This is a genomic window from Curvibacter sp. GW821-FHT09D12, assembly GCF_059416245.1.
This window is the reverse complement of record NZ_JBWKOU010000006.1, coordinates 114,352-340,099: the sequence shown is the minus strand read 5'-3', so window position 1 is coordinate 340,099 and position 225,748 is coordinate 114,352. Positions and strand designations below refer to the sequence as shown.

Sequence of the window (225,748 nt, the reverse complement as noted above, 5' to 3'; positions counted from 1 at the left end):
ATCGAGACCGCGACCCCGGTGCCCACCTTGCGCAGTTTTCTGTGCGCCGGTGCGCCCATCCCGGGGCCCCTGGTCGAACAGGCCCGCCAGTCACTCGGCGCCAAGATCGTTTCGGCCTGGGGCATGACCGAGAACGGCGCCGTCACCCTGACCCGGCTGGACGACGACGACGAGCGCTCGGTGAACACGGATGGTCTGCCGCTGCCCGGCGTCGAGATCCAGGTGATCGACATCGACGGCCAGCCCCTGCCCACCGGCCAGACCGGCAAGCTGATGCTGCGCGCCTGCTCCAACTTCGGGGGCTACCTCAAGCGCCCGCACCTGAACGCCACCGATGCCGAGGGCTGGTTCGACACCGGCGACCTGGCCCGCATCGACGAGCGCGGTTATGTGCGCATCACTGGCCGCAGCAAGGACGTGATCATCCGCGGCGGCGAGAACATCCCGGTGGTCGAAATCGAAGCACTGCTCTACAAACACCCCGCCATCGCCATGGCCAGCATCGTGGCCTACCCTGACGAGCGCCTGGGCGAGAGAGCCTGCGCCGTGGTGGTGCCCCGGCCCGGTCAGCACGTGGACCTGCCCTCCATCGTCGAGTTCCTCAAGAGCCAGCACGTGGCCCTGCAGTACATCCCTGAAAAACTGGTGCTGCGCCAGGAGATCCCGTCCACGCCGTCCGGAAAGATCCAGAAGTTCCGCCTGCGCGAGCTGCTGCGCGAAGGCCAGCTCTGACCTCGGCCCCCGGTCCTGCATCCACCACGGAGACAACCATGATTTCAAACACCTTCAGCGGCCTGCGCCGCAACACCCTGGCCTTGATCGGCACCATGCTCTGCGCAGCGGGTCTGGCCCAGGCCCAGACACCGGCCTGGCCCAGCAAACCCCTGCGCGTCGTGGTGGGCTTTGCCCCCGGCGGCACCACCGACGTCATGGCCCGGCTGATCTCGCAACAACTGGCCGAATCCCTGGGCCAGCCCGTGCTGGTCGACAACAAGCCCGGTGCCAGCAGCAACATCGCCGCCGCCGAGGTGGCCCGTGCCGCACCGGATGGCCACACCCTGCTGATCGCCCCCACCTCGGTCGAGACCGCCAACCCCTGGCTGTTCAAGTCCAACCTGCTGCCAGCGCGTGACCTCACGCCCGTGGTGGCCGTGGGCCGCACCCAGATGTACCTGGTGGCCAAGCCACAAAGCACGGCGCACGACGTGAAAGAGCTGGTGGCCCAGGCCAAGGCCGCACCGGGCAAGATGTCGTACGCCTCGTCGGGCGCGGGCACCGCCCCCCACCTGGCCTGCGAGCTGTTCAAGGTGGCCACCGGCACCTACGTCACCCACATCCCCTACCGGGGCGCCGCCCCCGCGCTGCAGGACGTGCTGTCGGGCCAGGCCGATTTCGTCTGCGACCCAGGCATCGCCTTTCCCCACATCCGCAGCAACAAGGTCAAGCTGCTGGGCATCGTCAGCGCCCGCCGATCGCCCTTCTTCCCCGACGTGCCCACCGTGGCCGAACAAGGCTTCCCGGGCGCAGACCTTGACATCTGGTTTGGCCTGTGGGCCCCCAACGGCACGCCGCCCGAGGTGCTGGCGCGCCTGGGGCGCGAGGTGGCCACCATCCTGAACCAGCCCAACGTCAAGGCCCGCTATGCCGACCTGGGCGGCGAGACCACCTACCTCGACAACGCCGAGTTCCGAAAACTGCTGATCGACGAGAACAAGCGCCTGGCCGCCCTCATCAAGCAGCAGAAGATCAACGTCGACTGAACAGGAGCCCCGGTGCAAGAAGATGCCCCCATCCTCAGTGAGACCCAGGGCCGGGTGGCCCTGATCCGGCTGAACCGACCGCGCCAGATGAACGCCCTCAACGACGCCTTGATGGACGCCCTGGGCGCCGCCCTGCTCGGCTTTGACGCACGTGAGGACATCGGCGTGATCCTCATCACCGGCAACGACAAAGCCTTTGCCGCTGGCGCCGACATCGCCCAGATGCAGGGTGCGGGCCTGATGGACATGCTCAACAGCCAGTTCATCACCCGCAACTGGGAAACCATCCGCCAGGTGCGCAAACCCGTGATCGCTGCCGTGGCCGGCCTGGCCCTGGGCGGCGGCTGTGAACTGGCCCTGGCCTGCGACCTGGTGCTGGCCGCCCAGGGCGCTCGCTTCGGCCTGCCCGAGATCAAACTCGCCCTGTTGCCCGGCGCCGGCGGCACGCAGCGCCTGCCACGCGCCATCGGCAAGGCCAAGACCATGGACCTGTGCCTGAGCGCCCGCACCCTGTCGGCCGACGAGGCCGACCGCTACGGCTTGGTCTCGCGCGTTCTGCCCGACGATCAACTGCTGCCCGAAGCCCTGGCCCTGGCGCAGCAGATGGCCGCGTACTCGGCCCCCGCGCTGATGGCCATCAAAGAGTCGGTCAACCGGGCCTTCGAGGGCCCGCTGTCCGAGGGCATCCTGTTCGAGCGCCGGGCCCTGTACGCCCGCTTTGCCAGCGCCGACGCCCAGGAGGGCATGAACGCCTTTCTGGCGCGACGCGCCCCGGTCTTTCAGCACCGCTGAGTGCGGGGCACAATCGCCGCCATCATCGCAATCACGCCCCTCACAGCAGGAGAACCCATGCAGGCAGCCTTCATCACTGGCCATGGTGGCAACGAAGTGGTCCAGGTCGGCGAGCGCCCCATGCCGACTCGCGGCCCCGGCCAGGTCTTGGTGCGCCTGCGCGCCGCCACCCTCAACCAGGTCGATCTGTACATGCGCAACAGCGGCGCCGGCATCCGCCACCAACTGCCCCAGATCATGGGCCTGGACGGCTGCGGCGTGGTCGAGGAAGTGGGGCCCGAGGAAACCCGGCTGCAGCCCGGCCAGCGCGTGCTGGTCTACCCCGGCATCACTTGCGGTCGCTGCGAGTTCTGCCTGGCCGGCCAGCCCGTGCTGTGCGCCGGCATGAGCCTGCTGGGCGAACACCGCGACGGCACCTTTGCCCAGTACCTCAGCGTGCCGGCGGCCAACCTGTTCCCGGTGCCCGACGGGCTGGGCGACGCCGAGGCCGCGGCCCTGGGCGTGAACCACCTCACCGCCTGGCGCATGGTCAACACGCAGGCCCGCCTGCAGGCCCATGAAACGGTGCTGATCTTCGGCATCGGCGGCGGCGTATCGCTGGCCGCGCTGCAGCTGGCCCGCCTCACGGGTGCGCGCACCGTGGTCACCTCGCGCGACGACCTCAAGCTGCAGCGCGCCCTGGCCCTGGGCGCGCACCATGCCATCAACAGCCAGCGCGACGACGTGGCCCGGCAGGTCATGGCCCTGACCGGCGGGCGCGGGGTGGACGTGGTGATCGAAAACGTGGGCGCCGCGGTGTGGGACAGCGCGCTGCGCTCCCTGGTGCGCGGCGGCCGCATCGTCACCTGCGGCGCCACCACCGGCGACCAGCCCCCGGCCGATCTGCGCCGGGTGTTCATCCGCCAGTTGCAGGTGCTCGGCTCCACCCTGGGCAACCCCGGCGAACTGGCCCAGGTGCTGGCCCTGTGCCAGCGCGGCCTGCTGCGCCCGGTGATCGACAGCGTCTACCCGCTGGGCGAGGTGCACGCCGCGCTGGCACGGCTCGAATCCGGCGCCCAGTTCGGCAAGCTTGCGCTGCACATCGATTAGCACCAAGGTCTTCAGGGCTTGGGACGTTTTGCCCTGAAATGCTCGATCACCTCGTTCGACAGGTCGCAGGCATCGGGTTGCTGGGCAGGGGCGAGCGGCATGGGCCTCAGCATCTCCTGGGCCAGAGCCTCGCCAAACAACGGCGGCAACACCTCATGCGCCGGCCGGGCCTGGGCAATAACCTCATCAGTCCATTCAGGGTTGGGTCGCTTTTTCATGGGGCTTCTCCTGCCCCGCCGGGCGCCATGGCCGCGAGGGTGCGGGTGCGGAACTCGCGCGGGGTCTGCCCCGTGTGCTTGCGGAAGAAGCGGGTGAAGTAGGCCTCGTCCACAAAGCCCAGGTGGTCGGCCACCTGCTTGATGCTGCTGCGCGTGTACACCAGCTCGCGCTGGGCCTCGTGCACGATGCGGGCATTGATCACCTCCAGGCTGGAGTGCCCCATCACCTCCCGGCACAGCCGGGTCAGTTGCCCGGGCGTGATGCCCAGGTGCTCGGCATAGGCCTGCAAGGGCCAGCGCTGGCGGAAGTGCGCATCCACCAGGCTGCGAAAGCGTTCAATCTGCTGCGCCTTGCGCGAATGGGCGGGCGCGCCGGTGCTTTGCTGCACCTGCTGCACGCGAGCGATCTGCACCAGCACCGCCGTCAGCAACGACAGCCCCGCCGCCACCTGCCCCAGCGCACAGGCTCGGGCCTCGCGCTCCACCGCCAGAAACAGCGGCACCAGGTTGTCCAGTGCCCGGTCCTGCCCCTGCAAGGACAGCACCGCGGGCCGGCGCAGGGTTTGCAGCAACTCAGGCATCACCACGGCGGCCAGCGATTCCAGCGGGCGCTGTGCCGCCGTCACCACCGGTCCGTCGACATCGGGCGTGAAGTGAAAGCCATGCACGGTCTGTGCAGGCACCAGCAGCAGACAAGGGGCCTGCACTGCCGTGCGGCTGTGGTCGATGAAGACCTCGCCGCCGCCGCTTTGCAGCAGCAGGATCTGCAAAAACGCGCCATGCGTGTGCGGCTTGATGTCGAAGTTGTAGGGCACCGAACGCTGCGGGATCCATTCGAAGTCAAAGCCGGCCTCCCAGCCTGGGGGGTCCTGGTCGCCGTACAGCGCGTAATTGGGAATGGCTTTGGACATGGCAGCTCGTGAAGGTCTGGATTTGCACGAATTGTCCAATTCTTGGCCTGAATCGTCAAAGCCGGCAACGCCCCCAAATCCAACAATCCGCCGAGTCAAACCAAGGAGACAAGATGAAGCAAGAAGCCGAGGCCGGCCGCGACTGGCTGGGCCTGCAGGAGCGGGTGTGCGTGGTCACCGGGGCGGGCAGCGGCATTGGCGCCGCCATCGCCGAAAGCCTGGTGGCCGCAGGCGCCCGGGTAGCCCTGCTGGACCGCCAGGGTGAGGCCGCGCTGGGCGTAGCCGCCCGCATCGACCCCACAGGTCAACGCACCCTGGTGCTGCCCTGCGATGTGAGCGATGTGGCCAGCGTGGCCCAGGCCGCCGCCGCCGTGCGCCAGCGCTTCGGCGCCTGCCACAGCCTGGTCAACAACGCCGGCCTGCTGCGAGCCGGTCCGCTGCAAAGCGTGAGTCTGGACGACTGGAACACGGTGTTGGCCGTCAACCTGACCGGCTACCTGCTGTGCGCGCGTGAATTCGCCCCGGCCATGTGCGAGCAAGGCACGGGCAGCATCGTCAACGTGGCCTCGATTGCGGGGCAGTTCCCACAGACCGGCAGTGGCGCCTACAGCGCCAGCAAGGGCGGCGTGCTGCTGCTGTCGCGCCAGATGGCGGTGGAATGGGGCCCGCGCGGCGTGCGCAGCAATGCGGTGTGCCCCGGCATGATCCGCACCGCGCTGTCGGCCAAGTTCTACGAAGAACCAGGCTTCGAGGCCAAGCGTGCCGCCGTCACGGCCAGCCGCCGCATTGGCGAGCCGCAGGACATCGCCGACGTGGTGCTGTTCCTGGTCAGCCCGCGCAGCGCTTACGTCAACGGCGCCGAGCTCAACGTCGACGGCGGCATGAGCTCGATGCTCATGGACATGGTGCCCCGCCCCGGCTTCAACCAGACCGCCTGAACCGCCCCGGAGACCCCCATGACCCCTCAATACGAATGCGACCTGATCGTCGTCGGCTCCGGCGCTGCCGGCCTGGCCACCGCCATCACCGCCCAATCCCGCGGCCTGAAGGTCGTGGTGCTGGAGAAGGAACCCGTCTTCGGCGGCACCACCGCCTTGTCGGGTGGCGTGCTGTGGATTCCCCTGGGCCCGCACGGCCGCCAGCAAAACGCAGGCGACCACCGCGACGCGGTGCGCCAGTACCTGATGAACGAGACGGGCCAGTTCTATGACGAAGCCACCGTTGAGTCTTTTCTGGACAACGGCCCTCGCATGGTCGAGTTCTTCCAGCGCGAAACAGACATGCAATTCGTGCCCACGCTCTACCCCGACTACCACCCCGACGTGCGCGGCGGCGTGGACATCGGCCGCTCCATCCTGGCTGCGCCTTTCGACATCCGCACGCTGGGGCCCGACATGGCCCGGCTCAAGCCACCGCTCAAGACCATCACCTTCATCGGCATGATGTTCAACTCCTCGAACGCCGACCTGAAGCACTTCTTCCGCGCCACCAAGTCGCTGACCTCCTTCGTCTACGTGGCCAAGCGCCTGGTCACCCACCTCAAGGAGCTGGCCCTCTACCGTCGCGGCATCCAGGTCACCAGCGGCAATGCACTGGCGGCCCGGCTGGCGCATTCGGCCCTGCAGCGCGGCATCCCCATCCGCACCGGCACCCCGGTGCGCGAACTGCTGATCGAGGACGGGCGCGTGCAAGGCGTGGTGGCCGAGGGTGCGCAAGGGAGGCAGACGCTGCGCGCCCGCCACGGCGTGGTGCTGGCCTGCGGCGGCTTTCCACACGATGCCCGGCGCATCGCCCAGGCCTACCCCCATGTGCAGCGCGGCGGCGAGCACCTGTCGCCCACGCCCACCAGCAACACCGGTGACGGTGTGCGCCTGGCCGAAGGCGCGGGCGGCGTGGCCGACATCCGCTTTGGCGACAGCGCGGCCTGGATGCCCGTGTCCCGCGTGCCCTTCGGCCATGGCGAGTTCGGCGTGTTCCCACACCTGTTGGACCGCTACAAGCCCGGCGTGATCGGCGTGCTGCGCAATGGCCGGCGCTTCACCAACGAATCCAACTCGTACCACGATGTGGGTGCCGCCCTGATCCGCGCCTGTGAGGGCCAGACCGAAACCGCCATGTGGCTGGTCTGCGACAAAAGGACACTGGCCAAGTATGGCCTGGGCTATGTCAAACCGGCGCCGATGCCGATCGGCCGCTTCATTCGCAATGGCTACCTGTTCGAGGGCCGCACCCTGGCCGACCTGGCCCGCGTCACCGGCATCGATGCCGAGGGCCTGGAGACCACGGTGCGGGCCTACAACGTGGACGCCGTGCGCGGCGACGACCCGGCCTTCGGCCGTGGCCGAACCAGTTTCAACCGCTACCTGGCCGACCCCGAGCACCACCCCAACCCCTGCGTGGCGCCGGTGCAGACCGGCCCCTTCTATGCGGTCAAGGTACTGATGGGCGACCTGGGCACTTTCGACGGCCTGCAGACCCGCGTCACCGGCGAGGTGCTGCGGCGCGACGGCAGCGTGATCGAAGGCTTGTATGCCGTGGGCAACGACCGCGCCAGCATGATGGGCGGCAACTACCCCGGCGCCGGCATCACCCACGGGCCCAACATGACCTTCGGCTTTGTCACCGCCCACCACATTGCCGACCAGGCCGGAGCGCGCGTATGAGCCCCCAGTCCACACAGCCCAAGCCCCTGGTGGACCATCGCGTCTACACCATTGCCCTGCGCAAGATGCCCGAGTTCCTGGAGGTCTTCCACCGCCTGGCCATGCCGGTGCTGCTGCAGACCCTGGGCCACCCGCTGGGCTTCTACACCAGCCTGGTCGGGCCCCAGAACCAGTTCGTGCACCTGTGGGGCTACGACAGCTTGGCCGACTACGAGCAGCGCTGCGCCGCGCGTGACAGCCACCCCGACTTCGCGGCCTACCTGGCGGCCTCGGGCCACCTGATCACGGCCCAGGAGACACGGCTGATCCGGGCCACTGCCTGGCCCATCGCTTCTGCATCACCTGCCGCCCCCGCAGCGCCCACCCCGCACGCTGTGCGCGCAACCTAGGGAAATCCCGAGCCATCGATGCACGATTTGTCCTGCTTTTTGCGCCAATCGTGAAGGGGGCCACCGGCCCCGAAAAACACAATCTGCCCCAGCCCCAGGCCCGTGAAGGGCTTGCAGTGGCCTGCCAGGTGCCGCGATCAGACGGCCCGGCCCCCACCCCGCTCAGAGGAGACAAACATGAGTTCACACCTGCCCCCCTGCGGGGCGCCGGACACCGCACGCCCGGTGGCACTGATCACCGGTGCCGCCCAGGGCATTGGCTGGGCCTGCGCCCAGGCCCTGGCCGCCCAGGGCTGGTCCGTGGCCTTGCTCGACCTGGACGGCACCAGCGCCGCCCAGCGTGCCGCCGAGCTGGGCACCTGCCACCTGGGCCTGCCCTGCGACGTGACCCAGGCCGAGGCGGTGGACGCCGCCGTGCAGGCGGCGCTGGCCCACTTCGGCCGGCTCGACGGCCTGGTCAACAACGCCGGCATTGGCGACCAGACCGGCCCCACCGTGGCGCAGAGCGCCGATGCCTTCGACCGCGTGCTGGCCGTGCACCTGCGTGGCAGCTTTCTCATGAGCCAGGCCCTGGGCCGGCACTGGCTGCAACAACCCGTGGTTGCCGGCCGAGCCCGGGGCGCCATCGTCAACCTGGCTTCGATCGCCAGCCTGGGGGGCCTGCCCACGCGCAACGCCTACAGCGCCGCCAAGGCGGGCGTACTGGGCCTGACCCGGGCCCTGGCCTGCGAATGGGCGCGGGCCGGCATCCGCGTCAATGCCGTGGCCCCGGGCTATGTGCAGACCGCCCTGGTGGCCGAGCTGGCGCGCCAGGGCGCGCTCGACGCCACCGCCATCGCCCAGCGCACCCCGCTCGGCCGCCTGGCCGAGCCCGCCGAGGTGGCCGCCGTGATCGCCTTCCTGCTCTCGCCGCAGGCCAGTTACGTCACGGGCGCGGTGTGGCCGGTGGACGGCGGCTGGAGTGCCTTCGGCGCGCCCGACAACACCCTGCCCCCTCTCTCTTTGATCTCCTGAAAGCCGACATGCTGACCATCAACTTGTTCAACGGCCTGGTCTACGGCGCATTGCTGATCGTGATGTGCTCGGGCCTGGCCCTCATCTACGGCCTGCGCCGGGTGGTGAATTTCGCCCATGGTTCGCTCTACATGCTGGGCGCCTACCTGGGCTACTCGATTGCCGCGCACAGCAATTTCTGGATCGCCCTGGTGGCGGCCCCGGCCTTGATGGCCGTGCTGGGCGTGCTGCTCGACCGCTATGGCTTTCGCTTGTTGCAGGACCGCGATCCGCTCAGCGTGGTGCTGGTCACCTTCGGGCTGCTGCTGGTGATCGAGGACGTGGTGCAGACCGTCTGGGGCAAGAGCAACCTCTCGATGGCCGTGCCCGAGCTGCTCAACACCTCGCTGAACCTGCTGGGCACCCCGGTGCCGGCCTACCGTCTGGCGGTGATCGGCGCCGGCATCACCGTGGCCCTGGGCCTGAGCCTGTGGCTGCGTTTCAGCCGGGTAGGCCTGTTCGTGCGGGCCGCCAGCACCGACCCCGTGACCACCGCCATGCAAGGCGTGAACACCGATGTGCTGAGCGCCGGTGTGGTGGGCCTGGGCACCGCCCTGGCGGGCCTGGCCGGCGTGGTCGCGGCGCCCTTTCTGTCGCTGTCGCCGTCCATGAGCAGCGACGTGATCATCGACTCCTTCGTGGTCGTGGTGGTGGGCGGGCTGGGTTCGCTGGCCGGCGCCTTCATCGCCGCCATGGTGCTGGGGATGATCCAGGCCCTGGGCGCGGTCTACCTGCCCGATGTCGCCGTGCTGCTGCCCTTTGCCGTGATGGTGGGGGTGCTGATCTGGAAGCCCGCAGGCTTTGCCGGCAGCCGCACCTGAGCCCCGTTGACGTTTTCACGCGCTCCGCCCTCCTCGCCCCTGCCTCGCCTTCCTGCCCCGACCTCCGGACCTGTCCCATGACCCTCTTCAACTCCCTTCCGATGCGCCTGCTGGCAGGCGCCGTGGTCGGCGCCGCACTGGCGCTTTCGATCAGTTCGGGCACCGTGCTGTCCCTGCTCACCCAGGCCACCATCTATGCCGTGTTCGCCCTGGGCGTGGGCCTGCTGCTGCGCCAGAACGGCATGGTCAGCTTCGGCCATGCGCTGTACTTCGGCAGCGCCGGCTATGGCGTGGGCCTGCTGCTGCAACAACAGGTGATGCCAGCGGAGCTGGCCCTGCTGCTGACCCTGCTCGGCCTGGGTCTGGTGGCCTTCTTGATCGGCCTGGTGATCGTGCGGGTGCCGGGCGTGGCCTTCGGCATGCTCACCCTGGCCATCGGCCAGGTGTTCTACCTCAGCGCCTCCCGATCGCGTGGCCTGACCGGTGGCGCCGACGGCATGAACATCGATTGGCCGGCACGCCTGTTCGGCGTCGAGCTGTCGGTCCTGCTGCAACCCAAAGGCTTGTTCATGCTGAGCTGGGCCGTGCTGCTGGGGGTGATGGCCGGCCTGACGCTGCTGCTGCGCACCCGCTTCGGCGCCATCACCGAGGCGGTGCGCGACAACGAGGAGCGCGCCCGCTTCATCGGCATCCGCACCCTGGTGCCACGGGCCGCCATCTATGCGCTGTCGGCCATGGTGACCGGGCTCGCCGGCCTGTTGGCCGCCCTGAACACCGGCTTCGTGTCGCCCGAGAACCTGCACTGGAGCCTGTCGGGCGTGGCCCTGATGATGGTGGTGGTGGGGGGCTACAAGGCCTTGTGGGGCCCCGCGCTGGGCGCGGTGGTGTATTTCCTGGCCAAGGATGTGCTGGGCGATTACGCCAACCACTGGATGGCCATCTTCGGCATCGCCCTGATCACCGTCATCGTCTTCGCCCCGACCGGCCTGGCCGGTGCCCTGGGCCAGTGCCTGCGGCCCCGAGCCGCCAAGCCGGCTCGTCGCTCTGCTCCCGCAGCCCACTGAGGAAACCCCCATGAACCCTTCATACGCATTGCAGGCCGAGGACGTGGCCATCCACTACGGCGGCGTGAAAGCCCTGGACGGCGTCTCGCTGACGCTGGAGCCCGGCCAGATCCGCGGACTGATCGGCCCCAACGGGGCGGGCAAGAGCACCGTGATCGACGCCATCACCGGGCGCCGCCCCTTGACCCGCGGCACCGTGCACCTCAAGGGCCAGGACGTGAGTGCCCTGGGGGCCACCGAAAGACGCCAACGCGGCCTGTCGCGCAGCTTCCAGCGCACCAGCGTGTTCAGCCAGATGCCGGTGCGCAAGCAGGTGGAACTGGCCTCGCACAAGATGGGCGTGGCCGATTCGCAGGCCGACGCCGACGCCGTGCTGCGTGAACTGGAGCTGCACGACCTGGCCGACATCACGGCCGACGAACTCGGCTACGGCGAACAACGCCGCCTGGACCTGGCGCTGGCCCTGGTGGGTCGCCCCAGCGTGCTGCTGCTCGACGAGCCCATGGCCGGCCTGTCGGTGAAAGAGTCGCACGACCTGGCCCGCCACCTCAAGGCGCTGACCTCGCGCTGGGAGGTCTCGGTGCTGCTGGTGGAGCACGACATGGATGTGGTGTTCGGCATCTCGGATGTCGTCACTGTGTTTGAACTGGGGCGTGTGATCGCCAGCGGAGAACCCGCTGCCGTGCGCGCCAACCCTCGCGTGCGCGAGGCCTACCTCGGGAGTGCCGCATGAGCGCCTTGTTGAACCTTGAACAGGTCGATGCCTTCTATGGCTCGGCCCACATCCTGCACCGCCTGGACCTGACAGTGCAGCCGGGCGAACGCGTGGCCCTGATCGGTCGCAATGGCGTGGGCAAGACCACAGTGGTGAACACCATCCTGGGCCTGGCCAGCCTGCGTGGCGGGCGCATCCGGCTGGGCGCGCGCGAGCTGCCCCGCCCCCGCCCCTACCTTGCAGCCCAGAACGGCGTGGTGGTGGTGCCCCAGGGTCGGCGCATCGTCGCCAACCTGACCGTGGAAGAGAACCTGCTGCTGGGCGCTGCCAGCAGCGACAAAAAACGCAAGGGCCCCTGGACCGTGCCCGAAATCTACCGCCTGTTCCCCATCCTGCAGGAACGCGCCCACACCCCGGGCACGGCGTTGTCGGGTGGCCAGCAGCAGATGCTGGCCGTGGGCCGGGCCCTGATGGCCAACCCCTCGCTGATCCTGCTCGACGAACCCACCGAGGGCCTGGCCCCGGTGATCGTGGATCAGCTGGGCCAGATCTTCAATGCGGTGGCCGACCAGGGCACGGCCCTGCTGCTGATCGAACAGAACATGAGCCTGGTGGTGCGTGTGGCCGAGCGCTACTGCGCCATGGCCAAGGGCTCGGTGGTGGCGCAGGGGCCGGTCGAGAACTCACCCGCCGGCCTGCGCGACCTCGAAGCCCACGTGATGGTCTGACCCACCCCCCCTTTTTTCGAAGCACCAACCCAAGGAGACAAACCATGTTCACCACCCGCCCCCTGACCCTGGCCATGGCAACACTGCTGGCCACCGCCCCCCTCGCCACCCTTGCGCAAGGCAAAGACCCGGTGCGCGTCGGCCTCGTCACCTCCAAATCGGGCGTGTTCGCCCAGCAGGGCGAAGAGGTGCTGCGTGCCGTGCAGTTCGCCATCGATGAGGCCAATGCCGCAGGCGGCGTGGACGGCCGCAAGGTGGAGGTGCAGATCGCCGACGACGAGGGCACGCCCGATGCCGGCCGCCGCGTAGCCGAGAAGCTGGCCCGCGATGGCTACAACCTGTTGATCGGCGCCATCCCGTCGTCCATCTCGCTGGCCATTGCGCAGAACCTGGAGCGCTGGGACGCCGCCTACTTCGTGGTGGCCAGCAAGTCGGACAAGCTCACGGGCGACACCTGCAAGCCGCGCAGCTTCCGCACCAACCACGCCGACGCGATGGACATCGCGATGATCAACGCCTGGGCCAAGGACCTGAAAGAAAAATCGTTCGCCGTGCTGGCGGCCGACTATGTGTGGGGCCGTGACTCGGGCGAATCGTTCAAGAAGGCCGCCGAGGCCGCCGGCAAGAGCGTGCCGCTGTCGCTGTACGTGCCCATGGGCACCAAGGACTTCTCGCCTTACATCGCCCAGTTGAAGGCCTCCAATGTCGAGGCCATCTGGGTGGCCGAGATCGGGCGCGATGCGATCGCCTTCGTCAAGCAGGCGCAGGAGTTCGGCCTCATCCCGGCCAAGAAGCTGATCGGCCACGCACTGATCCTGAACTTCATGGTCAACGCCACAGGCGACGCGCTCAAGGACACGGTGGGCACCACTGGCTACACCCCGGACATCGCCACGCCGCGCAACAAGGCCTTCGTGGCGGCCTGGAAGGCCAAGTTCAACCGATTGCCGACAGACAACGAAGGCCAGGCCTACAACGGCGTCCAGGTGATGTTTGAGGGCGTGCGCAAAGCCGCCAGCGCCAAACCCGGCGAGGTCAGCAAGGCCTTGCGCGGCGCCAGCTTTGACAGCCTCTACGGTCCGGTCACGATGCGCAGCCAGGACAACCAGTTGCTGCTGCCCAACTTCGTGGGCCGGGCCAAGGTGGTGGACGGTGTTCTGCGCCCCAGCATCGAACGTCAGTTCGAGCCCTCGATCACACCCGCACCTTCGCCGCTGTGCAAGATGTGAAGCCTGGGGCCCGGCGAAGGCGCGGGGCCCCAGTTCAGCCGAATTTCGGCCAGATCCAAGCCAAATGAGAGGAAAAGCCGGGGTTTCCACCAACTTCTTCACACTCCGACGATTCCGAGGGGGCGCCAGAATACGATCATCAAGGCGATGACCCGGCCCCCTCTCCATGGATCGCAACACACTGATTGATCGCCTGTTCCGCCGGCTGGAAGGCATCCCCCGGCAACGCATCTGGCTGCTCGGTGTCGGACTGAGCGTGCTGATGGTGGAATTGCTGGTCGCCCCCATCGGTTACCTGATCAAGGGCTACGTCCCCACCGACTACCTGTTCACCGGTCTGGTGACCGCCGTGGTGGTGGCGGCCGTGGTGTTGTGGCTGGCCAACCGCTATCTGCAGGAGGTGGCGCGGCAGAACCTGCGCCGGCAGTTGCGCATGCAGCATGTGATCTTCGAGACCACCCCGCTGGGCGTGCTGACCCTGAACGCCGACCTGCAGGTGACCCGCATCAACCCCGCCGCCCTTCAGCGCATGCAGACGCTGGGGCTGAGCATGCAGTCCACCCTGGCCGATTGGTGGCACCCCGACGATCTGCCCACGGTGCACGCCCACCTGCAGCAGTTGAGCGCCGCCAGCGGGCGCCTGATTCTGCAAAACCAGCGCGTCACAGGCCCCAGCGGGCGCGTGATCTGGGTCGACCTGGCGCTGAGCAGCCTGGTGCACAGCCATGGCCTTGTCGAGGGGGTGCTGCTGATCCTGACCGACGTGAGCCAACGCCATGAGGCGGAGCAGGCCATCCAGAAGCTGGCCTATTTCGACGCCCTCACCGGCCTGCCCAATCGCCGCCTGATGCAGGACCGGCTGCAACAGGCCCTGGCCAGCCGCCAGCAGGGTGAGGGGCACGCCCACGGGGCGGTCATCTTCATCGATCTGGACAACTTCAAGACCATCAACGACCGGCTGGGCCACCAGGTGGGTGACCGCTTTCTGCGCACCGTCGCCGAGGCACTGGGCCGCTGCCTGCGCCAGGGCGATACCCTGGCCCGCCTCGGGGGCGATGAGTTCGTGGTGATCCTGCCTGAACTGGACGCGAACCCCACCGTGGCTGCCCTGGACACGGCCCGGGTGGCCAAAAAGATCCTGGCGCAGTTGGAGCTGGTGCTGGGCCAGGCCTACCCGGGCTTCTCGACCAGCGCCAGCCTGGGCGTGGTGCTGTTCCGACCGGGCGGCCCGGACAGCGACGAACTGCTGCGCCGTGCCGACATCGCCATGTACCAGGCCAAGGCCGCCGGGCGCAACACTTTCCGCTTTTTTGAAGAGGCCATGCAAAACGAGGTGAACCAGCGCGCGGCACTGGAGACGGATCTGCGCCAGGCCTTGCCCGCACAACAGCTGTTTTGCCTGTACCAGCTCCAGACCCGCCAGGTCGGCCGCGTCTGCGGTGCCGAGCTGCTGCTGCGCTGGCGACACCCGCAAGCGGGCGTGCTGCTGCCCGAGCAGTTCATCGGTCTGGCCGAACAAAGTCAGCAGATCCAGGCCATTGGCCAATGGGTGCTGGAGCAGGCCTGCGCCCAACTGGCCTTATGGCAATGCCAGCCCCTGCTGCAGGACCTCAGCCTGAGCGTGAACGTGAGCCCGGTGCAGTTTGCCCAGGCTGATTTCGTGGGGCAGCTGCTGCAGACCCTGGCGCGCCACCGGGTGCCGCCCGGCCGCCTGCGCCTGGAGATCACCGAAGCCTTGATCCTGCAAGACCTGGAGAGCTGTGCGCTCAAGATGGCGCAGCTGCGTGCGCACGAGGTCCGGTTTTCGGTGGACCACTTTGGGGCAGGCCATTTCTCGGCCACAGACCTGTCGCGGCTGCCACTGGATCAGGTCAAGATCACGCGCGGCATCGTTCAGACCCTGCCCGACAACCGCCAGGGCATCGTGGTGGTGAAGACGCTGATCGACACGGCCCACAACCTGGGGCTGGAGGCCCTGGCGGTGGGGGTCGAGACCGATGCCCAGCGAGAGCAGTTGCTGGCCCTGGGCTGCAGCGCCTTCCAGGGCCACGCCCTGGGCGAACCGGTGCCGGTGGACGAGCTGGCTCAGCAGCTCATGGTCCGGCAGCTCGCCGCGGGTTGAGGTGGGGTGCCCTCAGTGTCCGACCGGGTCATCGACCTGGGCCACCATGCGTGCCGAGGCGTTGAGCCCGCCCTGCCCGTCATAGCCCCCGATGCGCTGCACAAACTCGAAGAAAAAGCGGCCCTCGAAGCGCTCGGTGTAGATGTGCAGGTAGGCGCCGTCGGCACTGGCGTCGTAAAGGATGCCGGCCTCGCGCAGGCTTTGCAACAGCGCCGGCTCGATGTCGAGCCGGGTCGGCAGGTCGTCGTAGTAGTTGGGTGACACCGGCACAAAGGCCACGCCCCGCTCGCGCAGGCGCCGCACCGTGCCGATCAGGTCGGCGCAGGCGAACGCGATGTGCTGCACGGCGGCGCCGCCCTGCTGGCGCGCGTCGCGGGCGGTGCGCGTGCGCTGGCTGTCGGACACGTTGAGCACCAGGCGCACGCTGCGCGCCGGGTTGAACACCGCCTGGTTGCGCACCAGACCGAAAGGGTCGGCGATGTTGACACTGTCGCCGGTCTCCAGGCCCAGCACGGCGCGCGAGAACAGCACCCAGGTGTCACGCTGGTCCAGCGCCAGCCCCAGGCCCAGGTGGTCGATGTGCTGCAGATCGGCCACGGCGGCCTGCTCCGACAGCGGAGCCAGTTCAAAGTCGGCCTCGAACAACCCCATCTCTCCCAGGGCCGCCGGCACAAAATAAGTCAGGTTGCCACCGGGCACCACGATGGCGGGCACGTGCATTTCGCTCGGGCCGATGGGGCCGTCATAGCGCTGCGAGCACATCGCGGTGGCGCGGTTCACCGCCGCCAGCGGGCTGCCCGTGCGCAAGCCCCAGGCGCACACCGAGGCACCATGCGCCTCAAAGCGCTGGCTGGCCACCGAGCCGGGCTGGGCGTTCACGATCAGGTTGACGCCCCCCTGGCGGTACAGGTCCACCGACTTGGAACGGTGTCGCCCCACGCGCTCGAAGCCCATCTTGCCCAGCCAAGCGCCCAGCTCAGCGGCCGAGTCCCCTTGCGCGGCAAACTCGAGGAACGAGAAGCCCTCCAGCGCCGGAGCCGCCGGGGGGCTGAACAGCTCGACCTGCAAGGAAGCGGACGCCGGGTTGGCGGGTGTCGCGGCCGCACGCTGCTTGCGCACCTCGCTCTCAAGGTACAGCAGCGAGCGCATCGCATCGACAGCGATGCGGCGGTTGGGCGTACCGCGGAAGACGTCGTTGAAGATTTCGAGCGACAGCGGGCCGCTGTAACCGGCCTCGAGCACGCGCTGCAGAAAGGACACCACCGGCAATTGCCCCTGGCCCGGGAAGTTGCGGTGATGGCGCGCCCAGTGCAGCACATCCAACTGCATCCAGGGCGCATCGGCCATCTGCAGGAAAAAAATCTTGTCGCCTGGAATGTCGGCAATGCCTGCCGGATCATCGCGCAGCGACAGGGTGTGAAAGCTGTCCAGAATCAAACCCAGGTGCGGGTGATTGGCGCGACGCACGATGTCCCAGGCCTGGCCATACAGATTCGTGACGCGGCCCCAGGCCAGGGCCTCGAAGCCCACGCGCAGGTTGCGCCGGGCCGCCCGCTCGGCCAGCTCGTACAACTGGGCGGCGGCCAGGTCCGCATCGTCGATCACGGCGGGCGAGGTGTTGGAGCAGCACAGCATCAACTGGGCGCCCATCTCCTGCATCAGGTCGAACTTGCGCTCGGCGCGGTCCAGGCTCTTGCGGAACAAGGGCTCGGGCATGGCCTCGAAATCACGGAAAGGCTGGAACAGGTCGATGCCCAGCCCCAGGTCCTGCGCCATGCGCCCCAGATCGCGGGCCGAGCCATTGAAGTGGATGAAATCGTTCTCGAACAGCTCGATGCCGTCGAAGCGGGCCGCGGCGATGGCCTCCAGCTTTTCACGCAGGGTACCGCTGAGGGAGACGGTGGCAATGGAACGGCGCATCGAAGTCAAGCCCGGAAAAATCAATTCTTGAAACAACAAGGCCTGGGGCAGCGCCCCAGGCCCTCCATCAGGCCCAGGAGCCCAAGATCAGAAGCGATGGACCACGCCCACCTGGAAGCCGCTGATGGTGCGGCCATTGACGTCCGTGCCCGCGAAGTTGGGCGACAGGCCGGCCGAGCCCGAGGGGCGGAAACCGGCATTGGTGTCGTTGCGCATGGTTTCCCACAGCGCCGACAAGGTGGTGCGCTTGGACAGGGCGTAGTACGCACCGATCGAGCCACCGTTGGCGTTCTGGCCGGCACCCGACTTGTCGCTGATGCGGCCATACAGGGCGCCCACACGCAGTTGCGGGCTGACGTTGTAGTCGGCCGAGACCTGGAACACATCAAAGGTGCGGTTCACGCTGGCGCTGGTCCAGTTGACCGCACCACCCACATTGCCCAGCACCTGGGCCGCGTTGTTGCCGTTGGCGCTGGACGCGATGTTGTTCGACTTGATGTAGACGGCGTAGACCTTGCCCTTGCCGTAGTCGTAGTTGGCGTAAAGGTTGTGATAGAACACATTGGCATTGATCGCAGCGTTCTGCGGGGCCTTGGCCTGCAGGCCGGCGTAGCCCACGCGGAACGGGCCGTTCAGGTAGTCGGCGGCCAACTGGGTGATCGGGGTGCTGACCTGCGCCGTGGTGGTGCTGGCCTGTTGCTGCGCAAAATGGCCTTCGAGTTGCAGGCCGGCCCAACGCGGCGAAATGTACGACACGTCGTTGTCGAAACGTGAGGGCACGCCGAAGTTGTTGACGATCGAGCCCAAGGTGCGCGAGGTGTAGTCGATGTAGTCGCCACGGTAGAAGATGGCGGTGTTCTGGCGGCCGATGCGCACCTCACCCAGGCTGCTGTCGGCCAGACCGACCCAGCTCTGACGGTCGAAGGCGCGGCTGGCGTCTGCAGTGGCGCCCGTCACGGCGGCAATGCCCATTTCAAGCTGGAACTTGGCCGACAGACCGCCGCCCAGGTCTTCGACCCCGCGGACGCCCAGACGGCTGCGCAGGTCCTTGCCATCTTGCAAGGTGTTCAGCTTGGCACCGCTGCTGCTGGTCATGTGGTTGAAGTATTGATCGATGCTGCCGTAGAGGGTCAGGCTGGATTGGGCCTGGGCGGCACCGGCCAGGCCGAGGGCCATGACGGCGGCGATGATGGGGTTTGTCTTCTTCACGGAGTGCTCCTGGTGACTTTGTTTTGACTTGCTTGTGCGTTTCAATCGGCGCGTTGCTCAGACTCATCACCCGTTTGCGTGCCGGGTGAACAAAACAGCGTCGGCACACAGGCCGGCGCTCTTTTGCAGGGGACCCGGGCCGCTGCCGTCAGCAGCCTGGGGGAACAGGTATCCAGGCGTCGGACTTGATCGCCCGCGGTGGCAGCCGCGAGCGAAAGACCCGTGGAACGCCGCCCCCTCGCGAAGGCACGGCGCCCCTCCCGGCACCTTGGATGGCTGAATGCTAGGCATCGCACCAGGCCAATTCAATGCAAGCCCTCGCGCCCCGTGCGCATAGCGCGCAAGTCGAGCGCCGGGCACCCGATTCAGGGGATATCCCTAGCGCCCTGCACGTCCAACAAACAACAAGCCGTGTCCGCCAAGTCCTTGCCACTCAAAGGAAAAACCCTGTGATGGCAGCCTGGCCGGACGGCCTGCGCGCTGTGCGCCCACCCGCCGTGGCGCCCGCTTGAAGCCCGGCGATCCAGCCACTATCGTGCGGGCCTCGTTCATTGAAGTGCCGGCAACGGCGCCCTTTTCGCATGCTCATCGACGGACACACCCAGGTCTTCTTCGTGCTCGGTCACCCGGTCAACCAGGTGCGCGCGCCTGAGGTCTTCAATCCCTTGTTCCAGGCCCATGGCGTGAACGCCGTGCTGCTGCCTGCCGAGGTGGCACCCGAGCGTTTCGAAGGCTTTGTGCGCGGTGCCCTGGCGGCCGCCAACGTGCCCGGCCTGTGGCTCACCATCCCGCACAAGACACCCGCACTGGCCCTGTCCCAGCACGTGGACCGGCTGGGCCGGCGCGCCGGGGCGGTGAACGCGCTGCGCCGCGAACCAGATGGCAGCCTGCGGGGGGCCCTGTTCGACGGGCTGGGCCTGTCCAAGTCGCTGGACCATTTCGGGCTGGCCCCGGAAGGCCGCCGGGTGCTGGTGCTGGGGCTGGGCGGCGCGGGCACCGCCGTGGCCACCTCGCTGGCCGAACGCCGCCTGGGCGAGCTGGCCCTGTGGGACCGCGACCCAGCCCACACACAGCGGATCGCTGCGCGCCTGGCCGAAGGCGCGGCCAGCCCGGTGCACGCCATGGCCACACCCGATGCCAGTGGCTTCGATCTGGTGGTGCACTGCACCTCGCTCGGCTTGAACCGCGACGATCCGCTGCCCTTTGACGTGGCGGCCCTGGCGCCGGATGCAGCGGTGGTCGACATCCTGATGAAGCCCCATGCCACGCCCTTGCAGCAGGCCTGTGAAAAGCGCGGCATCACCGTGCATCCCGGCTTCGAGATGCTGACCCAGCAGGTACCCGAGTACCTGCGCTTCTTTGGCTTCGAAGCCATGGCCGATGCGCTGACGGCCGACCTGGGCCCGGTGCGCCAGGCCTTGCAACGCGTGGCCTGACTCAGGCCAGCAGGTCGTCAAGGCGCTCGATGAAGTGCACCTGCTGCACCAGGGTGTCGGGCAGGCCGGCGCGGGGGTGCAGCGAGCAGGCCCGCATGCCGGCGGCCAGGGCGGCTTGCAGGCCGGGCAGACTGTCTTCAACCACGGCGCAGCGTTGCGGCGTGACGCCCAGGGCCTGCGCCGCATGCAGGAACAGGCCCGGCTCGGGTTTGAAGCTGCCCACCTCGTAGGCGCAGTAGACATGGGGGCCAAAGGGCTCGCGCAGACCGGTCAGGCCCAGGGACAGTTCGACTTTCTCACGCGGCCCGTTGGTGGCCACGGCGATCGGCAGGCCCTGTGCGCACAGGGTGCTCAGCAACGCCTGCGCACCCGGCATGGCCTGCAGGCCCTGGTGAAAGCGGATGTCGGTCTGGCGCCGCACCCGGGCGATGAAATCGGCCTCGAATCCGGCAGGTCGGCCTGGGCGCTGGGCCGCGATCCAGGCCACGCACTCGGTCATGCGCACACCACGAAAACGCAGCCGCGCCTGCGTCAGGGTCAGGTTGAGGCCCGCTTCAAGCGCCAGTGCATGCAGCACTTCGAGGCCCGGCTCCTCGCTGTCGACCAGGGTGCCGTCGCAGTCAAAGATCAACGCGTCGATGCCCTGCAGCACGAGGGCGCTCACACCAGATCCCGCAGCACGTTGGCCACCTCGGTCAGGCGCGGCAGAAAGCGCTGCACCATCTCGTCGTGGGTATAGGGCTGGGCCGGCATGGTCGAACCGATGGCACCCCGGCATTCGCCCTTGCGGTCTTTCACCGGCAGGGCAATGCCGCGCAAGCCCAGGGTGAGCAGCCCTTCGCTGGTCCAGTAGCCCTGGTGGCGGGCGGCGGCCACGGTCTGCAGAAACTGCGGCGCATTGGCCGCGCTGTTCTGGGTGAAGGCGTTGAACTCGTGCACCTCGGCCCAGGCCTCCAGGGCCGGCACCGGGAAGGTGGAGAGCATCGCAATGCCCGGCGTCACCAGGTGGGCCGGCACCCGTGCACTGACCGCAAAGCCGATGGATTCCATGCGGTTGCTGGCGCTGCGCGCCACGTACACCACCTCGTGGCCGTCGAGCACGCTGAAGTTGAAGGTCTCGCCGCAGTCGGCCGACAGGCGCTGCAAGAAGGGTTGCACCAGGCGCGGCAGGCGCGCCGAATCGAGGTAGCTCTGGCCCAGGCGCAGGATGCGCGGCATCAGCCAGAAGCGCTTGCCGTCGGTGTCGGCATAACCGAAGTGCACCAGGCTGAGCAGGTAGCGGCGCGCGGCGGTGCGGGTGATGCCCGAGCGCGCGGCCACCTCGGACGAACTCAGGCGCGGATGCGCGTCGTCGAAGGCTTCGATGACGCGCAAGCCCCGGCCCAGGCTGTCGATGATGTCGCTGGAATCAGCGTTGTCTTTGGAAGCGGCGGGCGCAGTGGACATGGCGGTACGGCATTCAGGTTTGACGGGGCGGCACCCACTGGAGTGCCGCCATGGGCTGCATCATGCCTCAAGCGCAACCCCATTAGGCTCATGGAAATGGGCCTGCGCCATCGTGCGCAGGTCGCTGGCGATCAAGGGGCGGAAGGCCATCTGATCGATCACGTCGCGCTGCAGGTCGATGCCCGGCGCCAACTCGAACAGCTCCAGCCCTTGGGGCGTGAGCCTGAAGCTGGCGCGCTCGGTGAGGTAAAGCACCTGCTGGCCCCGCACCAGGCTTTGCGGCCCGCTGAAGGTGATCTGATCGACCTGGCGCACCAGCTTGCGCACCTGGCCCTGCTGCAGCACACGCATCTGGCCGTCGCCGGTCTGCAGCTTCACGCCCTTGGCGGCAAAGGTGCCGCAAAACACCACCTTGCGGGCGTTCTGGGCGATGTCGATGAAGCCACCAGGCCCCACGGTCAGGCCCCCCAGGCGCGACACATTGACATTGCCCTGGGCATCGAGCTCGCCCAGACCCAGGAAGGCGATGTCCAGCCCGCCCCCGGCATAGAAGTCGAACTGCGTGGCAGCATCGAGCATGGCGCTGGCATTGCGGGCGTAGCCGAACAGCACGCCATCGAGCAGCGTGCCGCCATAGGTGCCGTGCTCGATGGTCTGGTACAGGCGGTGCTGCTCGCCCCGCGCTGCGATCAGCTTGGCCACGGCATCGGGCACGCCCACCCCGAAATTGACCACCGGGCACGGCTTGCCGGTGTTGAACAGCTCTTCGGCCGCCCGCCGGGCCACGGCCTGACGCTCGCCAAAGGCCTGGGTGGCGGCCAGTCGCTCGGCCTCCCGGTCGGCCTGTTCGCTGGCATGGCGGGCTTCGCCCGTCAATTCGCCGCTCAGGGCCGGATCGAAGGGGATGTCGTAGCTGGCGCGCTGCCCGGGGTCGACCACGATGGCGTCCACCCAGGCGGCCGGGATGCGCACCTCGCGCGCCTTGAGGGCGCCGCGGGGCAGCCGCTCCCTGACCTGTACGATCACCCGGCCGCCGCTGTTGCGCGCAGCCAGCGCCAGCGACTGGGCATCGAGGTTGGCGGCCTCATGCTCGAAGCTGATGTTGCCGTCCTCGTCGGCCGCACTGGCCCGCACCAGCGCGATGTGGATGGGAAAGGGCTTGTAGCGCAGGAACTCGCGGCCATCGAGTTGCAGCACCTCGGCCAGGTCGTCGCATGCGCGCTCGTTCATGCGGCCGCCGCCCTGGCGCGGGTCGCACACCGTGCCCAGCCCCACATGGGTCAGCAGGCCCGGGCGGCCGGCACCGATCTCGCGCATCAACTGGCTGGACACCCCACCGGGCAGGATGTAGGCCTCGATCTTGTTGTCCAGCGCCAGTTGCTGCATGGCCGGCGACCAGACCCAATGGCCGCCGATGACGCGGCGCACCAGGCCCTCGTGGGCAAAGCAGTTCATGCCCTTGCTCTTCTTGTCGCCAATGCCCAGGGCATGCACCACGCTGAGGTCGCGCGGTGCGCCACTGGCCAGGAAGCGGGCCTGCACCGCCTCGAACAGGCAGGTGGCCTCCATCAGGCCACCACCGCCGCCCATGAGGCCCACGGTGTCACCGTCACGGATCAGCGCCGCGGCCTGGGCCGGGCTCATGAACTTGGATGGCTTGTGTTCGCTCATGTCGGGCCTCAACGGTGCAGGTCGAACAGGGTGGCGCCCTTCTTGAGCACGCTGCGCGCAATCACCGTGCGGTGGATCTCGCTGGTGCCGTCGAAGATGCGGTAGATGCGGGCGTCGCGGTAGTAGCGCTCGATCGGCAGCTCCTTGCAGAAGCCCATGCCGCCAAACACCTGCACGGCGCGGTCGACCACGCGGCCCAGGGTTTCGGCGGCATGCACCTTGACCTGGGCGATACTTTCGCGGGCATCCTGGCCCTGGTCGAGTTGCCACGCCGCGTGCAACACCATCCAGCGCGCGGCGTTGATCTCGATCACGCTGTCGGCCAGCATCTGCTGGACCATCTGAAAGTCGCCGATGGGCTGGCCGAACTGCTGGCGCTGCGTGGCGTAGTCGACCACTTTTTCGAGCACATGGCTGGCCTTGCCCACGGCACGGGCGCCGACCTGGGCCAGGCGAACCACGTTGAGCGCCCCCATGGCCAGTTTGAAGCCCTGGCCCTGCTCACCGAGCAAGGCCACGGGTTCGAGCGGCACATTGTCGAAGAACAGCTCGACGTGGGGCGTGCCGCGCAGGCCCATCATCTTCTGGTCCTTGCCCACGGTGAAGCCGGGCAGGCCCTTGTCCACCATGAACATCGAGATTTCGCGCTCGCCCGTCTTGGCCGAGACGAGAAAGAAGTCGCTCCACTCGCCATCGCTGATGAAGTGCTTGCTGCCATTGAGCACCCAGCCGCTGTCGGTGCGGCGGGCATGGGTGCGGATGCCCTGGGCGTCCGAGCCGGCGCCGGGCTCGGTGATGGCAATCGCGCAGGTGCGTTCACCCCGCACCGTGGGGCGCAGCCAACGCTCCACCTGCTCGCCCTGGCACTTGAGCAAGGGCTCGTAGATGTTGCCGAAGGCACGGCGGATCAGGATGTCGCTGGTGTGGCCGAACTGCTCCTCGCACAGGATGCGGTCCACCACGCCCAGGCCACCGCCGCCATGTTCAGCCGGGATGTTGAGGCCGTACAGGCCCAGGGCCTTGGCTTTCTCGTGCACGGCACGGGCCTTGTCGGGGGCCAGAAAGCCCTGCTGCTCGATCTCGTCTTCGAGGGGCTGCAGTTCTTCGGCGATGAATCGACGCACGGTGTCGATCATCATTTTCTGTTCGTCATTGAGGGCGAAGTCCATGGGGTTCTTTCAGATTCGGGAAACGGCAGGCCCCCACGCGACGACACAGCGACGACGTGGCAGGGCCTGGATGGCGAGCACAAGACAGCGCCAACTCAGGCGCTGCTGTACCAACGGGCTCCGAAAAAGAAAGGCAGGCGCGACAGCGCCTCGCCGCACGACACCCAGGTGGCGCAGGCCGACGCCAGCCCGGCCATCAGCCGGCAGGGCATGGGGAACATCGTGGGCGCAGACATGGGTGATCGTGGCATGAATTCAATTTCTGGAATCTTATTCCATTTTTGAAGATCATTCCAATATCAACCCCTTCAGGTCATCGGATCAGTGGGTGAAGGTGTGCAGGGCGTTCGGACCGGAGCGCAATTCATCGACCAGAAACGAGAGGCCATGGCGCAGCTTGGGCGACTGCTGGGCCCGGGCGGCCGTGACAGCCCACACGTCGGCGTTCTGGCGATACTCCGGCAACACACGCACCAGGCTGCCGTTGCGCAAAGGCTCGTCCACATCCCAGCTCGACAGCAGCACGATGCCCTTGCCGGCCAGGGCCAGGTGGTTGACCACATCGCTGTGGTTGGAGCCCAGGGTGCCGGTGACCTTGACGGTTTCGGGCCCGCGCGGCCCCTCCAGCCGCCACACGCCAAAGCTCTGGTGCCGCTCGCGGAACAGCAGGCAATCGTGCTGCACCAGATCGGCCAGTTGACGCGGGGCCCCGCGCCGGGCCAGGTAGGTGGGCGCCGCGCACAGCACGCGCACGCTGGGCAGGATGAGGTGGGCGATCAGGTGCGGTTCGGTCACCTCACCCATGCGGATGTCGATGTCAAAGCCCTCCTCCAGCAGGTCGATGCGGCGGTCCACCAGCTCCAGCCACACCTCCAGCGCGGGGTGCTGGTCGGACAGCCTGGCCAGGATGGGCGACAGGTGATTGCGCCCCAGCCGCAGGCTGGTGGCAATGCGCAGCGTGCCGGTCAGCGCATCCCCGCTCGCAGGCCCCTGGGCATGCCACTCGTTGGCGGCCTCCAGCACCCGCCTGGCCCAGGCATAGGCGGCTTCGCCCGCTTCGCTGATCAAGACCCGCCTCGTGGTGCGGTGAAAAAGCGTCACCCCCAAGGCCCGCTCCAGGCCCGCGATGCGCTTGGTCACATAGGCCGGCGAAATGCCCAGCTCGGTCGCGGCCCCCACAAAGCTGCCGCGCCGGGCCACGAGGCAGAACACCTGCAGGTCCACCAGGTCCCAGGCTTGATTCATTTATTCACCATCAGGAAATTGTGAATGGAATTTCAAGCACATTGTGAATGGATCAAGCGGTTTTATCGTGGCAGGGCCGGCGCAACAAGACCCTTCCAGAATTTGAGACACGCATGACCCACTCCCTTCGCATCGCCGTGGCCGGCGCTGGCACCATCGGCCAGGCCCACATGGCCGCCCTGCAACAGACCCCGGGCGCGCGCCTGAGCGCCGTGGTCGACCCCTCCCCTGCCGCGCAGGCCCTGGCCGCGGCGGCGGGCTTGCCCTGCTACCCCAGCCTGGACGAACTGCTGCGCCACGACCGCCCCGACGGCATCGTGCTGGCCACCCCCAACACCTTGCACGTGCCGCAGGCCCTGCAATGCCTGGCGGCCGGCCTGCCGGTGCTGCTGGAAAAGCCGATCGCCCCCACCGTGGCCGAAGCCCTGACCCTGGTCGAGCGTGTGGACGCCACGGCGGGGCGGGTGTTGATCGGCCACCACCGGGCCCACAGCCCCATCATGGCCAAGGCCCGCGAGGTGGTGCAGGCCGGCACCCTGGGCCGCCTGGTGGCGGTGATGGGCAGCGCCACTTTTTTCAAGCCGGCGCGCTACTTTGACGAAGGGCCCTGGCGACGCGAGCCCGGCGGCGGCCCGATCCTGCTCAACCTGATCCACGAGGTGCACAACCTGCGCCTGCTGTGTGGCGAGGTGATGGCGGTGCAGGCCCTGGCATCGAACGCGGTGCGCCGCCACGCCGTCGAAGACACCGTGAGCATCAACCTGCGCTTTGCCAATGGCGTGCTGGGCAGCTTCATGCTGTCCGACACCGCGGCCTGTGCGCGCAGCTGGGAGCAGACCTCGCAGGAAAACAAGGCCTATCCAAGTTACGATGACGAGGACTGTTACGTCATCACCGGCACCCAGGGCAGCCTGTCGGTTCCGACGATGCGGCTCAAAACCTACCCCCGCAGCGGCGAGTCCTCCTGGTGGAAGCCTTTCGAGGTGGGCGTGGTGGGTCTGGTGCGCGACGATCCGATCATGCAGCAGATGGCGCATTTCGGGGCCGTGGTGCGTGGCGAAGCGCCCCCGCTGGTGAGCGCACGCGACGGCCTGGCCAACCTGCGCGTGACCGAAGCCATCGCCCGCGCGGCGGCCAATGGCGAGACGGTCGAACTCCTTTGAAGCCCCCTGATCACCACCCGATTCAAGCAACACAGAAAGACAAGCGATGAAGATCCTCATGCTGCACGGCATCAACCACAACATGTTCGGCAAGCGCGACCCCAAGCAGTACGGCACCATCACGCTCGAACAGATCGATGGCCAACTGCAAGACCTGGGCCGCGAGCTTGGTGCCGAAGTGGTGAGCTTCCAGACCAACCACGAAGGCGCGATGTGCGAGCGCATCCACCAGGCCTACGAGGAAGGCATGGACGCCGTGCTGATCAACGCCGGTGCCTGGACCCACTACAGCTACGGCATCCGCGACGCACTGGCCATCCTGACCGTGCCGGTGGTCGAGTTGCACATGTCCAATATCCATGCGCGCGAGGCCTTCCGCCACGTCTCGGTGTTTGCCGAGATCGTGAAGGGCCAGATCTGCGGCTTTGGCGTGGACAGCTACTTGCTGGCCTTGCGCGCCGCCGTGTCAGCCGTACAACAAGCCCAAACCTGATCCCATTGATTTTTTCTCAGCGCCCGCCGGCCGAAGCCCGCGGGCGCTGAGCCGTTTTCAGCCTCCCACATGCTCGACATCCTGGCCATCACCGGCCCCATCTACATCGCCATCGCCCTGGGCTTTCTGACCACGCGCGCCGGCCTGTTCAGCAAGCCCGACATGCGCCTGTTCGGCAAGTTCGTGGTCAACCTGGCCTTGCCGGCCATGCTGTTCAATGCGCTGGCCAAGCGCCCGATCGGCGAGATCCTGAACACCGGCTACCTGGTGGCCTACCTGGTGGGCTCATTGGCGACGATGGGGCTGGGCTATGCCGCCTGGCGCCGGCTGGGTCGACACCCCGCCTTGCAAAGCACCTGCTACGCCATGGGCATGTCGTGCTCGAACAGTGGCTTTGTGGGCTTTCCGATCCTGGTGCTGACGCTGGCGCCCGTGGCCGGTGTGGCCCTGGCCCTGAACATGGTGGTGGAGAACGCCTTGATGATCCCGCTGCTGCTGGCCATGGCCGAGCGCGCGCGCGGCCACGCCACGGGCTGGCGGCACATGCTGATGGACACCAGCCGGCGCCTGATCACCAACCCGATGGTGATCGGCCTGCTGCTGGGCTTTGCGGTCTCGCTGTCGGGCCTGCACCTGCCGACTGCCCTGGAACGCAGCGTGGGCCTGTTTGCCCAGGCCAGCAGCGCCTTGTCGCTGTTCGTGATCGGCGGCACCCTGACCGGGCTGTCGTTTGGCCGCCTGCTGCGCCGGGTGGCCCCCATCGTGGCGGGCAAGCTGCTGCTGCATCCGCTGGCCGTGCTGGCAGCCGTGTCCGCCCTGCCCCTGATCGGCCTGGCCCCATTGGCGCCCCAGCTCAAACTGGCCGCCGTGCTCAGCGCCGCCATGCCCATGATGGGCATCTACACCATCCTGGCCCAAGCCTACGGCGAAGAAGACACCGCCGCCGCATCCCTGCTGGCCGGTACCGTGGTCTCGTTCTTCACTGTCAGCGGCTTGTTGATGGCGTTGCACACGGTGTGAGGCCGACGAACTGCCTGATCCAAAGATCAGGCTGCCCGCCCTCAATCATTCAGGCATCCCCGAATGGGCACTGCCATGAACACACGCAACATCAACGTCAAAGGGACCGCCGTCACGATCACCTCAAGGCATCAGCAAGACTACATTTCGCTGACCGACATGGTGAAGGGCTTCGAGGGGGGCAGCGCCCTGATTGAACAACGGCTCAAAAACAAGGACACCGTCTTGTTTCTGGGTGTTTGGGAACAGCTCAACAACCCAGGTTTTAATTCCCCCGAATTCGAGGGAATTAAAAATGAGTCCGGTCGAAACAGCTTTTTCCTATCTGCCAAGAAATGGATCACCAGCGCGGGCGCCATCGGGCTACACGCACGCGCCGGACGCTATGGTGGCACCTGCGCTCACAAAGACATTGCTTTCGAATTCGGCTCCTGGCTCAGCCCTGAATTCAAGCTCTACCTCATCAAGGAATTCCAACGCCTCAAAGACGAGGAAGCCCGCAGCCAATCACAGGCCTGGAACGTGCAGCGGACGCTGGCCAAGGTCAACGACAAGATCCACACCGATGCCATCCAGGCCCACCTGATGCCACCGCGCATCACGCCGGAGCAGGCACGCACCCTCTACGCCAGCGAAGCCGACCTGCTCAACATGGCCCTGTTTGGCCTCACGGCAGCCCAGTGGCGTCAGGGCCATGCCAAGAGCGGCGACAACCTGCGGGACACTGCCACCCTGGAGCAGTTGGTGGTGCTCTCCAACCTGGAGAGCATCAACGCGGTGTTCATACATCAGGGCCTGGGTTCGGAGCAGCGCCTGGCCCAGCTGAACGCCATCGCCATCACCCAGATGCGTTCGCTGCTGGGACTGGCCGATTTGCGGGCCCTGCAGGGGCCGCCCCCGGCCTGATCAGTACTGGATCTGCGCCACGGCGCGCAGTTGCTCCGGGGTGGCACTGCCGAAGCCGAAGAACTCCAGGTAGGCCGGGATCATCTCGAACAGCATGTCGGTGCCCAATTGCACCGGGCAGCCCTTGGCCAGCGCGGCTTGCAGCAGCGGGGTGTAGGCCTGCTTCATGACCACTTCGCCCACAAAGGTGCCGGGGGCGATGCGGTCCACATCAAAGGGCAGCGGGTCGCCTTCCTTCATGCCCAGGGGCGTGGCATTGACGATCAGCTCGAAACCGGCCGGGTCGTTCGAGCCCGTGCTCACCTTGAGCGCGGGGTAGTGGGCTCGCAGGCGGCCGGCCAGGGCCTCGCAAGCGGCGGTGTTGAAATCGAACAAAGCCATCTCCGCCACGCCAGCCGCTGCCAGCGAGGCGGCAATGGCCGAGCCGACGCCGCCGCAGCCGGACACCAGCACGCGCCGGCCGGTCAGGGCAAAGCCCTTGCGTTCCACGCCGCGCACAAAGCCGGCGCCGTCGAACTGGTCGCCCAGCAGGCTGCCGTCGGGCCGCAACAGGATGGCGTTGCAGGCGCCCGCGATGCGGGCCGTGGGGGTGGCCTCATCCACCAGGTCCAACGTGACGACCTTGTGCGGCATGGTGATCAGGGCCCCGTGCAGATTGGTGAAGCGCCGCAGCACCTGCAGCGTGGCACGGTAGTCGTCAGCCCTCACGCCCATGGGCACCACCACCGCGTCGATGCCTTGCTGCTCGAACCAGGGGTTGTAGATCATGGGGGCCTTGAAGCTCTCGGTGGGGTAGCCGATGTGGGCAATGAGTCGGGTTTTTCCGCTGATGGGCATGTCAGTTCCAGGGGGCAAAAGGGTTCGAAGGGGATCGAGATCAGGGCTAGGCTCAGAGGCCTTCAAGTGCCACGGTGCGTTCTTCGCGCGCACTCAGGGCCAGCGCTTCGAGCGTGGCCATGTTGTCCAGGCTGCTTTGCCGCGCACGCTCGAACAGCGCCCGGTCGCCATGGGCCAGCGCCTGGGCAAAGGTTTCGGCGGCAAAGCGAAAGCCGCTGCCTGTGGGACAAGAAATCTCTTCAAACGGCAGGCTGTTGGCCACGCCGCGGCGCAGGCGCAACTGGCTGGGCAGGTAGCCCCAGGGGTTGTCGCCCGGGGCCTCAGCGGTGTGGTTGAGGTATTCGGTCTCAAGCGTGCCCAAACTGCCCATCACGGTGGCGCGGCGGTGGTTGGCCGTGTCCATGGCACAGGAGAGCTGAGCGCGGCGGCCATCGGCGTAGTACAGGGTGGCGCTGGTGCTGATGTCGACGCCGCTGTCGCTCCAACTGGCATCGGCCCGCACGCGCTGGGGCGCACAGCCCATCACCGAGCGGATCAGGCTGAGGGCGTAGCTGCCGGCGTCCAGCAGTGCGCCGCCGCCCAGCTCGGGCTGCAGGCGGATGTTGCCCGTGCCCTGGGCCACAGTGAAGCCAAAGCAGGCCTGCACGCTGCGCACCTCGCCCAGCCCCCCCTGGCTCAACAAGCCCAACAGGGCCTGGTTCTGCGGCTGAAAGGCATAGGGGTAGGCCTCCAGCAGTTGCACGCCGTGCCGTTCGGCTGCATCGAACATGCGGCGCGCCTGGGCCACGCCCAATGACAGGGGCTTCTCGCACAGCACGTGCTTGCCAGCCTCAGCGGCGCGAACAGCCCATTCGGCATGCAGGCTGTTGGGCAGGGGCAGGTAGATGGCATCCACCGTGCCGTCGGCCAGCAGGGCCTCGTAGCTGCCATGGGCCCGAGCGATGCCGAGTGCCCCGGCAAAGGCCACCGCCGTCTCCAGCCGGCGGCTGGCCACCGCCACCACCTGCACGGCCGCGCAGGAGGCGGTGTCGCGCACAAACTGGCGGGCAATGTGGGCGCAGCCCAGGATGCCCAGGCGCAGGGTTGACGGTTCAGAGGAGAGGGGGTGGGTCATGGCGGGGCTCCGGTGAAAGGGCCGCCGGGCCAGAAGCCGGCAGCCGGGATCCATGAAAAAAGGCCCGCCCTGGGCGGGCCCTGGGGCCAGCGCCCCCTGCCGTGGCAGGGGGTGTGGCGGACATCAGCGCTTGGCCGTGGCCAGGGCCTGTGCGCGGGCCTTGTCGTAGTCCGCGGTGGACACCGGGCTTGCGTCGGGCTTGCCCAGGTCCTTGGTCTGCAAGCGGTAGGTTTCGCGGGCCGACCAGGCCGCCAGCGAGGCGATCACGGTGATGCCCAGGGCGATGGCGCCCACGGTGGTCGGGATGTCGGCGGCGCCGGGCGGGGCAACGGCAGCAAACAGGGCCGGCAGCAGGGCCGTGATCATGGTGCCCACGTTCTGCGAAATGGCCATGGCCGTGACCCGGGTGCGGGCTGGGAACAGCTCGGGGTAGAAGCTGGGGAACACGGCGTTGTAGCCTTGGTACACCACGCCCCACATCAGCAGCGACATCACCACGGCCAGGGGCACGTTCTTGGTGCTGATGGCATACAGGTACACAAAGGACAGCAGACCGGCACCGATGGCGCCCACGATGATCGGCGGGCGACGGCCGATGCGGTCGGACAGGTTGCCGACAAAGGGGATCACCAGCACCGCCACGATGTTGCCCAGCACCGGAATCCACAGGTACACGCTCTTGTCAAAGCCGACGCCATAGCCCGGCTGCACCGCGTAGGCGGCACCGAACACGGTGGTGACCACGGGGATCACATTCATCAGGGCCATGCAGACCACGCGCAGCATGTTGGGGCCACTTTCGGCAAAGGCCTGCACCACCGGGGCACGGGGCACGACACCTTGCTTGGACTCTTCGGCAAACACCGGGGTTTCCTCGACTTCGCGACGGATGTAGTAGCCCACGATGATCACCACAAAGCTCAGCAGGAAAGGCACTCGCCAGCCCCAGCTGTTGAATTGCTCGCTGGGCAGGTAATAGGCCAGGGGCAGGAAGATGGCCGCCGCCAGGATCTGGCCGGCCTGCACGCCTTGCAGGGTGAAGCTGGCGTAGTAGCCACGACGCCCCATGGGGGCGTGCTCCAGGATCATCGAGCTGGCGCCCGAGATCTCACCGGCCACGGCAAAACCTTGCACCAGGCGCATCAGCACCAGCAGTGCCGGGGCCCACAGGCCGACCTGGTCGTAAGTGGGCAGCAGACCCACGGCCATGGTCGACAGGCCCATCAGGAACATGCACAGCACCAGCACCTGCTTGCGGCCATGGGTGTCGCCCCAATGGCCCAGAAAGAAGGCACCGATCGGACGCGCCACGTAGCCCACGCCATAGGTGGCCAGCGACGCCACGATGGCCACGGTCGGGTTGCCCGAGGGGAAAAAGATCTGCGGGAAGATCAGCGAAGCGGCGGTGGCGTAGATGAAGAAGTCGTAATACTCCAGCACCGAGCCGATCCAGCCGCTGGCGGTCGCTTTCTTGGTTTGTTGCAAGCCGTGCGCAGCGGCTTTTTGATCAGACATGGATGTCTCCAATCGTCGGTTGTGTTGTCGAATGCCGTCCAGAGGCACAGCGTGCTCACACGGCTGCGCCCCGGACACATCGAGGCGGCCGGCAAGCCGCTTCGGGGTGGAGGCGAATGTAGGTGGCGAGGCTTTGAAATGCCAGTGCCTACCCCCATAACGCGTGCGATGATCGAACGCTGCTGTGCGCCAATGAATCACAATAGGGGTTTCACCCGAGGTCACCCTGATGAGTCAGCCCCCCGCCATCGACCGCCAGCACCTGATCGAAGGCCTGGGAAAAGGCCTGCGCGTGCTGGAATCGTTCTCGGACGAACACCCACGCCTGACCGCCACCGAGGCGGGTGAACTGGCCGGCCTGACCCGAACCGCCGCACGCCGCTACCTGCTGAGCCTGGTCCACTTTGGCTACGCCGACACCGACGGCAAGCACTACTGGCTGCGCCCGCGGGTGCTGCGCATCGGGCAGACCTACCTCGAGTCCGCCCGCCTGCCCCGGCTGGTGATGCCTTTTCTGCAGCGCCTGTCGATGCAGACCGGCGAGACCGGCAACCTCAGCGTGCTGGACGGCCACGACGTGGTGTACCTGGCCCGCAGCAACTCGCCGCGCGTGCTGTCGATCGGCTTTCACACCGGGGCCCGCATCCCCGCGCACTGTGTGTCGCCCGGACCGGTGCTGCTCAGCAGCCTGGAGCCCCCGGCGCTGGCGCATTGGCTGCAAGAACACGATTTCAGCCGCTTCACGGCCAACACCATCACCTCGCAGCAGACCTTCGAAGCCTCGGTGACGCTGGCCCGCCAGCAGGGTTATGCCGCCACCGACCAGTTCATCAATCTGGGCATCTGCGGCCTGTCGGTGCCCCTGGTCAACCGCAAAGGCAGCAGTGTGGGGGCCCTGAGCCTGACCTTCCAGCGCGAGGCCTACCCCGCGGACACGTCGTTGCACAAGCTGCTGCCTGGACTCAAGGAGATTGCCGAAATCTTGCGCGGCCTGGTCTGAGTCGGCGCTCGACAAGCCTCTCGCCCGGAAAATTCTGGGCGACTATCGCGCAGTTCGCGCGCCAGCCGATGGATCTGGGCGCCAGGCCCGACTTTCGTCGCAGTCCTTGGCAGCATTGGCGGCATACTCGCCTCATCGCCCTGCCAACGGCCGTATCAGGCCCCTGGACGGGCTGTTGCGAACCGAAGAGGACCGAATGACCCCACTTGGCACCGACCGCGAAGCCGTGCCCGACATGCCCAATCGCCTCGGGCTGAACGGCATCGAATTCATCGAATACGCCACCACACGCCCCCAGGCCCTGGGCCATGTGCTGGAGACCATGGGCTTCAAGCCGATCGCGCGCCACCGCTCGCGTGAGGTCATGCTGTACCGCCAGGGCAGCATGAACCTGATCGTCAATGCCCACAGCGAGGACGCCCGCGTCAGCGCCCTGCTGGACGAAAAGCCCGTCATTTCGGCGGTGGCCTTCCGCGTCAAGGATGCCTTGCGGGCCCACACCCGCTGCGTGGAACTGGGGGCCTGGCCGGTGCCCAGCCATGCCCAGGCGATGGAGCTGCACATCCCCGCCATCCACGGGCCCGGCGGCAGTCGCATCTACCTGGTGGACCGATGGACCGAGTTCTCGATCTATGACATCGACTTCAAGCCCATCCCGGGTGTGGACCAGCACCCGCCGGCCCTGGCCGGCCTGGACTACTTTGGCCTGGTGCAATACGTGGACCCGGGTCGCAGCGAGGACTGGATCCGCTATTACGAGACCATGTTCGACTTCAGCACCGTGCCCGAAGACGAGCGCTACGGCATCCTGCCCAAGGGCAAGGTTCTGAAGAGCCCCTGCGGCCAGTTCATGTGGCAGTTGATCGAACCCGACCCCTGGATGGAAAGCGACCGCGCCCCCGAGAACCTTGAACGCATCGGCCTGGGCACCCCCGATGTGGGCCAGGCCGTGACCCTGCTGAAAAGCCGAGGGGTCGAATTCATCGAAACCAGCAGCCTGCACCCCGAAGACCGCGGCGCGCTGACCCGGCGCGAACTGGGCTCGGTGTCTTTCGAGCTGGTGCACCGTACAAGCGAGTGACAGAGGCCGCCATGACGATGTTTGAAAGCTACAGCCTGGACAGCCGCACCCTGGCCGGCCCGCTGGAGGCCCGGCTGACGGCCATCCGCCAGGCCGGCTTTGCCAAGGTGATGCTGGACGCCCGCGACGTGGTCAGCCACCCCGGTGGCGTGGCCGGGGCCGTGGCCGCCCTGCGGGCCAGCGGCCTGCGCCCGGCCGGCCTGCAGACCCTGCACGACTTTGAAGGCCTGAGCGGGCCGCTGCACCAGTACAAGGTCGAAGTGGCCAAGGGCATGCTGCAGACCTGCGCCCAGGTGGGGGCCCCGCGGCTGCTGGTCAGCGCCAGTACCCTGCCCCAGGCCAGCACCGACCTGGCCCGACTCGCCGCCGACCTGCACAAGCTGGCCATGCTGGCCGTGCCACTGGGGCTGCAGGTGGCCTACAAAGCCCTGTCCTGGGGCCAGAGCGTGCGTGGCTTCCTGGATGCCTGGGATGTGGTGAGCGATGCCAACTGCAGCAACCTGGGCCTGTGCCTGGACGCCTTCCACATGTTTGCCAACAGCGACTCGCTGGACGACCTGATCGAACTGGAGCCCGAGCGCATCTTCCAGGTACAGCTGTCCGATGTCATCGGTGCGCTGCCCGAGCCCGCCGCCCCCGACCCCTCGGCCCGCAGCCTGCGCGTGTTCCCCGGCCAGGGCGCCCACAGCGAGCAACTGGCCAACCTGGTGCTGCGCCTGGCCCGCCTGGGCTACACCGGCGACTACAGCCTGGACGTGAGCAACGACGACTACGCCCAACTCCCCGCCCAACACGTGGCCGCCCAGGCCCGCCAAAGCGCCAGTTGGCTCAACGACGACGTGCTGCACCGCGCCGCCCCCCTACCCCACTGGACCCGAACCACCACGGGTGCGCGCTGAAGCGCTGCGCGCCCGCCGTCGGATCAGACCCAGGAATCCGAAGCGCTCGTACGGGCCCACGACGCCCGATAGCACCGCGGTCTTAACGTTCAGAAGGCTGCGGAGCAAGCCATGCCAGCAGACACCGCGGAGCTGGCTTTGCCAGGCCGCGGGTGTCGCCCCTTGGGGGCTGAACCCTGCGGCTCCAGGCCTGCCTGCGCAGGGCTGGACAGGGTGAAGAGCGTCCGCGTCTCGCGGCCGCACGTAGGCGCCGAAGGCGACTCAGGGGGGGTCACAACACTTGTTGCAACTGCATCGCCACGTCGGTGACCCGCGGCAGCAGACGCGCCACCATGGCCTCGCGGCTCTGGTGCATGGTCATGGTGGCGCCCACCGCGCCCACGCATTCACCGCGCCGCGTCTTGATCGGCACGGCAAAGCCGCGCAAGCCCGAGCTGAGCTGCTGCTCGGCCACCCAGTAGCCCAGCTCGCGCGCGGCGTCCACATCGCGGCGGAACACCTCGGCATGGGTGGGCGTGTTGGCGGTGAAGGTGCTGAACTCGTGCTCGGCCACCCAGGCCTCCATGGCGGCCGGCTCCCAGGCCGACAGGATGGCCGGCCCCGGCGTGACCACGTGGGCCGGCACGCGGGCCCCGACCGGAAACCCGATCGTCACCATGCGGTTGCTCTGGCTGCGCGCCAGGTAAACCACCTCGTGCCCGTCGAGCACACTGAAATTGAAGTTCTCGCCGCACTCGGCCGCCAGCCGCTGGATGAAGGGCAGCACCAGCCGGGGCAGGCGCGCCGCGCTGAGGTAGCTCTGCCCCAGCATCAGCACCCGGGGTGACAGCCAGAAGCGCTTGCCATCGGTCGCGGCATAGCCGAAATGCACCAGGCTCAGCAGGTAGCGCCGCGCCGCCGTGCGCGAAATGTCGGCCCGGATGGCGGTTTCAGAAGCCGTGAGCCGGGCATGCTCGTCGTCAAAGGCCTCAATGACCCGCAGCCCCTTGCCCAGGCCGTCGATGATGTTCTTGCGCGCAACTTCCATCACCGATTCTGTGCCGGGCGTCTCGGGCCTGGCCCTTGGTGATATCCCTCAAAACACCCGGCTGGCGCCCAAATTGCGCGCATGTCGCGCACCCCCCCCACCAGGAACCGTCACTCCAATGCAGAACGGCTGGCCGCCAAAGCCGCACGCGCCCAGGCGGTCTGGCCCAGGCGCGCCACCCGCACCTGGTGCGGCACCTCGACACTGATGGGCAGCTCGGCCGGCAGGGCGGCAAACATGCCGGCCAGGTCGATCACGCCTTCGCCGGGTAGCTGGCGCTCGCAACGGGCCGTGTGGATCATCTGGGGCACCGTGAGATCGGGCCCGCCAGGGGCGTCGCAGATCTGGGCGTAATGCAGCAGCTCGCGTGGCAGGGCGCGCAGGTCGTCCAGCGTGGTGCCGGAGCGCCCCACATGGATCGCGTCGACCAGAATGCCCGCCGCCTGGGGGGTGCCGGCGGCCTGCACCACGCGCAGCGCGGCGCGGGCATCGGGCACCGCGGTCCAGGGCATGAACTCCAGATCGCAACTCAAACCATAGGGCGCCGCCAGCTCGCACAGGCGGGCATAGCCCTCGACCAGCCGCGCCTCGTTCGTGTCGTCGCCAGCCACCAGCAAGGCCTTGGCCTTCAGCGCCGCCCCCGCTTCAAGCAAGGGGCGGTAAGTCAGGGCATCAAAGCCCTCACCGATGCGGATGATCTCCAGATCGAACACGCCCACGCCGGTGTCGCGTTGGGCCGCCAGCGTCTCGCGCTGCTGCTGAGGATCGTCCAGCCAGGTCTGGAAGGGCCCGCCGGGGCCGTTGGGCAACAGGCGCAGGCCCACGTGGGCATAGCCCAGCTCCGCGGCCAGCCGCAGCATGGCGGCCGGGGTGAGTGAGCCCGCCGTCAGGTAGGCCAGAGAGTAGGTCCGCATGGTGTTGACCTCATTTCAAGGGCGACACCGCCGTGGGCAGGGCGATGGTCGAGAGCATCTGCGTGCTCAGGTGCGCCGGGCCCCCCTTGGGCGGCCAGATGCCCTGGGCCACCGCATCGGCGCGGGCCTGGCTGCGGGCATCCAGCGTGGGGTAGGCCCAGATGTTGGTGAAGCGCAGTGGACCGTCGAGCGCCACCATGGCCACCACGCAGGGCGACAGGGCCTCGCGCGCGGGCACATGCTGCGCCCACAGGTCGATGGTGGGCTGCACGCCACCGGGCTTGATGCCATAGGTGCGAATCTCATACACCGGCCCCACGATGCCCGACTCGGCGCTGGGGCGCACTGGCTTCATCCAGGGGAAGCCGCGAAAGCTCTCCAGGCTCAGGCTCTGGTACAGATCACCGCAGCCGAAGGGGCTGGCGCTGTTTTGCGTGCGCTGGCGCTCGGCTTCGAGCGTGGTCAGATCGGCAAAGCCGCGCAGCACGATCATGCGGTTGAGTTCACCGATGTCGGTGGTCCAGCAGGCCAGCAGTTCGCCCTGCGCTTCAGGCGCGTTGGCAAACGCCTGCACCTGGGTGGCCGCCTGGCCGGCGGTGCCGAAGGGAAGAGTCAGGGTAGCGAGTTCGTAGTACATGGACAGACCAGTGGAGTGTGAATCAAGGAAAAACGCCCGCGGGCTGCGCGCCCTCAGGTCGGCAGGGCCACGCCCGCCGCATGGTGGGCCGCGATGAAACCGAAGGTCATGGCCGGCCCCAGGGTGATGCCGCCACTGGGGTAGCAACCGCCCATGAGGCTGTTCATGTCATTGCCAGCGGCGTACAGGCCGGGAATGGGCAGACCCTGGGCATCGAGCGCCTGGGCATGGGCGTTGGCACGCAGGCCGGCGAACGTGCCCAGGCTGCCGGGCAGCACCCGCACCGCGTAGAACGGGCCGTGCTGCAGCGGCGCCATGCAGGGGTTGGCGGTGCCGGCAGCCGCATCACCCTGGATGCGGTTATAGGGGCTCTCGCCCTTGGCAAAGTCGGTGTCGCGCCCTTGTAGTGCGGCGGCGTTGTAGTGCTGCACCGTGGCCTGCAAGCCCGCCGGATCGATGCCGCAGGCCCGGGCCAGTTCGGCCAGGGTGTGACCGCGCAGCAGGTAGCTGCGACGCAGCCAGGGGCCCAACGGCATGGGCGCGGGCTTGACCGCCCCCAGACCGTAGCGACGGATGAAGCGGTGGTCACACACGAGCCAGGCTTGCACCGTTTGGCCTGCTGGCGTGGCGGCCAGCAGCGCACTCATGAAGTCGTGGTACGAGTCGGCCTCGTTGACAAAGCGCCGGCCCGCCGCCGTGACCGCGATCAGGCCGGGCTTGGCCCGTTCGATGAGGTGCGGAAAATGCGCCACCGAGCCATCGGCGCGTGGCACCAGGGACACCGGGGCCAGTGCCGCGGCACTGCGCAGGTCACGCGCCACCACGGCGCCGGCCGATTCACCCAGGCGCAAACCATCGCCCGTGTTGCCACGCGAGGCGGCCGACCAGTGCTCGCGTCCGCTGGGGGCATGCGGCAGCAATTCGCGCTTGCGCGCCTCGTCGTGTGGAAAGCCACCACAGGCCAGCACCACGCCACAGCGGGCGCGCAGGGTTTGGTTGCCGTCGGGGCCAGCGGTCTGCACCCCAGCCACGCGCCCGCCCTCGATCAGCAGGCGCCTGACCGGGGTGTCGACCCGGATCGTCACGCCGGCCTCGATGGCCGAGGCCGCCAGCGCGCCCACCAGGGCATTGCCATTGACCAGTCGCATGCTGCGCCCATGCAGCAGGCCATCGCGCCAGTAGCGCAACACCAACCCGGTCACATGCCAGAACGAGCGCGGGCTGCGCAGTGCATTCAGAAAATGCCGCAGCTCAGCCCCCGAGGCAATGCCCATGCCCCAGAGCGTGGTCTCGGCCAGCGGAGGCTTGAGGCGGTCGATGTGGCGGCCCAGGCGGCGGGCATCAAAAGGGGCTGCACAAACCGAGCGCCCGCCCAGCGCGGCCGCCGGACTGAGGCCATGGAAGTCGGGTATGCCGTTGCCATCGATGAACTGCAGCGCGGTCTGGCGCCGGAAGAACTCGACCATGCGCGGCCCCTGGTTCAGGAAGGCGCTCACGCGCGGGGCATCAAACTGTTCGCCCAACTCGTGGCGCAGGTAGGCCTCGGGCAGGGCCGGGTCTTCGTCGATGCCGGCGGCGCGCGCCAGCGGGTTGCGCGGGATCCACATCCAGCCGCCCGACCAGGCGGTGGTGCCACCGTACTGGGGGTCTTTCTCCAGCACCAGCACTTTCAGGCCCAGGTGCGCCGCAGCCACGGCGGTGGCCAGCCCTCCGGCCCCTGAACCCACCACCAGCAAATCGACATCGGCGTTGGAAGAGGAGCTGGCGGGGTTCATGCAGGCGTGGTGGGGCCCTCAGGCCGCGTAAATGGGTTTGGCACCTGCCGCGGCGCGCACGCCCTGGGCAGGTTTGCTGAAGAAAGGCGAGCTGCCGCTGGCAGCCGCCAGTTGAGCAGCGCAGGCCTGCAGCTCATCGCCCAGGGCCTGCATGCGCTCGGGGGTGAAGCGCACGGTCGGGCCTGCGATGCTGAGCGTGCCCAGCGGTGGCTGGCCATGCAGGCGGATCGGGGCGGCCATCGCATTGAGGCCGGCGGTGTAGGTTTCACAGGTCAGGCTGTAGCCGCGCTGGCGCGTGGCCTGCACCTCGGCCATCACGGCCTGCAGGCTGGTGGGGGCATTGGGGCCGTATTTGCCGGGTTCACCCAGCCCTTGCTGGGCCAGCAGGGCCAGGGCTTCGTCGTCGCTCAGGCCCGACAGCCAGGCCAGGCCCGAAGACGAACAGGCCAGCAAGGCATCGCTGCCCATGTCGGGGTCATAGCGCAGGCCTTGGCGTGCCCCCTGGGCACGGGCCACCCAGGTGAGGCGGTGACCGTCGACCACGGCCAGGCGCACCAGTTCCCCCGAAATCTCGGCCAGTCGGTCCAGCAGGGGCTGGGCGATGTCGACGATGCCCGTGCTGCTGAGAAAGGACAGGCCCATGGCCACCAGCTTGGTGGTGAGCATGTAGTCACCATGGTCGCGCAACTGGCGCACATAGCCACAGCGCACCAGATCGGTCAGCAGGCGGTGCACCGCGCTGCGCGGGATGTCCAGGCGGTCGGCGATGACGGCCAGTTCCAGCCCGTCGCCATGCTGGGCCAGCAGTTCAAGAATGCCCAGGGTTCTTTCCAATACGCCACTCATTGCTCAACACTCCATGCGGGAAGGAGCCCGAGCGTACCCGAGCCACAGCCAGCGGTGGGGATGAGTGACGGGGCGTTGCGTGACAGCATGGCCCAATCATATCCATAAATTGGAATTAAATTCAATAGTTGAATTGAATTCCACTTTCAAATACGATCTGGCTTCTTTTCACCAGTCATCACCCTCACACCATGACAGACAAGCTGAGCCTTTCGCTCGACGGCGCCACCCGAGTCCACTACATCGTGGGCGACCCGATTGCCCAGGTCAAATCCCCCGCCGGGGTCAGCCTGGCCTTGCAGGCGCGTGGCCAGCACGCCCTGGTGGTGCCGGCCCATGTGCCGCCGGCCGAGCTGGCGGCGTGGACGCGTGGCGTGTCGCTGGCCCGCAATGTGGACGGCATCATCGTCACCGTGCCGCACAAGTTCGCCTGCTTCGATCTGTGCAGCGCCCATTCCGAGCGCTCGGCCTTTTTGCACACGGTCAACGTGATGCGCCGCCTGCCCGATGGCAGCTGGTATGGCGACATGTTCGACGGCCTGGGTTTTGTCAGCGCCATGCAGGACCGCGGCTGCCACCCGGCGGGAAAAAAAGCCTTGCTGGTGGGCGCCGGCGGCGCCGGCTCGGCGATCGCCCACGCGCTGGTGCTGGCGGGTGTCAGCGAACTGGCCATCCATGACGAGGACAACACCCGCCGCCAGACCCTGGTGAGCCGCCTGGCCGGCCTGGGCCGCTGCCCGGTGCAAGACGGCAGCGCCGACCCGAGCGGCTTTGACATCGTGCTCAACGCCACGCCCGTGGGCATGAAGAACGGTGACCCTTACCCCTTGGACGCCAACCGCCTGCAGGGCCAGATGTTTGTCGGCTGCGTGATCACCCAGCCGGCCGTGACCCCACTGATCGCCCATGCGCGCAGCCTGGGCTGCACGACCATGACTGGCGCGGACATGTTCGCGCGGGTGAAGGACCTCATGGTGGATTTTCTGTCCCCCGCTTAAGGCCGCTCCCTGAGCCGCCTTCGGCCCCACCGTTTTCTCTTGGATCACTGAAATGCAGTTGTTGGACAAAGACCTGAGCGGCCTCACAGCGGGCCAGACTTTTGATGTGGTGGTGGTGGGTGCAGGGGGGGCCGGGCTGTCGGCGGCGCTGTTTGCGGTCATCGAGGGGGCGCGGGTGTTGGTGGTGGAGAAGACCGGGTACGTGGGGGGTACAACGGCCCTGTCGGCGGCCACCACCTGGGTGCCGGGCACGCGCCAGGGCGCCGCGGTGAACCCGCAAGACAGCCTCAACGAGGCGGCGCGCTACCTCGACAACGCCATCGGCGACAACGCGCCGCGCGCCCTGCGTGAGGCTTTTCTGGCCCATGGACGGGCCGCGGTCGAGCAGATCGAGGCGCACTCCGAAGTGCGCTACCGCGCCTACGCCAAGCACCCCGACTACATCTCGGACCTGGGCGGCTCGACGCTGTGCGGCCGGGCGCTGGAACCCCTGCCTTTTGATGGCCGCCGCCTGGGCCCGCTGCTGAAGTTGCTGCGCCCACCCATCCCCGAGTTCACGGTGCTGGGCGGCATGATGGTGGACCGCAACGACATCAACCACCTGCTGGGCATGACCCGCTCGTGGGCTTCGCTCAAGCACTCGATCAAGATCCTGGCGCGGCACGGCCTGGACCGCCTCAGCCACCCGCGTGGCACCCGACTGGTGATGGGCAATGCCCTGATCGCGCGCCTGCTGTATTCGCTGGCGCAGCATGACTCGGTCAGCCTGGCACTGAACACCAGCGTGGCTGCCATCGGCCCCGACCAGCAGGGCCTGCGCGAACTGACACTGGAGCACCAGGGCCAGCGCCTGAACGTGCGGGTGCGCGGTGGTGTGGTGCTGGCCAGCGGGGGCTTCAACCGCCACCCCGAGTGGCGCCAGAAACTGCTGCCCGGGGCGGACGACGCCTGGTGCCCGGCCGCGCCCGGCCACACCGGCCAGGCCCAGAGCCTGGCCCAGAGCCTGGGTGCCCGGCACGGCCAAAACGGCCTGAGCCCGGCCTTCTGGGCCCCGGTGTCGCTGCGCCGCCGGCCCGACGGCAGCCAGGCCGTGTTTCCGCACTTCGTGATGGACCGGGCCAAGCCCGGCATGGTGACCGTCAACCAGGCCGGTGAGCGCTTTGTCAATGAAAGCACCTCGTACCACCTGTTTGGCTTGGCCATGCAAAAGGCCGCCCCACACGCCCCCGCCATCCCGGCCTATCTGGTGTGCGACGCCAAGGCCCTGCGCCAATACGGTCTGGGCATGGTGCGCCCGGGCGGCAAGGGGCTGGCGCCTTTCCTGGCCGAGGGCTACCTGCTGCGCGGCCAGACGCTGGCCGAACTGGCCGCCCAATTGAAGGTGCCGGCGCAGGCGCTGCAACACACGGTGGCACAAATCAACCGCTACGCCGAGACCGGCGTGGACCCCGACTTTCACCGCGGAGAAACCGCCTACCAGCAGAACATCGGCGATGCGGCGGCGGGCCATCGCAACCCCAACCTGGGGCCGCTGAGCGAGGCGCCGTTCTACGCCATCCGCCTGTACCCCGGGGACATCGGCGCCAGCACCGGCCTGGTGACCGACGCGCAGGCCCGATTGCTCGATGAGCACGACCAGGCACTGCCCGGCCTGTACGCGGTGGGCAACGACATGAACTCGATCATGGGGGGGGTGTACACCGCCCCGGGCATCACCATCGGACCTGGCCTGGTGTTTGCCTACCTGGCAGCGCAGCACGCCTGGGCGCGCGCCAGATCTGCGCTCTGAGGGTTGAAACCTTACATGGGCACCGCGAGCAAGGCCTGCTCGCTGTCGCCCAACTGGCCCAGCAACTGATCAGCGTCGAGCAGGATCAGCATCTGTTGACGGCCCTCCACGCTCAACTCACCCAGGCCCTGGATGAACGTACCGCGCCCCCCATCGGCCAGCTCAGGGGCGGGCTGGATTTGAGCCAGGGCCAGGCCCACCACATCGGTCACGCCATCCACCACAAAGCCCACGGTGCGCTGCTTGAGGTTCATCACGATGGTCACGGTAGCCACCCCGATGTCGGCCGGCAGGCCCATGCTGTGACGCAAATCCAGGATGGGGACGATCACGCCACGCAGGTTCAACACGCCGCGCACCACCTCGGTGGCACCCGCGATGCGGGTCGGCATCTCAAAGCCGCGAATCTCCTGCACACGCAGGATGTCAACGCCGTACAGCTCTTTGCCAACCTGGAAGGCCAGGTACTCACGCACCTGGGTTGCGGCCTCAGTGGGTCGGCCGGCACGGCTGGTAGAAGGCATTGAAATCGAGCGCTCCATGATTGACTCCAGAAGGCAAGCTTGTTGCCAAGTCGCCATATTTGCTTAAATTGATTTAAATGATAAGCAAAACAAATGAAAAAATCAATAGAAAACACACCCGCAGCGCGCCTCCCCTGCCCCGCAGAAAGCGAGGGGTCGCGCCGGGACAACGGCCATCCAGCCGCTCACAGGCCACAATCGGGGCCGTGGCGAGCGGCGACTGAAGCACCATCGCCCTGCCAAACAAATCAATGAAATCAATGGAGACCCCATGACCAAGACCGTGGTCTATGAAGTGAAGGTGATGTTCGGCGACTGCGATCCTGCGGGCATCGTGTTCTTTCCGAACTTTTCGAAATGGATGGATGCCTCGTCGCTGAACTTTTTCGTGAGCTGCGGCGTCCCGCCTTGGCGTGAACTGGTCAAGACCACCGGCATCATCGGCACGCCGCTGCTGGAGATCAACACCAAGTTCATGCGCCCCGCCACCTATGGCGAAACGCTGCAGATCCACACCAGTGTCGAGGAATGGCGCGACAAGACCTTTGTGCACCGCCATGTCGTGATGCGGGGCGACGACGTGCTGTGCGAGGGCCGTGAGGTGCGCGCCTTCTGCGTGCGCCTGCCCGAAAGCCCCGAAGGCCCTGAACGCATCAAGGCAGTGCCGGTGCCAGCCGACATCCTGGCGTTGTGCCGCTGAGCTGAAGGCCGGTCCGCATTCGATGCGGTAGCGTCTTCAGGCCTGTGACAGCGCCCTGCCCGAGGGGGCGACCATCACCATCGGCTGCGGCAACAAGGCCTCGGCCACCACATCCCCGATCATGTCCGCGGTGACGGCGCTCAGCGTCCAGCCCAGGTGACCGTGACCGGTGTTGTAGAACACCCCGGGAGCCCGGCCCCGGCCCACGCGCGGCAGCATGTTCGGCATCATCGGTCGCAGCCCGGCCCAAGGCACCACGCTCTGGGTGCTGACACCCGGGAAGCACTGCTGCACCCAGTCGATCAGGGGTTGGATGCGGTCGGCCCGGATGTCTTTGTTGAAGCCGTTGAATTCGGCTGTGCCCGCCACGCGGAATCGGTCCACCCCAAGGCGGCTGGTGACCAGCTTGGTGGCGTCGTCGAGCAGACTGACCTGGGGAGCGGCACGCTGGCTGGTTTCATCGCGCAGGTTGACGGTGATGGAGTAGCCCTTGACCGGATAGATGTTGATGCGGTCTCCCAGGCTGGCGGCGATCTGGCGGCTGGCGGTGCCCGCGCAGACCACGACCCCGTCAAAGCGGTGCTGCATCACGCCCGAATCATCGGCTGCCGTGATCTGGATGCCGCCACCATGTGCCTTCACGCCCTGAACATCCTGCCCGAACAGGGTGCGCACCCCGCGGCGTTCAGCCGCACGGGCCAGGCCATTGGTGAACTTGTGGATGTCACCGGTGGAATCGCTCTCGGTGTAGTAACCGCCAAAGTACTGGCCGGCCAGCGTGGGCTCGATGGCTTTCATCTCGGCGGGGGTCACGGCACGGCGCGGCAGGCCGCCGCGCGCCAGCAATTCGGACACCCGGCCCGCATGGTCAAAGCCGGCCTTGTCGCGGTAGATGTGCAGGATGCCCTGCTTCTTGAGGTCGAAGTCGATGGCCTCTTCCTGGGCCCAGCCAAACAGATGCTCGCGCGCCGCCACCGCCAGGCGGGCCGTCTCGATGGTATTGCGCTCGTAATGCGGCAGGTGGGCCATGAACTCAGCGAACCACGAGATTTTGTGCCAGCTGGGTTTGGGGTTGACGAGCAGCGGGGCATCGTTGCGCAGCATCCACTTCAGGCCCTTGAGCAGGGTGGAGGGATGGTTCCAGACCTCGGCGTTGGAGGCCGACAGCTGGCCGCCGTTGGCAAACGAAGTCTCCATGGCGGCGTAGCGGTTCTTCTCGAACAGGGTGACCGACAGGCCGCGGCGGGCCAATGCGTAGGCGGTGGTGACACCGGTGATGCCGCCGCCAATGACTGCGATGGTTTTCATGGGAAAAGCTCCAGAACTCGTCATGAGGTTGGGGCCTGCACGCGACATTGCGTGGCAGGCGCCCCCTCTGTTCTGGACCTGAGAGATTCACCCGGCCGCCGCCCTGACAGGGGGGCGGTGCGGGCTTGCTCCTTCGGTGCGCCGGACGACGAAAACGATTTCCGGCAGCTCTTCAGAGTATCTGTCGCGTGTGAACCCGGTCCTTTTGCCTGAGAGTTTCCGGGGCGGTTGCTCCTTCGGCGCTGCGCACCAGCCATCGAAGGCGGGGCAGTCTCTCCCGGGTTCACTTGGTGTCGGAGGTTTTCAACCGACAACCGGGCGCAGTGTAGAAGAACCCGGGCCACTTGGAAACAAAAAGTTTTTACCCCCATGCCAAAACCCACCAGTCGCCGACACGACAAGGGTGAGCGAATGCGTTTGCGAACATCCGGACACATTTTCAAGGGCCGACAGCCCCGAACCCTCAAAACAGCCCCAAGGAGACACAGACAATGCAACAGCCCGGCCGCATGATGGACCGCCCCCTGCTGGTTTCGGCCATCCTGGAACACGGCACCGCCCAGTTCGGCACTCAGCAGATCGTCTCGCGCGAGACCGATGGCAGCCTGCACCGCTGCACCTTCACCGACCTGGCCCGGCGCGCCCGACAACTGGCCAAGGCCTTGCAGGCACTGGGCCTGAAGACGGGCAGCACCGTGGGCTCGATCGCCTGGAACAACCACCGCCACCTGGAGGCCTACTACGCCGTCTCAGGCAGCGGCATGGTGATGCACACCTGCAACCCGCGCCTGCACCCCGAGCAACTGGCCTACATCATCAACCACGCCGACGATGAGGTGGTGCTCTTCGACACCAGCTTCGCCCCCCTGGTGCAGGCCGTGGCAACGCATTGCCCCCGCGTGCGCCACTGGGTGGCCCTGTGCGACGAGGCGGCCCTGCCCTCACTGGAGGCCGGCCCGGCCGTGCTGGCGGTGGACAGCCTGATCCAGGCCCAGGACGACCGCTTTGAGTGGCCGGAGCTGGATGAAAAGACCGGCGCCGCCCTGTGCTACACCTCGGGCACCACCGGCCACCCCAAGGGGGTGCTGTACTCTCACCGCGCCCTGTGCCTGAGCGCGTTGTCGGCCTGCCTGCCCGGCGTGCTGAGCCTGTGGGCGCAGGAGACCCTGCTGCCCGTGGTGCCGATGTTTCACATCAATGCCTGGTGCCTGCCCTATGCGGCCCTGATCTCGGGCGCCAAGCTGGTCTTGCCCGGCCCTCGTCTGGACCCGGCCAGCCTGTACGAGCTGATGGAGTCCGAACGTGTCACCGTCAGTGCCGGCGTGCCCACCATCTGGATGGGTCTGATCCATCACGTGGAGCAGCACCAGCTGCGCTTCAGCACCATGCGCCGCACTGGCGTCGGTGGCTCGGCCATGCCCAAGGCCCTGATCGCCAAGTTCAATGACGTGTATGGCGTGGACGTGCGCCACGGCTGGGGCATGACGGAGACCACGGCCATCGCCACCATGAGCCACCTGGGCCCCGACGAGATGGCCCGCCCGGCCGAAGAACGCCACGCGCTGGTGGGCAAGCAGGGCAAATCGGTGTTCGGCATCGAGATCAAGGTGGTCGACGAAAACGGCCACAACCTGCCGCGTGACGGGGTGTCGCAAGGCGAGCTGATGGTGCGCGGCCAGTGGATCGTGGAGCGTTATCACAAGGCCGAGCGCGAGGCCCTCGTTGACGGCTGGTTCCCCACCGGTGACATCGCCACCATCGACGCCCAGGGCGTGATGCAGATCCGCGACCGCACCAAGGACGTGATCAAGTCCGGCGGTGAATGGATCAGCTCGATCGATCTCGAAAACGCTGCGGTGGCCCACCCCGCCGTGGCCATGGCTGCGGTGATCGGCGTGAAGCACCCGCGCTGGGATGAGCGCCCACTGATGTTCATCGTGCGCAAGCCCGGGCAGGATCTGAGCAAGCAGCAGGTGCTCGATTTTCTGACGGAGCGGGTGGCCAAGTGGTGGCTGCCCGACGAGGTGCTGTTCGTCGACAGCCTGCCCCTGGGCGGCACGGGCAAGGTGCAGAAAAACGAGTTGCGCCACCAGCACGGCGGCGTGTTCGAAGGCCAGTGACCCACCGGCCACGGCTTCCCACAACAAAAAGCGCCTAGGCGCGCCTGGAGACTTCATGACCCTGTTCAAACCCTCAAGCCTGCGCCGCCGCACCTGGCTGGCCACCGCCCTGCTGGCCGCTGCGGCCCACGCCGGCGCCGCCGAGACCGTGCGCATCGGCTTCATCGACCTGCTCTCGGGGCCCTTTGCGCTGACCGGGCAAAGCTCGCTCAAGCAGTTGCGTGAGGTGGTACAGCAACTCAATGCCAAGGCCGGCCCGAACGACCCCAAGTTCGAGGTGGTCGACTTCGACAACAAGGGCTCGCCCCAGGAAAGCCTGAACGTGCTCAAGGCGGCCACCGACCGGGGCATCCGCTACATCACCCAGGGCGGTGGCTCAGGGGTGGCACTGGCCCTGGTCGATGCGCTCAACAAGCTGGCCGAGCGCGAGCCTGAGCGCGCCACGGTGTACCTGAACTACGCCGCCATGGACCCGCTGCTGACCAACGACAAATGCAGCTTCTGGCATTTCCGCTTCTACCCCTCGAGTGAGATGAAGATCGAGGCGCTGACCACCTACCTGCAGGGCCGCAAGGATATCAAGAAGGTGTACCTGCTGAACCAGGACTACACCCATGGCCGCCAGGTGTCCAAGGCAGCCCGGGAGTACCTGGCGCGCAAGCGGCCGGACATCCAGATCGTGGGCGACGACTTCATTCCGATCGCCCAGACGCGCGACTTTGCCTCGTACGTGGCCAAGATCGCCTCCAGCGGGGCCGACACGGTGATCACCTCGAACTGGGGCAGCGACCTGACCCTGCTGTTCAAGTCGTCACGCGACTACGGGCTCAACATCAACTACTTCACCCTGAACGCCAACAACCCGGGCACCCCGGCCCAGTTGGGCAACTGGGGTGAAGGCAAGGTAGGCGTGGTGTGGAACTGGGTGCACAACGCGCCCACGCCCGAGCTGGAGAAGATCTACGTCGACTACAAGAAGAAGTACAACGACGAATTCATCTTTGCCGCGCACTGGAACAGCATGAACATGCTGCGCGAGGCCATGCGCAAGGCCAGCTCCACCGACGCCAAGAAGGTGGCCCTGGCGCTCGAAGGCATGAGCTACAAGAGCCCCATGGGCGAGGTGAAGATGCGCAAGACCGATCACCAGCTGGAGGCCCCGCTGTACCTGGGCATCTGGGCCAAGCAAGGCAGCAAGGGCGTGAAGTACGACGCCGAGAACACCGGCTACGGCTTCCGCTCCGAGGTGGCCTGGGATTCGTACATCAGTGCCCAGCCGACCTCCTGCCAGATGAAGCGGCCCAGTTGAGCGCCGGCGCGGCGACACACATCAGGGCCGGGCGGGCGGCGCCACTGCCGCCCCTTCGATGCCGTGGCGGCGCAGGCTGTCGGCCACCCGGCCCGAGGCCTTCATCTCTTCAATGAACGCACTGAGCCAGGCCTGCGCGGCCTGCCGCCCCTTGGGCACGGCCATGGCCTGCTCGATCACCATGAAGCGGCCGGGCAGCAGCCGCAGCGCAGGGCCGCCGGTGGCGGCCAAGCGATCCCTGTCGGCCTGCAACTGCTGACGCACGCCGGCCGCCACCTCCAGCCCCTCGGCCAGGAACTGATCGACCACGGCCGGCGAGGTGGCGGACCGCACCAGTTGGGCGTGCTGCAGCGTCCGCGTCAGGTACAGGTCGTAAGCGCTGCCACGGCCCACCACCACCCGGTTGCCCGGGCGGTCCACCTCGTCCAGGCGGCTCAGCGCCGAGTCGGCCCGCACCAGGTAAGCGCCCTCGATCACCACGTACGGCGGCGTGTAATCCAGGTCAGCGCCCCGCACCGGGTCGATGGCCACGAAGGCCAGGTTGACCTGCCGGGCCCGCACCGCCTCGACCGCCCGGCCCGCCGCAGGCAACTCGACCCATTCGATGGGCAGGCCCAGGCGTCGACCCACCTCACGCGCCAGATCGACCGACACGCCCTGGGGCGCACCGGGCTCGTGGCCCCGCGACGCCAGGATCGGGTTGCCCAGGTTGATGGCCACCCGCAGACGCCCCTCGGTCGCGAGTTCAGACCGAACCGCAGCGGCGGAGACATCACCCGATCGGCTGGCGCAAGCCGCCAGCGGCCAGCTGAGTGCACAGGCCCCCAGCAGTTCACGGCGGCGAACCGAGACAGCCCCGGGCGGGGTTGGGCAGGTGATCGGGCGCATGCAGTCTCCTTGGGGGCGGGTCGCCATCGTCGTCAGCGACCAAGCCCCTGTCAACCCAGACCCGGCGCCACCCCGCCCAGCAAAAACGGAGGGCCTATGCAATACTTTGAAACACAAAACAGGAGACAGACCATGTTCAAGACATCCCGGCTTTCCACCGTGGGCGCCGCGCTGGCACTGACTTTCAGCTGCGGACTCGGCACCGCGGCGGCCCAGAACGTGAAGGAAAGCGTCAAGGTCACGCCGCTGGGCGGCATGGCGGGCGAGTTCTGCCCCCAGGACCGAGCCCTGGTATTTGAAGATCCGAATGGCACCCGCATCCTGTACGACCCGGGTCGCACAGTGGCCGGTGCCAACGACCCACGCCTGGGCAAGATCGACATCGTGCTGGTCACCCACTTGCATGGTGACCATGTGGGCAATGCCCACAACAAGGCCCCCAACGCAGGCAGCTGCGCCCAACCCGATGTGTCGGTCTCGGCCCTGCCGGCCACCAGCGCGGTGGCGATTGCCGTGGCCAAGAAGTCCAAGATCATCAGCGGCAGCGAAATGCCCGCCTTCTTTGCCGCCAAACTCAAGTCCAACGGCGGCGACCCTGGGCAATCGGTGCTGGCCCGCTTTGGCGGCAGTGTGATGGTGGGTGGGGTTCGCATCGCCACCGTGACGGCCCTGCACAGCAATGGTGTGGACCCCGACTACATCGGGGGCGATCTGGGCCGGGCCATGAAAGAAGCCGGCATTGCGGGCGATGCCGGTGCGGCCACCGGCTATGTGCTGACCTTCAGCAACGGCCTGGTCGCCTACCTGTCGGGCGACACCGGCATCCTGGCCGATCAGGAGCGCGTGGTGCGCGACCACTACCACGCCAAGCTCGCCGTGATGAACATGGGCGATGGCTTCACCACCGGGCCTGCCGAGGCCGCCTATGTGATCAACGACCTGGTCAAACCCGCCTCGGTGATCCTCTCGCACGCCAACGAGGTCGGCACCGTGGGCGGCAAGGTGCGCCCCGGCAGCAAGACCGAAGCCTTTCTGAAGGCCAGCAAGGTGCCGGCCTATGTGCCGCTGTCGGACAAGACGCTGGAGTTCGATGCCGGCGGCCTGTGCACGGCCGGCTGCTCCTGAAGCACAGGCCTGCAGGCCGACAGCCCCGGTGCATGCCGCTAACATGCCGGCATGCCATCCCCCACCCTGACACAACGCCTGCGCCCGGGGCTGCTGGCGGCCCTGCTGGCCAGCAATGCCCTCTGGGCCCACGCCTCGGATGAAGCCTTGCCGGCCACGCCCCCCGCGGGCACGCGCCCCTCTGCCATCGCACCCGCCGCCGACCTGAGCGGCAATGAACACCGGGCGGCCATCCGAGCCAACCGGATGCAACACCTGAGCGAGCGCATCAACGGTGACCCCCAGCTCACGCGCGAGCGTTGCCGCTACGAGTCCGAGATCTCAACGCCCCCCCCGCCCCAGCACGTGGCACTGACCTTTGACGACGGCCCCGAGCCCGGGCAGACCGAGCACATCCTCGAGGTGCTGGAGCGGCACCAGGTACCGGCCACCTTCTTCATGATCGGCGAAAAGGCCAAACGCCACCCCGAGTTGGTGGCTGCGGTGCAACGCTCGGGCCACCACCTGATCGGCAACCACTCCTGGAATCACCCCAACTTTCACAGCATCGCGGTCGACGTGCAGGCGCGTGAGGTGCGCGACACCGAGGCCACCCTGGGCGCCGCCCTGAACCCCAAGCTGTTCCGCTACCCCTATGGCAACTCAAGTTGCGAAACCAACGCGCTGCTCAAGACCGAGGGTTACCAGACCGTGGGCTGGCATGTCGATTCGTGCGACTGGGCTTTTGACGCCAACGGCAGCGTGGACAGCAAGGAAGCGCTGGAGTGCGGCGTGCTGCCAGCCTACCGCAAAGACTACGTGGGCCACGTGCTGTCAGCACTGCGCGCGCACCGCGGAGGCATTGTGTTGATGCATGAGATCCACCCCAACACCCTCAAGTCGCTGGAGCCCCTCATCGAGGCCTTGTTGGCCGCAGGCTACACCTTCGGCTCGCTCAAGGACGAAGGCTTTGCAAGCTCCCTGCGCTGAGGCCGGGCAGCGCTCATGGCCCCGGCTCGCGGGTCAACGCCGCCTCGAACAGGGCCATCTCCTGCGCCAGGCTGCCGCGGCTGCGAAAGTGCCGGGCGGCGCGGTTGTACCAGTTCTCGGCATCTTCCAGGTCGCCCTCTTGAAGGTGCAGCAGGCCGTGCAGCCAGGCCGCCAGCATGGAATCGTCGTGCTGGATGCGGTCATGCGCCTCGTTCCAGCGGCCGGCCTGCATGAGGCGCAAGGTTTGGCGAAGGTCGGACATGGGTACGGGCTCCTGGTGGCGGACAGACAGCAGGCAGGATAAGCGCTGGCGAGCCGCGCCGACCCCGCCCGCCAGCGCATCGCAGGCTCAGCCCAGGCTGGCCTGCAGCAGCGTGGCCAGGGGCGTGGTGGGGCGCGCGATCAAGCGGCCCAACTGGCCGCTGCCCTCGTACAAGCCGCCCTGGGCCGCACCGGCATCCGAGTTGGCCAGCAGTTCGGCAATGGGCTCCGGCAGACCGGCCTGAAGCAGCGCCCCCTTGAAGTCTGCCTCGGGCAGGTTCACATACGGGACGGTCTTGCCCGTGGCCTGACTGAGCTCGGCGGCCAATTCGCTCAGGGTGTAGGCGCTGTCGCCCGCCAGCTCATAGACCTTGCCGGCCTGATCGGCCTGAGTGAGCACGGCAGCCGCGGCGTCGGCATAGTCAGCCCGCGCGGCCGACGAGATGCGCCCGTCGCCCGCGCTGCCAATCAAGGCACCGTGCGCCAACGCAGCCGGCACACTGGCCAGGTAGTTCTCGGTGTACCAGCCATTGCGCAGCAACACATGGGGCAGGCCCGAGGCCTTCAGGGCACGCTCGGTGGCCAAGTGCTCGGCCGCCAGGCCCAGGGGCGAGGTATCGGCCCTCAGCAGGCTGGTGTAGGCCAGCAGCTTGACGCCGGCGCGCACCGCGGCATCGATCACGTTCTGATGCTGAGGCTGGCGTTGGCCCACCTCGCTCGAAGAAATCAGCAACACCTTGTCCGCGCCAGCGAAGGCGGCGTCCAGGGTGGCCGGGCGGTTGTAGTCGGCCTCGCGCACCTGCACGCCCAGGGCGGCCAGCGCGCTGGCCTTGGCTGGCTGGCGCACGGCGGCGACGATTTGCGAAGCGGGCACGCTGCGCAGCAGCGATTGAATGACGAGTTGACCCAGTTGGCCGGTGGCGCCAGTGACGACGATCATGAGATGCTTTCCTGTGCTTGAAAAAGAGATGAGCCGCTATGATTGCGACGACACTAACTTTTCGCAAGTACGCACAAAAAGGTAAGCACCATGAACAAAACACGCCCTGAGGACATCCCCCTGGCCGGCACCCTGGCCGAACGCATGGCCCGGGGCGATGTGTTCTCCGAGGCCTGCCCTTCGCGCGAGGTGCTGCGCAACGTCACCAGCCGTTGGGGGGTGTTGATTCTGGTGGCTCTGCGGGGCGGCACGCACCGCTTCAGCGACCTGCGCCGCAAGATCAAGGGCATCAGTGAAAAGATGTTGGCTCAGACCCTGCAGACGCTGGAGCAGGATGGCTTTGTGCTGCGGGTGGCCCACCCGGTGATTCCGCCCCATGTGGAGTACTCACTGACGCCAGTGGGGCAGCAGGTCAGCCAGCGGGTGGAAGACCTGGCCAACTGGATCGAGCAGAGCCTGCCCGTGATCCTCAATGCGCGCGAATCGGCGCAAGCCAAAAGCCCCTGAGGCTCTGAGGCCCTGAATCTGGGGGTGCCGGCCTGCGTGTTGACCGAGCACAAAGCAAAACGCCCACTGATCAGTGGGCGTTTGCTACAAGCCGCAAGGGCTTGGGTATTGGTTGCGCGGGCAGGATTTGAACTTGCGACCTTTGGGTTATGAGCCCAACGAGCTACCAGGCTGCTCCACCGCGCAGACGAATCATAACAGTGTTCGGAATATGAAATTCCGTTGATAGAAAAATAAGTTTTAAAAACTGCCAGCCCCCCCGCCGGTGCTTTGCCAGGCTGAGACACAGGCGAGCGCCAAAGCGATGACAATCGCACCGTGCTCGGCAGCTTCCATCGCCCGGCCCTCCTGCAACCCACCCCCTGGAACCGCATGATCACCGTCCACCACCTCGAAACCTCGCGTTCGCAGCGCGTGGTCTGGCTGCTCGAAGAACTGGGCCTGCCCTACCAGATCAAGACTTACAAGCGCGACCCCAAGACCCGCCTGGCGCCGCCCGAACTCAAGGCGATCCACCCGCTGGGCAAATCGCCGGTGATCACCGATGGATCCATCACGGTGGCCGAGTCCGGGGCCATCCTGGAGTACCTGGCCGAGCAATATGGCCAGAGCCTGAGCGGTGAACTGGCCGGCCTGGAGCCCGCCCGCGGTACCGAGGAGCATCGGCAATGCCGCTTCTGGATGCACTACGCCGAAGGCTCGTTGATGAACTGGCTGGTGATGAAGCTGGTGTTCATGACCATCCCGACCCAGCCCATGCCCTTCTTCGTGCGCCCCATCGCCCGCCAGCTCTGCGCCAAGGTGCAGGCCGCACTGATCAACCCCAATGTGGACACGGCCATGGCCTTCATGGACAGCCACCTGGCCACCCACACCTGGTTTGCCGGGCCGGTACTGACACTGGCCGACTTTCAGATGAGCTTTGCGGTGGAGGCCGCCCTGTCCCGCGCCGGCAAGGCCGACCGCTATCCGCACTTGGCGGCCTTCTGCCAGCGCATGAACGCGCGCCCAGCCTACCAGCGCGCCATCGCCCAAGGCGGGCCGGTGGTGATGTGATGGCCATGAAGCCCGCATCGCTGGCCGGCCTGGCCCTGGTACTGGGGTGCTGCCTGGCCGATGCCCAGACCAACGCCCCGCCCGGCAGCCAGGCCGCGCTGGAGGCCGAGGCCCTGAAAAACTGCGAGGCCAACCAGATGAGCTTGAACCTGTGCTCTTTTCACCGCTACAAAAAGGGGGATGCCGAGTTGAACCGGCTGTACCAGGCGCACCTGGCCCGCATGTCGTCCAAGGTGGATGCGCAGCGCTACCGCGAGGCCCAGCGCGCCTGGCTGAAGTACGCCGAGGCCGATTGCCTGTACCGCAACGGGCCGCGTGAAGAATCGGGCACGATCTGGCCTCTGCTGCAAAACACCTGCCTGAGCGAGCACACCGAGGCGCGGCTGCGCATCCTGCGACAACAATTCAACTGCACCCAGGACGGTTGCCCAGGCAACTGAGGCACCCAGCCGCAGCCTTTCAGCCGCGGCTATGGCCCAGTAGATCGCCAGCGCTGGTGAACCCTTTGGAGGCCCGAGTCCACCACTGCGAAAACGAGGTACAGGGCCGCTCCACCAGCGGGAACAGCCTGGGCGCCGGCAGGCAAGTTGCCCATCGGCTCAGCCAAGACTGCAAGTGCGGCTCGGCCACGCAGCGCACCTTGCGCGCGGCGGCAAGGGCGCAGCCCACCGCCTCGGCATCGCCCCACCATGACAGACTGGTCAGCTCGGCCAGCCGTGTTCCGACAAAGCGCCAGCGCGCCTCGCTCCAGGGCCAGGCTTGGTGAAAATCCGCCAGCCACAGGCCGATCACCACCGTGCCGGCCGGCAGATCCGCAGGCAAAGCCCCCAGCTGCCAGGGGTGCACCAGCCAGACCTCCCGGCCCGCCACATCCGCAGCCTGGGGCGAGTGGGTCCGCAGCCCCTCGGGGGGCTGGCTGTGCAATGCGGGCTCATTCAGCGCAGGCGCCAGCGCAGCCCCTGGTGACACAGCGCCAGGGCTGCGCGCCATCATGTCCAGCGCTTCGTAGCGGGTGTCGATCACGCTGCCCTCGCTGTGCCAGGACGCGGGCGCAAAGCGCGCCACATTCTCGGCATTGAACACATAGGGCTTGCTGCTGCCCGTGCCCGCCACCCATTGCCAACTCAGGTGGTTGCTCGCCAGATCGCCGTCCAGCAAGTGGCCATACAGCCAATCAGCCCCCGCACGCCAATGCACCTTGCGCACATGCACCACATAGCTCGCCAGCCACATGCGGGCGTGGTTGTGCAGGTAGCCCGTGGCGTACAAGGCCCGCACGGCCTGATCGACCGCCGGCACACCCGTGCAGCCCAGCCGGACGTCAGGCGGCAGCTGCGGCGCATACGCCTCGTCCGGCAAGGGGCCGGGATGCAAAGACTGAAAAATACCGTCCCCCAGCCGCCCCCAGACATGGCGAGCAAATTCGCGCCAGCCCAGTTCGTAGACCCACTTGTGCTGCACCTCGATCGGGTGGCGCTCGTGCACGCCAGCCAACACCTGCGGCAGGCTCAGCAAACCATGGGTGATGTAGGGTGACAGCCCGCTGACGGCCCCCTCCAGCGAATTGCGGGTGCGCGCATAGGCGACAGGGTCCAGCGCGGCCAGGCGGGCCTGGGCCTCAGCCTGCGTGGGCGGGGCTTGGGTTTTGCTGACAAGCCAACCCGGGGCGAGAGGCCTGGCCTGCGGCCCATCGTCCGGGCCTTCAGTCTGATGCCATCGACTCATGAAGTGTCTTGGGAGAGGGCGTGGCCAAGCCACGGGCAGGTTCAACGATAAGCGTCAGGGTGGAGCGTGGCCATGGCACGGAAAGCCGGGCGCGCAAACAGATAGCCCTGCATCAATTCAATGCCCTGATCCAACAGAAAATCTCGCTCAGAGGGAGTCTCCACCCCCTCGGCGATGAGGGTGATGGCCATCTCGCGGCTCAGCCTCACCAGGCTTCGGACAATCGCCTGCCGCGCCGGGTTCAGATCGACACCGCGAATCAAATCCATGTCGATCTTGACCAGATCAGGCTGAAAGTCTGACAGCAGCTTGAGCCCGGCGTAGCCTGCCCCGAAGTCATCAATGGCTGTCTTGAAGCCACAACGCTTGTATTCACGAAGAATGCTGGCAAACCACGGCCCATCCTCGATCCGTTCGCCCTCGGTCACCTCAAAGATGATGTGGTCCAACGGAAAACCATGCACCCGGGCCGCTTCCAGCGTGGTGCGGATGCAGACTTCGGGTTGGTAGATGGCGTTCGGTAGAAAGTTGATGGAAATCGGCTCTTGAATCCCAAGCGCCTTCGCCCCCTTGATGGCCTTCACGCGGCAGGCCTGGTCAAAGCTGTAGCGATTCACATCATTGACCTGCGCCAGAACGCTTGCCGCCCCCTCACCATTCGGCCCGCGCACCAAGGCTTCATGCGCGAACACCGCCTTGCGCGCCAGATCCACGATGGGCTGATACGCATAATCGAAGGCAAACCCCACACGCTCGCCACGACCGCAATCGATGCAATCTTGAGCACTGCCCACCAAAGGGATGAACGTGTCCGGGAAGGATCTGTTCCCTGCGTTGGAAAGAGAGGACTCTGTCGACATGATGTGAATGGCGGGGCAGCCATGGCCTCGGAAATGGAAGCGCCACCCGAACGTCCCGCCCCCAGGTTCTACCACGTTCCAATTCGATGGACAGCCGGAGATTCATGGTGGCCCGAGCCGAACTCACGCCAGCTTTTGCATGCAAACCCAGCCTTCAGCCAGTGATGTTGCCACTGGGCTGCCACAAGGCCTCAGGATCAGTCACTCAGCACGCGGGCCCGCGTCACCAGTTCGGAAAACAAGGCCTCCAAAGCCGTGGCTCTCAGGGCAAAGGGATCAAAGCCCACCGCCGGCGAATAAGAAAACAACAGCGACAGGTTGTCTGCAACAGCGGGCACCAGCCCCATGCTCCACCCGCCAAAGAGACGGCGGTCGATTTCCGAAAAAGCCAGAATGCAGGGCTGCTGATGCCGTGAGTCCAGCGCAATCCGGTGATAAAGCGCATTCACAGAGGCGACGCTGCCTTCAAGGCACTGTAAAAACACACCGTCCACCAGCAGCAGGGCACCGGTCACGCCAACTTTGGCATTGTTGCGTTGGGACGTCCGGATGATGTCTTTGACATCTGCCGGGCCGAGCACTCCCTTGGTGCGACTGGCATAGGTCAGGCGGATGAGCATTTGGCGATGTTCCTCATGGCGGGTGCCCCAGTCTAGGCACTTGCATGAAACCCGACGCCTGAAAGGCTATTCACCGCCACACCCCCCCTGCCCCCCTCTGGACTCCATGGGGTGGCTTCGCCTTCCTTCAGGCACGCCAACAACGCAGAAGCCCAAAGGGCCCGGCATCGAGACAAGGGTGGGACGGGAAGGTGCGCGACGGCACCGCCGCCGGCGTTGGCCGGAATTTCATTTTTTGCACCGACAAAGAAAAACGGCCTGCGCTAGCTTTTCAGTAGCCGAGAGAGGGATCCAAATCATCTCCTGTTCACCCAATAAACCAGATGTTTCTTTGATAGAAAAAATCAAAGAACCAACAAAAATACCATCACTTAAATTTGTCGTTCTCTTGCAACGCTTTGGAGCGGTGACTGCATGCCACTCGACAGTGGAATGGCTGCTCTGCGGTTGCGGTCGTTCGGCACCAAGTGTTTGACTGGCATTTTCGGTTACTTTGCCGGCATTCGCTTGCAGTACGGCGTATCGGACGCTGCCACACGGATGGAGACAAAATGGTCTGCCAAACAGGTCGTGACGTCCGTCAGAGCCATGGCCTGGCCTGCCCGGCACAGTTCGCGGAGCCGATTGAACAGAGGTTTGAACCCTGGGCTCCGCTGAGCATTGGGTCGGGGGGGCTGTGACGGAATCCATCACCGGCCAGATCCGCTTGCCAACTTTCGCTGGTTGTTTGCACAAACCTGCAAGCTAGTCCCCATGGACAAGACTTTTGAACAAAGGCTGCATAAGCTGTCGCTATGGTCAAAATCTCCACGCAACAGTTGAACGCGGCACTCGCCGACGCGTCGGTGCAGGTGAACCTCTTGCGAGCACGCCTTGCTGCTCAGCTTGAACGTCTTGCCCTAGGCGATGGAGTCTTCGAAACCGCGATTCCGAAACTTCGGATTGGCCGGGTTTCGACTGTGCAGCAGCCCGTGCATACAGTGTACGAACCGGCGCTGTGCGTGATTGCGCAGGGCAGGAAACGTGTCCTGTTGGGCGAGGAGGTCTACATCTACGACCCCAGTCAGTACCTGGTTTTCGCCCAGAACCTGCCCGTGACTGGTCATGTTCATGATGCGACCCCGGAAGCGCCGCATCTGGCCATCCGGCTTGACTTCGACATCAAGGAAATCGCTGAGCTGGCCATTGAGTTTCAGGTCGGTGGCAAGCCGCCTGGCCGGGTGCCACAGCGGGGCATTTACACCGGTGAGCTGTCTGAAGAGCTGTTGGACCCGCTGATTCGGCTGATACGGCTGCTTGAGCAGCCCGATGACATCCCGGCATTGGCGCCATTGATCGTCCGAGAAATCCTCTACCGCTTGCTCAAGTCACCGGATGGATGGCGCCTTGTGCAACTGGCCATGATCGACAGCAATAGCCAGCGTGTGGCGCAGGTCATCAAGAGCCTGCGCAAGCGCTACCAGGAACCGCTGCGCATGGACGAACTGGCCAAAGAGGTTCATATGAGCACCTCGGCTCTGCACCATCAATTCAAGTCCATCACAGCAATGAGCCCGCTGCAATACCAGAAGCAACTGCGACTTCAAGAGGCCCGCCGCATCTTGCTAGCCGAGCACATCGATGCCGCCACGGCTGGGCACAGGGTGGGCTACGACAGCCAGTCGCAGTTCAGCCGAGAGTACAGCCGCTTTTTCGGTGAGCCCCCAGCACGTGACATCAAACGACTACGAGGGGCTCAGCTTAGGTAGGCCACCAGCTAAGTCAGCAATCGGAAGGCTGACTTTCCATACCGCCGAAGCACGGAACGGCTCCGCCAGATGGAGGGCCAGGGACGTGCTCACCCATAGGACCCATTTTTACCCAGTACACCAAGGAAAATTTCCATGAAAAAAGATGTAGTCGTCATCATTGGCGCTGGCGGAATCGGTATTGCGATTGCGCGCCGCCAAGGCGTTGGCAAGACCGTTCTGCTGGCAGATTTCAACGACCAAACGCTGCAGGCTGCCGCCGCCGAACTGCGCGGAGCTAGCTACACCGTCGAGACGCATCGTGTCGACGTCGCGGACCGTGCATCTGTTGCGCAGCTTGCTGACTTCGCTGCTGGTCTGGGCAATATCGTCCAGCTGGCGAACACGGCAGGTGTCTCGCCCAATATGGCGCCGGTCGAACGGATTCTCGCGGTTGACCTTTATGGTTCGGCAGTGGTCTTCGAGGAATTCGAGCGGGTCATCGCCTCCGGCGGCGCAGGGCTGCTCATCTCGAGCATGGCGGGCCACATGATGCCGGCACTGACGCCAGAGCAGGACAAGGCTCTGGCATATACGCCAGCTGAGGAACTTCTGAAGCTGCCCATGCTTCAACCCGAGCAGATTCCGAACACGCTGGTGGCATACATGCTTTCAAAGCGCGCAAACATCCTGCGAGCTCAGGCTGCAGCCATGAGCTGGGGTGCTCGTGGCGCGCGCGTCAATACGGTTAGTCCAGGGATCATCGTCACACCGCTGGCACGACACGAGCTGGAGTCCGAGATCGGACACGTTTACCAAGCCATGGTCGAAGCTTCGGCTGTCAAGCGCATGGCGCCTCCAGACGAAATCGCGACTGCCGCTGCCTTCCTTCTCGGCCCTGATGCTGGCTTTGTCACTGGCAGCGATCTCTTGATTGACGGTGGTGTCATCGCCGCCATGCGCGCCGGAAAGCTGCCCACTCCGGGCTGAAGACGACGAGCGCATGCGACTGCGTGACTACGCCGTCGCTCACCAGCCTTCATCAGCGCCGATGAGGACCTTGGCCACCGGCACCCTATGCCGGGAATTTATCGGGACTTCAGCATGCAGGTAGAGCAAAGCCGTAACGGCCGGACACACCATGGCACCTTGTTGGCCATCGTTCTGGTCAGCTACGCCATGATCGTGATTGACAACTCCATCGTCATCACGGGACTGCCCGCGATCCGAGCGGGACTTGGCTTCACGGACATCGGCTTGTCGTGGGTGCAGAACGCCTATGCGCTCGCGTTCGGAGGACTGATGCTGCTGGGCGCGCGCGCCGGTGACCTTCTCGGCAGACGCCGCATCTTCGTCATCGGACTCGGCATCTTCACAGCGGCCTCTATGGCGATTGGCCTCGCTGCGACACCCGCGTGGCTGATCGCTTCCCGTGCGGTCCAGGGCGCGGGGGCGGCGATCCTCGCCCCATCGACGCTCGCGCTGCTCTCGACAAGCTTCGCCGAAGGGCCGGAGCGCAATCAAGCACTGGGCTGGTACGGTGCTGTCGGGGGCATTACCGCCAGCATCGGCCTGGTCGTTGGCGGCGTCGTCGCCGACCTCGTCTCCTGGCGCGCTGGCTTCTTCATCAATGTGCCCATCGGTGCACTGCTCATCTGGGGAGCGCAGCGTTACATCGTCGAGACGACGCCACAGCCTGGCCGCTTCGATGTCGCCGGCGCAGTCTTGTCGACACTGGGCGTCGTGGCGCTGGTATATGGGCTGGTGCACGCCGCCGAAGAGAGCTGGCTGCACTGGGGCACCGCCGTACCGCTCAGCGTTGGAATCTTTCTCATCGGCATGTTCCTCCTTGTCGAGCGGCGCGCCGAGCAGCCGATCCTGCCCCTTCGCCTATTCGCCAGTCGGCGACGCTCCGGTGCAAACGCTGCGCGTGTGCTCTTTGTCGGCGCAGCAATGGGTTTTTTCTTCTACGCGACCCAGTACCTGCAAGGCGTCTTGGGCATGCGCCCCATGTGGGCGGGCGTCGCCTTCTTCCCATCGATGTTGGTCAACTTCTTCGGCGCTCTGATTGCCCCGAGGCTGGCCCGACGCTATGGCAACAACGCCGTCCTCACCGGAGGCATTTCTACGTCGCTGCTTGGTATGGCCTGGCTCGGCCAGGTTCAAGCCGATTCTCCCTTCTTGCTGGGGGTGGCACTGCCGATGGTCTTGATCGGTGCGGGGATGGGGTCGTCACTCGCCCTGTTGACCATCTCCGGCGTGGCCGGCGTCTCTGCCCGCGACGCGGGATCGGCCTCGGGACTCGTCGGCGTCGCACACCAACTTGGAGGGGCCCTGGGCCTGGCACTGCTCGTGGTCGTATTTGCGAGTGTAACGGTGGCACCAGGAAGCCCCCCAGACGCAGCCCTGGTACACCGCATCGGCATGGCCATCTCAGCCGGCGCCGTCCTGCTGGCGGTTGCTCTGTTCTTGGTGCTCACGTTCGTCGTACGCCGACCTGCTTGCATCGCCCAAGTAACCCATTCTTCGCAGGACTGAAAGAGGTACTCCAATGTCAACCTTGAATGTCGATGGCCGTGAATACGCGCTGAATATTACCCCGGACACACCGGTGCTTTGGACGCTTCGAGACACCCTGGGGATGACCGGCACCAAGTTCGGTTGTGGCGCAGCACTGTGCGGCGCATGCACGGTGCACCTGGACGGCCACGCAATCCGATCCTGCATAACGCCGGTCTCTTCGGTAGAAGGGAAAAAGATAACGACCATCGATGCTGTAACCGATGGTTCCGACCGGGTTGGTACCGCCGTGCGCGATGCGTGGATCAAGCATGACGTGGCCCAGTGCGGCTACTGCCAAAGCGGACAGATCATGACCGCGACTGCGTTTCTGAAGTCACTCCCCAAGGGCAAGCAGCCACAGCCGCGGAGATTAGCTCTGCCATGGCCGGAAACATTTGCCGCTGCGGTACTTATGCCCGCATTCGTGCCGCCGTCGCCGACGCGGCGCGCGAGCTAACTTAAAGGAGTTGTCATGTTTCCACCGATCTCGCTGCTCGAATGGCCCAAGGCCCTTTTACCTCATCAGCCCGATCTCGCAGCGACCACTTCTGAGGCCGCCATTGGGCGGCGCAGCTTCCTCAAGATCGCAGGACTTGGCGGCTTAGCGCTGGGAGCATTTCCGCTGGAGACGATGGCTCGAACAGAGTCGGTACACCCGGCTGCGCTGAAGCCCACCCAGCAGCCTTCGGCCTTCCTGAAGATTGATGCAGACGGCACGGTAACCGTGACCATCAACCGGCTGGATTTTGGACAAGGCGTGCAGACCGGCTTACCCATGATCCTGGCCGAGGAGTTGGATGCCGATTGGAGCAAGGTCAAGAGCGCGCATGGGTCAAATGACCCCGCCTACGTTGACCCGGTCTCTGGTATGCACATCACAGGCGGCTCCAACACCATCCGCAACAGCTACACCCAATACCGCGAACTCGGCGCTCGTGCGCGTGTCATGCTGATCTCTGCAGCCGCAGCTCAGTGGAACTTGGACCCAACCCAGCTTCATACTGAGGCTGGCTTTGTCTTCGCTGCCGATGGCCGCAAGGCTGGATACGGCGAATTGGCTGAGGCGGCGATGGCGCTGCCGGTGCCGAGCGTGGTAGTGCTCAAAGACTCCAAGGACTTCCGCATCATCGGCAAGCCCACCACACGGCTTGATGCACGCGACAAGAGTAGTGGGCGTCAGTCATACGGCATCGACACGCAGCTGCCAGGGCTGCTGACGGCTGTTGTGGCTCGGCCGACCGTGTTCGGTGCGCGACTTGTGGCAGTCGACGACAAGGCAGCACGAGAGACTCCCGGCGTAAAGGCAGTACTGCGTGTGCCCATGGGGCAAGGGCTGGAGGTAGTGGCGGTTATCGGCGACGGATATTGGCCCGCTCGACAGGGACGCGAAGCGCTGAAACTGCAGTGGAACAGCAGCGGCGTCGAAAAGGTGGACAGCACACGGCAACTGGCCGCCTATCGTCAGCTGTCCAAAAAGCTGGGCACCGTGCAATTCGATGCCGATGTCTCGGCCTTGGATAAAGGTCCGCGTCGCATCGAGGCAGAGTTCGTATTCCCGTATCTGGCCCATGCGCCCATGGAGCCGCTGAACTGCACGGTCAGCATAAACGCCACGGGAGCTGACTTGTGGCTGGGCACCCAATTTCCTGGACGGGACGGGCAAGCAGCCGCTGAGGTGCTGGGGTTGAAGCCTGAGGAAGTCCACATCCATGTACAGATGGCCGGCGGAGGCTTCGGCCGGCGAGCAACCGGTGGCAGCGAACTGGTGGTCGAGGCATGTCGGGTTGCGAGGGCCGCGAAGTCCGCCGGATTCGACGTGCCGCTTCGCACCCTATGGAGCCGCGAGGATGACATCCGCGGGGGGTTCTATCGCCCGATGCACGTACATCGCGCACGCATCGACTTCGATGCGAAAGGCAAAGTCCTGGCGTGGGACCACGTCATCGTCGGGCAGTCGATCGCGACCGGCACGCCTTTTGAACCTTGGCTGGTCAAAAACGGCGTTGACGCCTCGACCACCGAAGGCATGCGCGAACCCTACGAACTGCCCATGCGTCTCAGTGTCCACCATCCGCGCCAGAACGTTCCGGTGCTGTGGTGGCGCAGCGTCGGCTCCACCCACACGGCTTTCGTGATGGAGACCCTTATCGACGAAATCGCTCAGGCTGCGGGTCAGGACCCGGTTGCCTATCGCATGCAAGCCTTTGGTGACAAAGCTCAACGACACAAAGCCGCACTTCAACTCGCGGTCGACAGAAGCGGGTACCGCAAACGCAAGCTGCCGGCCGGCCACGCATGGGGAGTGGCTGTGCACCAGTCCTTTGGGACTGTGGTTGCCTATGTGGTCGAGGCCTCCATGCAAAGTGGAAGGCCGGTCCTGCACCGGGTCACCGCAGGAGTCCATTGCAATCTGGCGGTGAACCCACGCAGTGTTGAGGCGCAGATTCAGGGCGCGGCACTGATGGCTTTGTCCACCTGCTTGCCAGGTGCCGCGATCACCTTGAAGGACGGTATGGTCGAACAAAGCAATTTCGGGGACTACACGGTCGCGCGGATGCCTGACATGCCCCTGATCGAGGTCCATATCGTGCCCAGCGCCGAGCCGCCAACCGGGATGGGTGAGCCCGGCTTGCCGCCACTTGCACCCGCATTTGCCAATGCCGTTTCAAGGTTGACCGGCAAGCGGGCTCGCCAACTGCCGTTGGCGACGAACTAAACCAACTTTCGACTGGAAATATCAATGCAATCCATCTTCAGAATTGCCCTGATTGCGGCAGCTACTTGGGTTGGGGGACCTTCGGCCTTCAGCCAGGCGTTGCCCATGTCGTCAATCACCTTCCACGCCGATGAGGTCTATCCAGAGAGCGTGACTTGGTCCCCTCGCCAGAAGGCATTCTTCGTTGGTTCACTCCGCAAAGGCAACATCGGCAAAGTCTTGATGAACGGCGAATACCAGCCTTTTGCGCAAGACGTGCTGATGCTTGGGTCGTCTGGAGTCAAGTACGATACGAAACGTAACTGGGTTTGGGCAGCTATGTGCGACATCGGCGTCGCAACTGGGAGCTCACCGGCGACACAAGGCAAGGTCGCCGCCATAATCGCTTTCGATGCCACGACGGGTGAGAAGAAGCGCTTCATCGACCTAGCGCCCTTGGTCGAGGGGGGCCGATGTGCAAATGACTTGGCTTTCGACCCGGCTGGAAACATCTATGTGACCGACAGCTTCGCGCCAGTCGTTTATGTCATCGACAAACACTTCAAGCCACGTGTTCTGATCAAGAGCGACCTGTTCTCCGGAGAGAACTTCAATCTCAACGGCATCGTCTATCACCCCGGTGGGTTCATCTTGGTTGGCAAACACAATTCGGGTGAGCTGTTTCGGATCACGCTCGCCCCCAAGCCAGAGGTTCATCCCGTCCGACTATCGAGTGCGATCCCTGGCGTTGACGGGATCGAACTTGAAGGGGCCACCTCATTGGTAGCGGCACAGAATTCTGGGCATGACCGAGCACTCCAAATCACGTCGAGTGATGGGTGGAAGTCGGCCGAGGTCACTGAACTTGCCAAAGCGGCTGCAACCTTTGCTGTAGCTGTGACCAGGGTCGGACACGATGACTACCTATTGGTGAATCGCGTTGACACATTGATTTCGCCGTCAGCAACCAAGGTCAGCGACTACATCCTCCAGCGCCTTCCATCACGAACGGGAAACTGACGGCTCGCTCATCCCAACACAGCCAAGAGGCCGGCAGGAACTGACGCTATGGTAACTTTTGAATGGATCATCCTGCTGTTGATCGCCGCGGCGGTCTTGGCAGAACTTGCCAGACGCCTCGATGCGCCCTATCCAACCCTACTCGCCCTTGGCGGCGCAGGGTTGGCTTTCATTCCCAATAGCCCTCAATGGGTGCTCGACCCTGAACTGGCCTTGGCGCTCTTCGTGGCGCCTGTGCTTCTCGACGCAGCCTATGACACATCGCTTCGCGACCTCCGGGCCAATTGGCGCCCTGTTGCAGGCCTAGTGATCGCCGCAGTGGGAACCACGGTGGTTGGCGTGGCTCTGGTCTGTCGCTGGCTTGTACCGGACATGCCCTGGTCCATTGCGTTGGCGCTCGGAGCCGTTGTGGCTCCACCTGATGCAGCCGCGGCCACTGCCGTCATGCGGCAGGTCGGCTTACCTCATCGAGTGATGAGCATCCTAGAGGGTGAAAGTCTGCTCAACGATGCCAGTGCACTGCTCATCTACCGCCTCGCTTTGATGGCGGCAATCAGCGGCCCATTGGGTGCCGGCGACTTGCTGCCTGTGTTCTTGTTGACAGTCCTCGGCAGTGTCTGTGCCGGCATCGGTCTGGCCTACGCGTCGCGGCCGCTATTGAGCATCCCCAAACATGTGCCGACTTCGCTGATCCTGCAGTTCTCACTGACCTTTGGCGTATGGATTGCGGCTGAAAAGGTCGGGCTGTCAGGCATCCTGACGATGGTAGCCTTCGCCATGGCGATGGCTCGCGGTGGTGGGCCCCGAATTCCGGCCCGCATGCGGGTGCCGATATGGGCCGTCTGGGAAACAGTGGTCTTTGTCATGAATGGTCTGGCATTCGTTTTGATCGGCATGCAGTTACGCCCCATCTGGGAACGCCTAGGCGCTGGCGAAGCACGCATGGAGGCCATTTTGTTTGCCCTGGCCGTGCTTGTCGTCGCTATCGTGACGCGGTTCATGTGGGTCATGGGCTACGGTGCGTTCGCCATGCGACGCCCGCACAAAATATACAGGTCTCAAGACGACGGGAAGCTTTGGGGCAGCGGCGTGGTAGTGGCATGGGCTGGCATGCGTGGCATCGTGACGCTCGCTGCCGCATTTGCGATTCCGGAGACCCTCCCCAGCGGCGGCCCGTTTCCATACCGCGACCTGATCGTGCTCAGTGCGTTCACCACTGTGTTCGGAACACTGATCCTTCAAGGCCTGACGATGAAGCCTCTCATTCGAATGCTGGGAGTGACCGAAGCAGTCGACCCCGTCGTCGCAGAAGTCCGCTCAGGTCGCGCAGAAATCTATCGAGCACTGCTATCGTCTGTCGACAGCAGTGACTCCTTACAGGCTCGATTGCTTGCGAAGGAATATCAAGCCGTTATTGATCTGAACACCAGCCGGGATGTAACTGCACCCATCCTTGAGGTCCCTGGAGGCCCCCTGAGACGGCATGCCCTTGAAGCAGCTCGGCAGCGGGCGATTGACTTGCGCAATCAACAAGTCATTGGTGAGCATGCCTACAGAATTCTGATCCAAGAACTGGACTGGGCCGAGCTCGCCGCCGGCGGTGCCGGTGTTTGACGGCAAGGGGCGGTGCGTACGCCGCCGATGGTGAATCTACCGGAGGAAGAATCATGTCCAAGGGCGACTTGTCGAAAACGCTCGTTGCATCTTATCGACGAATGCATGCGGCCATGGTGGATGGCGATACGGACGTTCTCGGGTCCCTGCTGAGCCGGGACTTCATCCTGGTCCATATGACTGGCTACGCCCAGCCCAAAGCCGAGTGGCTGCAGCATATTGACAGCGGCAAGATGCGCTACTTCTCCTCGACAGAGGATTCCGTCTTGGTCAAGGTTCAAGCCAAGACCGCGAGCCTTCGCGGTCAGAATCGAGTGAGCGCTGATATTTGGGGTGCACGTGGAACCTGGCCGCTGCAAATGGACATTGACCTCGAACAGCGCGGCGACCTCTGGGTGATGACTTACGCCAGCGCGAGCACCTACTAGGCTCAAGCAAGTGCGAGTCGTCGTCTCAAGGACTGAACCGTCGCTGCACTTCTGAGACTTTGGCGAAGTCCGTACGCTGTCGCGGTCACGGATTCGTGTCCACCACGCTATGGGGCACCACCTTGAGATACCAATCCCACATTCAGATTCCGGGCTTAAACACCGTCGACTCTGAAGCCATTCGGGGGCGGTTGCTGCATACGGTGCTCACGCCTCTTGGGCCTGAACATCATGCCGACCCCGGCCATCCTCCTCCCACGGCACGGATCAACTGAACGGATGCGCGGCGCTGGCGGGTGAGCAAGTCCTGCTCGGCCCGTCGCGCAAGCAGTTGCGCCGTCTGGGCCGTCAGGACATCAAGGTAATTGGCGGCACCGCCCTGGTAGCGGCTCATCGCCATATCGAGGGCACGGTTGGCACTGGCCGAAGCCGCCTGCTCGTTGGCGGCAGCCTCGGCGTATTTACTCAACAAGGCGAGCTGGTCTTCAACCTGCTGGAAAGCTCCCAGTACCACGCCCCGGAAGCGCTGGACCGCTTCGTCAAGCACTGCCACTGTGCGAGCTTGCTCGGCCTTGCGACGGCCACCGTCGAATAGAGTCACGGCCAGATTCGAGCCTATAGCCCAGAATAGGTTCGGAGCCTCGACAAAGCGACTCAGATCACTGCTCTGAAAACCACCCTGCGCCCCCAGCGTCAAGGTAGGAAAAAAGGCCGCCTTGGCAACACCTACCGACGCGGCAGCTGAGCTCACACGCTCCTGAGCCGCACGGATATCAGGCCGCCGCATCAGCAGTTCCGAAGGCAGGCCGACTGGAATAGTCGGTGTCGAGAACTTCACGACGCGCGGCTCCACAGTGAAGCTCGAAGCACTCTTTCCAACCAGGGCCGCCACCGCGTGCTCGAGAAGGGCACGCCGGGCCTGCGCCTGCTGGACCTGCGAGCGGGTGGATTCCATCTGCCCTTGCGCACGCGTGAGGTCCAGTCCAGACGAAATGCCTTGACGATGGCGGGCACCGAGCAACTCGACCGCGCGCCCGTAGCTCTTCAAGGTCTCGCGCAGCAGACTCAAATCGGCGTCAGCGCCACGAAGAGCCAGCCAGGTGTCGGCCAACTGCGTCTGAAGTGAAAGGCGTGCGCCCTGAAAGTCGGCGTCGGCCGCCCTCAGTTCTGCGTCACCAGCCGCAACTCGCTGCCTGACGCGCCCCCACAAATCGACCTCATAAGAAACGTCCACCTGCACCGTGGCGTTGTTGTATAGATCCGGCGAGTTCGGCCCCAGCACGCGCAGCGGCCGGAGTTCGCTTTGGCGCAGTCGCTGGGTTCCCAACCCAGCACCTACCGTTGGCGCCTGAGTTGAGCGTACCGCGCTGGTTGCAGCCTGCGCCTGCTCGTGGCGTGCTAGCGCCGCGGCGAGGTCCGGGCTGCGATCGATCAGCTCCGCCTGAAGCTGATTCAGTTCATCGTCACCAAAGTACTCCCACCACTTCGCTGAAATCCTCGATTCGCTGAGCTCCGCCGTGGCCACCACCTCCTTGTAGCCTTGTGGCACATCGACCCGTGGCAGAGCAACCGGTGCGACTTGCGCGCACGCGACTAACGCGACTACCAAGGGGGATAGCACCCACGCACGAGGGGGCCTGTTCTTGAGGGCGCTCATGACGAGGCCTTGCTTGCATCGTTGGTGACGCGCACTCGGTCACCGCTTTTCAGTCCATCAGGAGGGCTGTCGATGACTCGGTCCGTGGGTGAAATGCCTGCTTCCAGCTCCACAACAGAGCCCAGGTCTCGCGAGATGCTCACCGGCTTGACGACGGCCTTGTCACCTTGCAGTAGCGCAACGCGAACCCCTTCCTGGCCGAAGATCAGAGCACCAGGAGGCACGCCGAAACGGCCCGAATTGCTCACCTGAGGGAAACTGATGGTCGCAAAGGAGCCTGGCAGCAACTCACCGGGGGCGTTATCCACCACGAGTTGGACGAGCATGCCACCCGTTCCGGGTTGAATAGCCTGGGCAAGCGACTCCACGCGAGCCTTGAAGGACTGGCCCGGGCGTTCAGGCACCACAAGCTTGGCCTCGCTGCCAATCTTGATGCCCGGGACTTGGCGTTGCGGCACAGTCACATAGACGCGCAGGCGGCGGATGTCAGACACGACAAAGAGCTCCTGCCCAGGTGCCGAACCCGCGGTAACCAGCGCTCCAATATCAATGTTGCGCGCCGTCACGACGCCGTCAAACGGCGCCACTAGGCGGGCGTACTGCTTCGTGGCGAGCACCCGCTCGACATTTGCCTGCAGACCTTTGACCAAGGACTCCTTGGCTGAAAGGTCGCCCACCTTCTCATCGACCTCCTGGCGCGATACCGAATCGCTGCCCAGCAAGGCCTGCCAGCGTTGTGCCGTAGTGGCCGCCAATGCTGCATTGCTGCGCGCGGTGGCCAACTCAGACTGGGCCTGGAAGAGTTGCTGATCCAGTTCCGGCGTCTCGATCTCGGCCAAGAGCTGTCCGGCCTTGACCTTAGAGCCGATATCCGCCTTCCAGCTTTTCAGATAGCCACTGACTCGCGCGTTGAGCGGAGCACGGGTCCAGGCTTCCACGCGGGCTGGTAGTTCCAGTCCGACGGCGGCCATTGCGGTCGGACTCACTACCTTCACGGCGGGGACGGACTGGGCCATGGCGAGGGTCTGAAGCTCTTGTGTCTGGGCACGACGGGACATTAGTCCGAAGACAATGACACCAGCCACCGCTAAGGCGACCACTAGAACTGATGCGCGGGTTTTGAGGAAGTTTGGTGGGTTAGGCATGAGCGCTTTGCTCCATGGACGTATTGAAGGGCTCCGCGGATGAGGGTTCAATTGCCGCGCGCCTATCACGGGCATGAACCAGACTGAAGAGCACCGGGACGAAGACCAGGGTGGCAACGGTCGCGGCCATCAGCCCGCCCACCACCGCGCGGCCGAGCGGCGCGTTCTGCTCACCGCCTTCACCCAGGCCAAGGGCCATCGGGAGCATGCCAATGACCATGGCCAGCGCCGTCATCAGCACGGGGCGGAAGCGCATGTAGCCCGCCTCAAGAGCGGCGGCCGTGGCGTCGCCGAGTTCTGCCAATCGCTCGCGGGCAAAGCTCACAACCAATACGCTGTTAGCCGTGGCAACGCCCATGCACATGATGGCACCGGTCAGCGCGGGGACCGATAACGTCGTCTGGCTGGTAAACAGCATCCATACGATGCCGGCCAATGCAGCCGGCAGTGCAGAAATGATGACCGCGGGATCCCGCCAGGACTGAAAGTTCACCACCACGAGCAGGTAGATCAGCAGCACCGCGCCCGCGATACCGACGAACAGGCCGGTGAAGGCTCGATCCATGGTTTGCACCTGGCCCATCAGCTCAACGGAGGCGCCCTTGGGGAGCTCTCCCTGAAGTTCAGACAGGACGGCGCGAATGTCAGCCGCCACAGCGCCCAGGTCACGCCCTTGCGCAGCGGCATGGACCTGCACCATGGGTTGTACATCGTAGTGGCTGATGACAGTACTGCCCCAGGCCCGCTCGAACGTGGCGACTCCACCCAGAGTCGTCGTCCCACCCACAGTGCCATTGCCAATAGACAGGTTCTGCAGCGCCGCCAAGGAGTCAAGCTCGTGTTGTGGCGCCTGCATCACGATGGGATAGCTGATGCTGTTGGCTGGGTTGAGCCAGAAAGTGGGTGCCACCTGGCTGCTGCCGGCCAGATTGACAACAAGGCTGTTAGTGACGTCACGAGTCGTCAGACCGAGTTGCTGAGCCTGCGTGCGATCCAGCGCCACATTGAAGACCGGTGCCTTGTTGGACTGCTGGATGCGCACATCCACCAGGCCGGAGACGCTGCGCAGGCGGGCCGATAGACGCTGAGCGAACTGGAAGTTGGACTCCAAGTCGCGGCCGCGGACCTGGATGTCAATGGGAGCAGGAGCGCCAAAGTTGAGGATTTGACTGACGATGTCCGCCGGGGGGAACCAGAACTGGGTGTCCGGGAAGGCGTCAGGCAACACCTTCCGCAACTCGCTGACGTAGTCCGCCATGGGCTTATGGCCCTCACGCAGCGCAATCTGGAAGTCGCCGTCGTGCGATCCGGAGACACCTGTGCTGTTGTAGGTCAGGTTGATGTTGCTGGATGGCAAGCCGATGTTGTCCACCATTGTCTCGATTTCCTCCGCAGGAATCACCTTGCGGATGGCGCGTTCAATCTCCGCAAATCGGGTCGCGGTTTCCTCAATCCGCGTACCAACAGGCACCCGCGCATGCATCAGGATTTGGCCGGAATCCACCGATGGGAAGAAGTTGCTGCCGATGAAGGGCAGCAGGCCGAAGGACGCCAGGACCGCGGCAGAGAAGCCGAATAGGAAGCGGCTGCGATGCGTCAGAGCCCACACCAAAAGCATGCGATAGCGGCCACGCAAGCCATCAAAGCCAGATTCGAACTTCTTCTGGAAGCGGACCAGTGGGTTGCGCGAAGAACCAGCATCGGTTTGCGCGACGTGGGAACGCAACAGGTACTTGGCCAGTGTTGGCACCAAGGTGCGCGACAAGATGAACGAGCACACCATCGCCAGCATCACGGCTATCGCCAGGGGCACGAAAAGGAAACGGGACACGCCGTCCAAGAAGAACATTGGCACCAGCACGATGCAAATGCACAGCAGCGAGACCAGGGCGGGAACGACAATCTGACGCGCCCCGTCCAGGATGGACGTTTCCACGTCCTTGCCTTGCTCCAGGTGCCAGCTGATGTTCTCGATGGTCACCGTGGCGTCATCCACCAGGATGCCCACCGCGAGCGCTAGACCGCCTAGCGTCATCAGATTCAGTGTCTGCCCGAGCAACGACAACGCGACGATGGCGCCAAGGATGGACAGAGGGATGGACACTGCAATGATGAGCGTGGGACGCCAACTGCCCAAGAAGAGCAGGATCATCACACTGGTCAGCACCGCCGCTATGGTGCCTTCCAGCGCCACGCCCTTCACTGCGGCGCGAACGAAGATGGATTGGTCGTTGATGGGCAGCACCTTCAGGGCTTCCGGCAATGACGCGCGCATCTGGTTCAACTTCGTCCGCACGCCGTCGACGATGGCCAGCGTGGAAGCAGAGCCGTTCTTCAGCACCGACATCAACACTGAGCGACCGCCGTCCACATGTACGATGTTGGTCTGCGGCGCATTGCCATCACGCACTTGCGCCACATCGCTCAGCATCACCGTCGCTCCATTGATAACCTTGACCGGAATGCGGCCGATGTCGGCGATAGCTGACGGCGCGCTGTTGAGCTGAAGCGTGTACTCCAGACTGCCGATCTTTTGCGCTCCGATGGGCGTGAGCACGTTCTGGGCGGCCAGCGCAGCTGCCACATCTTGGGCGGACAGTCCACGAGCCTGCAGCGCTGCAGGGTCGATATCGATCTGAACCTGACGCTGCTTGCCTCCGTAGGGCAAGGGAATCGCAGCGCCAGGCACCGTCACGAGCGGGGTTCGAACCGTATTCATGCCCAGGTCGAAGAGCTGCTGCTCGGAAAGGCCTTCACCTGACAGAGCCACCTGAAGAATAGGGACGGTCGCCGCGTTGTAGTTCAGGATGACGGGGGGTTGGATGCCCGCTGGCATCAGGCGCAGCGCCACCTGGGACGCGGCCGTCACTTGCGCGTTGGCAGTGGCGATATTGACGCCAGGCTGGAAAAAGATCTTAACGACGCCAACGCCCTGGTAGGTGCTGGCCTCAATGTGCTCGATGTCATTCACCGAGGTGGTCAGGATGCGCTGGAACGGCGCTGAGACCCGTCCCGACATCTGTTCGGTTGACAGGCCCGTGTACTGCCAGGCAACGGCGATCACTGGTATCCGAATCTCCGGAAAGATGTCGGTCGGCGTGCGCAACGCTACGAGGGGGCCAATGATGAGCAGCAGCAACGCCATCACGGCGAAGGTGTAGGGGCGTCTAAGTGCGACGCGGACGGCACCGATGAGCATGGCGTTGGGTCTCGGGGTTTCGATTGGGGCTGAGATGCTGAGTTGACGGGAAAGCGGCTCGGGTCTGCGTTACGGGCTCATCGCCAGGCGAAAGCCGGTGCTGATGCCGCGGTATGTTGACGCGTAGGGCTTACGAAACGATGTGCGCCAGCTACCGGAGGTTTCGTGCCAGCTACCGCCACGCATCACCTTGCTGCTGCCTGAGTTCGCGCCGACGGGATCGGTCACCGCAGCGGCGCCGGCATAGCGCTCGGCATACCAGTCTTGGACCCATTCCCACACGTTGCCGTGGATGTCGTAGAGGCCCCAGGGGTTGGGCAGCTTCTGCCCGACGGCGTGGGTGGAGCCCGTGGCGAAGTTCTCGCCATACCAGGCATAGCGACCAAGCTGACGGGCATCGTCTCCGAACGAATAGGCCGTGGTGGTCCCTGCTCGTGCCGCGTATTCCCATTCGGCTTCAGTCGGTAGTCGGTAACGGGTATGACCTTCGTGCTGGTTCAGGCGTTGGATGAATTGCTGCGCATCGCTCCAGGAAACCGTAGCGGGGTTCTGAGGGTGATTGAGACGGGCCGCCATCCCTGGCAGGTCGTAATACGGGTTAGAACGATCCAGCGAAAAGGGACTGGCACCCATGACCGCTACCCATTGGGCCTGCGTCACCTCGAATTGGCCGAGATAGAAGCCCTGGCTGATGGTGACAGCATGACGTGGCTTCTCATTGGCACCGGCCTCGTGGTCGTTGTCGGGGGCACCCATTTCAAAGGTGCCGGCGGGGATGAGCACGAAGCGCATCCCAACGCTGTTGATGTGCTCCCGCGGCAGCGTGTCTGCGCTCGCGGCGGCGACCATCGAAGACAGAAGCAGTGACCCCAATGCCGCCGCGCGCTTGACGAAAGTGATGGTAGGCATCTTGGTCACTTCAAGTCCTCAGGTCGCAGGAGCGAGCGCGCCGAACTTGTAGGCCGCAGTGACGCCGCCGTCCATCAGGATGTCGCTGCCGGTGATAAAGCCCCCATCCGGCCCCATCAACAGCGCAGCCACATTGCCGACCTCGTCCGGCGTTCCCGCCCGTCCGACGGCACACATCTCGATCATTTGGCGGTAACCCGCGCCACGCGGCCCTGTGAGCTCATCGCGCGCCAGCGGCGTCATCACGATGCCCGGGCTGATGGTGTTGATGCGTGCACCACGTTTGCCCCAACGCACAGCCTCGGCCGCCACGCGCAGGGAATTACCTCGCTTCGACAGTTGATAGGCATGCAGGGTGTCCTTGACCTGGCCCAGTTGCAGCATGGGGAGCTGTAGCAGTTCTTCCGTCGGCGTCATGGCTAGCTGAAGGTCCTGTTTGGGGCTCAGTGCAGGCAGCCGGTGGCCAGACTGCGATGCAATCACCACGCCGGATCCGCCGTGCGCCATCACCGCGCCGAAACACTCGAGAACCACGGCATTGCCGTAGAGGTCGACTTTCAGAATGGTCTCAATCGGCGCCTGGGATGGCGACACACCTGCCGCCTGAACCAAGCCGGTAATCGGTCCCAGCGACTGAGCCTTAGCCACCAGGGCTTCGACCGAAGTACGCTGCGAAATGTCAACCACGCTGGTGCTGACGTCGAAACCGGCGTCGGCCAAGGTCTCGGCCGCAGCGTCAGAGGCGGCCTGTGAGTGGTTGGCGACCAGCACGTGCTTGCCGGTGCCGACTCGGCGGGCAATGGCCTGGCCGATGTAGCCGGCGCCTATCACGACCATAATGTCTTTGTTCATCGTTCTCTCCTGGTGAAGCCCAATGGGCTGATGTATTGCTCTTCGGACACCTGCTCCATCCAATCGGCAGCGCTGCCGTTCATCACCTCGGTGATGGCGATGTGGGTCATCGCACTGTCCGGTGCGGCCCCATGCCAATGCTTGACGTAAGGAGGGATATGCACCACGTCACCCACGCTGATTTGTTCGACCGGCCCACCCCAACGCTGGATGCGCCCTACACCTGCGGTGACGAGCAAGGTTTGACCCAAGGGATGGCTGTGCCAGGCGGTGCGCGCACCCGGCGTGAAGCTTACTGATCCGGCAGACGTTCGCTCTTCGCCGCTGGGTGTCTGCAGCATCTCGACGCTGACCTTTCCGGTGAAGTTCTGCGCCGGTGCGGTGTAGGCGGACCGGGTGCCCGAGCGACTGATCTGAAGTTCGCCTTCGGAAGCAGAGGCTGGATCAATCAGGGTCAGGGCCATGGCGGCTGCGGTGGCGATGGGGTTCATATCGGGATTCCTTCGTGTACGACTCTGTGACCGCGAATCAGTGGGCTCGAATGCTGAATTCAGACAGCAAGGACCTGCCGGTAGTCGTTCTGTACGCTTGCAGGTTCTGATTCCAAAGGCATGTTGGGTTCGTCAAGAACTGCGTCCAAGGCCTTCGGCAGATCGGACTGCAGCGCCTTGAACAGGACGTCCAGGTCCTCTTGCGCGGTGCCCTGCTCGGCGACCAGTACGAAGGTCTTTCCTGCGGAAGCGTCGGACGTGAGGCTGTGAACGAGAACCTGGGCAATCTGCTGGCGTGCAATGACACCATCGCTCGAATCACCTGCACGCCGCCTGTCTCCTTGCAGGAAAGAGAGGCGATGTTGGTCCTTGTCGTTGTAATCAAACCAACCAGGGCGAACGATGGTGTAGGGCATGCCGCTGGCACGCACCAGGCGTTCACCACGGCGCTTCCAGTCGTGCACTTCGGTCGACCGGTTGTAGGCACCATTGCGATTGGTAGTGCCGATGGAAGTCATCAGTGCGATGCGCACCGATCGGCCGCCCAAGGCCTGCAAGATGTTGCGGACTGCGCCGTAGTCCACCTCCTCTGCTCCCTTCTTGCCGCCACCATCCGAGCCGTGGGTGAAGACGATGGCGTCCACACCTTGCACAACCACCCTCAGTGACTCTGCCTGCGTCAGGTTGCCAACGATGCGTTGTGCCTCCACCGGAAGATGCTGTGCACGAACCACATCGCGGACCAAGGCACGTACCGTGAAGCCGCACTTCAGCGCTTCTTCAACAACCAGGCGTCCAATGCTACCGGTGGCGCCCACGACGAGCACCGTGAGGTTCTTGTGATTCATGCCTGCGTCTCCTTGAGCGAGGCCATGTCGATCACGAAGCGGTACTTCACGTCCGACTTGAGCATGCGCTCGTACGACTCGTTGATGTCCTGGATGCGTATGAGTTCGATGTCCGAGTGAATGCCGTGCTGGCCACAGAAATCGAGCATCTCCTGGGTCTCCGCGATACCACCGATGAGTGAGCCGGCCAAGCCCTTGCGGCGGAACACCAGTGGGCCGGTGTTGAAGTCGTCCAACGGGCCCAGGTAACCCACCATCACGATGGTGCCCCCTGTGGCCAAGGTCGGCACGTAGGGGTTCACGTCGTGCTTGTAGGGCACGGTGTCGACAATCAGGTCGAACTGTCCGGCCACTGCTGCCATTTGTATGGCATCGGTCGAGATGACGATGTAGTCGGCGCCCAGGCGCCTGGCATCGGCCTCCTTGCCTGGCGAGCGGCTGAACAGAGTGACTTCCGCCCCCATGGCCTTGGCCAGCTTCAGTCCCATATGGCCCAGGCCACCCAGACCTACAACGGCGACCTTGCTGCCGGAGCCAACGTTCCAGTGACGCAGTGGTGAATAAGTCGTGATACCAGCACACAGCAGCGGTGCAGCGCCAGCCAGGTCGAGCCCGTCGGGTACCTTTAGCACGAAGTGCTCGGCCACGACGATCTTCTCGCTGTAGCCACCGTAGGTGCGTGTGCCGTCAATGGAGTCCTTGTGGTTGTAGGTGTAGGTCGCGCCGTTTTCGCAATACTGCTCCCAGCCCTTACCGCAGGCGCCGCAGTGACGGCACGACTCCACCAGGCATCCCACGCCGACGCTGTCACCTGCCTTAAAGCGGGTCACGTTGGGGCCTACCTCCAAAACCCGGCCGACGATCTCGTGGCCCGGAACCATGGGGTACTGCGCATTGCCCCAGTCGTTGCGCACGTTGTGCACGTCTGAGTGGCAGACGCCGCAGTAGAGGATTTCAATGACGACGTCGTCAGCCCGCGGCGTGCGGCGTTCGAACTGGAACAGGCCCAAGCGCCCCGTCGGGGAATGGGCCCCGTAGCTTTTGATGGGATAGGTCATGGTGAGTTCTCTGAGTGGATACCGCTTAACGACCGACGCGGGCGGCAAGTTGCGTGGGGTAACGCGCTCCCAGCACAGGAATGCGAGCGAGAACCTCAGAGATGTTCGCAAGGTCGGCCTCTGACAGGCTCAGATGCGTGGACGCCAGGTTCTCTTCCAGGCGATGCAATTTGGTCGTCCCGGGAATGGGCGCAATCCAGGGTCGTTGCGCCAGCAGCCACGCCAGTGCCACCTGGGCAGAAGTCACATGCTTGGACTTGGCAATGTCTCCAATGGCATCCACCAACTCCTGATTGGCCTCGCGCGCCTCGGCGCTGAAGCGGGGCACGACATTGCGGAAATCGTCCTTACTGAACTCGGTGCCCGAGGTGATGGCGCCCGTCAGGAAGCCCTTGCCCAGCGGGCTGAAAGGCACAAAGCCAATACCCAACTCTTCCAGCAGCGGCAGGATGGTCTGCTCAGGTTCGCGCCACCACAGTGAATACTCGCTTTGAAGTGCGGTGACCGGCTGCACCGCATGAGCACGACGGATCGACTCCACGCCAGCCTCCGACATGCCGAAGTGGCGAACCTTGCCTTCGACGATCAGGTCTCTGACCGTGCCGGCCACATCCTCGATGGGCACCTGCGGATCGACGCGGTGTTGGTACAGCAGGTCGATGTAGTCGGTGCGCAAGTGCTTGAGCGAGTTCTCGACGACAACGCGGATGCGCTCAGGCCGGCTGTCGACGCCGGCAACGGCATTTCCGTCCTTGAAGCCAAACTTGGTCGCAATGACGACCTGATCCCGTACGGGCGCCAGTGCCTCGCCCACCATCTCTTGGTTTAAGGTGCCGTAGGCCTCGGCGGTGTCGAAAAGGGTCACGCCGCGGTCGACGGCCTCGCGGATCAATTGCACGCCTGCGCCGCGGTCCACGGCTGGGCCGTAGCCAAAGCTCAGGCCCATGCAGCCAAAGCCCAGCGCAGAGACTTCCAGTCCGCTGCGGCCCAGTTGACGCTTGTTCATTTGAGTCCCTTTCAAAGTTCAGTTCGGTGCCGCCACAACTGCCGCGGCACCGAGCAAGGCGCGTCGTCAGATGACGCAGGAGCACAAGTCCAGCCGTTCCATACCCGCGCGTTGCGCGGCCTGAGCACCGCCGGTGGGTGCAGTAGAGAAGTTCATGCCCGAACTTTAGGCGCATGTCTTTCAATCAACTAGATGCCAAAAGCTTGAACCATATTCAAGTAAATGTTTAAATTGGTGCAAGATGCATCAAGAAAATCGTCATGGCCATCAATGAGTTAAGGGCCATCGCCACGCTGGCGAAGGCCGTCGAGTTGGGAAGCATCCGTAAGGCTGCGCTGTCCCAAGGGGTGACTGCTCAGGCGGCAAGCCAGGCCTTGCTGCAACTGGAGGAGCATCTAGGGGTCCGATTGCTGAACCGGACAACGCGCAGCCTGTCACTCACCGATGAAGGCCAACACTTTCTCGAAACGACCCGGCCGGCGCTGGCCGCGCTAGACCGAGCGTTGGCTGAAGCCCGTGAGTCCAAGGACGAAATCGGCGGGGCACTGCGCATCGTCGGCCCCAAGTCCTCGTTCGCATCCATCCTGATGCCCGTTGTCAATGAGTTTTGCCGACGCTACCCCGCCGTGCAGCCCGAAATTCAACTCGACGACGGCAAGAGCAACTGGGTTCTTGAGCGTGTCGATGTGGGCTTTCGGATTGGTGCTACGACAGATGAAGGCGTGATCGCTCGACGCCTCTTCCCTGTGCAATTGATCATCTGTGCAGCGCCAAGCTATATCGAGCGCTATGGCATTCCAAACACGCTGGCCGAACTGCAGGCCCACCGCTGCAGCGCCTTTCGCCATCCATCCACAGGTCGGGTGCTCCCCTGGTACTTGAAAATTGACGGGCAACTCGTGCATCGCCACGTAGTGCCCACGCTGTCCACCAACGACACCGAACTCGAGGCGCACGCCGTTCTGGCGGGGCAGTTCATCGGTCAGGTGGCCAATCTGTCCGCGGCGGCACATATCCGAGAGAGGCGGCTCGTGCCCATCCTGCTGGAGCACATGACCGATCACATTGGCCTGCATGTGTACTACGGTAGCCGGGAGGCGCAGCCCAAGAGGGTGCGCGCATTCATCGACTTGACGCTTGAGATGCTGCTGGACCCGCCGCAGCACGTGCTGAGTCGGAAAGAGTTGCTTGCGGCGGCTGGGGCGGGACGCTCATTGCAGCCTAAATAGCCAGGGTGACGGATAAGCGTCTGCTTAGGCCAACCCGCAGACATTTGCGCTATGTCAGGCGAATGTCTGCAACCAGCCTGAAGCCGATGTTAATTCCAGATTTTTTCAGTGATATATCCCCCTCCTGAGCTGATACAGATGGGCCAACTTCCAGCCTGCTTCCAGCCCCAACGCCCCGCTCGGCCTCGTGCCCAGCGGGGTTTCTTTTTGTTCCTTCACCTCAGGAGAAATCTTTGATGTTTCCAACCCCTTCCCCCATGGACTGCCTGTCCGCCTTCGTCGTGGTGTTCGCCCTGGGCGCACTCACGGCAATGGCCGCTCAGCGCATGTCGCAAGCCCGCCCCCGTTGCTCCCCCAGCCCTCATTGCCCCCGCGCCGACCATGCGAGCTGAATGCCCTCGCTGCCAAAGCGAACAAACCACCGAGCTGGCCTGGGGTCGCAAGACCGGTTGTGCCATCGGTCTGATAGCCGGTCTCGCGGCTGGGTCTGTCGGGCTGGGTGCGGCCACCTCAGGTGGTTCTGGTTGGGATGTGCCGGCCCTGGCAGATTCCAACTCGTCTTCCAGCCCTCTAGGTCAATTGATCCTGGGCGCACTGGTTGGCGCCACCACCGGCTGTGCTGTGGGTGCCCGCCTGGGTGAATCCATCGACGAGCACTTGCTGCACAACCGCCGCTGCCTGGACTGCGGTCATCGCTTCAGCATCAGCCGAAGTTACTGACGCGCGTTCGCTGCCCCTGCCCCCTGCCCGCGCTCCCTTTCAGGCGGCGGGCTTTGCTCTCACTCCTCACTGCTGTTGGCCCCGCGTACCTCTGGGTACCCGGGGCCTTATGCCGTCTGGGGTGGGGACAGCTTGGGGCGTCTTCCCTTTCTTTGTCTCGCACTGCTTCGGCCTTGGGCCAAGGAGGTTTTCATGACTTGTTTGTGTTCATCTGGTGGTGCCGCCGTGGGCACCGTTTCCCGTTCTGTCTCGGACTCGACGGTGGTTTGCTCTGGTCTGTCCACCTATTCCCGTGCCCCTGTGGTTCAGGAAGCACTGGCCCATCTGGAGCGTTCGGTGCGGAAGAGCTACTTCCTGAGCGGCCCCTGTGCCGTTCGGGATTTTCTGCAGGTGCTGCTGGCTGACCGACCGCACGAGGTGTTCACGGTGGTGTTCCTGGATGCCCAGAACCAGGTCATTGATGCCCTGGAGATGTTCCGGGGCTCCTTGACCCAGACCTCGGTCTATCCCCGGGAGGTGGTGATCGAAGCACTGGCTCGTCAGGCCAATGCCGTGATCCTGGCTCACAACCATCCGAGCGGTGCCTGACTCGCATGCCCAGCTTGATAAAGAGCTCAACTGCTCGGATTCTGTCTTCGTAGGAATACATGAACTACCTCTTGGTAGTCCAAGTTTTCGTCCGCACCCCCGACGCCTCAAAACAAAAAACCCCGTAGAACCTAGGCCCTACGGGGTATCTTGGGTGACCGCTTGGACCCGTTTGGATCCTTCCGGACATCGTCTTGGAGGAGAGAGAGGGATTCGAACCCTCGATACAGCATAACTGTATATCGGATTTCGAGTCCGACGCATTCGACCACTCTGCCATCTCTCCGTGGTCCCGAAACTTTCAATGCCAGTTTGGCCAGCTTTGAAAGCCGCTCTGCGCGAGACCGCAGAGCTGAATTTTTTGACATTCGGCTTAGCGCCGTTTGTCGAGCCTCGAATTCTAGCAGGGTTTTTTGGGCCTTTTGAAGAATCTCAGCAACAACGCCCCATTCTCCCTTTGCCGCCCCCGTAGCGGGCCTCCTGGCGCTCACGGAAGAAGGCCTCGTAGCTCATCACCGGCTCGCCGGGGTGGGTGCGCTGGCGGTGGGCCACGTAGGTGTCGTAGCTGGGCTGGCCCACCATCAGGCGAAACGACTGGGCAATGTAGCGCCCGGCCTCCAGCAGCGGGCTGGCGGCGGCGGGCGCCGCTGCGGTGGTGGGCGCTGCGCTCATGCCCGGGCCTCGGCCGGCAGGGGCTGGTAGGGCACTTCGCGGGTCTGGTCCCTGGCCTGGCCGCGGGCGCGCAGACAGGCGCGCACGCTGTAGACCAGGGTGCTCAGCACCACGGCCATGAACAGCACGCACAGGCCGGCGTCCAGGCGGTCGTTGAAGATCACCCGGGCCATGGCTGCTGCCGTCTTGGCGGGGGCCAGCACCTGGCCCTGGGCCAGGGCGTCGGCATAACGGTTGGCATGGGCCAGAAAGCCCACCTTCACATCGCTGGAGAAGATCTTCAGCCAGCCCGCCGACAGGGTGCAGGCCAGCAGCCAGGCCGCCGGCAGCGCCGTCACCCAGGCGTAGCGCTCGCGCTTCATGTTGAACAGCACCACGGTGCCCAGCATCAGGGCCACGGCCGCCAGCATCTGGTTGGAGATGCCGAACAGCGGCCACAGGGTGTTGATGCCACCCAGCGGGTCTTGCACGCCCTGGTAGACGAAGTAGCCCCAGGCCGCCACGGTGAGGCCGGTGGCCAGCAGGTTGGCGCCCAGCGATTCGGTGCGCTTGAGGGCGGGCACGAAGGTGCCCAGCAGGTCTTGCAGCATGAAGCGGCCGGCGCGGGTGCCGGCGTCCACCGCGGTCAGGATGAACAGGGCTTCAAACAAGATGGCAAAGTGGTACCAGAAGGCCATCATGGCCTGGCCCCCCACGGCCTGGTGCAGGATGTGGGCCATGCCGACGGCCAGGGTGGGGGCGCCGCCGGCGCGTGCCAGGATGGTGTTCTCACCCACGTCCTTGGCGGTCTGGATCAGCACGTCGGGCGTGATCACAAAGCCCCAGGTGGAGATGGTCTGGGCCACCGCCTCGGGCGTGTTGCCCACCAGGGCGGCCGGGCTGTTCATGGCGAAGTAGATGCCGGGGTCGATCACCGAGGCTGCGGCCAGGGCCATCACGGCCACAAAGGATTCGGCCAGCATGCCGCCGTAACCGATGAAGCGGGCCTGGGTTTCGTTCTCCAGCATCTTGGGCGTCGTGCCCGACGAGATCAGGGCATGAAAGCCCGACACCGCACCGCAAGCGATGGTGATGAACAGGAAGGGAAACAGGTCACCCGCCCACACCGGGCCATTGCCCTGGGCAAACTGGGTGATCGAGGGCATGGCCAGCGTGGGGTTGACCACCACGATGCCCACGGCCAGCGCCAGGATGGTGCCGATCTTCAGGAAGGTCGACAGGTAGTCACGCGGGGCCAGCAGCATCCACACCGGCAGCACCGAGGCCACAAAGCCGTAGCCGATCAGGATCCAGGTCAGCGCCTCGGGGCTGAAGTCGAAATACGGGCCCCACACCGGGCTCTCAAACACCGCCTGGCCACCCACGATGGCCGCCATCAGCAGCACAAAGCCGATCACCGACACCTCGCCGATGTGGCCCGGGCGCAGGTAGCGCACGTAAAAGCCCATGAACAGCGCGACCGGCACGGTGGCCATCACCGTGAACGTGCCCCAGGGCGAGTGCGCCAGCGCCTTCACCACGATCAGGGCCAGCACCGCCAGGATGATGATCATGATCATGAAGGCGCCGAACAGCGCGATCACGCCGGGCACGTTGCCCATCTCCTGCTTGACCATCTCGCCCAGCGAACGGCCGTCGCGTCGGGTCGAGATGAACAGCACGATGAAGTCCTGCACCGCGCCGGCCAGCACCACGCCCGCCAGAATCCACAGCAGGCCAGGCAGGTAGCCCATCTGGGCGGCCAGCACCGGGCCCACCAGGGGGCCAGCGCCGGCAATGGCGGCAAAGTGGTGGCCGAACAGCACGTGCTTGTGGGTGGGCACAAAGTCCAGCCCGTCGTTGTGGCGCCAGGCCGGGGTGTTGCGCGTGGCGTCCAGGCCCAGCACCTTGTCGGCGATGAACAGGCTGTAGTAGCGGTAGGCGATCAGGTAGACGCAGATCGCAGCCATCACCAGCCAGGTGGCACTGACGGCTTCGCCGCGGCTCAGGGCCAGGGTGGCCAGGCCCCAGGTGCCGAGCAAGGCCACGGCCAGCCACGGCAGGTGGCGTTTCAAGAATTCCATGCAGGTCTCCGTTGTATGAGAAGGCCGGCGCCGCCCCTGTGGGGGCACGGCGCCGCGGTGCGGAAATTGTCCAGAGCAGGTCGGGCCGCCGCATCCGTCGCACCACGTGGGTGCGCACGCGGCAACACCTAATGGATAACCCTGATCACCGAGTCCTGATCACAGACGCCCCTGCCGGGCCTCGAAAGACGCCAGTGTGCGTTTGGCGATGTTCAATTGGTGGATCTGGCTGGTGCCTTCGTAGAGGCGGAACAGACGCACGTCGCGGTAGAAGCGCTCGATCGGGTGGCCATGGATGTAACCGCTGCCGCCCAGCATCTGCACACAGCGGTCGGCCACCCGGCCGCACATCTCCGAGGCAAAGTATTTGCAGATCGAGGCCTGCAGGCTCACGTCCTCGCCCGCATCGCGTTCGCGTGCGGTTTGCAGGATCAGGGCCCGGGCGGCCTGGATGTCGGTCTGGCAATCCGCGATCAGGGCCTGCACCAGCTGAAACTGCGCCACGGGCTGACCAAACTGACGCCGCTGCGTGGTCCAGCGGATGGCCTCCTCCAGCATGCGGATGGCTGGGCCGGTACACAGGGCGGCCAAGTGGATGCGCTGCTTGTTGAGCACCTTCATGGCCGTTTTGAAGCCCTGCCCTTCACGCCCACCGATCAGGTTCGCGGCCGGAACACGGCAATGGTCAAAGTGCACCTCGGACACCGGGGAGCCCGCCTGTCCCATTTTTTTGTAGGGCAGCCCGGTACGAAGGCCCGGCGTGTCGCGTTCGACCAGAAAGGCCGAGATGCCATGCGCACCGGCCTGCTCGGGGTCGGTGCGGGCCAGCACGGTGAACAGGCCCGCCAGGGGCGCGTTGGTGATGAAGCACTTGCTGCCGTTCAGGATGTAATCGCTGCCGGAGCGCAATGCCTGGGTCTTGAGCGCGGTGGCATCCGAGCCGGCCTCGGGCTCCGTCAAGGCGAATGCGCCCGTGATGTCACCACTGGCCAGACGGGGCAGGTAGCGGGCCTTCTGCTCTGGGCTGCCATCGGCCACCAGGGCCTCCGAACCAATGCCGGTGTTGGTCCCCACCCGGGCCCGGAAAGCCACCGAGGCCTGGGACAACGCCATGGCGGCCAGCACCAGCTCTTCGGTCGTCATGCCCTGGCCACCCCACTCTTCCGGAATGGACCAGCCGAAGTAGCCCAGGCTCGCCATCTCGGCCACCAGATGCGGCGGCACTTCGTCCTGGGCCTCCACCTCGGCCTCACTCGGAATGAGGCGCTCACGCACAAAGCGCTCGATGGATTGCAGGGCTTGGGAAAACGCTTGGGGATCTCGGATCATGGTGGACTCACTGGGTTGATGGGTGGAATGGACGCAGAAAAAAACAGGAGGAGAACACTCAGATGACGCGCTCGTCACGCAGGCGCGTCAGGTCCTCGTCACTGAGCCCCAGGCCCCGATACAGGACCTGGTTGTGCTCACCGACCGAGGGGCCGGTGCGTGGCAGCGGCGGCTGAAAGCCAGTGATACGGGGCACCGTGGCCGGCGCGGGGACCGAGCCCAACTCCGGATCTGGCAAACGCACAAAAGCACCTCGGGCCAAAAAGTGAGGGTCCTGCAGCGCATCGTCGATCGAGTTGACTTTGCTGAACGGGACATCCTGCTCACGCAGCCGCTCGGCCAGTTGCTGAAAGGTTTGCGAAGCGCACCACTCAGCGACCCAGGCATCCAGCACCTGCAGGTTCTCAACCCGGGCCGGGTTGGTCGCGAAACGAGGGTCGGCCCCCAGCTCAGGCCGGCCCATGGCGGAGCACAGCCTGCGGAAAATGGGGTCCGATGTGCCCACCAAGGTGACCCAGGCCCCCTCCCGCGTGCGGTACACGTTCGAGGGCGCTGTGTAGCCGGCTCTTGCGCCCATGCGCCCCCGCGCCAGCCCCAGGCGTTCACGCTCGACGGCCAACGGTTCCAGAACCCGAAGCAGCGCCTCAGTGGCCGACAGATCGATTTCACGGCCCGGCGCCTGAGGGTGGCGCTGCCGATAGGCGGCCTCGGCCGCGAGGCTGAACGCGGCGAAAAGCCCGGCCATGGAGTCGCCCAAAGGAAAGTTCAAGTGCTGGGGACTGCCGTCGGCTTCACCCGCGAGGTGGGCCAGACCACTCATGGCCTCGAAGATGCGGGCAAAGCCCGGCCGATTCGCGTCAGGCCCGGTCTGGCCAAAGCCGGTCAGCCGCAGCACCGTCAGCCGAGGTTGCCGGGCATGCAGGACAGGCAAGCTCAAACCCCAGCGGTCCAGCGTGCCGGGGCGAAAGTTCTCGACCAGCACATCGAACTGGGGCAGCAATCGCAGAAACAACTCGCGCCCCTGCCCCTTGCGCACATCCAGCGTGATGCCCCGCTTGCCGCGATTGAGCACCTTCCAGTACAGGGCATGCCCGGGTTCGACCGGCGCCAGTGACCGCAGGGGATCGCTGCCATCGGGCAGCTCAAGCTTGACCACCTCGGCCCCCAGATCGGCGCACAGGCTGGAGGCAAAAGGTGCGGCCACCACGGTCGCCATGTCAAGAATGCGCAGACCGCTCAAGGGGCCTTCACCGCGCACGCCAGGTTCGAGGGCATCAGTCAATGCGCGCTCCCGTCGATTTGACCAAGGCACCCCAGGTCCGGGTGTCCTCGGCGATCACCTTGGCAAAGGCCTCAGGGCTGCTGCCGACCGGCTCGGCCCCGAGTTCGATCAGGCGCTTGCGCAATTCGGGGCGCAACAAGGCCTGGGCCACAGCCTCCTGCACACGTCGCACCACCTCGGGGGGCGTCCCGGCGGGGGCCATCAAGCCCTTCCAGGCTGTCGATCGGAATCCGGGCAAGCCCGCTTCGTCGACCGTGGGAATGTCCGGCGCCCCTGAGGCGCGGTGGTCACTGGCCACGCCCAAGGCACGCAATCGGCCGGTGCGCACCTGGGGCAGCAACGCGGGCATGTTGTCGATCATGAGCGTGATCTGCCCACCCATCAGGTCATTCAGGGCAGGGCCGGTCCCCTTGTAGGCCACATGGATCAACGACAGGCCGGCCCTCTGATTCAGCAGTTCACCCCCCAGATGGGCAGGCGTTCCGTTGCCCGGAGAACCAAAGGAAAGGCGGTCAGGTCGCGCCTTGGCGTAGTCCAGAAACGACTTGAGATCGTTGACCGGCAAGCGGGCTGAAACAGCCATCAAGTTGTGCTCACGAACGATCTGAGTGACGGGAACCAGATCGACATCGGGGCGAAACCCCATTCGGGGATAAAGGCTCGGATTGATGGCCACCGGGCCGGTGGCTGCCAGCAACAGGGTGTAACCATCAGCGGCTGCCTTGGCGACCATCTCCCCCGCGACATTCCCGCCTGCGCCGGGTCGGTTGTCCACGACCACGGGCTGTTTCAGGCTTTGGCGCATGTCCTCGGCCACGAGGCGGGCCAGCAGGTCAGCCGATCCGCCAGAGGCAAAGGGGACGACGATCTTGATGGGCTTGCTGGGCCAGGGGGGCGCCTGGCTCATGGCCTGGTGAGGTGCCAGCAATGTGCCGGCAGCGAGGGCCATCGCTGCGATCCGCTTGAACATGGTGTCTCCGTTCCGACAGCCCGCCGAAAGGAGGCCGTTGCCGGGAGACTAGGGCTGAGGCCGACGACGCTCCAGCTTTGTTTCGCTATATTGAACGCATGCCGGCAGAACCCCCTCTCAGCACGACAAGACGCGTGGCCGACCCGCGCATGGCGTCCTCCCTGGGCCATGGCCTGGATGTGCTGGAAGCCCTCTGCGAGGCCGGCACGGCGCTGAGCAATACCGAACTGAGCCGGCGAACCGGGCTCTCCAAGGCCACCATTTCGCGCCTGACCCTGGCCCTGCTCAGCCGGGGGCTGCTTGACGACAGCGCCCCCCAGCGGGGCTTCCGGCTGGGCCTGGGCGCGCTGAGCCTGGGTTATCCGCTGCTGGCCCGATGGGGTCTGCGACAACTGGCCCGCCCGGCCATGCTGCAGCTTGCCCAGGCCTGGGGCGCCTCCGTGTCCCTGGGGCTGCGCGACCGCCATCGGATGATCTATGTCGAAACCGTTCGAGGCAGTGACCCCGCCCAGTTCAATCCCGAAGTGGGTGCCCAGCTGCCCATGCTGGCCACCGCCATGGGCAGGGCCTGGCTGGCCAGCGCCCGCACTGACGAGCTGCAAGACCTGCGGCTTCAATTGAGCCGCCTGCAGCCCTTCGACCCCGCCCAGTTCGAAGCGCGCAGACACGAGGCCGTGCGCCAGCTTCAAGGCCAAGGCTTCTGCATCTCGGCAGGCGAGTGGTTGAGTGATGTCCACGCCCTGGCCACCCCGCTGAACATCGAGGTCCTGGGTCAGCGCCTGATCCTCAACCTGGGGCTGCCCAGGTCCAGGTGCGACGCCCCATCATTTCCGGCAACACCGGGGGCGAATCTAGGCCGGCTCGCGCAACACATCGAGCGCTGCTGGAACGAGCAGGGGGCGCCCAGGCCAGCCCCCTTCCATGCCGCCCGCCGTGCGGCGCCCAAACCCAGGCCCCGCCTTCGGCATCCCTCGGCCCAGACGCTGAGCGCCGGCCTGGACCTGCTCAGCCTTTTCGAGCCCGGCCAATGGGAGCTGGGCAACAGGGAAATCGCCGACCGGCTGGGCGTCTCGCCCCAGACGGTCGTGCGCCTGACCCACACCCTGTGCGAGCGGGGCTTCCTGCAACGCAGTGGACAGCCTGTCCGCTACCAGTTGGGCTGGGCAGCCCTGACGCCAACCCAGGCCTTGTTGAATGACCTGCGCCTGAGACGCGACGCGCGGGTGATGTTGCTGAACCTTTCCAGGCGTTTGGGGGCCGCCGTATCGCTGGGGCTGGAGTACCGATCCAGCATGATTTATGTCGAGACGGTGTGGCAAGCTGACGAACGCTTGCGCCCCCCCGACATCGGTGCCCCCATGCCTTTGTTGCGCACCGCCATGGGCCGGGCCTGGCTGGGCCAGGCCTCACCCACGCAACGGGTACAGGCCCTGAATCGACTGCGCCTGCATCAGCCTGAGGAATTCAGCCTGTACCAAGACGCAGCGCAACAGGCGGTCGATTTCTATCGGGCCAACGGCTGGTGTGGGTCCAGTGATTTCCAGGCCGACATCACCGCACTGGCCACCGCGGTGAAAGCGCCGCACGAAGGGCGCACCTATGTGCTCAACGCCGGGCTTCTGCGCTCACGCCCGCTGACAGAGCCCAGGCTGAGGGCGCTTGCCGAGGCCCTTTGCGACACCGCCCGATCCATCGAGGAGACCCTGCGGCACTGACACGCGGCCATCACCCAGACATGAAGCAGCCATCACGCAGCGATCAATGATCGCCCGCATGCTCCACCGCGTACTTGATCAGCTCGGCCTGGCCCTCGATGCCCAGCTTGCGCTTGATGCTCTGGCGGTGCGCCTCGACCGTGCGAAAGCTCAGACCCAGGCGGGCCGCCATCTGCTTGCTGGATTCGCCGCGCCCCAGGGCGCTCAGCACCTCGGCCTCGCGGGGTGACAGCAGGGGTTTGGGCTGGTCGTTGCGGAACAAGCGGCCCGCCACCCCCGGGCTCAGAAAGGTGGCGCCGCTCATCACCACGCCGATCGCGGCCACGATCTCGTCGGCCGGTGCGTCTTTCAGCAGGTAGCCGCTGGCGCCGGCCTGCAGGGCACGCTGCACGAATTCGGGGTTGTCATACATGCTGAACATCAGCACCTTGAGGCGCGGCCAGCGCGCCAGCACCTGGGCCGTCAGCTCGATGCCGTTGACGGGCTTCATGCCGATGTCCATCAGCACCAGGTGGATGTCGTGCCGCGCCAGGCTTTGCAGGGCCTCGGCGGCCGAACCGGCCTCGTCCACCACCGTGAACTGCGCCACATGGCTCAGGCGGGCGCGCAGGCCCTCGCGCACCATGGGGTGGTCGTCCACCAGCAGCAAGCGCACTTCCGATTCGCTCATCCTTCTGACTCCTGATTGAAACGGGGGCCGGCACCGGGGCCGGGGGCCGCCGGACTCAGCGGCACCTGGGCATCGAGCTGGGTGCCCTGCCCTGGCGCACTCAAAAACTCCACCGAGCCACCCACCGCCGCCATGCGTTCGCGGATGTTGCGCAGGCCGATGCCCTGCTGCGGATCGTGGTGCAGGCGCTCGGCCTCGAAGCCCCGCCCGTCGTCGCTGATCTGCAGGTGCAGCGTGGGGCCGGCACCCGGGCTCGCGGCGTCGGCCAGCAGGCTCAGCTGCACCTGCTGGGCGGCCGCGTGCTTGGCCACATTGGCCAGGGCCTCCTGCGCCACCCGGAACAGGGCGGTCTTGATTTCTTCGCTGAGCTCGGGCACCTGGGGCCCCACAAAGACCTGAGCGGCCACGCCGCTGGCCTCGCTCCATTCGGCCACCAGCTGCTCCAGCGCGGCCGGCAGGCCCAGGCGGTCCAGCATGGCGGGGCGCAGGCGGTGCGACAGGCGCCGGATCTCGGTCAGGCTGTCGCCCAGGCGGGCCAGGGCCTGATGCAGGCTGTGCTCAGGCGGAGGCCCGCCGTGCTGCACCGCGTGCAGGGCCGATTCGAGCAGCAGCTTGGTCGACACCAGGGTCTGGCTGCTGCCATCGTGCAGCTCGCGGGCCAGGCGGGCGCGCTCGTCTTCCTGCGAGCGCACCAGGCGCTGGGCCAGCAGGCGCAGCTTCTGGTCGGCAATGCGCTGCTCACTGAGGTTCAGCCACAGGCCGCTCACGCTCAGGCACAGCAGGGCCAGGCCGGCAATGCCCAGCATCCACCACAGGGTGGCGCTGATGTTGCCGCGCACCTGCTGATCGAGCTGGGTGAGGGTGTCGTCCATGTCGTCCAGGTACAGGCCGGTGCCCAGCATCAGGTGCCAGCGCGGCAGGGCCACCACGTAGCCCAGCTTGGGCACCATCTTGCCGCTGGAGGGCTTTTGCCACAGGTACTCCACGTACCCGCCGCCATTGCGGGCCTGGGCGATCAGGTGCTGGATGGTGGGCTGGCCCCGGGGGTCGCGCAGGTTCCACAGGTTGCGGCCCAGCAGCTCGGGCTGGCGCGAGTGCATCAACACCTCGCCGTCCAGGTCGTAGACAAAGAAGTAGCCATCGCTGCCATAGTCGAGCGAGGCCAGGCGCTGGATCGCCTGCTGACGCGTGGCCGCATCGGTCAACCCGCTGTCATACAAGGGGCGCACCGTGCTGACGGCCAGGTCCACGTAGTGGCGCAGCTCGACGCGGCGCGCATTCATGTAGGTCTGAAGCACCAGCACGCGTTCGCGCTCGGCCAGCTCATGGTCCTGGTGCGAGACGGCCAGGGCCATCAGGCCCAGTGCCCCCAGCAAGGGCAACAGGGCCAGCAGCACAAACTTGGCGCGCAGACGGCGCGCGGGTGACCAGCCGCCCAAGCGAAACATCATGCGCTCAGCCTGGCCGTGCCGGGGTGGATCAGGCTCAGGCCTTGAGCACCGTCAGGCCGCCCATGTAGGGGCGCAGCACTTCGGGCACGGTGATGCTGCCATCGGCCTGCTGGTTGTTCTCGAGCACGGCCACCAGGGTGCGGCCCACGGCCAGGCCCGAGCCGTTCAGGGTGTGCACCAGCTCGTTCTTGCCCTGGGCATTCTTGAAGCGGGCCTGCAGGCGACGCGCCTGGAAGGCTTCGCAGTTCGACACCGAGCTGATCTCGCGGTAGGTGTTCTGCGCCGGCAGCCACACCTCCAGGTCATAAGTCTTGGCCGAGCCAAAACCCATGTCGCCGGTGCACAGCGCCATCACGCGGTAAGGCAGGCCCAGCCGCTGCAGGATCGCCTCGGCGTGGCCGGTCATGGCCTCCAGGGCTTCGTAGCTGCGCTCGGGGTGCACGATCTGCACCATCTCGACCTTGTCGAACTGGTGCTGGCGAATCATGCCGCGGGTGTCGCGCCCGTAGCTGCCGGCTTCGGAGCGGAAGCAGGGGGTGTGGGCCGTGAGCTTGATCGGCAGTTCGGCCTCGGCCAGCACCACGTCGCGCACAAAGTTGGTCAGCGGCACCTCGCTGGTGGGGATCAGGTAGAGCGCCGCGTGGTCGGGCACGGGCTCGCCGTCCTGACCGCCCTTTTTGGCGGCAAACAGGTCGCCTTCGAACTTGGGCAACTGGCCGGTGCCCTTGAGCGAGTCGGCGTTCACGGCGTAGGGCACATAGCATTCGGTGTAGCCGTGCTCTTGCGTCTGCACATCGAGCATGAACTGCGACAGCGCGCGGTGCAGGCGGGCAATCTGCCCCTTCATCACGGTGAAGCGCGAGCCCGAGAGCTTGACGCCCATGTCAAAGTCCAGGCCCAGGGGCTCGCCCAGGTCCACGTGGTCTTTCACCTCGAAGTCGTACTGGCCCGGCGTGCCCCAGCGGCGCACTTCGACGTTGCCCGACTCGTCCGAACCCAGCGGCACCGACTCGTGCGGCAGGTTGGGCACGGCCATCAGCAGGTGGTTGAGCTCGGGCTGCAGGGCCTCCAGGCGGGCTGCCGAGGTGTCGAGCTCGGTCTTGATGGCGGCCACGGCGGCCATGATGTCGTCCACGCTCTCGCCCTTGGACTTGCGCTGGCCGATCTGCTTGGACAGCGTGTTGCGCTGGGCCTGCAGCTCTTCAGTGCGGGTCTGCAGGGTCTTGCGCTCGGCCTCCAGGGTGCGGAAGGCCTCCACATTCAGGTAGGCCTGGGGCTTTTTGCGGGTTTCAAGGCGGGCGACGACCGAATCGAGGTCTTTGCGCAGGGAATTGATGTCTAGCATGGGGCGATTTTAACGAGGGGTCTCAGGGCTATTCCGGCGGTGCGCTTCAGGCCAGGGTGGCGGGGGCGAAATTGGCGCCACACAGCACCAGGCAGACCCGCTCACCGGGGGCCGGCACATAGGCGCCCGACTGCAGGGCCGCCAGGCCCAGGGCGGCGGCGGGCTCGACCGCCAGCTTGAACTCGCTCCAAAGCGTTTTGCGGGCCTTGGCGATGGCCTCGTCGCCCAGCAGCAAGGCCTGGCCCACGTGGGCCTGCGTCACCTGCCAGCCGATGGTGCCGATGCGGCGAGCCCCCAGCGAGTCGGCCGCGATGCCCGACACCGCCACGTCCACGGGCTGGCCGGCCTCACGGGCTCGGAACAGGGTGGGCGCCCCTTCGGGCTCCAGGGCCACCACGCGGGCGCGCTGCTCGAACCAGGCAGCAACGCCGCCGATCAGGCCACCACCGCCCACGCTCACCAGCACGCTGTCGGGCAGGCCGGCCTCGGCCTCGATCTCGCGCGCCAGGGTGCCGGCACCGGCCACCACCTCGGGCTGGTCATAGGCATGGGTGATCAGGGCCCCGCTGATTTGCTGGCGGGCCATGCAGGCCTCGAAAGCCTCGGCATAGGTGGCCCCCACCACTTCGACACGGGCCCCCAGTTCGCGCAACTTCTGGCGTTTGGCCGCAGGCGAAACCTCGGGCACGAACACCTCGCAAGGCACGCCCAGGGCGCGGGCCGCCGCCGCGGTGGCAATGCCGGCGTTGCCCCCCGAGGCCACGATCACCCCGCTGGCCGGAATGGGCTGGGCCAGCAGGCGGTTCAGCATGCCACGGGCCTTGAAACTGCCGCTGACCTGCAGGTGCTCCAGCTTGAGCCAGACCTCGGCAGCCGCCACCCCCAGGGTGGCACCGGGCAGCCGCCACAACGGTGTGGCACGCAAAAAACCTTGGGGGCCCTGCTGTTGCAGGCGGGCCGAAGCGGCCTCGATATCGGAACGCAAGATCATGGGGCGGGCAATCGTCGCAAAATACGAAGCTCGCAGTGTATCTAGCCCTGATCGTCGGGGCAGCCCACCGCTGGCCCCCACGGGCGGCTCCGGAGAAGCGCATGTTCTACGTTTTTGGTCTGGGTGGCCCCATCTACCGGGGCACGATGGAAAACCTGTCCGAGCTGAGCCCGGTGCGCGCCCTGTCGGCCACACGGGGTGTGCACCGCAGCGACGCCCTGCACCGCGACGCCTTCGAGTTGCCCGCCGCCACCCCACGCCCGCCGTCCAACGCCTTGCACACCCGGCGCAACGACGCCATGGCGGCCTATGCCGATGCCCAGCAGGCCAAACCGCCGGCCCGCCAACCCCTGGACCGGGTGCAGGACGTGATGAGCCGCGAGGTGTTCAGCGTGCCACCCGAAATCACCGTGGCCGAGGCCTGGGAGGCCCTGGCCGCACGTGGCGTGGGCCAGGCCCCGGTGCTGGATGCCCAGGGCCTGTTGATCGGTTTGCTGCTGCGCGCCGACATGATGCCGCCGGTGCTGATGCCCGCCCCCAGCGCCACCGGCATCTCGGCCTGGAAGCTGGCCCAGCAGAGCGTGCGCGACATCATGCTCACCCCCGTGCCCGCCGTGGCCGGCGACACCTCGCTGCGCCGCGCGGCCCGGGTGCTGCTGGACATGGGCCTGCCCGGCCTGCCCGTGACGCAGGACGACGGCCACGTGATCGGCTTCCTGTCACGCGCCGACATCCTGCGCGCCGTGGTCGCCGACCCGCCGCTGGACCTGTGGACCTGAGCCCGCCTCCTCAAGCGTCCAGTTTCAGGCCCTTGGGCAAGGGGAACTTCAACGTTTCCTCAATCCCGTCCATCTTGCGCACCGCCACGGCCCCGAAGGCGCGCAGGCGCTCGATCACCTGGTTCACCAGCAGCTCAGGGGCCGAGGCGCCCGCGGTCAGGCCGACCCGGGCCTTGCCTTCGAACCAGGCGGGCTGCAGTTCGGCCGCGCTGTCCACCATGTAGGCGGGGGTGCCCAGCTTTTCGGCCAGCTCGCGCAGGCGGTTGCTGTTCGAGCTGGTCGGGCTGCCCACCACGATCACGATGTCGACCTGGGGGCTGAGGATCTTCACCGCGTCCTGGCGGTTTTGCGTGGCATAGCAGATGTCTTGCTGCTTGGGCTCGCGCACCTTGGGAAAGCGCAGGCGCACGGCCTCGGCGATCTCGGCGGCGTCGTCCACGCTCAGCGTGGTCTGGGTCACCACGGCCAGCTTGTCGGTCTGCCCGGGCTGCACACGGGCCACATCGGCCACGTCTTCGACCAGGTGGATGCCGTGATCCAGTTGGCCCATGGTGCCCTCCACCTCGGGATGCCCCTTGTGGCCGATCATGATGAACTCATAGCCCTCGCGCGCCAGCTTGGCCACCTCGACGTGCACCTTGGTCACCAGTGGGCAGGTGGCGTCGAAGATCGAGAAGCCACGTGCCCGGGCCTCTTCCTGCACCGCCCGGCTCACGCCGTGGGCGCTGAACACCAGGGTGGCGCCCGGGGGCACGTCATCCAGTTCTTCGATGAAGATCGCGCCCTTGTTCTTGAGGTCGTTCACCACATAGGTGTTGTGCACGATCTCATGGCGCACATAGATCGGCGCACCGAACTTCTGCAGCGCACGCTCCACGATCTCGATGGCCCGGTCCACGCCGGCACAGAAGCCACGCGGCTCGGCCAGGGTGATCTCGGACAGGGAGGTGGCGGGGGCGCTGCTCATCACAACACTCCGATCAGTTGCACTTCAAAGGTGACCGGCTGGCCGGCCAGCGGGTGGTTGAAATCGAACAGCACCGCGTCATCGCTGAGCTGCTGCACCGCGCCGGCATAGCTGCCGGTGCCATCGGGCGTGGGGAACTGCACCACATCGCCCACGTCGTACTGCTCGTCCGGGTCGCCGAACTGGGCCAGCAGCTTGCGCGCCACCCATTGCAGCATGTCGGGGTTGCGCTCGCCAAAGGCCTCGCCGGCCGGGATCTCGAACTGGGTGCGTGTGCCCTCGGCCAGGCCGATCAACCGCTGCTCCACCGCAGGCGACAACTCGCCCGAGCCCAGCGACAAAGTAGCGGGTTTGTCGTCGAAAGTATTGATGATGTCCCCCGCCGGCCCGGCCAGGCGGTAGTGCAAGGTCAGGAACGAAGAAGGCTGAACGACAGATGCTTGAGAGGGCGTTGTTGACATGGAAGTCCCGATAAACTGACCGCCATTGTAAAAAACCAGCCAGAGCCCCTTCAGCACCGGGGCTCTATTCCCCCGCCTCCCCCCGCTTTCCGCACTTTTCTCACCATTCCTGCACCTCAGCCCCGCCCCCTGAGCCCCCCTGCCCTGAGCCCCATGATCCCCATGAGCCCGCTGAACCTGCCCCCCGAAGCCCGCCCGCGCGAAAAGTTGATCGCGCGTGGCGCCGGTGCGCTCAGCGACGCCGAGTTGCTGGCCCTGTTGCTGCGCACCGGCCTGGCCGGCAAAAGCGTGCTGATGCTGGCGCAGGAGCTGCTCGACGCCTTTGGCGGCATGGCGGGCCTGCTGCAGGCCAAACTGGAAGACCTGAAACGCATCAAGGGCCTGGGCGGCACCGCCAAGCGGGCCGAACTCAGTGCGGTACTGGAGCTGGCCCGCCGAGCCCTGGCCCAGCAGCTGAGCGAGCGCGCCGTATTCGACTCACCCGACGCCGTGCGCCGCTACCTGCAACTTCATTTGGCGCACAAGGGCCATGAGGTGTTTGCCGTGCTGTTTCTCGACAGCCAGAACCGCCTGCTGGCCTTCGAAGAGCTGTTTCGCGGCACGCTCAACCAGACCTCGGTCTACCCGCGTGAGGTGGTGCTGCGCGCCCTGCACCACCAGGCTGGCGCCGTGGTGCTGGCGCACAACCACCCCAGTGGCCAGGTGCAGCCCTCGGCCGCCGACCAGGCCTTGACCCAGCACCTGAAGGCGGCCCTGGGCCTGATCGATGTGCGCGTGCTCGACCACCTGATCGTGGCACCCGGCCAGGCCCTGTCGATGGCCGAGAAAGGGCTGCTGTGAGCGCCCTGCCCGAACGCAGCGGCAGCCCCCTGGTGCTGCACTCGCTGCAAGACCTGAAACAGCTGCAAAAGCGCCTGGCCCAGCAACGCGCCGAGGCCGAGGCCCTGGAGCGCGCCCGCCGCGAGGCCGCCGCCCGCGAACAGGCCCGGCATCGCCTGTTCGAATTGGCCGTGGGCCCGGTGATCCCGCTGCGCCAGCACGGCCGGGTGCTGCTGCAAAACGACCCACCGGCGCCCATCCCCTACCAGCACCAGCTTGACGAACAGCGCGTGCTGCTCGAGTCCATCAGCGACGACTTCGACGTCAGCTCCCTGCTCGACACCGATGACGCCCTGAGCTTTCGCCGCCCCGGCATCAGCGTCGAGGTCACGCGCAAACTGCGCCGGGGCGTCTGGAGCATCCAGCGCCAGCTGGACCTGCACGGCCTGCGCACCGACGAGGCGCGAGAGGCGCTGGGCCAGTTCATCCGCGAAACCCACAAGATCGGCGTGCGCTGCGTGCGCGTGGTGCACGGCAAGGGCCTGGGCTCGCCCGGCAAAAGCCCGGTGCTCAAGGGCCGGGTGCAAAGCTGGCTGGTGCAGAAGAACGAAGTACTGGCCTTTGTGCAGGCCCGGCCCGCCGAGGGTGGCGCCGGCGCGCTGGTGGTGCTGCTGCGACCGTCACCGGGTTGACACGAGCCAGGCCAGGGCATGAGGCCACAATGGCGGCACCCACTTCACGGAGCCCGCCATGACCTCACCGTCCCTCGCCCCTGCTGATGCCCTGCTCGACCTCGATGCCCGCGCCCAGGTGGCTGCCCTGGCGCGGGGCGACTGCAGCGCCCTGGCCCTGTGCGAGGCGGCCATCGCCCGCATCGAGGCCCATGACGGCCCCATCAACGCGGTGGTGGTGCGGGATTTCGACCATGCCCGTGCCCAGGCCCGCGCGGCAGACGAGGCCCTGGCGCGCGGCGAACGCCGGCCCCTGCTGGGCCTGCCGATGACGGTGAAAGAATCCTTCAACCTGGCCGGCCTGCCCACCACCTGGGGCTTCGAGTTCGCCCGTCAACATCGGGCCGAGCAGGATGCCCTGGCGGTGAAGCGGCTCAAGGCGGCTGGCGCCGTGATCCTTGGCAAGACCAATGTGCCGGTGGGCCTGGGCGACTGGCAATCGGCCAACCCGATCTACGGCCGCACCCGCAACCCCCTGGACCTGAGCCGCACACCGGGCGGCTCGTCGGGCGGTGGCGCCGCGGCGCTGGCGGCGCGCTTTGTGGCCCTGGAGCTGGGCTCGGACATCGGCGGCTCGATCCGGGTGCCGGCGCACTTCTGCGGCGTGTATGGTCACAAGCCCAGCCTGGGTCTGCTGCCAGCGCGCGGCCATGATTTTCCGGGCCTGGGCAGCGGCGCCCCGAACGAACTGGCGGTGATCGGCCCGCTGGCACGCAGCGTGGACGACCTGGAACTGGCCCTCAGCGTGCTGGCCGGCCCCGAAGCGCCGCAGTCAAAGGCCTATGCCCTGCAACTGCCGCCCGCCCGCGACATGAGCCGGGCGCGCTGCCTGCTGCTGGACCAACACCCCGACCTGCCGGTGTCACAAGACACCCAGGCGGCCTTGCAAGAGGTGGCCAACACCCTGCAGGCTGGCGGCTGCAGCGTGCTGCGCAGCAGCGAGCGCCTGCCCAATCTGGAGATGGCGCACAAGATCTACACGGGCCTGCTCAACACCTTCATGACCCGGGGGCAGCCCGGCGCCACATCCATCAGCGCACACGAGTGGCTGACCTTGCTGGACCGCCGCGCGGGCCTGCAGCTGCAGTGGCAGGCCTTATTCGAGGAGGTGGATGTGGTGCTGACGCCGGTGCTGGGCTGCACGGCCTACCCGCACATCGACCCAATGGACTGGGCCACGGCCACCGTGCAAATCGACGGCCAGGTCCAGCCCCTGGGGCCGCAGGTGTTCTGGCCCGGCATTGCCACCGTGGCGGGCCTGCCGGCCACCAGCGCCCCGGTGGGCCGTGACCGCGACGGCCTGCCCATCGGCCTGCAGGTGATCGGGCCGATGTTCGAAGACCTCACACCGCTGGCCCTGGTGCGCCGGCTGGAGGCCCTGCGCTGAATCAGGCCGCCCCGCCCAAGCGGGCCAGGGCCTCGCCGGTGACGCGGCAGATGCGCCAATCAGGCATCACCGTGGCGCCCATGGCCTCATAGAAGTCGATCGCGCTCTGGTTCCAATCCAGCACCGACCATTCAAAGCGCCCGCAGCCGCGCTGCACGGCCAGCTCGGCCAGGGCCTGAAGCAAGGCCTTGCCCACGCCGTGTCCGCGCGCCTCGGGGCGCACGAACAGGTCTTCGAGGTACAGGCCGCGCTGGGCCAGAAAAGTCGAGTAGTTGTGGAAGAACAGCGCAAAGCCCTGCACCTGGCCATCGACCTCGGCCAGCAGCACCTCGGCGGCCGGGTGAGCACCGAACAAGGTGTCGGCCAGCTTTTCAGGCGTGGCCACCACGCGGTCCAGCAGGTTTTCGTACTCGGCCAGGCCTCGGATCAGGCCCAGGATGGTGCCGACATCGGCCGGCGTGGCCGCACGCAGGTGCACGGAAGAAGAAATGGCTTCGGTCATGGGCGCCTATGTTACGCACCCGGGCCGGCGCCGTTCAGATGCCCTTGTTGCGCATCCAGTCGGCCGTGCCGAAAAAGCTTTCCTTGAGGCGGGCCCGCAGGTCCTCGGGCACGCCCGTCTCGCCCATGGCCTGGTCCATGCAGGCCACCCACTGGTCGCGCTCCTTGATGCCGATCGGAAACGGCAGATGCCGCGCCCGCAGCATCGGGTGCCCAAAACGGTCGGTGTAGTGCGAGGGGCCGCCCAGCCAGCCGCACAGAAACCAGAACAGGCGCTGGCGCGCGTTCGTCAGGTCAGGACCGTGCGCGGCGCGCAGGTCATGGTAGCCAGGCTCCAGGTCCATCAGATCGTAAAAGCGCTCGGTCAGCGCCAACACGCGCTCTTCGCCGCCGATCCATTCGAAAGGGGTGGCGGGAGCCGAGTTGGACGTTTGCGGGGTGTCATCGGTGCTCATAGGTCACCATTGTCGCTTCAGCGAAGGGCAGTTTTCGGCTCGACACCGCCCCAGGCCGAGCCTCACCCCGCAGCCCGCCGCAGCGTCTCCACCACCGGCCGGCGCAGCACCTCGCGCAGGCCCCACCAGCCGGCGGCCAGGGCCAGCACGGCGCCGGCCGCGGCGCCGCCCAGCAGCACCCAGGGCGAGGCGGTCCAGGCGAACTCGAACACAAAGTGGGCCAGGCCCCAGCCCACGCCGGCGGCCACGGCGCTGGCCAGAAAGCCGGCCAGCAGGCCCACGCCGAGCAGTTCGGCGCCCTGCACCTGGCGCAGCAGGCGGCTGCTGGCGCCCACGGCGCGCATGATGGCGAACTCGCGGGCGCGCTCTTCACGGGTGGCGGTGACGGCGGCAAACAGCACCACCAGGCCGGCGGCCAGGGTGAAGGCGAACAGGAACTCCACCGCCTGCACCACCTGGTCCAGCACGCGCTGGATCTGATTGAGCGTGCTGCTCATGTCCACACTGGTGATGTTCGGAAACTGCCGCACCAGGGCATTGTCAAAGCCGCGCTGGGCCGGGGCCCGGAAGGCCGCCAGGTAGGTGACCGGCACATCGGGCAGGCTGGCCACCGGGTAGATGACGAAGAAGTTCGCGTGCAGCGAGCCCCAGTCCACCTTGCGCAGCGAGGTGATGCGCGATTCGGTCTGCACGCCGCCAATGTCAAAGCGCAACTGGTCGCCCAGCTTCAGGCCCAGGGTCTGGGCAATGCCCTCTTCGACGCTCACCGCGCCGGCCTCGTCGGGGGTCCAACGGCCCGCCACCACCGGGTTGTGCGGGGGGCGCTCGGCGCTGTTGGACAGGTTGAACTCACGGTCGACCAGGCGCTTGGCCCGCTCGCCGGGGTAGTCCTCGGGCTTGACGGGCTGGCCGTTGATGGCCACCAGGCGGCCCCGGATCATGGGGTACCAGTCGAACTGGCGCACGCCGCCCTGGCGCAGCGCGGCCTGAAAATCGCCCGCCTGCTCGGGCAGCACATTGATCACAAAGCGGTTGGGCGCATCGGGTGGCGTGGCCTGGCGCCAGCTGCTGATCAGATCGGTGCGCAACAGCACCAGCAGCACCAGGGCCAGCAGGCCCACGGCCAAGGCACTGACCTGCACCACCGCATAGGCCGGGCGGGCCGAGACCTGGCGGGTGGCCAGCACCAGCCAGCGCGGCGCGGTGCTTTCATTGACGCTGCGGCGCAAGGCCTGCACGGCCAGCCAGCTCAGGCCGGCAAACAGCAGCACGGCGCCTGCAAAGCCCCCCACCGCGATCAGGCCCAGCAGGCGGTCGCTGCTGACGGCCATCAGCAAGGCGGCAAAGCCCGCCACGCCCAAGCCCAGCACCAGCAACGAGGCCGGCTTGAGCCCGCCCAGGTCGCGCCGGATCACGCGCAGCGGCGGCACCTGGGCCAGTTGCAGCACCGGCGGCAAGCCAAAGGCCACCAACAGGGTCAGGCCCATGCCCAGGCCCAGCAGCGCGGGCCAGGCCGTGGCAGCGGGCAGGGCCGCATCCACCAGGCCTGCCAGCAGGGCCACAAAGGCATAGTGCACCGCATAGCCCAGGGCCACGCCCAGCAGGCTGGCGGCCACACCGGCCAGCACAAACTCAAAGGCGTAGGCCAGCGCGATGGTGCGCTGGCTCTGCCCCAGCACGCGCAGCATGGCGCAATCGTCCAGGTGGCTGGCGGCAAAGCCGCGGGCGGCCAGCGCCACCGCCACGGCACTCAGCAAGGCGGCCAGCAAGGCCACCAGGTTGAGGAATTTTTCGGCCCGGTCCAGGGTCTGGCGCATCTCGGGGCGGCCGCTGTCCAGGGATTCGATGCGGGCACCCCGCAGGCCGCTGCGTTTCATCTCGGCCTCGGCCCAATCGGTGAAGGCCTTGATGGCCGGGCCCTCGCCCGCCACGGCCAGCCGGTGGTTGATGCGGCTGGCTGGCTGCACCAGGCGGGTGGCCGCCAGGTCGGATTCGCGCACCATGACCCGCGGGGCAAAGTTCATGAAGCCGGCGCCACGATCGGGCTCCAACACCAGCACGCGCGCAATGCGCAGGCGGCTGTCGCCCAGCAGCAGGGGGTCGCCCAGGTGCAGGTCCAGCGATTCGAGCACCGCCGCGTCCACCCACGCCTCGCCGGGTGCCGGCACCTCGCGCGTGGGCTCGCCGGCGCCGTCAGCCGTGGCCGAGACCAGCAACTGGCCACGCAAGGGGTAGCCGGGGCTGACCGCCTTCAGCGCCACCAGGCGGCTGGCGCCGCCCTGTTCGTCGGCCGCCCGCCCCATGGTCGGAAAGGTCTGGGTGGCCCCCACCTGCAGGCCCAGGGCCTGCGCCCGCTCGGCAAAGGCGGCCGGGGCCGGGTTGTCGCTGGCCAGCACCGCGTCGCCGCCCAGCAGTTGGCGGGCATCGCGCTGCAGCCCGCCCTTGAGCCGGTCCGAAAAAAAACCCACCGCACTGAGGGCCGCCACCGCCAGGGTCACGGCCACGATCAACAGGCGCAACTCGCCGGCGCGCAGGTCACGCCACAGGGTGCGCCACCCCAGACTGAAAAATGAAGGCTTCATGCGCGCCACCATAGCGCAAAGCTGTGTCAGCCGTGGTGGGCGGAGGGCCAAGACCGGAGGTGGCGCTCAGATCGACCCGCTGGCACGCCCTGGCCTCAGGTCGCGCCAGGCTCTTCGGCCACTGCTCAAGGCCCCAGCCGCGCCTCCAACGCCCCCAGCACCGGCACCAGGCCGGCGCCCAGGCGCATCTGCGGGTTCGACGGACCGTCGGGCTTGCCGGCCTCGACCTCTCGTTTGCCAATCACCAGGCGGGCCCGCTCAAAGGCCTGGGTGAAGGAATGGGTCTGGCGCAGTTGCTCGTCGACCACCGCCCGGCCGAAAAAGGTCAGCTCCGACAGGCGGCCACAGCCGTACGAGGTGTGCTCGGCATCCGACGCGGTGATGACCAGGCTGGTGTCGGTGGCCAAGGGCTCGATCCAGCCGCCGGCAAAGCAGGCCGACACCATGATCACGCGGTTGCGGATGCCGGCTTCGTCCAGCAGCCGGCGCAGCAGGCCGGGGTCGACCGGGGCCACCTCCAGCGGGTCATTGCTGGCCGCCAGTTGAAAGTTCTGCGCCCCGTGCGAGGTCAGGTACACCACCAGCAGATCGTGTTCGCGGTCCATGTGGGTGGCCAGCAGGCCGATGGCACGGCCCAGGTTCTCAGGCGTGGCCCAGGGCAAGGTGGTGGCGGTCTCGGGGTTGTTCAGCAGGTGCAGCACCCGACCTTCGGCATCAAAGCGCTGGCGCAACACATCAGCCATCAGCTGGCTTTCGCGGCGGAACACCGCCTCGCTGCCGTCGGGCGCAAACACCAGGCCATAGACATCGACCACGCCATCGCGCTGCGCCGCCAGGCCCTGTTCGGCGGCAGGCCACAGGGCTTGCTGGGCCTCAAACACGCCTTGGCTCAGGTGCAGGCGCGGGGGCTCGGGGGTGTCGGCGGCGGCCAGTTCTGCACTCTCGTCGGGCGCCCAGGGGCGGTCCGGGAACTGCCAGATGGCCAGGGCGAACAGGCCGGCCAGCAAGGCCGCAAACAGGCCCAGACGCCAGCGCGGGCCGGCAAAACGCGCGGTCAAGCGCACCACCGCCGCCCACAGCCACACCGTCAGGCCCAGGTACAGGCCCCAGTAGATCCATGGCAGGGCCATGGTCTGGGCCGGCAGCCATTCGCGTACCACGGCGATCGACAGGGCCTGCAGCACCAGCTGTGCCGGCAAGGCCACGCCCGAGCTGAGCGCAAACCAGGTGCCCAGCCCCCGCAGGTGCCAGGGGTCGTCATCGATCTCGGCCACGCGCTCGGGCGGCAGGGCAAACCAGGCGCCCCACAGCGACAGCAGCGTCATCCACCAGGGCACCAGCCAGGCCCGCCAGTCAAAGAGGGCGGGGCCGGGCACCTCCAGCCGGGCCAAGCCCAACAACAGCCCCGAAGCCAGCACCGTGAGCAACAGCACCTGAAAGGGCGAAGGCTGGGCATGACCCACGCCCGGCGACACGAAAAAGCCGGCCCTCAGGCCGCCCAGCATCCAGCGCCCGATGGACACCCGCTCGGGGGGATAGGGGCGCGCCTCACCCACGGCCCAGATCGGACCGGCCGCATCGGCCAGGGCCAGGGGGGCGGTGTCTTCGTCGTCGACGGCGACCGTGTCGTTCCAGTCCTCGGATTCGTAACTGTTCGTCATCCCGTCATGATGCCAGCAAGCTGAACGGTCAAACTAGGCATATGGGCGCGCAATGATCCCGCCATAGCCGGTTTGTCGTTCCAGACCGCCCTGCCCCATCGAAAGCCCTCTGACATGCGAGCCCTGTTGCCCCGCTGGCTGGCGCCCCTGCTGCGCCGCCGCTACACCAACCGCCTGTTTGGCCGCCACGCCTGGCTGGACCACAGCCTGGCCCATCCACCCGAAGCCCGGCCCGGCGCCGCCGACCCGCTGGTGCCCATGCTGATGCGGGCCGCCCAGGCCACCCCTGAGCAACTGCTGGCGCAGTTGCAGGCGCCCGCCGGCGGCTTGACCGAGGCCGAGGCGGCCGAGCGATTTCGCCGCATCGGCCCCAACGAGGTGGCCCACGACAAGCCGCCCACCGCCGCCCAGCGCCTGTGGCGGGCCTACAACAACCCCTTCAACCTGTTGCTGACCCTGTTGGCGGCCGTGTCGTGGCTGACCGATGACAGCAAGGCCACGGTGGTGATCGGCAGCATGGTGGCCTTGAGCACGGTCGTCCGTTTCGTGCAGGAGGCGCGCTCCAGCCGCGCCGCCGAGGCGCTCAAGGCCCTGGTCAGCAACACCGCCACGGTGTGGCGGGTGCCGGCCGGCAGCGCGACCCCGCAGGCTCAGGAGCGCCCCTTGCGCGAACTGGTGCCTGGCGACCACCTGCAGCTGTCGGCGGGCGACATGATCCCGGCCGACTGCCGGGTGCTGAGCGCCCGCGACCTGTTCGTGGCCCAGGCCGCCATGACCGGTGAATCGATGCCGGTCGAAAAGTTTGTCAGTGCGCACGACCCGCAGCACCCCGAGGCCGGCCCTGGCCAGGGCCCGCTGGAGCAGCACAACCTGCTGTTCATGGGCACCAACGTGGTGTCGGGTTCGGCCACGGCCGTGGTGCTGGCCACCGGCAACCAGAGCTACTTCGGCACCGTGGCCGCCCACATGAACGCGGGCGATGGCACGGTGACGGCCTTCCAGAGCGGGGTCAACAGCGTGAGCTGGCTGCTGATCCGCTTTGCGCTGGTGATGGTGCCCATCGTGCTGCTGGTCAATGGCTTCACCAAGGGGCATTGGGGTGAGGCGTTTCTGTTTGCCATGTCGGTGGCGGTGGGCCTGACGCCCGAGATGCTGCCCATGATCGTCACCACCACCCTGGCCAAGGGCGCGGTGATGCTGTCGCGCCAGCAGGTGATCGTGAAACGCCTGGACGCGATCCAGAACTTCGGGGCCATGAACGTGCTGTGCACCGACAAGACCGGCACACTGACGCAGGACCGCATCGTGCTGGAGCGCCACACCGATGTGTTCGGCCAGCGCAGCGACGAGGTGCTGAAGTTCGCCTACCTCAACAGCCACTACCAGACCGGCCTGAAGAACCTGCTGGATCGGGCCGTGCTGGAGCATGTGGAGATGGCCACCGAACTGCGCCTGGCACAGGACTACCGCAAGGTGGACGAGATCCCCTTCGACTTTGTGCGCCGGCGCATGTCGGTGGTGGTGGCCGAGCAGGACCACCACCACGAGCTGATCTGCAAGGGCGCACTGGAGGAGATGCTGGCGATCTGCAGCCGGGTCCGCACCCAGGACGCCCAATGCCCCGAGGGCCCCTGCGAACAAGCCCTGGACGGCGAATTGCTGGCCCGGGTACGTGAGGTGGCCGCCCAGCTCAACCGCGAGGGCCTGCGCGTGGTGGCCGTGGCCATGAAAGAGCTGCCACTGGATCAGACGGTGTTCGGCGTGGCCGACGAGAGCGGGCTCACCCTGATCGGCTACGTGGCCTTTCTCGACCCACCCAAGGAGTCCACCGCCCCCGCCCTGCAGGCCCTGGCCGCCAGCGGTGTGGCCGTCAAGGTGCTGACCGGCGACAACGAACTGGTGACGGCCCGCGTCTGCACCCAAGTGGGCCTGCCGGTGCAGCCGGTGGTGCTGGGCCCGGCATTGGACGCGCTGGACGATGCGGCCCTGGCCCGCTGCGTGGAGCAGCACCAGCTGTTTGCCAAGCTGACGCCGCTGCACAAGGAGCGCATCGTGCGGGCGCTGCGCCGCAACGGCCATGTGGTGGGCTTCATGGGCGATGGCATCAACGACGCCCCCGCGCTGCGCGCGGCCGACATCGGCATCTCGGTGGACAGCGCGGTCGACATCGCCAAGGAGGCGGCCGACATCATCCTGCTGGAAAAAAGCCTGATGGTGCTGCAAGAGGGCGTGCTGGAGGGGCGGCGCACTTTCAGCAACCTGCTCAAATACCTGCGCATGACAGCCAGCTCGAACTTCGGCAACGTGTTCTCGGTGCTGGTGGCCAGCGCCTTTTTGCCTTTTTTGCCCATGCTGCCGCTGCAGTTGCTGGTGCAGAACCTGCTGTACGACTTCTCGCAGACCGCCATCCCCTTTGACCGGGTCGACGAGGCCCTGGTGCAGCAGCCGCTGCGCTGGAACCCCGAGGGCATCGGCCGCTTCATGGTGTATTTCGGGCCGCTGAGTTCGGTCTTCGACATCGCCACCTTTGCCCTCATGTGGTGGGTCTTCGGCGCCAACAGCGAGGCACGGCAGACCCTGTTCCAGTCGGGCTGGTTCGTGGTGGGACTGCTCACGCAGACGCTGATCGTGCACCTGCTGCGCAGCCCCAGGCTGCCCTTTGTGCAAAGCCGCCCTGCCCCGCTGCTGCTGGGCATGACCGCGGGGGTGGCCGCGCTGGGCATCTTCCTGGTGCAAGGCCCGCTGGCCGGGTATTTCAGGCTGCAGGCCCTGCCCCCGGCCTACTTTGGCTGGCTGCTGCTGATTCTGCTGGGCTATGGCCTGCTGACCACGGGGGTCAAGCGCTGGTATGCCGGGCGCTTTGGCTGGCAATGAGCACTGCAACAGCAAAAAGACGCAGAATCAACAATCTGTGACATTCACCGCGGGCCGAGCCGATGCGCCGGCCCCACTTTCAGGAGTTCCCACCCGATGAGCAAGCCGGCCGCCAACCCCTTCAAGCAAGCCCTGCGCGAAAAGCGCGCCCAGATCGGCCTGTGGCTGTCGGCCGCCTCGCCCTACCTCAGCGAGGTCAGCGCCACCGCCGGCTTCGACTGGCTGTTGATCGACGGCGAGCACGCCCCCAACACCTTGCAAACCACCTTGCAGCAGTTGCAGGTGGTGGCACCGTACCGCTCACAACCGGTGGTGCGCGCCGTTGAAGGCCAAGTGGCGCTGGTCAAGCAGTTGCTCGACATCGGCGCCCAGAACCTGCTGATCCCCATGGTTGACACGGCCGAGCAGGCCGAGTTGATGGTGCGCGCCGTGCAATACCCGCCCAAGGGCATCCGCGGGGTGGGCAGCGCCATTGCCCGCGCCTCGCGCTGGAGCCTGCGCGCCGACTACCTCGATGTGGCCGACGACGAGATCTGCCTGCTGGTGCAGGCCGAGAGCGTGACCGCCCTGACGAACCTGAGCGCAATCGCCGCCGTCGAGGGCGTGGACGGCGTGTTCATCGGCCCGGCCGACCTGGCCGCCTCGATGGGCCACCGCGGCAAGCCCGGCCACCCCGAGGTGCAGGCGGCCATCGAAGGCGCCATCCGGGCCATCGTCGGCGCCGGCAAGGCGGCCGGCATCCTGACCTCCGACACGCAACTGGCGCGCCACTACCTGTCCCTGGGCGCCACCTTTGTGGCCGTGGGCGTGGATGTGTCGCTGTATGCGCAGGCGGCACGCCGCCTGGCGGCCGATTTTCTGGGCGCCCAGGCCCCCGCCGCGGCGCCGCGCGCCGGCGCGGTCTATTGACGGCTTGGCCTGGCGGGGGGCTCGATGGCCCAGGTGTTGCGGTGCCACACATCGGCGCGCGAACCTGGCGCTGCGGCCGGTGAGCCATTTGCCCGTCGGCCGCTTGACCGCCGCCTCGGTCTGGCGCACAGGCTGATCCGGGTCCGGGCCCACATGCACCAAGCGGACCTGGCCATCCTGGCCGATCACGCAGGAGATGCGGTCGGCGCAAAAAGGCCATTGAGGCGAATCGGCCAAGGCCCGGCAGGCGTCCGTGGCCAGGGCCGCGGCGGCCGATCGCGTGGGCTGTCGGATGAAGCGCGCTCTAGGGCCCGCGCCATTGGGCATGCCGCACGCCAAGCTGGAGCTGCTGGATGCGGCGGTGGATGGTGGAGCGGCTGACGCCGAGTTGGCGGGCCGCCTCGGAGACATTGCCCTGGCATTGCGCCAGCAACTGCGCCAGCGCCTGGGCATCGGGTGCGCCGGGCGCGCCGGTGGGGTGGGCCAAGGCGGTGCCGTGTGGGGCGACGCTCAGCGGATCGGGCAGGTGCTCGGGCTCGATGCTGCCGTCGCCATCCTGCCCGCACAGGGCTGCGGCGTAGCGCAGCGCGTTGTGCAACTCGCGCAGGTTGCCGGGCCAGGCGTGCGCGGCCAGCAGGGCGCGCGCGGCGTCGCCCAGGTGCAGATGGCTGCCGAACGTGGCCAGCATCTGGTCGGCCAGGGCCTGCAGGTCGCTGCGCTGGCGCAGCGCAGGCAGGTGCAGCTCGGCGGCGTTGAGGCGGTAGAGCAGGTCTTCGCGGAAGCTGCCGCACCGCACCAGCTCGGCCAGCGGCCGGTGCGAGGCCGAGATGAAGCGCACGGACACCGCCCGGGGCGCACGAGCCCCCAACGGGGTGATCTCGGATTCGGACAAGACCCGCAGCAGCTTGGCCTGCAGGGCCAGCGGCATGTCGCCGATCTCGTCGAGGAACAGCGTGCCTTCGTGTGCCGCGGCGATCAACCCTTCGCGGCCCTTGCTGGCGCCGCCGGTCCAAGTGCCGGGCAAGTAGCCGAACAGCTCGCTTTCCAGCAGGGCCTCGGGAATGGCTGCGCAGTTGATGGCGACAAAGGCGCCGCTGCGACCGCTGCAGGCATGCAGGGCACGGGCCAGGTATTCCTTGCCTGCGCCGGTCTCCCCCTGCACCAGGATCGGCAGCGCTTGCGGCGCAAGCCGGGCGGCCTTGCGCAGCAGCGCTTGCAGTGCGGCATCGCCCTTTTCCAGCGCCTGCAGCGCGGCAGGCAGGGGGGGCTGCGGCGGCGTTGCCTGCGCGGGCGGGCGGCGTGTCCGGCGCTGCGGCTCCATGGCGTGGGCGAAGAGGATGCTGCCATCGCGGGCGCGGATGAGGCGCTCCTGCGCCGGGCGATGGCGGCGCAGCTCGGGCAGGTCGCGCAGGTCCAGGTCGAAGAAACGCTCCAGCGGCTGGCCGATGAGGCTCTGGCGCTGGCGCCAGTCCAGTTGCGCGACGGCGGCCAGCAGGCGGGCGCCCGCGTGGGTCATGGCGCGGATGCGGCCACGTGCGTCGACGCTGATGGAGGCGTCGGGATCGACGTCGAGGAAATCGGGCGACTGGGCCAGGCGCACCACCCAGTCCTGGCCGGACTGCGCCATCAGATTGGCCTGCTCCACGCGCCGCGCAGCGGCCACGACGAGGTTGAGCGCCAGGTTCTGGCTGGCCCGCTCGACGGGCGAGCGCAGCAGCGACAGGTCCAGCACCGCCGCGAGTTCGCCGCGCAGGTCGTAGATCGGCGCGGCCGTGCAGGACAGGCTGGTGTGGGTGAAGTCGAAATGGTCGCTCTGGTGCACGGTCAACGCTTCGCCCGTTTCCAGGCAGGCCCCCACGGCCGAGGTGCCGGAGTGGTCCTCGCGCCATTGCGCGCCCAGGTACAGGCCTGCACGGCGCAGGTCGCCGGTATCGGCCTCATGCCCCATGAAGTCCACCGCCACACCATGCCGGTCCGCCAGCAGCAGCACGTAGTCCAGGCCCTTGAGCTGCTGGTACAGCCGCTCAAGGCCCTGGCGGGCGATGTGGATCAGCGGTTCGGATTCCTCGCGGTGCGTGCGCAACTGGCCTTCGGTGACGACATGGGCTTCGCTGGTACGGGCCGGATCGAGCCGGTGCGAATCGATGCAACGGCGCCAGCTGCGCAGCACCGCGCGGTCGCGCTCTTGCCCACGGTTGGAGTAGCCCAGGCCGAAGGCTTCGATTTCCTGGACGTGCGAGGCGTAGGACTGCAGGGTCATGGGAGGGATTCGATGCGGTCTGTGAACGTGCCGCAGACGATTCTGTGCCCCGTGCCTGCTCGCGCCAATGGAGGTTTACCCACTGCCGCTGCTGCACTGCAGCAGGCCTGGTGCGACAGGTGTCGCAAGGCTGCGCCAGCTGTCGCGCGCGGCAGGGGTGAAAAGCGGGGCCCTGGGCCCAGGGTTTGTGCCGGGGACCTGCACGCAAGTCATTGATTTTCCTGGCATGGCCTGCCTGTCCGGCGGGCCCCTCCTGCCTGGCATGGCGATTGCCTTGGAACGCCTGCCCGAAGAAAAGCCAACGGGCATGACAACCACCCTCCAGGAGACAACCATGACCCATGACACGGCCCGCGACCACGCGCAGGCGCTGCTCGACTCACTCAACCAGGCCTTGGCAGACCGCGATGCCGCGGGCGCCAGCCGCCTGTTCGCCGACGAATGCTACTGGCGCGACCTGGTACTGCTGACCTGGAACCTCAAAACCCTGGAAGGGCGCCACCAGATCGCCGACATGCTGGCCGCCCAGCTCGACGCCGTGGCGCCCGTGCGCTTTTCGCTGGACGAGCGCGAGGCGGTGGAAGAAGCCGACGGCCTGGTGTCCGCCTGGATCGTGGTCGACACGCGCCATGCGCGCGGCAGCGGCCATGTGCGCATCAAGGACGGGCGCATCTGGACGCTGCTGACGGCCGCCCAGGAACTCAAGGGGCATGAAGAGCCCCTGGGCACGCGCCGCCCCATGGGGGCCGAGCACGGCATCCGGCGCGGCCGCCAGACCTGGCTGGAGCGCCGCCAGCAGGAGGCCCAGGAACTGGGCCGCGACACCCAGCCTTTCGTGCTCGTCATCGGTGGCGGCCAGGGCGGCATTGCGCTGGGTGCGCGGCTGCGCCAGTTGGGGGTCTCGCACATCGTCATCGACCGCCAGGCGCGCCCTGGCGACCAGTGGCGCAACCGCTACAAGTCGCTGTGCCTGCACGACCCGGTCTGGTACGACCACCTGCCCTACATGCCTTTCCCCGACAACTGGCCCGTGTTCGCCCCCAAGGACAAGATTGGCGACTGGCTGGAGATGTACACCAAGGTGATGGAGGTGAATTACTGGCCCTCCACCAACTGCCTCAACGCCCGCTTCGATGAGGCCAGCCAGGCGTGGGAAGTCAGCGTGGAGCGTGATGGCGAAACGCTGGTGCTGCGCCCCCAGCATGTGGTGTTCGCCACCGGCATGTCGGGCAAGGCGAACGTGCCCAAGATCAAGGGCCAGGAGGTCTTCCAGGGCGAGCAGCAGCACTCGTCGCAGCACCCGGGCCCCGACGCCTACGCGGGCAAGAAGGTGGTGGTGATCGGCGCCAACAACTCTGCGCACGACATCTGCGCGGCCCTGTGGGAGCATGGCGCCGACGTGACCATGGTGCAGCGCTCGTCCACCCACATCGTGCGTTCCGATTCGCTGATGGACATCGGCCTGGGCGACCTGTATTCGGAGCGCGCCGTGGCCAGCGGCGTGACGACCAAGAAGGCGGACCTGGTCTTCGCCTCGCTGCCCTACCGCATCATGGCCGACTTCCAGGTGCCGCTGTACGACCGCATCCGCGAGCGCGACGCGGAGTTCTACCGCCAGTTGGAGGCGACCGGCTTCATGCTGGACTTCGGCGATGACGGCTCGGGCCTTTTCATGAAGTACCTGCGCCGCGCCTCGGGCTACTACATCGATGTGGGCGCCTGCGATCTGGTGATCGACGGCAGCATCAAGCTGCAGGCGGGCAAGCAGATCAGCCACCTGTCGGAAAACGCGGTGGTGCTGGACGACGGCACCGAGCTGCCGGCCGACCTGGTGGTCTACGCGACCGGCTACGGCTCGATGAACGGCTGGGTGGCCGACCTGATCAGCCAGGAAGTGGCCGACAAGGTGGGCAAGGTCTGGGGCCTGGGCTCGGACACCACCAAGGACCCAGGCCCCTGGGAGGGCGAGCAGCGCAATATGTGGAAGCCCACGCAGCAGCAGGCGCTGTGGTTCCACGGCGGCAATCTGCACCAGTCGCGCCATTACTCGCAGTACCTGGCGCTACAGCTCAAGGCGCGCCAGGAAGGGTTGCCCGTGCAGGTCTACGGCCTGCAGCAGGTGCACCACCTGCGGTAAGCACCGGTTCACGATCTCCCGTGGGGCGGCCCTGCCGCCCCACGACCCAGCCCTACAGACCAGAAAGTTGAATCATGAAAGCAGCACGTTTCTACGCCCGTGGCGACATCCGCATCGAAGACATCCCCGAACCCGTGGTGGAGCCCGGCACCGTGGGCATCGCCGTGGCCTGGTGCGGCATCTGCGGCACCGACCTGCATGAGTTCATGGAGGGGCCGATCTTCATCCCGCCCTGCGGCCATCCGCACCCCATCTCGGGGGAGTCTGCGCCCATCACCATGGGGCATGAGTTCTCAGGCGTGGTCTACGCCGTGGGCGCGGGGGTGAACGACATCGAGGTCGGCCAGCACGTGGTGGTGGAGCCCTACATCGTGGCCGACGACGTGCCCACGGGGCCGGGCGACCCCTACCACCTGTCCAAGGACATGAACTTCATCGGCCTGGGCGGGCGCGGCGGCGGGCTGTCCGAGCGGATTGCCGTGAAGCGCCGCTGGGTGCATCCGATCTCCAAGGCCATTCCACTGGATCAGGCCGCGCTGATCGAGCCGCTGTCCGTGGGCCACCATGCCTACACCCGCAGCGGCGCCAAGGCGGGCGACGTGGCGCTGGTGGGCGGGGCCGGCCCCATCGGTCTGCTGCTGTCCGCCGTCCTGAAGGCCAAGGGCCTGACCGTCTTCATCACCGAACTGAGCGCCAAACGCAAGGAAAAGGCACGGGAGTCGGGCGTGGCCGACCACATCCTCGACCCCTCCGAAGTGGATGTGGTGGCCGAGGTGATGCGGCTCACCGGCGGCAAGGGCGTGGACGTGGCGTTCGAATGCTCCAGCGTCAACCAGGTGCTCGACACGCTGGTGGCCGTGACGAAGGCCACGGGCGTGGTGGTGATCGTGTCCATCTGGAGCCACCCGGCCACGGTCAACGTGCACAGCGTGGTCATGAAGGAGCTGGACGTGCGCGGCACCATCGCCTACTGCAACGACCACCAGGCCACCATCCAACTGGTCGAGCAGGGCAAGATCAAGCTCGCGCCCTTCATCACCCAGCGCATCCAGCTGGAGGACCTGGTGACCCAGGGTTTCGACACGCTGATCCACAACAACGAGTCGGCGGTGAAGATCATCGTGCAGCCGCGGTTCCAGCCGGCGGGGTAGCCCGTCGGCCGCCGGAGCGCGGCCGATTTTCTGGAGGCCCCGACGCCTCGGGCGTGGCCTCTCTGCCCCGCAGCGGCGCCGTCTACTGAGGCCGGCGCCGGTGCGCCAGCGCGCCCGGGAAATGCATCTCGGCATAAGGCACCAGGCGCGAACCATGCACCAGGCGCCAGCCCCACCACATGGCCCCGAACACCGGAATGCCCAGGTAGGTGGCGATCAGATCGCCCCAGGGCACGGGCCCGCTGCCGCGCAAGGCGTCAAAGCTTTGCCCCAGCACCACCAGCAGACACATGCCAAAGGCAAAGAAGGGCCCCCACGGAAAAAACGGTGACTGATAGGGCAGCAGGCCGGCGATGTCGATGCCCTGCACCATCAGGCCGCGCCGGAAGCGGTAGTGGCTGACGGCGATGCCCAGCCAGGCGATGAAGCCCGTCATGCCCGACAGGTTCAGCAGCCACAGGTACACCGTCTGCCCCTCGCCCAGCGAACTCAGAAAGCACAGGGCCCCCATGGCCGTGGTGGCCAGCAGGGCCGGCACCGGCACGCCCTGGCGGCTCAGGCGACTGAAGACGGCCGGGGCCCGGCCCTCGACGGCCAGGTTGTAGAGCATTCGGGTGGAGGCGTACAGGCCGGAGTTACCGGCCGACAGCACCGCCGTCAGGATCACCGCGTTCATCACCCCGGCGGCCAGGGCCAGACCAGCGCGCTCGAACACCAGGGTGAAGGGGCTCACGCCCACCTCGCGCAGGTCGGTCTTGATGAGGTTGGGGTCGGTGTAGGGCAGCAACACACCGATCACACCCACCGCCAGCACATAGAACAACAGGATGCGCCAGAACACCTGCCGCACTGCGCGCGGGATGTTGCGTGCCGGGTCGACCGATTCACCGGCGGCCACCCCCACCAGCTCGGTGCCCTGGAACGAGAAGCCCGCAATCATCACCACGCCCAGCAGCGCCGGCATGCCCCCCACGAACGGGGCCTCGCCGTGGGTGAGGTGGCTCAGCCCCGGACTGGGCTGGCCGCGGAACACGCCCAGGATCATCAACAGGCCCAGCACCACAAAGCACAGCACGGTCAACACCTTGATCAGCGCGAACCAGAACTCGGCCTCGCCAAACCCTCGCACCGAGATCACGTTGAATGCGAACACCACCAGCAGGAACAAGGCGCTCCACCACACCCCCGGCACGGTCGGGAACCAATACTGCATGACCAGCTGCGCCGCCACCAGTTCGACCGCCACCGTGACCGCCCAGTTGTACCAGTAGTTCCAGCCCAGGGCGAAGCCGAAGCCGGGATCGACGTACAGCGATCCGTAGGTGGAAAACGAGCCCGCCACCGGCATGTAGGCCGCCAGCTCGGCCAGGCTGCTCATGAGGAAATACACCATGGCCCCGATCAGCACGTAGGCCAGCAGGGCCCCACCGGGGCCGGCCCGCGACACCATGGCACCCGAGGCCACGAACAGGCCGGTGCCGATGGAGCCGCCGATGGCGATCATGCTGAGGTGGCGCGCCTGCAGCGAGCGTTTCAGGCCCGGGGCCGAGGCATCGGCACGGACAGGAACAAAACTGGACGGTGGGTTCATGGCGGTGGGCAGGCTCGCGCCCCGGCTCGCCCGGCGGGCAAGGCGCCAGACCGGGGCGGGGGTCGCTGATTAAAAACGCCACCACCTTGTCAAGCGCGGCCCCTTGTGGGGTCAACCCACTCAGCGGTTAAATCACAGTACCGAGCGGTGTTAGCGTGGCTAACACGACCGGTCCACGAATCGAGAACGGATGACGGCTGCGGCCAACTTGAGCAAGGCTTGATGGATATCGAGCCGCCTCTCAAATCGGATCCGCAGCTTTCCGAACCCTGCAAACCATGCGTGGGTGCACTCGACAACCCAGCGGTGTTTCCCCAGCCTTTGACTGCTTTCAACGCCTCGGCGGACAATCCTGCACAAGATGCCTTTAGCCTTCAAATAGGACCGGCAACGGCGGTAGTCATAGCCCTTTCCGCATGCAGTATTCTGGGGCGTTTGCGTGGGCGACCCGACAGTCCTCTCAGTGCTGGTATGGCGTCAATGCATGGCGCAAACAACATGGAATCATGCCGGTTGGCCCCGCTGACCAACACCACCAAAGGAATGCCCCGAGCGTCTACGCCGATATGCCGTTTGGAGCCCAGTTTGCCCCGGTCGGTTGGGTTGGGCCCTGTTTGTTGGCCCCCGGGGGCTTGGGACTGTCGAGCCGTCAATGCTGGCTCGTTCCCAATCGATCTAGTCCTGCTCACGCAGGCGAAACAGCATCGCGTGGTGCAACTGCTCCCACACCCCGACGGTCTGCCAATCACGCAATCGACGCCAGCATGTCATGCCACTGCCGAAGCCCATGGATTGAGGCAAGTCATCCCACGGCATGCCTGTTTGAAGCACAAACGAGATTCCATTGAGGCCTTCCTCATCGCCGACAGTGCGCTGGCGAGGGCCTCCCTTGGTGGATGGAACAAAGGCGGGGATCCAGGGCTGTAGCTGCTGCCACAGTTCGTTGCTTACGGGACGTCGGGCCATGGGGGCAAAGAGCATAACTGCTCCGCAGGCCTTCAGAAATGAGTCATATAAGCCACTCTTAGCCGTCTTGCCAGCACGTCGCGCAGGTACTCGCAGGGGTCAAGCCCGTTGAGTTGGGCGATCTGAATCGGCTCGTGATAGCCGTCACTCGTTGGCCCGCCATTGGGGGCCTGCAAGCACAAGCAGACAGTTCTTTCGACCCGTTGTCCAAGGGCGGATCTGCTGTTCGTCGTCGTGGTTGTCAATGGGCAAAGCCGGTTGAGCCAAGAAGCGCGTGAGGCTGTAATCGATGGCCTTGCCGGGGCACATCCAAGCTAAATGTTGCCGGGCTTTCTGGTCAGATGCAGAAATTGGTCACTGTACAAAGCGCCAACGGCTGAACGGTTGGCAGCGTAATGCATGTGCCGCCAAGATTGACACCGCCAGTCACGCTGACAATTTTCAAGGGCACGCTGGCGTTGTTCACAACATTGCCCGAATTTTGGCACGTGAGGTTGACCGTTCCGCCACCCGACAGCGACATGGACAAGTCGGTCGGAGGCAGCGCGAGCGCTTGATTTCCAAAGTGCCCCCCAAGGAAGGTCAATGTACCCACCGCCACAGTCAAAAATACAGCAGCCAAAGGTTGGCCGTTAAGTCGTTGCCGGAGAAATCGATAGGCCACAAGCGCAACCATTGCAGCCAATGCGAGCAATGTCCACTCGGACATTGTTGGAACACTCGATGTCCCTGCCGGCGCATAAGTGATGACAATGCCAACACCAGCAAAAGCCAGTTGTGTGAAGGTGCCTACCGCAACAAGGCCCGCACCTCGTACCCATTTTTTCATCATCATTTGCCTGCTCAGAGAGCTTTATTGCTCAATGTCAAATAATGTAACACTCGGCAGGACTCCGACGAAGGGAACCTCTCCAGGCACGAAAGTCCTTGGCAGGCTGCGCCGGACAGGTCACTTCAACGAACTGGCGGAAAGACTGCACGAAAGGGCTGTGTCAATAACCGGTCCAGTCTTGAATCGCTATCGGCACGGAGGTACTCCAGCCCGTACTCCAATTCGTGCGCCTTGTCTCCCGATAGGTGCTGGCCTGTGCCAAAAATCCAATCAAAACAAGTGAGAACTGCACCATAGTTGCTGTTGGTGAAATGCGGGTCCGACGCATGATGCAGACGATGAAAGTCCGGCGTGACAAGCACAGGCGAGAGGATGCGGTTCAGCCGCTCGGGTAACGCAATATTGCTGTGACTGAAAGCAGCCATCACGATATGGAACAGGCTGTAGGCGATCACAACCCCGACATCAGGCCCCATCACAATTAGCACCAAGAGTGTCGCGGTGCTACCCACCAACACCTCAAGAGGATGATGACGATGTGCGGTTGTCACATCGACTGCCGTGTCGCAATGGTGAACGGAATGCACCCGCCAAAGTGCAGGCACCGCATGGAATATCCGATGGACCCAATAGGTGGTCAACTCTGTGGCCAAAAGGATGAGCACAGAGGCCCACGCGATGCCCGGCGCCCATATCGGAAGCAAACCCTTCCATTCACTCCCCAAGAGCTCCAAGCAGCCCAGATAGAGCCAGGGTGTCAAAACAAGCACCATGCCATGGTTCAGTGCCGTCAACAGCAAATTGACCGTCGTGTGGCCCACGGAGCTTTGGGAAACCAAACGAAATGGACGCCAGTTTTCCCAGATCATCATCACGACAATCGAAAAGATCAGCGTTGGTTCGATGCTGGATCGCCCCAGGGCGGCAAACATGTGTTCAAGCATTCCTGCACTTTAACGGTACGCAAAGGGCCAAGTCAGCTAGCCAGAGCCCCCACCATCGCACATTCATGTCCACGCCAATCAGCGCGGACATGGGGCTGCTTCAATTTCTCTCTTCGTGAGCAGGCGGCAAGGCCTCGCTGAGGCGCGCACGGTGGGCCATGACGGCCTCGCGCATGAAGGGGCGCAAGGACTGGCCGGCCTCGGCATCGAGTTGCTGCAGGAATTCCGCCCGCATGCGCGGCTCCCAGAACTTGCGGATGTGGTCGGCGGCGCCCGCCAGGGCTTCGGCACGGTCGGGCATGGACTCGAAGAACTGGCCGATGCGATTGGCCATCACGATCAGGTTCTGGGTGTGCGGATTGCTGCTCATGGCTCAGGCCTCTGGGTCCACGCGCCAGGCGTGGCTGTAAACGGAAAAATCATCGCCGCGGGCAAAGCCCAGCAGGCACAGGCGGGCCGACTCGGCGGTGTGCACCGCCAGCTCGGTCACCCCGGACACGGCGGCCAGCAGCGGCACACCGACGGCAGCGGCCTTCTGGGCCATCTCGTGGCTGGCGCGGCTGGTGACCACGATGAAGCCGGTCCCGGCCTGCAGCGGCTGGCCGCGTTGCATCAGCGCACCGATCAGCTTGTCGAGGGCGTTGTGGCGGCCCACATCCTCGCGCACCAGGTGCAGTTGGCCCGAGGCATCGCACCAGCCGGCCGCATGGGTGGCCCCGGTCGCCCCCAGCAGGGGCTGGCGGGCGCGCAGCCGGCTCATGCCCTGGCTCAGGGCCTGCGGACTGAAACGGTGCTCAGCCAGCACCGGCGCCACCTGGCGCACGGCCTGGCTCAGGTTTTCAGCGCCGCACAGCCCGCAGCCAGTGCGCCCGGCCAGGCTGCGGCGCTGGTCCTTGAAGCGCACAAAACAGGCCGAGGCGACCTCGATGCGCAGGGTGATGCCGGCCGGGCTGTCGTCCACGTCGATGCCATAGAGCTGCTCGGCCCGCTCGATCAGCCCCTCGGTGAGCGAGAAACCCAGCGCAAAGTCGGCCAGGTCATCGGGGGTGGCCAGCATCACGGCATGGGACAGGCCGTTGTACTCCAGGGCCACCGGGCGTTCACGGGCCACCAGGTCCGACACCTCATGCCATTGGCCGTCGCGCCAGCGACGCACCGGCACCGGGGCGCAGCCTTCGGGTTGGCGAGGCTGGTCGTCAGGTTTCATGGCGGTCGGCGAAGACGGTGGGGCCGGGGCGGGCTCATTCGCCCTGGCTGGCGGCATGCAGCAGTTCGAGCTGGGTTTCATGGAACTGAGCATAGCTGCGCTGCCACGCCGACTGAGGTTCGGACTGGTGATCGGCCCGGTCGGCACCCTGCCCTGCGGCCTGGGGCACCGGCATCACGTTCACCGCCGTCACCTTGTACTCGGGGCAGTTGGTGGCCCAGTCACTGCTGTCGGTGGTGATCACATTGGCGCCCGACTCGGGGAAGTGGAAGGTGGTGTAGACCACGCCCGGCGCCACGCGCTCGGTGAGGGTGGCGCGCAGCACGGTTTCGCCCGCGCGGCTCTGGATGCCCACCCAGTCGTCCTGGCGGATGCCGCGCTCCTCGGCGTCGTGCGGATGGATCTCAAGCCGGTCCTCAGCGTGCCACTGGCTGTTGGCGGTGCGTCGGGTCTGGGCCCCCACGTTGTACTGCGACAGGATGCGCCCGGTGGTCAGCAGCAGCGGGTACTTGCGGGTCACCTTTTCGTCGGTGGGCACGTACTGGGTGATGATGAAGCGGCCCTTGCCGCGCACGAAGCGGTCCACGTGCATGATGGCCGTGCCGGCTTCGTCGGTGCTGTCGTTGCAGGGCCACTGCACGCTGCCCAGGCGCTCGATCTTGGCGTAGCTGACGCCGGCAAAGCTGGGCGTGAGCGCCGCGATCTCGTTCATGATCTCTTCGGGATGCGAATAGTTCATGGGGTAGCCCAGGGCGTTGGCCAGCATCTGGGTCACCTCCCAGTCGGCGTAGCCGGCCTTGGGTGGCATCACCTTGCGCACCCGCGAGATGCGGCGCTCGGCATTGGTGAAGGTGCCGTCCTTTTCGAGGAAGGACGAGCCCGGCAGAAACACATGCGCGTACTGGGCGGTCTCGTTGAGGAAGAGGTCCTGCACCACCACGCACTGCATGGCCTTGAGCGAATCGATCACATGCTGGGTGTTGGGGTCGCTCTGGACGATGTCCTCGCCCTCGCAGTACAGGCCCAGAAAGCTGCCTTGCTGGGCGGCCTCGAACATGTTGGGGATGCGCAGGCCCGGCTCAGGGTTCAGCGTCACACCCCAGGCCGATTCGAACAGGCCGCGGGTGGTGCTGTCGCTGATGTGGCGGTAGCCGGGCAGCTCATGCGGGAAGCTGCCCATGTCGCAGCTGCCCTGCACATTGTTCTGTCCGCGCAGCGGGTTCACGCCCACGCCTTCACGGCCCACGTTGCCGGTGGCCATGGCCAGGTTGGCAATGCCCATCACCATGGTGGAGCCCTGGGCATGCTCGGTCACGCCCAGGCCATAGTAGATGGCGGCGTTGACCTGGCGCTCGGTCTTGCGGCCTTCGCTGTTGCCGGTGGCATACAGGCGGGCCGCGGCGCGCAGCTCGGCCGCCGGCACGCCGCTGACGGCTTCCATGGCCTCGGGCGAGTTGTCGGGGCGGGCCACGAACTCACGCCACTCGCGGAAGGACTTGTCGTCGCAGCGCTCGGCGATGTAGGCCTCGTCCAGCAGGCCTTCGGTGACGATCACGTGGGCCATGGCGCTGATCACGGCCACATTGGTGCCGGGGCGCAGTTGCAGGTGGTGGGCAGCACGGATGTGCGGCGACTTCACCAGGTCGATGCGGCGCGGGTCGATCACGATCAACTGGGCGCCTTCGCGCAGGCGCTTTTTCATGCGCGAGCCGAACACCGGGTGGGCATCGGTGGGGTTGGCACCGATCACCAGGATCACGTCGGCCTTCTCGACCGACTTGAAGGTCTGGGTGCCGGCCGAGGTGCCATAGGTCTGGCCCAAGCCATAGCCGGTGGGCGAATGGCAGACCCGGGCGCAGGTGTCCACGTTGTTGTTGCCGAAGGCCGCCCGGATCAGCTTCTGCACCAGGTAGGTCTCTTCGTTGGTGCAACGCGAAGAGGTGATGCCGCCGATCGAGTCGCGACCATGCTCGGCCTGGATGCGACGGAACTCGCTGGCCGCGTAGCCGATGGCCTCTTCCCAGCTGACCTCGCGCCAGGGGTCGTCGATGCTCTTGCGGATCATGGGCGTGGTGATGCGGTCCTGGTGGGTGGCATAGCCCCAGGCAAAGCGACCCTTGACACAGGCATGACCTTCGTTGGCCTGGCCGTCCTTCCAGGGCACCATGCGCACCACCTCGTTGCCCTTCATCTCGGCCTTGAAGGCGCAGCCCACGCCACAGTAGGCGCAGGTGGTGATGGTGCTGTGCTCGGGCTGGCCGAGCTGGATGATGGATTTCTCCTGCAGCGTGGCGGTGGGGCAGGCCTCGACACAGGCGCCGCAGCTCACGCAATCGGACTCCATGAACGACTGCCCCTGGCCCGGCGAGACGCGTGACTCGAAGCCTCGGCCCTGGATGGTCAGCGCAAACGTGCCCTGGGTCTCTTCGCAGGCCCGCACACAGCGGTTGCAGACGATGCACTTGCTGGCGTCGTAGCTGAAGTAGGGATTGGAGTCGTCCACCGCGGGCTTGCAGTCGCCCCGGAAGTGGTTGGCCCCATCGAGCCCGTAGCGCACCTCGCGCAGGCCGGTGACACCGGCCATGTCCTGCAGCTCGCAATTGCCATTGGCCGAGCAGGTCAGGCAGTCCAGCGGGTGGTCGGAGATGTACAGCTCCATCACGCCCTTGCGCAGCTCCTGCAGGCGCGGACTCTGCGTGCGCACCTTCATGCCGGCCTCGGCCGGGGTGGTGCACGAGGCCGGAAAGCCCTTGCGGCCCTCCACCTCGACCAGGCACAGCCGGCACGAGCCAAAGGGCTCCAGGCTGTCGGTGGCGCAGAGCTTGGGCACGCGCACCCCGGCATCCACCGCGGCACGCATCAAGGAAGTGCCCTCGGGCACCGTCACCTGCACACCGTCGATCTCCAGCGAGACGGCGTTGTCGGACGCCCGCAGCGGGGTGCCGTGGTCGGTTTCTTTCAGATGAGCCAGCATGTTGAACTCCTCAGACGGCTTGGGTAGCTTGGGTGGCGGGCACGTTGGGCACGGTGAGTCCGAAGTCCTGCGGGTAATGGTTGAGGGCCGACAGCACCGGGTACGGGGTCATGCCCCCCATGGCGCACAGCGAGCCATGCAGCATGGTGTCGCACAGGTCGCGCAGCAGCTTCACCTGCTGGGGCTGTTGCGGGCCACCGGCGGTGATGCGGTCGATCACCTCGACGCCCCGGGTGGAGCCGATGCGGCAGGGCGTGCACTTGCCGCAGGACTCCAGGGCACAGAAATCCATCGCGTACCGGGCCAGGCGGGCCAGGTTGGCCGTGTCGTCGTGCACCACGATGCCGCCGTGGCCCACCACGCCGCCAAAGGCGGCATAGGCTTCGTAGTCCAGCGGCACATCCCACTTGTCTTCAGGCACATAGGCGCCCAGCGGGCCACCGACCTGGATGGCCTTGATGGACCGACCCGAGGCGGTGCCGCCGCCAAAGCCGTAGACCAGCTCGCGCAGGGTCAGGCCAAAGGCCTTCTCGACCAGGCCTCCGTGCCGGATGTTGCCGGCAAGCTGGAAAGGCAGCGTGCCGTGCGATCGGCCCACGCCGTAGTCGCGGTAAAAGGGGGCGCCGCGCGCCAGGATGATGGGCGCCGAGGCAAAGGTGATCACGTTGTTGATCACCGTGGGCTGGCCGAACAGGCCCTTCAAGGCCGGCAACGGCGGCTTGGCGCGCACGATGCCGCGCCGGCCCTCCAGGCTTTCGAGCAGGGCGGTCTCCTCGCCGCAGACGTAGGCGCCAGCGCCCATGCGCACCTGCAGGTGGAAAGCATGGCCGCTGCCCAGCACCGAGTCCCCGATGAAGCCGGCGGCCTTGGCCCGGGCCAGTGCCTCGTTCAGCGTGGCCACCGCATGCGGGTACTCGGAGCGCACATAGATGTAGCCCTGGGTCGCGCCCACGGCCAAGGCCGCGATCGTCATGCCCTCGATCAGCATGTAGGGATCGCCCTCCATGGTCATGCGGTCCGAATAGGTGCCCGAGTCGCCTTCGTCGGCATTGCAGACGATGTACTTCTGCGCCGCCTGGGCATGGGCCACGGTCTTCCATTTGATGCCGGCCGGGAAAGCCGCCCCGCCGCGCCCGCGCAGGCCCGAGTGGGTGACCTCGTGGATGATGCCGGCGCCATCCAGCGACAGCGCTCGGCGCAGGCCGACCCAACCCTCATGGGCCTCATAGTCGGCCAGGCTCAGCGGATCGGTCACCCCCATGCGGCGGAAGGTGAGGCGCTCCTGCAGCGCCAGGTAGGGGATCTGCTCGGTGATGCCCTGGCGCAGCGCGTGCTCCGCCCCCTGCAACAGGCCAGCGGCCAGCAGACCGGGCACGTCTTCGGGACTCACCGGACCATAGGCCACGCGGCCGGCGGCGGTCTGGACCTCCACCAGCGGCTCCAGCCAGAACAGGCCGCGCGAGCCATTGCGCACCAGCTCGATGGCGTCGCCGGCCGCGGCTTGCAGAGCCTGGGCCACTTCGTCGGCCCCCACGGCCAGGGCGGCAGAATCACGCGGCACGAAAACACGGATCTTGGTGCTCATGGTTCAGGCCTCCTGGGTTTGCAAGGGCGCCACCAGGCGGTCGAATCGCTGCAGACTGACCCGGGCATGCACCTGCTCGTCCACCACGATGGCGGGGGACGAGGCGCACAGCCCCAGGCAGTAGACGGGCAACAGCGTCACGCTGGCATCGGCGTTGGTGGCGCCATGCTCGCTGTCGGCGCAGCCCAGGCGGCTGCAGGCGTGGGCCCACAGGGCTTCGGCGCCGCGCGACTGGCAGGCCTCGGCCCGGCACACCTGCACCACATGGCGCCCCGGTGGGCTGGTGCGGAAATGGTGGTAGTAGCTGAGCACCCCGTGCACCTCGGCCCGGGACAGGTTGAGGGCCTGGGCCACCAGGGGCACACCGGCTTCGGGCACATAGCCCAGCCGGTCCTGCACCGCATGCAGGATGGGCAACAGGGCGCCCGGCAGATGGGACAGTTCGGCCAGGGCCTGCTGCACGGCTTGCAGGGCGGCAAGGTCCGCGGGGGCCACGGGGGCCACGGGGGCTGAGGCGTGGGGGGTGCTCATGGGGTTCTCTGGGTGTCTTGTTTGAAACGCGTGGGGATCAGCCGAACAGCTTGAGCACGCTCAGCAGGGTGCGGTAAACACCCCAGGCCAGCGGGATGCCCACGGCCGCCCAGGCCAGGGCCACCACGGCGGGGCTCACGCTGTCGGGGCGACCGCTGGAGGTGCCGGTGTTGTTGGCCGACACGGCTTTCTCGTGCGCCAGCCGCTTTTCTTCGGCCAGTTCGGCATCGCTCATGAACCACTTGTCGGCCACGGGGCGGACCAGCAGGTTGCAGATCAGGCCGATCACCAGCATGCCGACCAGGATGTACATGGTCTGGTTGTAGACCTGTTCGCGAGCCATGCCCAAGCCCAGTTGGTACTCGCGCATGTAGTTCACCACCACCGGGCCCAGAATGCCCGCCGTGGCCCAGGCCGTCAGCAGCCGGCCATGGATGGCGCCGACAAACTGGGTGCCGAACAGGTCGGCCAGGTAGGCCGGCACGGTGGCAAAGCCGCCGCCGTACATGCTCAGGATGATGCAGAAAGCCCCCACGAACAGCACCGTGCTGCCCGCCGCGGCGCTGCCCGGCACGCCAAAGTACAGCACGCCGCCGAGAACGAAAAACACCACATAGGTCATCTTGCGACCCAGCTTGTCGGACAGGCTGGCCCAGAAGAAACGGCCCCCGATGTTGAACAGGCTGAGCAGCGCGGTGAAGCCGGCCGCCACACCGGCAATCGCGGCCAGTTGGGTCTTGTCGAGCTCACCGTACTTGGCCGCCACACCGATCAGCGAGCCGCCAAACACCTCTTGCAGCATGGGCGAGGCCATGCCGATCACGCCGATGCCGGCGCTCACGTTCATGCACAGCACCATCCACACCAGCCAGAACTGCGGAATCTTGAAGGCGTTCTTCACGTGCACATGGCGCTGCGTGATCATGGTGTTGGCGGCATGGATGGCCGGCGGCGTCCAGCCCTCGGGCTGCCAACCGGTGGCGGGCACGCGGTAGCCCAGGGCCCCCGCCATCATGAAGACGAAATAGACCAGTGCCATCACGATGAAGGTGGGCATCACGCCCACGCTTTCGGGGCTGGCAAACACCTTCATCAGGTCGGCCGCCAGCGGCGAGCCGATCATGGCACCGCCGCCAAAGCCCATGATGGCCATGCCGGTGGCCATGCCGCGCCGATCCGGGAACCACTTGATCAGCGTGGACACGGGCGAGATGTAGCCCAGGCCCAGCCCGATGCCCCCGATCACGCCCGAGCCGAGCAGCATCATCCAGAACTGGTGCAGGTGGATGCCCAGAGCCGAGAACAGCATGCCGCCGCACCAGCACAGGGCCGACACCACGCCGGCCTTGCGCGGGCCGGCACGTTCCAGCCAGCCCCCCCACAGGGCGGCCGAGCAGCCCAGAAAGACGAAGAACAGGGTGTACATCCAGCCCAGGGTGGAGATCTTCCAGTCGCAGCTGGTCGTGAACATCTCGGCGAAAAAGCCCACCTCGGGGCCGCATTTCACACTCTCCTTGATGCCCAAAGCCTTGGACAGCGGGAGCCAGAACACCGAAAAGCCATAGGCCATGCCGATGCAAAGGTGGATCGCGAGCGCCGCCGGCGGCACCAGCCACCGGTTGAAGCCGGGCCCGGCAATGATGCGTTCCTTGTCAAGAAAACCTGCCATGTGTCTGTCTCCGTTGTTGTGGTGAGGAGGAAGGGTTGTTGTTTCCGCCCCGGCACCGCTCAGGTCGTGGCCTGGCGTTGTGCCGTGCCGCAGTGTCTGAGCGGGGGGCGGTGCGGTCAAATTGAATCGGGACATGACTTGATTCAAGGATTGAATCAAGGCCGCCGAGAGTCTATGGCCTTGCGACTGCGTGGCCGAACACCCCCATGAGGGTGTTATTGGGGATCGAATTCGCGCCTCGTTTGGCGCTTGATTTGGCGGTTGAAAAAATGGGATAGCCCTCAAAAAAAACCCATCGAATCAACGTCTTAAGAGATGTCGAAAGACGAAATTGAGGTCGATTTTGGCGGTTAAGTTGGCGCTAGATCCGGCCGACAAGGCCCCACCCCTCAAGCCCGCAGCGCTCCACTGTGGGCTGCGGCATGGGCCAGCCAGTCGGGGTCTTGCGCCAGGGCCTGGGCGGCGGCCAGGGCGCGCGAGGGGCGCTCGGCCTGGGTCAGCATGAAGCCGATGGGAGTGTGCACCTCGGGGCTGACCAAGGGGTGGGCCTGCAGCTCGGCATAGCCCAGGGCCGCGCCAACCAGCGCACCGGGCAGCACACTGCAGACCTCGCCCGCCACCACGCTGAGCGACAGGGTGAGGATGGAGTTGGTCTCGATCACCGGCGTGACCTCGGCACCGGCCAGGGCAAAGGCGCTGTCCACGATGCTGCGGTTGTGCATCTCGGGCGTGAGCAGGCACATGGGCTGGGCCGCGGCCTCGACCCAGCGCAGGGGCTCGCCGCGGTGCATGCCCACGCTGCCGGCCACCGCAGGCGCCTGGGCCCGGCGTACCAGAAAATACTGCTCGCTGTACTGCGGCAGCACCCGCACCCCCGACTGACGACCCAGGCGGTCGGTGTAGCCCAGGCCCAGGTCCAGGGTCAGGGCGTCGAGGCCGTTTTCAATTTCGGGCGAAGACAGCGACAGCACCGCTGGCCGGATGCCGGGGTGGCGCGCCTGCAGCCAGGCCGCAAAGCGCGCCACGATGGGGATGGCCGTGGGCACGGCGCCGATGCGCAGGCGCCCGCGCGGCTGGTCGGCCTCGCTGGCCAGGTCCTGCTGCAGCAGTTCGTGCTCACGCAACATGCGCTGCGCCGTCACCAGCACGCGTTCACCCTCGGGGGTGAAGCCCGCATACTGGCGCGCCCGCTTGACGATGACCACGCCAAACTCGGCCTCCAGGGCCCGCAGCGCATTCGACAGCGCCGGCTGGGTGATGTGGCAGGCCTGCGCCGCCCGCCCGAAATGCTGGTGCTCGCTCAACGACACCAGGTAGCGCAGCGAGGCCAGGATGTTCATGGGATAAGTCGAGAAAGGACCGGCCTCAGGTGCCCTGGCTGACGGTGATGGTCGGGAACTTGGACGAAAAATCCTTGGCCTGCTGAGCCACCTTGAGCGCCACCTTGCGGGCCAGGGTCTTGTACAGACCGGCGACTTCGCTGTCGGGGGCCGCCACCACGGTGGGGTTGCCACTGTCGGCCTGCAGGCGAATGTTGATGTCCAGCGGCAGGCCGCCCAGGTAGTCCATCTTGTAGTCGGCAGCCATGCGCTGGCCGCCATCGGCGCCGAAGATGTGCTCGATGTGGCCGCAGTTGCTGCACACATGCACCGCCATGTTCTCGACGATGCCCAGAATGGGCACGCCCACCTTCTCGAACATCTTGATGCCCTTGCGGGCATCCAGCAGGGCGATGTCCTGCGGCGTGGTCACCACCACGGCGCCGGTCATGGGCACGCGCTGCGACAGGGTGAGCTGGATGTCGCCCGTGCCCGGGGGCATGTCGACGATCAGGTAATCCAGGTCTTTCCAGTTGGTCTGGCGCAGCAGTTGCTCCAGGGCCTGGGTGGCCATGGGGCCGCGCCAGATCATGGCTTCGTCCTGTGCCACCAGGAAACCGATCGACATCACCTGCACACCGTGCTTGAGCATGGGCTCCATGGTCTTGCCGTCGGTGCTGGCGGGGCGGCCCTCGATGCCCATCATCATGGGCTGGCTGGGACCGTAGATGTCGGCATCCAGCAAGCCCACGCGGGCGCCTTCGGCGGCCAGCGCCAGCGCCAGGTTGGCCGCGGTGGTGCTCTTGCCCACACCGCCCTTGCCCGAGGCCACGGCGATGATGTTGCGCACCTCGGGCAGCAGCGGCACGCCGCGCTGCACCGCATGGGCCACCACCTTGCTGCGCACCTGGGCCTGCACCTCGGTGACGCCGGCCACGCGGCGGGCGGCCGCGTCCAAGGAGGCGGTCAGGGTGGGGATGAAGGTGCGTGCCGGATACCCCAGTTCGATGTCGAAGGACACCTTGCCACCCTCGACCTTGAGGTTCTTCAGGGCCTTGGTGGAGACGAAATCCTGGCCGGTGTGGGGATCAACAACGGTTTGCAGGGCCTGCAGAAGGGCTTCGGTGGTAGGCATGTGGCTTTGGGAGGGCTGATAGGTCATGTTGAGCCCCTGAGTTTAGAGCCCAGAGACCCAAGCCGGTCAGAACCCGCCCCATGCCCGGTCTGGGGCTAGGCCTACTTCAACGTGCCAAGGTAGGCCACGAGGTCAGCCCGATCCTCGGCACTGGGCAGGCCCGAAAAGGGCATCACATTGCCGGGGACCACCGCCTGTGGATTGGCCAGGTAGGCACTCAGCGTCTCGACATCCCAGGTCTTGCCGAACTTTTTCATGGCACGACTGTAATGAAAACCCGGGGCCTTACCCGCCGTGCGTCCGATGATCCCCTTGAGGCTTGGGCCCACGCCATTGTGAGCTTCAGCGGAGTGGCAAGCAGCACATTGCTCAAAGACCTTCTGGCCTTTTTGCACATCCTGAGCCTGAGCGCTACCCACGCACAGCCAACCCAAAACAGCAAGGCAGCCCGCCGGCAGGAACAGACACTTGGAGAATTGATGAAACATGGTGATTTTTCCTTTCGTTCGCTGGCAAGTCATCACAGGCGGCCAGGGCTCTTGAAATAGCGCACCAGGTCGTCGCCAAGGCGCAGGGCCAGCGCAGCAAGAGGGCCGGTGGGGTTGTAGCTGGAGTTGTGGTCGTAGACAGAGGCGCCGACCACGAAAAGGTTTTGCGCGTCCCAGTGCTGCAAATGCGGTGAGACCACACTGGTGTGCGGGTCGGCGCCCATGACCGTGCCACCGGTGATGTGTGTGCTCTGGTACCGCCGCGCATCAAATGGCGACACCTTGACGTTCAAGGGCCCCAAAGCGTCACCGCCAAGGGTCTGGGCCACCTCATACATCTTGCGCCCGGTGTAGTCGGCCATGCGCTGCTCATTGAGTCGAAAATCGAATGTCATGCGCACCAGCGGTTGACCAAATGCATCGGTGTGCTGAGGATCGAGACTCAGGTAGTTGTCGTGGTCCGGGTAGCAGCTGCCAAGGATCGACAACGACATCGCGTGGTTGTACCAGTCCGCATTGGCCTGCTTCCAGGCCGTACCCCAGGCGGGCGTGCCCGGTGGCACCCTGCGGCCCTTGATGGGACGCCCGCCGAACTGGTTGGCCGCGATGATCGAACCGCCCAGAAAGCCCAATCCACGATGATCGAAATTGTCGTTGTTGAAATCGTCGATAGCGATCCCGGTACAGCCGGTGGCCATGAATGGGTTGAAGAACCGGTCTTTCATGAAGATGTCCACCCCGCCATTGACCTGGTAGCAGAAATTCTTGCCCACCACCCCCTGCCGTGTGGCCGGGTCATAGGGTTTGCCAATGCCGCCCGTCAACAGCAGCTTGGTATTGGTCATGGTGAATGCGGCCAGCACCACCACGTCGGCCGGTTGCTGGTAGGTGAGTCCGGTTGTGAGGTCGAGGTAGCGCACGCCAGTGGCCCGGTGGGTGTTCCGGTCGTAATCCACTCCCAGCACGTGTGCGTCGGTGCGGATCTCAAAGCCCTTGCGCTGACGCAGCATGGGGTAGAGCAACTGCTGAGGTGAGGCCTTGGCATCGGCCTCACAAATGAAGCGCTCACAATGCCCGCAGTACTGGCAAGCCCCGAGTTTCTGCCCATCGGGATTGGTGTAAGCCCCGGAGGAGTTGGCGGCCGGAATCGGAAAGGGGTGGTAACCCATCTTTTTCGCGGCTACCTCAAAGATCAATCCGGCTTCCGTCGCCTCGAGCGGCTTTTGCGGGTATTCACTTCGACGCGGTGCCTCGAAGGGATTGCCACCGGGCTGGCGAAGGCCGGCGATGTTGCCGGCGCGCCCGGACAGGCCAAACAGCTTTTCAAAGAGCTCATGGTAAGGCTCCATCTCGGCATAGGTCACACCCCAGTCCTGCAGCGGCATGTTCGCCGGAATCGCATCCTTGCCATAGCGATCGAGGTAATAGCTGCGCAGTCGCGGCTCATGTTCACCCCAGCGCCAGGTGTGGCCGTTCCAGTGATTGCCGGCCCCGCCAATGCCTTCGCCGGGCAGAAAGGCCTCGATCCAGCGCATCGGCACCGCCGTGTCGGCCGAGCTGTGGCGGGCGGTGTAGGTTTCACGGGCCCAATTCTGGATCAGGCCCTGGCGCACGTCCCAGCGCAGTTCGTCGCGCTGGCTGGGCAATTTGGCTTCTGCACCTTCACGGTGGTCAACACCACGCTCCAGTATCAGCACATCAATGCCCTGGGCCGTCAGTTGTCGCGACACCAGGCCTGCGGCGAGTCCACCACCGACGATGACAACCGCCCTCTTGGTCAGCTTTTTCATGGGGGAATCCTTTCAGCTGAAATCGGCGATCGACATGGGCTTGGAAGCGCCGGGGAAGGGCTTGCCACGGAACTGGACGATGTCAAGCGCATGGGTGGCCGGCAACCCCGGGTAGCCAATCAGCGTCCAGAACACTTTGCCCATGTTCCCGCCGTAGATCGGGTCGCTGAAACATGCTTCAGTGAACAAGGGGTAGACCAATTCGTTGAACCAGACCCCCAGATCCAGGCCGTCGATCCGAACCTGCCCCGCGGCCAATTCGTGCAGAAAGGCGTCGCCATCTGGCGTCGGCAACTCGTCCAGCGAGGCCTTGCCCCGTCGCTTCAGCTCGGCATTGGCGGCGGCCACGCCGGCCTTGAAGAACTGCTCTGGAGTCAACGGGAACTGCCATCCAAACTGAGGCTTCCCAGGGTCAAAAGGCCCTTGGCGGTAACGCCGGTCCCCCTGCCCGAAGCTGCCAGCCAATTGACGGTCGATGTAGACCGCCAGACCACAGTCCACCCCAGCAGGGGTCAAGGCATCAGCAGGGCACATGATGTTGACCAGGGCCTCCACAAAAGCGGCTTCGCCCGGGCTGAAAGATTGGTAACCCGGCCAAGGGTCTGGCAGTGTGGCCGCTGCCGCTGTGGTGGCATGGGCAGGCGATGCCAGGCCCATCGCCGAAACGCCGACCAGCGGCAAGGCGCTGGAGGCCCGTGCGACCTGTTTGAAAAAGCCACGTCGTGCAAGCTCAGAAGCGTGTGTGGGGTGGGGCATGAAAGTCTCCTGTGGGCTGCATTGATGAGCCGGATCCGCGAGTGGGATCGGCTCGACGCAGCTTAGACAGACCGGCTGGCGGAGGGGTTTGCCCAGGTAATGCACGTAATCAGACGTGGGCTGACGACGGGCTTGTTGATACACCAGAGAGACTTGGGCTTGTCACCCCATAAAATCAACGATTCGCCTGGAAAACCCAATGACCGCCATGCCCGCCCAACGCAAGCTCTTTGTTACCACCGCCCTGCCCTACGCCAACGGCAATTTCCACATCGGCCACATCATGGAATACATCCAGGCCGACATCTGGGTTCGGGTGCAGCGCATGCTGGGCCACCAGGTGAACTTTGTGGGGGCCGACGACACCCATGGCGCGCCGATCATGATCGCGGCCGAGAAGGCCGGCAAGACGCCGCAGCAGTTCGTGGCCGACATCGCGGCCGGCCGCAAGCCCTACCTGGACGGCTTTCACATCGCCTTCGACAACTGGCACAGCACCGATGCCCCCGAAAACCACCAGTTGGCGCAGCAGATCTACCTGGATCTGAAGGCCGCTGGCCTGATCGAGACCCGGGTGATCGAGCAGTTCTTCGACCCCGAGAAGAACATGTTCCTGCCGGATCGCTTCATCAAGGGCGAGTGCCCCAAGTGCCACGCCAAGGACCAGTACGGCGACAACTGCGAGGTGTGCGGCGCGGTGTACGCCCCCACCGACCTGATCTCGCCCTTTTCGGCGCTGTCGGGGGCCAAGCCGGTGCTGAAGAGCTCGGAGCATTTCTTCTTCAAGCTGTCCGACCCGCGCTGCGTGGCCTTTCTCGAAGAGTGGACCCAGGATGGGCGACTGCAGCCCGAGGTGGCCAACAAGGTGAAAGAATGGTTCACCGTGCGCACCAACCCCGACGGCAGCACCAGCGAAGGCCTGGGCGACTGGGACATCAGCCGCGATGCACCCTACTTCGGCATCGAGATCCCCGGCGCGCCCGGCAAATACTTTTATGTGTGGCTGGACGCCCCGGTGGGCTACCTGGCTTCGCTGAAGAACCTGCTCGAAAAGCGCGGCGAAGACTACGAGGCCACCATGGCCGATCCGGCGCTGGAGCAGTTCCACTTCATCGGCAAGGACATCGTCACCTTCCACACCCTGTTCTGGCCTGCCATGCTGAAGTTCAGCGGCCGCAAGACGCCGGACTCGGTGTTTGTGCACGGCTTTCTGACCGTGAACAACGGCGAGAAGATGAGCAAGAGCCGCGGCACCGGCCTGGACCCGCTCAAGTACCTGAGCCTGGGCATGAACCCCGAGTGGCTGCGCTACTACCTGGCGGCCAAGCTCAGCGCCCGCAACGAAGACATCGACTTCAACCCCGACGACTTCATGGCGCGGGTCAACTCTGACCTGATCGGCAAGTTCGTCAACATCGCGTCACGCGCAGCAGGCTTCATCCACAAGCGTTTTGGCGGCCAGCTGGCCGCGGTGTCGGCCGACGGCGACGCCTTGCTGTCGCACCTGCAGGACGCCGCCCCCGGTGTGGCCGAACTGCTGGCCGAACGCGACTACGGCAAGGCCCTGCGCGAGATCATGCTGCTGGCTGACCGCGTGAACGAGTACGTGGACCAGAACAAGCCCTGGGAACTGGCCAAGCAAGAAGGCATGGAAGCCCGCCTGCAGGACGTATGCAGCGCCTGCATCGAGGCGTTCCGCCTGCTGAGCATCCTGCTCAAGCCCGTGCTGCCGGCACTGGCCACCCAGGTCGAGGCCTTTCTGCAGGTGGGGCCCTTTACCTTTGACAGCGCCCGCAGCCTGCTGGGCGCGGGCCACCGCATCCAGGAGTACAAGCACCTGATGCAACGCGTCGATGTGAAGCAGCTCGATGCCCTGTTCGAGCCGCCCGCGGCCCCCGAGCCCGAAGCCCCCCTGCCCGGCGGCGAAGAACTGGCCCCCACCATCGGCATCGACGATTTCGCCAAGATCGACCTGCGCATCGCACTGATCGTGAACTGCGAACCGGTGGAAGGCTCGACCAAGCTGCTGCGCCTGACGCTGGATGTGGGTGAGGGCAAGCACCGCAATGTCTTCAGCGGCATCGCCAGTGCCTACAAGCCCGAAGACCTGATCGGCAAGCACACGGTCATGGTGGCCAACCTGGCCCCGCGCAAGATGAAGTTCGGCCTCAGCGAAGGCATGGTGCTGGCCGCCAGCCATGGCGATGAAAAGGCCCAGCCGGGCATCTACGTGCTCAACCCCTGGCCGGGCGCCACGCCAGGCATGCGGGTGCGCTGAAGCCCCAGGCGCCGCCGAGGCGTCGTCAGCGCGGCGAGGTGGTGAGCTGGTCGCTCCAGCTCAGGGGCGCGGGGGCGGTGCCCACTCGCCCGGTCTCCACCGCCGGGTCTTGCCCCGGCTGCAACAGTTGCAGGGCGCGCCCACTGGCGGTGGCGTTCATGGCGTCCAGCAGCCCACCCAGACGTTGCAACAGGGCCTGGGCATCGCAGCCCGGAAAAAACCCCGCCGTGCAGGTCACCTGCAAGCGCAAGGTGGCCCCGCCGGGCAGGCGGCCCGGTTGCGCCAGGCCACGCGCAATGATGATCTGCGCCAGGTCCAGCACCCCTTGCGGTTTGAAGTCGCCCTCCATCAGCAGCACGAAATCACCGTTGCCCAGGCGGGCCAGCGTGTCGCCGCTGCGCCGCACCACCTGAGAGATGCAATTGCTGGCCTGCAGGGTGGCGGCATCCAGGGCCGGCACGCCAGCCTCGCGGAAGATCGCCTGCAGATTGGCGATGCGGATGCGCATGACCGCCCCCAGCCGGTGCTGCCGATGCTGGCGAAGAATCAGGTGGTCCAGCCGCTCCAGCACCACGTGCTCGCTCGACAGGCCGGTCAAGGAGTCAATCCGCTTGAGCGCCTGGCGCTGCACCCCGTGATCGTGCTGCTGGCGGCAACGCCAGGCCAGCGCCAGGGCCAGCAGGCCCAGTGCCAAAGCCAGCCCCGCGGGCGCCCAGCGCAGCAACAGCGACTCCCAGGGCAAGACCCAGCTCGTGCCGCGCATCGCCCCCACCCATTGCCAAGGCCCGAGCAACAGCCAGCCCCCCAGCAGCAAGGCGCCCAGACCGCCCTCGCGCCGCAAGGCGCACCATGCGATGGCGGCACCTGCCAGCCACACCAGGGCGGCATAGCCTGCGGCCACCCAGCCCAGGGCCACACCCGACAGGGCCATCACGCTCAACACCGGCCCCAGCAGCCCGAGCACCAGGCCGGCACTGCGCCAGCGCGGGGCGAGCGCGCTGCGCGCCACGCCGCTGATGAACAACAGGCCAAAGCCCTGGGCCAGCGACTGGCAGGCCTCGAACACCCGATCGCTCCAGCCCCCTCTTTCGGGCCAGAGGTACTCAGCCCCCAGGCCGCCGTGAGCCACGGCAGCCACGGCCAGCGCCAGGCAAGCGCCCGCAAAATACAAGGGCAGGGCATTCCGGTATTGCTGGGCCTGAACCAGCGACAGCAACACCAGCAGCAGCATGCCGCCCAAGGCGGCGCCCCATAGCAGGTGCCAGGTCTGGGCATATCGCTCGAAGGACGCACGGTCCCACAGCCGCCAGGCCAACTCGGCGGGCCGTCGCCCCTCCAGGCTCAGGTAGACCCGGCTCTGCCCGGGCTGAACTGTCCAGGCAAAGGCGGGGGACAGGTGGGCCAGAGGCCAGCGGGCCACCGGCAGCAAGGCACCCGCCTCGGCCGTGAACCATCGCTCGTCCGCCAGCGGCGCATGAAAGACCAGGCGCTGCACATCGGCCATCGGAACCTCCAGCACCACCTCGCGCGGCGCCTGGACAGCCGGCAGATCAATGGCGAGCCAGTGCGCGCTTGCCGGGCCCAACGCGGCGCGCTCGCCGGGATGGGCGACGGCCCCCTCCGCAGCGGCGAACCGGCTCGTCACACGGGCCGGTGTCTGCACCCCACCAGGGTCGACCAGGCGCCAGGCGGGCGGGGTCAGGCCGTTCCAGGGTCCGGCCTGGGCCGGCGGCGGTGTCTGGGCCTGCAGGGGCCAAGCCATCAGCAGGCTCAGGCCCAGCATCCAGCCCGGCCAGCGCCGGACGACGCAGGCACCGATCTGCACCGCGCAGAATGCGATGAACGTTCTCATATACACAATGTAACAATTTTGCAAGTGCAGGGACATCCCCGATCTGGGTGAAGTGGACGCCGACGCCGACGAGGCCCAGAATCCGCCTCAATGCACCTGCCTCAACCCCTTGCCCGTTTTCACCCCCGCCTGCTCGATGCCTGCCGCGATTACAGCCGCGTCCGCTTCTGGCGCGATGCCGGCGCCGGGCTCACGGTGGGCATCGTGGCCCTGCCGCTGGCCATGGCCTTCGCGATTGCCTCGGGCATGAAACCGGAGGCCGGGCTGTGGACCGCCATCATCGCGGGCTTTCTGATCTCGCTGCTGGGGGGCTCCAACGTTCAGATCGGCGGGCCGGCAGGCGCTTTCATTGTGGTGGTGTACGGCATCATCGAACGCCACGGCCTGGCCAACCTGCTGATTTCCACCAGTCTGGCCGGGGTGCTGCTGTTCCTGATGGGGCTGCTGCGCCTGGGCACCCTGGTGCGCTATGTGCCGGTGACCATCGTGGTGGGCTTCACCAACGGCATTGCCGTGCTGATCGCACTGTCGCAGATGAAAGACTGGTTGGGCTTGCAGGTGCCGCGCATGCCCGCCGATTTCTTTTCACAACTGCAAACCCTGTGGCTGCATCGGGGCACGTTCAATCCGGCCGCCTTCGGTCTGGGCCTGTGCTGTGTGGTGGGTCTGTTCGCCTGGCCCTGGCTGTGGGGGCGCAAGCACCGATTCCAGGCCTCCCTTGACGACATCCCTGGCATGCGCCGCGCACTGCGCGTGACCTCGCGCTTGCCCGGCCCGGTGGTGGCCCTGGTCACACTCACCCTGCTGGCCTGGGTGCTGGGCCTGCAGGTCGAGACCATCGGCAGCCGCTTCGGCAGCATCCCGGCCGGCCTGCCCGAGCTGGCCCTGCCCGATTTCAGTTGGGAAACCGCCAAGCACCTGCTCAATCCCACGCTCACCATTGCCCTGCTGGGGGCGGTCGAGTCACTGCTGTGCGCCCGGGTGGCCGATCAGATCAGCAACACCCCGCGCCACGACCCCAACCAGGAGCTGATGGCCCAGGGCGTGGCCAACTTCGTCACCCCCCTGTTCGGCGGCATGCCGGCCACAGGCACCATCGCCCGCACCGTGACCAACATCCGCTCGGGCGCCAGCTCACCGGTCTCGGGGCTGGTGCATGCCGCCACGCTGGCACTGATCGTGCTGCTGGCGGCGCCGCTGGCGCTGCTGATTCCGCTGCCTGTGCTGGCCGGCATCCTGCTGTTTGTCGCCTGGAACATGGGCGAATGGCACGAATTCGCCGATCTCAAGCACTACTCCGGCCATTACCGGCTGGTGATGCTGGGCACCTTTGTGCTCACGGTGGTGTTCGACCTCACGGTGGCCATTGAATTCGGGCTGCTGCTGGCCTGCGCGCTGTTCATCCGGCGCATGAGTTCGCTGTTCAGCGTGGCGCCGGTGCCCGTCCAGGGGCCGGAGTTGCGCTTTCAGCTGTATGGCGCGCTGTTCTTCGGGGCGGTAGACCGCATCGACCGGCTGGTCAGCGCGGTGGAGCAGGCACCGCCCGGCACCCGCGTGGTGCTCGAAGCGCGTCAGCTGATCGCCCTGGATTCCACTGGGGTCGATGCCCTGCGCCAGTTGCACCGGGTGGTGCGCCAGCATGGCGGCACGCTGCACCTGGAAGGGCTGCAACCCCAGCCGCACGACCTGGCCCGACGCTCGGGGCTGAGCGCCGAACTGGCGGCCGCCCAGGCCGAGGCCCAGGCGCAAAACGGCCCCTCGCCTGGGCTTTGAACGAGCCGGGCCCCGGGGCCGGTAAAATCGCGCCCAAAGGACTTGCAACATGTCGATCTTCGCCCGCCCTCACTACACCTCTGACGCCACCCAGTTCATCGAACAGCTCAAGGCCGCCAAGCCCGAACTGGACGCCCAGCAACAAGCGGGCCGCGGCCTGCTGTGGGACCGCGAGCAAGACCGCGAAAGCCAGGCCGGCTTCAAGCAGGCCCGCGTGCCGCAAAAGCCCTACGTCTACCAAAACGGCCACTGAGGCCCAGGCCCGGCGCCCCCCAACGGCCCCCGCCCGGCGCGCGCCTGCCCCACCCCCACCCATGAAGCCCAGCCCAGGCGCCGACACGGCGCTGCTCCCGCCTGCCCCTGACGGTGCCACCGAGGGATCGGCGATGCCTAGCGTGGTCGATCACGTGGCGGTGGCCCGCCTGTATGGCGAACCGCTGTTCGCCATGCCGACCGACCTGTACATCCCGCCCGATGCACTGGAGGTCTTTCTGGAGGCCTTTGAAGGCCCGCTGGACCTGCTGCTGTACCTGATCCGCAAGCAGAACTTCAACATCCTCGACATCCCGATGGCCGCGGTGACGCGCCAGTACCTGGTGTATGTGGACGAGATCCGCACCCGCAACCTCGAACTGGCGGCCGAATACCTGCTGATGGCGGCCATGCTGATCGAGATCAAGTCGCGCATGCTGCTGCCGCCCAAGCCGGCGCCCGAAGGGCAGGAGCCCGAAGACCCGCGTGCCGAGCTGGTGCGCCGCCTGCTCGAGTACGAGCAGATGAAGCTGGCCGGCGCCAAGCTCAATGCCCTGCCCCAGTTCGGCCGCGACTTCATGCGGGCCCAGGTCTACATCGAGCAAAGCCTGCAACCGCGCTTTCCCGATGTGCACGTGGTCGATCTTCAGGAGGCCTGGCGCGACATCCTCAAACGCGCGCGCCTGGTGCAACACCACCGCATCACCCGCGAAGAACTCAGCGTGCGCGAGTACATGAGCAAGGTGTTGCGGGCCCTGCAGGGCCGCCGCTTTGTCGAGTTCGAAGACCTGTTCGAACCCGAAAAAGGCAGCACCGTGCTGGTGGTCACCTTCATCGCCCTGCTCGAACTGGCCAAGGAGACCCTGATCGAGATCACCCAGGCCGAGGCCTTTGCCCCGATCTACGTGCGCCTGGCCTACACCCCGGCCTGAACGCCCCGGGGCCATGCCCCATCCTTCATCCCCCCCTCCACCGTGACCGAATTCGACACCCTCATCGTCGGCAGCGGCCTGGCCGGCCTTTGCGCCGCCCTGCTGCTGGCCCCCACCCGCCGTGTGGCGGTGATCAGCAAGGCCACCCTGGACGCCGGGGCCAGTGGCCTGGCCCAGGGCGGCATTGCCGCCGTGCTGGCCGCCGACGACAGCTTTGACGACCATGTGCGCGACACCCTGGTGGCCGGGGCCGGCCTGTGCGACGAGGCCGCCACGCGCTTCGTGGTCGAGGGTGCGCCTGCCGCCATGGCTTGGCTGCAGGCCCAGGGCGTGCCCTTCACCCAGGAGCAGGGCGCCCTGCACCTGACCCGGGAAGGCGGGCACAGTGCCCGCCGCATCGCCCACGTGGCCGATGCCACCGGTGCCGCCGTGCAGCGCACCCTGATGGACGTGGTGCGCCGCACCCCGGGCATCACGGTGCTGGAGGGGCACAGCCTGATCGATCTGGTGCTGGCCCCACCCAACGCCGATGGGGCCGCACGCCGCTGCCTGGGCGTGACCCTGCTGGACACGACGCACGGCCTGCGGCGCACCCTGCTGGCCCCGCACACCGTGCTGGCCAGCGGCGGCGCCGGCCAGGTGTTCGCCCACACCACCAACCCCGACACATCCACCGGCGATGGCATGGCCGCCGCCTGGCGTGCCGGTTGCCGTGTGGCCAACCTGGAGTTTGTGCAATTCCACCCGACCAGCCTGTGCCACCCCGAAGCCCAGGGCTTTCTGATCAGCGAGGCGGTGCGCGGCGAAGGCGGCCTGCTCAAACGCCCGGCCACGGTCGGCGGCGAGCGCTTCATGCCCGAGTACGACAGCCGTGCCGAACTGGCCCCACGCGACGTGGTGGCGCGGGCCATCGACGCCGAGATGAAACGCCACGGGCTGCCCTGTGTCGAGTTGGACATCTCGCACCAGAGCCCGGCCTTTTTGCAGGCGCACTTTCCCAACATTGCAGCACGCTGCCTGGCCCTGGGCATCGACATCACGCGCCAGCCGATCCCGGTGGTGCCCGCCGCCCACTACACCTGCGGCGGTGTGTTGACCGATCTGGCCGGGGGCACCGATCTGCCGGGCCTGCTGGCGATTGGCGAAGTGGCCTGCACCGGCCTGCATGGCGCCAACCGGCTGGCCAGCAACTCGCTGCTCGAATGCCTGGTGTTTGCGCGCGCGGCGGCCGACCAGGTGCTGGCCGAGCCCCTGCCTGCCAGCCGCCCCAGCGCACCGCCCGACCTGGCCAACCCGCCACCCGAGCCTGCTCTGGACGCCGATGCGGCCGCCCTGCGCCAGCAACTGCGCCAGCTGATGTCGGCCCAGGTCGGCATTGTGCGCAGCGACGCCAGCCTGCAGGCCGCCGACCAGGCCCTGGCCCCGTTGCAGACCGCCAGCGCACGCCTGTGGCACCTGGGACACCCCAGCCGTGCTTTGCTGGAACTGCGCAACCTGTGTGACGTGGCCGCACTGATGGTGCGTTCGGCCCGCCAGCGCCGCGAAAGCCGCGGCCTGCACTACAGCACCGATCACCCCCAGACCGACCCCGTGGCGCAGCCCACTGTGCTGCCCGGCGCGGTCTGAGACCCCACAGGCACCCGGAGACCCCCATGACCGCCACCGACACGCCCCTCAGTTCGCCCTACGGCACCCTGCCCCCGGCCTCGCCGGTGGCCACCCGCAAGCCGCTGAGCCTGCCGCGCCTGGCCGAGCTGCACGCCCGGGGTGAAAAAATCACCATGCTCACGGCTTACGACGCCACCTTTGCCGCCATGGCCGATGCGGCCGGGGTGGAGTGCCTGCTGGTGGGTGATTCGCTGGGCATGGTCTGCCAGGGCCTGCCCAGCACCGTGGGCGTGAGCCTGGACACCCTGTGCTACCACACCGAAAGCGTGGCGCGCGGCCTGCGCCGCGTGCAGGGCACGGCCTGGATCATCGGCGACCTGCCTTTTGGCAGCTACCAGAGCAGCCGCGAGCAGGCGCTGGAAAGCGCCGTGGCCCTGCTGCAGGCCGGCGCCCACATGGTCAAGCTCGAAGGCGGCGGCTGGACCACCGAGACGGTGCGCTTCATGGTGGAGCGCGGCATCCCCGTGTGCGCCCACCTGGGCCTGACACCGCAGACCGTGCATGCCCTGGGCGGCTACCGGGTGCAAGGCCGTGGCGACAGCGCTGCCCTGCTGAAGGAACAGGCCTGGGCCCTGGAGGCCGCCGGCGCCAGCATGCTGGTGCTGGAGATGGTGCCGGCCACCCTGGCCGGCGAGCTGACCCGTGAGCTGACGCGCTGCGCCACCATCGGCATCGGCGCCGGCCCCGACACCGCGGGCCAGGTGCTGGTGATGCACGACATGCTGGGCATCAACCTGGGCAAGAACCCGAAGTTCGTGCGCAACTTCATGGACGGCGCCGGCAGCGTGCAGGCCGCCCTGCAGGCCTATGTGCGCGCGGTCAAGGACGGCAGCTTTCCGGACCCGGCGCTGCACGCCTGGTGAGTCAAGCCGGATTTTCAGCGTCGATTCTGGAGGTGCTGCGCGTGTCGCGCATGCACCAGCACACGATCAAGGTGCACGCGATCACGGCGGTGGCATACCAGTAAAAGCCGCTTTCCAGCCCCGCCTGCTTGAACCACAGCGCCACGTACTCGGCCGTGCCGCCAAACACCGACACCGCCAGCGCATACGGCACGCCCACCCCGGTGGCTCGGATGGCGGCCGGGAACAGCTCGGCCTTCACCACCGCATTGATCGAGGTGTAGCCCGACACGATCAGCCAGGCGCAGGCGATCAGGCCAAAGGCCTCCCAAGGGCCCTGGGCATGGCGGATGGCGGTCAGCAGCGGCACGGTGAAGATCGTGCCCAGCAAGGCAAAACCCACCAGCAAGGGGCGCCGGCCCACGCGGTCGGACAGCGCGCCGTAGATCGGCTGCAGCAGCATGGCAAACACCAGCGACGCGGCCGAGACGGCGGTGGTCTGGCTGTCTGTCAAGCCCACGGACAGACGCAGAAACTTCTGCATGTAAGTGGTGTAAACGTAGAACGCCAGGGTACCGCCCATGGTCAGGCCGATCACCAGCAACACTTCACGCGGGTGCTGGGCCAACTGGCGCAGGCCGCTCAGGGGCTTGGCCTGGCTGCGGCTGGCCTCGAACGAGGCGGTTTCGTGCAAGTCCTTGCGCATGCGCAGGGCCAACACGGCCAGGCCGGCACCGATCAGAAACGGAATCCGCCAGCCCCAGTCGCGCAGTTGGGCATCGCTCAGCAACAGGTGCTGCAACACCAGCAACACCAGCAGTGCCGTCAACTGCCCGCCGATCAGGGTCACGTACTGAAAGCTGGCGTAAAAGCCCCGGTGCCTGGAGGTGGCCATCTCGGACAGGTAGGTCGCGCTGGAGCCATATTCACCCCCCAGGCTGAGGCCTTGCAGCAGCCGCGCCAGCAACAGCAGCACGGGCGCCCAGGCGCCCACCACCGCATAGGTGGGAGCGCAGGCAATGATCAGCGAGCCCAGACACATCAGCAGCACCGAACCCATCAGCGCGGTCTTGCGGCCACGGCGGTCGGCGATGCGGCCGAACAGCAGGCCGCCCAGCGGCCGGATGAAAAAGCCCAGGGCAAAAATGCCGGCGGTGGACATCATCTGCGCGGTCGCATCCTGGGCCGGAAAGAAAGAGTTGGCAAAGTACAGCGAGAAAGCGGCGTAGGTGTAGAAGTCGTACCACTCGACCAGGTTGCCGGCCGAGCCGACCAGGATGGCGCGCAGACGCCGGGCTTCGATGCGCTCGGATGGCGAAACGGGGGCTGAGGGGGTCGCGGCAGCCGAGGCTGCAGCGCCACGGGCGGATGCATTCATGTGGTGTGTCTCCATGCAAAGGGTTTCACGCCATTGTCAAAATCACCGCCCGGCCGCGCATCCGTGCCCGCCGGGGCACCGTTCTGCGTAAAACTACGCAGAAGTCACCGTTCGAGCGGCTGACCACCACCGCTCGCGCTATCGTTGGCGCCCACCAGCCCCAGCACGGCCCCTGGCCTTCGCCCCCGACCACCATGCCCAACCCACTCCCGCCCCTGCTGCAGCGCCTGACCCGCCCGCGCCCGCTGGCCTGGCTGGGCCTGGGCCTGCTCACGGCCGCCGCCGTCGGCCTGGCCGGCCATTGGGCCGAACGCCGCGAACTGCAGGCCAAGACAGCCGAGCTGCATCAGGCCGCCGAGGTCTACAGCCTGGCCCTGCGCGGGGTGGCCGAGCGCTACGACTACCTGCCTTACGCGGCGGCCCGCCATCCCGAGGTGCTGGCCTTGCTGGCACAGCCCGAGCTGCCTCTGCGGCGCCAGCAGGTGAACCGCTACTTTGAAGACCTGCGCGGGCGCACCGAGTCGGCCGCGCTGTACGTGATGGACCTGAACGGCCAGGCCCTGGCCGCCAGCAACTGGAACACGCCTCACAGCTTTGTGGGGCAGTCCTACCGGCAACGGCCCTATTTCGAACAGGCCAGCCAGGGGGTGCGCACCACTTTTTACGGGGTGGGTCTGACCACCGGGGCGCCAGGCCTGTTCATTGCCGAACCCGTGCGCCAGCATGGGGTGGTGCGAGGCGTCGTGGCCGTCAAGGTGGGGCTGGAGGAACTGAGCCAGGCCTGGGCCAAGGCCAGCGCCCCGGTGCTGCTGCAAGACAGCCGCGGCATTGTGTTCCTGAGCTCCGAGCCCGATTGGCTGTACCGCAGCAGCCGCCCACTGTCGCCCGACGATCTGGCCTGGTTGGCCCGCCACGAACAGTACGGCCCCCCGCAGACCCTGGCCTACCCGGCCCTGCCCTGGCGACTGGAGCGAGCGGCCGATCAGGCGGAGTACCGGCTGCGCACCCGACAAGGCGGACGGCAGCGGGAGCTGCTGGCCCTGGACACGCCTTTGCCCGAGCTGGGCTGGACGCTGACCGTGAGCACCGACCTGGCCGACGTGGCCCAGGCCCGACGCCAGGCCCTGGCCCTGGCCACGCTGGGCGCTGCGGTGCTGCTGCTGGCCACCCTGGGCTGGCAACAGCGCGAGCGCCGCTTTGCCGAACAGCGCCAGGCCCGGCAAGAGCTGGAGTTGCGTGTGCAGGAGCGCACCCGCGACCTGCAACTGGCGCATGCCTTTCGCAAGGCCATGGAAGACTCGCTGCTGGTGGGCATGCGGGCGCGCAACCGAGAGGGCCGCATCATCTACGTCAACCCCGCCCTGTGCGACATGGTGGGCTACCGTGCCGACGAACTGCTGGACTGCCTGCCGCCCTACCCGTACTGGCACCCCGACGAGATGGACCGCCACCAGCGCGACAGCGAGGCCGCCTTGCAGGGCCGCGCCGCGCCCCAGGGCTTCGAGTCGCGCATCCGCCACCGCGACGGGCATGACGTGATCACCATGGTCTACACCGCCCCGTTGATCGACGCGGAGGGCCAGCACCAGGGCTGGATGAGCTCGGTGGTGGACATCACCGCCCAGCGCCAGGCCGAACAGCGCCAGCGCGAGCAGGCCCTGCAGCTGCAACGCAGCGCCCGCCTGGCCAGCCTGGGCGAAATGGCCTCCACCCTGGCCCACGAGCTGAACCAGCCACTGACGGCCTTGACGAACTTTGCCCTGGCCGCCCAGGCCCTGGCCCGCCAGGGCCCCCCCGAACTGCTGCAATCAGCGCTGGGTGACATCGTGGCCCAGGCACGCCGCGCCGGCGAGATCGTGCAGCGCGTGCGCGGCCTGATCCGGCCCCAGGGTGGCCAACACCAGGCCTGTCAGCTGGCCCAGGTGGTGGAGCGCGTGCAGGGCTTGTTGCAGGCCGAACTGGCCGCCGCCCCACTGCGGCTGGACCGCCATGCGCTGGCCGCCCTGCCCCCCGTGCGCGGCGACCGCCTGCTGCTGGAGCAACTGCTGATCAACCTGCTGCAGAACGCCCTGCAGGCCACCGAGCACCTGCCGGCCGCGCGACGGGCCATCGAACTGAGCGCCAGCGTGCAGGGCGAGCAGCTCGAACTGTGCGTGGCCGACCACGGCCCGGGCGTCTCGACAGCCCTGCGAGAACAGGTGTTCAACCCCTTTTTCAGCACCAAGGCCGATGGCCTGGGGCTCGGCCTGAACATCTGCCGCACCCTGGTGGAAGCCCATGGCGGCCAGTTGGGTGTGCGCGAGCGCCACGACAGCCAACCCGGCGCCGTCTTCTTCTTCACCCTGCCCCTGATGCCCCCGATGCCCGTGACACCCCAGCCAGCTTCGGCCCCCGCCACCCCATGAGCCCCACCACCCCCACCCTGTTCCTGGTTGATGACGACGAGGCCGTGCGCCGCTCGCTGCTGCTGCTGCTGTTTGCCCAGGGCCTGCCGGTGCAGGGCTTTGAATCGGGCGAGGCCTTCCTGCAGGCCTTGGCCCCAGGCCAGACCGGTTGCGTGATCCTGGACTTGCGCATGGGCGGCCTGAGCGGCATGGCCGTGCTGGAGCAACTGCGCCAGCGCCGCAGCCCCCTGGTGGTGCTGTTCCTGTCGGGCCACGGCGACATTCCCACCGCGCTCGAGGCCATGCGCCAGGGCGCCTTCGACTGGGTGGTCAAACCCGACACCGCCCGCCTGCTGGAGCGCCTGCCTGCGGCCCTGGCCGAAGCCCAGGCCCGCGCCCGGGCCCTGCAGCAATGGGACAGCCTGACCCAGCGCGAACGCGAGGTGGCCCGCCTGGTCGGCCTGGGCTGGGCCAACAAGGAGATCGCGCGCCAGCTCGAGCCGCCCTGCAGCCCCCGCTCGGTGGAAACCCACCGCGCCCACCTGTTCGCCAAGCTGGGCCTGGGCAATGACAACGAGCTGGGGCGGTGGTTGACGCGGCAGGGGTGGTTGGTGGGGGGCGGCTAAACGCATGGCGCAGGGGTCGCGCTCTGGCCCGCCCCGCTCGCGCGCCGCGTCAAGGCACGGCCGGCTGGCGCCCGGTGGCGTTGCGATAGAAGACGCCGAACTCAGCGGCAGGCATGGCCCGGGCAAACAGCCAGCCCTGGTAGACCTCGCAACCATGGCTGGCCAGGAAGCTGCGTTGGGCTTCTGTCTCCACGCCCTCGGCCACCACCGACAGGCCAAGGCCATGAGCCAGAGCGATGATCGAGCGCGAGATCTGCGCATCGCTCTGGTCGTGGGGAATGTCCTGGATGAACCCCCGGTCGATCTTGATCGTCGACACCGGCAGGGCCTTCAGGTAGGCCATGGACGAGTAGCCGGTACCGAAGTCATCGAGCGCCACGCTGCACCCCATCCCGACCAGGGCCTCCAGCTGCTCCCGCGCCAGGGCCGGGTGCATCATGGCCACCGATTCGGTGATCTCGATCTCCAGCAGGTGGGCTGGCGCCCCGGACGAGGCCAGCGCTGCGCGCACGCGTTCCGGCAGTTGGCCCTGCCGGAACTGGTGCGCCGACAGATTGACGGCCACGCGCAAAGCCATGCCCTGCCGGGCCCAGTCGGCGATCTGCTGGCAGGCGGTGACCAGCACCCAGTCGGACAGGGGCAGGATCAGGCCGGTTGACTCGGCCACCGGAATGAAGCGTGCCGGAGACACCTCGCCCAGCAGTTCGTCATGCCAGCGAAGCAGGGCTTCGGCGCCCACGATGTCACCGCTGCGCAGGTCGACCTGGGGCTGGTAGTGCAAGGCCAGGCGGCCACGGCCGATCGCCTCCTTGAGGCGAAGGTGCATCTGCAGGTTTTCGTGCGCCCCCAGATGGAGGTGTGCCGAATAGCAGGCCTGGGCGCCCCGGCCCGATCGCTTGGCCTGGTACATGGCCATGTCGGCGCAGCGCATGAGGCCTTCGCTGTCCTGCGCGTCGTCAGGGAAGAAAGCGATGCCCAGGCTGCTTCCCGAGAGCACATCGTGGCCATTCACCACGAAGGGCTCGTCCAGCACCGACAACAGTTTGGCCGCCACCTGGGTGGCTTCTGCCACCTCGCCCACGTCCGGCAACAGCAGGGCGAACTCGTCGCCCCCCAGGCGCGCCAGCAGGTCACTTTCACGCACCGCCTGGCGCAGGCGCTGGCTGACCTGAATCAGCAGCTCATCCCCTGGACCATGGCCAAAGGTGTCGTTGACGGTCTTGAAATCGTCGAGATCGAGGAACAGCACCGCCACCCGATGCCCCGTGCGCCGGCCGTGGGCCAGCGCCTGCTCGAGTTGCAGATTGAACAACCAGCGGTTGGGCAGGTCGGTGAGCTGATCATGGGTGGCCCGGTGCCGCAAGGAGTCTTCAAAGCCCTTGCGCTCACGCAGATCGCGCACATAGGCGATGGCATGCTGTTGCTGCTCGTCTTTCCAGTGACCCAGCGAGATGTCCACCGGCACCATCACGCCGTCGGCCCGGCGCAGTTTGAGCTCGATCTGCCCCATGGCCCGGGCATCGCTTTGCTGAAAAAAGGCACGCATCGATTGCGCATGGCGTGCCCGCAGCTCCGGAGGCAGAAAGATGTCGACGTTCTGCCCGATCAATGCCGAGGCCTCGTAGCCCGACATCTGGGCCATGGCAGGGTTCGCCATCAGGATGCAACCTGTCTCGCTGATCCACAGCACACCGTCCGGGGCCACGTTGAGCACCAGGCTCTCGCGCAGGCCTTGCACCGCCATGCGCTCCAGAGGCCGGCGCAAGGCCTCATGGAAGGTGGCGTGGAAAAGAAACAGGTACCCGGCCAATTTGTAAGCCTGACTGCTCAGGACAATCCAGCTCCGATTCGCGTCGTTCTGCAAGGTCCCCAGCAGCGCGGCCAAGGCGGACAAGGACACGGCAAATGCCAGGGCCATCACGCACTCCGTGACCAGCGAGGCCCGGCGGCGCCACAACACCACCGCCGAGGCCACGTGGAGGCCGATCACCCCCCACTCCAAGCCCACCTTGAGGGGTGTCAGGCCCCACTCAGGCTCGAACAGGACGGGCCAGTCGCCAGGCTGGGCAATGCACCAGGCCGCCAGGCCGATGCTCAAGAGCGCCACCCCGGCCACCGCCAGGCGTTTGGCCTTCAGGCTGTATTGCGGCAACACCGGCAAGGACACAAACAGCAGCAAGGCCAGTGCGGCCACCCAACGGGCCGCCATGGACAGCAGCATGGTTCTCTGCACGGTCTGCGCAGGGCCGATGGCAGGCATGCCCGGCAAGACCATCAGGAGACTGAACTCCAGCATCGCGACGGCCAGAAACGCCAGGCCCAGGGTGACCACCGCCCCTTTGCGGGCCGACAAGATCGCGCGATAGCCCGTGACGAACACGAGCAAGGCCACCACCACCGACACCAGGCCCATGGCACTGCGAGCCCACAGCCACTGGGCCTCCGACAGAGGCCAGATCGGCTCGGGCTGCAGCACCCGGAGCGCCAGCGGCAGGGCCAGCAACAGCAGGGCAAAGCCCAGCACGCGCTGCACAGGATGGTCGTGCCCTTCCGCCAGGTCGGCCCGCCAATCGCCGAGATGGTGCGCCACGTCAGGTGTGTTCACGGGGCGAAGACCTGCACCGCCGCCGTCAGCCTGGCCACCTGCTCGCCCATGGCCGATGCGGCGGCCCGGCTTTGCGACACCATCTGGGCGTTCTGTTGTGTCATGCGATCCAGCTCCGCCATGGCCTGTCCGACTTGCAGAATGCCCGTTGCCTGGGTTCGCGAAGCCTGGCCGATGGCGCCCATCAGGGCCTGGACGCGATCGACCTGGCTCACCACGTCGGACATGGTCTGCCCGGCCACGGAGACCAGGGCAGCACCGCTGTCGACCTTGTGCACCGAATCGTCAATGAGCTTCTTGATCTCTCGTGCCGCCTCGGCCGAGCGCCGGGCCAGCACACGCACCTCCGAGGCGACGACCGCAAAGCCCCGCCCATGCTCGCCGGCTCGCGCCGCCTCGACGGCGGCATTCAGTGCGAGCAGATTGGTCTGGAAGGCAATGCCGTCGATCACTCCGATGATGTCGGCAATGCGGCGGCTGGACTCCGAAATCAGGCCCATGGTGGCGACGATGTCATCCACCGCCTGTCCGCCGCTGAGGGCGGCCTGGGTGGCCAGCGCAACCACGTCGCCGGCATCGCTGGCGGCCCGGTGGTTCTGCTGCACAGCCTGGGTCTGCTGCGCCATGGCCGCCGAGGTCTGCTCCAGCGCACTGGCGGCCTGCTCGGTGCGGTGGGCCAGTTCGGTGTTGGACGCAGCCACCTGTTCACTGGCGCGCTGCAGGCCCGCCACCTGCTCCTGAACGTCGGACATCAGCGAGTGGAGGTTCAGGCCGGCCTGATGGATGGAGCGGGCAATCACCCCCACCGAGTCGCAGCGCTGCAGGCCCAGGTCCTGAGCCACCTCGCCCTGAGCCACCTGTTCGGCCAGGGCCTGGATTCGGCCCAAAGGGGAGACCAGTTGAAACTGCAGAAACCCCCAGACCAGCAGCAAGGCCGCCAGCATGGGCGGGATCAGTTGCCATTGCTGGCGCCCGTCCAGCCCGGCCGCAGCCATGGTGGCGAGCAGGCTGAGGCCGAGCAGCGCCATCGGCAACCCAAGGCGCCACCGGGTTGGCAGCAGTTGCAGGACCCCGAGCCAGGCCAGCAGCCCGGTGCGCACCACCAGACCCCGGTGGAAGCGCCAACCCTTGGCCTCGCCTGCCCGGAACCGCGAATAAAGACGTTCGGCCGCCTCGACCTCCGCGCGCCCGGGCCGGGTGCGCACCGACAGGTAGCCGGTCAGCACGCCGCGGCGCCTCATAGGGGCCGCATTGGCCCGCACCCAGTAGTGATCGCCGTTCTTGCGCCGGTTCTTCACCAGGCCAGACCACGAACGACCGGAGCGCAGACTGCGCCACATGTCTGCGAACGCCTCGGGAGGCATGTCCGGGTGCCGCACCAGGTTGTGGGGCTGCTGTCGCAGTTCATCAGGGGTGTAGCCGCTGGCACGCACAAAGGCGGCGTTGCCGTAGGTGATGTGGCTGTCGACATCGGTGGTGGACAACAGCGTCTCGGAAGCCGGGAAATCAAATTCCCTCTGGGTCACCGGCAGGTTGAGCTTCATCGGGGCCCCCGGCCGCCGCAGCCTGGCCGAACCCTGTCGAGCCGGTACCGCCCCATGCCCTTGCCCGCCCCCAACCTCAAGGCCGGGTCCGCGCCATGCGCCAGGCCACGCGCGGCGCAGGTGATTGAAAGAAAGCCCATGAACACCCCATCTCTCGAATGAAAGAGTCGTTTCACCGCCGCGCCTCAACAGGGTCACGGCGACGGATCAACGAGGCGGGTTCTTGGCCTCAGAACGAAACAGTGACATGCATCAAGGTCACCACTCCATTAACATGTTATTACAAATAACCAAAAATGAACAGAAGTGAACCCTCAGATTTGGTGGATCACTTCGAAAGAGCGGATCAATTCCGCCGCCACCTCGGCCAATTTGCGACGCTGGGAACGCGCAGTGGCCCGCAGGCGCTTGAAAGCCAGGTCACGGCTCAAGCGGTGCTCGACCATGGTGATGCCGACCGCCACGCTGATGTCACGCTCCAGATCCAGCGCGGTCTGCAACTGAGCGCCGGTGCTGCGCAAGTCCCGGAGTTCGTGCGAGCGCATCAACGCCGCCTTGATGGCGGGCACCATCTGAGGCACGTCCAGAGGTTTGACCAGGTAGCCCAGCGCACCAGCGCTGGTGGCACGCTCGACGGTGCGGGCATCGCTGTAGGCACTGAAGACCACAAAGGGCAGGTTGTCGAGATCGCGCAGGCTGTCCGCCAGGCTCAGGCCTTCGTCATCCGGCAGGTGCAGATCCAGCAACACCAGGTGCGGGCGCTGCCCGGCCGACAACAGCTCTTCGGCCTGAGCCACTGACTCGGCCGTGCTCACTCGGTAGCCCGCCTGCGTCAAGCCCTGCGACACCGTCGACAGGATCAGCCGATCGTCATCAATCATCAACAGGTGCACCTGGCCCCAGGCCAGCTCCGCGGGGCTCATGAATACGCTCCAGGCAGCAGCGAAATGACCGGCGCCCCCAGCACCAGCAGGGTGTTCACCCCCAGAGGCGATTGGCTGTGGGACAGGCGGGCCCCCGCGCGAGGCATCAGCATCTCGACCAGTCCCAGCCCAACGTGCTCGTCACCGGCCACCGGCTGCCAGGAGCCGGCGTTGAAAATCGACATCTGAACCTGATCCTCGGACTCTCCCTTGCACAGACTGACCTGCACCCGGCTCTGCGGATCACGCCGGTGCTTGACGGCATTCAACATCAGTTCATTGAGGATCAGGGCCACCGGCACGGCCTCGGACGCCGCGAGCAGGCAAGGCTGCCAGGGCGTGGGAATGTCGATCCCGATCTCGGTCTGGAACAAGGCCCCCACGCCCAGGGCGATCGAAGAAGTGAGTTCGCACAGGCGCACCTGCTCCAGTGTGGATCGCCCCTGCAGGCCATGGATCACCGCCACACTCTGGACCTGGGTCACCGCATGGTTGATGGCCTCCAGTGTGTCGGGGTGCTGATAGCCGAAGGCGCGCAGGATGCCCACGATGCCCTGCAGGTTGTTCTTGATGCGGTGATGCACCTCCCGGACCAGGGCATGGCGTTGGGCCAGGTTCTTGGCCAACTGCTCTTCCCGGCGGCGGCGGCGCTCGGTCACGTCGGACACCAAGCCCGCGTAATGGGTCACAGCACCCTCTTCGTCCTGCACCAGGGTGATCGAATACCAGAGCGTGACCAACTCGCCATTGCCCCGCACGAAGGTGATTTCTTCGTCAAACTCGCCGCGGGCCTGCAAGGCAGTCCAAAAACCCGATTGATCGGATGGCGTCAGACTGCTGCCCTGCAGGATGTCCCAGGCCTTGCGGCCCATCAGGGCCTGGCGTTCGTACCCCAACAAGTCACACAGGGCTTGATTGACCCGCACCACGGTGTGCGTGGTGTCGATCAGTACCATGGCCTGCTGACTCTCGAACACCTTGCCGACAATGCGCAACTCGTCTTCCAGGGCCTTTTGCCGCGTGACATCGCGGATGACGACCAGAAATCGCTGCTGCCCCTCGCAGAGACGGTGGCGACGGTAGACCGAGACCTCCTGCCAACGGTGCCCTGCCAGCCCGTCCACCGGGTGGCGGTGCCCACAGGAAGTGCCGGTTTGCGCCGCCGCCTGCAGCGCTCGCCGCAGCAGGGGCAGATCCACCTCCAGCCCTGCCGGACAGGCCGGCTGATCCGTTCCGGTCACCTCGGGCCATCCGGCCGAATCGACCAGGCGCCCTTGAATATCCACCTCCACCATGCGATCAGGAAACCCCATGCTGGTATCGGTCAACTCTTTGCTGAAACCGCGCAACTCCTGTTCGCGCAGCTTGCGCAAGGTGGTGTCTGCATGGGTTCCGACCATGCGCAGCGCCCGCCCATCAGCCCCCCGTTCCGTCACCTGGCCGCGGGCCAGAATCCACAGGTACGAACCATCCGCACAACGCATGCGGTATTCGGCAACATACACAGGCCATCGCGCTGACAAGTGCAAGTCCAGGCGCCTGCGCACCTCCGCTCGGTCGTCCGGATGCTGCAAATGCCCGGCATCCGCCTCGGTGCTGCCCAGCGTCGCTGGCAGGTGGCCCAGCAGGGCCGCCAGGCGACCGCAATAGTGCAGGCGGTCGTTGGGCACATCCCACTCCCACACGCCATCGCCCGCGGCCTCCAGCGCCTGCTGCCAAGGCATGGAAACCGCTTCGACGGCCTGGCCCGGGCCCATCCCGAGGACCGCCGACTGACTCGCTTCTTGGTGTTGCATGGTTTCATTCCGGAACATCGCCGCCCTGAGCCCGTCCAGGGCAAGGCCGCTGTTACCAATTGTGAATGATGGCGCCCCCCCTTCGAATTGAGATGAGTCCATCAGGTGACGCGGCGCCCTGGCCTGCCGGGCACCTGCAAGCGCCACAGGCCAGCCGGCCAAGAGGCCGGTCGATCGGCTCAACAGACCTGCACCCGCATAAGCGGGCCGCCCATGCTCAGCCCAGCCGCGCCGGAATCACCCCTCGCAGACTGTTGACAAAGGCCAGCGCCTGCACCCGGGGCAGCTCGCTCACGTGCACCACGCCCTCGCTCAGCCAGCCCTCCTGCAGCGCGGCTTGGCGGCCCACGCCATCGAGCAGGCCGCAGTGCAGCGCGGGCGTCAACCACTGGCCGTCCAGCAGCAGGGCCACGTTGCCGCGGGTGCACTCGGTGAGCTCGCCACGCTCGTTCCACAACAGGGTGTCGAAGACACCGGGCTGGGCCGGGGCCATGGCGTCGTAGTGGGCGCGGCGGGTGGTCTTGTAGCGGGTGAATTCGCTGAAGGCCTCGCCAAAGGCCTGGGGGGCCAGGCGCAGGGTGACCTGGGCGGGCGAATCGTCCAGGGCAAAGGCTTCGGCATGGGCCAGGCCCTGGGCATCGAGCAGCAGGCGCAGGCGCCAGCGGCCCTGGGGTTGGCGGCGCACCACCTGGGCCAGCACCTTGTGCACATGGGCTTCGTCCCAGCGCACATTGAAGTACTGGGCGGCGCGGGCCATGCGGGCCAGGTGCAGTTGGCCGTGGCACAGGGCGCCGTCCTGCAGGCGCAGGGTTTCCAGAATCTCGAAGGGCTGGCTGGCGCGCTCCAGAAAGCCTTGCTTGTGTTGCCACTCGCGCCATTCGCCCGCAGCCTCGGCGGTCGCGGTGATGCCGCTGCCGACGCCGCAGCGGGCCTCGCGCCCCTGCAGGCCCACGGTGCGGATGGGCACGTTGAAGGTGGCGGCCCCACCGGGGCGCAACACGCCGATCGCGCCGCAATACACCTCACGGGGCCCGGCCTCCAGCGCCTGGATGGCTTTCATGGCCTGCACCTTGGGCGCACCGGTGACCGAGCCGCAAGGGAACAAGGCGGTGAACACGTCCAACAGGCGCGTGCCGGGCCGGGTGCGGGCCTGCACGTCCGAGGTCATCTGCCACACCGAGGGCAAGGCCTCCACCTGGAACAGGCGCGGCACACTGACGCCAAAGGGGTCGGCCAGGCGCGACAGGTCGTTGCGCAGCAAGTCGACGATCATCACGTTTTCGGCCTGCTCCTTGGCGCTGTCGAGCAGGGCCTGGCGCCGGGCTGCGTCTTCCGCCGGGGTGGCGCCACGTGGGGCGGTGCCTTTCATGGGGCGGGTGAGCAACTGGCCCTCGCGCCAGTCAAAAAACAGTTCGGGCGACACCGACAGCCATTGCTCTTCACCGGTCTGGATCAGCGCCGCATAACCGCCGGGCTGGGCACGTTGCAAGGCATCGAACAGGGCACGCCCCGCCTCGCCTTCGGTGATGCGCAGATCCGGCTCGGTGTCCACCAACTGCCCCCGGCGCTGCGCCGTGAGGTTGACCTGGTAAAAATCGCCCGCGGCGATCTGCTGCTGCAGGCAGGCAAAGGGGTGCTGAAAATCGGCGGCCTGATCCAGGGGCTGCCAATCGACGCGGGCTGGCAGGGCCTCGCCCTCGTCGGGTGCGGGCCAGGTCCGCGGCTGGTCGAACACGGCAAACCAGGCCAGCGGCCCCACCTGCGCAGCGTGTGCGGCGTGTGCGGCGTGCACCTGCAGTGCCGCATCAAAGGCCGGAGCGGCTTCGTAGCGCAGGTAGCCCACCACCCAGCGGCCGGCCTGGGCCGCGGCCTCGGCGGCCAGCAGCACCGGGGCCACGTCGCTCAGCTCACGGGCCTGCAGCACCTGCAGGGGATGGGCGAAGGCGTGACGGGTGCGCGGGCCAACCGGGTCGTGCGGGTCGGCAAAGTCGAGCAGGACGCGCACCGCCCCCATGGCGCTCAAGCAGCCCCCAGGTGGGGTACCAGACCGGCGGTGGGTTGACCGTTCTTGAGTGCGGCGGTGTAGGCCAGCATGCGGTCGATGGGCAGGCGCGCGCGCGGGATCAGGGCAGGGTCCACCCACACCTCGTTGGCACCGGTCTCCAGCACGCGGGCCACGTCGGCCAGGCCGTTCATGGCCATCCAGGGGCAGTGCGCGCAGCTCTTGCAGGTGGCACTGTTGCCGGCGGTGGGGGCTTCATGGAAGGTCTTGCCGGGGTTTTGCGTGCGCAGCTTGTGCATCATGCCGTTGTCGGTGGCCACGATGAACTCGCTGGCCGGCAGCTCGCGCGCGGCCTTGAGGATGACCGAGGTCGAGCCGACCACATCGGCCAGGGCCACCACGTCGGCCGGCGACTCAGGGTGCACCAGCACCTTGGCCTGGGGATGTTCGCGCATCAAGGCCTGCAGCTCAAACGCCTTGAACTCGTCGTGCACGATGCAGGCCCCGTTCCAGAACAGCATGTCGGCGCCGGTTTCGCGCTGGATGTAGTGGCCCAGGTGGCGGTCGGGCGCCCACAGGATCTTCTGGCCCTGGTCTTTCAGGGCCTGCACGATGTCGAGCGCACAGCCCGAGGTGACCATCCAGTCGGCGCGGGCCTTCACGGCGGCGCTGGTGTTGGCGTAAACCACCACGGTGCGGTCAGGGTGGGCGTCGCAGAAGGCGCTGAAGGCGTCGGTGGGGCAACCCAGGTCGAGCGAGCAGGTGGCATCGAGATCGGGCATCAGGATGCGCTTGTGCGGCGACAGGATCTTGGCGGTCTCGCCCATGAAGCGCACGCCCGACACCACCAGGGTCTGGGCCGTGTGGTCACGGCCGAAGCGGGCCATCTCCAGCGAGTCGCTGACCAGGCCACCGGTTTCCTCGGCCAGGTCCTGCAGATCGGGGTGAACATAAAAGTGCGACACCATGACGGCATTGCGCTCCTTGAGCAGTCGGCGGATGCGGTCTTTCAACGCCCCGCGCTCGACCTGGGTGGGCTCGGGCGGCACCCGGGCCCAGGCGCGGCGGGTGGCGCACACGCTGCCTTCGGCCAAGGCCGGCTGTTCGTAGTCGATGTCAATCACGGCACTCATGCCCAGTCCTCGAAACGCATGGAGAAATCGGTGGCCTTGACGTCCTTGGTCAGGCCGCCGATGGAGATGCGGTCAACCCCGGTGGCAGCCAGTTCAGGCAGGCGATCCAGCGTCACACCGCCCGAGATTTCAAGCACGGCGCGGCCGGCGTTCAGGCGCACCGCCTCGTGCAGGGTAGGCAGGTCCATGTTGTCGAGCAGCACCATGCGGGCGCCGGCCTCAAGCGCCTCTTGCAGCTGGGCCAGGGTTTCAACCTCGATCTCGATGAACTGGGCCTGCGCCGCCACGGCCTGTGCGGCCGCCAGCACGGGGCGGATGCCACCGGCGGCAGCGATGTGGTTTTCCTTGATCAGCACGGCGTCGTACAAGCCGATGCGGTGGTTCAGGCCGCCCCCGGTGCGCACGGCGTACTTCTGGGCCAGGCGCAGGCCAGGCAGGGTCTTGCGGGTGTCGACGATGCGGGCCCGGGTGCCCTGCACGGCGGCCACGTGCTCGGCGGTGCGGGTGGCCACAGCGCTCAGCAGTTGCAGGAAATTGAGGGCGGTGCGTTCAGCCGTGAGCAGGGCCCGGGCCTCGCCCTGCACCTCCAGCACCACCTGATCGGCCTGGCAGGTTTGCCCCTCAGCCACCTGCCAATGCAGCTCGGCGCTGGGGTCGCAGTGGCGGATCACGGCCTCGGCCCAGGGCTGACCGCACAACACGGCCGGTTCGCGCACCAGCACACGGGCCGTGATGCGCCGCCCCGCCGGCACCAGGGCAGCGGTCAGGTCGGCAGGCCCCACATCCTCTTGCAGTGCCCGGGCCACATCGGACTGCGCCAGCGCCGCCAGCTCGGCGGGCGAGAACTCAAGCAATTTCGTCATGGGCGCGAAGCATAGCCGCTGCGCCAGGGGCTTTCAGCAAACTGTCATCTTTTGTACAAACGGACAGCGCTGTCTTGGGCGACTGAGGCAAACCGATACATTTTGATACCTCGCTGGCGATTACACTCGCGCCCATTTTGGGCCCAGGGCCCTTGCCGGAGACGAGACTTGAAGATTGTTCGCAGCGTGGCGGAGCTTCGCCAGACCCTTGCCCAGGCCCAGCGCCCTGCCTTTGTGCCCACCATGGGCAACCTGCACGAGGGGCACCTTTCGCTGATCCAGCAGGCCCGCCCGCTGGGTGATGTGACCGTGGCCAGCATCTTTGTGAACCGGCTGCAGTTTCTGCCGCACGAAGACTTTGACAGCTACCCGCGCACCTGGGAGGCCGACTGCGCCAAGCTGGAGGCTGCGGGCTGCCATGTGCTGTTTGCCCCACGCGAAACCGATCTGTACCCCGAGCCACAAACCTTCAAGGTGCAGCCCGACCCGGCCCTGGCTGATTTGCTGGAGGGCGAATTCCGCCCCGGTTTCTTCACCGGCGTGTGCACGGTGGTGATGAAGCTGTTCTCGGCCGTGTTTGCCGGCCATGCCGAAGGGGTGTCGGTGTTCGGCAAGAAGGACTACCAGCAGCTGATGGTGATCCAGCGCATGGTGCAGCAGTTTGCATTGCCGATCACGGTGCTGGGGGCCGAGACCACGCGCAGCGAGGCCGGCCTGGCCCTGTCGTCGCGCAACGGCTACCTGAGCGAGGCGGAGCGCACCGAGGCGCTGCAACTGTCACTGGCCCTGCGCGGCCTGGCGCGCGAGGCACTGGCCGCGGCGCATGCCTTGCCACAGCACCGCGAGGCCCTGGAGGCCGCCGCCCTGGCCGCCCTCAAGGCACGCGGCTGGGCACCCGACTACCTGACCGTGCGTCGGCGCAGCGACCTGCAGGCCCCCCAGGCGGGTGACCCGCTGGTGGTGCTGGGCGCGGCGCGCCTGGGCAGCACGCGCCTGATCGACAACCTGGAGATCTGAGAGCGTGAGCGCGCGCTGAGGTCCAAGCCCGCCAGGGCTCAGGCCATTTCGCCCTTGGGGCCACGCCCCATCAAGGCCGCCACGGCCTCGGCCGGCTGCAGCTGGCCGTCGAGCAAGGCCACCACGGCCTCGGAGATGGGCATTTCGACGCCCAACAGGCGGGCACGCTGCACCACGGTGCGGGCGCTGTAAACACCCTCGGCCACATGGCCCAGCGAGTCGACTGCCTGTTGCAGGCTTTGGCCGGCCGCCAGCAGCAGGCCGACCTGGCGGTTGCGGCTCAGGTCGCCGGTGGCGGTCAACACCAGATCGCCCAGCCCCGAGAGGCCCATGAAGGTGTCGACCCGGGCCCCCAGGGCCAGGCCCAGGCGCGTCATCTCGGCCAGGCCGCGGGTGATCAAGGCGGCCCGGGCGTTCAAACCCAGGTCCAGCCCGTCGCACAGGCCGGTGGCGATGGCCAGCACGTTCTTGACCGCGCCCCCCACCTCGACCCCGACCAGGTCATCGTTGGCATACACCCGCAGGCTGGGACCGTGCAGGGCCTCGACCAGGGCGTGGCGCACCGAGGCCTGGTGGCTGGCCGCCACCAGGGCGGTGGGCTTGGCCTCGGCCACCTCGCGGGCGAAGCTGGGGCCGCTGAGCGTGCCCACCGCCAGGCGCGGGGCCACCTGCTCGGCAATTTCATGGGCCAGCAGGCCGTGCAGGCCCTGGCTTGCATCGGCATCGGCCACACGCTCGAAGCCCTTGCAGAGCCAGGCCACGGGCACCGTCAGATCCGCCAGGCTGGCCAGGGTGGCGCGCAAAGCAGCCATCGGGGTGCCGATGATCACCAGATCGCTGCCCGCCGCCAGGGGGGCCAGCGGCGCGGCGCTCAGGGTCAGGGATTCGGGCAAGGGGGCCAGCGGCAGGTAGCGCTGGTTGCGGCGTGAGGCCTGCATGGCGGCCACCTGGGCCGCATCACGGCCCCACAGGGTGACTTGATGGGCGGCCGGTGCAGCACAAGCGCCAATGGCCAGGGCCGTGCCCCAGGCACCGGCTCCGGCGACGACTATTTTCATATCGGACGCAACAGGCACCCGGGCCTGCCAGAGCAGGCCGGGCGCGGCAGCTGATTACTGAGCCACCTGGCCGGCGGCCTGGGCTTGCTGCTGTTCGTACATGGCCTGGAAGTTGATTTCGGCCAGGTGCACGGGCGGGAAGCCGCCGCGCTGGATGATGTCGGCCACGTTGCCGCGCAGGTAAGGGTAGACGATCTGCGGGCAGGCGATGCCCAGGATGGCGCCCATCTGGTCTTCAGGCAGGTTGCGGATCTCGAAGATGCCGGCTTGCTTGGCTTCAACCAGGAACACGGTGCGGTCCTTGATCTTGGTCTGCACGGTGGCGGTCACCGTGACTTCGACGATGCCATCGGCCACCGGGGTGGCATCCACGCCGAGCTGGATGTCGACGCTGGGCTGCTCTTGTTCGAGCAGGATGGCGGGGGAATTCGGCTGCTCAAGCGACAGGTCCTTGAGGTAAACGCGCTGGATCTGGAAAACGGGATCTTGTTGCTCGGCCATGAGGTTTCTCGGTTCACAAAAACAAGACACCGCCTGCGGTCCAGGGTCGGTGCCCATTAAAAGAAAACCCGCCGCGGAAGCGTTACCGCAGCGGGCACTCAGGCACCATTATCTCAGCAGAAAATGGCGCTTTTGCGGCAGCGCTCAGGCGCCCAGCAGAGGCAGCAGACCGCCGCGCCCGTCCAGGGCCATCAGATCGTCGCAGCCGCCCACGTGGGTGTCGCCGATGAAGATCTGGGGCACGGTGCGCCGGCCAGTGACCTGCATCATGTGATCGCGCTGGGCCGGGTCGGCATCGATGCGGATCTCTTCAATCTCGGTCACGCCCTTGGCCTTGAGGATCTGCTTGGCGCGGATGCAATAAGGGCAGACGGCAGTGGTGTACATCTTCACGGGCTGCATGGGGACAAATTCCTTGCTGGGTAGATACGGGACATGGGCCCGGTTCAGGCCTTTTCAACCGGCAGGTTAGCCTCTTTCCAGGCTTTGAGCCCGCCACTCAGGGCTTGGGCCTGCTGGTAACCCAGTTTTTGGGCCGTCTTGACAGCGGGGCCGCCGCGCGAGCCGCTGGCGCACACGAAGATCACCGGCAGGGCCTTGTTCTTGACCACCTCGGGCAGGCGCGCCTCCAGTTGGTCCAGCGGCACGCTGCGCGCGCCGTTCACGTGGGCTTGCGCGTAGTCGGCCGCGTCGCTGACATCCACCACCACGGCTTTTTCGCGGTTGATGAGCTGCACGGCATCGGCCGTGGACAGGCCGACTGCAGAGGCGCCCTTGAGGGTGGGCCACAGCAGCATCACGCCTGAACTCAGGGCAATGACGATCAGCATCCAGTTGTCGGTAATGAATTTCACGGGGTTCCTTGGGTTGGCAAACCCGACAATTTTAGAATGCTGGGTTTCGCACTGGAAAAATTGAGGGCTTCGCATGTACAAACTCGTTCTTGTCCGCCATGGTGAATCCACCTGGAACCTTGAAAACCGCTTCACCGGCTGGACCGATGTGGACCTGACCCCGACCGGGGTGGAGCAGGCCAAGAACGCCGGACGCCTGCTCAAGGCCGAAGGCTACGACTTCGACCTGGCCTACACCAGCGTGCTCAAGCGGGCCACCCGCACCCTGTGGCACACCCTGGACGAGATGGACCGCACCTGGCTGCCGGTGGTGCACAGCTGGCGCCTGAACGAGCGTCACTACGGTGCGCTGCAAGGCCTCAACAAGGCCGACATGGCCAAGCAGTACGGTGACGCCCAGGTGCTGGTGTGGCGCCGCAGCTACGACACCCCGCCGCCGGCCCTGGAGGCCACCGACCCGCGCTGCGAGCGTGGCGATGCCCGCTACGGCCGCCTGAAGCCCGAAGAGGTGCCACTGACCGAATGCCTGAAGGACACCGTGGCCCGCGTGCTGCCGTTCTGGAACGAATCCATCGCCCCCGCCATCAAGAGCGGCAAGCGCGTGGTGGTGGCTGCCCACGGCAACTCGATCCGCGCCCTGGTCAAGTACCTGGACAACATCGGCGACGACGACATCGTGGGCGTGAACATCCCCAACGGCATTCCGCTGGTGTACGAGCTGGACGCCGATCTGAAGCCGATCCGCCATTACTACCTGGGCGATGCCGAGGCGGCTGCCAAGGCCGCCGCGGCCGTGGCCTCGCAAGGCAAGGCCTGAGCCAAGCCCGCGTCCATCGCGGGTAAAGCACAGGTAAAGCCACCCCCCTGCTCCGCAGATTCCCCGGGTGAATGAAGGGGACTGCGGAACCTGGCCTGACGCGGCCCATCCTAGGTGTATATTGCGTCGCAAAAAGGTGATTTCATGGGTGAAAAACTCCGTATCGCAGGCTGGATTTCCATTGGCGTGGTAGCCGGCGCGCTGACCACGGTCTCGCTGCAAACCATGGCACGGGGCAGCATTTCGCCGCTTCCACTCGAAGAGTTGCAGCAACTGGCTGCGGTGTTCGACATGGTGAAGACCGATTACGTCGAGCCGGTGGACGAGAAAAAGCTCATCACCGACGCCATCTCGGGCATGGTGGCCAGCCTGGACCCGCACTCGCAGTACTTCGACAAGAAGTCCTACAAGGAATTCCGCGAAGGCACCTCGGGCCAGTTCGTGGGCGTGGGCATCGAAATCACCCAGGAAGATGGTCTGATCAAGATCGTCTCACCCATCGAAGGCTCCCCCGCCTACCGTGCGGGCCTGAAGACCAACGACCTGATCACCAAGATCGACGACACCGCGGTGAAGGGCCTGGCCCTGAACGATGCCGTCAAGCGCATGCGCGGCGAGCCCAACACCAAGGTGTTGCTGACCGTGTTCCGCAAGGACGAGAACCGCACCTTCCCCGTGACCATCGTGCGCGAGCAGATCCGCACGCAGTCGGTGCGTGGCAAGGTGGTCGAACCCGGCTACGCCTGGGTGCGCCTGAGCCAGTTCCAGGAACGCACGGTGGACGACTTCGTGAAGAAGATCGACGAGATCTACAAGCAGGAGCCCAATCTGAAGGGCCTGGTGCTTGACCTGCGCAACGACCCGGGTGGCCTGCTCGATGCGGCCGTGGCGGTGTCCAGCGCTTTCCTGCCCGAGAACGTGACCGTGGTGTCCACCAACGGCCAGTTGGCTGAAAGCAAGTTCACTTTCAAGGCCTCGCCTGAGTTCTACCAGCGCCGCAGCGGCCCAGATCCGCTCAAGAAGCTGCCCGCCGCCCTCAAGACCGTGCCGCTGGTGGTGCTGGTCAACGAAGGCTCGGCCTCGGCCAGCGAGATCGTGGCCGGCGCCCTGCAAGACCACAAGCGCGCCACCCTCATGGGCAGCCAGACCTTTGGCAAGGGCTCGGTGCAGACCGTGCGCCCCCTGGGCCCCGACACCGGCCTGAAGCTGACCACGGCCCGCTATTACACGCCCAGCGGCCGTTCGATCCAGGCCAAGGGCATCGTGCCCGAAGTGATGGTGGACGACACCGAAGAAGGCAGCCCGTTTGCCGCCTTGCGCATGCGTGAGGCCGACCTGGAGAAGCACCTGAACAGCGGCCAGGGCGAAGAAAAGCCCGATCCGGAGCGCGAAAAGGCCCGCGACGAGGCCCGCAAGCGCCTCGAAGAGGAAGCCAAGAAGCCCGTGGCCGACCGCAAGCTGCCCGAACTGGGCAGCGACAAGGACTTCCCGCTGATGCAGGCCCTGAACCAGCTCAAAGGTCGCCCGGTGATGGTCAGCAAGACCCAGACCGAGCGCAAGGAAGAAAAGACCAGCAACTGAGCCCTGCACAACGGGGATCACCAGCGCCCTGCGGGGCGCTTTTTTTTATGAACGACGATCAGCTGCTCCGTTATTCCCGCCACATCCTGCTCGACGAGATCGGCATCGAGGGGCAGGAACGTCTGCTGGCCGCGCACGCCGTGGTGGTGGGCGCAGGCGGCCTGGGCTCGCCCGCAGCCCTGTACCTGGGCGCGGCCGGGGTGGGCCGCATCACCCTGATCGATGACGACGAGGTCGATCTGACCAACCTGCAGCGCCAGATCGCCCACACCCAAAGCCGGGTTGGGCAGGCCAAGGTCGATTCAGCCCGGCAGGCCATCCTGGCACGCAACCCCGAGGTTCGGGTGGATACGCTGCGCCAGCGTGCTGACGCCGCGTTGCTGGACCAGCTGCTGCCCGACGCCGATGTGGTGCTGGACTGCAGCGACAACTACGCCACGCGCCAGATGGTGAATGCAGCCTGTGTGCGGCATCGGCGAGCGCTGGTGTCGGGGGCTGCGATCCGCTTCGATGCCCAGATCAGCGTGTTCGATCCACGCCAGGCCGACAGCGCCTGCTACGCCTGTGTGTTCGACCCCGCCGAGACCCCCGAAGAAACCCGCTGCGCCACCTTGGGTGTGTTCGCCCCCCTGGTGGGGATTGTGGGCAGCCTGCAGGCGGCCGAGGCACTGAAGCTGATCAGCCTGGCCGGCACGCCCCTGACCGGCCAGTTGCTGATGCTGGATGCGCGCACCATGGAGTGGACGCGCATGAACCTGTCACGCCATCCGAACTGTCCGGTGTGCGGCACGGCCGTGTAGGACTGGTCTGACATCTTCAAAACGAGGTGACTGGCACAATTCATCGACCTGAACTTACCGCACAAGCGCAATCCAAATCCGTTGGTCTGGGTTGTGTCTTCGGAATGCGGGTGAACAAGGCCATCACTTGGAACTCCGAACCTACATCGTCGAAGACAACGCCACGATCCGCGAGAACCTGGTGGGCACGCTGGAAGAGCTGGCGGACGTGCGAGCCGTGGGCTTTGCAGAGACCGAGCACCAGGGCATCGAATGGCTGCACCAGCACTCAGATGACTGGGATCTGGCGATCGTGGACTTGTTTCTCAAAGAAGGCAGCGGGCTGGGCGTGATTTCGTCGTGCCAGCAGCGCCAGCCGCACCAGCGACTGATCGTGCTGACCAACTACGCCACACCCGACATCCGGCTGCGCTGCGCCAGCCTGGGCGTGGATGCAGTGTTCGACAAATCCAATGAAATTGACGCCCTGATCGATTTCTGCACGCTGCAGGCATCGTCTGATGCCTGAGCACGGCGCACCCCGCTCAGACAGGCCCGAATCGCTCAGTCGATCAATCGGTTTTTGAGGGCGTAATAGGTCAGGTCGCTGTTGGAGGCCAGGCCCATCTTCTCCATCAGACGGGTTCGGTAAGTGCTGACCGTCTTCACGCTCAGGGACAGCGACTTGGCCACGTCGCCGGCCGTCTCGCCACGGGCCAGCTTGAGAAACACCTGAAACTCGCGCTCCGAGAGCTGCTCGTGCAGCGGCACGTCGTCCTTGCGGCCCAGTTGCTGGGCCAGCAGATCGGCCACGGTGCGGGTGATGTAGCGCTTTCCAAGCGCAATGGTGCGCACCGCCTCCACGATCTCGGCGGGGTCGCACTCCTTGTTGAGGTAGCCACTGGCGCCTTGCCGGATGAGGTTCATGGCGTAGTGCTCCTCCGGGTAGCCCGAGAGGATCAGGATGCCCACGTCGGGCGCCTTGGCCCGGATCATGGCCAAGGCGTCCAGCCCCGACTGCCCCGGCATGGCCAGGTCCATCAACAACACATCCATTTCGGTGATGCGCACGAGATCGATCGCCTCGCGTCCGTTGGCCGCCTCGCCCACCACCCGCAGGTCGACATGGTCGGCAAAGAAATTGCGCAAGCCCGAGCGCACGATGGCGTGGTCATCCACGATGCCTATTCTGATCATCGATATTGTCTTTCATCATTTGTGAGAATCCACCCACAAATGCGCCGACAATAACCGAAACTGCAACCACAGAACAAAGTTTCGCCAGCTTCCCAGCTGTGCGCAGGGAATAGGGGCTGTCCATGGCCCACCATGCCCGGAGTTTTTCATGACGAGGTTTGCATCCTTGCCGATGCGGCTGAAACAGCGTTTTTTCAGCGGTCGGCCTTTGAACATCACGCGCCAGTGGATCAGCCTGCCACTGGCCTTGCTGGCCACCCTGAGCCTGATCGGCATCAACGAGCTGGGCTACGAGCGCTCTGCCGGCACCGTCAAACGCATCACAGCCACCCAGGAGACCCGGGCCACGCTGCACAAGCTGCTGGCCCAGATGCTGGACGCCGAGACGGGCTTGCGCGGCTACCTGCTCAGCGGTGACGAGCGCTACCTGGCGCCCTACAACAGCGCGGTCTCCGAGGTCAACCAGACCTTGGACCAACTGCGCCAGACCGACCAGGCCCACCCCGTCGACCCAGCGGCCCTGGTCGCCCTGTCGCGCCACGTATCGCGCAAGCTGGCCGAGATGGACCTGAGCCTGAAACTGCGCAAACAAGGCAAGGAAGACGCTTGGAAGTACGTGATGCACACCGACGTCGGCAAGGAACACATGGACGCCATCCGGGAGCAGTCGGCGGCCCTGATCGACGAAAGCAGCCACCAGACCGAATTGGGCGATCGACAGATCCTGCGCTCTCTGATGGTGTCGCGCCTGGGCATCGCCCTGACGGCGCTGGTGGGCCTGCTGTCCTTTTATCTGTACCTGCGGCAGTCGAATGCACTCAAGGTGGCGGGTCAGCGCGAGCAACAGACCCTCAAGCAGGAGCGCGACCGCCTGGAAAGCCTGGTGCGCGATCGCACCGCCTCGCTGGCCAAGCTGGCCACCTATCTGCAGCAGGTGCGCGAGGATGAGCGCGGCCACCTGGCCCGCGAACTGCACGACGAACTGGGCTCGCTGCTGACCGCGGCCAAGCTGGACGTGGCACGCATCAAGTCGCGCCTGGGCGATCACGCCCCCGAGGCCCTGCAGCGCCTGCAGCACCTGACCGAAACCCTCAACCGGGGCATCGCCCTGAAACGCCGCATCGTCGAAGACCTGCGCCCGTCGTCCCTGTCCAACCTGGGTTTGCTGCCCTCGCTGGAAATCCTCACCCGTGAGTTCTCGGAACGCTCCGACCTGGCACTGGACACCCGGCTGGAAGCGGTGGATCTGGATGAGTCATCGCAACTGACGCTGTACCGGTTGGTGCAGGAGGCGCTGACCAACATCGGCAAATACGCCCGTGCCCGGCAGGTGTCGGTGCAGTTGCAGAACACGGGAACCCACGCGCTGCTGACGGTGAGCGACGACGGCATCGGCTTCAACCCCGAGCAGATCGGGGCCGGCTCACATGGTCTTGAGGGCATGCGCCACCGCGTCGAAGCCACCGGCGGGCGCCTGGTGGTGGAGTCCACACCCGGCCAGGGAAGCCGCATCACGGCCTACCTGCCCACCCTCACCAGCCCGCTGTGAACCCACTGTGGGCCGGCGCCTACAAGCAGGAAGCGCCGATGCCGACAGGCGGGATGCGCCCTCGCCGACCAACCTCTCGTCCACCCAAGAATACCCTTCGTAGAAGCGATAACCCACGACCCGCGTGGCTCGTCAAGCACACTGGATTTCTGCATGGACGCTTCATCCTCACTGGACCCGAACTTCGACCAGCCCATCATCCGCGACACCACGCGCCTGCGCTTTCCACCCGAGGACAGCAACAACGACGGGATGGACTGCGTGGACCTGCTGATCCGGCGCAGCCATCCCCTGAGCCACCTGGCCCCGTCGGTGCAGGCACTGCCGCCTGAAACCGGCCAGGTCGCCTGGAGCCGGGTATCGTGGCCCTGGGCCTCCAATGGCATGCAGGCAGCGGGCCGGCCACGCGGCCGCTGGCTCTCGAGCGAGCCTCAGCCCGCCAGCGACTGAACCTGCCGCGGCGGACCCGCAGCCGGGTTGCGGCGCGGGCAGCCCGGTCGCCAGCAGACTGGCGCTCACTGAGAGCGTGTTCAATGTCTCCCATGGGTCGCGCGAGACATTGAACACCCTCTTAGGCATGATCAGCAGCTTCATGGCTTTGAAGTGACCTGCCTCATGAGTACCCTGATTTTTCTGCCGGGCCTCGGCGCTGATGCCGATCTGTGGGCTGACCAGACCCGCGCCCTGCCCCCGGACCTGCGCTGGGCCATCAGCCTGGTGCACTTCCGCCACCCCAGCATCAGCGCCATGGCGGCGGCCGTGTTGCGCGAACACAGCGGCCCACTGGCCCTGTGCGGCACCTCGATGGGGGGCATGATCGCCCTGGAGGCCTTGCGCCAGGCGCCCGAACGCATCACCGGTCTGGCCCTGCTGGGCAGCAATGCACGCCCCGAAACCGAAGCCATGCGAGCGCTGCGCAGTGACGCCGTGCGCCAATTTCGCGCGGGCCAGGTGCGGCAGGTGATCGAACCCAACATGGCCCTCGCCTTCCATGCCGATGGTGCGGCCCGCCCGGATCTGCGGGCACGCTACTGGCGCTTCATCCTGGCGGCAGGCGGCGAAGCGCTGGCCCGCCAGAATGAAGCCGTGATGGACCGCCCCGATGCCCGCCCCCACCTGGGCCGCATCAGTTGCCCCGCGCTGGTGGTGTGCGGGGCCGATGACGTGCTGACGCCGCCTGAGTGCTCACACGAGATGGCTGCCGCGATCGGCACGGCCGAATGGGCCGTGATCCCGCGTTGCGGTCACCTGTTGACGATGGAGCGCGCCCCGCAGGTCAATGCCTTGCTCAAAGGCTGGATCTCGCGCTGGCACCGCGCCTGAGCGCCGGCCCCAGCCAACCCAGGTCACTCGCGGCTCTGGCTGCGCACCTTTTCGGCCAGCCGCTCTTGCACCAGAGGGGAGACAAACTTGTCGACCTCGCCACCGAGCACGGCGATCTCGCGCACAAAGGTGCTCGAGATGAACTGGTACTTGTCGCTGGGGGTGAGGAAAACGGTCTCGACGTCGGGCATCAGGCTGCGGTTCATGCCGGCCAGCTGGAATTCATAGTCGAAGTCGGTGACCGCGCGCAGGCCGCGCACCATGGCCTTGCCGCCACGGGCCACCACAAAATCACGCAGCAAGCCCCCGAAAGTGGCCACCTCGACCTGGGCGAACGGCTTGACGGCAGCACTCACCATGTCGACCCGCTCTTGCAAGCTGAACAGGGTTTTCTTGTGGTGCCCGGCAGCCACGGCCACGATCACATGGTCAAACAGTTGGGTGGCTCGGCGCACCACGTCTTCGTGCCCCAGGGTCATGGGGTCGAAGGTACCCGGGTAAATTGCAATCACGTTCTGGGCCATGGCGGTGCGTCTCCTGCGGTGGGGCCTGGGGGCATTCTTTGGGCGCATTATGCATGCCGCCCGCACCCCGCATGGCCCCCCCGCGACAGGGGTGCCGGCCGACGGCCAAGAGAGACGAATCAGGTCGCAGGCGGGGTCGGCTTGAGCAGGTGGGCGTGCACCGCCCCGGCCTTGAGGTAGCGGTAAGGCTGCAGGCCCAGACCGTGAAGCTCGTCGGCCGTCCAGGCGCGAGGAGCCTCCAGGTAGATGAAGCCCTCGGGCTGCACGGCTTGCCCCGCCGCCCGCAAGGCCGGCTCGAACAGGTCGGAGGCAAAAGGCGGGTCCAGCAGCACCAGGTCGAGACCGGCACCCCGTTGCTGGACCAGTTGGGCCACACCGTCACCTCGTTGCACCTTCACCTGGGTGGCCTTGAGGCGTATCGAGCTGGCCTGCAGATGCTGCACCAGCCCGCTGTCCTGCTCCATCAGCCAGACCTCGCGCGCCCCGCGTGAGGCGGCTTCGAAGCCCAGGGCGCCGGTGCCGGCAAACGCGTCAAAACAGCGCCAGCCACCCAGGTCCTGACCCAGCCAGTTGAACAAGGTCTCGCGAACGCGGTCCGGCGTCGGGCGCAGGCCCGGCCGGTCGGGCACGGCCAGACGGGTGCGCTTCCAGAGCCCACCGATGATGCGGATCTCCCCCGGCGCCTTGCTGAGCTTTGGGTGCCCGGAGGCCTTGCCAGCCGGTGCCGCCGGGGTTTTGCTCGGGCGGCTCATGGACGGGCCCCCACGGTCACGGTGACCTGGCGATCGGGTTGCAGATGGCGCTGAAAAGCCGCCCGGATGTCTTGCACACTGACCTTGTCGATCTGCTGCGTCCAGGTGTCCAGGTAGTCCCAGGGCAAGTCATGCAGGGCCATGTTGGCCACGTTGTCGAGCAGCTTCTTGTTGCTGTCGATGCGCAAGGCAAAGCCCCCCACCAGGTTGTCCTTGGCGGCCTTGAGCTCGGCCTCGGTCGGCCCTTCGGCCACGTACCGGCTCAGCACCTCTCGCGCCACCTTGACGGCCTCGGCCGCCTGATCGGGTCGGGTCTGCAGCCCGAGGGTGAAGGCGCCCGCATGCAGGCCCGGTGCAAAGTAGCTGTAGACGCTGTAGCTCAGGCCTCGCTTTTCGCGCACCTCGCTGGTCAGGCGTGACACAAAGCCACCGCCGCCCAGGATGTAGTTGCCCACCAGCAGGGCAAAGTAGTCGGGGTCGGCTCGGCGGATGCCGGGCTGACCGATGAACACATGGGCCTGGGCCGAATCGAAGGGCAGGCTCAGGTTTTCTGCCTGGGTCAGAGGCGCGACCTCGGGCACCGCGGGCTGGGGCTGGCAAGGGCCGGCCGGCAGCAGGGCCAGCAGGCGGCTGACCAGCACATCGGCCTGCTCGCGGGAAACCGCACCGACCAGGCTGACACGGGCGTCGCAAGCACGCACTGAACGGTTCAGGTAGCGGCGCATGTCGCTGACCTGCAGCGTGGCCAGGGTGGCGGCGGTCATCTCCTGACCGTAGGGGTGATCGCCGTAGACGGCACGCGCAAAGGCCTTGGCAGCCTGGGTACCGGGGCGGGTGTCCTCCTCTTTGAGCGAGGCCACCAGGCGCTCACGCTCACGGCGCCAGATGGCCTCGGGCAAGGTCGGTTCGGCCAGTTGGCGGGCCGCCAGGCTGATGGCCCGATCCAGCAGATCGGGTTCGGTCAGGGTGCGCAGGCCGAAGGTGAGGCGGTCGTTGCCGGCGCTGCCGCCAAAACTGGCGCCCAGGTCGGCCCAGGCCTCGCTGAGCGCGTTTTCGTCCAGAGCGGGGGCTGCGCCATGGGCCTGAACGCCGCGCGAGCTCATGAGGGCGCTGACCGAAGCCAGCCCCGCCTGGCGGGCCGGATCCCGGCGCGAGCCGGCATCGAAGTCGATCTGCACGTCGAGCATCGGGATGGCCGGGCTTTCCACCAGGGCCACACGGGCTCCGCTGGCTTGGGTCCAGTGCTGGATGGGAAGTGCAGCCTGCGCAGCCGCGGTGGCCAGCAGCAGGGCCAGGGCCAGGCCGGCACGCCGGACCAGCAGCAGGCGGCGCGGCGGCGTCGAAACGGAAAGAGTCATGGAATCACCTGTGGAAGCACGCAGGCCGACGGCCTGGCCCAGGGTAGGGAGATAAGGGGCAGAAAAAAGAGCGGCAGACATCGGCAGGGCAGCCCGACGATCAGGAGCCATGGCGCCCGGCGGGCGCGGCCTTGCGTGGACGCTGCGGGTCCAGGGGCTGAGGCCGCAGCACGCCCACAGTCAGTTGGTCATCGCCAAAGTAACGCGCAGCCACCGACTGCACCTGGGCAGCCGTGACCCCGCGCAGGCGCTGGATCAGGCGCTCGCCGGCATCCAGAGGCTGGCCCTGCACCCAGTAGCGCCCCAGTTCATTGGCCTGGTTGAACACTGAATCGAGCTTGTAGACCTCGCTGGCCACCCATTGGGCTTTGACTCGGCGCAACTCGGCCTCACTGACGCCCTGCTCGGCGACCAGGCGCACCTGGGCACGCAAGGCCGCCTCGACGGCTTCAGGGGTCTGGCCAGCCGCGGGCACGCCATCGAGCACAAACACCTGCGGGCCCCGGCCCATGAGGCCGTTGTAAGCCCCTGCACTGTCGGCCACGCGGCGTTCGCCCTGGGTCAGGCCCCGCTCCAGACGGGCCCCCGGATAGCCGTCGAGCACCGCAGCCAGCACGGTCAGCGCCAGCACGTCGTCATCCGAGGAGGTGGTTTGATCGGGGGATTCGAGCTTGGGCACCTTGAAGGCCAGCGCCACGTAGGCCTGCTCGGCCGGGGCCTTGAAGTCGAAGCGGCGCAGCCCCAGTTGCTCGGGCTCGATGCGCGGCTTGCGCAGGGGCAGGGCGTGGGCGGCAATGGGCTCGTAATGGCGCTTGGCCAGCGCCAGCGCCTGCTCGGGCTCGATGTCGCCCGCAATCACCACCGCAGCATTGGTGGGGGTGTACCAGGTGCGCCAGAAACTGCGGGCGTCATCGGGTGTCATGGCGTCCAGATCGCTCATCCAGCCGACCACCGGACGGTGGTAGGGCGAGGCCACAAAAGCCGCGGCATTCAAGGCCTCATAGAGACGAGCCCGCGGGTTGTCATCGGTGCGCATGCGGCGCTCTTCCTTGATGACTTCGATCTCGCGCTTGAACTCATCGTCGGCCCACTGGTTGTGGGCAAAGCGGTCGGCTTCGAGCTTCATCACGTCTTCCAGGCGGGCAGCCGGGATCTGCTGGTAGTAGCCCGTGTAGTCCCGCGTGGTGAAGGCGTTCTCGCGCCCCCCCAGGGCAGCCACGCGCCGTGAGAATTCGCCGGGCGGCAGGCTGGGCGTGCCCTTGAACATCATGTGCTCCAGGGCATGAGCCACACCACTGGTGCCGTCGACCTCGTCCATCGACCCCACCCGCACCCACACCATGTGGGCCACGGTGGGTGCGCGGTGGTCAGGCTTGACGATCAGCGTCATGCCGTTGGCCAGGGTGTACTGGTGCACCCCGTTGGCCAATGGGACCGGCGCTGGAACGGACGTTGGGGTGGCCGCGGAAAGCGGGGCCTGAGGCGGGGCCGCAGCCTGTGTGGACTGCGCCAGAACAGGGGCCGCCAGGGCGCAGATCAATGCGGCCAGAAGGGTGGGTGTGCGTTTCATAGAATGATGGGATTCTAAGAACCCCGCAATGTTCAGCTTTTTCAAGAAAAAATCCCCTGCTCCTGCCCCGGCAGAACCCGCCAGCGCGCCGGCCGTTTCGGCGCCCGCGCCCGCTGCCGTGTCTGAAACCTCTGCGCCCGCAGCCCCGCCGGCCCCGACAAGCACCAACGGAGGCGGCCTGAGCTGGCTGCGCAATGCCTTCGGCGGCAAGCCAGCCGCACCGGCTGAGCCCCCTGCCGAGCCACAGGCCATCGCGGTGCCCGCCGCACCTCCAGCAACAGCTCCAGCAACAGCTCCAGCAACACCTCCAGCCGCACCGCCCGTATCTGCGCCGGCTTCTGCGCTGGCCTCTGCGCCGTCGACCCCGGCCGCACCGCAGGTCGACGCCCCGGCGCCCGTTGCGGCACCTGCTCCAGTTGCACCTGCTCCAGTTGCACCTGCACCCGTTGCACCTGCTCCAGTTGTTACACCTGCTCCAGTTGTTGCACCAGCACCGGCACCGGCGCCGATCCCGGCTGTGAGGACACCGGTACCCGCCGCGGCGCCCGTTGCCGTTGCCCCTGTGGCGGTGCCAGTCCCTGCGCCAGCGCGGCAAGGCTGGCTGGACAAGCTGAAGGCTGGCCTGCGCAAGACCGGCTCGACCTTGGCCACGGTGTTCACCGGCACGCAGATCGACGACGCCCTGTACGAAGAGCTCGAAACCGCGCTGCTGATGGCCGACACCGGCGTCAAGGCCACCGAGCACCTGCTGACCGATCTCAAGCGCCGCGTGAAGGAAAGCAAGACCACCGACCCGGCCGCGGTGAAGGCCTTGCTGGCCGACGCCATCACCGATCTGCTGCGCCCGCTTGAAAAGCAACTGGTGATCGGTGAGTTCACGCCCACCGTGATCATGGTGGCCGGCGTCAATGGCGCGGGCAAGACCACCTCGATCGGCAAGCTGACCAAGCACCTGGCCAACGAAGGGGCTGCGGTGCTGCTGGCTGCGGCCGACACCTTCCGTGCCGCCGCCCGCGAACAGCTGGGCGTGTGGGCCGATCGAAACACGGTCGAGATCGTCAGCCAGGAGGGCGGTGACCCGGCGGCCGTGAGCTTCGACGCGGTCACCGCGGGCAAGGCCCGTGGCAAGGACGTGGTGCTGGTGGACACGGCCGGACGCCTGCCCACCCAGTTGCACCTGATGGAGGAGCTCAAGAAAATCCGCCGCGTGGTGAACAAGGCCGACGCCACCGCGCCGCACGAGGTGCTGCTGGTGATCGACGGCAACACCGGCCAGAACGCCCTGGCCCAGGTGCGCTCGTTTGACGACGCGCTGAAGCTGACCGGGCTGATCGTGACCAAGCTCGACGGCACCGCCAAGGGGGGCGTGCTGGCCGCCATCGCCCAGGAGCGCCCGGTGCCGGTGTACTTCATCGGCGTGGGCGAGAAGCTGGAAGACCTGGAGACTTTCAACGCCCGCGAGTTTGCCCAGGCCCTGCTGTCCTGAGGCCCGGCCCCCCACTGGCCACGAGGCCCGCCCATCGGCGGGCCTTTTTCATTTCAGGTGAGCGTGTCGGGCGAAACCGCCCTGCCCTCTCAGGGGTTCACGTTGTCACGCACCCATTGGGCGTAGTCGGCCGAGGCCTGCCAGGGGGCCCAGCACAGTTGGGGCAAGTCGTAGGGATGGTGATGCTTCAACCACGCCAGCAAGGCCGGGCCGGCCGCTGCGGTTGTCTTGAGCGTGAGGCGCCATTCCGGCTCGGCCAGGGTCTGGCCCTGCCAGCGGTAGTGCGACTGCAGGGGTTCCACCTGGACGCAGGCGGCCAGGCGCTGCGCCAAGACCTGTTTGGCGAGCGCGTCGGCATCGGTGGCCTGCCCCACGGTGGTGGTGACACACCACAGGGTCACCGAAGAGGCTTCGATGGGGGAGGGCAGTGGATTGGCCGGCGGCGTGGACATGGTCAGGCTCCAGAACAGACCCGGGATTGTGACGCAGCAGCATCCGGCGGGCATGCACCGACTCATGACAGAAAAGGGGCTTGTCATGCCCATGACCGGTTGCTTTCAGTAGACTGATGGGCATGTTTTTGCCTACACACCGACCCAGCCATGCCCTTCGCCTGATGGCGCTTGCAGCCATCGTCTTCGTTGCCAGCTGTGGTGGTGGCGGCGGCGGGGGATCGTCCAGCACCAGCACCGGATCGGGCAGTTCCGGCAGCTCGGGCGGGTCCGATAGTTCAGGCAGTGGATCAGGCAGTGGGTCGGGCAGCGCCACCACCGATGGCCACACGCTGATCCAGCAAGCCGCCCTGGCCCAACGGCCCGGGGTGCTGGCCAAAGCCCTGGGGCGCAGCCAGCGCCTGTTGGTGGGCTTGGGCTCGACCGACGTCGCCCCCATCCAGTCGCAGACGCTCACCCCCGACATCTACGACCAGTACCTGGTGGGGGCCGGCGCCAGCGCCTGGCCGAGCTGGAACAGCCCCTCAGGCGCCTACGTGCAGTTGGTGGCGCAGCGCGCCGACCAGTTGGGGGCCGTGCCCATGTTCACCCTCTACCAGATGGCCACCCGCGGCGATGGGGTGTTGACTGGCTTGACCGACACCAGCTTCATGAAGGACTACTGGGACAACACGCGTCTGCTGTTTCAGCAACTGGCCACCTATGGCAAGCCGGCCCTGGTCAATTTCGAGCCCGACTTCTGGGGTTACACGCACCGGGTGAACGCCGACCCCACGCAGATGTTCGTCTACGTCAACACCAACCCCGACTGTGCCACCCTGCCCAACACTGTGGCCGGCATGGCCGCCTGCCTGATCCAGACCGCGCGCCAATATGCACCCCAGGCCTATGTGGGTTTCCCGCCCTCGCTGTTTGGCGACCTGCTGTCCACCGAAGTGAGCTACATGCAAAAGCTGGGGGCCGGCCAGGCCGACTTCGTGGTCATGCAGACGCTGGACCGCGACGCGGGCTGTTTCGAGGCGCAATCCAGTGTGGGCAGTTGTGTGCGCAGCGGCAGCAACTGGTACTGGGATGAGACCAACACCACCTCGCCCACCTTCACCGAACACTTTGCCACCGCCAACAGTTTCTTCCAGGGCCTGGGGCGGCCCCTGCTGTGGTGGCAAACCCCCCTGGGGGTGCCCGCTGCCACGGCCAGCAAGCAAAGCCCCTGGCGTGACAACCGCGTGCGCTACTTCCTGAGCCACCCCAACGAACTGGTCGCGGCCGGGGGGGTGGGCGTGGTGTTCAGCCCGGGCGAAGTCACCCAGACCAACATCACCACCGATGGTGGTCAGTTCAAGACCTACTCCAAAGCCTATTTCTCCAACCCCTCGGCCCTGCCCTGAGCCCCACGCGATCACCATGCCAAAACGCTGCGCTCGTCTGAAAGCCGCTGCCGGGCTGTTGGCGACCTTGCTGCTGGGCCTGGGGCTGCAGGGCGAGGCCCGGGCAGACAGCGGCAAGCTGCTGTTGACGGGCGGTGTTTCGACCGTCGAGGGGGCGGCCGGTGGTGGCATCGTGCCCTGGGCTGTGATGGGCACCCAGGCCACCGATGGTGAAATCGGGCTGAGCGCCAACCTCAACCAGTTGGCCACCCGCGACTACGGGCTGAAGACCTATGGCCTGACCTTGAACCTGCGCAATCAGATCGAGCTGAGCGTGGGACAGCAGGATCTCTCGGCCGGGCCGGCCACGGCACTGAACGCGCTGGGCTTTGACGTGCAGCCCGGCCCGCACCTGAAGATGGATGTGCTGGGGGCCAAACTGCGACTGGGCGGCGATGCGATCCTGGACAGCGACACCCTGATGCCTCAATTGGCGGTGGGCCTGCAGTACAAGCACACCCAGGCGGGCTCGCTGCAGCCGGTGTTCAACTTTCTGGGCGTGCGCAATTCGGGCACCGATGTGTATGTCTCGGCCACCAAGCTGTGGCTGGCCCAGGGCCTGCTGCTCAATGCCACCTTGCGCTACACCCAGGCCAACCAGGGTGGGCTGCTGGGCTTCGGCGCTGCCGCGCCGGGGCGCCACGGCGCGAGCCTGAACCCCGAGCTGAGCGTGGCCTACCTGCTGCGCAAAGACCTGGCCGTGGGCGCGGAGTACCGCTTCATGCCCAACAACCTGGAGGCCGTGGGGCGCGCCGCCGGCCTGGGCAACGCCTTGCGCCAGGACGACTGGAAAGACCTGTTCGTGGCCTGGGCGCCCCAGCGCCATGTCTCACTGACCGCGGCTTATGTGGACCTGGGCCGCATCGTGCCCGGCGTGACCGAACAACGGCGCCAGCGGGGCTGGTACCTGTCAGGCCAGGTCAGTTACTGAGCGCCCCCTACAGCCTTCAGGACAAGCTCATGCCCCACCGACTTCTGCCCCTTGCCATGGCCACCTTGATGCTGGTGGCCACCGCTTCGGCCAGCGCAGACCCTGACCACTATGTGCCCGCCCGCCCGGCCGATGCCGCGTTGTACCGTGCACTGGGTGAGCGCGCCGGCATCGACGCCGTGGTGGCCGGCATGCTCAAACGCTCGGCAGCCAACCCGCGCATTGCCGACAAGTTCAAGGGCATCAAGCTCAAAGGCTTGCAGGAGCAGATCACGGATCAGCTGTGCGAACTGACGGGCGGCCCCTGCCATTACGAAGGCAACTCGATGAAGGACGCGCACGAGGAACTGGCCCTGACCATGGCGCACTTCAACGCCCTGGTCGAAGACCTGCAACTCGCCATGGACGAACAAGGGGTGCCGTTCCGGACCCAGAACCGGCTGCTGGCCATTCTGGCGCCCATGTACCGCGACATCCTGAAGTCGCCCCGCTGATGGGTTGGTGCATGGCCTGCTCAAAAAACAGGCAGCGCAAGGACAACCCTTTCAAATCAAGCACTTAGCACCCCATTCAACGCTCAGGACACGGCTTGTCCACAAGTTTGTCCAAGTCTGGCGGGGACAGAACCAGTGGATGCCCTTCACGCACAGCCGGCTTGGACGGGAATGGCCGCGGCAGCACCGGGCAGTGAGCCGCGGTTCTCGACCCTCATGGCCAGGACAGGTCCAGCCCCAGCATGCCGGCCAGGTCGAAAGTGACGAAGCCCAGCCCCAGCAGTGACAGCACAAAGACCGCGGCCACCTTGCCGCTGGCGCGCAGCAGCACACGCGTCTCCTTCTTCTTTTTCTCTTGGTCGTAATGCCACTTGATGGCGAAAAACATGCCGATGCCAAGCACGATCACTTTGAAAGTCACGAAGACTACGGGGACCCAATCCATCATTTTCTATATTCCAACTCTTCATTGAGAGCCTCGATGGCGCGGAATGCCGTCGGCACCCCTCGCCATTTCAGTTCAAAAATATCACCTCGGCATTTCCCATCATCAACCGGGACATCTGCCTGATATCCGGATAATGACATTCAGACATCATTTAAAAACAATGAGATTGCCATAAGCCATGCAGGCATACTACTTAAAAACAATTTCCATACATTGAGACAAATTGTCCCAGTATGAATGCCCCACACGACCCCAATTTGCCCAGTTGGTTGCCGCGACTGGTCATGCTCGGCGAGCCTCGCTTCTTGCAGATTGCAGATGCCTTGCAGGCGGCCGTGGTCGCAGGATCGCTGAAGCCCGGTGACCGCCTGCCGCCACAACGCCAGTTGGCAGCCCAGCTCGGCGTCGACCTGACGACGATCACCCGCGCCTACGACGAGGCCCGACGCCGCCAACTGCTGGAGGGCCGTGGCGCCAGAGGCAGCTATGTTGCAGCCCCGAAGGTCGAGCTGACCGCCCGCCTCGACCTGAGCATGAACACCCCTCCCCCACCGGATGGCGTGGATTTTGACGACCTGCTGAAACAAGGCTTGTCGCAAGTGCTGAGGGGGATGGACGGTGAATTGTTGATGAGCTACCACTTGGCCGGTGGAAGCGACTTTGACCGCCAGGCTGGCGCCCAATGGCTGAAACCGATGTTGGGGCCCGTGGATTCTCGGCAGGTGCTGGTCTGTCCGGGGGCGCAAGCGGCCATCGCCGCCTTGATCCTTGCGCTGACAAAGCCTGGCGATGTCATCCTGGCAGAGCCCATGGGCTACCCCGGCCTGCGGGCCGCAGCAAGCCAATTCGGCCGTCAACTCATCACGGTGGGCGCAGACCGGCACGGCATGGTGCCTGAGCGGCTTGAGGAGGCCTGCCGCCGGCACCAGCCCCGGCTGCTCTACCTCAACCCCACCCTGCACAACCCAACCGCCGTGACGCTGTCAGCGCGTCGACGCCAGGAGATTGCCCGCATCGCCAGGCGCTGCGATGTGCGGATCATCGAAGATGACCCCTACTGGCTCCTGGCCGATGCCCCGCCGCCGCCTGTGGCCACCCATGCCCCCGATCAGGTGAGCTACATCTCAACGCTGTCCAAATGCCTCACGCCCGGCTTGCGCGTCGCCTTCGTGCTGATACGCGCCCCGCACGAGCGCGAACGTTTTCTGGCCGCGCTGAAGTCATTTGCGCTGATGGCCTCACCTCTGTCGGCCGCACTGGCCACCCAGTGGATTCTTGACGGTTCGGCGGCCGGATTGATGGAAGGCGTCCGCAAGGAGGCACGCCGGCGCCACTGGATGGCCCGGGATATTTTGGCGGGTCGGTACCAAGGCACCGGGGACGGTCTGCATGCCTGGCTTGAGTTGCCTGCGCACTGGCCCCCCTCTGAGCTTGCGCGTGCGGCCAACAGCGAGGGCATCGCGGTCACGCCGGCGCAGGCCTTCGCCATGGACAGCGGATCAGTGAATGCCATCCGGATTTCTTTGGGGGGTGTGAGAGACCGGGACCTCTTGCAGGCGGGTCTTCGAGGGCTGTCTGATCTACTGGCGAGGCGACCTGAAGCCTGAGGCGCCGCAGCGATTTGAGCGACAGGTCAAATCCGTCTGCACCACAGTTTTGATTTATTAAAACCAAGCCACAGGCGTCAAAAAAATCGATAAGTGAGATTATCTGATCAATCCAACCGACGCCCCTCAAGCAATTGAATACCTCATTTCAGCTGGGTATTGAACTGAATCCATCACCTCATCGGGGCCATGATTTCTCAACGCGTCCGATATCAATTTAACCAGCAAGGCAACACCAAATTGCTCCCCCCCCATTCGGACGACCCGACTGAGGTCGGCCTCAGGCCAGGCTCAGCTTCGGTGTCCCACGGCATCCGAGTTGACACGATCATGACCGTGCCCCGTCGCAGGCCGGCGGCCCCTCAATCGTCGACAGGGCTCAGCGGCGTGTCCAGCGTCAATTGGTAAAACGCCAGGTCAAGCCATCGGCCAAACTTGAAGCCCACCTCAGGCAAGGTGCCGACGTGTTTGAACCCCAGGCGGGCATGCAAGGCGATGCTTCCCGAGTTGGATGCGTCGATGGCCCCGATGAGTGCATGCACACCCTGCTTTCTGGCCTCTTCGATCAACGCACGCATCACCTTGGCGCCAAGCCCTTGCCCTCGGTGGTCCTGGTGCACATAGACTGAATGTTCCACCGTGTACTTGTAGGCGGGCCACGCTCTGAAGGTGCCGTAGCTGCCAAAGGCCAGCAGTTTCCCGGCTTCATCCTCGATTCCGATGACTGGAAAACGCCCTTTGTCCTTGTTCGAGAACCACGTCGCCATGCTTTCAAGCATGCGTGGCTTGTAGTCATACAAGGCGGTGGAGTTCAGGATGGCTTCGTTGAAGATGTCAAGAATGGGCTGCGCATGGGCGGCGTGCGTGCATTGAACAAATCGATGGGCTGTCATACCAAGCTCCGAGGGGGCTCTGTCGCCGTGGTCAGGACCAGCAGGTAGCGGGCTGCCGTGAGACTGGGGTTGTGGAATGTGATCCGGGCCGCGAGTGTCATCGCCATGCAGTCCCCTCTTTGAAGCTGCCAGGTCTGGTCGCCCAAGGTCACCGCCATGTCCCCTTCGAGCACCCACATCTGTTGTTGCACGCTGGCCTTGCGCACCGGGTTGTCGAAGACCACGGTCTCACCCGGGGGGAAGATCACCTCCACCAGATCAACCGGCGACTCCAGCCCGGAGGGTGACAACTGCCGACGCAGATAGCCCGAGGCGGGGTCGGTCCATACCGGCTGTTCAGCCGCCCGACAGACGGGATCCCCCTTGGGCGGGGTGCCCCCTGCAAACAGCGAGGACAGCGAGATGCCAAACGCATCCGCCAGCTTGTTGAGGACCGCTGCGGTGGGGCTGGTCTCCTGGCGCTCAATCAACGAAATCATGGACCGGCTGACACCGCTCTGCTCCGCCAGTTGCTCAAGCGTGAGCCCACGAGCCTTGCGCAGATCGCGCACACGTTGCGCAAGAAAGGTGTCAATGTCCATAAATCCATTTTAATGGATTTTTATCCATCAAAAAGGAATGAGCGACAGGCCTGCACACAGACAAAGGCACTCCGCCGTGGACGGCGGTCGATCATGTGGGGTCGGCGGCTGGCGCATCGAAGATTCGCCTCATCGGATCAACACCTTGGCGCCGACTTCAAGGCCACGAAGAGTTCCTCGACCACCGAGACGGCCTCCTTGAAGAGGCCGCGCCCCACCCCATCTGCCTGGGATGCCCCGGCGCTCAAAAGGGCGGGAACTTTCGGTTTAGCACTCAGTCACAGAGAGTGCTAATATTCCGCCATGGAAAGGATTTCTGGTATGAAAATCCAAACTTCAATGACCGCTGCAGCCACTGCCATCACCCCGGCCAACCCGTGGGCCATGGTGCCTGCCTTGGGCAATCTTGACGCCTACATCTCGGCCGTCAACCGCCTGCCCATGCTCACCCTCGAAGAAGAACAAAAGTACGCCCGTGAACTGCGCGACGACAGCAACGTCGAGGCCGCTGGCCGACTGGTGCTGTCGCACCTGCGCCTGGTGGTGTCGGTGTCGCGCCAGTACCTGGGCTATGGCCTCCCACAAGGCGATCTGATCCAGGAAGGCAATGTGGGCCTGATGAAGGCCGTCAAACGCTTCGACCCGGATCAGGGCGTGCGCCTGGTCAGCTACGCGCTGCACTGGATCAAGGCTGAGATCCACGAATACATCCTGAAGAACTGGCGCATGGTCAAGGTGGCCACCACCAAGGCCCAGCGCAAGCTGTTCTTCAATCTGCGCTCGATGAAGCAAGGCTTCAAGGCCGATGCCATGGACGATGGCAGCACGCACCGCGACACGCTGAGCGAACACGAAATTGACGTGGTGGCGCAGCATCTCAACGTGAAGCGCGAAGAGGTCATGGAAATGGAAACCCGCATGTCGGGTGGCGATGTCCTGCTGGACCCAAGCCCCTCCGAAGACTCTGATCAGGCTTTTGGCCCCATCGCCTACCTGGCCGACGCCGCCCATGAACCAACCGCCATGATCGAATCTCGCCAGCGCGATGTGCTGGCCAGCGACGGCATTGCCAGCGCGCTCAACGGTCTGGACGAACGCAGCCGCCGCATCGTGGAAGAGCGCTGGCTCAAGGTGAACGACGATGGCTCGGGCGGCATGACCCTGCATGAGCTGGCGGCCGAGTACAAGGTCAGCGCCGAACGCATCCGCCAGATTGAAGTGGCGGCCATGAAGAAGATGAAAAAAGCGTTGGCCGAGTTCGCCTGAAGAGGCCCCGCCTTTTTCTTCAAAGCCGGATCCGTCCGGCTTTTTGTTTTTGAGCCCGTGCAGAGGCGGGCCGCCTGCCTTCATAGGGCACACTGTTGGCCCTTGCACTGATTTGCGATGCGCGGAGCCGCTGCCATGCCAACTTCCATTTCACGCCGCCAGGCCCTGGGCCTGACCTTGAGCGGTCTTTCCTTGCCCCTGCTGGCCCAGACCCCAGCCCAATGGCCCCACAAGACGCTGCGCATCGTGGTGGGCTTTCCTGGTGGATCGTCACCCGATCTGATGGCCCGCACCCTGGCCGAGCCCTTGTCCAAGGCGTTGGGACAGCCGGTGATCGTGGAAAACCGTGTGGGAGCCGGGGGTAACATTGCCGCCGAGACCGTGGCCCATGCCACCGATGGCCACACCCTGGGCCTGATGATCAACGGCAATATGACCATTGCCCGGCTGCTCAACCCCAAGATCCATTACGACCCGCTCAAAGACCTGGCGCCAGTGAGCCTGATCGGCACCGCGCCGCTGATCCTGGCTGCCCCGGCCAATCTGGCAGGCGCCACACCGCAGGCCGTGCTGGAAGCGGCACGCAAAGCTGGCGAACAATGGAGCTATGGCTCACCCGGGGTGGGCACCGTGGCCCACCTGGGCATGGAGATGTTGAAGGCCCGCGCCCACCTGGGGGCGGTACACGTGCCCTACCCGGGCAACCCGCAGGTGATCACCGCCATGCTGGGCTCCCAGGTGCAGCTGGCCCTGTTGCCGCCAGGCCTGGCTTTGGCCCAGGTGAAGGCGGGCAAGCTGCGCGCCATTGGCGTGACATCGACCACCCGCAGCTCGCTGGCCCCCGAGGTACCCAGCCTGGCCGAGTCGGGTGTGACAGGATTCAACCTGGAAATCTGGAACGCCGTGGCCGCCCCGGCCAGCCTGCCGGCGCCGATCGTGGCCCACCTTTCAGATTTGTTGAGCGGGATTGCCCGCACCCCCGAAGTGCGCGAGAAACTGTTCCAGATGGGCTGGCAGGTGGCCGGCACTTCGGCCGAAGGCCTGGCCAACCGGATCAAGGCGGACACCCGCAGCATGGGCGAGGTGATCCAGAAGCAGCGCATCCAGGCCGATTGAGGCCCGCCCCGCGAAGCCTCGCATCACCACGGGGCCCAGCAGATCAGGAGGCGCGCAGCAAGGCCTGAAGGTCGGACAACAGGGCCTGCGGGCCCGACCCGTAGCGCGCAAACAAGCGCAGTCGACCCTGCGGATCGTAGATGTAGCTGCCAGCCGAATGGTCCATGGTGTAGCTGGATTCAGTCTTGCCCTCGACCTTCTTGTAGTAAATCTTGAAGTCTTTGGCGAGCGCCGCCAGTTGCTCGGGCGTTTCGGGCCGCAGTGCAATGAAAGTCGGATCAAAGTTGCCCATGTAGGCCTTGAGCAGTTCAGCGGTGTCGCGCGCTGGGTCAACGGTCACGAAGACGGCTTGCAGGCGCTCCCCATCGGCCCCCAGTTGGCGCTTGACCTCGGCCAGCTCTGACATGGTGGTGGGGCAGACATCGGGGCATTGGGTGTAGCCAAAAAAGACCACCACGGCCTTGCCTTTGAAATCGGCCATCGTGCGCACCTGACCATTCTGGTCGGGCAGCTTGAAGTCGCGCGCGTATTCGGCGCCCGTGATGTCGACCGACTTGAACTCGGTCTTGGCCGGGGCACAGGCTGTCATCAAGCTCGCGGCCATGGCGGCCCCCAGCACGGTGAAGCCCCATTGGAGCACTTGTCGTTTCTTCATGGCATCAGAACAGGTAGTGGTCGATCAGCAGGGCCGCAAACAGCAGGCTCAGGTGGATCAGAGAAAAACGGAAGGTTCGGCGCGCCAACTCGTCCGAATAGGAGCGCCACAGGCGGAAGGCATAGGCAATGAAGCCGCCACTGAGCAGCACGGCGGCGACCAGGTAAAACCAGGAACTCATGCCGTAGACAAAAGGCATCAGGCACCCGGCAAACAACACAAAGGTGTACAGCAACACCTGCAACCGGGTGAACTCGTTGCCATGGGTGACGGGCAGCATGGGCAGCCCGGCCTTGCGGTAGTCCTCGACCCGGTAGAGGGCGAGTGCCCAGAAATGCGGCGGCGTCCAGAGGAAGATGATCAGGAAAAGGATCAGTGCCTCAGGGCTCACCTCGCCCGTCATGGCCGCCCAACCCAACACAGGGGGCATGGCGCCCGAGGCGCCCCCAATCACGATGTTCTGTGGTGTCAGTGGCTTCAGGATCACGGTGTAGATCACCGCATAGCCCACAAAGGTGGCAAAGGTCAGCCACATGGTGATCGGGTTGACCCACACATACAGCAGCACCGAGCCCGCCGTGCACAGCAGCGCCGAGAACGCCAGCGACTGGCGATCACTCAACTCGCCTTTGGCCGTGGGACGCCAAGCGGTGCGCTTCATCTTGGCATCGATGCCTTTTTCGACCAGGCAATTGAAGGCCGCGGCCGCGCCCGCCACCAGCCAGATGCCCAGTGAGGCCACCGCGGCCAGACCCACATCCGACAGGCTGGGCACGCCAGGCACGGCCAGAACCATGCCGATCAAGGCACAGAACACGATCAGTTGAACCACCCGGGGCTTGGTCAGCGCATAGAACTGCCGCGCCAGGGAGGGGTAGGAAACAGAAGGGGCGACGCTCATGCAGACAGTCTCGATGCGCTCAGGGATACGGAAGAGGAAAAGGCTCCGCGGGGGCTGCTGAGGGTCAGCACCCGCGTCAACACCAGGGCCAGGGCAGCGGCACCGCCGGTGTGCGCCACCGCTGCGATCAGCGGCCAGCCCAACACCACGTTGCTCAAACCTGTCAGGGCCTGCAACAGCAACAAGGCAGCCAGCCAGCGCGCCTGGCCCCGCAACGCGGGAACCCGCCACAAACGCCAACTCAGCACACCCAGGCAAAGCAACACCACACCCGCCGCCAGCCGATGGGCAAAGTGGATGGCCGTGAGCGCGGCGAAGGTGAGTTGCTCGCCGCTGGCCAACTGGCCCAGCGGGCGCCACAGTTCAAAACCGCCCGTCCAGTCCATCTCAGGCCACCATTGGCCCTGGCACTGGGGGAAACTGCTGCAGGCCAACACCGCGTAGTTGGTGCTGACCCAGCCCCCCAACAGCACCTGGGCGGTCAGCAGCAGCGCGGCCGCCCCCGTGAGCAGGTACAGGCCCAGCGACACCGATACAGGCCGCAGGGCGCCCTCGGCCAGGCCTTGGCGCGCCACCTGCACCGCAAGCAACACCAGCAACACCAGGCCACCGGCCAGATGCAGGGTCACGATCGCCGGAAACAGCTTCATCGTCACCGTCAAGGCGCCGAAAGCCCCTTGCAGGCAAACCCAGAGCAGGGTCAGCACCGGCCAGCCCAGCCCGGGACCCCGGCGTCCTTGGCGACGCTGGTCGCGCCGGCGGCGCCAGGCCAGGACCAACTGGGCCACGATCAAGGCCCCCACACCGGTGGCCAGGTAGCGGTGCACCATCTCAACCCAGGCCTTGCCATGGGTGACCGGGCCGGTGGGCATGGCCTGCTGGGCCTGGGCAATCGGCGCCTGCGCGCCCAGCGGGCTGGCGTGGCCATAGCAGCCCGGCCAATCGGGGCAGCCCAGGCCCGAGTCGGTGAGGCGGGTGAAGGCGCCGAACAACACCAGATCAAAGGTGAGAAACAAGGTGACCAGGGTCAAGGCCTGCAAACGCCCCTGAGGATTGCGCCCCCGGTGACGCAGCCACCACCACAGCAAGGGGCCGGAGGCGACCAAGGCGCCCATGAGCATCACCTGCAGCAGGGGCGACAGGTCGTAGGCGGGCTGAAGCGTGTTCATGGTGTCAGCGCCCCGCCTCATCCCAGCCGGCCGAGGCTCGCATCAGGCGCTCCAGATCCCGCTTGGCCTTGGCCGCGCCTGCCAGATCAAGTCGGGCCGGAAAGCGCATCATCCAGTGGCCCATCGGGTCGACCAGGTACAGATGATCGGCCAGGGCCTGGCCAGCGGCAGGATTCAGCCAGGCGTTCAAGCCCTCGGGGGCCACGCGCAACACCGTGGCTTGCCCCAATGCGGGCAACAGGGCCGGGCGCACCGGCGTTTGGTCGGGTACCAGCCAGACCCAGTCCAGGCGGTCCTTGTCCTTGCCCAGGCTCTCGCGCAACTGGCGCTGCAGGTACAGGTGCTTTTCACAAGCCTCATCACAGGCACCGCCCGCCACGCTGATCAACAGCCACTGGCCCTTGAGCGATGACAGGGCCATTGGCTGGCCGTCCAGCCCCTGGGCCGTGAGGGCGGGCAGTTCTCGCTGAGGCTCGATCAACTCGCCGTAGCTCTTGTGCGCGCTGGGTCGAATCACGTAGTAGGTGAGGTAAGAGGCCAGCACTGGCGCAGCGCAGACCAGCAGCACGGCCAGCATCTTCAGACGGCCCAGGCGTGTGCGCGCACCGTTGGCGCCGGCCATCTGCTCGGGCGTGGGCATCGAATGCACCGTGAGCCCCAGGGGCGAGTCGGGCAGATGCGGCAGTGGCGACAGATCAGGGCGAGCGGGGTTTGCGTCGGACAATTTGAAACCAGACATAAAGAGTGGCCATCAGGGCGCTGAGGCCGAACCATTGGAAAGCGTAACCGTAATGTTTTTCGGTGCCGGCACCGGGTTCAAACCAGTCGCGCTGCAGGCCGTCCGAACTGGCATCGATCTGAACCACGGAACCCGCTTGCAAGCGCAACCCGATCTCTTCGCTGAAAGCATTCACGTCGAGATTCTGCCGGATGCGGGAAGACCCCTCGATGGCAGCGGCCGTCCCCAGTTCCAGCAGGTGGGCCGGTGGTGGTGCGACACGGCCCAGCAGAACGACCTCACCTGAAGGCGTCTGCACCTCCGGAACACGGGCCCGGTCCTGGAAATTGCGTGGCACCCAGCCCCGCTGCACCAGCACCGCGCCCGCCTTGCCAGGCAGGGCCAGGGGCGTCACCACAAAAAAGCCGGGGCGACCGTTCATCTGACGGTTGTCGAGGTAAAGGGTGTGATGCGTCAGCCACTGGCCGCGCAGCATGATGCGCCGGTAGTTCAGGTCTTGCCCGGCACGGCTGGCCTGCAACCAGTCTTGCCAAGTCAGGGGTGGCAGGGCTCCCTGGTGCACCATGGCCTCGTGGAGCCGCTCTTTTTCGGCAGCGCGCCCCAACTGCCAGCGACCAAGCCCCAGCGTGAGCAGCACGCCGAACAGCGCCGCGGCCGTGATGAGGACGAAGCGCTTGTTGAGCTGGCTTTTGCCAAAGCTGTTGTGCCACGCGCCTGAACGCTTCACAGGATAATCGCCTTCATGAAATACCTCGTCATCCTGGCTTTTGCCGCCATTTTGCTCAGCCTGGGAACGGCCCTGTTCTTCATGCTCAAAGGCAAGCGCCAACCCGGCGAGAAACCGAACATGGCCCGGGCACTGGCCTTTCGCGTCGGCTTTTCGGTGCTGCTGTTCGCCTGCATTCTGATCAGTTGGAAATTGGGCTGGATTCAACCGACCGGCATTCCCGCCGGCCGCTGACCATCATAGGCGCAGCAGCCCGTCACAACGCCGCGCCACCCGACTCAAAGGCCCGGCCTTGACCGGAGGCCCGGAGATCGCAAGCGGCGACAAAAAAGCGCCTTGCGGCGCTTTTTTGTCAGGTCTGGGGCTTGTTACAACCAATAGACCAGCACGTACAGGCCCAACCAGACCACGTCCACAAAGTGCCAGTACCAGGCAGCGCCTTCAAAGCCAAAGTGGCGCTCAGGCGTGAAGTGGCCCTTTTGCAGGCGCAGCGTGATGAAGAACAGCATCAGCGCACCCACGAACACGTGGAAACCGTGGAAGCCCGTCAACATGTAGAAGGTCGAGCCATAGACACCCGAGCTGAGCTTGAGGTTCATCTCGCTGTAGGCGTGCATGTATTCGTAACCTTGCACGAACAGAAAGACCACCCCCAGCAGCACCGTGGTCCACATGAACAGAATCGTCTTGCTGCGCTGACCAGCCTGCATGGCGTGGTGAGCGATGGTCAGTGTGACGCCCGAGGTGAGCAGCAGCGCGGTGTTGATCGTGGGCAACCAGAACGGCGTCATGGTCTGGAAGGCATCGATGGTGCCAGCCGGCGATCCGGTGGCGCCGGCCACCGTGCCCGGCCAGGCGGCCTGGAAGCCGGGCCACAGCAAGGCGTTCTCGAGGTTGCCCAGCGCCGGCACCGAGTGCGCGCGAGCCCACCACAGAGCCGAGAAGAAAGCACCGAACAACATCACCTCAGAGAAGATGAACCAGGTCATGCTCCAGCGGTAGGACAGGTCGATCTTGTGACCATATTGCCCCCCCTCGCTCTCAGCGATGGCGTCGCGAAACCACTGGTAAAGCACCACAAACCACCACACCAGGCCGAAAGCCAAGGCGTAAGGGCCCCACTCACCGCTGTTGATCCAGTTGGCCGCCCCCATGATCACGAAGAACAGGCCGATCGCCCCCATCACGGGATGCCGTGATTCATGAGGAACGAAGTAATAAGGGGCTCCACCATGCGTTGTCGAACTCATTTTTGCTCCTGTCTCTCTCTAACTCTGATTGAATTTCTGGAACAAGCCATGCCAGTCACTGGACCACCCAGTGCACCAGGGCAATCAAGCCCAGCACAAACAGGAGAGCCCCAGCCAGACCGACGGCAAGGATGTGGAAAATATTGAGCTTGGCGGTGTCTTCCTGGTAGTCGCTGTTCTTGCGAATGCCCACGAAAGACCACGCCACTGCCTGAACGGTGCGCAGCCAGGACCCTTTGCGTCGCGGCGAGGACGGCTTACCCAGCGGCTGGTTCATGAGCCGGCCCTCGCACCTGCACCCACCACGGGCGCCAGAGCCGTCTGGCCCTCAGGCGCCGCCGGCGTCTTGCCACCCACCTCAAAGAAGGTATAGGACAAGGTGATGGTGTTCACGTCCTTGGACAGCTTGGGATCGATCACGAAAGCCACCGGCCACTGCTTCTTTTCGCCGGGCTCCAGGGTGTACTGGTTGAAGCAGAAGCACTCCACCTTGTTGAAGTAGGGTGCCGCCTGCCGCGGTGCATAGCTGGGAATGGCCTGGGCCGACATGCGGCGGTCCTGCACGTTCTGGAACTCGTACATGACCGTGGTCAACTCACCCGGGTGAACCTGCAAAGAACTCTGGGCCGGCTTGAAATGCCAGGGCCCGCGTGAGTTGGCGTCAAATTCAACCGTGATGGTCCGACTGGTGTCAATCTGGGTGTTGGCCGGCAGCTTGACATTGCGCCCCGTGGGCCCGCTCCCCGGCACCTCGCGCTCGACCAGGGCCAGGATGTTGATGCCCGTGGCTTCGCAGATGGCCTTGTACATGGGCACCAGGGCATAGCCGAAGGCGAACATGCCTGCCACCACGACGGCCAGCTTGCCAACCATGCGGGTGTTTTCAAGGCGGCTCATGCGGGTCCGTTCAGTGCGCGAGCAACACCATCTTGGCCATGAACCCGATGAAGAACACCGCGGCCACAGAAGCCAGGATCAGGCCCAGGCGAAGGTTGTTCTTCTTTTGTTCGGGGGTCATGGTTCAGACGGGTCAGTGGAGGGGTTCAACCGATCACGCGCGAGGCCGTGGCGTCGAGCTTGGGCGGATTTTCGAAGGTGTGGAACGGCGCCGGCGAGGGAACTTCCCACTCCAGGCCTTCAGCGGCTTCCCAAGGCTTTTGCGGGGCCTTGTCGCCCTTGCCCATCATCACTGGCAGCACGATGAACACGAAGAAGTACACCTGGGCCAGACCGAAGGCAAAGGCACCGACCGATGCCACGGCATTGAAATCGGCAAACTGCATCGGGTAGTCGGCATAGCGGCGGGGCATGCCGGCCAGACCCAAGAAGTGCATCGGGAAGAAGGTGACGTTGAACGCGATCAGCGACCACCAGAAGTGGATCTTGCCGCGGGTTTCGTTGTACATGAAACCCGTCCACTTGGGCGACCAGTAGTAGAAGCCGGCGAACAAGGCAAACAGCGAGCCGGCCACCAGCACGTAGTGGAAGTGGGCCACCACGTAGTAGGTGTCCTGCAGCTGGATGTCGATCGGCGCCATGGCCAGCATCAGGCCGGTGAAACCGCCCATGGTGAACACGAAGATGAAGCCAACCGAGAACAGCATCGGGGTTTCGAAGGTCATCGAACCCTGCCACATGGTGGCAATCCAGTTGAAGATCTTCACGGCCGTGGGCACGGCGATCAACATCGTGGCGTACATGAAGAACAGCTGGCCGGTCACAGGCATGCCGGTGGTGAACATGTGGTGGGCCCACACGATGAACGAGAGGATGGCGATGGACGAGGTGGCATACACCATCGAGGCATAACCGAACAGTCTCTTGCGGGCGAAAGCCGGCACGATCTGGCTGATGATGCCGAAGGCCGGCAAGATCATGATGTACACCTCGGGGTGACCGAAGAACCAGAAGATGTGCTGGTACATCACCGGGTCACCGCCACCGGCGGGGTTGAAGAAACTGGTGCCGAAGTGGCGGTCAGTCAAGGTCATGGTGATGGCACCCGCCAGCACCGGCATCACGGCGATCAGCAGGTAGGCCGTGATCAGCCAGGTCCAGGCAAACATCGGCATCTTCATCAGGGTCATGCCGGGGGCGCGCATGTTGAGCACCGTCACGATGATGTTGATTGAGCCCATGATCGACGAAGCGCCCAGGATGTGCATGGCAAAGATGCCGGCGTCCATCGAAGGGCCCATCTGCAGGGTGAGCGGGGCATACAGCGTCCAGCCGGCAGCAGGAGCACCGCCGGGCATGAAGAACGAACCCGCCAGCATCAGCGCGGCCGGGATCATCAGCCAGAAGCTGAAGTTGTTCATGCGGGCAAAGGCCATGTCGGAGGCGCCGATCTGCATCGGCAGCATCCAGTTTGCGAAGCCCACGAAGGCCGGCATGATCGCGCCGAACACCATGATCAGGCCGTGCATGGTGGTGAGCTGGTTGAACAGCTCGGGGTTCATCAGCTGCAGGCCGGGCTGGAACAGTTCAGCACGGATGCCGAGGGCCAGCACGCCACCGATCATCAGCATGGTGAAGCTGAACAGCAGATAGAGCGTGCCGATGTCCTTGTGATTGGTCGCAAAAACCCAGCGCCGCCAGCCCGCCGGGGCGCCGTGGCTGTGATCGTCGTGCGCATGATCGTGGTGGTCGAGAACTGCACTCATGATGTTTCCTTGTCTTAATCTGGAGGGGCGACGTCGGATTACTTGCCGCGCAGTGCGAGCACTTCAGCAGGCTGCACCAGCTGACCCGTCTTGTTGGACCAATTGTTCTTGGTGTAGGTCACCACAGCAGCGATGTCGGTGTCCGACAGCTGCTTCCAGGAAGGCATGGCACCGTTGTTCTGGCCATTCAGAAGAACAGCGATCTGGAGAGCGTGGTCGGCATCAAGCACCTTGGCCGACCCGTCGAGCGGCTTGATCGGGCCAGCGCCCTTGCCATTGGGCTGGTGGCAGGCCGCGCAGTTCGAGGCATAGACCTTTTCGCCACGCTTGAGGATGTCGTCCATCGTCCAGACCTTGCTCGGATCATCGGCCTTGGCGGCGGCTTTTTTCTTCTCGGCTTCGACCCATTGTGAGTATTCGGCAGCGGCCAGCACCTTCACATGGATCGGCATGTAGGCGTGCTCTTTGCCGCACAGTTCGGCGCACTGGCCGTAGTAGTCGCCGGCCTTCTCGGCACGGAACCAGGTGTCGCGGACAAAACCGGGAATGGCATCTTGCTTGATGCCGAAGGCCGGCACCATGAAGGCATGGATCACGTCGTTGGCGGTCGTGATGATGCGCACCTTCTTGCCCACGGGCACCACCAGCGGGTTGTCGACCTTGAGCAGGTAGTTGTCAGGAATGTCGCCCTTGGCACCGTTGTTGGACATGGCCCGCTGCGTGGCATCCAGGGTGGAGATGTAGGACAGGCCTTCGCCCTCGCCCTTGAGGTAGTCGTAACCCCATTTCCACTGATAGCCGGTGGCCTTGATGGTCAGGTCGGCATTGGAGGTGTCTTTCATGGCCACCACCACCTTGGTGGCGGGCAGGGCCATGCCGATCACGATCAGGAAGGGAACGATGGTCCAGATGATTTCCACGGTGGTCGACTCGTGGAAGGTGGCCGGCTTGTAGCCGACCGATTTGCGGTGCTTCCAGATCGAATAGAACATCACGCTGAACACGGCCACGAAGATGACCACGCAAATGATCAACATCATCCAGTGCAGGAAATGCTGCTCTTCGGCGATCCGGGTCACCGGGGGGGCCAGGTTGAGCTGTCGGACGGCCGGACCGCCGGGCAGGTCATTGACCGCATGAGCGGCGGTGCCGATCAGGGCGCCAGCGGTCAGCAGCAGCGAAGCCAACTTGTTGGAAATGCTCTTCATCGTGTTCACTTCTTCATTGCCTCTATGTAATCGACGCCACCGTGCCAGCGAACCGCGGCACCGAAGGTCACAAGGTTCGCAAAGCCCTTCGAATCTCACTGGCCAGCACCGGACGCAATTCGGGGCGCACAAAGCGCCCCACTTCGACCGTCCGCCCCTGGCCGGACACCTCAATCAGGGAACGGTGCCCGCCCTTGGGCTCCACCCTCACCCAGTCGGACTTGAACTCTGTCCGAACCAGGCGCCCTGCCTGCTCCAACTCCACCAGCAAACGCCCCTCTTTGAGGAGGATCCGCTCACCGTCGGTGGCATGACGTGCGAACACCATGAACGCTACACCAACCACCAGCAGTTCGATGCCCGTGAAAACCATCACCAGCTTCGCTCCCAGGTGCCAGCAAAGCCCCGCAATCACCGTCGAAACCAGACAGATCGAGCCGTAGAACCAAGCCAGTTGCACCGGTGTCACGGAGCAATTGCGGCGCAGTCGCCAGTCGACCTCCCCGCCCGAGGCACGAGCAAAACGGAATGCCAGATCTGACATGCCTCAAGCCCCCGATGAAACGGTTGCACGGGAAAATGCCCTGAGAAAACCCGGGCCAAGTTTACCCGACAGACCACCTGGGTTTGATAATTCTCAAACAGGCGGCAAATTCTTTTTGCCCTGGCGCAACACTGTCTTCATTTGCTCCAATGAGACCGCACTCTCAGGTGCCAATCGGATGCGCGGCGCCGGCTTGAAAGCGTGGCCGTAGATGATTTCAAAGGTCAGGCTCATTTGGCCCGGCGTGGGCCCCGTCAGGGCGTCATGGGTCTGCAAGCGGCGCTTCAATTCGGTCAGCCAGCCTCGGCCGCGACAGGCGGCAAAGCGCCCCGGATTCAGGTTGCGGCCGAGCTCGCGCAGCTCCTGCAACAGTCGCTCAGGTGACTCATAACTGAGCACAATGCGCTCCATGTCCATGACCGGCTCGGCAAATCCGGCTTCGACCAGCATGTCGCCCCAGTCGTGCATGTCGGTGAAAGCGGGGCCCGGCTCGGGCCAGCCCGCGTCGGCATACAGGGCGCGCAGCTCTTTCAAGGTGTCTGGCCCGAGGCAGGAAAACATCAGAAAGCCCCCCACCTCCAGGGCCTCATGCCAGGCATCCATCAAGGCCCTGGGCTGCTCACTGAGGTGCAAGGCCATGTTGGACCAGACCATCTGCACCGCACCCGGTGCCGGCAAGCCCAGATGCGATGCCGGCCCCATCCAGCGAGCCGGCTGCCACCAGGCCGGTTCATGCCTTTGGCGGGCCTGGGCCCGATCAACCTCGAAAGGCTCGTGCACGTGGGCCACGGCCTTGGGGTAGCGGGCCAGCAGGCGCTGGTGCGCCTCAAGCCCCCCGCGGGCGGGTGCCCAGTCCAACCAGGCTTTGGGCTGCAGCACGATCCACTGCAGGCGCTCTTCCATCCGCCGGGCCACCTCTTCATGCAGCCAGGGCGAAGCCTGGCTGGCGACACGTCCCCAGCGTTGCACGGCAGAGGGGGCGATGGTAGGGGGGGACGGGTAGTTCATGCGGGCTCTCGACAATGCGCCCGCGAGTATATTGAGTCCATGCTGGCGCGGCTTTTCGAGGCAATGATGACCCGCATTCCCAGTCAGTGCGCGGTGTGCCGGGCCTGGCCAGCGCAACGGGTGTGCGAGGAATGCGTGGGTCGCTTTGCGCGCCCCGTGCCACGCTGCCGCCGCTGCGCCATCCGTGTCGAGTCAGGCCATCCGGTTTGCGGCCCCTGCCTGCTGCATCCACCGGCACTTTCCGGTTGCCAAGCGGCGCTGGACTACACCTTTCCCTGGTCAGCCTGCATTGCCGATTTCAAGTTCCATGACGACCCCTCCTGGGCCGGCATGCTGGGCCAATTGATGATGCAGGCCCCGGGTGTGGCCGAATCGGTTCAGCAGGCCGACTGGGTGATCCCGATTCCCCTGTCCAGGCAGCGGCTGCGTGAACGCGGCTACAACCAGGCGGCCCTGCTGGCCCAACAGCTGACGCCGTGCCGACTGCACACCGACTTGCTGTGGCGCCTGCAGGACACGGCAGCACAGGCCCGGCTCACCCGGGCCCAGCGCCTGGGCAACCTGCGCCACAGCTTTGCCGTCAACCCGGATCAGGCCGCACGGCTGAAGAACCGCCGCGTGCTGCTGATCGATGATGTGATGACCACCGGGGCCACGCTGCACAGCGCAGCGCGGGTGCTGAGGCAGGCGGGCGGCGCCCGTGAGGTGCATGCCTGCGTGCTGGCCCGCACGCCCGCGCCCCGCTGAGGGCGCCAGGATCCACCCCCTGCGTCAGCCCTGGGCACGCAGGCGCGCGACAATGGCGGAATGTTTCACATTGTTCTCGTTGAACCCGAAATCCCGCCCAATACCGGGAACGTCATCCGCCTGGCGGCCAACACGGGCTGCACCCTGCACCTGATCGAGCCACTGGGCTTCTCGATGGAAGACCGCTACATGCGCCGCGCCGGGCTGGATTACCACGAGTACGCCGAACTGCGCCGCCACGCCAACTGGGAGGCCTTTCTGGCGCAAGAGCAGCCGGCCCGCGACCGCATGTTCGCCCTGACCACCCGCGGATCGCGCCCCGCCTTCGAGTTGAGCTTTCAACCCGGGGATTGGCTGGTGTTCGGCGCCGAGACCCGGGGCCTGGCCCCTGAGGTGCGAGATCAATTTCCGTTGTCGCAACGACTGCGCCTGCCGATGCGCCCCGACCAACGCAGCCTGAACCTGTCCAACGCGGTGGCCGTGACCGTGTTCGAGGCCTGGCGACAGAACGGCTTCGGCGGCGCCCAGGCCACCCCCACCGGGGCTACCTGAGCGCGGCTCGGACAAGGCTCAGGGGTATTGCCGGGCCAGCGATTCGGCCACGCACACCGGCTTGCTGCCGCCCTCGCGCTCGACCGTCACCTCCCAGGCAAACTGGTAGCCCTGGTTATCGATGGGCGAGGCCTCCAGCAGGCGCAGACGGGCCCGCAGGCGGCTGCCCACCGGCACGGGCGCCGGGAAGCGAACCTTGTTGAGCCCGTAGTTGACGCCCATGCGGGCCTCGGTCACGGCCAGCGTCTCGCCAAAGAAGCGCGGCAACAGGGACAAGGTGAGAAAGCCGTGGGCAATCGGGCCGCCGAAAGGCCCCTGCTTGGCCCGTTCAACGTCGATGTGAATCCATTGATGGTCGCCCGTGGCTTCTGCAAACTGATTGACCTGCTCCTGGGTGATGGTCACCCAATCGCTGATGGCTACTTCCTGGCCCACACACGCGGCCAGGTCGGAAAGGGTCTGGAAGGTTTTCATGCAAGCACTTTAGCGGCGGCCTGTTCCCACCCATGTCGGCCACGCGACATGGCGCATCCGCGTCAGGTCGCTCGGCCCAGCCACTCGCACAGGGTCTGCCACTGAGCCAGGTCTTTGGCCACACGCCCGGGCGCCACGTCGAACACGCTCAGTCCGCTGGCGGCCAGGTGGATGTAGTTCTGGGTGTCGCGCAGCGTGGCCAGTACCGGCAGGCCCAGGCGATCGACAAACTCATGCAGGCGCTCGGCGGCGATCGTGCGCTCGTCCACCCGCATGCCCACGATGCCGATCTCAACCCGTTGGGCCCGCTTCATGTCGGCCAGTTGGTTCAAAAAATCCTGGGTGGCGTACATGTCGAAAATGCTGGGCTGCAAGGGGACGATCACCTTGTCGGCCAGGCGGATGACCTCTTTGAGGCGCCCGCCATGCAGGCCGGCCGGTGTGTCGAGCACGGCATGCTGCACGCTCTTCGGGGGCCGGGCCAGTTCCTTGTCGTCGTCCTGGACGCTCCAGACAGCGATCGGCGCGGCCGTCGCAGGCCGGAGGCTGAGCCACAAGCGCGAAGATTGCTGCCGATCAATGTCCCCCAGGGCCACCGTCTGGCCCTGGCTGGCCCAGAAGCCCGCCACCTGCGTGCTGAGAGTGGATTTGCCCACTCCTCCTTTGGGATTGGCGACGACAAGCACCGTCATATCGATCCTCCAAGACTTGCGTATGCGGCGCATGTTAGCCGCTGCCGATGACCGGGGCCAGTCCCACCGCGGTCGGCCCATGCCCGTGCACAATGCCCGACCATGAACACAGTCTCATTTTGGGAGCCCTGGCTGAGGCATTTGCTGGAGTTGGCGGCCACCCTGGCCTTTGCGCTTTCTGGCGTGCTGGAGGGGGCACGCAAGAAGCTCGACCCGGTCGGCGTGTGCGTGGTGGCCTTTCTGGCGGCCTTCGGCGGGGGAACCTTGCGCGATCTGCTGCTCGACCAGCGCCCATTTTTCTGGGTGCGCCACGTGGACTATGTGTGGGGCATCCTGGGCTTGAGCCTGGCGGCATTGCTGCTGTTGAAGCGGCGCCATTTCGAGCCCACCGAACGCGCCATTCAACTGCCCGACGCGATTGGCCTGGGCCTGTTCACCGGGGTGGGCGTGGACATGGCCAACGACCTGGGCATGCCGGGGCTGATCTCGGTGATGATGGGCGTGATCACGGGCGTCTTCGGTGGCGTGTTGCGCGACATTGTCTGCAACCAGATTCCCAAGGCATTCCATGACCACCGCCCCTATGCGGTCTGCGCCTTTGTGGGCGGCTGGCTGTACCTGGGGCTGGTGCAGGCCCAGGTACCCGAGTCACCGGCGCTGATGCTGTGCGCGCTTTGCACCGCCGGCCTCAGGGGCCTGGCGCTCTGGCGCGACTGGCAGCTGCCGGGCTGGCGGCGTCTTTGAACCAGCCGGCTTGCCCTCCCGGCACGCCAGCCCGGCCGCTTACACGCGTTCCAGAATCACGGCAATGCCCTGCCCCACGCCGATGCACATGGTGCACAAAGCGTAGCGGCCACCGCTGCGGTGCAGCTGGTTGATCGCGGTGGTGGCCAGACGGGCCCCGCTGGCGCCCAGCGGATGGCCCAGCGCGATGGCACCACCGTTCGGATTGACGCGAGGATCGTCGTCTTGCAAGCCCAACTGGCGCAGGACCGCCAGGCCTTGTGCCGCAAAGGCTTCGTTCAACTCGATGACATCGAGCTGCGCCAGGCTCAGGCCGGTGAGGGCCAGCACTTTCTGGGTGGCTGGTGCCGGGCCAATGCCCATGATGCGCGGTGCCACGCCCGCCGTGGCCATGCCCACCACGCGGGCACGCGGGGTCAGGCCGTATTGCGCGGCCGTGCGTTCATCGGCCAGCAGCAGTGCACACGAGCCATCATTGACGCCGCTGGCATTGCCTGCGGTCACGGTGCCATCGGGGCGCACCACCCCTTTGAGCTTGGCCAGGGCTTCCAGGCTGGTGGCACGGGGGTGCTCATCCTGGCTCACCACCACCGCGTCGCCCTTTTTCTGGGGAATGGTCACCGGCACGATTTCGGCGTCGAACACACCGGCCTTCTGTGCGGCCACGGCCTTCATCTGGCTGGCCAGGGCCATGCGGTCCTGGGCCTCGCGCTCAATGCCGAAATCGGTGGCCACGTTCTCGGCCGTTTCGGGCATGGAATCCACGCCGTACTGGGCTTTCATGAGCTTGTTGATGAAGCGCCAGCCGATGGTGGTGTCGTACACCGCATTGGCACGGCTGAAAGCGCTTTCGGCCTTGGGCATCACAAACGGGGCCCGGCTCATGCTCTCCACGCCGCCCGCGATCATCAGGCGTGCTTCGCCCGATTTGATGGCCCGTGCCGCGGTGCCGATCGCGTCCAGCCCCGAGCCGCACAGGCGGTTGACGGTGGCGCCCGGCACCTCGATCGGCAGGCCAGCCAGCAGGCTGGACATGTGGGCCACGTTGCGGTTGTCTTCACCGGCCTGGTTGGCGCAGCCATAGATCACGTCCGCCACAGCGGCCCAGTCGACCCCGGGGTTGCGCTCCATCAGAGCCCTGAGCGGAATCGCGCCCAAGTCATCGGTGCGCACGCTGGAAAGAGCGCCGCCGTAGCGGCCGAAGGGCGTGCGGATGGCGTCGCAGATAAAAGCTTGTGTCATGGTTGGTCCTAGTCTCCGGGGTTGAAATTGGGGGGGGCTCTTGGTGGGCTCTTGGTGGGCGGGTATCAGCCTCAATCCAGCAAGGGCAGGCCGATCAGGTCTTGCAGCGCCTCGCGCCCGAGGCCGTCCACGGCGTCGATCAGGCGCAGGCCCTGGGGGCTGCATTCGAGCGTGGCCAGGTCGGTGTAGATGCGCTTCACGCAAGCCAGCCCGGTCAAGGGGTAGGTGCACTGCGCCACCACCTTGCTCTGGCCCGACTTGCTCAGCAGGTCCATCATGACCCAGGTCTGCTTGGCGCCAATCGCCAGGTCCATGGCGCCGCCCACGGCGGGGATGGCGCCCGGCTCGCCGGTGCTCCAGTTGGCCAGGTCGCCCGTGGCCGACACCTGGAAGGCGCCCAGCACACAGATGTCGAGGTGGCCGCCACGCATCATGGCAAAGCTGTCGGCATGGTGAAAGAAGGCGCCGCCCGGCAGCAGGGTGACCGGCTGCTTGCCGGCGTTGATGAGGTCGTAGTCCTCTAGGCCAGGGGCCGGTGCCGGGCCCATGCCCAGGATGCCGTTCTCGCTTTGCAGAATCACCTCGCGCCCGGGGGGGATGTGATTGGCCACCCGGGTGGGCATGCCGATGCCCAGATTGACGTAGGCGCCGTCATGGATGTCGGCGGCCACGCGGCGCGCCAGTTCGTCTTTGCTGCGGGGCTGATATGGGGGGGTCATGGCTGGGTCTCCTCTCAAGCCGCTGCTTTGAAACCGCCGGCCGTGGTGGCGCGGCGGGGCACGGGCACCACATGGCTCACATGGATGCCGGGGGTGACGATGGCCTCAGGGTCCAATTGGCCCAACTCGACCACCTCGTGCACTGTGGCCACCGTACAACGGGCAGCGGTGGCCATCACCGGGCCGAAATTGCGCGCCGCCTGACGGTAGGTCAGGTTGCCCCAGCGATCGCCACGCTCGGCCTGGATCAACGCCACGTCCCCATGAATGGGGTACTCCAGGACCTGACCACGGCCATTGATGATCCGGGTCTCCTTGGGGCTGCCATCGGGGTTCATGGCCAGTTCGGTGCCGAAGCCGGTCGGGGTATAGAACGCACCAATGCCCGCCCCGGCTGCCCGCAGGCGCTCGGCCAGATTGCCCTGGGGCACCAGCTCCAGCTCGATGCGGCCCTGGCGGTACAGCGCGTCAAACACATGGGAATCGGCCTGACGGGGAAAGCTGCAGATGATCTTGCGCACCCGCCCGGTCTGCAACAGGGCCGCCAGCCCGGCGTCGCCATTGCCGGCATTGTTGTTGACCACCGTGAGATCGCGGGCGCCCTGAGCGATCAGGCCGTCGATCAGTTCAAGTGGAATGCCCGCGGTGCCAAAGCCACCGATCAGCACGGTGGCGCCATCCTGCACCCCCTGCAAAGCCTCTGCCACTGAGGCAGCGATCTTGTCAATCATGAATTAAATATCTCCAAACGGTAGTGGCACAGATAGGCTCGAACGGCATACCCTAGCGACCAGACGGGCAAAATCGTCACATGTGACTAAGCATGAGCAAAAAACTCGGCCATCTGCATCGATGGTCAGTCAATTTGTTCATAATAAGAACATTGGTTCGCATAATGAATTTTAGGAGATAGTCAACACCATGGCAACGTCACCTGACCACGAGAACGCGGCCCCACGCCCTGGCGACAGTTATGTGCAGTCCTTTGCTCGGGGGTTGGAGGTCATCCGCACCTTCAGCGCAGCCGCGCCGCAACAGACCCTGACCGAAGTCGCCGGGCGCAGCGGGCTCACCCGCGCCGGTGCCCGTCGCATCCTGTTGACCCTGCAGACTCTGGGCTATGTTGAGACCGACGGACGCCAGTTCCGACTCACACCGCGCATCCTGGACCTGGGATTTGCCTACCTGTCGTCGATGCCGATCTGGAACCTGGCCGAGCCGGTGATGGAAGGGCTGGTCGACCGGGTGAAAGAGTCCTGCTCGGCGGCCGTGCTCGAGGGCAACGACATCATTTATGTGCTGCGGGTGCCCACGCACAAGATCATGCGCATCAACCTGGGCGTGGGCAGCCGCCTGCCGGCCTACTGCACCTCGATGGGCCGCATTCTGCTGGGCAGCCTGCCCGACGAAGAGGTCCAGCGCCGCCTGGCAAGCACCGAACTCCAGGCCCGGACGCAGCACACCTTGACCCAGGTTGACGAGTTGCTGGCCAGGGTTCGCCAGGCACGCGACCAGGGCTGGTGCCTGGTCGATCAAGAACTCGAGGAAGGACTGATCTCGATGGCCGCACCGGTGGTCAACCGCAACGGCCGGGTGATCGCGGCCCTCAACATCAGCGGCCAGGCCAACCGCAACAGCGCCTTCGACATGCAGAACCGCATGCTGCCCCATCTGCTGCAGGCAGCCCAGTCGATCTCGCGCATGGTGGGCACGCCACGGGCCTGAGAGCCTGGTCAAAGTCCCCCTCGGGTCGCGCAAGACATTGAACAGGCTCTGCCGCCCCCCTGTACGCGTGGGGGCATCGCCCAGGGTGATACGCTCGGGCGTATGTTCAACCCCTCTCAAGACGACGTCCGTCGCTTCTTCTGCTCGGTCTATGCCAAGTCCCGCCAGGGCCTGGCCATGGAGGCCATTGAAACCCTGGCCGGTCAGTGGATCGACGAGCACCCCGAATACCACGCCGACCTGGCCGATGCCGACGCGGCCGTGGCCCGCGTGTATGACAGCCAGAAGGGCGAAACCAACCCCTTTCTGCACCTCTCGATGCACCTGTCGATCAGCGAGCAATGCAGCATTGACCAGCCCCGCGGCATCCGCCAGGCGGTTGAACTGCTGACCGCCCGCCGCGACTCGCTGCACGGCGCCCACCACGAAACCATGGAGTTCCTGGGACGCATGCTGTGGGAAAGCCAGCGCAGCGGTCGCCCCCCCGATGGCCATGCCTACATCGACAGCGTGCAACGCGCCGCCACACGCGACTGAGGCCGCCCCAAGCAACCGGCCCAGCAGAAAAACAAAAAGCCGCTGAATGATCAGCGGCTTTTTTCGTGGGCAGGGCGTTCAACGCCTGGGGCTTGATCAGCGGAAGCGCGACTCAGGCACGGTCTTCAGGTCGCTGTCGAGGGTGCTGACATACGAGGCCAGGGCCTTGAGTTCAGCATGCGAGAACTGTTTGGCGACCCCGCCCATGACAGCGTTGTTGCGGCCCATCACCGGGCTGTTGCCCATTTGATAGGACTTGAGCGCCACATACAGGTAGTCGCTGTATTGGCCGGCAATCTTGGGGTACGAGGGGTCGATGGGCTTGGCAAAGTTGGCGCCGTGGCAGGACACGCAAGCGCCCTTGTTCAGCAGGGCCGCCACCTGGGTGTTGGGTTCGCGGCTGAGCTTGTCGGGCAAGGTAGCGCCTTCGACATGGCCCAGTTGGGCGTAATAGGCCGAGATCTCGGCGATGTCTTGCTCGCTCAGCGAATCGGCAATGCCGCGCATGGTGGGGTGCTTGCGGTCGCCCTTCTTGTAGGCGTTCAAGGCAGCAGCAATGTACTTCTCGCCTTGGCCGGCGATGCGCGGCACCTTGTAGACCTCGGGGAAGGTCGCCTGATAGCGATCAATCCCATGGCAGCCGATGCACATCGCCACCTTGGCGTTGACATCTGCTTTGACCTCCTGAGCGTGGACGGCCGACGAAAAAGCGGTCACGGAAGCGACAGCAAGGGCAAATACCGTTGTCAACATCTTGTTCATTTTGCGAGCACAATCAAATGGATGATTGGGTACCGAGGGGATTGAGAAAAATCAACGATTGATTATATCGAGCCCCGCTTCTGCAACACATCTGTTAAGCGAACACTTGTCCATGAAATTCCAAGGCTCACAAAATTACGTCGCCACTCAAGACCTGATGCTCGCCGTGAATGCGGCCATCACCCTCAAGCGGCCCTTGCTGGTCAAGGGCGAGCCCGGTACCGGCAAGACCATGCTGGCCGAAGAAGTGGCCGAAGCCCTGGGCGTGCCACTGTTGCAATGGCACATCAAATCGACCACCAAGGCCCAGCAAGGTCTGTACGAATACGACGCAGTCAGTCGCCTGCGTGACTCGCAACTGGGCGACGAACGCGTCAAGGACATCGAGAACTACATCGTCAAGGGCGTGTTGTGGCAAGCCTTCACGGCCGAGCAGCCGGTGGCCCTGCTGATCGACGAAATCGACAAGGCCGACATCGAGTTCCCCAACGATCTGTTGCGCGAACTCGACCGCATGGAGTTCTATTGCTACGAAACCCGTGAACTGATCAAGGCCAAGAACCGTCCGCTGGTGTTCATCACCTCGAACAACGAGAAAGAGCTGCCCGACGCCTTCCTGCGCCGCTGCTTCTTCCACTACATCAAGTTCCCCGACGCCGACACGATGAAGAAGATCGTCGACGTTCACTTCCCCACCCTCAAGGCCGAGCTGCTGGCAGCCGCCATGAAGACCTTCTACGACGTGCGCAACCTGCCCGGCCTCAAGAAAAAGCCCAGCACCTCCGAGCTGCTCGACTGGCTCAAGCTGCTGGTGGCCGAAGACATCCCGCTGGAGGCCCTGCAAAGTGCCGACGCCAAGGTCAGCGTGCCCCCTCTGGTGGGCGCCTTGCTGAAGAACGAACAGGATGTGACCCTGTTTGAAAAGCTGGTCTTCATGAACCAGCGCAACCGCTGACCCATCCCGAGCTGCCCGCCCTGCCCCGGCAGTGCGGCACCCGCATGGCACCGGAGAAACCATGTCTTTTGTTGAACCCGTCACCCTGCGCCTGAACGGTGTGCGCCTCGAGCCCCTGAGCCTGGCCCATGAAGCCGGCCTGGCCGCCGCGGCCGCCGATGGCGAGCTTTGGAACATCCGCGTCACCTCGGTGCCCGAGCCCGGCCAGACCCGCGCCTACATCGAAACCGCCCTGCAGATGCGCGAGGCGGGCAACCGCTTTGCCTTCGCCGTGATCGAAGAGGCCAGCGGCCAGTTGATCGGCACCAGCAGCTACCACGACATCGTGCCGGCCATCCGTCGCGTCGAGATCGGCTACACCTGGTACGCCAAACGGGTCCAGCGCACCCACGTCAACACCAGCGCCAAATACCTGCTGATGAGCCATGCGTTCGACACCCTGGGCTGCGCCCTGGTCGGCTGGCGCACCGACAACTTCAACCACGCCTCGCAACAGGCCATCGAGCGCCTGGGCGCGCGCAAGGACGGCGTGCTGCGCCACCACGCGCTGCGCCGTGACGGCACGGTGCGCGACACCGTGATGTACAGCATGAGCGCCGGCGAATGGCCCGAGGCCAAGGCCCAGCTGCTGTACCTGCTCAAGCAGCGCTACCCGCAAACACCCCCACCGCCCGCGGTGGTCCACGGCGGCAAGTAAGCCCCCGTGACCTGACCTGGAGCCGTCCATGCTGATCGACTTCTTCTACACGCTGCGCAGCGCCAAACTTCCTGTTTCGGTGAAAGAGTTCCTCACCCTGCTGGAGGCCCTGCAGGCCCGCGTGGTGGGCCCCGAATCGGACGAGGCCTGGAAAATCGACGACTTCTACTACCTGTCGCGCCTCACCCTGGTGAAGGACGAAAAGCATTACGACAAGTTTGACCGCGCCTTTGCGGCTTACTTCAAGGGCGTCGAGATGCTGACCGACTTCACCAAAGACGTTCCGCTTGAATGGTTGCGCAAGAACCTCGAGCTTGAGCTCAGCCCCGAAGACAAAGCCAAGATCGAGAAGATGGGTTGGGACGAGCTCATGGAAACGCTGAAAAAGCGCTTCGAAGAGCAGAAGGAACGCCACGAAGGCGGCAGCAAGTGGATCGGCACCGGCGGCACCAGCCCCTTTGGCGCCAACGGCTACAACCCCCAGGGCATCCGCATCGGGCAAGAAAAAAGCCGCAACAAGAGCGCCGTCAAGGTATGGGACCAGCGCGCCTACAAAGATTACGACGACACCCAGGAGCTGGGCACGCGCAACATCAAGGTGGCCCTGCGCCGCCTGCGCAAGTTTGCCCGCGAAGGTTCAGCCGAAGAGCTTGACCTGCCCGACACCATCCGATCCACCGCCGCCAATGCGGGTTGGCTCGACATCAAAATGGTGCCAGAACGTCACAACAATGTGAAAGTGTTGCTGCTGATGGACGTGGGCGGCACCATGGACGAGCACATCGCCCGGGTCGAAGAGATGTTCTCGGCAGCCAAGGCTGAGTTCAAGCACCTGGAGTTCTACTACTTCCACAACTGCGTGTACGACTACATGTGGAAGAACAACAAGCGCCGCTTCTCCGAGAAGTTCGCCACCTGGGACATCCTGCGCAAGTACAACAAGGACTACAAGCTGATCTTCATCGGTGACGCCACCATGAGCCCGTATGAAATCCTGCAGCCGGGCGGCAGCGTCGAGTACAACAACGAGGAACCCGGCGCCGAATGGCTGCAGCGGCTGACCAACACCTTTCCGCGCTTTGCCTGGATCAACCCCGAGCCCCAGGGCGTGTGGCAATACCGCCAGAGCATCGCCGTGATCCAGCAGTTGATGAACCAGCGCATGTACCCCTTGACACTCAAAGGCCTCGAAGACGCGATGCGCATGCTGTCAAAATAGACACATGTTTTGGTACAGGCGAGGCAGGCCGGCTTTCAAGCCGGCCTTTTTGATGGGGCTGGCGTGCTCGGTGGTGTTGCTGCTGGCCACCCTGGGCCGACCCGCGCGTGCCGAAGGCGACGCCCAGCCCCCCACACCGACCCCAACGCTGGCCAGCAGCACCTCGGCCACGCCCCACCAGCCAGACAAGGGCTCGACCGGCACCACCGCGCCCCCAGCTTTCCTCCTGGAGGTGCATGCCCCCGAGCCGCTGCGCGACACCCTGCTGCGCCACCTGGAGCTGCAACAGTACCGCGGCCTGCAAGACCTGGACCGCGACGAACTGGACCGCCTGCTGGTCAGCGCCCAGGACAACGCCCGCAAGCTGCTCGCCACCCAGGGCTATTTCAGCGCCGAGGTCAGCATCTCGGTGACCGACCCCGCCACCGCCACCGCCACGCAGCCTGCCGGCCCCGCCCCGAGCCCGCCCGCCGCCGAACCCGGTGCCGCCCAGCACGCCCCCTGGTCGGTGTTGATCGAAGTCACCCCCGGCGAACCCGTGCGCGTGAGCACCTTCAAACTGCAACTCAGCGGTGACGTGGCCCGCAACCCCGAGCTGGAGGCCGTGCAGCGCAGCCTGACCGAGACCTGGGGCCTGCGCACCGGCAGCATCTTCACCCAGGCCGCCTGGGACAGTGCCAAGACCGAAGCGCTGCGCCGCCTCACCGCCACCCGCTACCCCACCGGCCACCTGGTCGACAGCCAGGCCAGCATCGACCCCGACACGATGCAGGCCGAACTCAGCCTGACCCTGGACTCGGGCCCCGACTTCCGCTTTGGCGAGGTGCTGGTCGAAGGCACCCAGCACCACAGCGCCGAGCTGGTGCGCCGCCTGGCCCAGATCCCCACCGGCAGCACCTACACCCAGGTCGATCTGCTCAAGGCCCAGCAGCGCGTGGCCGACAGCGGCTATTTCGACTCGGTGTTCATGTCGCTCGACACCAGCGGCCCCCCTCAGGCCGCGCCGGTGCGCGTGCAGGTGCGCGAAGCCAAGCTGCACAAGCTGGTGTTGGGCGTGGGCGCCAGCACCGACAGCGGGGCCCGCCTGTCAGCCGAATTCACCCAGCGCAAACTGCCCTGGCTGGACTGGAAAGCCTTGTCCAAGCTGTCGCTGGACCGCGACACCAAAACCCTGAGCAGCGAACTCACCAGCCAGCCCGACAAAGACAACTGGCGCTGGGTCACCTCGGGCCAGTTGCAGCGCCAGACCGGCAGCACCGCCCCCGTCAACAGCCTGACGCTGCGCACCGGGCGTGCCAAGACCGACGAGCACTACGACCGCAATTTCTACCTGCAGTACGACCACACCCTGACCCAAAGCAGCCCCGCTGAAAGCGCCTCCAGCGTGTCGGCCAACTATGCGTGGACCCAGCGCAACTTCAACAACATCCCCTTTCCCACCCGGGGCTACGGCCTGGCGGTTGAGGTGGGCCCAGGCCTGACCCTGGGCAGCCAGCGCTCGCCGTTCCTGCGCAGCCGCGCCCGCGTGCTGGGCTTCATCCCGATCAACGAAAGCGCCTACCCCAGCGCCGCCCAGACACCCCGCCTGGCCTGGCGCGCCGAAGGTGGCGCCGTGGGGGCCCGCAGCAGCGTGGTCCTGCCCAGCACCCAGCTGTTCCTGACCGGGGGCGACACCACCGTGCGCGGCTACGGCTACCGCGAGATCGGTGTCGTGCAGGCCGACGGCACGCTGGAGCCCGGCCGCTACCTCGCCGTGGGCAGCCTCGAATGGCAAAAGCCCATCGTGCGCAACGGCCGCGCCACCGAGTTCGATGGCACCGTGTTCATCGATGCCGGCGCCGTGGCCAACCAGGCCAACGACCTGCGTGCCAAGGTCGGCGTGGGCGTGGGCACACGCTGGCGCAGCCCGGTGGGGCCCCTGGAAGTCGACCTGGCCTGGGGGGCCGCCACCCGTCGCCTGCGCCTGCACCTGGCCGTGGGCTTCAGCTTCTGAAGATCAACATGAGCGCCCAGCCACCCAACGAGTCCCAAGCGGGCCAACACCCAAGCCACACGAGCCACGCAGGCCGCCCAAGCCACGCAGGCCCACGGCCCTGGGCCCGCCGCCTGCGCCTGGCCGCCCTGTGCGCGGCCGGCCTGCTGGGCCTGCCCCTGGCCCTGGGGGCGGCCGCCTGGGTCTGGAGCGGCAGCGAAGGCTCGCTGGCCACCACGCTGAACCTGCTGCCACGCTGGCTGCCAGCCGATCGCCAACTGCAGGTCAGCGGCGTGAGCGGCACCCTGCGCGAAGGCGGCCAGATCGCCGAAATCCACTGGTCCCAGCCCGGCACGCGGGCCACCCTCACCGGCCTGCACATCCGCTGGGACTGGCGGGCCCTGCTGAGCCGCCACCTGGCCCTGAGCGAACTCAGCGCCGAGCGCCTGGAACTGCGCGACAACGGCAAGGCCCCGCCCAGCCCACCGCTGACCGAGCTGCCCCTGCCCCTCACCATCGACACCCCGCTGCAACTGGGCGAGATCCAGCTGCCCGACCAGGGCGGCCTGGTGCTGAGCCACCTCGACGGCCACTACCACTACGACGGCGAGCAACACCACCTGCAATGGTCCGAACTGGGCGTGGCGGCTGGCCACTACAGCGGCCAGGTCAGCCTGCAAGGCGCCGCCCCCATGGCCCTGCAGGCCCAACTGGAGGGCGAGATCCCCACCCACCTGGGCGCACCCGCCCCCGCACAACTGCTGGCCCGCGCCGGCCTGCAGGGCACGCTGTCGGGCCCCGCCGCCGAAATCGCCCTGGAAGCCGTGCTGGACCCCGATGGCGCCCCCCCACCCACCGCCAACGCCACCACCCGCCAGGGCCGCGCAACAACACCCGGCGCAACACCCGGCCCGACACCCGGCGCCATGCAGGCCCAGGTGCAGGCCCGCCTGCGCCCCTGGGCCGAACAGGTACTGCCCGAGGCCCAGGCCCACCTGCAAGGCATCGACCTCAGCCTCCTGTGGCCCCAAGCCCCCAGCACCGCCCTGTCGGGCACGATCGACATCCACCCCGGCGACGGCAAGGCCCCGGCCTGGCAGGCCCGGCTGGACCTGCGCAACGCCCAGCCCGGCCCCTGGGACCAGCAACGTCTGCCCCTGGAGCAGCTCAGCGCCCGCCTGCAACAGCAAGGTCGTGCCTGGGTGATCGACCCGGTCGAAGCCCGGCTGGGCGGCGGCACCCTGCGCCTGAAAGGCCGCTGGGAGGCCGGCAGCGCCACCCCCTGGCTGACCGAGGCCACGCTGCAGGGCGTCTCGCCCCAGCGCCTGCACAGCGCCGCCCCGCCCGCCCCCCTCAACGGCCACCTGGCGCTGCGCGCCCTCGGCGGCCAAGCCGATGCCCTGGGCTTTGAGGTCGACCTCAGCCCCCAGGCCGGCGGCCCGGCACGCCCCACCCCAAGCACGCCTCGGACCCAGCCCCAGACCAAGGCGCAGGCCCGCACTGAGCCCGCAGGCAAGGCTGCCCAAGCCCGCACCAGCGCCCCGGCAGCCACGGCGGCCAAGGCCCCACCCGCGCCCGCCCAGGCCCTGTGGACCGCCCTGCAACTGCGCCAGGCCCAGGCCCAGGGGCGATGGCAAGGGGGCGAACTGCAACTGCAGCAACTGAAGCTGGAACTGGCCGAAGCCCGACTGGAGGGCTCGCTGCAATGGCACACCGGCCAGCGCCAGGGCCGGGCCGACCTGAAACTGCAAACCCCGGGACTGAATGCCTTGCTGCAAGGCCACCTGGGGGCCGACCAGGGCCAGGGGCAATGGCAGGCCCAACTGAGCGACGCCGGTGCCCTGGGCCGATGGCTGGCCCGCCTGCCCGGCCTGGGCACCCCAGCCGCCGCGCTGCCCCAACAAGGCCAGGGCCAGTTCGACGGCCAATGGCAAGGGGGTTGGGGCGCCATGCTGGCGGCCTGGCAAGGTCAGGCCGCACCACGCCGCGGCCAGGCCCTGAGCCTGAGCACCCGACTTGACCTGCCCCGTCTGGACTGGGCCGCCACCGACCAACGCCCTGCCCTGGCCCTGCGCCAGCTGCAACTGCGCCTCAACGGCACCCTGCCCGGCAGCGGCAACCCACCCGCCACCCCACCGCTCGAACTCAGCCTCAGCGGCGAGGCCCGCCAAGGCGCCCGCCAGGCCCGCCTGCAGGCCAGCGCCCATGCCGGGCCCAGCGCCAGCAACCCACCGGGCGCCTTCAACTGGGCCGCCCGCCTGGACGAACTGAGCCTGAACCTGCAAGACAGCGCCACCGCCGCGCCCTGGGGCCTGCGCCTGAGCGCCCCCGCCACACTGAGCCTGAACCACCAGGCCAAGGCCGACCTGACCGAACTGACGCTGGCCCCGGGCGAAGCCCGCCTGGCCCATGCCGGCGTGCCCGACCTGAGCCTGCGCTGGCAGAACACCCGCTGGGCCCAGCAAAAAGGCCAGGCCCGCTGGCAGACCAGTGGCCAGGTGCAAGACCTGTCGCTGCCCTGGATCGAACAACTCATGGCCCTGGCCCAGGGCGCCAGCAGCGCCAGCCTGGGCATCTCGGGCGACCTGCTGCTGAACGCCGACTGGAGCGCCAGCGCCGAACCCGGCCTGAAAGCCCGGCTGCGCCTGAGCCGGCAACGCGGCGACCTGCGCCTGCAGGCCGAAGACCTGCCCCAGGGCGTGCAGGCCAACGAAGCCCAGCGCAGCGCCGGCGCCCGCGTGGCCGAGGCCACGCTCAGCCTGGACGAAGGCGCCCTCAGCGCCGCCGTGCAATGGGACAGCGAACGCGCGGGCCAGCTGCAGGCCCGCTTTGCCACCCGCCTCAGCAACGGCCCGCAAGGCCTGAGCTGGCCACCCGACACCGCTTTGAGCGGCTCGTTGAACGCCCAGATGCCCAAGCTGGGCGTGTGGTCGGTGCTGGCGCCGCCGGGTTGGCGCATGCGCGGCACCCTGGACGCCCAGGCCACCCTCAAGGGCACGCTGCAAAACCCCGAATGGCAAGGTGAAATCCGCGCCAGCGACCTGGCCCTGCGCTCGGTGGTCGAGGGGGTGGAACTGCGCGACGGCAAACTGCGCGCCGTGCTCAGCGGTCACCAGATCGACATCACCGAATTCACCCTGCGCGGCGCCCCCGGTGCCGGCGGCGACGGCGGCAGCCTGAGCGCGCAAGGCAGCGCCCAATGGAACGGCCAGCAACTGCAACTGCAACTGCAAACCCGCGCCAACCGCCTGCGGGTCTCCAGCCGCGCCGATCGCCGCCTGGCCCTGTCGGGCGAGCTCAACACCCGGCTGGAACAAGGCCAGCTCAAGGTCAGCGGCGACCTCAAGGCCGACCAGGCCCTGTTCGTCCTGCCCGACGAAACCGCCCCCAGCCTGGGCGCCGATGTGCTGGTGCAGCCCGGCAGCCACGGTGCCGGCCAGGCCGCCAGCAAAACCACCAGCCAGACCGCCAACCAGGCCACGGCCGCCGCCCCCCAGCCGCCCAGTGCCCTGCCCGCAGCCGACGTGCAGGTCAGCCTCGATCTGGGCAACGATTTTCGCGTGCAGGGCCGCGGCCTCGTCACCCGGCTGCGCGGCAGCTTGAAGCTGCGCCTGAGCCCGGGCAGCACCGAGCCCCAGATCACCGGCGAACTGCGCACCGACCAGGGCACTTACAAGGCCTATGGCCAGCAGCTCAACATCGAAACCGGCGTGCTGCGCTTCAGCGGTGCCTACGACAACCCCTCGCTCGACATCCTGGCCATCCGGCCCAACCTCTCGACCCGCGTCGGCGTGCAGATCAGCGGCACCGTGCTGTCCCCCCGCGTGCGCCTGTTCTCCGAACCCGAAATGGCCGATGCCGACAAACTGGCCTGGCTGGTGCTGGGCCGCGCCGCCGCCAACGGCGCCGCCGAATCGGCCCTGCTGCAACAGGCCGCCCTGGCCCTGCTGGGCGGCGGCCGAGGCCTGTCAGACAGCCTGGCCCAATCGCTGGGCCTGGACGAAGTCTCGTTCAGCGGCGTCAAAAACACCGACACCGGCGTCACCAGCGCCGCCCTCACCCTGGGCAAACGCCTGTCCAAAGACTTCTATGTGTCGTACGAACGCAGCCTGGCCGGCACCATGGGCACCTTCTACATCTTCTACGACCTCACCCGCCGCTTCACCCTGCGCGCCCAGACCGGCGAAAAAAGCGCCGTCGACCTGATCTTCACGCTGAGCTACGACTGAACTCATGCCGGGCTGACTGAATCCTGCCCGCGCAGGCCCTACAATCCCGGGCGGTCCACTCTTCGTAGTTCAATGGATAGAACGAGTGCCTCCTAAGCGCTAGATACAGGTTCGATTCCTGTCGAAGGGACCATCTGAACATTTCAGGCGGTGTCTCTCCGCTGCCATAGAACCCGCCCCGCCCTTGGCCTGGCGGGTTTTTTGTTGCCCAGCGGCTCCGCGCTGCAGCCCCTATCCGACACGAACGGCGCTTCTACCTGACGCCAGCAATGGGAGCATGAAACGACCTGGCGCACGGCCCACAAGGACATCTGTGCCGATATCGGACCTTGGCAAAGCCCGCAGTACAGGCCCCGGCAAGGCCCATGCCGAGCTGCTGCAGCGCTGCGAAGAACTGCGCTCGAAGATCACCGCCCATGAGCAGGCCGCGGCTGATCCACACGACCTCTTCCGTCGGGTCTTTGCGGCAGCGAACTACACCCCGACCAAGGAAGTGAAGAACGCCTTGTTCAACAAGAACGACGCGGCCACCATCGCCGAGGAATTGCGCCTGGCCCTGGCCGAGTGCGAGGCCAACACCTTTGAGCCCCAGGTGCAGGCCTCCAACGACGCCCAAAGCTATCTGCTCGCACATCGTGCGGCCTTCGAGGCCTATGCCCACCTGCAGGTTTATCAGGCCTTGGCCGAAATGGGCGAGCCCCAGGCGCGTGCGCTGGCCCTGGTGCGCCATTGCGAGCGGCCCCGACAGTTGACCATCACCGACGATCCGGAGGCCCGCCGCGAGGCCTTTGTATGGGCCTGCATCAAGGACATGGCCAGCGCCCATCCGGTGGCCGAGGAGCTGCCGGTGATCGAGGCATTGGGGATGCTGGAGTTGGGGCCCATCGAAACGCCGACATCAGCACAGGATAAAGCGCCTCGGCGCGCATGAATCAGGCGACAACTTCCTTGACACGCACCGCTCTCCGCCCGGCGCGGGCCGACGATGCCCCCCGCATTGCTGCCATTCACTGCGCCAGTTGGCGCGACACTTATTCGAATGTGCTCTCGCCCGAATTCCTCGCCGGGCCGATTGAACAGAACCGAAGCGAGCTTTGGGCCGCCCGGCTGGCGGCGCCTGATGAGGCGCGGCAGGTGCTGGTGGCTGACTCAACTGCCACCGGGCCGGCGGCCTTTCTGTCGGCCTACTGCGACGCCGACGCCCGATGGGGCAGCCTGATCGAGAACCTGCATGTTTCGCCGGCGCTGCGCGGCCAGAAGATTGGCGAACGCCTGATCCGCGCTGCGGCCTCGGCGCTGGCGGGCCAGGCCAAGGCAGCCGGGGTGTACCTGTGGGTGTTCGAGGCCAACCAGGCCGAGCTGAGGTTCTATCAACGCCTCGGGGGCCAGGTCGTGGAGCGCAGCACCTCCAAGCTGGCTGAAGCCAACGGCGCAACGATCCTGCGCGTCGCTTGGCCCGCACTGGATGCACTGCGGGTATAGGCCGAGGTACCCTCGGCATGCCGAAACACATGCGACCGATCCTCCCAAGGACGGGCCGTCGCCCCGGCCGCCCCCCTAATCGACAAGCAAGGAGACCCCCATGACTTCACAACGCCTGGCCGGGCTTCGGGTGCTGATCACCCAGTCCACCGAATTCATGGGCCCCACGCTGTGCGAGGTGTTTGCCGAGCACGGGGCCGTGGTGCTGGCCGACGACCGCCCCTTGATGGATCCCGAAGCCCCGGCCCGCCTGGTGGCCGAGCACGGGCCCATTGATGTGCTGGTGGCCAATCTGGCGGTGCCGGCGCCCAGCACGCTGGCGCACCAGGTCAGCGAGCAGGAGTGGCGCGACACCTTTGCCGCCCTGGTCGATCCGCTGCCCCGGCTTTGCCAGGCAGTGCTGCCGGCGATGATGGCCCGGCGCAGCGGCCGGATTCTGGTGATGGGCAGCGCGGCGGCCCTGCGGGGCATGAAGCGCGCCTCGACCTACAGCGCCGCGCGGGGGGCTCAACTGGCCTATGTGCAGGCCCTGGGGGTCGAGGTGGCGCCGCACAACATCCAGGTCAATGCCATTGCCCAGAACCTGGTCGAGAACCCGACCTACTTCCCGCCCGAGGTGCAGGCCGACCCGCGCTTTCAGGAGCGGCTCAAGCGCGAGGTGCCGCTGGGCCGCCTGGTGAGTGCGCGCGAAGATGCCGAGTTTGCCGCCTACCTGTGCAGCGCGCCTGCAGCCTGTTTTGTGGGGCAGGTGTTTCCGGTGTGTGGGGGCTGGGTGGGGCGCTGAGGGGGCTGCGGGCGCATGTCGCCAACAGACCTTGAAGCCGCTCAAAGGAGCGCTGAAACAACCCGACGGGATGAATCTGGCTCTACCTTTTTCTAACGATGTATAGCCATAGCTCGATATACATCGATAGAAATCGATAGTTTTCATACCAGAGGAGGCCTGATGGACGCGGTCAGAAACCCACTGGCCTAAGCAACTGATTGGCCCAGCCTGACCAACCCAGCTCACCCGGCGTGGCGGGCGACGCGCTCGATGCGCTGCCCACGGCTTCACACAGCCCCCTGCGCCGACGGCCCTTGAGGAGGCCCGCCACGGGACCGAATCGCTCGACGAATCGGTGTCGCGCCTGAAGACATCCAGCGGGCCTTCGGTGGCCTGAAGAACTTGCAGGGCTCGGTGCAGCGCCTCGAATCCCAGGATCTGTTGGCTGATCGCGACGATTTTTGGCCTTGACGCACCTGATCCACCAGGCCTTGTCGTGGGCGATGCAGGCCAGCCACGAATCGCTTCTGGGCCAGCACCAGGCGCTGGCCCCGCCCGCATCACTGGTCACCAGAACGGCGGGCTGAGTTCGAGATGGCCCGCGCGGCCGCGGCCTGCACGATTGACCCGACCCAGGGGCCTGCCCGATACTGGCCGGAGCTCACCCAGGTTTTCCATGCCCCTGACTCTGCCCATCAGACGAATGCTGCTCGTCGGCGCCCTGCTGGGCACTGGCAGCGCATGGGGCGACCCCAGCTACTACCTGGTCACGGTCTACGACAACGAGGGCGAGACCAACCTCGACTTTCGCTACTGGACCGTCGAATCCAAGCACCGGCGCCAGATTGTCTGGCCCGAGGTGGGCGTGGGCCATGGCGTCACCAGCCGCTGGTACACCGAGGTGTTTGCCAGCGCGATCGGCCCGGACTTCTGGCAGACCCGGGCCGAGGCGCTTCATTGGCAGAACGACTACCTGCTGACCCAAGGGCAGTACCCGTTTGACCTGGCCCTGCACAGCAAGCTGATGTTCAACCACGATGCCGCCGATGGCACCGTGTTCCAGTGGGGGCCGGTGCTGCAGACCGAGGTGGGCCGGCTTCAGCTCAATGGCAATGTGTTCTTTGACCGCACCTTCCGAGCGACCTCACCGGTGCCGGCCGAGATGAAATACCAGTGGCAGGCCAAGTACCACTGGCGGCCTGGGCTGCAGGTCGGGCTGCAGGGCTTTGGTGAACTGGGCCCCTGGGACCAATGGCTGCCCGCCAGCCGCCAATCCCACCGCGTGGGGCCGGTGCTGACCGGCAGCCTGGGCCTGGGCCGCAAAGAGTCGCTGCGCTACAGCGTGGCCTACCTGGTGGGCAAATCGTATGGGCAGCAGGGGCAGATGGTGTCCGTCAGATTGCAGTACGCGTTCTGACGTTCGGCTGGGCGGCCGGCATGCCTCTGACGCACACGGCGCCAGCCGTATGACGGCCCCGAAAATGATCAAGATCAGATATTCAGTCCTGAATTGCCATTTTGAAGCAACGTATCGAATACGATACATCTTGTTTCAAATAGGGAGAGAGACTGAAATGAAGAGCCGTTTCGCCGCACTGGCGTCCATCGTCCTGCTGAGCACCGGATGCTCGTCCATCACGGGTACCACAGGCCAAAGCGTGTCATTGCAGACCCGTGACAAGGCCGGCGCTGAAGTGCCGGGTGCCGCCTGCGAGCTGACCAACAACAAGGGCAAGTGGTTTGTGACCACACCGGGCTCGGTGCAGATCCGCCGCTCCAATGACGACATGCTGGTGCAATGCACCAAGGTCGGCCACGAAACCGGTCAGGCCTCCGTGGTGTCGGACACCAAGGGCTCGATGTTCGGCAACATCATCTTTGGCGGAGGCATCGGGGCCGTGATCGACCACAACACCGGCTCGGCCTACGAGTACCCCACCTTGATCCAGGTGGTCATGGGCCTGGTCACCAAGGTGGAAACCCCCAGAACCGGCACCCCGGGCTCGGGCAGCATCCCGGCAGACGCCGCCCCGTCTCACCCCCAGGGCCTGCCGCAGGCTCAACCGCAGGCCGCCGCCCAACCGGTAGCTGTGGCCCAACCCCAACCCCCGGCGCAGGCTCAAGCCCAGGCGCCGGCGGCCACCCCATCCCAGCAGGCCTCGGCCATCGACCTGGCCGCCAGCGCGCCCACACCCGCGGCCTACGCCCAGGTCACGGCCAACAACACCCGTGGGACCGAGGCACGCCTGCTGGAACTCAAGCGCATGCGCGACGCCAACCTGATCAGCCCCGAAATCTACCTGGAACGCCAGCGCAGCATTCTGGACGGCCGCTGAGCCGACTGCGCTGCAGGCCCCGCCCCCACCCACTCAATCCAGTTTCACGTTGGCCTTGGCCACGATGTGGGCAAAGCGCTCTTGCTCGGCCTTCAGGAACTGCCGCGCCGCCTCGGGGGTGCCCGGGTTGATCACGTTGTCTTGCTTGGCCATGGCGGCCTTCACTTCGGGGTCGGCAAAGGCCGCCACCACGGCCTCGTGGATGCGTTTGACCTGAGCCGCCGGCAGCCTGGCCGGGCCCACCACGGCGAACCAGCCCATCACGTCCACCTCGGGGAAGCCCTGCTCGGCAAAGGTGGGCAGCTCAGGCAGCGAGGCCACGCGGCTTTTGCCCAGCACGCCGATGGCGCGCAGGCTGCCGCTTTTGAGCTGGCCCTGCACCGAGGGCACCGAGGCCACCCCCATCTCCAGCTGACCGGCCATGATGTCGGTGATCATGGGGCCCATGCCCTTGTAGGGCACATGACGCACCGGCACACCCAGGGCGTCGATGACCATCTCGCCGGCCAGGTGGATGACCGTGCCATTGCCGGACGACGCGTAGTTGTGCTCTTCGGGCTTGATCTTCAGAAAGGCCTGCAGCTCTTTGGCGTTGCGGGCGGGCACCAGCTTGGGATTGACCACCAACAGAAAGGGTGAACCGCCCACCACGCTGATGGGCGTGATGTCGTTCAGGCTGTCGTAGGGCAGCTTCTTGAACACGCTGGGGTTGACCGCATGGTTGTTCGAAATGAAGGCGATGGTGTTGCCATCGGGTGCCGCCTTGACCAGGGCCGAGGTGCCGGTGATACCGCCGGCGCCTGGCAGGTTCTCGATCACCACAGGCTGGTTCAGGGCCTTGGCCAGGGCCACCTGGGCGGCCCGCACGATGGTGTCGACCCCCGAACCCGGGCCGATGGGCAGGATGACGCGCATGGGCGCCGGGTCGGCCCAGGCCGCACCGGCCAGCATCAGGGCAGCCCCCAGGGCCAGGGAGGCGCGGCGTTTCAGATGGAAGTTCATGGTGTTTGTCTCGATTTTGATTTTTGGCTTCTTGTCGGGGCGAATCCGGTTTCAGCGCTTCAGGGTGGCCAGGACTTCGTCGGTGTGTTCGCCCACCCGGGGCAGGGGGTGGCGCACGCCGGGCCGGCGGCCGCCCATCAACAGGGGCAAGAGCACGGCCTGGGTGCTGCCGCCGTCCTCGGTCTGCATGGGGACCAGCCCACCGCTGGCCAGCAGGTGCTCGTCGTGCACCAGTTGATCAGGGCGCACCACCTTGGCGTAGGGCAGGCCGGCGGCCTTGAGGCGGGCGCACAGGTCTTCGATCTCGCACCCGATGGTGCTCTCGGCCAGGCGGGCGAGCAAGTCGGGGCGCACAGCCACGCGTTGGGCATTGGTGGCCAGGGCCGGGTCGTTGGCCAGGTCGGGGCGGTTCAGCACCGCGCACAGGGCAAGAAACTGCTTGTCGCTCACCGCGCCGATGAACAGCTGTTCGCCATGGGCCACGTCAAAGGTGTCGTACACACTCCAGGCCGACACGCGTGAGGGGAACGGCGGCGGCACCTCGCCGGTCATCTGGAACTGCTGCATGTGCTGCGAGGCCAGCAGGCAGCAGTTTTCGAACAGGGCACTCTGGATCGCCTGGCCCTGCCCGGTGCGCTCACGCTCGCGCAGCGCGGCCAGCACGCCGATGGCGCCGAACATGCCGCCCATGATGTCGTTGACCGAGGTGCCGGCCCGCAGCGGCCGCCCTTTGGGGCCGGTCATGTAGGTCAGGCCGGCCATGTTCTGCACCACTTCGTCCAGCGCCAGGCGGTCTTCGTAAGGGCCGGGCAGAAAGCCCTTGTGCGACACGTAGATGAGGCCCGGAAACGCGGCCCGCAGCGCCTCGTCCCCCAGGCCCAGCTTGTCCATCAGGCCGGGGCGGAAGTTCTCCAGCAACACGTCGCTCTGGCCGATCAGCTCTTTGGCGGTGGCCAGGCCCTCGGGGGTCTGGATGTCCAGGACCACGCTTTTCTTGTTGCGGTTGAAACTGCGGAAAAAGCCGATGCCCAGGCCGGGCAACTGCCGAGTCTTGTCGCCGCCCGGGGGTTCGATCTTGATGACCTCGGCGCCCAGGTCGGCCAGGATCATGCCGCAGGTGGGGCCCATGACCATGTGGGTGAATTCGATGACGCGGACGCCTTCCAGGGGCAGGCCGGTGCCTTGTGCTGTGTTCATGCCAGTCTCGTTGGGGTGGATATGCAGGGGTGGGGGCTCAGCAGGGCATGGCACTGGCTGGCAGAAAGGTCTTGGGCAGGCCGGCCCGGTGCAGGCTGCCGTGCGTGGCCTCGCCGGCCAGCCAGCCCGTGACCTGGACCCGCAGGGCCAGCAGGCGCGGCAGGTCGATGCCGGTGGCCACACCGCCGGCTTCGAGCAGAAAGGCCAGGTCTTCGCTGGCGGCATTGCCGCTGGCACCGGGCGCGTGCGGACAGCCGCCAATGCCGGCCAGCGAGGCATCGAAGCGGTTCACTCCCAGCGCCAGCGAGGCGTAGACATTGGCCAGCGCCAGCCCGCGGGTGTCGTGGAAATGACCACACCAGAAGCGCTCGCCCACTAGGCGCAGGGCCTGTTCGAACAGGCGGCTGACCGAGGCCGGGTCGGCATAGCCCACCGTGTCGGCCAGGCTCACGCGGTCGGCACCGGCGTCCAACAGGGCCTGCATCAGGCGCAGTACTTCGGCGGGCTTCACCTCGCCTTGCAGGGTGCAGCCGAAGGCGGTGCCCACGCCGCCTTCGATCAGGGTCTTGCGGCCCGAGGCATCGCGGGCAGCCCGGATGCGGCCCAGTTCGGCCACCACCTCATCGGGGGTCTTGCGCAGGTTGGCCAGGCTGTGCGCATGGCTGGCAGACAACGGCAGCAGCATCAGGTCGGCATCGCCGGCCAGGGCGGCTTCTGCGCCTCGCAGGTTGGGCACCAGCACCGAGGCAAACAGCCCGGGCAAGGTCTTGGCATGGGCCAGCAGCTCGGCGGTGTCGGCCAGTTGGGGCAGCAGGCGGGCCGGCACAAACGAGCCCACCTCGATCTCACGCAGGCCGGCGGCATGGGCCTGATCGATCCAGGCCACTTTCTGCGCCGTGGGCAAAACGGTCTGGATGCTTTGCAGGCCGTCGCGCAGGCCGACCTCGCGGATCACCGCGCGGGGGGGAAGTGGGGTCATGAGGGCTGTCTCCGCGTCTCAAGGACGTGTTTTGAAAGTTCTGAGAGTTTCTAAAATTCCGAATAAAACATCAAATGAAAGATCGGCACCGCTTAAATTCCATAATGGAAACCCTATGAGAGACCTTGACCTGAAAACCCTGCGCCTGCTGGTGGCCGTTTGCGACCTGGGCAACATCAAGGATGCGGCGGCCCAGGAGCTGATCGAGCCCTCGGCCATCAGCAAGCGCATCACCCAACTGGAAGACGCCCTGGGCCTGCAGGTGCTGGTGCGCGGGCGGCGCGGCACCGAGCCCACGCCAGCCGGGCAGGTGCTGCTGGAGCATGCCCGGACGGTGTTGTTCACGATGGAGAAGATCGAAGCCGACATGGCCGGCTTCAAAGGGGGCATTCAAGGGCATGTGCGGGTGGTGGCCAGTGCCTCGGCGATTGCCGAATCGCTGCTGGATGACCTGGCGGGTTTCATGCGCGAGCCCCGGCACCAGAACATCCAGATCGCCATCGAAGAACGGGTCTCCAACGACATCGTGGGCCTGGTGCGCGACGGGGCGGTGTCGCTCGGCGTGTGCTGGAGCCAGGTCGATCTGGGCGGGCTGGAAAGCCGCCCCTACCGCCGCGACGAGCTGGTGCTGGCCGTGCCGCAAGGCCACCCATTGGCCGGGCACCCGGCGCTGCACTTTGAAGACACGCTGGATTTCGAGCACGTGGGGCTGCCGCCGGCCACGGCGGTCTACACCCTGCTGCATCGCTGTGCGGTCAAGGCGGGCAAGCCGCTGAGCTACCGGGCGGTGGTGTCCAACTTTGACGCGGCCTTCCGGGTGGTCAGTGCCGGCCTGGGGGTGAGCGTGGTGCCGCTTGAGATCAGCCGCCTGCACACCGCAGCAGGCCGCATCCAGACCGTGGCCTTGCTGGACGACTGGGCCCACCGCACGTTCTCGATCTGCTTTCGGCGCCAGCAGGACCTGACGCCGGCCGCGCAGCGCCTGCTGGCCTATCTGGTAGAGCGGGCTGCTGGCGGGTCGGCGGCGCCGACTGCGGCCTGAGCCCGCCTGCTCAGCGCAGCAGCACCGATTTGCCCAGCAGGCTCTCGATCATGGCCACCAGGCACTCGGCGGTCTGGTTGCGCACATCGCAGGCAGGGTTGAGCTCCACCACATCGAGCGAGCCCAGCCGGCCGGTGTCGGCCACCATTTCCATGCACAACTGGGCCTCGCGGTAGCCCGGGCCCCCAGGCACCGCAGTGCCCACGCCCGGCGCAATGTCGGGGTCCAGAAAATCGGCGTCCAGGCTCACGTGCAGGTGGGTGTGTTCGTCCAGCCCGGCCAGGGCCCGGCGCAGGGTCTCGGCCATGCCATGTTCGTCGATGAAACGCATGTCGTAGGCCTCGATGCCCAGGTGGCGCAGTTCGAGCTTTTCGGCCGGGTCCACGCTGCGCAGGCCGATCTGGCGCAACTCAGAGGGCTGCAGCGCGGGCATCGGGCCGCCCAGGGTGGTCAGGGCCTCGGGGCCCAGGCCGCACAGGCAGGACACGGGCATGCCGTGCAGGTTGCCGCTGGGGGTGGTTTCGCCCACATTGACATCGGCATGGGCATCCAGCCACAGCACCCGCAGGCGCTGGCCCTGCTCACGGCAATGCCGGGCCACGGCGCTGATCGAGCCGATCGCCACGCTGTGGTCGCCGCCCAGCAGCACCGGTAACTGCCCAGCACCCAGGCTGGCCAGCGTGGCCCGGTACACGGCGCGATTCCAGGCGATGACCTCGTCCAGGTGGCGGTAGCCCGCCTGCACGAGGCTCTGCGGGTTGGCCGGCCCAGACAGGTCGCCGCCGTCCAGCACCTGCCGACCCAGGCCTTGCAAGGCCGCCGCCAGGCCCGCCACCCGCAAGGCCTCCGGGCCCATCGAGGCGCCCCGGCGGCTGGCCCCCACATCGGTGGGGGCACCAATCAGGCAGACCGGTGCCAGGGGCGGGCGAGCTGCGGTGGGCGGGTTCATGCGGTGCTCCTGGAGGTGGCTGACTGCCCACTATACAAAGCAACGCCTTGGCCCGCACCAGCAAAAAGAGCACCGCGAGGGTGCTCTTTTCAAAGGCGCAACAGCGCTCAGGCCTTGCGGGCGCGGCGGGTCTTGACGGCGTCGGACAGCAGGGCCAGCACGTCGGCCGAGTCGTCCCAGCCCAGGCAGGCGTCGGTGATGCTCTTGCCGTATTCCAGGGCGCTGACCACGTCCTTGCCCGGCGTGAACTTCTGGGCGCCGGCTTGCAGGTGGCTTTCCACCATCAGGCCGAACACCTGGTGCGAACCGGCTTCGATCTGGGTGGCGATGTCACGCGCCACGTCGATCTGACGCTGGTGTTGCTTGCTACTGTTGGCATGGCTGCAGTCCACCATCAGGGTGGCGGGCAACTTGGAGGCTTCCAGCTCCTTGCAGGCCGCGGCCACGCTCTCGGCATCGTAGTTGGGGGTTTTGCCGCCGCGCAGGATCACGTGGCAGTCCTTGTTGCCCTGGGTCTGCACGATGGCGACCTGGCCGTTCTTGTGCACCGACAGGAAGTGGTGACCGCGGGCGGCCGCCTGGATGGCGTCGGTGGCGATGCGGATATTGCCGTCGGTACCGTTCTTGAAGCCGATCGGAGCCGAAATGCCCGAGGCCAGCTCGCGGTGCACCTGGCTTTCAGTGGTGCGCGCGCCGATGGCGCCCCAGCTGATGAGGTCGCCGATGTACTGGGGCGAGATCACGTCGAGGAACTCGCTGCCGGCCGGCAGGCCCAGGCGGTTGATTTCGATCAGCAGTTGACGGGCAATGCGCAGACCTTCGTCGATGCGGTAGCTCTCGTCGAGGTAGGGGTCGTTGATCAGGCCCTTCCAGCCGACGGTGGTGCGGGGCTTCTCGAAGTAGACACGCATCACGATCTCCAGCGTGTCGGCGTATTTTTCGCGCTCCACCTTGAGGCGGCGGGCGTATTCGACGGCGGCCGCCGGGTCGTGGATCGAGCAGGGGCCAATCACCACCAGCAGGCGGTCGTCCTTGCCGGCCATGATGTTGTGGATGTTGTGACGGGTTTCGGTGATCAGCGACTCGACTTGCGTGCCGTGGATGGGGAAGAAGCGGATCAGATGTTCGGGCGGGGGAAGCACGGTGATGTCCTTGATGCGTTTGTCGTCGGTCTGGCTGGTCTTGTCGACATTCGCGTACCAGGCATCGGCCTTGGTGCTGGGCTTGTTCATGGCGGGGCTCCTTTGGATTTGAAACGGGTTGGAATCGGTTTTCGGTCGGGCAGAAAAAAACCGCCGGGCTTTTCAGCTTCGGCGGTTCCTGGGAGGGGGTGTTCGGGTGCTTACGCGCTCGCCTCTCGTCCGCCGGGGACAGAGAACCAAAAGTAAAAATAAAAGGCTGCGCGAACTTGCATGGCAGGCAATTTAGCACAGCAAAAGCCAAAGTTGCCGTCTGTCGCTCGCACACCACATCGGTTTTTTTGCGCGATAGGCATCGCCAGCGTGCGCAAAGCGCGCGAATGGCGCGACAAGAACGCACTTTTGCCTCAAAAACAGGCAAAAAGGCCGTCGCAACCGTCCTTTGGCGGCACATAAAAATATTTGCTTTTTTGTGTAGCAAGGGGCCGGACGGTACTCACAACCGTTCATCCACCTGCCAGGGTGGCGGCCCGGGTTCCGCCATCCTGGGTGCGTAGCCCACCCTTGCGCAGCCCAGCCCGACCGCCTGACCGAGCACCCGCGCGATTGCCATCCGACGACCCCAAGTGCTTCAAAGAATGGGTTTTCACCTTGCTGAAGGAGTGCGACATGGGTCTGATCGGACGAGCCTGGGCCTTGCTCGTGGCCTTGATGGCGCTGGGTTTGAGTCTGGGGGGCGGCCAGTTGCTGTGGCTGGGCGGCTCGCCCTATTACCTGGCGGCCGGCCTGGTGCTGCTGGGTGCCGCCGGCCTGATGGGGCGCCGACGGGCCAGCGGGGCCTGGTGGGTGGCCGCACTGGCCGTGCTCAGTGTGCCCTGGGCACTGTGGGAATGCGGCTTCGACTTTTGGGCCCTGTTCCCTCGGCTGATGGCGCCACTGGCCTTGGCCACCGTGTCGCTGCTGCTGGCGCCCCGCCCGGCCCAGGGGCCGGGTGGCGCAGGCACCGCGCTGGCCGGCCTGGGATTTGGGCTGGCCTTCATGCTGGGGCTGGCGCTGGCCTTTGTGCCGCATGGTGAGGTGCGGCCGGATGCGACGATGGCCTATGACCCGCCGCGCGGCGACAACCGGCCTGCGGATTGGCTGGCCTACGGCCGCACGCCTGAGGGGCGGCGCGATGCCCCTTTCGACCAGATCAACCGCGACACCGTGTACCGCCTGCAACCGGCCTGGACCTACCGCAGCGGCGACACCCAGCCCGGGGTGGACCAGAACACCCCGCTGCAGATCGGCACGCTGGTGTACAGCTGCACCCGGCGCGACCGGGTGATCGCACTGGACGCCGACACCGGCCAGCAGCGCTGGCTGTTCGACCCCCAGGCCAGCGCCCCGTTCTGGCAACGCTGCCGCGGCCTGGGCTACTGGCGGGACACCCAGCCTGGCCCGGACAGCGCCCCCGCGACGGCCGCAGGCGGTGCTGCCCACCGCTGCCGCGAGCGCATCGTGCAAACCACCATGGATGCCCGCCTGATCGCGCTGGACGCGCACAGCGGCCAGCCTTGCGAAGGTTTCGGCCAACAGGGCACGGTGTCGCTGGCCCAGGGCATGGGCCCGGTGCAGCCTGGCTTCTATTTCCAGACCTCGGCCCCGCTGGTGGCACGCGACCTGATCGTAGTGGGCGGCTGGGTGGTGGACAACCAGATGCGCGGCGAGCCCTCGGGCGTGATCCGCGCCTTCAGCGCCCGCACCGGCGACCTGGTGTGGGCCTGGGACCTGGGCCACCCGGCCACCACCCGCCTGCCCCCCGAGGGCCAGAGCTACACCCGGGGCACGCCCAACATGTGGAGCACCGCCGCCTACGACGACGAATTGGGCCTGGTCTACGCGCCCCTGGGCAATGCCACGCCCGACTACTACGGGCGCGACCGGCCGGCCCACTCGGACGAATACAACTCCTCGCTGGTGGCGCTGGACATCCGCACCGGGCGGCCACGCTGGTCATTCCAGACCGTGCACCACGACATCTGGGACTACGACCTGCCCTCGCAACCGGCCCTGATCGATCTGCCCGACGGCCAGGGCGGCCAGGTGCCGGCGGTGCTGCAGACCACCAAGCGCGGCCAGATCTTCTTGCTGAATCGCGCCACCGGCAAACCCCTGGCCGAAGTGGCCGAAAAGCCCGTGCCGCAAAACGGTGCCGTCCCCGAAGAAACGCTGTCACCCACACAGCCTTACTCGGTCGGCCTGCCCACCGTCGGGGCCGAACACCTCAGCGAAAACAAGATGTGGGGCATGACGATGTTCGACCAGTTGCTGTGCCGCATCGAGTACCGCCAGATGCGCTACGACGGAGACTTCACGCCGCCCGGCCTGCAGCGCGCCATTCAGCAGCCCGGCAATGTCGGCGGCATGAACTGGGGCAGCGTGTCGGTGGACCCCCACAACCAACGGGTGTTTCTGAACGACATCCGCGTGCCCAGCGTGTTCCAGCTGGTGCCACGCGCCGACTATGCCGAGTTCTCAAAAGCCCACCCGCCGGTCAGCGATGGGCATGGGCCCTCGGCCCAGCTGGGCACGCCTTACGGCATCTACACCACGATCTGGCTGTCCAAGTTGGGGGTGCCTTGCGTGCAACCGCCCTTCGGCACGCTGACGGCGATCGACCTGAAAACCCGGCGCGTGGCCTGGCAGGTGCCTGCGGGCACCGCCGGTGAGCAGGGGCCCCTGGGCCTGCGGCTGGGGCTGCCCATGCCCATCGGCATGCCCAGCTACGCAGGCACGCTGAGCACGGCGGGTGGGTTGGTGTTCTACTCAGGCAGCCAGGATTTCTACCTGCGCGCCTACGACGCCCAGACGGGTGCCGAGGTCTGGAAACACCCGCTGCCCGTGGGCAGCAGCGCCACCCCCATGAGCTATGTGTCGCCCAAGACAGGCAAGCAGTACATCGTGGTGACGGCCGGCGGGGCCGCGTACTCCAAGCGCCTGGGCGACTATGTGATGGCTTTTGCCCTGCGCTGAGGGGCAGCAGCGCAGGCTCAGGCGGTGCCGCCCACCGTCATGCCATCGATGCGCAGGGTGGGCTGACCCACCCCCACCGGCACGCTCTGGCCTTCCTTGCCGCAGGTGCCCACACCGCTGTCCAGGCGCATGTCGTTGCCGATCATGGAGACGCGCTTGAGGGCCTCGGGGCCGCTGCCCACCAGGGTGGCTCCCTTGACGGGGTACTGGATCTTGCCGTTTTCCACCCAGTAGGCTTCGCTGGCCGAGAACACGAACTTGCCCGAGGTGATGTCGACCTGGCCGCCACCGAAATTGGTGGCGTACAAGCCTTTCTTGATGCTGGCCACGATCTCTTCGGGGGTTTTGTCACCCCCCAGCATGTAGGTGTTGGTCATGCGCGGCATGGGCACATGGGCGTAGCTTTCGCGGCGGCCGTTGCCGGTGGGTTTCACGCCCATCAGGCGGGCGTTCATCGAATCCTGGATGTAGCCCTTCAAGATACCGTCTTCGATCAGCACGTTGCGCTGGGTGACGTGGCCCTCGTCGTCCACGTTGAGCGAACCACGGCGGTCGGCGATGGTGCCGTCGTCGAGCACGGTCACGCCCTTGGCGGCCACACGCTGGCCAATGCGGCCGGTGAAGGCGCTCGAACCCTTGCGGTTGAAATCGCCCTCCAGGCCGTGGCCGATGGCTTCGTGCAACAGCACACCGGGCCAGCCCGGGCCGAGCACCACGGTCAGCTCACCCGCCGGGGCCGGGCGGGCTTCGAGGTTGGTGAGTGCCGCGTTCACCGCGTCGGACACATAGGTGTCGATCACGGCGTCGTCGAAATAAGCCATGCCGAAACGACCACCGCCACCGCCCGAGCCCACCTCGCGGCGGCCATTGTGCTCGGCGATCACGGTGACCGACAGGCGCACCAGCGGGCGCACATCGGCCGCCAGGGTACCGTCGGCACGGGCAATCAGCACCACGTCGTACTCACCGGCCAGGCCAGCCATCACCTGCACCACGCGCGGGTCGC

At 66.1% G+C, this 225,748-nt stretch carries 207 protein-coding genes, 3 tRNA genes, 2 pseudogenes and 2 riboswitches (2 of these 214 running past the window's edge); of the genes and pseudogenes, 95 read left to right on the top strand and 117 right to left on the bottom strand.

Features of this window, described 5'->3' with window-relative positions:
- The 4 genes in view from aliA to AC07PT_RS12830 are tightly spaced (at most 57 nt apart) and all read left to right on the top strand, a layout consistent with a single transcriptional unit that may run on beyond the window.
- A protein-coding gene (gene aliA / locus AC07PT_RS12845; RefSeq protein WP_494656880.1) for a cyclohexanecarboxylate-CoA ligase crosses the window boundary here: on the top strand, nt 1-732 show its final stretch. It extends 924 nt beyond the left edge of the window; only the last 732 of its 1,656 coding nucleotides appear in the window; the start codon falls outside the window, past its left edge; its stop codon occupies nt 730-732.
- A 38-nt stretch (nt 733-770) separates the two neighbouring features.
- The gene (locus tag AC07PT_RS12840; protein ID WP_492348419.1) at nt 771-1,760 is read left to right on the top strand and encodes a Bug family tripartite tricarboxylate transporter substrate binding protein; all 990 of its coding nucleotides are present in this window, start codon (nt 771-773) and stop codon (nt 1,758-1,760) included.
- A gap of 12 nt (nt 1,761-1,772) precedes the next feature.
- Complete coding sequence (locus tag AC07PT_RS12835; protein ID WP_494656879.1) at nt 1,773-2,552, top strand: enoyl-CoA hydratase-related protein; 780 nt, start codon at nt 1,773-1,775, stop codon at nt 2,550-2,552.
- A 57-nt stretch (nt 2,553-2,609) separates the two neighbouring features.
- On the top strand, nt 2,610-3,641 hold the full coding sequence (locus AC07PT_RS12830; RefSeq protein WP_494656878.1) for a zinc-binding dehydrogenase: 1,032 nt from the start codon (nt 2,610-2,612) through the stop codon (nt 3,639-3,641).
- A gap of 11 nt (nt 3,642-3,652) precedes the next feature.
- On the opposite strand, the gene AC07PT_RS12825 is transcribed toward AC07PT_RS12830, so the two are convergent.
- Together AC07PT_RS12825 and AC07PT_RS12820 are read right to left on the bottom strand one after the other, a co-directional pair.
- On the bottom strand, nt 3,653-3,859 hold the full coding sequence (locus tag AC07PT_RS12825) for a hypothetical protein (protein ID WP_494656877.1): 207 nt from the start codon (nt 3,857-3,859) through the stop codon (nt 3,653-3,655).
- Nucleotides 3,856-4,770, bottom strand: a complete 915-nt coding sequence (locus tag AC07PT_RS12820) for a helix-turn-helix domain-containing protein (RefSeq protein WP_492348415.1) — start codon at nt 4,768-4,770, stop codon at nt 3,856-3,858. Before AC07PT_RS12820 ends, AC07PT_RS12825 begins: the two co-directional genes overlap by 4 nt.
- Nucleotides 4,771-4,883: 113 nt before the next feature.
- Here AC07PT_RS12820 and AC07PT_RS12815 point away from each other — a divergent pair, with 113 nt between their 5' ends.
- The 10 genes from AC07PT_RS12815 to AC07PT_RS12770 all read left to right on the top strand — a co-directional run bounded on the left by AC07PT_RS12815 (nt 4,884) and on the right by AC07PT_RS12770 (nt 15,554).
- A complete protein-coding gene (locus tag AC07PT_RS12815) occupies nt 4,884-5,708 on the top strand; it encodes an SDR family NAD(P)-dependent oxidoreductase (RefSeq protein ID WP_492348414.1) in 825 nt (274 codons plus the stop codon).
- 18 nt (nt 5,709-5,726) lie between these two features.
- Nucleotides 5,727-7,433 (top strand): FAD-dependent oxidoreductase, encoded by a 1,707-nt coding sequence (locus tag AC07PT_RS12810; RefSeq protein WP_494656876.1) that lies wholly within the window; start codon nt 5,727-5,729, stop codon nt 7,431-7,433.
- Nucleotides 7,430-7,822, top strand: a complete 393-nt coding sequence (locus AC07PT_RS12805; RefSeq protein ID WP_492348412.1) for an NIPSNAP family protein — start codon at nt 7,430-7,432, stop codon at nt 7,820-7,822. Before AC07PT_RS12810 ends, AC07PT_RS12805 begins: the two co-directional genes overlap by 4 nt.
- 177 nt (nt 7,823-7,999) lie before the next feature.
- On the top strand, nt 8,000-8,836 hold the full coding sequence (locus AC07PT_RS12800; RefSeq protein ID WP_492348411.1) for an SDR family NAD(P)-dependent oxidoreductase: 837 nt from the start codon (nt 8,000-8,002) through the stop codon (nt 8,834-8,836).
- An 8-nt stretch (nt 8,837-8,844) separates the two neighbouring features.
- Nucleotides 8,845-9,696 (top strand): branched-chain amino acid ABC transporter permease, encoded by an 852-nt coding sequence (locus AC07PT_RS12795; protein ID WP_492348410.1) that lies wholly within the window; start codon nt 8,845-8,847, stop codon nt 9,694-9,696.
- A gap of 77 nt (nt 9,697-9,773) precedes the next feature.
- The gene (locus AC07PT_RS12790; protein ID WP_492348409.1) at nt 9,774-10,760 is read left to right on the top strand and encodes a branched-chain amino acid ABC transporter permease; all 987 of its coding nucleotides are present in this window, start codon (nt 9,774-9,776) and stop codon (nt 10,758-10,760) included.
- A 10-nt stretch (nt 10,761-10,770) separates the two neighbouring features.
- Nucleotides 10,771-11,493 (top strand): ABC transporter ATP-binding protein, encoded by a 723-nt coding sequence (locus tag AC07PT_RS12785; protein WP_492348408.1) that lies wholly within the window; start codon nt 10,771-10,773, stop codon nt 11,491-11,493.
- The gene (locus AC07PT_RS12780; RefSeq protein ID WP_494656875.1) at nt 11,490-12,203 is read left to right on the top strand and encodes an ABC transporter ATP-binding protein; all 714 of its coding nucleotides are present in this window, start codon (nt 11,490-11,492) and stop codon (nt 12,201-12,203) included. The genes AC07PT_RS12785 and AC07PT_RS12780 overlap by 4 nt, the downstream gene beginning before the upstream one ends.
- Before the next feature lie 44 nt (nt 12,204-12,247).
- Complete coding sequence (locus tag AC07PT_RS12775; RefSeq protein ID WP_494656874.1) at nt 12,248-13,432, top strand: ABC transporter substrate-binding protein; 1,185 nt, start codon at nt 12,248-12,250, stop codon at nt 13,430-13,432.
- A gap of 166 nt (nt 13,433-13,598) precedes the next feature.
- The gene (locus tag AC07PT_RS12770) at nt 13,599-15,554 is read left to right on the top strand and encodes a putative bifunctional diguanylate cyclase/phosphodiesterase (protein WP_494656873.1); all 1,956 of its coding nucleotides are present in this window, start codon (nt 13,599-13,601) and stop codon (nt 15,552-15,554) included.
- Nucleotides 15,555-15,566: 12 nt separating this feature from the next.
- Here AC07PT_RS12770 and AC07PT_RS12765 read toward each other — a convergent pair whose 3' ends face one another.
- A complete protein-coding gene (locus tag AC07PT_RS12765) occupies nt 15,567-17,474 on the bottom strand; it encodes a bifunctional sugar phosphate isomerase/epimerase/4-hydroxyphenylpyruvate dioxygenase family protein (protein ID WP_494656872.1) in 1,908 nt (635 codons plus the stop codon).
- Nucleotides 17,475-17,561: 87 nt separating this feature from the next.
- Nucleotides 17,562-18,650, bottom strand: a complete 1,089-nt coding sequence (locus AC07PT_RS12760; RefSeq protein ID WP_492348438.1) for a porin — start codon at nt 18,648-18,650, stop codon at nt 17,562-17,564.
- Nucleotides 18,651-19,264: 614 nt separating this feature from the next.
- On the opposite strand from AC07PT_RS12760, the gene AC07PT_RS12755 reads away from it, so the two are divergent.
- Nucleotides 19,265-20,119, top strand: a complete 855-nt coding sequence (locus tag AC07PT_RS12755) for a shikimate dehydrogenase family protein (protein ID WP_494656871.1) — start codon at nt 19,265-19,267, stop codon at nt 20,117-20,119.
- Between the two features lies 1 nt (nt 20,120).
- Here the strand turns inward: AC07PT_RS12755 and AC07PT_RS12750 are convergent, their stop codons facing one another.
- From AC07PT_RS12750 to AC07PT_RS12725, 6 genes are all read right to left on the bottom strand, one after another.
- Nucleotides 20,121-20,783: an HAD family hydrolase gene (locus AC07PT_RS12750; RefSeq protein ID WP_494656870.1), complete on the bottom strand. Its 663-nt coding sequence runs from the start codon at nt 20,781-20,783 to the stop codon at nt 20,121-20,123.
- Nucleotides 20,780-21,565, bottom strand: coding sequence for an IclR family transcriptional regulator domain-containing protein (locus AC07PT_RS12745; RefSeq protein ID WP_492348401.1), 786 nt, complete (start codon nt 21,563-21,565; stop codon nt 20,780-20,782). Before AC07PT_RS12745 ends, AC07PT_RS12750 begins: the two co-directional genes overlap by 4 nt.
- A gap of 60 nt (nt 21,566-21,625) precedes the next feature.
- A complete protein-coding gene (locus AC07PT_RS12740; protein ID WP_494656869.1) occupies nt 21,626-23,236 on the bottom strand; it encodes an acyl CoA:acetate/3-ketoacid CoA transferase in 1,611 nt (536 codons plus the stop codon).
- 8 nt (nt 23,237-23,244) lie between these two features.
- The gene (locus AC07PT_RS12735; protein WP_494656868.1) at nt 23,245-24,405 is read right to left on the bottom strand and encodes an acyl-CoA dehydrogenase family protein; all 1,161 of its coding nucleotides are present in this window, start codon (nt 24,403-24,405) and stop codon (nt 23,245-23,247) included.
- 95 nt (nt 24,406-24,500) lie between these two features.
- The gene (locus AC07PT_RS12730; protein ID WP_494656867.1) at nt 24,501-24,641 is read right to left on the bottom strand and encodes a hypothetical protein; all 141 of its coding nucleotides are present in this window, start codon (nt 24,639-24,641) and stop codon (nt 24,501-24,503) included.
- Nucleotides 24,642-24,726: 85 nt separating this feature from the next.
- Entirely contained in the window at nt 24,727-25,650 is a 924-nt protein-coding gene (locus AC07PT_RS12725) for a LysR family transcriptional regulator (RefSeq protein WP_494656866.1), read from the bottom strand.
- A gap of 113 nt (nt 25,651-25,763) precedes the next feature.
- Between AC07PT_RS12725 and AC07PT_RS12720 the strand changes: the two genes are divergently transcribed.
- From AC07PT_RS12720 to AC07PT_RS12705, 4 genes are all read left to right on the top strand, one after another.
- Entirely contained in the window at nt 25,764-26,813 is a 1,050-nt protein-coding gene (locus AC07PT_RS12720) for a Gfo/Idh/MocA family protein (protein WP_494656865.1), read from the top strand.
- 46 nt (nt 26,814-26,859) lie between these two features.
- On the top strand, nt 26,860-27,306 hold the full coding sequence (gene aroQ, locus AC07PT_RS12715) for a type II 3-dehydroquinate dehydratase (RefSeq protein WP_492348395.1): 447 nt from the start codon (nt 26,860-26,862) through the stop codon (nt 27,304-27,306).
- 69 nt (nt 27,307-27,375) lie between these two features.
- Complete coding sequence (locus AC07PT_RS12710) at nt 27,376-28,326, top strand: AEC family transporter (protein WP_494656864.1); 951 nt, start codon at nt 27,376-27,378, stop codon at nt 28,324-28,326.
- 75 nt (nt 28,327-28,401) lie between these two features.
- Nucleotides 28,402-29,232 carry a KilA-N domain-containing protein gene (locus AC07PT_RS12705; protein WP_492348393.1) on the top strand — a complete coding sequence of 277 codons (831 nt, stop codon included), beginning with the start codon at nt 28,402-28,404 and terminating at the stop codon, nt 29,230-29,232.
- On the opposite strand, the gene AC07PT_RS12700 is transcribed toward AC07PT_RS12705, so the two are convergent.
- From AC07PT_RS12700 to AC07PT_RS12690, 3 genes are all read right to left on the bottom strand, one after another.
- Nucleotides 29,233-30,069 carry a shikimate dehydrogenase family protein gene (locus tag AC07PT_RS12700; RefSeq protein WP_492348392.1) on the bottom strand — a complete coding sequence of 279 codons (837 nt, stop codon included), beginning with the start codon at nt 30,067-30,069 and terminating at the stop codon, nt 29,233-29,235.
- A 52-nt stretch (nt 30,070-30,121) separates the two neighbouring features.
- Nucleotides 30,122-31,183, bottom strand: a complete 1,062-nt coding sequence (locus AC07PT_RS12695; protein WP_494656863.1) for a Gfo/Idh/MocA family protein — start codon at nt 31,181-31,183, stop codon at nt 30,122-30,124.
- A gap of 123 nt (nt 31,184-31,306) precedes the next feature.
- Nucleotides 31,307-32,698 (bottom strand): MFS transporter, encoded by a 1,392-nt coding sequence (locus AC07PT_RS12690; RefSeq protein WP_492348390.1) that lies wholly within the window; start codon nt 32,696-32,698, stop codon nt 31,307-31,309.
- Between the two features lie 229 nt (nt 32,699-32,927).
- Between AC07PT_RS12690 and AC07PT_RS12685 the strand changes: the two genes are divergently transcribed.
- The 3 genes from AC07PT_RS12685 (at nt 32,928) to AC07PT_RS12675 (ending at nt 35,678) form a co-directional block, all read left to right on the top strand.
- Complete coding sequence (locus AC07PT_RS12685) at nt 32,928-33,698, top strand: IclR family transcriptional regulator domain-containing protein (RefSeq protein ID WP_492348389.1); 771 nt, start codon at nt 32,928-32,930, stop codon at nt 33,696-33,698.
- Between the two features lie 196 nt (nt 33,699-33,894).
- Nucleotides 33,895-34,779, top strand: a complete 885-nt coding sequence (locus AC07PT_RS12680; RefSeq protein ID WP_494656862.1) for a 4-hydroxyphenylpyruvate dioxygenase — start codon at nt 33,895-33,897, stop codon at nt 34,777-34,779.
- An 11-nt stretch (nt 34,780-34,790) separates the two neighbouring features.
- Nucleotides 34,791-35,678: a sugar phosphate isomerase/epimerase family protein gene (locus AC07PT_RS12675; protein ID WP_494656861.1), complete on the top strand. Its 888-nt coding sequence runs from the start codon at nt 34,791-34,793 to the stop codon at nt 35,676-35,678.
- A gap of 271 nt (nt 35,679-35,949) precedes the next feature.
- On the opposite strand, the gene AC07PT_RS12670 is transcribed toward AC07PT_RS12675, so the two are convergent.
- The 5 genes from AC07PT_RS12670 to AC07PT_RS12650 all read right to left on the bottom strand — a co-directional run bounded on the left by AC07PT_RS12670 (nt 35,950) and on the right by AC07PT_RS12650 (nt 40,877).
- The gene (locus tag AC07PT_RS12670; RefSeq protein ID WP_492348386.1) at nt 35,950-36,705 is read right to left on the bottom strand and encodes an IclR family transcriptional regulator domain-containing protein; all 756 of its coding nucleotides are present in this window, start codon (nt 36,703-36,705) and stop codon (nt 35,950-35,952) included.
- Nucleotides 36,706-36,815: 110 nt separating this feature from the next.
- A complete protein-coding gene (locus tag AC07PT_RS12665) occupies nt 36,816-37,619 on the bottom strand; it encodes a sugar phosphate isomerase/epimerase family protein (protein ID WP_494656860.1) in 804 nt (267 codons plus the stop codon).
- A 10-nt stretch (nt 37,620-37,629) separates the two neighbouring features.
- A complete protein-coding gene (locus tag AC07PT_RS12660; protein WP_494656859.1) occupies nt 37,630-38,256 on the bottom strand; it encodes an NIPSNAP family protein in 627 nt (208 codons plus the stop codon).
- Between the two features lie 53 nt (nt 38,257-38,309).
- Entirely contained in the window at nt 38,310-40,031 is a 1,722-nt protein-coding gene (locus tag AC07PT_RS12655; protein WP_494656858.1) for an FAD-dependent oxidoreductase, read from the bottom strand.
- An 18-nt stretch (nt 40,032-40,049) separates the two neighbouring features.
- Nucleotides 40,050-40,877 (bottom strand): IclR family transcriptional regulator, encoded by an 828-nt coding sequence (locus AC07PT_RS12650; RefSeq protein WP_492348382.1) that lies wholly within the window; start codon nt 40,875-40,877, stop codon nt 40,050-40,052.
- 191 nt (nt 40,878-41,068) lie between these two features.
- Between AC07PT_RS12650 and AC07PT_RS12645 the strand changes: the two genes are divergently transcribed.
- Together AC07PT_RS12645 and AC07PT_RS12640 are read left to right on the top strand one after the other, a co-directional pair.
- Nucleotides 41,069-41,875, top strand: coding sequence for a shikimate dehydrogenase family protein (locus tag AC07PT_RS12645; RefSeq protein WP_494656857.1), 807 nt, complete (start codon nt 41,069-41,071; stop codon nt 41,873-41,875).
- Between the two features lie 52 nt (nt 41,876-41,927).
- Nucleotides 41,928-43,664 (top strand): FAD-dependent oxidoreductase, encoded by a 1,737-nt coding sequence (locus tag AC07PT_RS12640; protein ID WP_494656856.1) that lies wholly within the window; start codon nt 41,928-41,930, stop codon nt 43,662-43,664.
- A gap of 11 nt (nt 43,665-43,675) precedes the next feature.
- Here AC07PT_RS12640 and AC07PT_RS12635 read toward each other — a convergent pair whose 3' ends face one another.
- Nucleotides 43,676-44,206: a chemotaxis protein CheW gene (locus AC07PT_RS12635; protein WP_494656855.1), complete on the bottom strand. Its 531-nt coding sequence runs from the start codon at nt 44,204-44,206 to the stop codon at nt 43,676-43,678.
- 253 nt (nt 44,207-44,459) lie between these two features.
- Between AC07PT_RS12635 and AC07PT_RS12630 the strand changes: the two genes are divergently transcribed.
- The gene (locus AC07PT_RS12630; protein ID WP_492348378.1) at nt 44,460-44,888 is read left to right on the top strand and encodes an acyl-CoA thioesterase; all 429 of its coding nucleotides are present in this window, start codon (nt 44,460-44,462) and stop codon (nt 44,886-44,888) included.
- A gap of 36 nt (nt 44,889-44,924) precedes the next feature.
- Here AC07PT_RS12630 and AC07PT_RS12625 read toward each other — a convergent pair whose 3' ends face one another.
- Nucleotides 44,925-46,196 carry a D-amino acid dehydrogenase gene (locus tag AC07PT_RS12625; protein ID WP_494656854.1) on the bottom strand — a complete coding sequence of 424 codons (1,272 nt, stop codon included), beginning with the start codon at nt 46,194-46,196 and terminating at the stop codon, nt 44,925-44,927.
- A gap of 57 nt (nt 46,197-46,253) precedes the next feature.
- A riboswitch (glycine riboswitch) is annotated at nt 46,254-46,382 on the bottom strand.
- A 1-nt stretch (nt 46,383) separates the two neighbouring features.
- Nucleotides 46,384-46,486: riboswitch (glycine riboswitch) on the bottom strand.
- A gap of 201 nt (nt 46,487-46,687) precedes the next feature.
- Between AC07PT_RS12625 and AC07PT_RS12620 the strand changes: the two genes are divergently transcribed.
- Entirely contained in the window at nt 46,688-48,316 is a 1,629-nt protein-coding gene (locus tag AC07PT_RS12620) for a long-chain-fatty-acid--CoA ligase (RefSeq protein ID WP_494656853.1), read from the top strand.
- 55 nt (nt 48,317-48,371) lie between these two features.
- On the top strand, nt 48,372-49,625 hold the full coding sequence (locus tag AC07PT_RS12615) for a branched-chain amino acid ABC transporter substrate-binding protein (RefSeq protein ID WP_494656852.1): 1,254 nt from the start codon (nt 48,372-48,374) through the stop codon (nt 49,623-49,625).
- A gap of 21 nt (nt 49,626-49,646) precedes the next feature.
- On the opposite strand, the gene AC07PT_RS12610 is transcribed toward AC07PT_RS12615, so the two are convergent.
- A complete protein-coding gene (locus tag AC07PT_RS12610; RefSeq protein WP_494656851.1) occupies nt 49,647-50,513 on the bottom strand; it encodes a transporter substrate-binding domain-containing protein in 867 nt (288 codons plus the stop codon).
- A gap of 132 nt (nt 50,514-50,645) precedes the next feature.
- Here AC07PT_RS12610 and AC07PT_RS12605 point away from each other — a divergent pair, with 132 nt between their 5' ends.
- Nucleotides 50,646-51,638 carry an MBL fold metallo-hydrolase gene (locus AC07PT_RS12605; protein ID WP_494656850.1) on the top strand — a complete coding sequence of 331 codons (993 nt, stop codon included), beginning with the start codon at nt 50,646-50,648 and terminating at the stop codon, nt 51,636-51,638.
- A 51-nt stretch (nt 51,639-51,689) separates the two neighbouring features.
- Nucleotides 51,690-52,607, top strand: coding sequence for a polysaccharide deacetylase family protein (locus tag AC07PT_RS12600; protein WP_494656849.1), 918 nt, complete (start codon nt 51,690-51,692; stop codon nt 52,605-52,607).
- Between the two features lie 13 nt (nt 52,608-52,620).
- Here the strand turns inward: AC07PT_RS12600 and AC07PT_RS12595 are convergent, their stop codons facing one another.
- Both AC07PT_RS12595 and AC07PT_RS12590 read right to left on the bottom strand, forming a co-directional pair.
- Nucleotides 52,621-52,869, bottom strand: coding sequence for a hypothetical protein (locus tag AC07PT_RS12595; protein WP_494656848.1), 249 nt, complete (start codon nt 52,867-52,869; stop codon nt 52,621-52,623).
- Between the two features lie 87 nt (nt 52,870-52,956).
- A complete protein-coding gene (locus tag AC07PT_RS12590; RefSeq protein ID WP_494656847.1) occupies nt 52,957-53,808 on the bottom strand; it encodes an SDR family oxidoreductase in 852 nt (283 codons plus the stop codon).
- A 90-nt stretch (nt 53,809-53,898) separates the two neighbouring features.
- Between AC07PT_RS12590 and AC07PT_RS12585 the strand changes: the two genes are divergently transcribed.
- Nucleotides 53,899-54,315, top strand: a complete 417-nt coding sequence (locus tag AC07PT_RS12585) for a winged helix-turn-helix transcriptional regulator (protein WP_494656846.1) — start codon at nt 53,899-53,901, stop codon at nt 54,313-54,315.
- Between the two features lie 109 nt (nt 54,316-54,424).
- Here the strand turns inward: AC07PT_RS12585 and AC07PT_RS12580 are convergent.
- Nucleotides 54,425-54,501 (bottom strand) — tRNA-Met (locus tag AC07PT_RS12580).
- A 186-nt stretch (nt 54,502-54,687) separates the two neighbouring features.
- Between AC07PT_RS12580 and AC07PT_RS12575 the strand changes: the two genes are divergently transcribed.
- A complete protein-coding gene (locus tag AC07PT_RS12575; RefSeq protein ID WP_494656845.1) occupies nt 54,688-55,371 on the top strand; it encodes a glutathione S-transferase family protein in 684 nt (227 codons plus the stop codon).
- A 5-nt stretch (nt 55,372-55,376) separates the two neighbouring features.
- Nucleotides 55,377-55,811, top strand: a complete 435-nt coding sequence (locus tag AC07PT_RS12570) for a lysozyme inhibitor LprI family protein (RefSeq protein WP_492348367.1) — start codon at nt 55,377-55,379, stop codon at nt 55,809-55,811.
- 19 nt (nt 55,812-55,830) lie between these two features.
- On the opposite strand, the gene AC07PT_RS12565 is transcribed toward AC07PT_RS12570, so the two are convergent.
- The 3 genes from AC07PT_RS12565 to AC07PT_RS12555 form a co-directional block, all read right to left on the bottom strand.
- Nucleotides 55,831-57,096 (bottom strand): FAD-binding domain-containing protein, encoded by a 1,266-nt coding sequence (locus AC07PT_RS12565; protein WP_494656844.1) that lies wholly within the window; start codon nt 57,094-57,096, stop codon nt 55,831-55,833.
- A gap of 41 nt (nt 57,097-57,137) precedes the next feature.
- A complete protein-coding gene (locus AC07PT_RS12560) occupies nt 57,138-57,956 on the bottom strand; it encodes an EAL domain-containing protein (RefSeq protein ID WP_494656843.1) in 819 nt (272 codons plus the stop codon).
- A gap of 197 nt (nt 57,957-58,153) precedes the next feature.
- A complete protein-coding gene (locus tag AC07PT_RS12555) occupies nt 58,154-58,576 on the bottom strand; it encodes a BLUF domain-containing protein (protein ID WP_494656842.1) in 423 nt (140 codons plus the stop codon).
- Between the two features lie 794 nt (nt 58,577-59,370).
- On the opposite strand from AC07PT_RS12555, the gene AC07PT_RS12550 reads away from it, so the two are divergent.
- From AC07PT_RS12550 to AC07PT_RS12515, 8 genes and pseudogenes are all read left to right on the top strand, one after another.
- Nucleotides 59,371-60,324 carry an AraC family transcriptional regulator gene (locus tag AC07PT_RS12550; protein ID WP_494656841.1) on the top strand — a complete coding sequence of 318 codons (954 nt, stop codon included), beginning with the start codon at nt 59,371-59,373 and terminating at the stop codon, nt 60,322-60,324.
- Between the two features lie 135 nt (nt 60,325-60,459).
- Nucleotides 60,460-61,293, top strand: a complete 834-nt coding sequence (locus tag AC07PT_RS12545; protein WP_494656840.1) for an SDR family oxidoreductase — start codon at nt 60,460-60,462, stop codon at nt 61,291-61,293.
- A 114-nt stretch (nt 61,294-61,407) separates the two neighbouring features.
- A complete protein-coding gene (locus AC07PT_RS12540; RefSeq protein ID WP_494656839.1) occupies nt 61,408-62,841 on the top strand; it encodes an MFS transporter in 1,434 nt (477 codons plus the stop codon).
- Between the two features lie 13 nt (nt 62,842-62,854).
- A pseudogene (locus AC07PT_RS12535) lies at nt 62,855-63,327 on the top strand ((2Fe-2S)-binding protein).
- A gap of 10 nt (nt 63,328-63,337) precedes the next feature.
- Complete coding sequence (locus tag AC07PT_RS12530) at nt 63,338-65,581, top strand: xanthine dehydrogenase family protein molybdopterin-binding subunit (protein WP_494656838.1); 2,244 nt, start codon at nt 63,338-63,340, stop codon at nt 65,579-65,581.
- A gap of 24 nt (nt 65,582-65,605) precedes the next feature.
- Nucleotides 65,606-66,580: a hypothetical protein gene (locus tag AC07PT_RS12525; protein ID WP_494656837.1), complete on the top strand. Its 975-nt coding sequence runs from the start codon at nt 65,606-65,608 to the stop codon at nt 66,578-66,580.
- 48 nt (nt 66,581-66,628) lie between these two features.
- Entirely contained in the window at nt 66,629-68,194 is a 1,566-nt protein-coding gene (locus tag AC07PT_RS12520) for a cation:proton antiporter (protein WP_494656836.1), read from the top strand.
- Nucleotides 68,195-68,247: 53 nt separating this feature from the next.
- Nucleotides 68,248-68,622, top strand: coding sequence for a nuclear transport factor 2 family protein (locus tag AC07PT_RS12515; RefSeq protein WP_494656835.1), 375 nt, complete (start codon nt 68,248-68,250; stop codon nt 68,620-68,622).
- Nucleotides 68,623-68,851: 229 nt separating this feature from the next.
- On the opposite strand, the gene AC07PT_RS12510 is transcribed toward AC07PT_RS12515, so the two are convergent.
- From AC07PT_RS12510 to AC07PT_RS12470, 9 genes are all read right to left on the bottom strand, one after another.
- Nucleotides 68,852-70,279: an efflux transporter outer membrane subunit gene (locus AC07PT_RS12510; protein ID WP_494656834.1), complete on the bottom strand. Its 1,428-nt coding sequence runs from the start codon at nt 70,277-70,279 to the stop codon at nt 68,852-68,854.
- Complete coding sequence (locus AC07PT_RS12505) at nt 70,276-71,295, bottom strand: efflux RND transporter periplasmic adaptor subunit (RefSeq protein WP_494656832.1); 1,020 nt, start codon at nt 71,293-71,295, stop codon at nt 70,276-70,278. Before AC07PT_RS12505 ends, AC07PT_RS12510 begins: the two co-directional genes overlap by 4 nt.
- A 121-nt stretch (nt 71,296-71,416) precedes the next feature.
- Complete coding sequence (locus tag AC07PT_RS12500) at nt 71,417-74,623, bottom strand: efflux RND transporter permease subunit (RefSeq protein WP_494656831.1); 3,207 nt, start codon at nt 74,621-74,623, stop codon at nt 71,417-71,419.
- Between the two features lie 69 nt (nt 74,624-74,692).
- Nucleotides 74,693-75,532 carry a formylglycine-generating enzyme family protein gene (locus AC07PT_RS12495; protein ID WP_494656830.1) on the bottom strand — a complete coding sequence of 280 codons (840 nt, stop codon included), beginning with the start codon at nt 75,530-75,532 and terminating at the stop codon, nt 74,693-74,695.
- Between the two features lie 18 nt (nt 75,533-75,550).
- Nucleotides 75,551-76,384: an SDR family oxidoreductase gene (locus AC07PT_RS12490; protein ID WP_494656829.1), complete on the bottom strand. Its 834-nt coding sequence runs from the start codon at nt 76,382-76,384 to the stop codon at nt 75,551-75,553.
- Nucleotides 76,381-76,875, bottom strand: coding sequence for a (R)-mandelonitrile lyase (locus AC07PT_RS12485; RefSeq protein ID WP_494656828.1), 495 nt, complete (start codon nt 76,873-76,875; stop codon nt 76,381-76,383). The genes AC07PT_RS12490 and AC07PT_RS12485 overlap by 4 nt, the downstream gene beginning before the upstream one ends.
- A 59-nt stretch (nt 76,876-76,934) precedes the next feature.
- Nucleotides 76,935-77,723, bottom strand: a complete 789-nt coding sequence (locus AC07PT_RS12480; protein ID WP_494656827.1) for an SDR family oxidoreductase — start codon at nt 77,721-77,723, stop codon at nt 76,935-76,937.
- A complete protein-coding gene (locus tag AC07PT_RS12475; protein ID WP_494656826.1) occupies nt 77,720-78,781 on the bottom strand; it encodes an NAD(P)-dependent alcohol dehydrogenase in 1,062 nt (353 codons plus the stop codon). Before AC07PT_RS12475 ends, AC07PT_RS12480 begins: the two co-directional genes overlap by 4 nt.
- A gap of 25 nt (nt 78,782-78,806) precedes the next feature.
- Nucleotides 78,807-79,787 carry an aldo/keto reductase gene (locus AC07PT_RS12470; RefSeq protein WP_494656825.1) on the bottom strand — a complete coding sequence of 327 codons (981 nt, stop codon included), beginning with the start codon at nt 79,785-79,787 and terminating at the stop codon, nt 78,807-78,809.
- A gap of 260 nt (nt 79,788-80,047) precedes the next feature.
- Between AC07PT_RS12470 and AC07PT_RS12465 the strand changes: the two genes are divergently transcribed.
- The 4 genes from AC07PT_RS12465 (at nt 80,048) to AC07PT_RS12450 (ending at nt 82,324) form a co-directional block, all read left to right on the top strand.
- Nucleotides 80,048-81,016 (top strand): LysR family transcriptional regulator, encoded by a 969-nt coding sequence (locus AC07PT_RS12465; protein WP_494656824.1) that lies wholly within the window; start codon nt 80,048-80,050, stop codon nt 81,014-81,016.
- Between the two features lie 236 nt (nt 81,017-81,252).
- Nucleotides 81,253-81,408 (top strand): hypothetical protein, encoded by a 156-nt coding sequence (locus AC07PT_RS12460; RefSeq protein WP_494656823.1) that lies wholly within the window; start codon nt 81,253-81,255, stop codon nt 81,406-81,408.
- Nucleotides 81,398-81,736, top strand: coding sequence for a hypothetical protein (locus tag AC07PT_RS12455; protein WP_494656822.1), 339 nt, complete (start codon nt 81,398-81,400; stop codon nt 81,734-81,736). Before AC07PT_RS12460 ends, AC07PT_RS12455 begins: the two co-directional genes overlap by 11 nt.
- A 192-nt stretch (nt 81,737-81,928) precedes the next feature.
- Entirely contained in the window at nt 81,929-82,324 is a 396-nt protein-coding gene (locus AC07PT_RS12450; RefSeq protein ID WP_494656821.1) for a JAB domain-containing protein, read from the top strand.
- Between the two features lie 195 nt (nt 82,325-82,519).
- Here AC07PT_RS12450 and AC07PT_RS12445 read toward each other — a convergent pair.
- The 6 genes from AC07PT_RS12445 to AC07PT_RS12420 all read right to left on the bottom strand — a co-directional run bounded on the left by AC07PT_RS12445 (nt 82,520) and on the right by AC07PT_RS12420 (nt 88,640).
- A tRNA-Ser gene (locus tag AC07PT_RS12445) sits at nt 82,520-82,610 on the bottom strand.
- A 146-nt stretch (nt 82,611-82,756) separates the two neighbouring features.
- Entirely contained in the window at nt 82,757-82,996 is a 240-nt protein-coding gene (locus AC07PT_RS12440) for a YbdD/YjiX family protein (RefSeq protein WP_492348340.1), read from the bottom strand.
- Nucleotides 82,993-85,059 carry a carbon starvation CstA family protein gene (locus tag AC07PT_RS12435; protein ID WP_492348339.1) on the bottom strand — a complete coding sequence of 689 codons (2,067 nt, stop codon included), beginning with the start codon at nt 85,057-85,059 and terminating at the stop codon, nt 82,993-82,995. The genes AC07PT_RS12440 and AC07PT_RS12435 overlap by 4 nt, the downstream gene beginning before the upstream one ends.
- Nucleotides 85,060-85,218: 159 nt before the next feature.
- Nucleotides 85,219-86,388, bottom strand: coding sequence for an acyl-CoA dehydrogenase family protein (locus tag AC07PT_RS12430; RefSeq protein ID WP_492348338.1), 1,170 nt, complete (start codon nt 86,386-86,388; stop codon nt 85,219-85,221).
- Nucleotides 86,389-86,446: 58 nt separating this feature from the next.
- Nucleotides 86,447-87,646, bottom strand: a complete 1,200-nt coding sequence (locus AC07PT_RS12425) for a CaiB/BaiF CoA transferase family protein (protein WP_494656892.1) — start codon at nt 87,644-87,646, stop codon at nt 86,447-86,449.
- A 16-nt stretch (nt 87,647-87,662) separates the two neighbouring features.
- The gene (locus tag AC07PT_RS12420; RefSeq protein ID WP_494656820.1) at nt 87,663-88,640 is read right to left on the bottom strand and encodes a Bug family tripartite tricarboxylate transporter substrate binding protein; all 978 of its coding nucleotides are present in this window, start codon (nt 88,638-88,640) and stop codon (nt 87,663-87,665) included.
- A 149-nt stretch (nt 88,641-88,789) separates the two neighbouring features.
- On the opposite strand from AC07PT_RS12420, the gene AC07PT_RS12415 reads away from it, so the two are divergent.
- Nucleotides 88,790-90,355 (top strand): IclR family transcriptional regulator, encoded by a 1,566-nt coding sequence (locus AC07PT_RS12415; protein ID WP_494656819.1) that lies wholly within the window; start codon nt 88,790-88,792, stop codon nt 90,353-90,355.
- 43 nt (nt 90,356-90,398) lie between these two features.
- Here AC07PT_RS12415 and AC07PT_RS12410 read toward each other — a convergent pair whose 3' ends face one another.
- The 4 genes from AC07PT_RS12410 to AC07PT_RS12395 are packed head-to-tail and all read right to left on the bottom strand — an operon-like array spanning nt 90,399 to nt 94,812.
- The gene (locus AC07PT_RS12410; protein ID WP_492348335.1) at nt 90,399-91,025 is read right to left on the bottom strand and encodes a response regulator transcription factor; all 627 of its coding nucleotides are present in this window, start codon (nt 91,023-91,025) and stop codon (nt 90,399-90,401) included.
- On the bottom strand, nt 91,022-92,476 hold the full coding sequence (locus tag AC07PT_RS12405) for a cache domain-containing protein (protein ID WP_492348334.1): 1,455 nt from the start codon (nt 92,474-92,476) through the stop codon (nt 91,022-91,024). Before AC07PT_RS12405 ends, AC07PT_RS12410 begins: the two co-directional genes overlap by 4 nt.
- A 34-nt stretch (nt 92,477-92,510) precedes the next feature.
- Complete coding sequence (gene serS, locus AC07PT_RS12400) at nt 92,511-93,821, bottom strand: serine--tRNA ligase (RefSeq protein ID WP_492348333.1); 1,311 nt, start codon at nt 93,819-93,821, stop codon at nt 92,511-92,513.
- A 46-nt stretch (nt 93,822-93,867) separates the two neighbouring features.
- Nucleotides 93,868-94,812, bottom strand: a complete 945-nt coding sequence (locus AC07PT_RS12395) for a threonine/serine dehydratase (protein ID WP_494656818.1) — start codon at nt 94,810-94,812, stop codon at nt 93,868-93,870.
- Between the two features lie 101 nt (nt 94,813-94,913).
- Between AC07PT_RS12395 and AC07PT_RS12390 the strand changes: the two genes are divergently transcribed.
- Nucleotides 94,914-95,591: a CBS domain-containing protein gene (locus tag AC07PT_RS12390; RefSeq protein ID WP_492348331.1), complete on the top strand. Its 678-nt coding sequence runs from the start codon at nt 94,914-94,916 to the stop codon at nt 95,589-95,591.
- A gap of 10 nt (nt 95,592-95,601) precedes the next feature.
- Here AC07PT_RS12390 and ispH read toward each other — a convergent pair whose 3' ends face one another.
- Both ispH and AC07PT_RS12380 read right to left on the bottom strand, forming a co-directional pair.
- Nucleotides 95,602-96,558 (bottom strand): 4-hydroxy-3-methylbut-2-enyl diphosphate reductase, encoded by a 957-nt coding sequence (gene ispH, locus AC07PT_RS12385; RefSeq protein WP_494656817.1) that lies wholly within the window; start codon nt 96,556-96,558, stop codon nt 95,602-95,604.
- Nucleotides 96,558-97,019: an FKBP-type peptidyl-prolyl cis-trans isomerase gene (locus AC07PT_RS12380; protein ID WP_019573972.1), complete on the bottom strand. Its 462-nt coding sequence runs from the start codon at nt 97,017-97,019 to the stop codon at nt 96,558-96,560. Before AC07PT_RS12380 ends, ispH begins: the two co-directional genes overlap by 1 nt.
- Nucleotides 97,020-97,181: 162 nt before the next feature.
- On the opposite strand from AC07PT_RS12380, the gene radC reads away from it, so the two are divergent.
- From radC to AC07PT_RS12365, 3 genes are read left to right on the top strand one after another with little or no spacing between them, the layout of a single operon-like run.
- Nucleotides 97,182-97,859, top strand: coding sequence for a RadC family protein (gene radC / locus AC07PT_RS12375; protein ID WP_494656816.1), 678 nt, complete (start codon nt 97,182-97,184; stop codon nt 97,857-97,859).
- Nucleotides 97,856-98,530, top strand: a complete 675-nt coding sequence (locus AC07PT_RS12370; protein ID WP_494656815.1) for a Smr/MutS family protein — start codon at nt 97,856-97,858, stop codon at nt 98,528-98,530. Before radC ends, AC07PT_RS12370 begins: the two co-directional genes overlap by 4 nt.
- Nucleotides 98,531-98,588: 58 nt before the next feature.
- Nucleotides 98,589-99,956: an amidase family protein gene (locus AC07PT_RS12365; RefSeq protein ID WP_494656814.1), complete on the top strand. Its 1,368-nt coding sequence runs from the start codon at nt 98,589-98,591 to the stop codon at nt 99,954-99,956.
- Nucleotide 99,957: 1 nt separating this feature from the next.
- Here AC07PT_RS12365 and AC07PT_RS12360 read toward each other — a convergent pair whose 3' ends face one another.
- The 4 genes from AC07PT_RS12360 to AC07PT_RS12345 form a co-directional block, all read right to left on the bottom strand.
- On the bottom strand, nt 99,958-100,458 hold the full coding sequence (locus AC07PT_RS12360; protein ID WP_494656813.1) for a GNAT family N-acetyltransferase: 501 nt from the start codon (nt 100,456-100,458) through the stop codon (nt 99,958-99,960).
- A gap of 34 nt (nt 100,459-100,492) precedes the next feature.
- Entirely contained in the window at nt 100,493-100,912 is a 420-nt protein-coding gene (locus AC07PT_RS12355; RefSeq protein WP_494656811.1) for a group II truncated hemoglobin, read from the bottom strand.
- A gap of 62 nt (nt 100,913-100,974) precedes the next feature.
- Entirely contained in the window at nt 100,975-103,494 is a 2,520-nt protein-coding gene (locus AC07PT_RS12350; protein ID WP_494656810.1) for an ABC transporter permease, read from the bottom strand.
- Nucleotides 103,495-103,619: 125 nt separating this feature from the next.
- Complete coding sequence (locus tag AC07PT_RS12345) at nt 103,620-105,155, bottom strand: C13 family peptidase (protein ID WP_494656809.1); 1,536 nt, start codon at nt 105,153-105,155, stop codon at nt 103,620-103,622.
- 114 nt (nt 105,156-105,269) lie between these two features.
- On the opposite strand from AC07PT_RS12345, the gene mgtA reads away from it, so the two are divergent.
- Together mgtA and hpaI are read left to right on the top strand one after the other, a co-directional pair.
- On the top strand, nt 105,270-108,029 hold the full coding sequence (gene mgtA / locus AC07PT_RS12340) for a magnesium-translocating P-type ATPase (protein WP_494656808.1): 2,760 nt from the start codon (nt 105,270-105,272) through the stop codon (nt 108,027-108,029).
- A gap of 96 nt (nt 108,030-108,125) precedes the next feature.
- Nucleotides 108,126-108,938: a 4-hydroxy-2-oxoheptanedioate aldolase gene (gene hpaI, locus AC07PT_RS12335; protein WP_494656807.1), complete on the top strand. Its 813-nt coding sequence runs from the start codon at nt 108,126-108,128 to the stop codon at nt 108,936-108,938.
- A gap of 304 nt (nt 108,939-109,242) precedes the next feature.
- Here hpaI and AC07PT_RS12330 read toward each other — a convergent pair whose 3' ends face one another.
- Nucleotides 109,243-111,198 (bottom strand): sigma-54-dependent Fis family transcriptional regulator, encoded by a 1,956-nt coding sequence (locus AC07PT_RS12330; RefSeq protein ID WP_494656806.1) that lies wholly within the window; start codon nt 111,196-111,198, stop codon nt 109,243-109,245.
- 334 nt (nt 111,199-111,532) lie between these two features.
- On the opposite strand from AC07PT_RS12330, the gene AC07PT_RS12325 reads away from it, so the two are divergent.
- Together AC07PT_RS12325 and AC07PT_RS12320 are read left to right on the top strand one after the other, a co-directional pair.
- Nucleotides 111,533-113,335, top strand: a complete 1,803-nt coding sequence (locus AC07PT_RS12325; RefSeq protein WP_494656805.1) for an NAD(P)/FAD-dependent oxidoreductase — start codon at nt 111,533-111,535, stop codon at nt 113,333-113,335.
- Between the two features lie 74 nt (nt 113,336-113,409).
- Complete coding sequence (locus AC07PT_RS12320; protein WP_494656804.1) at nt 113,410-114,486, top strand: 2,3-butanediol dehydrogenase; 1,077 nt, start codon at nt 113,410-113,412, stop codon at nt 114,484-114,486.
- Between the two features lie 82 nt (nt 114,487-114,568).
- Here AC07PT_RS12320 and AC07PT_RS12315 read toward each other — a convergent pair whose 3' ends face one another.
- The 16 genes and pseudogenes from AC07PT_RS12315 to AC07PT_RS12240 all read right to left on the bottom strand — a co-directional run bounded on the left by AC07PT_RS12315 (nt 114,569) and on the right by AC07PT_RS12240 (nt 132,273).
- Nucleotides 114,569-116,077 carry an amino acid permease gene (locus AC07PT_RS12315; RefSeq protein ID WP_494656803.1) on the bottom strand — a complete coding sequence of 503 codons (1,509 nt, stop codon included), beginning with the start codon at nt 116,075-116,077 and terminating at the stop codon, nt 114,569-114,571.
- A 159-nt stretch (nt 116,078-116,236) separates the two neighbouring features.
- Nucleotides 116,237-117,043, bottom strand: a pseudogene (locus AC07PT_RS12310) (IS5 family transposase).
- 144 nt (nt 117,044-117,187) lie between these two features.
- A complete protein-coding gene (locus AC07PT_RS12305) occupies nt 117,188-117,352 on the bottom strand; it encodes an IS66 family transposase (RefSeq protein ID WP_494656802.1) in 165 nt (54 codons plus the stop codon).
- A 28-nt stretch (nt 117,353-117,380) separates the two neighbouring features.
- Nucleotides 117,381-117,878: a midcut-by-XrtH protein gene (locus AC07PT_RS12300; protein WP_494656801.1), complete on the bottom strand. Its 498-nt coding sequence runs from the start codon at nt 117,876-117,878 to the stop codon at nt 117,381-117,383.
- Nucleotides 117,879-117,997: 119 nt separating this feature from the next.
- Complete coding sequence (locus AC07PT_RS12295; protein WP_494656800.1) at nt 117,998-118,807, bottom strand: sterol desaturase family protein; 810 nt, start codon at nt 118,805-118,807, stop codon at nt 117,998-118,000.
- A gap of 112 nt (nt 118,808-118,919) precedes the next feature.
- Nucleotides 118,920-119,189, bottom strand: coding sequence for a formate dehydrogenase subunit delta (locus AC07PT_RS12290; protein WP_494656799.1), 270 nt, complete (start codon nt 119,187-119,189; stop codon nt 118,920-118,922).
- 3 nt (nt 119,190-119,192) lie between these two features.
- Nucleotides 119,193-120,026: a formate dehydrogenase accessory sulfurtransferase FdhD gene (gene fdhD, locus AC07PT_RS12285; protein ID WP_494656798.1), complete on the bottom strand. Its 834-nt coding sequence runs from the start codon at nt 120,024-120,026 to the stop codon at nt 119,193-119,195.
- 34 nt (nt 120,027-120,060) lie between these two features.
- Nucleotides 120,061-123,000: a formate dehydrogenase subunit alpha gene (gene fdhF, locus AC07PT_RS12280; RefSeq protein WP_494656797.1), complete on the bottom strand. Its 2,940-nt coding sequence runs from the start codon at nt 122,998-123,000 to the stop codon at nt 120,061-120,063.
- Between the two features lie 10 nt (nt 123,001-123,010).
- A complete protein-coding gene (locus tag AC07PT_RS12275; RefSeq protein ID WP_494656796.1) occupies nt 123,011-124,585 on the bottom strand; it encodes a formate dehydrogenase beta subunit in 1,575 nt (524 codons plus the stop codon).
- A 3-nt stretch (nt 124,586-124,588) separates the two neighbouring features.
- A complete protein-coding gene (locus AC07PT_RS12270; RefSeq protein ID WP_492348308.1) occupies nt 124,589-125,116 on the bottom strand; it encodes a formate dehydrogenase subunit gamma in 528 nt (175 codons plus the stop codon).
- 37 nt (nt 125,117-125,153) lie between these two features.
- Entirely contained in the window at nt 125,154-126,785 is a 1,632-nt protein-coding gene (locus tag AC07PT_RS12265; RefSeq protein WP_494656795.1) for an OFA family MFS transporter, read from the bottom strand.
- Nucleotides 126,786-127,174: 389 nt separating this feature from the next.
- Nucleotides 127,175-128,125, bottom strand: coding sequence for a LysR family transcriptional regulator (locus AC07PT_RS12260; protein ID WP_494656794.1), 951 nt, complete (start codon nt 128,123-128,125; stop codon nt 127,175-127,177).
- A 25-nt stretch (nt 128,126-128,150) separates the two neighbouring features.
- Nucleotides 128,151-129,239 carry an iron-sulfur cluster carrier protein ApbC gene (gene apbC / locus AC07PT_RS12255; protein WP_494656891.1) on the bottom strand — a complete coding sequence of 363 codons (1,089 nt, stop codon included), beginning with the start codon at nt 129,237-129,239 and terminating at the stop codon, nt 128,151-128,153.
- Nucleotides 129,240-129,340: 101 nt separating this feature from the next.
- Nucleotides 129,341-129,760 (bottom strand): c-type cytochrome, encoded by a 420-nt coding sequence (locus AC07PT_RS12250; protein ID WP_494656793.1) that lies wholly within the window; start codon nt 129,758-129,760, stop codon nt 129,341-129,343.
- On the bottom strand, nt 129,760-131,517 hold the full coding sequence (locus AC07PT_RS12245; protein ID WP_494656792.1) for a GMC family oxidoreductase: 1,758 nt from the start codon (nt 131,515-131,517) through the stop codon (nt 129,760-129,762). The genes AC07PT_RS12250 and AC07PT_RS12245 overlap by 1 nt, the downstream gene beginning before the upstream one ends.
- 12 nt (nt 131,518-131,529) lie before the next feature.
- Nucleotides 131,530-132,273 carry a gluconate 2-dehydrogenase subunit 3 family protein gene (locus AC07PT_RS12240; protein WP_494656791.1) on the bottom strand — a complete coding sequence of 248 codons (744 nt, stop codon included), beginning with the start codon at nt 132,271-132,273 and terminating at the stop codon, nt 131,530-131,532.
- Between the two features lie 208 nt (nt 132,274-132,481).
- Between AC07PT_RS12240 and metG the strand changes: the two genes are divergently transcribed.
- Nucleotides 132,482-134,551 carry a methionine--tRNA ligase gene (gene metG, locus AC07PT_RS12235; protein WP_494656890.1) on the top strand — a complete coding sequence of 690 codons (2,070 nt, stop codon included), beginning with the start codon at nt 132,482-132,484 and terminating at the stop codon, nt 134,549-134,551.
- A gap of 25 nt (nt 134,552-134,576) precedes the next feature.
- Here the strand turns inward: metG and AC07PT_RS12230 are convergent, their stop codons facing one another.
- Nucleotides 134,577-136,403 carry a 7TM-DISM domain-containing protein gene (locus tag AC07PT_RS12230; protein WP_494656790.1) on the bottom strand — a complete coding sequence of 609 codons (1,827 nt, stop codon included), beginning with the start codon at nt 136,401-136,403 and terminating at the stop codon, nt 134,577-134,579.
- 90 nt (nt 136,404-136,493) lie between these two features.
- Here AC07PT_RS12230 and AC07PT_RS12225 point away from each other — a divergent pair, with 90 nt between their 5' ends.
- The 5 genes from AC07PT_RS12225 to panB all read left to right on the top strand — a co-directional run bounded on the left by AC07PT_RS12225 (nt 136,494) and on the right by panB (nt 141,891).
- Entirely contained in the window at nt 136,494-138,176 is a 1,683-nt protein-coding gene (locus AC07PT_RS12225; protein ID WP_494656789.1) for a SulP family inorganic anion transporter, read from the top strand.
- Between the two features lie 49 nt (nt 138,177-138,225).
- On the top strand, nt 138,226-138,429 hold the full coding sequence (locus AC07PT_RS12220) for a DUF3460 family protein (protein WP_492348301.1): 204 nt from the start codon (nt 138,226-138,228) through the stop codon (nt 138,427-138,429).
- Between the two features lie 61 nt (nt 138,430-138,490).
- Nucleotides 138,491-139,360 carry a segregation and condensation protein A gene (locus AC07PT_RS12215; RefSeq protein ID WP_492348300.1) on the top strand — a complete coding sequence of 290 codons (870 nt, stop codon included), beginning with the start codon at nt 138,491-138,493 and terminating at the stop codon, nt 139,358-139,360.
- Between the two features lie 42 nt (nt 139,361-139,402).
- Nucleotides 139,403-140,986 carry an L-aspartate oxidase gene (gene nadB / locus AC07PT_RS12210; protein WP_492348299.1) on the top strand — a complete coding sequence of 528 codons (1,584 nt, stop codon included), beginning with the start codon at nt 139,403-139,405 and terminating at the stop codon, nt 140,984-140,986.
- A gap of 26 nt (nt 140,987-141,012) precedes the next feature.
- A complete protein-coding gene (gene panB / locus AC07PT_RS12205; RefSeq protein WP_494656788.1) occupies nt 141,013-141,891 on the top strand; it encodes a 3-methyl-2-oxobutanoate hydroxymethyltransferase in 879 nt (292 codons plus the stop codon).
- 1 nt (nt 141,892) lies between these two features.
- On the opposite strand, the gene AC07PT_RS12200 is transcribed toward panB, so the two are convergent.
- A complete protein-coding gene (locus tag AC07PT_RS12200) occupies nt 141,893-143,263 on the bottom strand; it encodes an MFS transporter (protein ID WP_494656787.1) in 1,371 nt (456 codons plus the stop codon).
- A gap of 179 nt (nt 143,264-143,442) precedes the next feature.
- On the opposite strand from AC07PT_RS12200, the gene AC07PT_RS12195 reads away from it, so the two are divergent.
- The gene (locus AC07PT_RS12195) at nt 143,443-145,653 is read left to right on the top strand and encodes a PAS domain S-box protein (RefSeq protein ID WP_492348296.1); all 2,211 of its coding nucleotides are present in this window, start codon (nt 143,443-143,445) and stop codon (nt 145,651-145,653) included.
- Complete coding sequence (locus tag AC07PT_RS12190; RefSeq protein WP_492348295.1) at nt 145,650-146,258, top strand: response regulator transcription factor; 609 nt, start codon at nt 145,650-145,652, stop codon at nt 146,256-146,258. The genes AC07PT_RS12195 and AC07PT_RS12190 overlap by 4 nt, the downstream gene beginning before the upstream one ends.
- Nucleotides 146,259-146,307: 49 nt before the next feature.
- On the opposite strand, the gene AC07PT_RS12185 is transcribed toward AC07PT_RS12190, so the two are convergent.
- From AC07PT_RS12185 to nadC, 7 genes are all read right to left on the bottom strand, one after another.
- Entirely contained in the window at nt 146,308-148,863 is a 2,556-nt protein-coding gene (locus tag AC07PT_RS12185) for a putative bifunctional diguanylate cyclase/phosphodiesterase (protein WP_494656786.1), read from the bottom strand.
- Nucleotides 148,860-150,407 (bottom strand): methyl-accepting chemotaxis protein, encoded by a 1,548-nt coding sequence (locus tag AC07PT_RS12180; RefSeq protein ID WP_494656785.1) that lies wholly within the window; start codon nt 150,405-150,407, stop codon nt 148,860-148,862. Before AC07PT_RS12180 ends, AC07PT_RS12185 begins: the two co-directional genes overlap by 4 nt.
- 314 nt (nt 150,408-150,721) lie before the next feature.
- Entirely contained in the window at nt 150,722-151,330 is a 609-nt protein-coding gene (locus tag AC07PT_RS12175; RefSeq protein ID WP_492348292.1) for an ANTAR domain-containing response regulator, read from the bottom strand.
- Nucleotides 151,327-153,126, bottom strand: a complete 1,800-nt coding sequence (locus AC07PT_RS12170; RefSeq protein ID WP_494656784.1) for a PAS domain-containing sensor histidine kinase — start codon at nt 153,124-153,126, stop codon at nt 151,327-151,329. The genes AC07PT_RS12175 and AC07PT_RS12170 overlap by 4 nt, the downstream gene beginning before the upstream one ends.
- Nucleotides 153,127-153,343: 217 nt before the next feature.
- On the bottom strand, nt 153,344-155,140 hold the full coding sequence (locus AC07PT_RS12165; RefSeq protein ID WP_494656889.1) for a chorismate-binding protein: 1,797 nt from the start codon (nt 155,138-155,140) through the stop codon (nt 153,344-153,346).
- A 5-nt stretch (nt 155,141-155,145) separates the two neighbouring features.
- Complete coding sequence (gene nadA / locus AC07PT_RS12160) at nt 155,146-156,261, bottom strand: quinolinate synthase NadA (protein ID WP_494656783.1); 1,116 nt, start codon at nt 156,259-156,261, stop codon at nt 155,146-155,148.
- Nucleotides 156,258-157,124 (bottom strand): carboxylating nicotinate-nucleotide diphosphorylase, encoded by an 867-nt coding sequence (nadC, locus tag AC07PT_RS12155; RefSeq protein WP_494656782.1) that lies wholly within the window; start codon nt 157,122-157,124, stop codon nt 156,258-156,260. The genes nadA and nadC overlap by 4 nt, the downstream gene beginning before the upstream one ends.
- Before the next feature lie 168 nt (nt 157,125-157,292).
- Here nadC and panC point away from each other — a divergent pair, with 168 nt between their 5' ends.
- Entirely contained in the window at nt 157,293-158,141 is an 849-nt protein-coding gene (panC, locus tag AC07PT_RS12150) for a pantoate--beta-alanine ligase (RefSeq protein ID WP_494656781.1), read from the top strand.
- 38 nt (nt 158,142-158,179) lie between these two features.
- On the opposite strand, the gene AC07PT_RS12145 is transcribed toward panC, so the two are convergent.
- The 4 genes from AC07PT_RS12145 to AC07PT_RS12130 all read right to left on the bottom strand — a co-directional run bounded on the left by AC07PT_RS12145 (nt 158,180) and on the right by AC07PT_RS12130 (nt 160,554).
- Nucleotides 158,180-159,199 (bottom strand): NAD(P)H-dependent glycerol-3-phosphate dehydrogenase, encoded by a 1,020-nt coding sequence (locus tag AC07PT_RS12145; protein ID WP_492348287.1) that lies wholly within the window; start codon nt 159,197-159,199, stop codon nt 158,180-158,182.
- 54 nt (nt 159,200-159,253) lie between these two features.
- Nucleotides 159,254-159,700, bottom strand: a complete 447-nt coding sequence (secB, locus tag AC07PT_RS12140; RefSeq protein WP_019574008.1) for a protein-export chaperone SecB — start codon at nt 159,698-159,700, stop codon at nt 159,254-159,256.
- A gap of 144 nt (nt 159,701-159,844) precedes the next feature.
- A complete protein-coding gene (gene grxC / locus AC07PT_RS12135; RefSeq protein ID WP_492348286.1) occupies nt 159,845-160,102 on the bottom strand; it encodes a glutaredoxin 3 in 258 nt (85 codons plus the stop codon).
- Between the two features lie 44 nt (nt 160,103-160,146).
- The gene (locus AC07PT_RS12130) at nt 160,147-160,554 is read right to left on the bottom strand and encodes a rhodanese-like domain-containing protein (RefSeq protein WP_492348285.1); all 408 of its coding nucleotides are present in this window, start codon (nt 160,552-160,554) and stop codon (nt 160,147-160,149) included.
- 73 nt (nt 160,555-160,627) lie between these two features.
- On the opposite strand from AC07PT_RS12130, the gene gpmA reads away from it, so the two are divergent.
- The 4 genes from gpmA to AC07PT_RS12110 all read left to right on the top strand — a co-directional run bounded on the left by gpmA (nt 160,628) and on the right by AC07PT_RS12110 (nt 164,260).
- The gene (gene gpmA / locus AC07PT_RS12125; protein ID WP_492348284.1) at nt 160,628-161,371 is read left to right on the top strand and encodes a 2,3-diphosphoglycerate-dependent phosphoglycerate mutase; all 744 of its coding nucleotides are present in this window, start codon (nt 160,628-160,630) and stop codon (nt 161,369-161,371) included.
- 144 nt (nt 161,372-161,515) lie between these two features.
- Nucleotides 161,516-162,952, top strand: coding sequence for a S41 family peptidase (locus tag AC07PT_RS12120; protein ID WP_492348283.1), 1,437 nt, complete (start codon nt 161,516-161,518; stop codon nt 162,950-162,952).
- Nucleotides 162,953-162,999: 47 nt separating this feature from the next.
- Nucleotides 163,000-163,752 carry a HesA/MoeB/ThiF family protein gene (locus tag AC07PT_RS12115; RefSeq protein ID WP_492348282.1) on the top strand — a complete coding sequence of 251 codons (753 nt, stop codon included), beginning with the start codon at nt 163,000-163,002 and terminating at the stop codon, nt 163,750-163,752.
- 127 nt (nt 163,753-163,879) lie between these two features.
- A complete protein-coding gene (locus AC07PT_RS12110) occupies nt 163,880-164,260 on the top strand; it encodes a response regulator (RefSeq protein ID WP_492348281.1) in 381 nt (126 codons plus the stop codon).
- 35 nt (nt 164,261-164,295) lie between these two features.
- Here AC07PT_RS12110 and AC07PT_RS12105 read toward each other — a convergent pair whose 3' ends face one another.
- Entirely contained in the window at nt 164,296-164,928 is a 633-nt protein-coding gene (locus tag AC07PT_RS12105; protein ID WP_492348280.1) for a response regulator, read from the bottom strand.
- A gap of 172 nt (nt 164,929-165,100) precedes the next feature.
- Here AC07PT_RS12105 and AC07PT_RS12100 point away from each other — a divergent pair, with 172 nt between their 5' ends.
- From AC07PT_RS12100 to AC07PT_RS12090, 3 genes are all read left to right on the top strand, one after another.
- A complete protein-coding gene (locus tag AC07PT_RS12100) occupies nt 165,101-166,477 on the top strand; it encodes a CHASE3 domain-containing protein (protein WP_494656888.1) in 1,377 nt (458 codons plus the stop codon).
- A 153-nt stretch (nt 166,478-166,630) separates the two neighbouring features.
- Nucleotides 166,631-166,927, top strand: coding sequence for a hypothetical protein (locus AC07PT_RS12095; RefSeq protein WP_492348279.1), 297 nt, complete (start codon nt 166,631-166,633; stop codon nt 166,925-166,927).
- 165 nt (nt 166,928-167,092) lie between these two features.
- Entirely contained in the window at nt 167,093-167,800 is a 708-nt protein-coding gene (locus tag AC07PT_RS12090; protein ID WP_492348278.1) for an alpha/beta fold hydrolase, read from the top strand.
- 23 nt (nt 167,801-167,823) lie between these two features.
- On the opposite strand, the gene coaD is transcribed toward AC07PT_RS12090, so the two are convergent.
- From coaD to AC07PT_RS12070, 4 genes are all read right to left on the bottom strand, one after another.
- The gene (coaD, locus tag AC07PT_RS12085; RefSeq protein WP_492348277.1) at nt 167,824-168,324 is read right to left on the bottom strand and encodes a pantetheine-phosphate adenylyltransferase; all 501 of its coding nucleotides are present in this window, start codon (nt 168,322-168,324) and stop codon (nt 167,824-167,826) included.
- A 119-nt stretch (nt 168,325-168,443) separates the two neighbouring features.
- Nucleotides 168,444-169,076 (bottom strand): 16S rRNA (guanine(966)-N(2))-methyltransferase RsmD, encoded by a 633-nt coding sequence (rsmD, locus tag AC07PT_RS12080; protein ID WP_492348276.1) that lies wholly within the window; start codon nt 169,074-169,076, stop codon nt 168,444-168,446.
- A complete protein-coding gene (locus AC07PT_RS12075) occupies nt 169,073-170,434 on the bottom strand; it encodes a M16 family metallopeptidase (protein ID WP_494656779.1) in 1,362 nt (453 codons plus the stop codon). The genes rsmD and AC07PT_RS12075 overlap by 4 nt, the downstream gene beginning before the upstream one ends.
- A gap of 100 nt (nt 170,435-170,534) precedes the next feature.
- Complete coding sequence (locus AC07PT_RS12070; RefSeq protein ID WP_492348274.1) at nt 170,535-172,004, bottom strand: M16 family metallopeptidase; 1,470 nt, start codon at nt 172,002-172,004, stop codon at nt 170,535-170,537.
- 187 nt (nt 172,005-172,191) lie between these two features.
- Here AC07PT_RS12070 and ftsY point away from each other — a divergent pair, with 187 nt between their 5' ends.
- On the top strand, nt 172,192-173,490 hold the full coding sequence (gene ftsY / locus AC07PT_RS12065) for a signal recognition particle-docking protein FtsY (protein ID WP_494656887.1): 1,299 nt from the start codon (nt 172,192-172,194) through the stop codon (nt 173,488-173,490).
- A gap of 89 nt (nt 173,491-173,579) precedes the next feature.
- Here the strand turns inward: ftsY and cutA are convergent, their stop codons facing one another.
- Nucleotides 173,580-173,942: a divalent-cation tolerance protein CutA gene (cutA, locus tag AC07PT_RS12060; RefSeq protein ID WP_494656778.1), complete on the bottom strand. Its 363-nt coding sequence runs from the start codon at nt 173,940-173,942 to the stop codon at nt 173,580-173,582.
- A 122-nt stretch (nt 173,943-174,064) separates the two neighbouring features.
- On the opposite strand from cutA, the gene AC07PT_RS12055 reads away from it, so the two are divergent.
- Genes AC07PT_RS12055 through AC07PT_RS12045 form a run of 3 tightly spaced genes read left to right on the top strand, consistent with a single transcriptional unit; the run spans nt 174,065 to nt 176,794 of the window.
- The gene (locus AC07PT_RS12055) at nt 174,065-175,330 is read left to right on the top strand and encodes a hypothetical protein (RefSeq protein ID WP_494656777.1); all 1,266 of its coding nucleotides are present in this window, start codon (nt 174,065-174,067) and stop codon (nt 175,328-175,330) included.
- Nucleotides 175,331-175,340: 10 nt separating this feature from the next.
- Nucleotides 175,341-176,300 (top strand): DUF3034 family protein, encoded by a 960-nt coding sequence (locus tag AC07PT_RS12050; protein ID WP_492348432.1) that lies wholly within the window; start codon nt 175,341-175,343, stop codon nt 176,298-176,300.
- A gap of 29 nt (nt 176,301-176,329) precedes the next feature.
- Nucleotides 176,330-176,794: a group I truncated hemoglobin gene (locus tag AC07PT_RS12045; protein WP_494656776.1), complete on the top strand. Its 465-nt coding sequence runs from the start codon at nt 176,330-176,332 to the stop codon at nt 176,792-176,794.
- A 214-nt stretch (nt 176,795-177,008) separates the two neighbouring features.
- On the opposite strand, the gene AC07PT_RS12040 is transcribed toward AC07PT_RS12045, so the two are convergent.
- Entirely contained in the window at nt 177,009-177,242 is a 234-nt protein-coding gene (locus AC07PT_RS12040; RefSeq protein WP_492348269.1) for a hypothetical protein, read from the bottom strand.
- Nucleotides 177,239-177,382: a hypothetical protein gene (locus AC07PT_RS12035; RefSeq protein WP_494656775.1), complete on the bottom strand. Its 144-nt coding sequence runs from the start codon at nt 177,380-177,382 to the stop codon at nt 177,239-177,241. Before AC07PT_RS12035 ends, AC07PT_RS12040 begins: the two co-directional genes overlap by 4 nt.
- 93 nt (nt 177,383-177,475) lie before the next feature.
- Here AC07PT_RS12035 and AC07PT_RS12030 point away from each other — a divergent pair, with 93 nt between their 5' ends.
- Nucleotides 177,476-178,849, top strand: coding sequence for an aminotransferase-like domain-containing protein (locus AC07PT_RS12030; protein ID WP_494656774.1), 1,374 nt, complete (start codon nt 177,476-177,478; stop codon nt 178,847-178,849).
- 362 nt (nt 178,850-179,211) lie between these two features.
- Here AC07PT_RS12030 and AC07PT_RS12025 read toward each other — a convergent pair whose 3' ends face one another.
- Together AC07PT_RS12025 and AC07PT_RS12020 are read right to left on the bottom strand one after the other, a co-directional pair.
- Nucleotides 179,212-179,742, bottom strand: coding sequence for a GNAT family N-acetyltransferase (locus AC07PT_RS12025; RefSeq protein WP_494656773.1), 531 nt, complete (start codon nt 179,740-179,742; stop codon nt 179,212-179,214).
- Entirely contained in the window at nt 179,739-180,323 is a 585-nt protein-coding gene (locus AC07PT_RS12020) for a helix-turn-helix domain-containing protein (protein ID WP_492348265.1), read from the bottom strand. The genes AC07PT_RS12025 and AC07PT_RS12020 overlap by 4 nt, the downstream gene beginning before the upstream one ends.
- A gap of 321 nt (nt 180,324-180,644) precedes the next feature.
- Here AC07PT_RS12020 and rpoH point away from each other — a divergent pair, with 321 nt between their 5' ends.
- Nucleotides 180,645-181,589 carry an RNA polymerase sigma factor RpoH gene (rpoH, locus tag AC07PT_RS12015; RefSeq protein WP_492348264.1) on the top strand — a complete coding sequence of 315 codons (945 nt, stop codon included), beginning with the start codon at nt 180,645-180,647 and terminating at the stop codon, nt 181,587-181,589.
- A 135-nt stretch (nt 181,590-181,724) separates the two neighbouring features.
- Nucleotides 181,725-182,705, top strand: coding sequence for a Bug family tripartite tricarboxylate transporter substrate binding protein (locus tag AC07PT_RS12010; RefSeq protein WP_494656772.1), 981 nt, complete (start codon nt 181,725-181,727; stop codon nt 182,703-182,705).
- A 43-nt stretch (nt 182,706-182,748) separates the two neighbouring features.
- On the opposite strand, the gene AC07PT_RS12005 is transcribed toward AC07PT_RS12010, so the two are convergent.
- The 5 genes from AC07PT_RS12005 to AC07PT_RS11985 are packed head-to-tail and all read right to left on the bottom strand — an operon-like array spanning nt 182,749 to nt 186,896.
- On the bottom strand, nt 182,749-183,360 hold the full coding sequence (locus AC07PT_RS12005; RefSeq protein WP_492348262.1) for an SCO family protein: 612 nt from the start codon (nt 183,358-183,360) through the stop codon (nt 182,749-182,751).
- Between the two features lie 4 nt (nt 183,361-183,364).
- Nucleotides 183,365-184,261, bottom strand: a complete 897-nt coding sequence (gene cyoE, locus AC07PT_RS12000; protein ID WP_492348261.1) for a heme o synthase — start codon at nt 184,259-184,261, stop codon at nt 183,365-183,367.
- Entirely contained in the window at nt 184,258-185,430 is a 1,173-nt protein-coding gene (locus tag AC07PT_RS11995) for a COX15/CtaA family protein (RefSeq protein WP_494656771.1), read from the bottom strand. The genes cyoE and AC07PT_RS11995 overlap by 4 nt, the downstream gene beginning before the upstream one ends.
- 4 nt (nt 185,431-185,434) lie before the next feature.
- Entirely contained in the window at nt 185,435-186,169 is a 735-nt protein-coding gene (locus tag AC07PT_RS11990) for a redox-active disulfide-containing membrane protein (RefSeq protein WP_492348259.1), read from the bottom strand.
- The gene (locus AC07PT_RS11985) at nt 186,126-186,896 is read right to left on the bottom strand and encodes an SURF1 family protein (protein ID WP_492348258.1); all 771 of its coding nucleotides are present in this window, start codon (nt 186,894-186,896) and stop codon (nt 186,126-186,128) included. Before AC07PT_RS11985 ends, AC07PT_RS11990 begins: the two co-directional genes overlap by 44 nt.
- Nucleotides 186,897-186,911: 15 nt before the next feature.
- Between AC07PT_RS11985 and AC07PT_RS11980 the strand changes: the two genes are divergently transcribed.
- Entirely contained in the window at nt 186,912-187,130 is a 219-nt protein-coding gene (locus AC07PT_RS11980) for a twin transmembrane helix small protein (RefSeq protein ID WP_019574036.1), read from the top strand.
- A gap of 134 nt (nt 187,131-187,264) precedes the next feature.
- On the opposite strand, the gene AC07PT_RS11975 is transcribed toward AC07PT_RS11980, so the two are convergent.
- The 8 genes from AC07PT_RS11975 to AC07PT_RS11940 form a co-directional block, all read right to left on the bottom strand.
- Nucleotides 187,265-188,146, bottom strand: a complete 882-nt coding sequence (locus AC07PT_RS11975) for a cytochrome c oxidase subunit 3 (RefSeq protein WP_492348257.1) — start codon at nt 188,144-188,146, stop codon at nt 187,265-187,267.
- A 55-nt stretch (nt 188,147-188,201) separates the two neighbouring features.
- The gene (locus AC07PT_RS11970; RefSeq protein ID WP_492348256.1) at nt 188,202-188,423 is read right to left on the bottom strand and encodes a DUF2970 domain-containing protein; all 222 of its coding nucleotides are present in this window, start codon (nt 188,421-188,423) and stop codon (nt 188,202-188,204) included.
- Nucleotides 188,420-189,043: a cytochrome c oxidase assembly protein gene (locus tag AC07PT_RS11965; RefSeq protein ID WP_492348255.1), complete on the bottom strand. Its 624-nt coding sequence runs from the start codon at nt 189,041-189,043 to the stop codon at nt 188,420-188,422. The genes AC07PT_RS11970 and AC07PT_RS11965 overlap by 4 nt, the downstream gene beginning before the upstream one ends.
- Nucleotides 189,044-189,053: 10 nt before the next feature.
- A complete protein-coding gene (locus AC07PT_RS11960; RefSeq protein ID WP_492348254.1) occupies nt 189,054-189,164 on the bottom strand; it encodes a cytochrome oxidase small assembly protein in 111 nt (36 codons plus the stop codon).
- Nucleotides 189,165-189,189: 25 nt separating this feature from the next.
- Nucleotides 189,190-190,809: a cytochrome c oxidase subunit I gene (gene ctaD, locus AC07PT_RS11955; RefSeq protein WP_492348253.1), complete on the bottom strand. Its 1,620-nt coding sequence runs from the start codon at nt 190,807-190,809 to the stop codon at nt 189,190-189,192.
- Nucleotides 190,810-190,847: 38 nt separating this feature from the next.
- Nucleotides 190,848-192,017 carry a cytochrome c oxidase subunit II gene (gene coxB, locus AC07PT_RS11950; protein ID WP_492348252.1) on the bottom strand — a complete coding sequence of 390 codons (1,170 nt, stop codon included), beginning with the start codon at nt 192,015-192,017 and terminating at the stop codon, nt 190,848-190,850.
- Between the two features lie 67 nt (nt 192,018-192,084).
- Nucleotides 192,085-192,561: a DUF2244 domain-containing protein gene (locus tag AC07PT_RS11945; RefSeq protein ID WP_492348251.1), complete on the bottom strand. Its 477-nt coding sequence runs from the start codon at nt 192,559-192,561 to the stop codon at nt 192,085-192,087.
- A 93-nt stretch (nt 192,562-192,654) separates the two neighbouring features.
- Complete coding sequence (locus AC07PT_RS11940; RefSeq protein WP_494656770.1) at nt 192,655-193,569, bottom strand: methyltransferase domain-containing protein; 915 nt, start codon at nt 193,567-193,569, stop codon at nt 192,655-192,657.
- 66 nt (nt 193,570-193,635) lie between these two features.
- Here AC07PT_RS11940 and AC07PT_RS11935 point away from each other — a divergent pair, with 66 nt between their 5' ends.
- Together AC07PT_RS11935 and trmL are read left to right on the top strand one after the other, a co-directional pair.
- A complete protein-coding gene (locus AC07PT_RS11935; RefSeq protein WP_494656769.1) occupies nt 193,636-194,316 on the top strand; it encodes a ComF family protein in 681 nt (226 codons plus the stop codon).
- A gap of 60 nt (nt 194,317-194,376) precedes the next feature.
- The gene (trmL, locus tag AC07PT_RS11930) at nt 194,377-194,868 is read left to right on the top strand and encodes a tRNA (uridine(34)/cytosine(34)/5-carboxymethylaminomethyluridine(34)-2'-O)-methyltransferase TrmL (protein ID WP_492348248.1); all 492 of its coding nucleotides are present in this window, start codon (nt 194,377-194,379) and stop codon (nt 194,866-194,868) included.
- 18 nt (nt 194,869-194,886) lie between these two features.
- Here the strand turns inward: trmL and AC07PT_RS11925 are convergent, their stop codons facing one another.
- Both AC07PT_RS11925 and AC07PT_RS11920 read right to left on the bottom strand, forming a co-directional pair.
- A complete protein-coding gene (locus tag AC07PT_RS11925) occupies nt 194,887-195,342 on the bottom strand; it encodes a MaoC family dehydratase (RefSeq protein ID WP_019574047.1) in 456 nt (151 codons plus the stop codon).
- A gap of 62 nt (nt 195,343-195,404) precedes the next feature.
- Complete coding sequence (locus AC07PT_RS11920; RefSeq protein ID WP_494656768.1) at nt 195,405-196,034, bottom strand: division plane positioning ATPase MipZ; 630 nt, start codon at nt 196,032-196,034, stop codon at nt 195,405-195,407.
- A 102-nt stretch (nt 196,035-196,136) separates the two neighbouring features.
- On the opposite strand from AC07PT_RS11920, the gene AC07PT_RS11915 reads away from it, so the two are divergent.
- On the top strand, nt 196,137-196,778 hold the full coding sequence (locus AC07PT_RS11915; protein WP_492348246.1) for a trimeric intracellular cation channel family protein: 642 nt from the start codon (nt 196,137-196,139) through the stop codon (nt 196,776-196,778).
- Between the two features lie 39 nt (nt 196,779-196,817).
- Here AC07PT_RS11915 and pcaF read toward each other — a convergent pair whose 3' ends face one another.
- The 3 genes from pcaF to AC07PT_RS11900 form a co-directional block, all read right to left on the bottom strand.
- Nucleotides 196,818-198,020 (bottom strand): 3-oxoadipyl-CoA thiolase, encoded by a 1,203-nt coding sequence (pcaF, locus tag AC07PT_RS11910; RefSeq protein ID WP_494656767.1) that lies wholly within the window; start codon nt 198,018-198,020, stop codon nt 196,818-196,820.
- 71 nt (nt 198,021-198,091) lie between these two features.
- On the bottom strand, nt 198,092-198,739 hold the full coding sequence (locus tag AC07PT_RS11905; RefSeq protein ID WP_492348244.1) for a 3-oxoacid CoA-transferase subunit B: 648 nt from the start codon (nt 198,737-198,739) through the stop codon (nt 198,092-198,094).
- Nucleotides 198,740-198,753: 14 nt separating this feature from the next.
- Nucleotides 198,754-199,470 (bottom strand): 3-oxoacid CoA-transferase subunit A, encoded by a 717-nt coding sequence (locus AC07PT_RS11900; protein WP_492348243.1) that lies wholly within the window; start codon nt 199,468-199,470, stop codon nt 198,754-198,756.
- A gap of 190 nt (nt 199,471-199,660) precedes the next feature.
- Here AC07PT_RS11900 and AC07PT_RS11895 point away from each other — a divergent pair, with 190 nt between their 5' ends.
- Both AC07PT_RS11895 and AC07PT_RS11890 read left to right on the top strand, forming a co-directional pair.
- A complete protein-coding gene (locus tag AC07PT_RS11895) occupies nt 199,661-200,464 on the top strand; it encodes an IclR family transcriptional regulator (RefSeq protein WP_492348242.1) in 804 nt (267 codons plus the stop codon).
- A 102-nt stretch (nt 200,465-200,566) separates the two neighbouring features.
- On the top strand, nt 200,567-201,001 hold the full coding sequence (locus AC07PT_RS11890; protein ID WP_027475901.1) for a DUF1841 family protein: 435 nt from the start codon (nt 200,567-200,569) through the stop codon (nt 200,999-201,001).
- 96 nt (nt 201,002-201,097) lie between these two features.
- Here AC07PT_RS11890 and AC07PT_RS11885 read toward each other — a convergent pair whose 3' ends face one another.
- Nucleotides 201,098-201,763: a c-type cytochrome gene (locus AC07PT_RS11885; RefSeq protein WP_492348241.1), complete on the bottom strand. Its 666-nt coding sequence runs from the start codon at nt 201,761-201,763 to the stop codon at nt 201,098-201,100.
- A 112-nt stretch (nt 201,764-201,875) separates the two neighbouring features.
- Here AC07PT_RS11885 and AC07PT_RS11880 point away from each other — a divergent pair, with 112 nt between their 5' ends.
- The 11 genes from AC07PT_RS11880 to AC07PT_RS11830 all read left to right on the top strand — a co-directional run bounded on the left by AC07PT_RS11880 (nt 201,876) and on the right by AC07PT_RS11830 (nt 215,419).
- The gene (locus AC07PT_RS11880) at nt 201,876-202,718 is read left to right on the top strand and encodes an AAA family ATPase (protein ID WP_492348240.1); all 843 of its coding nucleotides are present in this window, start codon (nt 201,876-201,878) and stop codon (nt 202,716-202,718) included.
- Between the two features lie 61 nt (nt 202,719-202,779).
- Entirely contained in the window at nt 202,780-203,415 is a 636-nt protein-coding gene (locus AC07PT_RS11875; RefSeq protein ID WP_492348239.1) for a GNAT family N-acetyltransferase, read from the top strand.
- A 28-nt stretch (nt 203,416-203,443) separates the two neighbouring features.
- The gene (locus tag AC07PT_RS11870; RefSeq protein ID WP_492348238.1) at nt 203,444-204,634 is read left to right on the top strand and encodes a vWA domain-containing protein; all 1,191 of its coding nucleotides are present in this window, start codon (nt 203,444-203,446) and stop codon (nt 204,632-204,634) included.
- Between the two features lie 4 nt (nt 204,635-204,638).
- Nucleotides 204,639-206,627, top strand: a complete 1,989-nt coding sequence (locus AC07PT_RS11865; protein WP_494656766.1) for an autotransporter assembly complex protein TamA — start codon at nt 204,639-204,641, stop codon at nt 206,625-206,627.
- An 8-nt stretch (nt 206,628-206,635) separates the two neighbouring features.
- Complete coding sequence (locus AC07PT_RS11860; RefSeq protein ID WP_494656764.1) at nt 206,636-210,835, top strand: translocation/assembly module TamB domain-containing protein; 4,200 nt, start codon at nt 206,636-206,638, stop codon at nt 210,833-210,835.
- A 58-nt stretch (nt 210,836-210,893) separates the two neighbouring features.
- Nucleotides 210,894-210,968 (top strand) — tRNA-Arg (locus AC07PT_RS11855).
- 180 nt (nt 210,969-211,148) lie between these two features.
- Nucleotides 211,149-211,766, top strand: a complete 618-nt coding sequence (locus AC07PT_RS11850; RefSeq protein WP_494656763.1) for a hypothetical protein — start codon at nt 211,149-211,151, stop codon at nt 211,764-211,766.
- 17 nt (nt 211,767-211,783) lie between these two features.
- Complete coding sequence (locus AC07PT_RS11845; protein WP_494656762.1) at nt 211,784-212,317, top strand: GNAT family N-acetyltransferase; 534 nt, start codon at nt 211,784-211,786, stop codon at nt 212,315-212,317.
- Between the two features lie 100 nt (nt 212,318-212,417).
- Nucleotides 212,418-213,101 (top strand): SDR family NAD(P)-dependent oxidoreductase, encoded by a 684-nt coding sequence (locus tag AC07PT_RS11840; protein ID WP_492348231.1) that lies wholly within the window; start codon nt 212,418-212,420, stop codon nt 213,099-213,101.
- A 685-nt stretch (nt 213,102-213,786) separates the two neighbouring features.
- On the top strand, nt 213,787-214,500 hold the full coding sequence (locus AC07PT_RS11835) for a hypothetical protein (protein ID WP_494656761.1): 714 nt from the start codon (nt 213,787-213,789) through the stop codon (nt 214,498-214,500).
- A gap of 157 nt (nt 214,501-214,657) precedes the next feature.
- On the top strand, nt 214,658-215,419 hold the full coding sequence (locus tag AC07PT_RS11830; protein WP_494656760.1) for a hypothetical protein: 762 nt from the start codon (nt 214,658-214,660) through the stop codon (nt 215,417-215,419).
- 33 nt (nt 215,420-215,452) lie between these two features.
- On the opposite strand, the gene AC07PT_RS11825 is transcribed toward AC07PT_RS11830, so the two are convergent.
- The 3 genes from AC07PT_RS11825 to AC07PT_RS11815 are packed head-to-tail and all read right to left on the bottom strand — an operon-like array spanning nt 215,453 to nt 218,597.
- A complete protein-coding gene (locus AC07PT_RS11825) occupies nt 215,453-216,421 on the bottom strand; it encodes a Bug family tripartite tricarboxylate transporter substrate binding protein (RefSeq protein WP_494656759.1) in 969 nt (322 codons plus the stop codon).
- Nucleotides 216,422-216,472: 51 nt separating this feature from the next.
- A complete protein-coding gene (locus tag AC07PT_RS11820; RefSeq protein ID WP_494656758.1) occupies nt 216,473-217,618 on the bottom strand; it encodes a CaiB/BaiF CoA transferase family protein in 1,146 nt (381 codons plus the stop codon).
- A 37-nt stretch (nt 217,619-217,655) separates the two neighbouring features.
- Nucleotides 217,656-218,597, bottom strand: a complete 942-nt coding sequence (locus AC07PT_RS11815) for a hydroxymethylglutaryl-CoA lyase (RefSeq protein ID WP_494656757.1) — start codon at nt 218,595-218,597, stop codon at nt 217,656-217,658.
- Nucleotides 218,598-218,712: 115 nt separating this feature from the next.
- Here AC07PT_RS11815 and AC07PT_RS11810 point away from each other — a divergent pair, with 115 nt between their 5' ends.
- Entirely contained in the window at nt 218,713-219,639 is a 927-nt protein-coding gene (locus AC07PT_RS11810) for a LysR substrate-binding domain-containing protein (protein ID WP_494656755.1), read from the top strand.
- A 10-nt stretch (nt 219,640-219,649) separates the two neighbouring features.
- Here the strand turns inward: AC07PT_RS11810 and rocF are convergent, their stop codons facing one another.
- Together rocF and AC07PT_RS11800 are read right to left on the bottom strand one after the other, a co-directional pair.
- Nucleotides 219,650-220,588, bottom strand: coding sequence for an arginase (gene rocF, locus AC07PT_RS11805; protein WP_494656754.1), 939 nt, complete (start codon nt 220,586-220,588; stop codon nt 219,650-219,652).
- 107 nt (nt 220,589-220,695) lie between these two features.
- Nucleotides 220,696-221,820: a 3-deoxy-7-phosphoheptulonate synthase gene (locus AC07PT_RS11800; RefSeq protein WP_492348221.1), complete on the bottom strand. Its 1,125-nt coding sequence runs from the start codon at nt 221,818-221,820 to the stop codon at nt 220,696-220,698.
- Between the two features lie 576 nt (nt 221,821-222,396).
- Here AC07PT_RS11800 and AC07PT_RS11795 point away from each other — a divergent pair.
- Nucleotides 222,397-224,742, top strand: coding sequence for a membrane-bound PQQ-dependent dehydrogenase, glucose/quinate/shikimate family (locus AC07PT_RS11795; protein ID WP_494656753.1), 2,346 nt, complete (start codon nt 222,397-222,399; stop codon nt 224,740-224,742).
- Between the two features lie 17 nt (nt 224,743-224,759).
- On the opposite strand, the gene tldD is transcribed toward AC07PT_RS11795, so the two are convergent.
- Nucleotides 224,760-225,748, bottom strand: the 3' portion of a protein-coding gene (gene tldD / locus AC07PT_RS11790; protein WP_492348219.1) for a metalloprotease TldD. It continues 472 nt past the right edge of the window; only the last 989 of its 1,461 coding nucleotides appear in the window; its start codon lies off the right edge, out of view — the gene reads right to left on this strand; its stop codon occupies nt 224,760-224,762.

Bases quoted from the DNA above. Each gene is read 5' to 3' on its own strand.
- AC07PT_RS12840 (WP_492348419.1), top strand. From the start codon at position 771: ATGATTTCAAACACCTTCAGCGGCCTGCGCCGCAACACCCTGGCCTTG.
- AC07PT_RS12830 (WP_494656878.1), top strand. From the start codon at position 2,610: ATGCAGGCAGCCTTCATCACTGGCCATGGTGGCAACGAAGTGGTCCAG.
- AC07PT_RS12825 (WP_494656877.1), bottom strand. From the start codon at position 3,859: ATGAAAAAGCGACCCAACCCTGAATGGACTGATGAGGTTATTGCCCAG.
- AC07PT_RS12820 (WP_492348415.1), bottom strand. From the start codon at position 4,770: ATGTCCAAAGCCATTCCCAATTACGCGCTGTACGGCGACCAGGACCCC.
- AC07PT_RS12815 (WP_492348414.1), top strand. From the start codon at position 4,884: ATGAAGCAAGAAGCCGAGGCCGGCCGCGACTGGCTGGGCCTGCAGGAG.
- AC07PT_RS12810 (WP_494656876.1), top strand. From the start codon at position 5,727: ATGACCCCTCAATACGAATGCGACCTGATCGTCGTCGGCTCCGGCGCT.
- AC07PT_RS12805 (WP_492348412.1), top strand. From the start codon at position 7,430: ATGAGCCCCCAGTCCACACAGCCCAAGCCCCTGGTGGACCATCGCGTC.
- AC07PT_RS12800 (WP_492348411.1), top strand. From the start codon at position 8,000: ATGAGTTCACACCTGCCCCCCTGCGGGGCGCCGGACACCGCACGCCCG.
- AC07PT_RS12795 (WP_492348410.1), top strand. From the start codon at position 8,845: ATGCTGACCATCAACTTGTTCAACGGCCTGGTCTACGGCGCATTGCTG.
- AC07PT_RS12790 (WP_492348409.1), top strand. From the start codon at position 9,774: ATGACCCTCTTCAACTCCCTTCCGATGCGCCTGCTGGCAGGCGCCGTG.
- AC07PT_RS12785 (WP_492348408.1), top strand. From the start codon at position 10,771: ATGAACCCTTCATACGCATTGCAGGCCGAGGACGTGGCCATCCACTAC.
- AC07PT_RS12780 (WP_494656875.1), top strand. From the start codon at position 11,490: ATGAGCGCCTTGTTGAACCTTGAACAGGTCGATGCCTTCTATGGCTCG.
- AC07PT_RS12775 (WP_494656874.1), top strand. From the start codon at position 12,248: ATGTTCACCACCCGCCCCCTGACCCTGGCCATGGCAACACTGCTGGCC.
- AC07PT_RS12770 (WP_494656873.1), top strand. From the start codon at position 13,599: ATGGATCGCAACACACTGATTGATCGCCTGTTCCGCCGGCTGGAAGGC.
- AC07PT_RS12765 (WP_494656872.1), bottom strand. From the start codon at position 17,474: ATGCGCCGTTCCATTGCCACCGTCTCCCTCAGCGGTACCCTGCGTGAA.
- AC07PT_RS12760 (WP_492348438.1), bottom strand. From the start codon at position 18,650: ATGGCCCTCGGCCTGGCCGGTGCCGCCCAGGCCCAATCCAGCCTGACC.
- AC07PT_RS12755 (WP_494656871.1), top strand. From the start codon at position 19,265: ATGCTCATCGACGGACACACCCAGGTCTTCTTCGTGCTCGGTCACCCG.
- AC07PT_RS12745 (WP_492348401.1), bottom strand. From the start codon at position 21,565: ATGTCCACTGCGCCCGCCGCTTCCAAAGACAACGCTGATTCCAGCGAC.
- AC07PT_RS12740 (WP_494656869.1), bottom strand. From the start codon at position 23,236: ATGAGCGAACACAAGCCATCCAAGTTCATGAGCCCGGCCCAGGCCGCG.
- AC07PT_RS12735 (WP_494656868.1), bottom strand. From the start codon at position 24,405: ATGGACTTCGCCCTCAATGACGAACAGAAAATGATGATCGACACCGTG.
- AC07PT_RS12730 (WP_494656867.1), bottom strand. From the start codon at position 24,641: ATGTCTGCGCCCACGATGTTCCCCATGCCCTGCCGGCTGATGGCCGGG.
- AC07PT_RS12725 (WP_494656866.1), bottom strand. From the start codon at position 25,650: ATGAATCAAGCCTGGGACCTGGTGGACCTGCAGGTGTTCTGCCTCGTG.
- AC07PT_RS12720 (WP_494656865.1), top strand. From the start codon at position 25,764: ATGACCCACTCCCTTCGCATCGCCGTGGCCGGCGCTGGCACCATCGGC.
- aroQ (WP_492348395.1), top strand. From the start codon at position 26,860: ATGAAGATCCTCATGCTGCACGGCATCAACCACAACATGTTCGGCAAG.
- AC07PT_RS12710 (WP_494656864.1), top strand. From the start codon at position 27,376: ATGCTCGACATCCTGGCCATCACCGGCCCCATCTACATCGCCATCGCC.
- AC07PT_RS12705 (WP_492348393.1), top strand. From the start codon at position 28,402: ATGAACACACGCAACATCAACGTCAAAGGGACCGCCGTCACGATCACC.
- AC07PT_RS12700 (WP_492348392.1), bottom strand. From the start codon at position 30,069: ATGCCCATCAGCGGAAAAACCCGACTCATTGCCCACATCGGCTACCCC.
- AC07PT_RS12695 (WP_494656863.1), bottom strand. From the start codon at position 31,183: ATGACCCACCCCCTCTCCTCTGAACCGTCAACCCTGCGCCTGGGCATC.
- AC07PT_RS12690 (WP_492348390.1), bottom strand. From the start codon at position 32,698: ATGTCTGATCAAAAAGCCGCTGCGCACGGCTTGCAACAAACCAAGAAA.
- AC07PT_RS12685 (WP_492348389.1), top strand. From the start codon at position 32,928: ATGAGTCAGCCCCCCGCCATCGACCGCCAGCACCTGATCGAAGGCCTG.
- AC07PT_RS12680 (WP_494656862.1), top strand. From the start codon at position 33,895: ATGACCCCACTTGGCACCGACCGCGAAGCCGTGCCCGACATGCCCAAT.
- AC07PT_RS12675 (WP_494656861.1), top strand. From the start codon at position 34,791: ATGACGATGTTTGAAAGCTACAGCCTGGACAGCCGCACCCTGGCCGGC.
- AC07PT_RS12670 (WP_492348386.1), bottom strand. From the start codon at position 36,705: ATGGAAGTTGCGCGCAAGAACATCATCGACGGCCTGGGCAAGGGGCTG.
- AC07PT_RS12665 (WP_494656860.1), bottom strand. From the start codon at position 37,619: ATGCGGACCTACTCTCTGGCCTACCTGACGGCGGGCTCACTCACCCCG.
- AC07PT_RS12660 (WP_494656859.1), bottom strand. From the start codon at position 38,256: ATGTACTACGAACTCGCTACCCTGACTCTTCCCTTCGGCACCGCCGGC.
- AC07PT_RS12655 (WP_494656858.1), bottom strand. From the start codon at position 40,031: ATGAACCCCGCCAGCTCCTCTTCCAACGCCGATGTCGATTTGCTGGTG.
- AC07PT_RS12650 (WP_492348382.1), bottom strand. From the start codon at position 40,877: ATGAGTGGCGTATTGGAAAGAACCCTGGGCATTCTTGAACTGCTGGCC.
- AC07PT_RS12645 (WP_494656857.1), top strand. From the start codon at position 41,069: ATGACAGACAAGCTGAGCCTTTCGCTCGACGGCGCCACCCGAGTCCAC.
- AC07PT_RS12640 (WP_494656856.1), top strand. From the start codon at position 41,928: ATGCAGTTGTTGGACAAAGACCTGAGCGGCCTCACAGCGGGCCAGACT.
- AC07PT_RS12635 (WP_494656855.1), bottom strand. From the start codon at position 44,206: ATGGAGCGCTCGATTTCAATGCCTTCTACCAGCCGTGCCGGCCGACCC.
- AC07PT_RS12630 (WP_492348378.1), top strand. From the start codon at position 44,460: ATGACCAAGACCGTGGTCTATGAAGTGAAGGTGATGTTCGGCGACTGC.
- AC07PT_RS12625 (WP_494656854.1), bottom strand. From the start codon at position 46,196: ATGAAAACCATCGCAGTCATTGGCGGCGGCATCACCGGTGTCACCACC.
- AC07PT_RS12620 (WP_494656853.1), top strand. From the start codon at position 46,688: ATGCAACAGCCCGGCCGCATGATGGACCGCCCCCTGCTGGTTTCGGCC.
- AC07PT_RS12615 (WP_494656852.1), top strand. From the start codon at position 48,372: ATGACCCTGTTCAAACCCTCAAGCCTGCGCCGCCGCACCTGGCTGGCC.
- AC07PT_RS12610 (WP_494656851.1), bottom strand. From the start codon at position 50,513: ATGCGCCCGATCACCTGCCCAACCCCGCCCGGGGCTGTCTCGGTTCGC.
- AC07PT_RS12605 (WP_494656850.1), top strand. From the start codon at position 50,646: ATGTTCAAGACATCCCGGCTTTCCACCGTGGGCGCCGCGCTGGCACTG.
- AC07PT_RS12600 (WP_494656849.1), top strand. From the start codon at position 51,690: ATGCCATCCCCCACCCTGACACAACGCCTGCGCCCGGGGCTGCTGGCG.
- AC07PT_RS12595 (WP_494656848.1), bottom strand. From the start codon at position 52,869: ATGTCCGACCTTCGCCAAACCTTGCGCCTCATGCAGGCCGGCCGCTGG.
- AC07PT_RS12590 (WP_494656847.1), bottom strand. From the start codon at position 53,808: ATGATCGTCGTCACTGGCGCCACCGGCCAACTGGGTCAACTCGTCATT.
- AC07PT_RS12585 (WP_494656846.1), top strand. From the start codon at position 53,899: ATGAACAAAACACGCCCTGAGGACATCCCCCTGGCCGGCACCCTGGCC.
- AC07PT_RS12575 (WP_494656845.1), top strand. From the start codon at position 54,688: ATGATCACCGTCCACCACCTCGAAACCTCGCGTTCGCAGCGCGTGGTC.
- AC07PT_RS12570 (WP_492348367.1), top strand. From the start codon at position 55,377: ATGAAGCCCGCATCGCTGGCCGGCCTGGCCCTGGTACTGGGGTGCTGC.
- AC07PT_RS12565 (WP_494656844.1), bottom strand. From the start codon at position 57,096: ATGAGTCGATGGCATCAGACTGAAGGCCCGGACGATGGGCCGCAGGCC.
- AC07PT_RS12560 (WP_494656843.1), bottom strand. From the start codon at position 57,956: ATGTCGACAGAGTCCTCTCTTTCCAACGCAGGGAACAGATCCTTCCCG.
- AC07PT_RS12555 (WP_494656842.1), bottom strand. From the start codon at position 58,576: ATGCTCATCCGCCTGACCTATGCCAGTCGCACCAAGGGAGTGCTCGGC.
- AC07PT_RS12550 (WP_494656841.1), top strand. From the start codon at position 59,371: ATGGTCAAAATCTCCACGCAACAGTTGAACGCGGCACTCGCCGACGCG.
- AC07PT_RS12545 (WP_494656840.1), top strand. From the start codon at position 60,460: ATGAAAAAAGATGTAGTCGTCATCATTGGCGCTGGCGGAATCGGTATT.
- AC07PT_RS12540 (WP_494656839.1), top strand. From the start codon at position 61,408: ATGCAGGTAGAGCAAAGCCGTAACGGCCGGACACACCATGGCACCTTG.
- AC07PT_RS12530 (WP_494656838.1), top strand. From the start codon at position 63,338: ATGTTTCCACCGATCTCGCTGCTCGAATGGCCCAAGGCCCTTTTACCT.
- AC07PT_RS12525 (WP_494656837.1), top strand. From the start codon at position 65,606: ATGCAATCCATCTTCAGAATTGCCCTGATTGCGGCAGCTACTTGGGTT.
- AC07PT_RS12520 (WP_494656836.1), top strand. From the start codon at position 66,629: ATGGTAACTTTTGAATGGATCATCCTGCTGTTGATCGCCGCGGCGGTC.
- AC07PT_RS12515 (WP_494656835.1), top strand. From the start codon at position 68,248: ATGTCCAAGGGCGACTTGTCGAAAACGCTCGTTGCATCTTATCGACGA.
- AC07PT_RS12510 (WP_494656834.1), bottom strand. From the start codon at position 70,279: ATGAGCGCCCTCAAGAACAGGCCCCCTCGTGCGTGGGTGCTATCCCCC.
- AC07PT_RS12505 (WP_494656832.1), bottom strand. From the start codon at position 71,295: ATGGCCCAGTCCGTCCCCGCCGTGAAGGTAGTGAGTCCGACCGCAATG.
- AC07PT_RS12500 (WP_494656831.1), bottom strand. From the start codon at position 74,623: ATGCTCATCGGTGCCGTCCGCGTCGCACTTAGACGCCCCTACACCTTC.
- AC07PT_RS12495 (WP_494656830.1), bottom strand. From the start codon at position 75,532: ATGCCTACCATCACTTTCGTCAAGCGCGCGGCGGCATTGGGGTCACTG.
- AC07PT_RS12490 (WP_494656829.1), bottom strand. From the start codon at position 76,384: ATGAACAAAGACATTATGGTCGTGATAGGCGCCGGCTACATCGGCCAG.
- AC07PT_RS12485 (WP_494656828.1), bottom strand. From the start codon at position 76,875: ATGAACCCCATCGCCACCGCAGCCGCCATGGCCCTGACCCTGATTGAT.
- AC07PT_RS12480 (WP_494656827.1), bottom strand. From the start codon at position 77,723: ATGAATCACAAGAACCTCACGGTGCTCGTCGTGGGCGCCACCGGTAGC.
- AC07PT_RS12475 (WP_494656826.1), bottom strand. From the start codon at position 78,781: ATGACCTATCCCATCAAAAGCTACGGGGCCCATTCCCCGACGGGGCGC.
- AC07PT_RS12470 (WP_494656825.1), bottom strand. From the start codon at position 79,787: ATGAACAAGCGTCAACTGGGCCGCAGCGGACTGGAAGTCTCTGCGCTG.
- AC07PT_RS12465 (WP_494656824.1), top strand. From the start codon at position 80,048: ATGGCCATCAATGAGTTAAGGGCCATCGCCACGCTGGCGAAGGCCGTC.
- AC07PT_RS12460 (WP_494656823.1), top strand. From the start codon at position 81,253: ATGTTTCCAACCCCTTCCCCCATGGACTGCCTGTCCGCCTTCGTCGTG.
- AC07PT_RS12455 (WP_494656822.1), top strand. From the start codon at position 81,398: ATGCGAGCTGAATGCCCTCGCTGCCAAAGCGAACAAACCACCGAGCTG.
- AC07PT_RS12450 (WP_494656821.1), top strand. From the start codon at position 81,929: ATGACTTGTTTGTGTTCATCTGGTGGTGCCGCCGTGGGCACCGTTTCC.
- AC07PT_RS12440 (WP_492348340.1), bottom strand. From the start codon at position 82,996: ATGAGCGCAGCGCCCACCACCGCAGCGGCGCCCGCCGCCGCCAGCCCG.
- AC07PT_RS12435 (WP_492348339.1), bottom strand. From the start codon at position 85,059: ATGGAATTCTTGAAACGCCACCTGCCGTGGCTGGCCGTGGCCTTGCTC.
- AC07PT_RS12430 (WP_492348338.1), bottom strand. From the start codon at position 86,388: ATGATCCGAGATCCCCAAGCGTTTTCCCAAGCCCTGCAATCCATCGAG.
- AC07PT_RS12420 (WP_494656820.1), bottom strand. From the start codon at position 88,640: ATGTTCAAGCGGATCGCAGCGATGGCCCTCGCTGCCGGCACATTGCTG.
- AC07PT_RS12415 (WP_494656819.1), top strand. From the start codon at position 88,790: ATGGCGTCCTCCCTGGGCCATGGCCTGGATGTGCTGGAAGCCCTCTGC.
- AC07PT_RS12410 (WP_492348335.1), bottom strand. From the start codon at position 91,025: ATGAGCGAATCGGAAGTGCGCTTGCTGCTGGTGGACGACCACCCCATG.
- AC07PT_RS12405 (WP_492348334.1), bottom strand. From the start codon at position 92,476: ATGATGTTTCGCTTGGGCGGCTGGTCACCCGCGCGCCGTCTGCGCGCC.
- serS (WP_492348333.1), bottom strand. From the start codon at position 93,821: ATGCTAGACATCAATTCCCTGCGCAAAGACCTCGATTCGGTCGTCGCC.
- AC07PT_RS12395 (WP_494656818.1), bottom strand. From the start codon at position 94,812: ATGATCTTGCGTTCCGATATCGAGGCCGCTTCGGCCCGCCTGCAACAG.
- AC07PT_RS12390 (WP_492348331.1), top strand. From the start codon at position 94,914: ATGTTCTACGTTTTTGGTCTGGGTGGCCCCATCTACCGGGGCACGATG.
- ispH (WP_494656817.1), bottom strand. From the start codon at position 96,558: ATGAGCAGCGCCCCCGCCACCTCCCTGTCCGAGATCACCCTGGCCGAG.
- AC07PT_RS12380 (WP_019573972.1), bottom strand. From the start codon at position 97,019: ATGTCAACAACGCCCTCTCAAGCATCTGTCGTTCAGCCTTCTTCGTTC.
- radC (WP_494656816.1), top strand. From the start codon at position 97,182: ATGAGCCCGCTGAACCTGCCCCCCGAAGCCCGCCCGCGCGAAAAGTTG.
- AC07PT_RS12365 (WP_494656814.1), top strand. From the start codon at position 98,589: ATGACCTCACCGTCCCTCGCCCCTGCTGATGCCCTGCTCGACCTCGAT.
- AC07PT_RS12360 (WP_494656813.1), bottom strand. From the start codon at position 100,458: ATGACCGAAGCCATTTCTTCTTCCGTGCACCTGCGTGCGGCCACGCCG.
- AC07PT_RS12355 (WP_494656811.1), bottom strand. From the start codon at position 100,912: ATGAGCACCGATGACACCCCGCAAACGTCCAACTCGGCTCCCGCCACC.
- AC07PT_RS12350 (WP_494656810.1), bottom strand. From the start codon at position 103,494: ATGAAGCCTTCATTTTTCAGTCTGGGGTGGCGCACCCTGTGGCGTGAC.
- AC07PT_RS12345 (WP_494656809.1), bottom strand. From the start codon at position 105,155: ATGACGAACAGTTACGAATCCGAGGACTGGAACGACACGGTCGCCGTC.
- mgtA (WP_494656808.1), top strand. From the start codon at position 105,270: ATGCGAGCCCTGTTGCCCCGCTGGCTGGCGCCCCTGCTGCGCCGCCGC.
- hpaI (WP_494656807.1), top strand. From the start codon at position 108,126: ATGAGCAAGCCGGCCGCCAACCCCTTCAAGCAAGCCCTGCGCGAAAAG.
- AC07PT_RS12330 (WP_494656806.1), bottom strand. From the start codon at position 111,198: ATGACCCTGCAGTCCTACGCCTCGCACGTCCAGGAAATCGAAGCCTTC.
- AC07PT_RS12325 (WP_494656805.1), top strand. From the start codon at position 111,533: ATGACCCATGACACGGCCCGCGACCACGCGCAGGCGCTGCTCGACTCA.
- AC07PT_RS12320 (WP_494656804.1), top strand. From the start codon at position 113,410: ATGAAAGCAGCACGTTTCTACGCCCGTGGCGACATCCGCATCGAAGAC.
- AC07PT_RS12315 (WP_494656803.1), bottom strand. From the start codon at position 116,077: ATGAACCCACCGTCCAGTTTTGTTCCTGTCCGTGCCGATGCCTCGGCC.
- AC07PT_RS12305 (WP_494656802.1), bottom strand. From the start codon at position 117,352: ATGTGCCCCGGCAAGGCCATCGATTACAGCCTCACGCGCTTCTTGGCT.
- AC07PT_RS12300 (WP_494656801.1), bottom strand. From the start codon at position 117,878: ATGATGATGAAAAAATGGGTACGAGGTGCGGGCCTTGTTGCGGTAGGC.
- AC07PT_RS12295 (WP_494656800.1), bottom strand. From the start codon at position 118,807: ATGTTTGCCGCCCTGGGGCGATCCAGCATCGAACCAACGCTGATCTTT.
- AC07PT_RS12290 (WP_494656799.1), bottom strand. From the start codon at position 119,189: ATGAGCAGCAATCCGCACACCCAGAACCTGATCGTGATGGCCAATCGC.
- fdhD (WP_494656798.1), bottom strand. From the start codon at position 120,026: ATGAAACCTGACGACCAGCCTCGCCAACCCGAAGGCTGCGCCCCGGTG.
- fdhF (WP_494656797.1), bottom strand. From the start codon at position 123,000: ATGCTGGCTCATCTGAAAGAAACCGACCACGGCACCCCGCTGCGGGCG.
- AC07PT_RS12275 (WP_494656796.1), bottom strand. From the start codon at position 124,585: ATGAGCACCAAGATCCGTGTTTTCGTGCCGCGTGATTCTGCCGCCCTG.
- AC07PT_RS12270 (WP_492348308.1), bottom strand. From the start codon at position 125,116: ATGAGCACCCCCCACGCCTCAGCCCCCGTGGCCCCCGTGGCCCCCGCG.
- AC07PT_RS12265 (WP_494656795.1), bottom strand. From the start codon at position 126,785: ATGGCAGGTTTTCTTGACAAGGAACGCATCATTGCCGGGCCCGGCTTC.
- AC07PT_RS12260 (WP_494656794.1), bottom strand. From the start codon at position 128,125: ATGAACATCCTGGCCTCGCTGCGCTACCTGGTGTCGTTGAGCGAGCAC.
- apbC (WP_494656891.1), bottom strand. From the start codon at position 129,239: ATGCCTACCACCGAAGCCCTTCTGCAGGCCCTGCAAACCGTTGTTGAT.
- AC07PT_RS12250 (WP_494656793.1), bottom strand. From the start codon at position 129,760: ATGACTTGCCAGCGAACGAAAGGAAAAATCACCATGTTTCATCAATTC.
- AC07PT_RS12245 (WP_494656792.1), bottom strand. From the start codon at position 131,517: ATGAAAAAGCTGACCAAGAGGGCGGTTGTCATCGTCGGTGGTGGACTC.
- AC07PT_RS12240 (WP_494656791.1), bottom strand. From the start codon at position 132,273: ATGCCCCACCCCACACACGCTTCTGAGCTTGCACGACGTGGCTTTTTC.
- metG (WP_494656890.1), top strand. From the start codon at position 132,482: ATGCCCGCCCAACGCAAGCTCTTTGTTACCACCGCCCTGCCCTACGCC.
- AC07PT_RS12230 (WP_494656790.1), bottom strand. From the start codon at position 136,403: ATGAGAACGTTCATCGCATTCTGCGCGGTGCAGATCGGTGCCTGCGTC.
- AC07PT_RS12225 (WP_494656789.1), top strand. From the start codon at position 136,494: ATGCACCTGCCTCAACCCCTTGCCCGTTTTCACCCCCGCCTGCTCGAT.
- AC07PT_RS12220 (WP_492348301.1), top strand. From the start codon at position 138,226: ATGTCGATCTTCGCCCGCCCTCACTACACCTCTGACGCCACCCAGTTC.
- AC07PT_RS12215 (WP_492348300.1), top strand. From the start codon at position 138,491: ATGAAGCCCAGCCCAGGCGCCGACACGGCGCTGCTCCCGCCTGCCCCT.
- panB (WP_494656788.1), top strand. From the start codon at position 141,013: ATGACCGCCACCGACACGCCCCTCAGTTCGCCCTACGGCACCCTGCCC.
- AC07PT_RS12200 (WP_494656787.1), bottom strand. From the start codon at position 143,263: ATGGAGACACACCACATGAATGCATCCGCCCGTGGCGCTGCAGCCTCG.
- AC07PT_RS12195 (WP_492348296.1), top strand. From the start codon at position 143,443: ATGCCCAACCCACTCCCGCCCCTGCTGCAGCGCCTGACCCGCCCGCGC.
- AC07PT_RS12190 (WP_492348295.1), top strand. From the start codon at position 145,650: ATGAGCCCCACCACCCCCACCCTGTTCCTGGTTGATGACGACGAGGCC.
- AC07PT_RS12180 (WP_494656785.1), bottom strand. From the start codon at position 150,407: ATGAAGCTCAACCTGCCGGTGACCCAGAGGGAATTTGATTTCCCGGCT.
- AC07PT_RS12175 (WP_492348292.1), bottom strand. From the start codon at position 151,330: ATGAGCCCCGCGGAGCTGGCCTGGGGCCAGGTGCACCTGTTGATGATT.
- AC07PT_RS12170 (WP_494656784.1), bottom strand. From the start codon at position 153,126: ATGCAACACCAAGAAGCGAGTCAGTCGGCGGTCCTCGGGATGGGCCCG.
- AC07PT_RS12165 (WP_494656889.1), bottom strand. From the start codon at position 155,140: ATGGGGGCGGTGCGCGTCCTGCTCGACTTTGCCGACCCGCACGACCCG.
- nadA (WP_494656783.1), bottom strand. From the start codon at position 156,261: ATGAGTGCCGTGATTGACATCGACTACGAACAGCCGGCCTTGGCCGAA.
- nadC (WP_494656782.1), bottom strand. From the start codon at position 157,124: ATGACGAAATTGCTTGAGTTCTCGCCCGCCGAGCTGGCGGCGCTGGCG.
- AC07PT_RS12145 (WP_492348287.1), bottom strand. From the start codon at position 159,199: ATGAAAATAGTCGTCGCCGGAGCCGGTGCCTGGGGCACGGCCCTGGCC.
- secB (WP_019574008.1), bottom strand. From the start codon at position 159,700: ATGGCCGAGCAACAAGATCCCGTTTTCCAGATCCAGCGCGTTTACCTC.
- grxC (WP_492348286.1), bottom strand. From the start codon at position 160,102: ATGCAGCCCGTGAAGATGTACACCACTGCCGTCTGCCCTTATTGCATC.
- gpmA (WP_492348284.1), top strand. From the start codon at position 160,628: ATGTACAAACTCGTTCTTGTCCGCCATGGTGAATCCACCTGGAACCTT.
- AC07PT_RS12120 (WP_492348283.1), top strand. From the start codon at position 161,516: ATGGGTGAAAAACTCCGTATCGCAGGCTGGATTTCCATTGGCGTGGTA.
- AC07PT_RS12115 (WP_492348282.1), top strand. From the start codon at position 163,000: ATGAACGACGATCAGCTGCTCCGTTATTCCCGCCACATCCTGCTCGAC.
- AC07PT_RS12105 (WP_492348280.1), bottom strand. From the start codon at position 164,928: ATGATCAGAATAGGCATCGTGGATGACCACGCCATCGTGCGCTCGGGC.
- AC07PT_RS12100 (WP_494656888.1), top strand. From the start codon at position 165,101: ATGCGGCTGAAACAGCGTTTTTTCAGCGGTCGGCCTTTGAACATCACG.
- AC07PT_RS12095 (WP_492348279.1), top strand. From the start codon at position 166,631: ATGGACGCTTCATCCTCACTGGACCCGAACTTCGACCAGCCCATCATC.
- AC07PT_RS12090 (WP_492348278.1), top strand. From the start codon at position 167,093: ATGAGTACCCTGATTTTTCTGCCGGGCCTCGGCGCTGATGCCGATCTG.
- coaD (WP_492348277.1), bottom strand. From the start codon at position 168,324: ATGGCCCAGAACGTGATTGCAATTTACCCGGGTACCTTCGACCCCATG.
- rsmD (WP_492348276.1), bottom strand. From the start codon at position 169,076: ATGAGCCGCCCGAGCAAAACCCCGGCGGCACCGGCTGGCAAGGCCTCC.
- AC07PT_RS12075 (WP_494656779.1), bottom strand. From the start codon at position 170,434: ATGACTCTTTCCGTTTCGACGCCGCCGCGCCGCCTGCTGCTGGTCCGG.
- AC07PT_RS12070 (WP_492348274.1), bottom strand. From the start codon at position 172,004: ATGAAACGCACACCCACCCTTCTGGCCGCATTGATCTGCGCCCTGGCG.
- cutA (WP_494656778.1), bottom strand. From the start codon at position 173,942: ATGTCCACGCCGCCGGCCAATCCACTGCCCTCCCCCATCGAAGCCTCT.
- AC07PT_RS12055 (WP_494656777.1), top strand. From the start codon at position 174,065: ATGTTTTTGCCTACACACCGACCCAGCCATGCCCTTCGCCTGATGGCG.
- AC07PT_RS12045 (WP_494656776.1), top strand. From the start codon at position 176,330: ATGCCCCACCGACTTCTGCCCCTTGCCATGGCCACCTTGATGCTGGTG.
- AC07PT_RS12040 (WP_492348269.1), bottom strand. From the start codon at position 177,242: ATGATGGATTGGGTCCCCGTAGTCTTCGTGACTTTCAAAGTGATCGTG.
- AC07PT_RS12035 (WP_494656775.1), bottom strand. From the start codon at position 177,382: ATGTCATTATCCGGATATCAGGCAGATGTCCCGGTTGATGATGGGAAA.
- AC07PT_RS12030 (WP_494656774.1), top strand. From the start codon at position 177,476: ATGAATGCCCCACACGACCCCAATTTGCCCAGTTGGTTGCCGCGACTG.
- AC07PT_RS12025 (WP_494656773.1), bottom strand. From the start codon at position 179,742: ATGACAGCCCATCGATTTGTTCAATGCACGCACGCCGCCCATGCGCAG.
- AC07PT_RS12020 (WP_492348265.1), bottom strand. From the start codon at position 180,323: ATGGACATTGACACCTTTCTTGCGCAACGTGTGCGCGATCTGCGCAAG.
- rpoH (WP_492348264.1), top strand. From the start codon at position 180,645: ATGAAAATCCAAACTTCAATGACCGCTGCAGCCACTGCCATCACCCCG.
- AC07PT_RS12010 (WP_494656772.1), top strand. From the start codon at position 181,725: ATGCCAACTTCCATTTCACGCCGCCAGGCCCTGGGCCTGACCTTGAGC.
- AC07PT_RS12005 (WP_492348262.1), bottom strand. From the start codon at position 183,360: ATGAAGAAACGACAAGTGCTCCAATGGGGCTTCACCGTGCTGGGGGCC.
- cyoE (WP_492348261.1), bottom strand. From the start codon at position 184,261: ATGAGCGTCGCCCCTTCTGTTTCCTACCCCTCCCTGGCGCGGCAGTTC.
- AC07PT_RS11995 (WP_494656771.1), bottom strand. From the start codon at position 185,430: ATGAACACGCTTCAGCCCGCCTACGACCTGTCGCCCCTGCTGCAGGTG.
- AC07PT_RS11990 (WP_492348259.1), bottom strand. From the start codon at position 186,169: ATGTCTGGTTTCAAATTGTCCGACGCAAACCCCGCTCGCCCTGATCTG.
- AC07PT_RS11980 (WP_019574036.1), top strand. From the start codon at position 186,912: ATGAAATACCTCGTCATCCTGGCTTTTGCCGCCATTTTGCTCAGCCTG.
- AC07PT_RS11975 (WP_492348257.1), bottom strand. From the start codon at position 188,146: ATGAGTTCGACAACGCATGGTGGAGCCCCTTATTACTTCGTTCCTCAT.
- AC07PT_RS11970 (WP_492348256.1), bottom strand. From the start codon at position 188,423: ATGAACCAGCCGCTGGGTAAGCCGTCCTCGCCGCGACGCAAAGGGTCC.
- AC07PT_RS11965 (WP_492348255.1), bottom strand. From the start codon at position 189,043: ATGAGCCGCCTTGAAAACACCCGCATGGTTGGCAAGCTGGCCGTCGTG.
- AC07PT_RS11960 (WP_492348254.1), bottom strand. From the start codon at position 189,164: ATGACCCCCGAACAAAAGAAGAACAACCTTCGCCTGGGCCTGATCCTG.
- ctaD (WP_492348253.1), bottom strand. From the start codon at position 190,809: ATGAGTGCAGTTCTCGACCACCACGATCATGCGCACGACGATCACAGC.
- coxB (WP_492348252.1), bottom strand. From the start codon at position 192,017: ATGAAGAGCATTTCCAACAAGTTGGCTTCGCTGCTGCTGACCGCTGGC.
- AC07PT_RS11945 (WP_492348251.1), bottom strand. From the start codon at position 192,561: ATGTCAGATCTGGCATTCCGTTTTGCTCGTGCCTCGGGCGGGGAGGTC.
- AC07PT_RS11940 (WP_494656770.1), bottom strand. From the start codon at position 193,569: ATGAACTACCCGTCCCCCCCTACCATCGCCCCCTCTGCCGTGCAACGC.
- AC07PT_RS11935 (WP_494656769.1), top strand. From the start codon at position 193,636: ATGACCCGCATTCCCAGTCAGTGCGCGGTGTGCCGGGCCTGGCCAGCG.
- trmL (WP_492348248.1), top strand. From the start codon at position 194,377: ATGTTTCACATTGTTCTCGTTGAACCCGAAATCCCGCCCAATACCGGG.
- AC07PT_RS11925 (WP_019574047.1), bottom strand. From the start codon at position 195,342: ATGAAAACCTTCCAGACCCTTTCCGACCTGGCCGCGTGTGTGGGCCAG.
- AC07PT_RS11920 (WP_494656768.1), bottom strand. From the start codon at position 196,034: ATGACGGTGCTTGTCGTCGCCAATCCCAAAGGAGGAGTGGGCAAATCC.
- AC07PT_RS11915 (WP_492348246.1), top strand. From the start codon at position 196,137: ATGAACACAGTCTCATTTTGGGAGCCCTGGCTGAGGCATTTGCTGGAG.
- pcaF (WP_494656767.1), bottom strand. From the start codon at position 198,020: ATGACACAAGCTTTTATCTGCGACGCCATCCGCACGCCCTTCGGCCGC.
- AC07PT_RS11905 (WP_492348244.1), bottom strand. From the start codon at position 198,739: ATGACCCCCCCATATCAGCCCCGCAGCAAAGACGAACTGGCGCGCCGC.
- AC07PT_RS11900 (WP_492348243.1), bottom strand. From the start codon at position 199,470: ATGATTGACAAGATCGCTGCCTCAGTGGCAGAGGCTTTGCAGGGGGTG.
- AC07PT_RS11895 (WP_492348242.1), top strand. From the start codon at position 199,661: ATGGCAACGTCACCTGACCACGAGAACGCGGCCCCACGCCCTGGCGAC.
- AC07PT_RS11890 (WP_027475901.1), top strand. From the start codon at position 200,567: ATGTTCAACCCCTCTCAAGACGACGTCCGTCGCTTCTTCTGCTCGGTC.
- AC07PT_RS11885 (WP_492348241.1), bottom strand. From the start codon at position 201,763: ATGAACAAGATGTTGACAACGGTATTTGCCCTTGCTGTCGCTTCCGTG.
- AC07PT_RS11880 (WP_492348240.1), top strand. From the start codon at position 201,876: ATGAAATTCCAAGGCTCACAAAATTACGTCGCCACTCAAGACCTGATG.
- AC07PT_RS11875 (WP_492348239.1), top strand. From the start codon at position 202,780: ATGTCTTTTGTTGAACCCGTCACCCTGCGCCTGAACGGTGTGCGCCTC.
- AC07PT_RS11870 (WP_492348238.1), top strand. From the start codon at position 203,444: ATGCTGATCGACTTCTTCTACACGCTGCGCAGCGCCAAACTTCCTGTT.
- AC07PT_RS11865 (WP_494656766.1), top strand. From the start codon at position 204,639: ATGTTTTGGTACAGGCGAGGCAGGCCGGCTTTCAAGCCGGCCTTTTTG.
- AC07PT_RS11860 (WP_494656764.1), top strand. From the start codon at position 206,636: ATGAGCGCCCAGCCACCCAACGAGTCCCAAGCGGGCCAACACCCAAGC.
- AC07PT_RS11840 (WP_492348231.1), top strand. From the start codon at position 212,418: ATGACTTCACAACGCCTGGCCGGGCTTCGGGTGCTGATCACCCAGTCC.
- AC07PT_RS11835 (WP_494656761.1), top strand. From the start codon at position 213,787: ATGCTGCTCGTCGGCGCCCTGCTGGGCACTGGCAGCGCATGGGGCGAC.
- AC07PT_RS11830 (WP_494656760.1), top strand. From the start codon at position 214,658: ATGAAGAGCCGTTTCGCCGCACTGGCGTCCATCGTCCTGCTGAGCACC.
- AC07PT_RS11825 (WP_494656759.1), bottom strand. From the start codon at position 216,421: ATGAACTTCCATCTGAAACGCCGCGCCTCCCTGGCCCTGGGGGCTGCC.
- AC07PT_RS11820 (WP_494656758.1), bottom strand. From the start codon at position 217,618: ATGAACACAGCACAAGGCACCGGCCTGCCCCTGGAAGGCGTCCGCGTC.
- AC07PT_RS11815 (WP_494656757.1), bottom strand. From the start codon at position 218,597: ATGACCCCACTTCCCCCCCGCGCGGTGATCCGCGAGGTCGGCCTGCGC.
- AC07PT_RS11810 (WP_494656755.1), top strand. From the start codon at position 218,713: ATGAGAGACCTTGACCTGAAAACCCTGCGCCTGCTGGTGGCCGTTTGC.
- rocF (WP_494656754.1), bottom strand. From the start codon at position 220,588: ATGAACCCGCCCACCGCAGCTCGCCCGCCCCTGGCACCGGTCTGCCTG.
- AC07PT_RS11800 (WP_492348221.1), bottom strand. From the start codon at position 221,820: ATGAACAAGCCCAGCACCAAGGCCGATGCCTGGTACGCGAATGTCGAC.
- AC07PT_RS11795 (WP_494656753.1), top strand. From the start codon at position 222,397: ATGGGTCTGATCGGACGAGCCTGGGCCTTGCTCGTGGCCTTGATGGCG.